Here is a 229,763-nt window from a genome sequence, read left to right as displayed (position 1 = left end):
CCGCTGCGGCCCACGCCGCCGAACGGTGCCCCGGACGGAATCATCTGCGCGGCAAAGTCGTTGCGGGCCACACCGCCGCTTCTGGTGCGCCGTACGAAGTCCCGGAAGTTCTTGTCGCCCGGCCCGAACCAGTAGGCGACCAGCGGAGCGGGGCGCGCGTTGATCATCTCGATCGCCTCGTCGAGGGTGCCGTAGCCCTGCACCGTCAGCACCGGACCGAAGATCTCCTCGTCGGCGATGCGCATGGTCGCGTCAACGCCACGCACGATGGTGGGGGCGATCTTGCGGACAGCGCGATCCGGCAGTGTCTCCCCGTCGGGCGCGATGCTCTCCACGACGGCTCCGCGGTCGCGCGCGTCGTCGATCAGGCCCAGCACCCGGTCGAAGTTGGCGTCGTTGACGCTCGAGCAGTAGTCGCCGTTGTCCAGGATCGTCGGGAACATGTCCCGTAGGGTCTGCCGGGCCACGTCGACGAAGGCGTCAATGTCATTCTCGGGCACCAGGATATAGTCCGGACACACGCAGACCTGACCGCCGTTGACCATGCGGGCCGACGCGATCCGCTTCGCCGAGCGGCGAATGTCGGCGCCCGGCGCCACCACGACGGGATTCTTCCCGCCCAGTTCCAAGGTCACCGGGACCAGGTTGTCCGCGGCGGCGCGTTGCACCAGCGCGCCCACCGACGGCGAGCCGGTGAAAAAGACGTGATCGAAGGGCAGACCGGCGAACGCGGCTGCCACGTCCGCGCCGCCGGTGACGACGGCGAACTCGTTCTCGTCGAAGTACTCTGGCGCCAGCTGCTGCATCACCTCGGCCGTGCGCGAAGTGATCTCGGACATCTTGACCATCACCCGGTTGCCTGCCGCGAAGGCCGCCGCGGCCGGCACCACCACCAGTTGCAGCGGGAAGTTCCACGGCCCGATGATGCCCACCACGCCGAGCGGACTGGGCTGCACCTCGGCACGCAACCCGACCAGCCGGGCGGCACGCAGCAGCTTGCTGGGACGCATCCATTGGCGGACATGCGATCTGGTGTGCTCGACCACGGGGACCATGCCGACCATCTCGGTGGCCAGTGAGGCCGCCCGCGACCGGGTGCCGAAGTCCTGCGCCATCGCCGCGGTGAAGGCGTCGACGTTGTCCAGCACCATCGCCAGCAATCGGTCGATGCGGTTGCGCCGGACGGCGGCACTGGGCGGCCCGTCGGCCACGAAGGACCGCCGCTGCTTCTCCAGCAGATTTGCCAGCTCGGCCGTCACGACAGGTCCAGTGGCCCGTTTTGGGCCACGGTCTGCAGCAGGCCCAGTTCGACGCCACGGTCCGCGGCGGCCTCGATACAGGCCGCAACGTCCTTGCGCATAAAGGGCGCAACGACTTTGGCGAAGCTGTCCACACCACCAGCCGACTGCACGTACCCCGCGGCCCGGCTGCCGCCACTGCACTGCGACAGTGCCTCGAACAGGCTGGTGTCGCGCACCCCTAGACTCTTGCCCAACGCGACCGCCGCGGCGGCCAGTTGCGCATTGGCGGCGAACAGCACGTTGTTGATCAGCTTGAGGTTGAGCGCGGTGCCCAGCTCGCCGGTGGCGATCACCGGGTCGGCGTAAGCCGCCAAGACCCGCTGCGCGCGGGCCACCGCGTCGTCGGGGCCGCCGAGCAGCACCGTCAGCGTGCCGGCCTCGATGTCGTGAGCGCCGCCGCTCACCGGAGCATCCACCAGCACCGGGCCGTCCGGGAACTCCTCCGCCAGTTTGGTCAGCGTGCTCACCGTTCCGGTGGTGTGGGACACCACGACAGTGCCGGGGTCGGCATTGGCCAGCAAGCCGTCGGCGCCGGCGGCGACGTCGAGCAGTTGCGCGTCGGAGAACAGGCAGCTGACCACGATGCCGGCATCACGGGCGGTCGCGGCGGCCGAATCCACCGGCACGGCGCCGGCGGCCGCGAGGCGCTCGCGCACCTCGGGCCGGCGCGCATACACCTGAACGCGGTACCCGGCGGCCACCAGGCGCAGGACCATCGGTTCGCCCATCTTGCCGGCTCCAACGAATCCGACGATCTGGTCCGTTGCGCTCATTCTCGGCTCCTCAAGGCAGCTTTCGGCTATCCGGTAAGCCCAACCGTAGCATTGTCCACAAGCGCTGAATTCGTTACAGTCGAGCTTACTGTCGACTTTTCGGGTACACAGAAGGCTGGCCAGGATGACCAACCCGCAGCGCAAGGTCGTGGTCGTGGGCGCGGGGTCGGGAATCGGCGCCGCGACGGCCGCGCACTTCTACGAGCGCGGCGACTTCGTCCTCGCCGTCGACGTGCGCGCCCATGACACGCCGGCGTCGCAACACGCCAGCTGCGACATTCGGGATCCCGCGGCCATCGCCGAGTTCACCGCCGGGATCGGAGACGGCTGGGACCTGCTGGCTCACGTCGCCGGCGTACCCGGCACCGCATCGGCCGCTGATGTGCTGACGGTGAACTACCTGGGCATGCGCCTGATGACCGAGGGGCTGCTGCCGCGGCTTCGGCGCGGCGGGGCGGTGGTCGCGGTGGCATCGACGGCGGCGCTCGGGTGGGAACAACGCATCCAGGTGCTCAACGGCTTACTCGAATCGACCGATGCGCAGGCAGTCATGCGCTGGCAGGCCGGCCAGGACCCGGCCTACCCGGTCTACAGCACCTCCAAGCAGGCGATGATCCTGTACGCCAAGCGGCGAGCCGCGACGGCACACGCCCAGTACGGCGTGCGGATCAACACCGTGAGCCCGGGCCCGGTGGAAACGCCGATCCTGCCCGACTTCGAGCGGTCGATGGGCAAAGAGATGCTCGACACCGTACGCACCGCTGTCGGCCGGCACGCCGGCGTCGAGGACATCGTCCCGGTGATCGACTTCCTCGGCTCCCCCGCCGCCGGTTGGATCACCGGCCAGGACGTTCTCGTCGACGGCGGCTTCATCAACTCGATCACCGCCGGCACACCCATCCCCGCGTAGGGTCAACGCCCCGAGAGGAAACCATGACATTGGATTCGTCACCTGCCACACCGATATCCCCGCACCCGTACCATCGGCTCGACATCTCCGAAACCGGCTTCTGGGGCAAGGACTTCCGGACCCGGGACGAAACGTTTGCGACGCTGCGCGACGAGCCGGGGCTGACTTGGCACCGACCGATAGACGCGGTGTTCCCGCATCAGGAGACCGGATACTGGGCGGCAACCCGGCACGCCGACGTCAAATTCATCAGCCAGCATGAAGAGCTGTTCTGTTCCAGCGAAGGCGTCAGCGTCGACCCGATGCCGGCCGAGATCCAGCGCAACATGACGTTCTTCCTGGCGATGGACCCGCCCGAGCACACCCGGTACCGCAAGCTCATCAGCTCGGGATTCACCCCCCGGCAGGTCCGGCGCATCGAGGATCAGATCAAGACCAACTCCCGCAGCATCGTCGACGACCTGCTGGCCCAGTTGCGCAGCGGCGACCAGATCGACTTCGTCGCAAGCTGTTCCGGCCAACTGCCGATGCGCACCATCTCTGACATGATCGGCATCGACCCGGCCGACCAGGAGAAGGTCGCCTACGCCGCCGAATGCCTGTTCAGCGGCAGCGACGACGAGTACGCCTCGCTGGAGGAGCGGGCCGTGCACGTCATGACGCAGCTGGGCGTGCTGGCCGGTTCCGGCGTCGAACTGGCCCAGCGCCGACGCGCCGAGCCGCACGATGACCTGATGACCGAGCTGGTCAACGCCGAGGTCGACGGCCACCGTCTCACTGACACCGAACTCGGCTCCTTCATGGTGTTGCTGGGCTCGGCGGGCAACGACACCACCAAGCAGGCCACCACGCACGCGTTCAAGGCCCTCGTCGAGCATCCCGAGCAACGCGCCTGGCTGCTGGCGGACTACGACAACCGGATCGGCGGGGCGGTCGAGGAATTCGTGCGCTGGGCGACGCCGGTACTGGCCTTCGCCCGCCACGCGGTGGTGGACACCGAGGTCGCGGGGACCGAGATCAAGGCCGGCGAGAAGGTGGCGCTGTTCTACTGCTCGGCCAACCGCGACGAGACGGTGTTCGACCGGCCGCATGAGTTCGACATCACCCGCACCACCAACCCGCACCTGGGGTTCGGCGGCGGTGGAGCGCACTACTGCCTGGGCACCCATGTCGCCCGGATGGAGCTGCGCCACCTGTTCCATGAGCTGCTCACCCGACTGCCCGAGGTCAGGATCGGCGAACCGGAATACCTGCAGAGCACCTTCGTGCACGGCATCAAACGAATGCCGATCAGCCTCGCCTGACGCTGGCGCAATACTTGCTTAATCATTTACTGTAATCGTTACAGTATGTTGCTACGCCGACGGGAGATCAGCCGTGGAGAGTCAGGTCGACGACATCGCTGCCGCACTCGATAAGCCGGCCGACTACTTGAAGAACCCCTACCCGTACTTCCAGAGCAAGCGCGACGGACTCGGGGTCTTTCCGGGAACGGTCATGGACTACTCCAAGACCCCGGCATCGCTGCGGCCCAAAACTCCGTTCGCCGCGGTCTCTTTCGAGGCGGTGAACCAGGTCTTCCGCGACGCGGACTCGTTCAACTCGCACATTTACGACGTCACCATCGGCCTGTTCATCGGACCGACGATCCTGGCGATGGAGGGCGAGCCGCACCGCAAGCATCGCAACCTGGTCTCGTCGGCGTTCAAGCGGAGATCGCTGGTGCGCTGGGAGCCGGAGGTGGTCCGGCCGGTCTGCAACGCCCTGATCGATGAGTTCGTCGCCGACGGCACCGCCGATCTGGTGTCGGGGTTCACCTTCGAGTTCCCCACCCGGGTCATCTCCAGGCTGCTGGGCCTGCCCGAGGAGGATCTGCCGTGGTTTCGTCAGCGGGCGATCGAGCTGATCAGCTACACCGTCGACTACGAGCGGGCGTTCGCCGCCTCGGCGCAGCTGAAGGACTACTTCCTGGCCCAGATGGAGAAACGTAAGTCGCGGGCCACCGAAGACATCATCGGCGACCTGGTGACCGCGGAGGTGGACGGCGAAAAGCTCACCGACGAAGCGATCTTCTCGTTCCTTCGCCTGCTGCTGCCGGCCGGTCTGGAGACCACCTACCGAGCCACCAGCAACCTGCTGTACCTGCTGCTCACCCATCCCGAACAGTTCGCGGCGGTGCGCGCCGACCACGATCTGATCGGCGCCGCGATCGAGGAGGGGCTGCGCTACGAGACTCCGCTGACCACGGTGCAGCGCACCGCCATCCGCGACACCGCGGTGGCCGGCGTCGAGATTCCCGCCGGCGCCGTCGTCGATGTCTGCATCGGGTCGGCCAACCGTGACGAGGCCCGGTGGGAACGCCCGGAGGAGTTCGACATCTTCCGCAAGTGGATTCCGCACATCACGTTCGCCGCGGGCGAGCACACCTGCATGGGACTGCATCTGGCCCGCATGGAGATGCGGGTCGCGATGGAATGCCTACTGGACCGGCTCGGCGAGATCACCCTGGTCACCGACGGCAACCCGCACATCTACGGGCAGCCGTTCCGCTCCCCCCGTTCGCTGCCGGTGACGTTCACGAGCAAGAGATCTGCCTGAGTTCGGAAGACCTGCCGAGTGTGCGGTTTGGTAGGCGACACGCCTCACTGGCCCACCAAACCGCACACTCGACGCGTCAATGTCCCCCGCGAGGCTTGCGGTAGGCGATCGTCTTGGTCTCCAGATACTGCGCGAACCCCTCGATTCCGCACTGCCTGCCCCAGCCACTGCTCTTGTAGCCGCCGAACGGGGCGTCGGCCCCGTAGTACATGCCACCGTTGACGCCGACCGCGCCGGTCCGGATCCGGCGAGCCACTTCCAGTGCCCGGTCGTTCGACGCCGAGACCACCGCACCGGCCAGCCCGTAGGCGCTGTCGTTGGCGATGCGCACCGCCTCGTCGTCGTCGCTGAACGGCAGCATCACCACCACCGGACCGAACACTTCCTCCCTGGCGATGGCCGCGCCGTTGTCGACCCCGACGATCACCGTCGGCTGCACGTAGTGCCCGCCCGCCAGCTCGGGCGCCAGATCGTCGACTTCCCCACCACCGGTGGTGATTTCGGCACCGTCCTGCCGGGCCTGCGCGTAGGCGTCGAGCACACGCCGCTTCTGCGCGGCGCTGATCAGCGGGCCGACCAGGGTCTGCGGCAGCGCCGGGTCGCCCACGGTGACCGCAGCGAAGGCCGCCGTGACCGCAGCGACCAACTCCTCGAACATGCTGGTGTGCACCAGCATCCGGGTGGTGGCCGCGCAGGCCTGCCCTGCGTGCACGCACACCCCCACCGCGCCGGGAATCACCTTGGCGGGGTCGGCGTCGTCGAGCACGATCAGCGCCGACTTGCCGCCCAGCTCCAGAAAGGTCCGCTTCATGGTGTCGGCGCTGTTGCGGGCCAGCAGCTTGCCGACCGCGGTGGACCCGGTGAACGAGATCATGTCGACCCGGGGGTCGGTGCCAAGCAGTCCGGCGACCTCGTTGGACGGCGTGGGCACCACATTGACCACCCCGGCGGGGATGTCGGTGTGCTCGGCGATCAGGCGCCCCAACCGGGTGGCGTTCCACGGGGTGTTCGGGTCGGGCTTGAGGACCACGGTGTTGCCGGCCGCCAGGGCCGGCCCCAGCTTGTTGAGGATCACCTCGATGGGAAAATTGGACGGCGTGATCGCCGCAACCACACCGACCGGCTCCTTGACGACGGTGCGGACGTTGCGGTCGCCGAACAGTCCGCCGCCGTCGAGTGGCCGCTCCCACTCGAATTCATCGATCAACCGTCCCGGGTAGCGCAGCCCGTCGGCGAGCGGCCAATCCAGCTGCGCCAGTTGGGTCGTCATCACCGGGCACCCGACTTCGGCGATCAGCTCGGTACGCAGCTGTTCCTTCTCGGACTCCAGCGCCGACTGCAGTTGCACCAGGCAGCGCTTGCGCAGCGCGCGGTTGGTCGACCAATCGGTGTCATCGAACGCCCGCCGGGCCGCACCGATCGCCTCCTGCATGTCGCTCTTGCCCGCGGCCGCGGTGGTCCCCAACCGCCGCCCGGTGGCCGGGCTGACATTGTCGAACTCGGCACCCGAGGCCGCTGCCACCAGCTTGCCGTCGATCAGCATGCGCGGCTCCGCCGCCGCGGCGGCCCTTTCACCGATCTCAACGCTGCTGGCCTGCCGTCCGACGTTGCTCACCTCGCCCCTTTCGGATGCCCAACCGTAAACATTACAGTAGAATACTCTAGTTGGTTCTCCAGGGGTTCAGACGGCGGCAGGAGCGCGCTGAGTTGATCAGGGTCATGGACGGTTTCCGGGTGCTGGAAGTCGCGCAATTCACCTTCGTGCCGGCCGCCGGGGCGATCCTTGCCGATTGGGGCGCCGACGTCATCAAGGTCGAGCACCCGGTGCGGGGCGACACCCAGCGCGGGTTCATCCGGATGGGTGGTTTCGAACTCAACCCCGACCGTCATCCGCTGATCGAGCATCCCAATCGGGGCAAGCGCAGCGTCGGGATCGATGTCTCGACTTCCGGTGGGCAGCAGGTGCTTTACGAACTGGCTGCCACGGCCGACGTGTTCTTGACGAACTATCTGCCGCGGGCACGGCAGAAGAACAAGTTCGATGTCGAGCACATCCGCGCCGCCAATCCCAACATCGTCTACGCCCGCGGCAGCGCCTACGGCGACAAGGGCCCCGAACGCGACATCGGCGGCTTCGACGGCACCGCCTTCTGGACCCGCAGCGGGGTCGGCCACGCACTGAGCCCCGAGGAACTGGGCGCGCCGCTGTCCCAGGGCATTCCCGCATTCGGCGACTCGATCGGCGGGATGAACATCGCCGGCGGGATCGCCGCTGCGCTACTGCATCGTGAACGCACCGGCGAGGCGCTTGAGGTCGACGTGTCGTTGCTGTCCACCGCGTGGTGGGCCGCTGGTGCCAGCGTGACGCAGGGCATGGACACCGGCGAAGCCATGCGGGCGATGATGCCGGAATCCGACGGTTCGGTGGGCAACCCGTTCCTGGGCAATTACACGACCTCCGACGGCGGCACCATCAACCTGTGCATCGTCAGCCCGACCGGCTACATCCGAGACACCTTCGAGCATCTGGGGATTCCCGAGGCCGCCGACGACCCGCGCTTCGCCGAGGTGCTGCCGCTGATGCAGAACGCCGAGGCGGCCAGCGCACTGATCGTCGCCGCGATCGGCGCTAAGCCGTTCGAGTACTGGCGTCACCACCTCAAGACCATGAAGGGCCAGTGGGCGCCGTTCCAGAGCCTGGTCGATCTGGGCTCCGACGAGCAGGCCATCGCCAACGACATGATCGTTGAGGTGGAACCCGGCGACGGCGGACCGCCGTTCAAGGTGGTCCGCGGGCCGGTTCAGTTCAACCACGAGCCGCTGGAGACCACGCGTGCCCCCCAAGCCTCCGAGCACACCGAGATCATCCTGATGGAACTCGGGATGGATTGGGACCGCATCGAAAAGCTCAAAGAGTCCGGTGACATTGCCTAGCTCTGCCCGCGCAAGAGACAACACGTCGATCTAAACAACTCAGGAGGATCCATGCAGACGGCACTCGCACCCGACATATCGACGTGGCCGGACGAGAACCCGCAGCTGATCGGCAGCCGCTGCGGCGCCTGTGACGCCACGGTGTTCCCGGCCCAGCCGCGCTGCCCGAGCTGCAGCGGCGACCAGATGCGCCAGGAGCTGCTGCCGCGCACCGGCACCCTGGTGGCCTGGACCACCCAGGGCTTTCCGCCCGGAGCCCCGTATCTGGGCCCCACCGGCAAGGACTTCGTGCCGTTCGGTGTCGGCCTGGTGCAGCTCGGCGACGTCATCCGCGTCGAAGGTCGCCTCACCGAGAACGACCCCGACAAGCTGGAATTCGGCATGCCGGTGGAGTTGGTCATGGTGCCCTTCACCTCCGACGCCGACGGCAACGACGTCATCACCTTCGCCTTCCGGCCGGTATCGGAGACCGCGATCCCATGACTCATGACGTAGCGATCATCGGCGTCGGCCTGCACCCGTTCGGCCGATTCGAGGGCAAGTCCGCGATGGCGATGGGGGTCGACGCCATCTTCGCCGCGGTCGCCGACGCGCGCGTGGACTGGAAGGACATCGGGGCCGCGACCGGCGGCAGCTGGACGGTGGCCAACCCGGACGCGATCGTCGGGATGGTCGGACTGTCGGGCATCCCGTTCACCAACGTGTTCAACGCATGTGCCACCGCGGCCAGCGCGGCCAAGGTCTGCGCGGACGGTATCCGGTTGGGCGACTACGACATCGGCATCGCCGTCGGCCTGGACAAGCACCCGCGCGGGGCGTTCACCGAAGACCCGGCTCTGGTCGGGATGCCGCGTTGGTACGCCGAGAACGGCCAGTACCTGACCACCCAGTTCTTCGGCATGAAGGCGAATCGCTATCTGCACGATCACGGTATCTCCCAGCAGACGCTGGCCAGGGTCGCGGCGAAGAACTTCCGCAACGGCGCGTTGAACCCGAACGCGTTCCGGCGCAAGCCGATCTCCGAGGAGGAGATCCTGGGATCGACAATGCTGAACTACCCGCTGACCCAGTACATGTTCTGCGCGCCCGACGAGGGCGCTGCGGCGGTGGTGATGTGCCGCGCCGACATCGCGCACCGCTACACCGACAAGCCGGTGTATCTGCGCGCGGTGGAGGTCCGCACCCGGCGCTACGGCGCGTACGAGGTGAACACCACCTTCGCCCCGGTCACCGAAGACGTGGCGCCCACGGTCTACGCGGCCCGCGCCGCGTTTGAAAAGTCCGGTGTCGCACCCGAAGACGTCGACGTCATCCAGTTGCAGGACACCGACGCCGGCGCCGAGATCATCCACATGGCCGAGTGCGGCTTCTGCGCCGACGGCGACCAGGAGAAGCTGCTCGCCGACGGGGCGACCGAGATCACCGGGTCGCTGCCGGTCAACACCGACGGCGGGCTGATCGCCAACGGCGAGCCGATCGGCGCGTCGGGGCTGCGCCAGATCCACGAGCTGGTGCGCCAGCTGCGCGGCGAAGCCGGCGACCGCCAGGTGCCCGGGGAGCCGAAGGTCGGGTTCGCTCAGCTCTACGGCGCGCCCGGCACCGCGGCCGCCACCATCCTGACCACCTGATTCCCATGCCGAGCAGACGCAAAAGCCCCCCAAATGCCCTCGTTCTAGGGGCTTTTGCGTCTGCTCGCGGTAAGAAAGGAGCGCTCCATGAGCCAGTTCCGTGACGCACCGATCTTCGATGCCGACCAACACATGTACGAAACCCCCGAGTCGCTGACCAAGTACCTCCCGGAGAAGTATTCGCGGGCGGTGCAATTCGCCCAGATCGGCCGCCAGACCCGGATCATCATCAACAACCATGTCAGCGACTTCATCCCCAACCCCACCTTCGAGCGGGTCGCCGCGCCGGGTGCACACGAGAAGTTCTTCGCGGGGGAGAACACCGAGGGCCTGACCTTGCGCGAGATGCAGGGCCCGGCCATCGAGGCGCCGGCGGCCACCCGCAACCCCGCCGACCGGGTCGCCGAACTGGACCGCCAGGGCGTCACCGAGGCGCTGAACTACCCCACGCTGGCCAGCCTGGTCGAGCACTCCAGCGCCGACGACCCGGAGCTCACGCTGGCCATCATTCACGCGCTCAACCAGTGGATGGCCGAGCACTGGACCTACAACTACCGCGGCCGGGTGTTCTCCACACCGATCATCAACCTCTCCGAGGTCGACGGCGCGCAGCGAGAACTGGAGTACATCCTCGGCCAGGGTGCCGCGGTGGCGCTGATCAAACCCGGCCCGGTCAAGGGCATCCGCGGTTGGCGCTCGCCGGCACTGCCGGAGTTCGACCCGTTCTGGCGCGATGTGCAGGCCGCGGGCCTACCCATCGTGCTGCACGCCAGCTTCCCGCCGCTCGATGACTACGTCGGCCGGTGGGAGCCACCGTACACGCAGAACTTCATGGCGCAGAGCGCCTTCCGCTGGATGGTGTTGGGCCACCGCGAGATCGCCGACATGATCACCAGCCTGATCTGCCACGGCACCCTGACCCGATTCCCCAAGCTGCGCATCGCCAGCGTGGAGAACGGCAGCTCGTGGATCCGGCCGCTCTTCGATGACTTCGGCGACCTTTACAAGAAGATGCCGCAGAACTTCCCGGAGCATCCACATGACGTGTTCCGGCGCAACATCTGGGTCAGCCCGTTCTGGGAGGGCGCCGTCTCCGATGTGGTGGACACCGTCGGCTGGGACAAGGTGCTGTTCGGGTCGGACTATCCGCACCCCGAGGGCCTGGCCGAGCCGAAGGGATTCTGGAAGTACGCCGAGGGCATGGATGTGCGGCGCACCTACGACTTCATGGGCGACAACGCCCGCCGGTTCATGGGACTGCCGATCGCGAACCCGGATTCGGCGGCCAGCAAGCCGCCGGCGCTCGCCGACGCCTAGCGTTGACTCTGCGGTCAGGGCTGCGACACAACGCATTTCGCCGCCCTGACCGCAGAGTCAACGCAGTGTCATTTCGGCGCGAAGCGCTGGCCGGCGTCCAGGCGGATGCACTGGCCGTTGAGCATCGGATTCTCAACGATGGCAGCCGCCAGCTTGGCGTACTCCTCGGGCCGGCCCAGCCGTTTCGGGAACGCCGCATCCTTGGTCAGCACCGCGGCGAACTCGTCGGGGATGCCCTCGGTGAGGCCCGTGGCGAACAGGCTGGGAGCGATCGCCAGCACCCGGATGCCGACGCTGCCCAGATCGCGGGCCATCGTCAGGCACATCCCGGCGATCGCGGCCTTGGATGCCGTGTAGGCGACCTGCCCGATCTGGCCTTCGAAAGCCGCGATCGAGGACGTATTGATGATCACGCCGCGTTCGTCGTCTTCGGGCTCGTTGGTGCTCATGTGCCAGGCAGCGAGCCGGCTGACGTTGAAGGTCCCGACGACGTTGAGATCCTGGGTGCTGCGAAACGCCTCCAGGTCGTGCGGTCCGTCCCGATTGATCGTTCGTTGACCGATACCGCCACCCGCTGTGGTGACCGCAATGTGCACCCCGCCCAACGCCTCGACTGCCTCGTTGAGTACCCGCTCGGTACCGGCGAAATCGGTGACGTCGGCTTCGAAGAAATGGCCGCCGATCGACTCGGCCACTTCCTTGCCCTTTGACTGCGGCCGGTCCAGGACTGCCACCTGGGCACCGCGTTTGGCCAACAGCTCCGCGGTCGCCTTGCCGAACCCGGATGCGCCACCAACGATGATCGCGCGCTTGTTTTCGATCTCCACGAACACTCCCCTTGTTTGGATACGACGACCCGGGACCCGGTCCCGGCGCCTATACTATAGCCATTCCCGTAATACATTCGGTATGACGGTACAGGGGTCACGGCCATCGAGCCGACGATGAGCTCGGACAGCCGCGTCAAGCGCTCAGTTCATGAACCGGCCGGCAGCCCGGGCCAGCACCGCGCGGACCCGCGGCGAGAGATAGACCGCGAATACTCCGTTGAAGATGTCCTCGCGCAGCCTGGTCAGCGTCGAGGTCTTGATTCGCCAGTCGCCGTCGACCTTCTCGTAGGTCTCGGTGTAATGGCCGTAGCCGCGCAGATTGACGCCGGGGCCGAACCGCACCACATCTTCCAGCGCCCACACCCCGTGCGCCGTGGTCGGCGAGTCGAGCTCAATATCGGGCGCGTGCACCTGATGCACTGTCGCCCTCGTGCTCAGGGTCTTTCGGATGAAGGCGACGAATTCGTCAGCGCCGGTGATGATTTTGCCGCCGGCCTTTGAGGTGTCGCTGACGAAATCATCGGTGAACAGGGCACGCCAGGCCGCCCAGTCCTTGGTGTCCAGATAGCGGCAGTAGCGGGACTTCAGGCGTTTGATCGCCTCGATCTGCGCCGCGGCGTCGTCAGCCATGATCCGGAGCCGGTTCGTAGCGCAGCATCGTGACGTCGTGTTCCGGATAGTCGCAGAACACCGGCTGCACCCGCATCCCCACCACCAGATCAGCGGGATCGACGTTGACCAGTTCGGTGGAGAACCGCGGGCCCTCATCCCATTCGACGATCGCCAGCAGTTGCGGCACCGCGTCGGCGAAATGCGGGCCGACCGGGCGGCGAGCCACCGTGAAGGAGTACAGGGTGCCCATCCCGGAGATCTCGCGCCATTCCAGATCGTCGGCCAGCGTGCGCGGCGCGCGGACCCGCGGATAGAACACGTAGCTCTCGGTCGACGGCGAGTACTGGATGACGATGCGGTGCTGCGCCAGCGCATCCCAGAACGGAGCGGTGGTGGGCGTCTTGACGGGCATCGGCCGTTCAAAGGTGATCATCGGTGCTCAATCTCCTTCCAGGATGAGGGTGGTCTGTTCCGACAGGATCCCCCCGTTGCCGGAGACGAAGGCCCGGTTGCAGTCGGCCACCTGCGCGGCGCCGGCGCGGCCCATGATCTGCCGCGTTGCATCGCAGACGTGGTGCATACCGCCGGCCAGGCCGGCTTGTCCGAAGCCGAGTTGACCGCCCGCGGTGTTGAGCGGGAAGTCACCGCGGAAGGTCAGGTCGTGGTCGGAGATGAACTGCATGCCTTTGCCCTTCTCGCAGAACCCCGCGTCCTCCAGCGACAGCAGCACGGTGATCGTGTAGCAGTCGTAGATGGAGACCATGTCCATGTCCGCGCGAGTCAGATCCGTCATGGCGAAGGCGGTGTCGGCGGCCTCGCGGATCGGGGTCGCCAGCAGATCCGCGGCATACGTCGGTGTCTTGAACGGCACGTGTTCGCCGAATCCCTTGATCCACACCGGGCGATTCTTGGCCCGCTTGGCGACATCGGCGCTGGCGATCACCACGGCGGCACCGCCGACGCAGGGCATCACGATCTCCAGCATGCGCAGCGGATCGGCGATCACCGGGCTGGCCAGTACGTCGTCCACCGTCAGCGGAGTGTCGCGCCAGATCGCGCCGTCGGTGTGGTTGGCGTTGACGCGCTGGTCGACCACCAGTTTGGCCATCGCCCGTTCGTCGTAGCCGTAGACGGCGCCGTAGCGGGTGGCGACCTGCCCGTAGGGACCGTTCTGGCCGAGGTTGCCGTAGGGAATCTCGAACTCGGCTTGCGGAGAACCGTATTGGTTGCTCGACGACCCGAAGAACATGGCGTCGACCAGCGGCTTGGGTTTACGTTCGGACATCGGGGTGATGTAGCGGGCGGGTAGCGCACACAGCACCACGTCACAGATGCCGAGTTCGATCGCCGCCGCGGCCCGCCACACCATGGCCGCGGCACTGGCCCCGCCCAAATCTACGATCTCGGCGAACCGCGCTGGCATACCGAGGTATTCAGCGATTGTCGACGGCACGAAGATCTCGGATTCCCCCAGATGCGAGGTGACGATGCCGTTGACGAGTTCACCCGGAAGGCCTGCGTCGGCCAGCGCGGCCGCGCTCAACTCGGCCCACTGCTCCAGGGTGAACGGGGCCGGGGCGGCCTTGTTCATCCGTTCCGGCGGCAGCTCGACATAGCCGACGATCGCGGCGTCTCCACGTAGTCCCATGCGGGTGTCCTTCATCTCATTTGCGGGGCAGGCCGAGAATCATCTGCGCGATGATGTTCAGCTGAATTTCCTTGGTGCCGCCGCCGATCAGCTCGGCCGGCGACAACAGATACGGCTCGACGACGGCCGGGTCGGAATCGGCGACCATCGCCAGCCGCCCGACGGTCGCCAATGTCGCGTGGAAGGTGCGGCGCAGCAAAACGTTCATCGCCACTTTCGCGATGCTCGACGACGCCCCCATGCCCTCGCCGTCCAGCAGCCTGATGGTCTCGCGTACCCCGAGCGCCCTGATCGCGTTGGCGTAGGCGTCGAGTTCGCCCAGCGCGCGTAGCGCGTCATCGCGCGACCGGCCCGGGACCGCGGCGATGGCCCGCAGCGCGACCGCCCGGTCGTGCTCGACGTATCCGCTGATGGCGGTGCGCTCCTCGGCCATGGTCGCGATCGCCAGCTGCCAGCCTTCGGTGGGCTCGCCGAGCAGCATCTCGTCGGGAATGAAGACGTCGGTGAGGAACACTTCGTTGAATTCGGCAGCGCCGGTGGCCATCACGATCGGCTGGACTTCGATCCCGGGCGAGCGCATGTCCACGACGAAATAGCCGATACCGCGATGTTTGGCCGCATCGGGGTCGGTACGGGCCAGCAGTGCGCCGTAGTCCGCACGCTGCGCTGCCGATGTCCAGATCTTGTGGCCGTTGATGCGCCATCCGCCGTCGACCTTGACCGCACGGGTGCTCAACGACGCCAGGTCGGAGCCGGCACCGGGCTCGGAAAACAGCTGGCACCATGCCAGTTCGCCGCGCTGCGTGGGAGGAATCAGCCGCTGCTGCAACGCATCCGGTGCGGCCCGCACCAGCGACGGCAGGATCCATTCGGCGATGCCCAGTGACGGCCGGACCAGTCCGGGTCGTTTGGCGAACTCCTCGATGATGATCAGCTGCTGCAGCGGGGAGGCATCCAGTCCCCACGGCGCCGGCCACTGCGGGGCGATCAGCCCGGCGTCGGCGATCAGCGTCCGCTGCAGGCCCGTTTCGAAGTGCGGGTAGTCGCCCTGGCGTCCCGGCCCGTCGTTGTCCAGCGCTTCGGCAGCGTCGAGCGTTGCGGCGACACCCGCCCGGAACTCGGCTTCAGCGCCGCCGAGATCCACGGTGAAGTCCCGCTGCTGCGCGACGGTCAGCTCGCCGAGCCGACGCGCCCAGCCGGTGGCGGCACCGATCGAAGCGGCGATGCTGGTGGCGCGTCGCCAATACAGGTGCAGATCGTGCTCCCAGGTGAACCCGATGGCGCCGAACATCGTTAAGGTGTCGAACACGGTGTCCGGACACGGCGCGACCGCGATGAGCGCTGCGGTGGCCGCGGCGATGCGCTGCTGCTCAACCGTGTCGGTCACGGCTCGCAGTGCGTCCCAGGCTGCGGCGCAGGCTAATTCGGCGTTGACCAGCAACATGGCCGCCTGGTGCTGCAGCGCCTGGAAGGTGCCGATGCGGACGCCGAACTGTTCCCGGGTGTGCAGATGCGCGGTGGCCGCCTCGACGCACCACCCGGCGATGCCGGCGCACACCGCTGCGGCGAGACCGACGGCGAGGCACTCCGCGCGCTCGGTGTCGACCCCGGCCAGGACGTCGCCGGCGCTCGCCGGGTGATCGGCCAGGGTGATCGTGGCCAGGTCGGTGAGCAGGTCGGTGCCGGCCACCGGCTGGATCGCCACCCGAGCGGTGTCGACCACCGTCCAGAGGTCGGTCCCGTCGTCGCAGCGGGCGCAGACCAGCGCGAGCCGGGCCGAGCGAGCCCCGGAGATCACGTCGGAGGTGCCGCTGATCAGCCAGCCGTCGTCGCCTCGTCGCGCGACGAAGTCCGACTGCCCGGCAAGCGCGACGGCCGCCGGCGCACCGGCGGCAAGGGCACGCAGAAACTCCTCCCGCGACGGGGTGGCCTCGGCGAGCAGACCTACCGCGCCGGCGGTCACCGTCGGCAGCAGCGGACCCGGCAGGGACACCGTTCCCGCGGCCTCCAGGACCGCGGCGACGTCGAGCAGCCCGCCACCCTGGCCGCCGTATTGTTCGGGCAGGTGAATCGCATGAAACCCGTTCGCTACCAAGTCATCCCACCACGGTGGCAGTTCCCCGGCCGCCAGCGCATCGAAGGCCTTGCGGGTGTCGGCCATCGGCGCATGCCGGCCGGTGAACTGCCGCAACGACTCCCCGAGCTGGCGTTGTTCGGCGTTGAGCGTCACGCTCACGCGGTCTCCTCATGTTCTCCACGTGCAGTCCACTGGGACTGGATACGCGCGGCGGACTCTTTTACGGCCGCGCCGAGGTCGGCGACCTCCGCGGCGGTCAGGCTTGCGAACGGCGCGACCCCCACTGACATGGTCGCCGTCCCGTCGGCGTCACGGACCGGGGCGGACACGCTGGCGATCTGATGGTGTTCCGCGCCGGCCAGTTCGTCGGGCAGGTAGTCGACCACGGTCAGATCGGCGAAAGCGTTGGCGAGTCGCGCGGTGATCTCGTCCGGCTCTCCCTCGGCGGCCAGCGCCTGCAACGCGGAGTACACCCGAACGTATTCGCGGCTCATCCGGTCGATCGCGTAGCCGCGCCCACCGACCTCGTCGAGCACCGCACCCAGCCGGCGTCGCAGCCGTGGCGACGGTGCGCCCAGGCCGCTCAGCCATTCCTTCTTGACCTTCTCGCCTGCGCCGGCGACGAACTCACGGCAGAACGGCGCCACCAGCGGCATCCGGAACCCGGCACCCAACCGCAGGCCGGCGATCGACTCCCCGACCGAATCGGTCACCACCACCGTCGCGCCCTGGCGAACACCGAGGACGGCCTGCCTGCCGACCGCGTCGAAAAGCCGCTGCAGCTCCGGCCGGAACGCCTGTTTGTTGACCGGACGGGCGAGCGCGGCGATGGCCGGCCCCCAGGAATAGCCGCCCGAGTGCCGGTCGCGCACGATCCACTGCCGGCCCGCCAAGGTCGTGACGATCGCATGGCAGGTGCCGTGGCTGATGTCGAGGGTGTGCGCGATCTCCGACATCGAGAAGCGCCGTTCCGGATCGGCGGCGAGCAACTCCAGAATCCTCATCACGCGCTCGGTGGGCGGCGAAGAGACCGTCATACTTTCGAAAAATACGTCGAATAGTCGACGTCTGCAAGTTCGCGGGCGACCTCAGCCGGCGGCCGCCACCCGCGCACGCTCCCGCACCGAGGCCACCACGCCACCGTCGTTGAGGATGTCGGTGCCGGTGAGATAGCCGGCCTTCGCGCTGACGCAGAACGCCAGCAGTTCGGCCATCTCCTCGGGCGTTCCCCAGCGCGGGACCGCGGCGTCGGCGACCAGCGACCCCGCACCGGCCTGCTCCTCCAACCGGCCCATCTCGGTGTCCACCGAGCCCGGCGACACCGAGACGATGCGCAGCCCACGCCCGTTGAACCGCTCGGCCTGCGAACTCGAATACCAGCGGACGAACGCCTTGCTCACCGCGTAGGCGATACCCGAACGCACCTCCGGCGGCATCGGCTCGCAGACCGCGGCCATGGCCTGGGTGAAGCCGTGAACGTCCTGCAGCGCCAACGGAAACTGACCGGTGGGGATCAGCTCGTCGGGCAGCAGGTGGGCGGCCATCGATGCCACGTTGACGATCGCAGCCCCTTCCGGGGCAACGGCGTGGAAGACCTCGTTGACGTGGAGCGTGCCGACCGCGTTGGTGCGCATGATGTAGTCGGCATCGCCCATGCTGGGGCTGACCCCGGCGGTGTGGATCACCGAGGTGACGGGCCCGATACCGGCCGCCCTGTCGAACAGCGCGGCGACGGCACCGCGGTCGGTGACGTCGCAGTTGACGACCGTCACGTCGAGGTCGGCTAGCGCAGCCGCCGCGGCGTCCAGCCGGTCCTGCCGGACGTCACAGAGCACGACGGGCTGTTCGCGCCCGACGATCTTCGCGGTGGCCAGCCCCATCCCGCCGGCGCCACCGGTGATCACCGCCACCATCGCGCTACGCCTGCGCCAGTTGCTTGTCGGCGTACCGGCGCGCCCACTCGGCACGTGGCCGGATGGAGACGTCCACGTCGGTGGCCGTCGCGCGCAGCGCGCCCACCGTCGTCTGCTCACGCGGGATGCGGGCGAACGGATCCCAGCCGAAGAACCGGCAGGAGTTCTGCCAGGTGATCTTGTTGACGTCGGAGTCGTCGGCTCCGGCGGCCTCCAGCTCGGCGAGCACCTGCTCGGGGGCATCCGGCCAGAAGCAGTCCGAGTGCGGGTAGTCGCACTCCCAGGCGATGGTGTCGATCCCGATCTCGTGGCGCAGCTTGAGCGAGGTCTTGTCGGTGACGTAGCAGGCCAGCGAGTGCTCACGGAACACCTGGCTGGGCAGCTTGTCACCGAAGTCGCGGCGCAGCCATTTCTGGTTGGTGTAGTGCCGGTCGCTGCGGTCCAGGTAGAACGGGATCCAGCCGATGCCGCCCTCGGAGAAGGCGAACTTCAGATCCGGGTAGTTGCGCATTGCCGGGCCCCACAGCAGGTCCTGGGCGCACATCGCCGAGACTTGGGTGGCCAGGATGATCATGTTGTCGATGGGCGCGTTGGGGGCCATGCTGATCGCCCCGAACCCGGTGCCGATGTGCAGACACATCACCACGTTGCACTCCGAGAGCGTGGTGAACACCGGCCCCCAGTACTCGTCGTCGTGGTAGCTGGGCAGCCCCTCCAGGTGCGGCAGTTCGGGCATGGTGACCGCGCGGCAGCCTTTGGCCGCCACCCGGCGGATCTCGGCGCACATCGCTTCGGGGTTCCAGGTCGGCAGGATCGCGATCGGGATGAACCGGCCCGGGTAGGAGCCCGCCCACTCGTCGATGTGCCAGTCGTTGTAGGCCGACACCATCACCAGGGTGACGTGTTCGCGGGTCATGTTGAGGTGTCGCGCGGAGAACCCGGTGAAGGTCGGGAAGCACATCGAGGCGAGGATGCCGTTGCGGCTCATGTCGCGGACCCGCTCGTGCACGTCGTAGACGCCGGGGCGCATCTCGGCGAACCCGGCCGGGTCGCGGCCCCATTCCTCGGCCGGCCAGGACACCACCGCATTGAGGCCGCTGACGCCTTGCGGGCGGCCCTGATACATCCACTGGTCGACGCCCTTTTCGTCGGTGACGACGATCGGCGCCTCCGCCTTGTACTTGGCCGGGACGTGGTTGAGGAACATGTCGGGCGGCTCTACCACGTGGTCGTCGATGCTGACCAGGATCAAGTCGTCGATGTTCATGGTTCTACTAGTACCCTGGAAAATCGTGACCGTCTCCGCGCGTTCGGCCATAGATTTTGCCCAACCGGCCAACATCGATCTCCGTCGAGGTGGCCGTGCTCGGGCCGGCAGCTATCTCTACGAGGGCCAGGAGCTCGTCACCGGATGGCACTCCCATGACATGCACCAGATCGAGTACGCCGTCGGCGGGGTGGTCGAGGTCGAGACCTCCGCCGCGCACTATCTGTTGCCGCCGCAGCAGGCGGCCTGGATTCCGGCCGGCCTGGAGCATCAGGCCACCATGCGCCCGGAGGTGCGCACGGTGGCGGTGATGTTCGACCCCGAGCTGGTCGCGCAGGCAGGTGACCGGGCGCGCATCCTGACCGTCTCGCCGTTGATCCGGGAGATGATGCTGCACTCGCTGCGCTGGCCGATCGAACGGCCCGACGGCGACACGGTCTCCGACGACTTCTTCCGCACGCTGGGCCATCTGGTCGCGGCCGCGTTGGACCACGAGGCGCCGCTGAGCCTGCCGATCTCCGATCACCCGATCGTGGGCGCGGCGATGGTCTACACCAAGGCGCACCTGGCGTCGGTGACGGCGACCGAGGTCGCCCACGCCGTCGCGGTGTCCGAGCGCACCCTGCGCCGCCAGTTCGAGGCGGTGACCGGCATGTCCTGGCGGACCTACCTACTGCACGCCCGGATGCTGCAGGCGATGGCGCTGCTGGCCGCGCCCGATCAAGGCGTGCAACAGACCGCGACCGCCGTCGGCTTCGACAGCCTGTCCGCGTTCACCCGGGCGTTCACCCGCTTCGCCGGTGAGGCCCCGTCGAGCTATCACCGCCGCATCACGACGTCTTGACCACTGGCGCAGAGTAATTCGGCTTGCCCAGACCCAGCACGTACTGGGCGATCATGTTGCGGAACACCTCCAGAGTGCCGCCGTAGATGCCGACCAGCGGCGCGAACCGGAAGACGTAGTCGCTCGCGCCGTTGTCGATGGCACCGTCGGTGTCGATCGGTAGCGCCGACGCGCTGCCGAGCAGGTCCATCAGGTCCGGCGAGACATCGCGCATCGCCTGTGCCAGCGCCACCCGTCCGAAAATGGACGGCGCCGACAGCGACGCCTCGACCCGGGCCGCCGCCTTGCCCAGCCGGTAGGCCACCGAACGATCCGCGATACTGCCCGACCGCCCGGCCACCTCGCCCGCCTTGTCGACGGCCACGGCCATGAAGTTCGCCTGGTGCATCATGATCGAGACGTCCTGCAACCCATCGGGATTGGCGTCCACCGCTCCATGTTCGACGTTGAGCGGCTCGCGCAGCACGGTCCAGCCGCCGTTGACCTCGCCGAGGCGGTACTTGTCGTCGACGCGGACGTCGCTGTAGTAGACGATGTTGGTGCGGTCGCCGTCGACGGTGCGCAGGCCCTGGATCTCGATGCCCGGGGAGTTCAAGGGCACCAGGAACATGGTGAGGCTCTTGTGTTTCCGCGCATCCGGGTCGGTGTTGGTGATCAGAAAGACGTACTGGCAGTTGTGGGCTCCGGTGGTGAACATCTTGGAGCCGTTAATGATCCAGTTATCACCGTCGCGTACCGCGCGGGTCTTGCAGGTCGCGACGTCGGAGCCGCCTTCGGGCTCGGTGTAGCCCAGGCAGAGCCGGATGTGGCCGCTGAAGACCCCGGGCAGAATCTCCTCGCGCAGCTCGGGCGAGCCGAAGGACGCGACCGACCGGGCCACCATCGCCGTGGTCCCCCAGGTGACCCAGGGCACGTGGGCGCGGCGTTTCTCCAGCTCCCAGATGCGCCGGCGCACGCGCGGGAAGCCGCCGTCGGCCTCGGGTTTCCACTCCGCCTCCAGGTAGCCCGCCGCGCCCAGCGCCAGGTGCACGCCTTCGTCGAAGTTGTCGCCGGTCTCGCGGTCTCGGCGCTTGACGTCCTCGGTCACGTGGGTGGCCAGGAATGTGCGCACCTCGTCGCGGAAAGCCAGGTCGTCGTCGGTCAGCTGCGGTTGTGAGAAGTCCATGATGGTCGGTGTCCTATTCGGCTGCGCGGGAGTCGGTTTCACGGGCGGCGACGATGTCGCCGATGCGGCAGGCGGTGGCTCCGGGGTCGCCTCCGGCCAGCGGCCAGCCTCGGGCCCGGACCAGATAGGCGGTGGCGGCGGCTTCGGCTGAAACGCCCAGACCGCCCTGGATGTGCACCGCCATGGTGGCGGCCTTGGCGGCTTCCTCGGCCATGAAGACAAATGCCGAGGCCGCCAGTTCCGGACGCTCGTCGGGCTCGTTGTCCAGGAACCATCCGGCTCGGTAGGCCAGGTTGCGTCCGGAGGCGACCGTGATGGCCATGTTCGCCAGCGGGTGCGAGATGGCCTGCAGGGTGCCGATCGGCACGCCCAGGGTGTAGCGGGTCTTGGCGAACTCCGCGGCGATGGTCATGGTCTGCTCCACCATCCCGACCAGAGCGGACGCGGTGAGTAGTCGCCATTCATCCAGTGCCCGCTGGTATTCCGCCAGCGCCCCGGGTCCGCTGGCCAGCACCGTCGCCGAGTCGGCGGCGGCCGGGTCGACCCAGGCCATCGGCAACCGGCCGATGTTGTCGACCCGGACCGGGCGGGTGTCGAAAGAGAGTCGCACCACCGAATCGCCGTCACGGACGATGATCGTGTCGGCGATCGAACCGGTCGGCAGCAGTCGGCGTCCGGCCACAGCCTCCTGGTGCGGGTCGAACGCAATCAGTCGAGTCCCGCTCACGATGTCGGAAGTGTCGTCCGCTTCCGGCGATAACCCACCGAGGCGGCCCAAGAGGCGGGCGGCGCAGACCTGGTCGATCCAGGGCACCGGTGCCAGGCAGCGGCCGACCTCCTCGGCCACCAGCGCAAGGTCGACCAGGGTGGCGCCGTCGCCGCCGACCGACTCCGGCAACGCCATGGTGGTGGCGCCCATCGCGCACAGCCGCTCCCACAGGTTCTTGTCGAAACCGGATTCCTCTGCGGCGCGCACCGTTTCGATCGGACAGTGGGTGGTGAAGAACTGCTTGTAGGCAGCCTGCAGCGCGACGTGGTCCTCGGTCAGGCTGTAGTCCAGCCTGCGCAGTTCGAAACGATCCATCTCAGCTCTCCTGTTCGGGTACGGCGCCGCGTTCGGCGAAGAAGAAGTCGGCAGCATTGCGGTAGAGGTACTTGTCGAGCACGTCGGGTGGCAGGTCCAGGGCGCGCGCCTCGGGCACCACCCGTTCCATCCGCAGCACCGGCCAGTCCGAGGCGAAGATGACCTTGTCGGCGCCCCGGGTGCGCATGAAGTGCAGCAGGGCTTCCGGCAGACGTTTCGGCGACCAGGCCGAGGTCATCAACCGAAGGTTGCGGTACTTGATAAGCATGCGGATCGCGACGTCCCACCATGGGTCGGCGCCGTGGATCATGCACAGCCGCAGTTCGGGAAAGCGCACGCAGACTCGGTCCAGGTGGATCGGGTGCTGCACCTCGCCCGGGATAGGGGGTCCCGGAATACCGGTGTTGACGCACAGCGGCAGTTCCAGTTCGGCGCACTTGGCGTAGAGCGGGTAGTAGACGGCGTCACTCGGCGGATACTGGCCGTCTCCCCAGAAGCTGGGCCCCACCACGGCGTAGACCACCGGCAGGTCGTTGGCGACGGCGCTCAGCTCCCGCAATGTGGGCACTGGGCGCAGCAGGTTCATGCCGCCGATGGCCAGCACGAACCGATCCGGCCTGGCTTCGACGAATTTTCGCGCGGTCACCGACGGTTTGACCAGGTTGTCCATCAAGACGGCCTTGGTTACACCGTTGGCGTCCATCTCGTCGAGCAGCGCCGACATGTCAGCCGGGGAGAACATCGACTTGGAGCCCTTGAAGTAGTCGTCGCGCGTCGCAGTCATCCAGGATGGCTGCTCGCGCTCGCCGAAGTGCACGTTGACCAGGCAATCGATGGCTTTCATGATCCGGCAGACACCTCTTCGCTCACTTGACGTTTCGCCCACCGGTAGTCGGCCTTGCCGTTTCCCAGCCGACGCACCTGCGCCACCATGATGAACTCCTTCGGCACTTTGAACCCCGCCAATACCGACCGGCACTGGGCGTCCAGCAGGTCGTCGGTGACCGTTGAACCCGGTTGCGATGCCACCAGAGCGACGAGCTCTTCGCCCCACCGATCACTGGGCCGCCCCACCACCAGCGCGTCCGCCACCCCGGGGTGGGCACGCAGCACTTCCTCGACCTCCTCGACGAACACTTTCTCCCCGCCGGTGTTGACCACCAATGCATCACGTCCGAACAGTCGCAGGGTTCCGTCTTCCTCGATGCAGGCCCGGTCGCCCGAGATCACCACACGCTTGCCGTCGACCTCGGGAAAGGTGCGCACCGTGGCGTCGGCGTCGTCGAAGTATCCGAGCGGGATCCGGCCGGTCCGCACCACCCAACCGACTTCCGCGTCACCGGGTTCCAGGAACCGGGTCCGGTCCTGCGACACCACCGACCCCCCGTCCCGCAGATCGAAGGTGTCACGCCGCGCGTCGCGTTGGCTGCGCCCGAAGCCCAGGTTGCCGGTCTCCGAGGATCCGTACCCGTTGATCAGGGTGATCTGCGGAAGCAATTCCAGCAGCGCCGCCTGATACTTCGGATTGGTTGCGGCGCCACCGGTTCCGATCGAGTGCAACGACGACAAGTCATAGCTTGCCCTGCCGAGTTCGGCGACCAGCGGCGCAGCGTAGGCATCGCCCACCATGGTCATCAATCCCACCTTCTCGCGCGCGGCGGTTTCCAGCACCGAACGGGGGTCGAACCTGGTGCGGGTGTCGTTGAGGATCACCGTCTGGCCGCTCAGGATCGCCGAGAACGCGGTCCACAGTCCGGCGGCGTGCATCAGCGGCGACAGCGCGAACCAGGCCGGACCGGCATGCTGCACCTTCTGGTGGATCTCCGTCACCGAAGCGTGGTCGTCACCGACCATCGATGACACGTAGATGTCGCTTTGACGCCACAACACGCCCTTCGGGCGCCCGGTGGTTCCCCCGGTGCAGATCATCAGCAGATCGTCCGGGGACGGCGCCACCAGCTGATCGGTATCGCCCTGCGCCAGTGCGTCGTCCAGCGATACCGCATCCAGTCCGCCGCCGTCGGCAGCGCCGTCGTCGATCCGGATCAGCAGCTCGGCGCCGGATGCCCGCAGGGTGTCAGCGAATTTCGCCTCCAGCGACCCGTGGTAGATGACGGCTCGGGGCCGCAGATAGTCGAGCAGCTCGGCGGCTTCGGCCGGAGTGTAGTAGTGGTTGACGTTGACCGGGACGGTGCGCGCCTTGAGACAGCCGATCACCATGTCGGGGTACAGGTCGTTGTGCATGAGCAGCGCGACCCGGTCCTGGCCGCATTCCCAGTTCTGCAACTGCGAACGCTCACGGTGGGCACCGAGTCCGCGGCCGGCCAGGTAGTTGGCCAGCCTGCGGGTGCACTCCGCGGATTGCGCGAACGTGCTGCGCCGGTCCCCGCAGATCGTCATGGCCCGGTCGGGCACAGCCTCGGCGATCGCGTCGAGGACCGCGCCGAGGGTCCATTCGCCCACCGTCAGACCGAAGCTGCCAGGTGGGCGACGCCCGGTGCGGTACGGTTCGGATCACCCAGCAGAGTCAATGCGTTGTCCCGCATCACCATTCGGGTATCTTCCGCGCTGAACTCGGGGAACTGCGGGATGTCGGCAGTGAAGGTGGTCGGGTCGGCCAGGCCCTCACCGTGCGGCCAGTCCGAACCGAACAGGATCTTGTCGACGCCGATGGTGTCGGCCAGCAACTTCACGTCGTCCTCGTAGTAGGGGGCAATCCAGACGTTGTTGCGCAGCTGCTCGATCGGATCTTCCTTGTAGTGGTACGGCGCGTTGTTGGCCGACTTCTTCAACCGCTTGATCAGCCGGTAGACGAAGTACGAGCCGTTCTCGATGCTGACCACCTTGAGCTTGGGGTGACGGGTGAACACCTGGTGCACGATCATCGAGGCGATAGTGTCGTGGATCGCGCGATCGTCCATGATCACCATGTCCAGCGGGTCGCGCTTACCGAATCCCTTGAACACACCGCTGCCGCCCCACAACGCCGGGATCGCCATGTAACCGGAGTCGGACAGGTGGAAGACGACTGCGACGCCAGCCTCAGCAAGGCGCGCCCACACCGGGTCGTGCACCGGGTCACCGAGGGACCGGGCCCGAACCTCGCCGGGCACCGGAGCCGGGCGCACACACACCAGCTTGGCACCGCGACCGATCACGAATTCGACTTCCTCGACGGCCTTTTCGGGGTCGGCCAGCGAGATGATCGGTGCGGATATCACGCGGCCGTCGGGACGGTCGAAGCCCCAGTCCTCGTCGAGCCACAGGTTGAACGCGTGCACCGACGCAATGGTGGCGGGGATGTCGTACTTGAGTCCCTCCTCCACACCACAGGCGAAGGTCGGCAGCATGAACACCGTCTCCAGCCGCTGCCGGTCGAGCACCTGCACGCGGGCGTCGCGGTTCTGGTACTCGGGATGCTCGGAGAGCCGGTCGACCTTCATCAACGACGCCGGATCCACGCCTTCGGGGATCTCGCCGCGGAACAGCAGATCCAGGCAGCCGGGTTCGATGATCGGGTCGAAGCTCGGGTTCGGGATGAAGTGGTTGACGACCCCGCCGAACACCGCCAGAGTGCGATTGCCATCCTGCACCATCTGGACACCGCGGCTGCGGAATTCCTTGGGCAGGTGCCGAGTGAAGGCGTCCAGCGGCTCGTAGTAATGGTTGTCGACGTCGACGGCCAAGTACGGGAGCCGTTCAGGTGCGGCAGTCATGTGCTCAACCTTTCTCAAGTGAGGGGCGGGAAGTTCGGCGGGCGCTTCTCGAAGAAACTGGTGATTCCCTCGATGAGGTCCGGCCGCGCCAGCGATTCGTACATCAGGGTTTCGGCGCGCGCACTCACCGCGGCGACGTCGTCGAGCGCGTCGCGATAGACCTGTCCCTTGATCACCGCCATCGAAGCCGGCGAACAGTTGGCTGCGAGGTCGGCCGCGTAGTCCATCGCACGTTCCAACAGCAGCTCGGGCGCCACGACGTGGTTGACCAGACCGAGCTCGCGCGCTTCCTCGGCGAGGAACGTGCGCCCGGACAGCAGCAGGTCCATCGCCGCGCCCCACCCGACCAGTCGCGGGAGTATCCAGGTGATCCCGTGTTCGGCGATCAGTCCGCGCCGGGTGAACGCGGTGGCGAATTTCGCTCCGGCAGCGGCGAACCGGACGTCGCACATCAGGGCGTGGGTGAGGCCGATCCCCACGCAGGAACCGTTGATGGCCGCGATGACGGGCTTGCGCAGTTCGGTCAGAAAATGCGGGTGACGGTCCCCGACCAACTGGGATACGTCAGTGCCGGATGCGTCTGTGCTGGGGCCTGTTTGAGCACCACCGCCCAAATCGGCGCCGGCGCAGAAGCCCCGGCCGCTGCCGGTCACCACGATCGCTCGCACCGCGGGATCCGCCTCGGCGTGATCGATCGAGGCGTAGAAGCCAGCCGCGATGTCAGGCCCCCAGGCGTTGAGCCGCTGCGGGCGGTTGAAGGTGATCACCCCGACGCCGTCGCGTACGTCGTAGAGCACTCCGGGCTCGTCCGAGGGGCCCGTCTCAACGAGCGTGCCGTCGTCGGCAGCGGTCATCGATCCCGCACCTCCTCGCTTCGGATGCCTCGACCGACCGTCAGAAATCCGACTGGAATTATTCTTACTGTATACCTTTCAGTAGACCATTCTGCAACCCGCGCCGATCCAGTCAAAGACAGTCATGTCAGCAGTTCAGGAGCGAATTACCGGTTTGCCGACCAGGGAAAACCCGAGCCGCCGAGGGATCCAGCCGACCAGCACCTCGGAGGCGAAACCGCCGGGTGAGGGCACGTTGACCGGGTCTCGTCGGGCACCGGCAGCAGCGCCGGCGACGGCGCGCGCTTCGCGCCCACGGTCGGGGCCAGGATTCAGGCGCCGGTCCAGTTCGGTGCGCGCTTCTCAGCGAACGCGATGGCGCCTTCCTTGGCGTCCTGTGAGGCGAATACCGGCGCGATCAGTTCATTTTGCTTGCGCCACATCTCGTCTGGGCTCCAGCTTGCCGCCTTCACCATGATCTCCTTGGTCACCGCGACAGCCAACGGACCGTTCGCGGTGATCCGCTCGGCCAAGGCGATGGCCCCGTCCAACGCTTCGCCCGGTTCGGTAAGCACGTTGACGAATCCCCACTGGGCACCCTGATCGGCGGTAAAACTCTCGCCGGTCAGAGCCAACTCGAGCGCCTTCTGATAGGGAATGCGGTGCGGCAACCGCAACAGACCACCGCCGGCCGCCACCAGGCCCCGCTTGACTTCCGGGATACCGAATTTCGCGTCCTTGGCGGCTACCACGAGGTCGGTGGCCAGCACCAGCTCGGTGCCACCGGCCACCGCGTGACCCTCGACCGCGGAGATGAGCGGCTTGCGCGGCGGGCGCTCGGTGAAGCCGAGCCCGCGCCCCGGGACATACGCCAATTCCCCGGCCGCGAACGCCTTGAGGTCCATGCCCGCGCAGAAATTGCCGCCGGCTCCCGTGAGCACCCCGACCGACAGTTCGGGGGTGTCGTCGAGTTCGTCGCAGGCGGCAGCCAGTCCCTCGGCAACCGCCTTATTGGCTGCGTTGCGGGCCTCCGGCCGGTTGATCGTGATGACGAGAATTCGACCGCGACGCTCGCGGAGTACCGCATCGGACACGACTCACCCTTCAGGCGTTGTGACAACGTTTACCAAAGTACTTACCATATGCTTTACAGTAAGAGAAGCTCAATTCCCCGTGGCGGCGACGGGCACAGGTAGGTTTAACGGCTAGGTTTAACGGCGACGAGTCCGGCCGTGTCGACCAGAACTGGAGGTACCCGCAGTGGCAAAGCAGCCAGTCGCCGAGAAGCGGCAACGGCGCGAACGCGGATCGATCAACCCTGACGACATCATCGACGGCGCGTTCGAGCTCGCCGAACAGATCGGGGTCGACAACCTGAGCATGCCGTTGCTGGGTAAACATCTCGGCGTCGGCGTGACGAGCATCTACTGGTACTTCCGCAAGAAGGACGACCTGCTCAACGCGATGACAACCCGGGCCCTGCGCCAGTACACGTTCGCCACCCCGTACGTGGAGGCCAAGGACTGGCGCCAGACGTTGAGCAACCACGCGCACAGCATGCGGTCGACGTTTCTGGGCAACCCGATCTTGTGCGATCTCATCCTGATTCGGGCCGCACTGAGCTCGCGGGCCGCACAGCTCGGTGTCCGGGAGGTGGAGCGCGCGATCGCCAGCCTGGTGGAGGCCGGCCTATCGCCGCAGGACGCCTTCGACACCTATTCGGCGGTCTCGGTGCACATCCGCGGGTCGGTGGTGCTGCAGCGCCTGTACGAGAAGAACCGGGCGTCGGACGCCGAGGGGCCGTCCGATTTCGAGGAGGCGCTGGTCATCGACCCGGCTGTGACCCCACTGCTTGCAGAGACCACTCGGCAGGGCCATCGGGTCGGCGCGGCCGACGATGCCAACTTCGAATACGGCCTCAACTGCATCCTTGATCACGCCGAACGGCTCATCGAGAAGAACACCAAGCCGGCGCGGCGTCGCGCGGGCAATTCGGCCGGGGCTCGCTAATCGCGCTAGTGCCGCTAGCGCGACCCGCGTAGCGCGGCTACCATACTTTCCGTGGAGACGATCAGCAGCACGGACGCCAAAAATCAGCTCAACCGGCTCTTGAATGACGTCAAGGCCGGTGCGTCGTTCACCATCACCAACCATGGCCAGCCCGTCGCGCAGCTCATACCAATCACGGCCGTCCCGCGCAGGTTCGGCCAGCTGCCGCGCCTCGTCGTGCCCGACGACTTCGACGACGCGCTGCCGGCAGCAGAACTCGCGGCCTGGGAAGACGTCGAGGCGTGAATATCCTGCTCGATACCCACACGCTGCTTTGGCTGGTGAGCAAGCCGTCGCGCCTGGAAGCCGAAGCGCTCGCGATCCTGTCCGACCCGGGAACCTCCATCTGGGTCACCGCTGCCTCGGCATGGGAAATCGCGACCAAGACGCGGCTGGGCCGCCTCGACGGTGCGGCTCTGCTGTCGACCTGGACGGACGTCGTCGCCGACATGAGCAGCACCGAGCTGGCGATCGACTCCGCTGACGCGATCCTTGCCGGCCGGCTTCCGTGGGAACACCGTGACCCGTTCGACCGCATCATTGTCGCGCAGGCATTACGCCGCAATCTGACTATCGCCACCCGTGACGCGAAGATCGTCGGTGCAGCTATCACTCCAACCCTCGCAGCATGAACCAGGCCCGCCAGAGCCGGGCGGCTCGCTTAGTCAGGCATAGGTCGGCTTAGGGAATAGGGCAGTTGGCCGGCTTTGAGCGACAACTGCGACCGCGTGGACAGGCCCGCTGCAATTTGTCGCGCAAGGGCGGGCGACTATCCCTATGGGGTCTGGCCGGGCTAGACCTCGATCACCACCGCGCCGCCCTGGCCGCCACCGGCGCACATGGCAGCCACACCGATGCCGCCGCCGCGCCGCTTCAGTTCGTAGAGCAGGGTGGTCACCATCCGGGCACCGGATGCGGCGATCGGGTGACCGAGGCTGCAGCCGCTGCCGGAGAAGTTCACCAGCTCTTCGTCGATGCCGTATTCCTTGCACGCCGCGATCGGCACCGAGGCGAAGGCCTCGTTGATCTCCCACAGCGCGACGTCGCCGACGGACAGTCCGGCCCGCTGCAGTACCTTGCCGATCACCTTGACGCCGCCGAGCCCGGTGTCGCGGGGCGCAACACCGACCGAGCCCCAGGCTTTGACGGTTCCCATCACGGTCAGGCCCTTATCGCGGGCGTAGTCGGAGTCGACCAGCGCGACCGCGGCCGCGGCGTCGTTGGTGCCGCTGCTGTTGCCGGCGGTGATCGAGAACCCCTCGATCTCGGGGTGCAGCACCTTCAGGCCCGCCAGTTTCTCCACGGTGGTTTCACGGCGCGGGAACTCATCGACCTTGAACTCGGTCACCGAACCGTCGGGCAGTTCGACCTTCAGCGGGATGATCTCGTCGACGAACTTGCCGGCGTCGATCGCGGCGATCGCCCGCTGATGCGACCGCGCGGCCCAGGCGTCCATCTCCTCGCGGCTGATGCCCGCGGCCTGCGCGGTGTTCCACCCCACCGTGATCGACATGTCGCGGGTGGGCGCATCCGGGGTCTCCGGGTGGGTCGGCGGCATCCAGCGCTCCTCGAACTTCAGCTCGGGGCCGGGGATGCGCCAGTTCGTCAGCGGCGTCATCGACAGCGACTGCACACCGCCGGCGATCAGCACCCGCTCCATCCCGGAACCGATCTGCGCGGAGGCGTTGCCGATCGCGGTCAGGCTGCCGGCACAGTGCCGGTTGACCGACTGGCCGGGTACCGACTCCATGCCGCAGGCGGCTGCCGCATAGCGGGCGAGATCGCCGCCGCCGTAGTGGGATTCGGCGAAGATGATGTCGTCGATCTCGGTCGGCTCGACGCCGGACCGCCGCACCACCTCGGGCAGCACCGTGGTGATCAGGGTCTCCGGGGGCGTGTTGACCAGTGTCCCCTTGAACGAACGTCCGATGGCCGTGCGAACAGCACCGACAATGACAGGTGTAGGCATTTTTCCGACCTTACATTATTCGACTGATTTGTAAAGCTAACGATGTTCCTGCTGGACCCACCCGCCTTACGGCTCCGGTACGTGAAAGTGCTCGTCACGCAGCCGGAACGCCTCCTTAGTTCCGTGCTGCGCCCGGGTCTTGACGAAGTTGAACTCTCCCGGTGCGAACTGCAGGTTGGTGCCGTAGGCGTGAAATAGATAGCTGGCCACCTCTTCGCCCTGATACGCCTGGCTCTGCTCGACCAGCCGGAACGCCTCCTTGGCGATGACCACCCCGTCGGCGGGCATCTTCGCCGCCTTGCACGCCCAGTACCGTGCCCGTGCCGTCACCGCCGCCGGGTCGCACGTCTCGGTGAACACACCCAGATGCTCGACCGCGGCGGCCTCGATGATGTCGCCGGTCAGCAGCAGTCGCCGCGCCAGCACGGGGCCGAGGCGATGAAAGAACATGTGCAGGCTGCCCAGGGCTGGGCCCAGAAACCGCGTCGCGGGCATACCGATCTTGGTGTCCCGCGCGATCACCGAGAGGTCGGTCATCAGCGCCATCTCGAAACCGCCGCCGAGCGCGTACCCGCTGATCTCACCGACCGTGACTTTCGGGAAGCCCATCAGATTGTGGTAGAAGCCGAAAGATTTGCGGTCCACGGTAAGCCGGCGCCGTTGGCTGGGCCTGCCCTTGGCCGCCGGCTGCGGAGCCTCCCCGCGCTCGCCGTACCAGCCGTAGGCGTTGTTCATGTCGGCCCCGGTGCTGAACACTCCCTCGGCGCCACGCAGCAGCACCACGACCAGATCGTCGTCCTCGGCGACCCGGTCCAGGCAGCGGGCGACCGCGTCGCGCATGGCGGCATCGTAGGAGTTACGCCGGCCGGGATTGTTCAGCGTGATGGTGGCGATGCGCCCGTCGGGATCGACATCGAAGAGCACCCGGTCGTCGGTGGTCTCGGCAGCGCTCATCGGTGGGACTCCTCATCCTGTCTGCGGCCGAATCGAATGGCACTCAATTTGTTCGGCGGCGCCGCGGCGGTGGTGACCTCGCCGGTGCACAGCAGTTCGCCGTGATGGAGAAGTCGCGCGGTGGAGGCGATGCCCCGCTCCACCTCGGCTCGCACGATGTCGAAGTCCAGCTCGGTGAGAATCGGCGTCGGGCGCCGGTAGGTGACCAGCAGTGAGCGGGTTCGCCCGGCCGAGCCGGCCGCACAGCTCTGATGCTGAGTCACGCAGTCGAAGAACACCCCGAGAAAGCCGCCGTGTACCAGCCCCGGCGGACCTTCGTAGGGCAGCGGGAAAGTGACTGTACCCGAGGCGGTCTCACCATCGAGGTGATCGAAGCGATACTCCGGGAAGCAAGGATTGAACGACCCGACGTCGAATGCGTGCGCCAGGTAGACCCGACCGCCCTGGCCGTCGGCATCCTCCAGGCGGGGCATCGCCTCGACGGGGGCGACGGCGGCCAGTTGCCGCTCCCAGTCGCTGAACCGCGTCAGCATGTCGTCCACCGCCGGATGCGGATGCTCCAACGCGAGCAGCAGCCCGGTCAGGCGCCGCATGGCGCCGGCCACCGCGACGGTCTGCGCCAGCGGCAGCTCGCCGAAACGGGCGGCGTCGCCGGTCGAAATCACTGAGTTCCCCGAACCGTCCGCCATAGGCCTTTCTCCGCCGAACCGCGTTAATCGTATAGCCTACTGTAGCTATCACGATATAGCGTTGAAAGGTGGACACCACCGTGGCCGACTCCCCCGATTCCGGGTCCGGCTCCGCGCCCGACGGTGCGGTGACGGCGCTGCGTGACGGCGCGCTGCTCCGGCTGACCTTGGCGCGTCCGGATCGCCGGAATTGCCTGAGCTCGTCGATGACCGCTGCACTGGTCACGGCCTTGACCGAGGCGGCGAGCGACGACACGTTGCGCGCCATCCATATCCGGGGCGCCGGTGATGACTTCTGCGCGGGCGCCGACTGGGTGGCCACCAATGCCGGCGACCAACGACCCCGTACCGGCGATCTGGTGCGCCGCATCCCGCACGCCGCGCACCGGGTGATCGAACTGATCCACACCATCCAGCTGCCGGTGGTGTGCAGCGTGCGCGGTTGGGCGGTGGGCCTGGGCTGCAACCTGGCGCTGGCCGCCGACTTCACCGTGGCCGCCACCGACGCGGTGTTCTGGGAGCCGTTTGTGGCGCGCGGCTTCAGTCCCGACTCGGGATCGACCTGGCTGCTGCCGCGTCTGGTGGGGCTGGCGCGGGCCCGACGCATGTTGCTGCTCGGCGAGCAGGTCAGTGGCGCATCCGCGCAGGACTGGGGGCTGATCCACCAGGCGGTGGCGCCGGCGGACGTGGACTCCGCCACCGAAGAACTGTTGGCCGCCTTGGCGCAGGGACCTACGGTAGCGATCGGTCTGACCAAGCAAGCGCTCCATTACGGACAGCAGGCAACGCTGCAACAATCCCTGACCCAGGAGCTGTTCAATCTCGAGCTCAGCTGCCGTACAGGAGATTTCAAAGAGGGATTGGCCGCGTTTGCGCAGCGGCGCCCGCCTGGCTTCACCGGCCGCTGACAGGAAAGGGATCGGCCATGCCGACGTTCGACACCATCGACTACGACGTGCGCGGGCACACCGCCACGATCACACTGAACCGTCCTGAGGCGCTCAACGCGCTGAGCCCGCACATGGTCACCGAACTGCGCGCCGCCTATGCCGAGGCCGAGAGCGACGAGGCGGTGTGGGTGGTCATCGTCACCGGCAACGGGCGGGCGTTCTGCACCGGAGCCGACGTCAAGGAGATCCCCGGCGACGGCAAGGTGATCAATGAACGGCCGTATCTGTCCACCTACGAGCAGTGGGAGGCTCCGCAGGAGGGCACTCCCCCGTTCCGGACGATGGCCAAACCCGTGCTGGCGGCCATCAACGGGATCTGTTGCGGCGCAGGACTGGACTGGGTGACCACCTGCGACATCGTGATCGCCTCGGACCGCGCGACGTTCTTCGACCCGCACGTCTCGATCGGCCTGGTCGCCGGGCGCGAAGTGGTCCGGTTGGCCCGGGTGCTGCCCCGCTCGATCGCGCTGCGGATGGCCATGATGGGCAAGCACGAGCGGATGGACGCTCAACGAGCCTACGACCTCGGCATGATCAGCGAGGTGGTGGAACACGACCGGCTGCTCGAGCGCGCTCACGAGATCGCCGACGTCTTGAACTCCAACGCGCCGCTGGCAGTGCGCGGTACCCGGCTGGCGATCCTCAAGGGCTTGGACCTGCCGCTGCACGAGGCGGAGATGCTCGCCGAGTCGTTCCGGGAACGCAACCTGCACACCGAGGATTCGCTGGAGGGGCCGCGGGCCTTCGTCGAGAAGCGGGCACCGGAATGGCAGTGCCGATGAGCACCGACTTCACCACCATCCTGCTCGACTTCGATCGCGCCGCGCGCGTCGCGACCATCACGTTGAACCGGCCGGACCGGCTCAACGCGTTCGACCGCACCATGTGCGAGGAGATGGCCGCGGCGTGGCGGATCGTCAAACTCGACAGTCAGGTCAACGCCGTCGTGCTGCGTGCCGCCGGTGACCGGGCGTTCAGCGCCGGGCTGGACATCAAATCCTCCTACGGACAACCCGACAACGTCTGGCATCACGAAGATCCCGGCGAGTTGCTCAGTCCCAAGTGGCAGAAGATGTTCAAACCCGTCATCTGTGCCGTGCAGGGCATGTGCACCGCCGGAGCGTTCTACTTCCTCAACGAAGCCGACGTGGTGATCTGCTCGGACGACGCCACGTTCTTCGACTCCCACGTCTCTGCCGGACTGGTCTGCGCACTCGAGCCGATCGGGCTGATGCGCCGAATCGGGTTGGGGGAGACCCTGCGGATCGCGCTGATGGGCAACGATGAGCGGGTCAGTGCCGACACCGCGTTGCGCATCGGCTTGGTATCGGAAATCGTGGTGCGCGAACAGCTCTGGACGCGAGCCCAGGAGATTGCCGCCACGATTGCGGCCAAGCCGCCGTCGGCCACCCAGGGCACGGTGAAGGCGATCTGGGAGTCGCTGGACAAACCGTACCGTGCCGCCCTGGATCAGGGCCTGATCTACACCAGGCTGGGCAACCCACTGGGCAAGGCCGAACTCGACGCACTGCCGCCGCGCCCCGCCACACCGCCGCGGATCCGCTGATGCCGCATCCGCTGAGCCGGCGCATTGCCGAGGTGCTCGATCTGGCGCCTGAGGCACCGGCACTGCAATACGACGGCCAGTGGTATTCCTGGTCGCAGCTCGCGACCCTGGCGCGGCGCATCGCCGAGCTGACACCGGCCGGTGGACGAGTCGGGATCCTGCTGCGCAACCGCCCCCCGCAGGTGGCCGCGTTGCTCGGCGTGCTGCTGGCCGGGGGCTGCGTGGTGGTGATCAATCCGTCCCGCGGCGACGACCGCACCCGCAGCGAAATCGCGGCGCTGGAACTGCCCGTGATCATCGGGGATCCCGATGATCTGGCCGCCCTGGTGACCGCGACACGGCGCACCGCCGTGGTGACGATCTGCGATCTCGCCACCGCCCCGCAGATCGACGTGGCGAGCGAGCCCAACCCGGATTCCGGGCGCCCCGGCGTGGCGGTGTGGATGCTGACCAGCGGAACCACCGGGCCGCCTAAGCGCGTCGACCTGCGTTACGACATGTTGGCGCACAGCGTGATCGGTCCCGACCCCGAGCATGCCCCGGCACCGCAGCTGCGACGCGGCATCGCGATCGTCAACTCGCCGCTGGTGCACATCGGTGGCGTGTACCGGGTGTTGCAGTGCATCGCCGAGGCACGATCCTTTGTGCTGCTGGAGCGATTCGAGCTGCAGCGCTGGGCCGAGGCGGTACGCACCTGTCGGCCGCGCGCGGTCTCGTTGGTGCCGGCCGCGTTGCGCACGGTGCTGCATTCGGACCTCAGCCGCGAGGACCTGGCCGGGATCCGTGCGGTCACCTCGGGTACCGCTCCGCTGTCCGCCGACGACGCCGACGCGTTCACCGCCAAGTTCGGCATCCCGGTGCTCACCTCTTACGCCGCAACCGAATTCGGCGGCGGCGTAGCCGGCTGGACACTGGCCGACTATCAGCAGTACTGGCAGGACAAACGCGGCAGCGTCGGGCGCGCCAGCCTCGGCGCGCAACTGCGCGTGGTCGACGACGACGGCGCCCCACTCGGCCCCGATCAGCCCGGGCTGCTGGAGGTCAAACCGGGCCAGCTGGGCCCCGGCGCGGAGTGGATGCGGACCACCGATCTGGCGCGCATCGACGCCGACGGCTTCCTGTGGATCCTGGGCCGGGCGGATCAGGCCATTATCCGCGGCGGATTCAAGGTGTTGCCCGACGACGTGCGGGTCGCTCTGGAGGCGCATCCGGCGGTCAAAGGCGCCGCCGTCGTGGGCCGTGCCGACGAGCGTCTTGGGCAGACTCCGGTGGCGGCGGTCGAGCTGCGGTCTGGAGCCTTCGCCGACGCCGGGACGCTGACCGAGTTTCTGCGCGGCCGACTGGCCCGCTATGAGATTCCCACCGAGATCGCGATCGTCGACGTCATCCCGCGTACGCCTTCGGGCAAGGCCGACCTGGGCGCGGTTCGGGAGCTGATCGGTATGTCGAGCAAGAATGCTGACTGAGACCCTCCCACAGATCCTGCGCGTCCAAGCGCGGACTCGCGGCGACCACCCACTGCTGATCTGCGACACCGAGCGGATCAGTTACGCCGACGCCGACCAGCGTTCCGCCGCGTTGGCCCGCCGGCTCGTCGCACTGGGCGCCGGCAAGGGCAGCCACATCGGACTGTTGTATCCCAACGGCCCAGCGTTCGTGGTCGGCATGCTCGCCGCGGGCCGCATCGGCGCGGTGGTGGTCCCATTCCCGACCCCGTCCACGGCACCCGAGCTGCGTGACCAACTGGTGCACAGCGACGTGCGGATCCTGCTGACGGCCGAATCGTACCGATCACACGACTATCGGGCTCGGCTGGCCGAGGTTCTCGTCGACGTCGATATCGACAGCGCAGCACCGCTGTTCAGCGTGTACGCGCCGCAACTGCGCCATGTGCTGTTCGACGCCGAGAACTCCGGAGCACCGGGCGACCAGGCCACCGTAGAAGCCTTGGAGAACGACGTCGACGGCGGTGACTCGCTGGCGATCATCTACACCTCCGGGTCGAGCGGCACGCCCAAAGGCGCGGTGCACAGTCACGCGAGCCTGATCGGCCACCAACGCAATCTCAACGCGATCCGGCGACTCACCGCTGAGGACACCCTGTTCTGCAACTCGCCGTTCTTTTGGATCGGCGGGTTCGCGTTCGCGCTGCTGGCCACGGTGCTGGCCGGATCGACGCTGCTGTGTTCCAACGCCACCGACCCCGCCATCACGCTGGACCTGCTGGAGGCCGAGAAGCCCACGCTGACCAATGGTTTCGTCAACGGTATCGCCGCCCTGAGTCAGCATCCCAGCCTCAGCGACCGAGACCTGACCAGCCTCCGGCGCGGCAACCTGTACCCGATCATGGCGCCAGAAGCGCGCCCGGCCGACCCTGGGCTGCGGCACAGCATGCTCGGGATGACCGAGACCGGGGGCCCGATATTGCTCAGTGACGACGACACCGACCAGCCCGAACACCGTCGCGGTAGCTACGGCAAACCCGCTCCGGGGTTCGAGTGCCGCATCGAGGACGGGGAACTGTGGGTGCGCGGCCCCTACCTGATGCGGCGCTACCACAAGCGCAGCCGCGAAGAGTGTTTCGACGCCGAGGGCTGGTTCCACACCGGCGATCTGGTCCGCACCGACGCCGACGGCTTCTACTACTTCTTGGGCCGACGAGACAGGGTGATCAAGACCGCCGGAGCCAATGTGTCTCCGGCCGAGGTGGAGCGAGCCATCGCCAACGTCACCGGCGGATCCATCGCGCACGTGTTCGGCGTCCCCGATCCCGTCCGTGGACAGCTGGTGGCCGCGGTCATCGTGACCGGCGATGGCGCGATCGACGAGGGACAGCTAAGGGCTCGACTTGCCACCGAGCTGTCCGCCTACAAGATCCCGCGCCGGATCACGAGCGTCCCCGCGGCCCGGATCCCGTTGCTGTCCAGCGGGAAAGTCGATCTGCGACGGCTGGCGGAGGCGCTCGATGCCTGAGACTCTGACCGTCGACGCCCTGGTCCGCGCCCATGCCGCTCTCCATCGGGGCAAACCGGCGGTGATCGACCCGATCAACCGACTCAGCTATGCCGAGCTCGACTCGACGTCGCGTGAGCTGGCCGCGGTCTTCGTTCAGGCTGGTATCGGCAAGGGCACCCGGGCGGGGTTGATCATGCCCAACGGCGTTGACTGGGTCCGCATCGCGATCGCCCTCACCCGGATCGGGGCGGTGCTGGTGCCCCTGAGCACTCTGCTGACCCCGCCGGAACTGCGCGCGCAGCTTCGCGTCGCTGCGGTGCAGTTTCTGATCAGCGTCGAGGAGTTCCGTGGCCGCCGCTATCTCGACGACCTACGCGCGGACTCGTCGCTGACAGCGGATCTGCCTGCGCTGCAGCATGTCTGGTCCACTCAAAGCTTGGCGTCGGCCGCCGCCGGCGACGGCCCCGCCAGAATCGTCGAGGCGCTGTCCGCGACCGTGACCCCCGCCGACCCGATGCTGATCATGTTCACCTCCGGCAGCAGCGGCCCGCCCAAGGGTGTGCTGCATTCGCACGGCAGCGCCTTGGGCGCGGTCCGGTCCGGACTGGCCGCCCGCTGCATCGACGCCGACACCCGGCTGTATCTGCCGATGCCGTTCTTCTGGGTCGGCGGCTTCGGTGGCGGGGTGCTGTCGGCGCTGCTGGCCGGGGCCACCCTGGTCACCGAGGAGCTTCCCAAGCCGGAGACCACCTTGCAGTTGCTGGAGTCCGAGCGGGTCACGTTGTTCCGCGGCTGGCCGGACCAGGCCGCGGCACTGGCCCGCCACGCCGGTACCGCCGGCCTGTCGGCGTTACGGCCGGGCAGTCTGGAGGCGCTGCTGCCGCCGGAGTTGCGCCCCGAGCCCGGGGCGAGGGCCAACCTGTTCGGGATGACCGAGGCGTTCGGGCCGTACTGCGGCTACGCCGCCGACACCGACCTACCGCGTTCGGCGTGGGGCAGCTGCGGTAAGCCGTTCGCGGGCATGGACGTTCGGATCGTCGACACCGACACCGGCGTGCCGGTGCCCGCCGGCACGGTCGGGATGATCCAGCTGCGCGGGCCGCACACGCTGCGCGGCATCTGCCGTCGCACCCGGGAGGACGTCTTCACGGTCGACGGCTTCTACCCCACTGGCGACCTGGGCCGGCTCGATCACGACGGGTTCCTGTTCTACCACGGCAGATCCGACGACATGTTCAAGGTCAGCGGCGCCACGGTCTATCCGAGCGAAGTCGAGACGGCCCTGCGCGGCATCGCCGGTGTCCAGGCCGCGGTCGTCACCAACGTGCCCGACGGAGACCGGAGCAGGGTGGGAGCGGTGGTGGCCGGCGACGGGCTGACGATCGATGACTTGCGCGACCGGTGTCGAGATCTGTTGAGCTCGTTCAAGGTGCCGACCGTGTGGCTGGTGGTCGAGGGAGCTGAGGCCCTTCCCCGCGGGTCGACGGGCAAGGTGGACATGCCGCGGCTGCGGAAGCTGCTGGCCGCCAACCACCAAGGAAAAGCCCATTAAGCAGGACGCTCATCGACTTCGCGGTTTACCGTCAAGCGCAATCCACAGTGGGGGTGGGGTCATGGCCGGTAACCGGCGTAGCGGCACAGCACTGCTGTTCAGCGCGGCAATGGCACTGTTGGCATGGGCGCCGGTGGCTCCAGCCGGAGTCGCCCGGGCCGAGGGCCCGCTCAATGCCTTGATGATGGGCGGCACCGGCATGCCGACACCCAGTCAGGCCTGGCGAGACGCCATTATCGCCGACTACATCAACCCGTCCACCGGCGGTGACTACACCTCGGTGCTGGTCGCGACCCCGGAATCTTTCGCCAGCCCTTCGGTTCCCACCGGCCTGGCGAATCTGCAGGATGCGATCGCCGCCCAGCTCATCGCGCATCCCGACCAGCCCTTCGTCGTCGAAGGGTATTCGCAGAGCGCGATGATCGCGGTGATGGAGAAAACTCACCTCGCCGAGCTCGCGGCCTCCGGGCAGCCGATCCCGGACGTCACGTTCCTGCTGCTGGGTTCCTCGAGCCGGCCCAACGGTGGCGAAGTGGCGCGGTTCGAGGGGTTGACCATTCCGGGCCTGGGCGGCAGCTTTCCCGGCGCCGAACCGACCGATCTGGGGATCCCCACGATCGACATCTCGAACCAGTACGACTTCTTCTCCGACTTCCCGCAGTACCCGATCAACCTGGTCGCCGACCTCAATTCGTTCTTCGGCATCATCTATTCCCACGCCGCCTATGGCGACGGCGCCATTCCCGGCGTCACCGCACTCTGGCCGCCGTCCGAACCGCTGTCCGGTCCTTACGCTGACGAATATGTGCTCGGGTCCTCGGACATCGTCAGGCAGCTGGAGGGCGACACCACGTTCTATCTGATCCCGTCAACCACCCTGCCGCTGCTCGGCCCGCTGATGACCTTGGGTGTTCCCCAATCCGTGCTCGACATCGTCCAGCCCGCTCTGCAGGTGATCATCGAAGCCGGCTACGACCGGTCGGTGCCGTTTGGTGAGCCGATGCCGGTCCAGCTGTTCCCCACCCTGGATCCGATCACCTTCAGCATCGAACTCGCCAGGGCCGTCGTCCAGGGCGCTGACAATGCCTTCGGGCTGTTCGGCGCCCAGCTACCCGGTTATACCGAACTGGAAAGTATTCTGGTGCAAGCACAGTCGTGGTCGCAAGAGAACATCGGCGCCTCTTATCACGACACCATGACACAGCTCAACGCCGACTTCAATCCGTTCACAGCGTTTTTCGCCCTTGAAGCACCCATCGGCCTGGCCATCCAGGATCTGCTGGATGAGACCGGCATTCAACAGGCCCTGATCGACCCGATCCTGGGCATCATCGGACCCCTCGGTGGCTTGTTCACCAGCTGACATCACCCCATTTGGGCACCCATCGATCGACGGCATAGGAGAAGGCATGACAGGACGACTGACCGGCAAGGTGGCATTCATCACCGGCGCTGCACGGGGACAGGGACGCGCCCACGCGGTACGGATGGCCAGCGAGGGAGCCGACATCATCGCGGTCGACGTGGCCGGGAAACTGCCCGACTGCGTGCCGTACAACCCGGCAAGCCCGGAAGATCTGGCCGAAACCGTCCGGCTGGTGGAGGCCACCGGGCAGCGCATGGTGTCCTCGATCGTCGACACCCGCGACTACGACGGCTTGTGTGAGGCAGTCACCGACGGCGTGAGCACACTGGGGAGGCTGGACATCATCGTCGCCAACGCCGGTGTTGCTGCCCCCCAAGCCTGGGATGCCATCTCGCCGGAGAACTTTCGCGATGTCATGGACATCAATGTGACTGGCACCTGGAACACTGTGATGGCCGGCGCACCGCACATCATCGCCGGGCAGCGCGGCGGCTCGATCATCTTGATCAGTTCGGCCGCCGGCATCAAGATGCAGCCGTTCATGGTCCACTACACGGCCAGCAAGCACGCCGTCACCGGAATGGCCCGCGCGTTCGCCGCCGAGTTGGGCAAGCACGCAATTCGGGTCAACAGCGTGCACCCCGGTCCGGTCAACACCGACATGGGCACCGGCGACATGATGAGTGCGCTGAACCAGGCCATGGAGACCAACCCGCAGTTGTCTCAGATGCTCACGCCTTTCCTGCCCACGTGGGTGGCCGAACCGGAGGACATCGCCGGCACGGTGTGCTGGCTGGCCAGCGCCGACTCGCACCTTGTCACCGCCGCCGCGATTCCGGTGGATCAGGGCTGCACCCAGTACTGAACGGGGTGCCTGTTCGTCACGGGAACTGTCGTCGTCAAGGTCGGGCGGACCGTATTCCACTGATCCACCCCTAGATCCGATTACGCACGACTATGGTGACCGGCTGACACCGTTAGCAGCGTCCCGCTGACAACAGGAGGAGGACGGCAATGAGTTCACCGCTGCGGCATTGCGCCACGATGCCGGCATTTGCCCTCGCTGTGACATCAGCGGCCCTGATCGGCCTCGCTTCGCCTGCCGTCAGCCAGGCCGACCCGCTAGATGGCTGCGGCTACGGCATGTACTTCAACACAGACACAAATCAGTGCGAGCCCGGGGGCGTAGACCCGCATCCGATCGTCGGACCCGTCGGACCGTTCGGCGTCGGTGTTGGCGGCCCCGCGGGACCTGGTGGCGTTGTTGGCCCCGCCGGCGTAGGCCCGGCCGGACCGGGCCCCGTCGGCCCCGGCCCGGTCGGACCCGGGCGGCGCTAGTCCTGCTGCGCAATCCGCTCGTTGTGAATGCGCACCAGTTCCCGGAAACGCAGCCGGTGGTAGTGGGGAACGGGCTGGATACCCCACTCGTCTTGGGCACTGGCCTTGCCTGCGGCACCCTCTGGTGGCCCGAGCGGCGGGTAGGGGTGCTTGCACTCCAGGGTGTCGTCGGAGAACCGGGTCTTGAGCAGTTCACTGCAGATCTGGGTGAGGCTCAGCGTCGGGTAGCCGTAGTACACCGCCATGAACGGCAGGGTGAAGGCGCCCTCGATGACGAGCGCCACCAGGCAGACCAAGGTGGCGCGCTTGATCCACTTGTGCATCCGTGCGTAGTACGGGGTGGTGCCCGGCGGCAGTGCGTCGGCGGAAGGTGTTTCCATCGTGGGGCTCCTTGATCAGTCGGAGAAGATTTCCCGGTTGACGGTGTGCAGGTAGGGGATCGCCAAAAACGGTGTGATGTAGAAGATGTCGTAGAGCCACCAGCCGATCACCGGGAACACCACACCGGCGTAGCGCACATCGGCATACATGGTCATGTTGAACACGTAGAGAATCCAGATGAGTACGCCCATCCAGCAGGTGACGATCATCCATTGGTGGCCCCAGCGCTTCATCTGCAGGAACCCGATCGCGGCGGCACAGCGCATCGCAAAGACCGTGAGGATCATGCCGAAGACCATGGATTTCTCGCCGGGTCCGGCTGAGCCGCCGATCCAGAGTTCGTTGTAGTGCCAGAAATAGCCGGCATCGAACATGCCGCCCCAGCCGACCATCAGGACCCGGTTGATCAGGGTGTGGTTGGCGACCAGGTCCAGCGACCAACCCAGGCTGTTGAGCATGCCGTCGATCAGCACCAGGTATCCGATCAGGGTGACGATCATCGGCCGTACGGCCAAGCCGGCGTGCAGTGATTGCCGCTGCAGCCAAGCGCCGCGCAGGAAGATCGGCAAGCCGATGATGCCCGGCACCCACATTCCCATCAACGCTGCGCCGGCGATCATCCAGCGGTCGGCTCGGCGCTGGGCGGCACGCGATTGCGTCTCATGATCGTCGAGCGCGGCGAAGTCTGTCGCCGAAGCCGGCGCGCTCATAGCTGCCACCATCCCCGCGCGAACGACATGTACAGCTGGATGCCGAACATGATGGCCAGGTAGCCGTAGATGAAGATCTGAAAGACGATCAGGGCTCGCTTGCGGTTGCGTTCTTGCTGGTCCATGTTCTGCGACTTCCTTTCCTAGTGGCGCTCGGCCCGGGTGGTGAGCACGCTGGCGGCCACTTCACGCAGGCCGTCGTGAATTCCGCCGTCCGTGGTCAGCGGTGCGAGGATGCACGCTTCGGCGGCCTCGGTCTCGGCTGCGCCGGCGGCGACCAGCTGCGCGGCGTTGACCAAGGTGCGCGTCGACGGCAGTTCGAAGTGCAACGCCTGGTCTGCGGTGCGCAGCGCGGTGGCGCACTGCACCAGCCGACCGGCGATCTGTGACTCGATGCCGGTCTCGGCGACGATCACCTGCGCCTCGCGCTCCGGCGGCAGGTACTGCATGGGCAGCGTGGCGAACCGTTGCCGGAATGAGGGCTTCAGCTCTTTGAGCGAGCTCCGGTAGGCGGGGTTGTAGGAGCAGACCAGCATGAAGGTGTCCGGCGCCGTGACGGTTTCACCGGCACGATCCAGGTACAGGCTGCGCCGGTGATCGGTCAGCGAGTGCAGAATGGCCAGCGAGTCGTGCCGCGCCTCAACGACTTCGTCGAGGTAGCAGATCGCACCGGCCTTGACCGCTTGGGTCAGCGGTCCGTCCGTCCACACCACGTCACCGCCGGACACCAGGAACCGGCCCACCAGGTCCGAGCTGGTCAGGTCGTCATGGCAACTGATGGTGACCACGGGGCGCCCCAGCAGCTGGCCCATGTGCTCGACGAGCCGGGTCTTGCCACAGCCGGTCGGGCCGGTGAGCATCACCGGGATTCGGCGGCGGTAGGCCTTCTCGAACAACTGCACCTCGTTGCCGTTGGCGAAGTAGACATCGCTGCTCATCGGGCTCCTCGCACGTCGTCGGTCATGCTGCGGTCAGTTCGCGGTGTACGTGGGCCAGTACGCGCGGTAGCTCCGCGACCCGCCGAATCCGTTGGGAGCGGCGCGGTCCGAATACCTCGGGCAGCGGATCGACGCGCACGGGTCCGACCCCGACGTAGTACACGCAGACGCCGGCCTCCTCGGCTTCCTCGACGGCGTGTGCGACATCGGCCCAGGCGTATCGACCTTCGTAGCCCTCGTCGGACATCAGCCCATCGCCGATCACGATGAGCAGCCGCCGTCCGCCAGGCTGCGTCAGCAGCCGGCTGGTCAGATGCCGCAGCGGGGCGCCCAGTCGGGTGTAGCCGCCGGTCAAAAGTCCCAGCGCGCTCGGCGCCACGAACCTCCGGTCGCCGAAGTCCTTGAGGCAGTGCACTTCCACGTGGTGGCGGGTGTTGCCGGTGAACGCGAAGATGCCGTGGCGCTGACGCGCGCGCGTCATCGCCGCCGAGAGCGCGTCCGCGCAGGCGAGCTCCAGGCCGAACAACCGGCCACCGTGCACCCCCAGCGACGAGCTCGCATCGAGCAGCACCGCGGTGGTCACGTCCCGGTCCGCGGGCAGCAGGTCCCGGAAGATCCGGGGCTCGCCGGCCGTGCCGGCCGCCACGTCGAGTCGGTAGCCGACGTAGGCGTCGACGTCGAGATCGGATCCATCGGCAAGCCGATTAGTCATGGCGCGGACGGTGTGTTGTTCGAACCACTTACGCAGTTCGACCGCGGCCGGGGACGGCTCGCCTGAAGGTATTCGCCGGTTGAGTTCCACTACGGCGACGTGGTCTGGCAACAGGGCGCCCGTGTGCAGGTTCCACTCCGGGTACGGGATGCCCGGCCTGCGGTCGAGACCGAGAAAGCGATCGTCGTCTTCGGGCCGGCTCGGCGGCGGCATGGTGGTGTTGCGAACACCCCCGTCACCGCCCACCGGTACCGAATACGGACGTGGGCGCCGTTTCTCGTTGCTGGACCACGGCATCCGGCCGAGGCGACGCACCGAGGAGGCCAGGCGCCCCGGTCCGGTCCAAGCGGCCGGCAGTGTCCCCGTCAGCGAATGCCCGGCCAGCGATTGCCGGGTGCGCGCCAAGGCGATCGCGCGATCGACCATCTCGGCGGCCGGCATCTCGGGATCGGCGGGATCGAGATCCGGCAGCATCCGTTGCAGCTCGGCCACCAGTCCCGGCCACCGCCCGGCAACCCAGCCGAGGGCCACCCGCGACTCGACGAAGGTCAGGGCCAGACGCTCACGCGGCGACAGGTCGGCCAACCGGTACTGCGCGATGCGCTCCTTGGAGGGTGAACATTGCAGCGCCACCCCGCAGGTCAGCGTCCGTCGAGTCCAGCCCGGCTCCGCAGGATGGGGCACATAGACGGTGGACAGGTTCGGGTTCAGGCTGAAGCTTCTTCGGGCGCCGGTCATCAACCGCGCGCCTTCGCGGCGCCGGTCGCTCAGTGCGACCGCCGTCAGCGCGCAGCTGGTCTCGAGCGCCAGGGGGTCCACGGCTGGCTCAAAAGGTTCCGATGCTGGAGAACATCCAGTACCAGAACGCGATGATCAAACACGTTCCGCCCCAGGCAGCGACGTAACGGAGAATCTCCCAGAGCCAGGCCATCAGGACTTCCTATCGTTGATCAATCGGAGAAGATCTCCCGGTTGACGGTGTGCAGGTACGGGATCGCCAAAAACGGTGTGATGTAGAAGATGTCGTAGAGCCACCAGCCGATCACCGGGAACACCACACCGGCGTAGCGCACATCGGCATACATGGTCATGTTGAACACGTAGCCGATCCAGATCACTACGCCCATCCAGCAGGTGACCACCATCCACTGATGACCCCACCGCTTCATCTGCAGAAATCCGATCGCCGCGGCGATCCGCATGGTGAAGACCGTGAAGATCAGGCCGATCTCCCAGCCCTTCTCCCCCGGGCCGGCAGCCCCACCGATCCACAGCTCGTTGTAGTGCCAGAAATAGCCGGCATCGAACATCGCGCCCCAGCCGTTGAGCAGCACCCGGGCCAGCAGGGTGTGGTTGGCCACCATGTCCAGCGCCCAGCCCACGGCGTTGATCGCGGCATCGATGATGACCAGGTAGCCCAGCAATGTCACGAGCATGGGCCGCACGGTCAGTCCATCGCGCGCAGCCTTGCCCTGCAACCAGATTCCGCGCAAGAACAGCGGGAGGCCGAAGACACCGGCCGCCGCCGTGCCGATGAGCATGCCGCCGGAGATCATCCAGCGGTCTGCTTGACGCTGGGCGGCTCGCGACAGGTCCAGGTGCTCGTCGAGCCCCAGCCCGGACCCGTCCTGCGGTAGCCGTCGCACGCCTACGACGGTAAGGAAATCACTGACTTAAGTCAATGACTTTTACTGGGGCCCGCGGTCGGCGCCGAGGCCACGCAAGGTCCTGGCCACGTAGTCGGCGACCAACTCCGGCCGGTTCGGCCAGTCGTGCGTGGTGATGAGTAGCGCATAGAGACCGAGCAGGAAGAAAACGGCGCTGTTCATCGCGACGACGTCGTCGTCGATTTCGCCGCGTTCCCGCGCCACGTCGATACGTTCGGCGATCAGCACGATCAGCGGGTGATGCTCGCCGTTCTCAGCAGGCGGTCGAGTCGGCGAGAAGTGCAACGCCAGGAATTCGGTGAACAGCGGATCGCCCAGGCGCTTCTCCAAATCGATGATCAGACGCGCGGACTCACTCAAGATGTCGGAAAGACCCTGGTGCTCGACCAGAAACTTTTCGAACTGCTTGGTGATTCGTTCTTCCTCCCGGCGCTCCAACTCCAGCAGCACATGCTCCTTGGTGGGGAAATGGAAGAAGAACGTGCCGTGCGCGACGCCGGCCGCGGCCACGATGGCGCCGACGTCGGCCTGAGCCATCCCGGTGCGCTTGAACTCCGCGGTCGCCGCACCCAGCAGCCGCTCGCGGGTCTGCAGTCGCCGGGCTTCGCGCGCCGTCATCTTCTCTGGCTTGTCCGCCACGGCCACGACAGTAGCGCCTCAGCGTCTCCGCGCGCATTGGATGACTTAAGTCAGCGTGCGGGATTCCTGGTGGGCCGTTGCGATGAGCGCCCGGATATTGTTCCGGCAACGTCCGCACACCGTGCCGGCGCCGGTGCACTCACCGACCTGCTTGGTGGTTGAGGCGCCGGCCCGGGCTGCGTCGATCACCTGCTGACTGGTCACCCCAGCGCACAAGCAGACGTACACAGCGCGTCACGCCCCGGCCTCAAGAGCCCTTGCCTCCAGCTGAGACTTGTCCACTTTGCCGGTGGCGTTCAGCGGCAGTGCGTCCACGAAACACACCGAGCGCGGAACCTTGAACCCGGCCATCCGGTCTCGGCTCCAAGCGATCAGCTCCGCCTCGGAGATCGGCGACTCCGCGGCGTTCGTAACCACAAACGCCTTGCCCACCTGGCCCATCCGCTCATCGGGCACGCCGATCACCGCGACCTGCGAGATCCCCGGATGCTCCAGCAGGAAACCCTCGATCTCGGCGGGATAGGCGTTGAAGCCGCCGACGATGAACATGTCCTTCTTGCGGCCGACGATCCGCAACCGGCCGGCGGCATCCAGCGTGCCGACATCCCCGGTGTGCAACCAGCCTTCGGCGTCGATGGCCTCGGCGGTAGCAGCCGGGTCATCGAGATAGCCGACCATCACGTTGTAGCCGCGCACCAGGACCTCACCGGCTTCAGCGTCGCCGGCGATGCGGACTTCGATGTCCTCACAGGCCTGACCGGCCGTGGTCGCGATGTCCTCGAACGAGTCGCCACGCCGGGAAGCCGTCACCGTGCCGGCTTCGGTCAGCCCGTATCCGGTCATGATGGAGGTGAACGGCAACTCGTTGCGGATCCTGCGGATCAGGTCCACCGGGATGTCTGCGGCGCCGGTGACCGCGGCCCGCAGCGATGACAAGTCGTGTGTTCCGCCGGCGTCCAGCAGTGACTGATACAGCGTCGGAGGACCTGGAAGCATGGTGATGCGTTCTGCCTCAATAAGTTCCAGCACGGCGTCGACGTCGAAGACCCGCACCGGCACCATGGTGGCGCCCCGGATGCACGCGGCGATGCAGCCCGCCTTGTAGCCGAACGTATGGAAGTAGGGGTTGACCATCAGATACCGGTCGCCCTCGCGCAGGTCGGCCAGATCGCACCACTCGGCATAGAGCCGCAGGTTCTGTTGGTGGGTCATCATGACGCCTTTGGGCCGACCGGTGGTGCCCGAGGTGAAGATGATGTCGGCGGTGTCGCCGCCGTCGACGCTGCGCTGCACCGGCGAACCGCTGCTCAGGAAGTCTGATTTCAGGTCAATTACCGGAACCCCGGGCGAGGCGCTGAAATCCAGTCCGAGAAAGCCCTTCTCGACCAGCACCAGCTTGGCGCCGCTACGACGGATGATGTCGTCGGCCTCGCTCGGTTTGAACCGGGTGTTGACCGGAACCAGGATCCCGCCGGCGGTCAGCAGCCCAAAGGCGGCGATGATCCAGGCCGCCGAATTCGGCGCCCAGATCGCCACCCGATCGCCCTTGCCCACACCCGCCGAGGCGAAGGCACCTGCCGCACAACGAACCCGGTCAGCCAGCTGCGTGAAGCTCAGCCGCACCGGGCCGTCGACGATCGCTTCGGCATCCCCGAAGCGATCGCCGACGCTCAGGACCATCTCGGGGATGGTCTCCCAGCGTGGCACCCCTAGACGGTGACGAGCCGACCGAGGTTACCGCCCATGATCTTGGCCTGGTCCTCGATGGGCAGATGCGACAGCGCGGTGATGTAGTGGGTCGGCTCGGCCAGGCCCTCCGGGTGCGGCCAGTCCGAACCGTAGAGCACCTGGTCCACACCGACCAGGTTGATCAGGTCGTCGATGCCCTCCTCGTAGAACGGGCTGACGTAGATCCGGTTCTTGATCTCCTCCATCGGGTTTCCGAGGAACGCCTCGGGCGCCTTCCGGTAGACCTCGGCCATCGAGTCCAACAGCGGGAACATCCACTTGGAGCCGGCTTCCACGATGCCGACTTTCAGCTTCGGGTGCCGGAACAGCGCACCGTGGATCACCCACGAGGCCACCGCGTCTTGGATCGGGCGCCACTCGTTGAGGATGCCCATGGCGTTGGTCTGGAACGGCAGCATCTCTTCGACCGCACCGTCCCACTCGGAGGTGTAGCGAGAGTAGCCACTGTCCGACGAGTGCATCCCGATGAAGACGTCGTATTCGACACACTTCTCCCAGAACGGGTCGAACTCGGGCAGCGCGAACGAACGCGGGCCGCGGAAGCCGGGCACCGGGGCCGGACGGATCAGAATCGCCCGGGCGCCGCGCTTGACCACCCACTCCAGTTCCTCGATCGCCTTCTCGACGATCGGGAGCGTGATGACCGGCGTGGTGAAGATGCGGTTCTGGTAGTTGAAGCCCCAGACCTCGTCCAGCCACTGGTTCAGCGCGTGGATGATGACGTGGATGGTGACCGGGTCATCCCGCAGCCGCTCCTCGATGAGGCTGGCCAGGGTCGGGAACATCAGCGAGCGATCGATACCCAGCTCATCCATCAGCTCCAGCCGAGGGGCGGGCTCGAAGAACGCCGGGATGGATTTCATCGGTTCGCCGAACAGTTCGCGCTTGCTCTTGCCGTCGGGGTTGCCGTACTTGAAGTACTCCTCCCATGCGCCCGGCTTGGCGACCACCGAGAAGGTGGGGTTCGGGATGTAGTTGCTGATCTGGCCGCGGATGGCGATCTTGGTGCGCCCGTTCACCTCGACGTACTGGACGACGTCCTTGTACTCCTTGGGCAGGTACTTGGTCAGCGCTTCCGGCGGCTCGTAAAGGTGGTTATCCGCATCAAACAAGGGGAACGGGACGTCCACGCGATGTGACAGTTGACCCATGAAATGCTCCTTTTCGGTTCATGAGAATCTTATTCTCATAAAGGTGTCGTTGCAACACTCTCGGCGAGCTGTTTGCGCACCAGGTACTTCTGCACCTTGCCGCTGGCGGTGCGCGGGAAGTCCTCGACCTCCCGCAATTCCTCGGGCCACTTCTGCCGCGCGACGCCCATCCGCTCGAAGTGCTCCCGCACTTCCGTTAGGGCCGGCAGCACGCACCCCGGCTTGAGGCGCAGCACCGCGACCGCCCGCTCCCCCAACCGGGCATCCGGCGCCGCGACCACCACCGCTTCGGCCACCGCCGGCATCGCCAGCAGGACCTCCTCGACCTCCACCGCGCTGATGTTCTCGCCACCGCGAATGATCACGTCGGCCTTGCGGTCGGTGATGGTCAGATACCCGTCGGTGTCGAGCACTCCGATGTCGCCGGTGTGGTACCAGCCCTCGGCATCGAACGCCGCCTCGGTCAGCGCGTCATCGGTGTAGCCCAGGCACAGGTCGGGTCCGCGGCTCAGGATTTCGCCGTCGGGGGCCAGCCTCAGCTCCACACCCGGCCGGGCGTCGCCGTCGGTGAACAACCGCTTGTGCTCCGGGGCGTTCGGGCCCGAACCGGTGATCGACGGATGCTCGGTGCTGCCGTAGGAGCGGAAGACGAAGATGCCCAGATCGGCCAGTCGGCGGGTGACGGCGGCGGGCACCGTCGCCCCACCGAGGCCGACGTGACGGATATGGCTCAGGTGCTCGTCGGTGAAGTCCGGATGGTCGAGCAGGCTGGTGACGAAGTACGGCGGCCCACCGCCGATCGACACCCCCTGCTCCGCCATCAACGCCAGCACCCGGGCGGGATCCCAGACGTCGGCGAGATCGATCGGCGCCCCCTCCAGCACCGGGATGAGGAACGCCCCGACCATCCCGATGAAGTGTCCGACCGGAGTGGCGGTGAGCTGCCGGCCGCGGTCCTTCGGGTAGTTGGCCAGCAACTGGCGCGTCTCGCAGCACAGGGTCTGGTGACTGTGGATCACACCCTTGGGTTCGCGGGTGGTCCCCGAGGTGAACGCGATCAACGCCGGCGCCCCGGGGTCGGCATCGAGCGTGCCCGCCATCGGTTCATCGGCGAGCAGGTCCTCGAAGTTCTGACCCACGACGCTCGCACCGTTCCCGCCCACCACGCCGACAACCGGGACGTCGGCGCACAGCTCGGGACGAAAGCTCATCCGCCCGAATCGTTCGGCGGTGATGAACACCCGCGGCCGGCTGGCCGACAAGATGAAGCCCAACTCCCGCGGGCCGTAGAAATGCACGACGGGCACCACGACCGCACCCAGAAACGCCGCCGCCCAGAACGCCGCGGCGGCCTCCATCCAGTTGGGCAGCTGCAGGGCCACCACGTCACCCGGGCCGACTCCGCGGGCTCGCAACCCGGCCGCCAACCGGCGGGCAACGAGCTCCACGTCACCGAAGTTTCCCCGCCACGGCCGAACCGCCGAATGCACCTCGAAGCCGGTCTCGGCGCCCGCGGCCAGCCCGGCCGCGAGCAGGTCACCGAGGGTTTCGCGGGTCCACCAGCCCTGCTCTTCGTAGCGCCGAACCAGGTCGGCAGGAATCTTTCGCATCTCGCCCGCGATGCTATTCTCCGTTTTTGAGAATGCCAATATCTTGAGTGGAGAGCCATGGGCCAGGACTGTCCGGACGAGCTGGACGTGCAACTGGATGACGGCCTGGCCATCATCACCATCGACCGGCCCCAGGCCCGCAACGCCATCGCGCCGGAGACCATGGACCAACTCGACCGGGCGCTGGACAAGGTCGCCGGGGCGCAGGCGCTGGTGATCACCGGCGGCGGCGACCGGGCTTTCGTCTCCGGCGGCGACCTCAAGCAGCTCGCCGCCCTGCGCACCGAGGCCGAAGCGGCGACCATGGCCTGGCGGATGCGCACGCTGTGTGATCGGATCGCCGCGTTTCCGGCACCGGTGATCGCCGCCCTGAACGGCCACGCGTTGGGCGGTGGCGCCGAAGTCGCGGTCGCGGCCGACATCCGCATCGCCGCCGCGGACATCAAGATCGCGTTCAATCAGGTGTCGCTGGCGATCATGCCGGCCTGGGGTGGCGCCGAGCGGCTGGGCAAGTTGGTCGGACACAGTCAGGCGCTGCTGCTGGCCGGCACCGGAACCATGCTGGACGCTCCGGCGGCCGAACGCATCGGCCTGATCAACCGGGTGGTCCCCCGGGAGTCTTTCGACGCCGAATGGCGCGCCTTGGCCCGGTCCTTGGCCAACCCGTCGGCCGGTGAGATCAAACGGGTGCTCGGTGGCGCCTCGGCGGACGAGGCGGTGGCGGCGTTCGCCCGGTTGTGGGTCGCCGACGAGCATTGGGAGGCCGCGGATCGCCTCCAACAGGGCAGGAAGCAGCGCTAATGCTCGACGGGCCCCGAGGCCAGTGCGACGCCGGCGAGCGGCGCGTACGGCGGCGGGTCCCCCTCGAGCCGTTGCAGCCAGCGCTCGACGAACTCCACGGTCTCGGCGTGGCCGAGGGTCATGCCCAGCGCCTCCTGCTCGATGATCAGCATCCGCGAGGCGCTGGTCATCAGCACCATCAGCACAGTCGGCGGGAACTCCGTGTCGTCGACGCCGTACCGGGCAAACAGCCCGGATACCGCCGCGATCTGTTCGGCGCGCAGCCGTTCGGCGTAATTGGCGATCTCGGCCCGCAGGGCCTCGCGCTCGTTGGCCACGGTGATGAATTGCATGGTCAACGCCGTCCAGGCCGGATCGGTGTTGAATCGCCACAGCGCCCAGAGCGGCTGCGGCGACGCCAACACCGCCGCCTGTTCGGCCAAACCCTGATCGCCTCGCCGGCGGAACATCGCCAGGAACAGGTCGTCCATGGTGCGGAAGTAGTAGTGCACGAGCTGATGCTTGAGGCCCGCCCGCTCGGCGACGCGACGGGAGCTGACCGCGCCGGCGCCGGCGGTCAGCAGCAGCTCTTCCGCAGCGTCGAGCAACAGGGTCCGGTTCTTCGCGTCCGGGGCCCCAATTCTGCGCTGTCCCTTAGCCGATTCGGGCATACCGTTCGCTCCGCATCGTTGTCGTCACCTTTACACCTTCGGCGGCCATCGTAGTGGCGTCGCAACCCTTGACCCCCCAACCCCGCCCATGCTAAGCAGGTGCACAGCAGCTGTCAGCCCGTTCTGCAGAGAGGTCCCCGTTGACTGACTTCGCGACGATCGACTTCTTCACCGATCAGTCCCTGGTGCCCGATCCGCACCCGTACTTCGACTACCTGCGGGCCCGCAACCCGGTGACTCCGCTGGGCGTGTACGACGTGGTCGCGGTGACCGGCCACGAAGAGGCCAACGAGATCTACCGCGACTCCGACACCTACTCCAACCTGGTCGCTGTCGGCGGGCCTTTTCCGCCGCTGCCGTTCACTCCCGAGGGCGACGACATCAGCGAGCAGATCGAGGCCAACCGCCACCTGATGCCGATGACCGAGCACATGGTGACGATGGACCCGCCGATGCACACCAAGGCTCGGTCGCTGCTGAACCGACTGCTCACTCCGAAGCGGCTCAAGGAGAACCAGGACTTCATGTGGCGGCTGGCCGACCGCCAGCTCGACTACTTCATCGACAGCGGCAGCTGCGAATTCCTCTCCGAGTACGCGAGGCCGTTCGCGCTGCTGGTGGTCGCCGACCTGCTCGGTGTGCCCGAAGAGGACCGGCCGGTATTCCAGGAAGTGCTGGGCGCACCACAGCCCGGGGCCCGCATCGGATCGCTGGACCACGAGGAGCTGGCCCACGACCCGCTGGCCTGGCTGGACGACAAGTTCAGCCGCTACCTGTCTGACCGGCGGGAGAGCCCGCGCGGCGACGTGCTGACCGACCTGGCCACCGCCACCTACGAGGACGGCTCGACTCCCGAGATCATCGACGTGGTCAAGAGCGCCACGTTCCTGTTCGGCGCCGGCCAGGAGACCACCACCAAACTGCTCAGCGCCGCACTGCGGTTCATGGCCGAGGACCCGGCCCTGGTCGAGCAGCTGCGCAGCGACCGCAGCAAGATCCCGAACTTCCTCGAGGAGACCCTGCGGCTGGAAAGCCCGGTGAAGACCGACCCCCGATTGGTGCGCAAGACCACCACGCTGGGCGGGGTGGAGCTCAAGGCCGGCACCGTCGTGGTCATGTTCCCCGGGGCGGTCAACCGCGACCCCCGCAAGTTCGAGGACCCGCACGAGCTGCGGATCGACCGCCCCAATGTGCGCGAGCACCTGGCATTCGCCCGCGGCAGCCACACCTGTCCGGGTTCACCGTTGGCGCGCGCCGAGAGCCGTATCTCGCTGGAACGAATCCTGGATCGGATGACCGACATCCGGCTCGACGAGACCAGGCACGGCCCGGCAGGCGAGCGCCGGTTCACCTTTGAGCCGACCTTCATCCTGCGCGGATTGACCGAACTGCACCTGGAATTCACCCCGGTGGCGGCTCCGGTCACCGCCGGCCTGTAGACCACAGCTCTCACCGACACGAGGGACGGACAACATGACGGTGACCACCACCGACGAAGCGCGCTACGACCCGTATGACATTGACCTCAACAGTGATCCGTACCCGATGTTTCGCCGGCTCCGCGAAGAGGCGCCGCTGTACTACAACGCCGAGCATGACTTCTACGCGCTGAGCCGCTTCGACGACGTCAACAAGGCCCTGGTCGATCACCAGACGTTCAGCTCGGCGCGCGGCGCGATTCTGGAGCTGATCAAGGCCAACACCCCGATCCCGCCGGGGCTGATTCTGTTCGAGGACCCGCCGATCCACGACATCCACCGCAAACTGCTGGCCCGGATGTTCACGCCGCGCAAGATCGCCGAACTCGAATCCAAGATCCGCGAGTACTGCGCGCGTTGCCTCGATCCGTTGATCGGCACCGGCCGCCTCGATTTCGTAGCCGACCTGGGCGCGCAGATGCCGATGCGGGTCATCGGCATGCTGGTGGGCATTCCCGAAGCCGATCAGGAGATCATCCGGGACCGCTCGAATGACAACATGCGCACCGAAGCGGGCAAGCCGATGACGGTTGCGTCCGAGGGCTTCGACGACGGCTCGATCTTCGCCGACTACCTCGACTGGCGCGTCGAGCACCCGTCCGACGACATCATGACCGAACTGCTCAACGTCGAATTCACCGACGAATCCGGCACCACCCGGCGGCTGTCGCGCGACGAGCTGCTGATGTACGTGATGCTGGTGGCCGGGGCCGGAAACGAGACCACCACCCGGCTGATCGGCTGGACCGGCAAGGTGCTGGCCGAACATCCCGACCAGCGCCGCGATTTGGTGGCGAACCCGGCACTGATACCGCAGGCCATCGAAGAGCTGCTGCGCTTCGAGCCACCGGCACCACACGTCGCACGCTACGTCACCCGCGACGTGGAGTATTACGGCCAGACCGTGCCCGAAGGCAGCGTGATGATGATGCTGATCGGCGCGGCCAACCGCGACCATCGGCGATTCGCTCCCGACGGCGACGTCTTCGACATCCACCGCGAAGCCCGCCAGCACCTGACTTTCAGCGTGGGCGCGCACTACTGCCTGGGTGCCGCACTGGCCCGCCTGGAAGGGCGAATCGCGCTGGAGGAGATTCTCAAACGCTTCCCCGAGTGGGACGTCGACCTCACCAAGGCAGCGCTGTCACCGACTTCGACGGTCCGCGGGTGGGAGTCCATGCCCGCTTCGGTCGGATGAATCCACTTCTACAAGTTACGAATTGAGGTTTTCCATGGCTGGACGTGTTGAAGGCAAGGTCGCGTTCATCACCGGCGCGGCCCACGGTCAGGGCCGCAGCCACGCGGTGCGGCTGGCCGAGGAGGGCGCCGACATCATCGCGATCGACGTCTGTAAGCCGATCGTCGAGAACTCGCCCATCCCGCCGGCCACGCGTGCGGAACTGGCTGAAACCGTCGATCTGGTCAAAGCCCGCGGTCGCCGGATCTTCACGGCCGAGGTCGATGTGCGCGACTTCGACGGGCTCAAGGCCGCGGTGGACGCCGGCGTGGAGGAGCTGGGCCGCCTGGACATCATCGTGGCCAACGCCGGCATCGGCAACGGTGGCGACACCCTGGACCAGTGCAGCGAACACGACTGGCAGGAGATGATCGACATCAACCTCTCGGGCGTGTGGAAGACGGTCAAAGCGGGCGTCCCGCACCTTATTTCCGGCGGCAAGGGCGGGTCGATCATCTTGACCAGCTCGGTCGGCGGGTTGAAGGCCTACCCGCACTGCGGCAACTACGTCGCCGCCAAGCACGGGGTGGTGGGCATCATGCGCTCCTTCGCCGTCGAGTTGGGGCACCAGAACATTCGGGTCAACACCGTGCACCCCACCCATGTCAGCACCGGGATGATCATGAACGAGGGCACCTGGAAGATGTTCCGTCCGGACCTGGAAAACCCGGGGCCCGACGACATGGCGCCGATCTGCCAGATGTTCCACACCCTGCCGGTGCCCTGGGTGGATGCGATCGACATCAGCAACGCCGTGCTGTTCCTGGCCTCCGACGAGGCCCGCTACATCACCGGAGTCACCCTGCCGGTCGACGCGGGAAGCTGCCTGAAGTAGGCGATTTCCCCGTTGATGTGATGAAGGGGCGGGGCCTCCGCTCCTCGTGACGTTCCCGGCGGATGCTGGGGGTGTCACTACCAATCACGATTGGGGAGGCCCCTAATGAGTGAGTATGCCGGAAAACAGTTCGTCGGGATTGACCTGCACCGACAGCGATCGGTGGTCGTCCGTCAAACCGATACCGGGGAGCAGCTCGCGGCAGTACGCATCGCCAACGATCCGGTGGCCTTGGCGTTGGAGATCGAGCGAGCTGGACCCAATCCAGAGGTGGTGCTCGAAGCCACCTACGGCTGGTACTGGGCGGTCGATGTTCTGCAAGCCGCAGGTGCCAGTGTCCATTTGGCGCACCCGCTGGGTGTCAAAGGATTCCGCTATCGGCGAGTGAAGAACGACGTGCGCGATGCCGCCGATCTGGCGGACTTGTTGCGGATGAACCGTCTGCCGCAGGCCTGGATCGCACCGCCGGCAACACGGGAACTGCGTGAATTGGTCCGCTACCGCGCCAAACTGGTGGCCCTGCGATCGGGGCTTAAAGCTCAGGTGCATGCGGTTTTGGCCAAGGCCGGGGTGTTGATCGTCGCGACGGACCTGTTCGGCGCCACGGCCCGCAAACGCCTCGAACGCACCCCACTGTCGGGTGTGTATGCCCAGCGGGTCGCCTCGCTGCTGCGTCTGATCGACATCCTCGATGCCGAGCAAACCGCCCTGTCCGAGCGCATCGCGGCAGAGTTACACCACCACGGCGGCTACCAGGCGATCCAAGAATTGCCGGGTGTGGGACCGGTCCTGGCTGCGGTCTTCGTGGCCGAGATCGGCGACGTGCACCGCTTCACCCGGGCGCAGCAGTTGTGTTCCTGGGCCGGTCTGACACCGCGGCACTACGAGTCCGACACCGTGGTGCATCGCGGGCACATCACCAAACAGGGATCCAGGCTGGTGCGCTGGGCCGCAATCGAGGCAGTGCAACGGCACCAGTGCACGGCCAAGATCGCCGCCGACAAAGACCGGATCGCCGCCCGACGTGGCACCAATATCGCCAAGGTCGCTGCGGCCCGCAAGCTGCTCACCCTGGTCTACTACGGCCTGCGCGACGAACATATTCGTGCATTGGCCAAGGACGCAGCGTGAGTAATCCGGGTGCGGTATACGCGTGGTCGCCGCAGAGTCTGGCCCCCCTCGGGCGTGGCCGTGGCGTTGATTGACCCCGTATACCGCACGCCGCACCGCTCCATGCCCTAGCCAATCGGCCTTGGGCGAAGGGATGACCGGCAGCCCGGAACAACCCGGGCCCTGCCCCAAAGCCTTTGCGCTTCACACTGGAGAGCCGGCACCACCCACAACTGCACACCAGGTTTGCCGATTTCGGTCTGCGCCGATTCTGCGCTGAAACGGGCGTCCTCAAGACCGTTCGTCCTCGCTACGCTGCGGGCGCTGCGTCATTGACCCCGACCCTCATTCAGCGCTGCCCGCACATATCCCGAAACCGAAAAAACCCCAGCACACCAAACCTTGACCAGACCCCACCCCTTCAGGGATGACTCTGCGCTGGTGGCGACAAAGTGCGAGAAGCCGCCGCCCTGAGCGCAGAGTCAACGGGGCGGATATGCCGAATTTCATAATCTATAGGTGACCGCGCACTGTCGGTGCTGCATTCCTGGCAATCGAGCTGCGCTGTTGACGGCCGATTATGCAACCCACCATAATCGGCCAATGGCGCGCGACACCCGGCAGACGATGGTGCTGACCGCCGTGGAACTGCTGCGCGAACGCGGCGCCGACGGGATCACCCTGGACACCCTGGTGAGCCGCAGTGGGGCGCCCCGCGGCTCGATCTATCACCACTTTCCGGGCGGTCGCGCCCAGATCCTCGACGAAGCCGTTCAACTGGGCGGCGACGCGATCGGCTCACTCATCACCGGCTCCGCGGCCGGCGGACCGATCGCGGTGCTCGATCGCCTGACCGGCTTCTGGCGAAAGATGCTGACCGAGACCGGCTACACCGCCGGGTGCCCGGTGGTGTCGGCCGCGGTCAGCTCAGCGCCGGAGTCACCGCTGCTCCAACACGCCGAACGGATCTTCGCGGCCTGGAAGACGCGGCTGATCGACTGCTTCGTCACCGACGGGCTGGACGCCGACGCGGCGGGCCGGCTGGCGACCATGTGCATCGCCGCGATGCAGGGCGCGATCATCATGTGCCGCACCGAGGCGAGCCTGCAGCCGCTGGAGGATGTCGCCGGCGAACTGCGCGTGCTGGTGTCCGCCCGAACCCTGTTCTGCACTACCGCCGACCCGGCCGGTCGCCCGGGCAGCAACTGAGAGGAACCCGCCATGGAGTGGACCGGAGCCGTCTACGCCGACGCACCGACGGTGGAGGTCTCCACCTGGATCGACGCCTCGCCGGAACGCGTCTGGGAAGTGGCCAGCGACATCCACGCGGTCGCCGAGAGCAGTCAGGAGCTTCAGCGCGTCGAATGGGCCGACGGTGACGGGCCGCGGCTGGGCGCACGGTTCACCGGATACAACCGGCACCCCGCCCTCGGGGAATGGTCCACGATCTCCGAGGTGGTCGAATTCGAACCGCTGACGGTGTTCGGTTGGGCGGTCAGCGATCCCGCCAATCCCACGTCCACGTGGCGGTTGAGCCTGGCCCCGGAGGGCACCGGCACCCGATTGACCCAATGGATGCGGCTGGGGCCCGCGCCGTCCGGGCTTTCACTGGCCATCGCCGCGATGCCGGACAAGGAGCAGAAGATCGTGTTCGTCCGGCTGCGTGAATTCGAGGCGGGTATGACGGCCACACTCGAGCACCTCAAACAGCGCGCCGAGCACTGATGCGCGCGGCCATCACGCTGGAGGCAGCCAGCGTCGGCAGCTGGGAACACCAGAAGTTGCTGGTCCGCGAGGCCGAGAAGATGGGCCTGGACGTCTGCTGGGTCGCCGAGGCATGGGGCGCGGACGCGGTCTCCGCCCTGGGCTACTACGCCGCGTGCACCGACCGAATGCTGCTGGGATCCGGGATCATCCAGCTGTCCACCCGGACGCCGGTCGCCATCGCCCAAGCCGCCATCACGCTGTCCAACCTCTCCGGGGGCCGGTTCCTGCTCGGTCTGGGCGCCTCGGGCCCCCAGGTCATCGAGGGGCTGCACGGTCAGCCCTTCGTCCGGCCGCTCGGCCGGATGCGCGAGACCATCGACATCATCCGGCAGGCGATCGCCGGAGACCGAATCTCCCATAGCGGCAAGCACTTCCAGATCCCCCGCTCCGGCTCTGGTACCAAGCCCATGCGGTTGTCGATGCGCGCCGAACACCAGATCCCGCTGTACCTGGCCAGCCTGACCCCGGCGATGCTGACGCTGACCGGCGAAGTCGCCGACGGCTGGCTGGGCACCAGCTTCGTGCCCGAGGGCGCCGACACGGCCTACTTCACCCACCTCGACGACGGTCTGGCCCGCTCCGGGCGCACCAGGGCGGACCTCGACATCTGCCAGGGCGCAGAGGTGTCGTTCGCCAGCGACGAGCAGCATCTGAAGGAGCTGATCGACAGCCGCAAGGCCGAGCTGGCCTTCAGCCTGGGCGGAATGGGTTCGGCCAGTACCAATTTCTACAACCAGGCCTACAGTCGCCAGGGCTGGTCCGAGGTCGCCGCTGCCGTCAAGGAACGCTGGCAGGCCGGCGACCGGGAGGGCGCCGCCGCGCTGATCACCGACGAGATGGTCCTGGCCACCACCCTGATCGGCACCGCCTCGATGGTTCGGGACCGCCTGCAGGTCTGGTGCGACGCCGGCGTGGACACCGTGCGGGTCTACCCGGCCGGCGAGCGCCTCGAAGACCGGATCGCCACGCTGGGCACCGCGATCGAGCTGGTGCACTCGATCAACCGCACCGGGCGATAGCCCACCGCCCTATCCGGGTGCGTTGCCGATAACCCCGTCGGCCGCCAACGCGGCAATCTCGTCCTCGGTGAGGCCGAGCTCGCGAAGCAGTTCGTGATTGTGCTGGCCCAGCAGCGGCGCGGGGCGGTTATGAATACGCCGCGGCCCCCGCGACATTCGGGCCGGCAACGTGCTGTGCGGCGCGGGGCCGTTGACCGGGTGATCGACCTGCTCGAAGAAATCCCGCTCGGCCAACTGCGGCAACTCGGTCTGGCGGTGCGGTTGCATCACCTTGGCGGCCGGTACGCCGGCCTCCCACAGTGCTTCGACGACGTCGTCGGCGCTGCGGGCCGCGCACCAGCCGGACAGCTGTTCGTCGATGAGGTCGTGGCGGGCGCGGCGTCCGGCGGCGTCTGAGAGCGCCGGATCAGCGGCCCAGGACGGGTCGCCCAGCGCGGCGCGCAGGCCCGTCCACTGCTCATCGGTGGCGACCGCAATCGCCACCCAGCAGTCCTCCCTGCCGAATTCGTCGATACCGGCGGTCTGGTAGAAATTCTGCGGGGCGGCGGCGGGTCCGCGGTTTCCGTCACGTTGTAGCAGCGCACCATTGGCGGAGTATTCGATCACCTGCTCGGCGGCGATGTTGAGTGCGGCGTCGATCATGGCCGCCTCCACCAGCACGCCCTCGCCGGTGCGACGACGGTGCTCCAGGGCCAGCAGCAGGCCCGTCAGCGCGTGCACACCGGCGTTCGGGTCGCCGATCGAGTACGGCTCGTAGGGGTTGCGGTCGGGGTAGCCGGTCAGCCAGGCCAGCCCAGCGGCATCCTCGATGACGTAGGCGAACGCCGGGTTGTCCCGCCACGGACCGTCCAGACCGAAGCCGGGCATCCGAAGCATGATCACGTCGTTTCGCAGCGACTGCACGAATGCGAAGTCCAGGCCCAGGTTTTCGATGACGCGGGGGGTGAAGTTCTCGACGATGACATCGCAGCCGGCGATCAGCCGATGCAGTACGTCGCGGCCGGCCGCGGTCTGGAAGTCCAGCGTCAGGCCCTTCTTGTTGGTATTCAGCGCGGAGAAGATCGGGGACTTCTCCCACCACAACTCCTCGCTGACCGGTATTCCGGCGATCAGCCGGGTGCCGTCGGGATGCCGGGTCGACTCGAGGTGGATCACCTCGGCGCCGAGCATGGCCAGCAGGTGTGTGCACGAGGGTCCGGCCCAGAAGGTGGTCATGTCCAGCACACGTATACCGCTGAGCGGCAGTCCATCCCCGGCCGGTTGCGAGGCCGGGACGTCGCGCCGTACCGGCGGTGACCGCCGGTAGACGTCGGTGTGTTCGCCCAGGCGGGGCGCCGAAGTCGGCGGCGGCAACGCCACACCGCTCAGCCGATAGGGCGGGACAGGCTGGAGGAATCCGTCTCGGGGATTGCGGGTGAACACCTGGCGATGCCGGAAATGATCAAACGTCGGTATGTTCTCGCCGTTGCCGACGGGCGAGTTGGGTATCCGGAACGCCGACGCCAGATCGCGGACATCGTCGACCTTGTGATTGCGGACCCACTCGTACAGTGCCGGAGCGTGCAGGTTCGCCTGCTCGGTGATCGACAGCGGCGAGTTCTCGTCGATCCACTCGTCGTGACCCGACATTGCGCACAGGTCGAACCACTGCTGCGCGGTGCCGCAGCCCAGGGCGACCAGGCCGTCGGCGGCCTCGGCCACGCCGGGCACCGTCGGCCTGCGTTCGGACCGCCAAGGACGATCGAGGGCCTGGAAGTAGGTGACGGGATAGTAAGTGAGGCCGAGGATCTGGACTTCCAGTGCGGACAGGTCGATCAGTTCGCCGCGGCCGTCGCGCATTGCGCGGACCCGCGACGCCAACGTCATCGCCGCCGCGTAGGCCCCGGCGAGCCAGTCCCCGACCTGCCCGCCGATGTGTACCGGTGCGCGATCCTGCGACCCACGCCCAAGGCCGACCGCTCCCCCCGACCAGGCCTGCAGGGTGAACTCGGTGGCCGGGCGGTCGCACCACGGCCCGTCCAGCCCGAAGGGCGTGATGGCGGTGACCACCAGATGCGGGTGACGCCGATGAATCTCGGCCGGCGCCAACGACGGGTGGCGACCGACGGCCCCGTCCGGCGACCACGCCACCGCGTCGGCGGAGTCCAGCAACCGGTGTACGAACTCAATGTCGTCGACGTTGCCTGGGTCGGCGACGACACTGTGTTTGGAGCAGCCCAGAAAGCTGAACAGCGCCCCGCCGGCGTCGACGTCGACCCCCGCTCCCGAAGCCGACCAGCCCCGCAACGAATCACCTTCGGGCGGTTCGACGTTGATCACCGTCGCGCCGCCGTCGGCGAGCATCTTGGTGGCGTACGCACCGGCGATACCGTCGGACAGGTCGACGACGAGGTAGCCGTGCAGCGGTGCCACGGCGTCAGGATTCCTTGTCGCGGCTGGACTTGCTCAGCCGGAAGTCCGGCGGGAACCTCGAGTCGTTGTCCTTGACGGCTCCGGACAGACCGGATTCGATGGCGTCGTCGAGCATCAGGTCGTCGGCGTCGGGCGCCACACCGGAGCCCATCGACTCGAAGAACGCCGACAGCAGACTGCCCATGTACTCGCCCTGATGCTGCTTGTACACCTCGAAGAACATCTTCTGCATGAACACGGTGTCGACCGGGCGGTTACGTGCGCAGGCCAGTGCGTACTTGTCGACTTCGGCTTCGAGCTCCTCCCGCGGGACCACCTTGTTGAGGAAGTTGCACTTCTCCATGTCGGCGGCGGTGAAAGGCCGGCCGGTGAAAACCATTTCGGAGAACTTGCGCAGCCCCATCATCTGCACCCAGGTCCACATCCGTGGTCCCCAACCGTAGTAGCGGAACGACGGGTGGCCGAACAGCGCGTCGTCGCTGGAGATCACCAGATCGGCGTCGGCGGCCTGATAGAAGTGCCAGCCGTAGCAGTAGCCCTTGGCTTCGACGATGCTGATCTTCTTGAGCTCCTGCAGCGGCCGGTTGCCGGCCTGCACGTTGGCGTACCAGGCGCTGATGGTGGCGCCGTTGCGAAAGGTGCCCTTGGGCGGATAGTTGACATCCATGCCTTCCAAACGCAGCTCGGCCAAACGCTTCTCCGGCTCGTCGACGCCTTCCATGAACTCGGGCAGGTCGGCACCGCTGCCCAGGTTGTCCCCGACACCGCGGATCACCACCACTTTGACGTCGTTGTCCACGCTGGCCCCGCGCAGCAGATCCGCGTAGCGCAGCCGCGCCGATGACGTCGGAGCATTGAGATACTCGGGTCGGTCGAACGTGATGGTGGCGATCTTGGTAGCCGGGTCCTTGTGGTAGCGGATGATCTCCTCCGCGGACGGCCTCGCGGAAGACCCTGTCGTGTCGGACATTCGCGGTCTGCTCCTTTAACTCGGACTGGTGGTCAAAACTTCGTGGCCGTCTTCGGTGATCAGTACGGACTGGCGTCCGAAGACCGAACCCACCCCGGGTTCGAACACGTAACCGGTGACGGCCAGCACCATGCCCGGCTCCAACCGTCCGGCAGCCGCGGTCCGCGGCAGGAGAGCCGATACCACCGGTGGGTCGAATCCCAGACCCAGGCCGTGTGCCACGGGAACCGGCGGCGACGGCTCCCCGGCGGCGGCGTAGGCACTCAACAGCGCGCTGCCCGGCGCACCGGGACGGCAGGAACCGGACAGCTTCTCCCACAGCGCATCCCAGCGCCGGTAGAGAGCAGCGGTGTTACCGTCGGGCGGGCCGCCGACCGCGAAGGTGCGTCCCACCTCACCGAGGTAGCCACCGGCGAGCACAGCTGCCGAGATGGCAACGAGATCCCCGGCCCGAACTCTGCCGTCGCCGCTCGCACGCCGCCACGGGTGTTCCCGCGAGGTCACCCAGGCGACGTCTTGGTTGGCCGGGGTGCTGTCACCTCCCGCGGTCATCGCCTCCATCAGTACCCCGGTCAACGTCTGTTCGCTGACGCCGTCCTCCAATGCGCTCGCCGCCGCTGCCAGCGCCGAATCAGCGCCCGCGACCGCGGTCCGCAGCGCCGCGACTTCCTCGGCGGTCTTGACGGACCGCGCGGCCCGCATGGCGGGTTCCCCGTCGACGAGTTCGGCTCGGGGGAAGGCCAGCGGGAGCAGTTGGGCGAACAGCGGTGACATCGCGTCGGTTCCCACCCGTCGCGCGGTCAGCGCCCCGTCGAGAAGCGCCAGCGCGGCAATGATGTTCGTCGGATTCCACGAAACCTCGTTCAGGTGATCGTGCGGAATGTCCTCGGGTACGCCTTGTTCCGAAGAGCTCAGCAGGTGCACGGCACCGCTTGCGCGCACCAGTACGCAGTTGGGAGCAAACGAACGGGTGCCCGCCATCCAGCGCTGCGGAGTGCCGGCGACGTAGCGGACGTTGGCCTGGCGCCCCAACACCAGCACGTCGAGGTCGTGGGCTTCCATCTGGGCCAGTGCGCGGTCCCGTCGCCCATAGCGCAGCGCCGGCGCGTCCGGCGCAATCTCAGTACGCATAGGGCGTGTGGGGGTCGTCGGTCAGGGAGAGGAAGCCATCCTCGGTGATCGCCACCACGTGCTTGCTGCGGTAGCCGCCGGTGCCGGCCTCCCACACCATCGGCTCCAGCACCAGCACCATGCCGGGCTCGAACACGAAGTTCTCGTCGAACTCCGTACCCAGGTCGGAGCCGATCATCGGCGCCTCGCCGGCAGTCACGCCAAGGCCGTGGCCGAGGTAGCCGTGCGGCAACCATGGCCGCCGTCCACCGTTGGCGGCAGTGGCCACCCGGGCCAGGTCTCCGGCGGTGACGCCGGCCCGCGTCACGTTCAGTACGGCGGACAGGATCTCACGCCACTGCCGAAACTGCGCCTGCTGGCGTGGTGTCGGGTCGGCTCCGACGACCCAAGTGCGGCCGAAGGCCGAGCAGTACCCGCCGTAGCCGATCGAGGCGTCAGACCACACCACATCGCCCGCGGTCAGCTCGCGGCCGGGGGTCACCAGCGGCAGGTCACCGGCGGCTCTGCCGTCGGTCATCACCTGCCAGATCGGTTCGAGCATGACGGCGTCTGCGCCGAATTCGAAAGCCCGCCGCAGAAAGTGCGCCGATAGCTCGCGCTGACGGACGCCGGGCTCCAGTCTCGCCTGCACCTCGGCCATCGCCTGCCCGGTGATCCGGCATGCGGTGCGGAGGCACGACAGCTCATCGGCGGTCTTGGTCAGTTTGGCGGCGTTGACCACCTGCGCGGCGTCCACTGGCCGCCGCGCCGCGAACAGCCGATGGTGGGCGCGCCGCATGGCACCGGTGCATTCGTCGACCCCGACCACGGCGGTGCCCGGGATCAGCTCGGCGATGACTCGGGCGAATTGGTCTACACCTTCGTCACATTCGAGGAACGCCGGCCCGTGCAGGTGGACAGCGCCCAGACCTGACTCCCAGCCGTCCCGCAGCGGTGTGAACAGATGCGGCCACGGGTCGTCGGCAAGGACCACGGCCACCGGTCGATCGATGTGGGACAGACCGGCGTCGCCCAGCCGCCAGCCGGTGCCGGTGGCGTAGGTGACGGCGTTGTTGCCCAGCAGCACCAGGGCATCGATGCCCCGCTCGGCCATCGCCGCCCGCAGCCGGGCACCGGTCTCCCGGCGCAGCCGGGGCCGGTCCGGGACTTCTGCGATCTCAACGTTGCCGGTCACGGCCGACAGCGTTGCCGCAGCAGCCACCATCAAACCCCCAGGAACGCTTTGATATTGCCGCTCACCACTTTCGCCGCGTCCTGCGGTCCCAGGGCTGCGACAACGTTGGCCAGCGACTTCTCCGAGTAGCCAAAGGTGCTCTCGTTGTGCGGATAGTCCGACGACCACATCACCTTGTCCACCCCGATCTGGTCGATCAGTCGCAAACCGAGTGGGTCGACCATGAACGACGCGCTCATGTGGGTGTCCCAGTACTGCCGGATGCCGTGCTGCAGTTGATGGGTGAACATGTGCTGATAGGAGGCGAGCAGGTGCTCGGCGTCCTGCAAAGCGGTGGGAACCCAGGCGATCCCGCCTTCGAACCAGCCGATCCGCAGCCCCGGGTGACGGTCCAGGATGCCGGAGAAGATGTACTTGGCGAACTGCTCGCGGAACGAGTCCACATTGACCATCATGCCCACCACGACGCTGTTGACCTCGCAGGGCGTCTTCGGCGGGGTTTCACCGATGTGGTGGGTGATCGGTAGCCCGGCCTGCTCGATCTCATCCCACACCGGGTCCATCACGTGCGCGCCGAAGTCGATGATGTTGCCGTCGTCGTCCTTTCCTGGGTTCAGTGGCAGCAGGAACGTCTTGAGCCCCAACGATTTCAGTTCTTCCAGGGTGCGCCGGGTGCCGGCGGGGTCCCACCAGTTGATCAGGCCCACCCCGTAGAAGTGACCGTTCGACCGCTCCTGCAGCTCCGCCATGTACTCGTTGTAGATGCGGAATACCCGCTCCCGCAGCTCTTTGTCGGGGAAATGAAACAACGCGAGTACAGCGTTCGGAAACGCCAGTTCCTTGTCGACGCCGTCGCTGGCCAGCTCCTGGATCCGGGCCTCGATATTGCTGCTGGCCGCGCCGGCCAGATCGTCGTACTGCATGAGCACCGCCGAGAAGTCGCCCGGCAGGAACGACTGCCCCTTGCGGCCCACCATGTACGCGCCGTCCTCGTACCAGATCCGGGGCGCCTTGTCCTTGAGGTCCTCGGGGAACCGCTGGTAGAAGATGTCGTCGGCGATCGAGATGTGGTTGTCGGCGGAGAACACTTCGGTTCCGGCGGGCAGCCCGATATCACTTGTGCCGACCCCGGCCTGTCCGTGACGGTCCTTGGGCGCCCCGTAACCGCCGGCGGGATAGAACGCGGCGTCTTGAGTTGATGTGCTGGACATGTCAATCCACTTTCAATCGGGCGGTTACCAGGTGACGGGGAGTTCGTAGACGCCGTAGGCGAGCCGGTCGTTCTTGAACGGGATCTCGTCGATGCCCACCGCCAGCTTCAGGGTGGGGATGCGCCGGAACAGGGTGCGGAAGGCGATCACCATCTCGGCGCGGGCCAGCTGCTGACCGACGCACTGGTGCGGACCGAAACCGAACGCCATGTGCTGGCGGGCCGGGCGCGCCAGGTCCAATGCCTCCGGGTCGGGGAAGACCGAGGCATCCCAGTTGGCCGGCGCCAGGTCGATGATGATGCCCTCGCCGGCCCGGATGGTCTCGCCGGCGATCTCGATGTCCTCAAGGGCGACCCGGCGCTGGCCGGTGTGGATGATCGACAGGTAGCGAAGGAGTTCCTCGACGGCATTGGCGATCGCGGCGTCGTCGTCGCCACGGAACACCGCGGTCTTCTCGGCGATCTTGTCGGGCTCGTGCAGCAGCGCCACGATGCCCAGGCCGATCATGTTGGCGGTGGTCTCGTGCCCGGCGATCAGCATCCCGGTGCCCAGCTGGGTAGCCTCGCGCACCGACAGCTCGTCGTTGCGCACCCGCTTGCCCAGCTCGGAAACCATGTCGTCGGCCGGTTCGGCCATCCTGGCCTCCAGCAACCGGACCAGGTACTTGGACAGTTCCGTGGCGCCCTCGGCAAGGTCGTCGGAGGTGGCGTTGCGGTCCACGCCCATGGTGGCGTGCTGCTGGAAGAACTCGTGGTCCTCATAGGGCACGCCGAGCAGTTCGCTGATGACCAAGGAGGGAATCGGCAGTGCGAATCCCTCGATCAGGTCGGCTGGTTGCGGCCCGGCCAGGATGGCGTCGATGTATTCGTCGGTGATCCGTTGTGCCACCGGCTTCAACGCCTCGACGCGCTTCATGGTCAACGCCGGGGACAGGATTCGCCGGTACCGGATGTGTTCGGCGCCGTCGGTGGTGAACACCGACTTGGGGCGGTGATTGACGCTGGCGCGCATCATCTCGTTCCAGTGCGGGAAGCCGGGCTGGTGATCATCCACGCTCACGCGGGGATCGGAGAACAGCGTGCGCACCGCCTCATAGCCAGTGATCAGCCACGGCGTGCTGCCGTCCCAGATCCGCACCCGACTCAGCGGCCGCTGCGCGGCCAGCGCCATGGTTTCCGGCGGCGGCGCAAAGGGGCACCGGCCGTCCCGGCTCATCGGATACTCCGGCGTTGCGGTGGTGACAATGGTGGTCGCGTCGGTCACGCTCACTCCTCGACGATCTTGATGGCTCCGGACGGACAGACTCGGGCGGCCTGGCGCACGACCTCGGCCAGCTCCTCAGGCGGGGACTCGTCGAGCACCACGACGACACCGTCCTCGTCACGCTGGTCGAACACTCGGGGCGCGAATCCCACGCATTGTCCCGACGACGCGCAGATGTCTTGGTCAGCAGTCACTTTCATTGCGGTCCTCCGTGAACTCCGGTGACCGGAGCGAGCCACAGCCCCACGATTGCGTCGATCAGGTCGGATCCGGCTTCGGTCCAGCTGGCGGATGCCGACGCTCCGGACGCCAGCGCTCGCTCGTGTTCGGCGCAGGTGTGCATCAACAGGTTTCGGGCCATCACGTTGCGGGCCTGGTGGACCCGGACCGGTAGATCCGGAAGACAGGTGTTGATGCCATCGATGACCTGCACCAGGGACGGCGAACTGAGCGCGTCCTTGACGACGATGTTGTGATACGCCGGGTCAGCCATCACCTGCGCGGCAAATCGCGCGTACCAGGTCGGATTGCCCAACGCAGCAAGGTGATCGGTGAGCGGGCGGACCAGACACGACACCCAGTCGCGCAGTTCGGTGGACTCCGCTGCCTCCGCCACCATCTCTTCGCGCAGCCGCTCGACCGGGACCCGGTGGCGCCGCTCGATCTCGCGGACCAGGTCGGTCTTGGTGCCGAAGTGGTAACCGACGGCGGCGTTGTTGCCCTGGCCGGCAGCTTCGCTGACCTGCCGGTTGGAGACCGCGAACACCCCGTGTTCGGCGAACAGCCGTTCGGCCGCGGTCAGGATCGCCTCCCGCGTGCTGTTGGCCCGTTCAGCCCGCACGGCCCGATCAGCGGTGGTCACGGCGCCAGTCAACCGTGGTTCAGGGATTAAGTCAAGCGATTGATTTAATTTTTTGCGTCGTCAGGGCGCTTGCGTCGGATCGCCTTGCCCGCGACAGTCCCGCCGTCCACCGGCAGCACCACGCCGGTCACGTACCGGGAACGCTCACCGGCCAGATACAGCGCGGCTTCGGCGACGTCCTCGGGGGTGCCCTCCCGCTTCAGCGGCCGGTCGGCGCGCATGGTCTCACGGATCGCGGCTTCATAGCGTTCCAGGGCTTCGGGGTCCAAGCCCGCCACTGCCGACGACGCCACAAACGGCGTGGGAACGTTGCCAGGAGCAATGGCATTGACCCGGATGTCGTAGTGGGCCAACTCGATTGCCGCGGATTTGGTGAACTGGATTACCGCGGCTTTCGACGCCCGGTAGGTCATCACCCCGCCGCCGGCCTGGATTCCGCCGATCGAGGTCAGATTGAGGATCGATCCACCGCCGGCCTTGGACATGTGCCGGGCGGCGTCGCGGGTGCCTGCCATCACGCCGAGCACGTTGACCGCCATGATGCGGTGGAAGTCGGCCAGGTCGTCGTTGAGGAGCCTGTTGTGCATGGTCCCCGAGACGCCGGCGTTGTTGACCATGATGTCCAGTCCGCCGAACATCTCAACAGCCGAGTCGACCAGCGCGCCCACTTGTGCCTGGTCGGCGACGTCGGCGACCCGGAAGGTCGTCTCCGCGCCGAGTTCTCCCGCGAGCGCCTCGCCGCGTTCGCGATCCAGATCGGCGATGACGACCCGCGCCCCCTCGGCCACGAAGCGTTCGACGATCCCCCGGCCGATCCCCGATGCACCCCCGGTGACGACCGCCACCTTGCCGGCTAACTCGTTGCCCATCTGCACCCTTCCGCTGTGTCCGTGGTTCGACTCAACCCGCTTCCCCGGGTTCAGTCAAGCGACTGATTTAAATGGGAAGGCGACCTAAAGTCGGCAGCATGACAGGCCCCGTCTCAGCCGATGATCGGCTGGAGATCTCCGCGCTGCTCTACCGCTATGCCCGTGCCGTGGACACCAAGGACTGGGCGCTGTACCGGTCGGTGTTCACCGAGAACGCCGTCATCGACTATTCGTCGGCCGGCGCCATCTGCGGCACGCTCGACGAAGTTACCGACTGGCTGGCGGCCGGCTTTGCAGCAATTCCAATGTCGATGCACTACATCACCAACATCGAGATCATGGAGCACACCGCGGATTCCGCGCTCGTGCGGGCGATGTTCTACAACCCTATGCAGCTGCCCGGCATGACGGATTTGAGCTACTGCGGTGGCTATTACCATCACAAGCTGATCCGCACCGGCGATGGATGGCGCAGCGCAAGCCTGCGCGAGGAGAACGTCTGGTTCACCAATCCCCCGGTCCGCCCCCACGGCGGTTGATTCGGCAGCCAGACTTGTCAGACCTCACTGCCATGATGAAGTCATGTCCCCGACCGGACCTGCAGCCAGCGCCGAAGCGCGCTCCGACAAACGTCTTGAGGTGCTGTTCGAGGAATTGGCGGAGCTGACCGGTCAGCGCAATGCCATCGATGGGCGCATCGTGGACATCGTCGCCGAGATCGAGCACAACCAACTATGGGGAAACACCGGCGCGCGGTCGGTGGCGGCGTTGGTGGCTTGGAAGACTGGCGTGTCACCGGGAAACGCCCACACGATCAGCACGGTGGCACACCGGCTTGCCGACTTCCCCCGCTGCGCCCAAGGCCTGCGGGAGGGCCGCCTGTCGCTGGACCAGGTCGGCGTGATCGCCGCGCGGGCAGCCGACGGCTCCGATGAGCACTACGCACAACTGGCCAGCGTGGCCACGGTCAACCAACTGCGCACCGCGGTCAAGCTCGAACCGCGACCCGAACCCGAGTACCGGCCAGAGCGGGTGCGGTCGATCACCAAAACCAGCGACGAACAGGGCAGCTGCTGGCGGATCACACTCGATCACCTCGACGCCGCCAAGTTCGACGCGGCACTACAGTCTCACCTCGATGCCCTGATGGCGCAGTGGAAACACGACCACGACGATCCCGACCGCGCAACCGACCCAACGCCTCCGTTGCCGACCACCGCTGATGCATTCCTGCGTCTGGTCGAGGCCGGATGGGACGCCGAGGCCACCCGCCGGCCCCACGGGCAGCACACCACCGTGGTGGCCCACCTCGACATCAAAGACCGGGCCGCCGCACTGCACCTGGGCCCGCTGCTCTCAGAAGACGAACGCCAATACCTGCTGTGCGACGCCACCTTTGAGACATGGTTCGAGCGCAACGGCGAACCCATCGGTGCCGGCCGAACCACCCGCGGAATCAGCCGCCGGCTTCGGCGAGCCCTTGAACACCGCGACCGCTGCTGCGTGGTTCCCGGCTGCGCAGCCACCCGCGGCCTCCATGCCCATCACATCCGGCACTGGGAAGACGGCGGCGAAACCGAACTAGCCAACCTGGTGCTGGTCTGCCCCTACCACCACCGCCAGCATCACCGAGGCCTCATCACCATCACCGGGCCGGCCGGCAACCTCACCGTCACCGACAACACCGACCGACCATTGAGCGCCGCATCACTGGCCCGCCCACCCAAGCAACCCCCACCCGCGGTCGCGCCCTGCCCCGGGCCCACCGGCGAACGAGCCGACTGGTGGTGGTACCAACCCTTCCAACCACAAGCACCACCAACCACCAACTAGGTCAGTCACCGGAACAGAAGTCCCGCAGTAGGTCGTTCACCTTTTCGGCCTGCTCGATCTGCGGGCAGTGACCGGCCGCGTCGACAACCGCCGCGTGCCCGCCGGAGATCTGATCGGCGATCTGGGTCGCCCACCCGGGCGGGAGCAGCTTGTCGCAGGCGCCCTCGATCACCAGGGTCGGTACTGAAATACGTTCGTAGCGGCGGCTGCTCGACGCCGGCGGCGGGGGCTCGGCGCCGGGCCGGCGGAATCGCGCCGCCGCCACCGCCTCCCAGGCGCCGGGCGCGATGCTCGACGCGTACCGCCGTCCCACATAGGCCTCGTCGGCGGGATAGGCCGGGTCATAGAAGAGCGCCGCCACGATCCGGCGCATGGCGGGCACCGTCGCGTCGTAGTCGTAGAGCGCGGCCATGTGCTCGTTCTGCTGAATCTCGCCACCACCGCAGATGGCCACCAGTCGCCCCACCGGCAGCAGCGGCGCGTCCGAGGTGGCGTCGACGAGCAACATGATGGCGCCCATCGAATTACCCACGAAATCCGCCGATTCCACGCCGAGCGCCGCGCAGAACCCTGCCACGTGGCGGATCCGCATGCCGCGTCCGTCGTTGAAGTCGATGACCTTGGCCGACTCCCCGAACCCGAGCATGTCCGGTGCGAGCACCCGATGGCGCGCGGCCAGTGCGGGAATGGTGCGTTCCCAGCCGATTTCAGCGCCGGCACCGAACTCGCCGCCGTGCAGCAGGATCACGGTCGGGGCCGCCGGGTCGCCGGCCTCCAGGTAGGAGGTGCTCAGGCCGTCCACCAGGACGGTCTTGCGCGTGAACAGCAAGGTCGGCTCCTCAGTCGGGGATCAGTGGGCCGATCGGCCGGGTCGTGGTGGCGTGCACCAGCAGTGCGGCCAGTTCGGCGGGTCGGCTCAGGAAGGGCGAGTGCGAGGCGTCGATGGTCAGGGGTTCGACACCGAGCCGCCGGCAGACCAGATCGGCCAGCCAGCGCGGATAGGCCCGATCCTGCTCGCAGCGAATGAAGCTGCGGCCGATATCGGCCGCCCAGAAGTGCGGCACCGACACCGGCGCAACCGTGGTGTCGCCGAACCGTTCCGGCCCGAGCCGTTCGAAAGCCCAGCGCAGCGTGTCGTCATCGCAGTCGTGGTAGAAGTACTGCCGCGCACCATCGATGTCGGCGAAGGTCATCGTCCCGTCGTCGGCGAAGTGCAGATGGTTCAGCATGTCACCGGCCGCGGTGTCGAAGAACTCGGCGCCCTCGCTGCCCATCGTCATCGCGTCGGTGTAGCTGCGCCCCTCCCGGGGCAGCGCCGCGGCCAGATAGACGATGTGGCGCACCAGATCCGGTGCGCTGTCCGCGCCCAGGGTGGCGTCGAACCCGCCGCCGGAGTGCCCGACCAGGACGTCGCCGGGCTGCAGCACCGACGCGACGGCCTCCCGGCGGTTGACCAGGGTGGACTCCTCGCTGAGCCGAGAGCCGTGGCCGGGCAGGTCGACGGCGATACCGGTGTGCCCGATGTTCTCCAACTCCGCGATGGTGCGGCTCCAGCACCAGGCTGCGTGAAACCCCCCGTGCACGAAGACGAATCGCATGACGCTCCTGCCCCGGGCTACTTGATCGCGATCGGATTCACCGGCGACCCGACCCCGCCGGTCACCCGCAGCGGCGGCGCCACCAACTGGAACTCGTAGCGACCGTCAGCGGCGCAATCCGCGGCGAGTGCTCCAAGGTCCCAGTACTCCCCGAGCATCAAACCCATGTCACGCAGGCACAGCATGTGCATCGGCAAGAAGGTTCCCTCGACGCCGGACACCGGGTCCTCGACCATCAGGTTGTCCGCGGCCACCGCCGCGACGTCGCGCTCATGCAGCCAGCTGGCGCACCGCCAGTCCAGCCCGGCACCCGGTTCGGCGCCGTCACCGGTCTGCCGAAACCTTTCCCACCAGCCGGTTCGGACCACCACGATGTCGCCGGGTTCGACCGTGACCTGTTGAGCCTGTGCCACCGCGTCGAGTTCGTCCGGGGTGATCGGGCTGCCCAGCGGCAGGAAGGTGCCCGCGCCGCGGTGGGCGACCACATCAAGCAGCACGCCGCGCGAGGTGATGCCCTTGCCGTCGACTTTGTCGATACCGCAGTGGTAGGCGCCCAGGCTGGTGACCGAACTGGCCGGGAAGCCGTTGTAGAGCTGGTCGTCGTAGTAGACGTGCGACAGCGCATCCCACTGGCTGGCGGCCTGCAGCGGCATCACGATCATGTCGTCGTTGAACCGGAACGGGTTGTCGACGAAGAACTCGCTGAGCTGCTGCGCCACGATATTGCGATGCCACTCCGGGCCGTACTGAGCCAGCGTGCTGACGTCGCCACCGTCGACGGTCATCACGTGAATCGGGTTGTGCCGGAACTGAAACGCTCCCTGCGGGCCCGACGACCCGAAATCCACCCCCAGCGGGAACACCTTGCCGTGCCGGACCAGGGCGGCAGCCTGGGCGACCTTGGCGGGGGTGATGAGATTGAGCGTGCCCAGTTCGTCGGCGTCGCCCCAGCGCCCCCAGTTGCGGACCGTCTCGGCGACCCGGCGGAACTCGGTCAGGCCGGCCACGGCGTCGATCCGTCCGCCAGCGCGGCAGTGGCCCGGCCGCTGATGTTGCCGCCGTCGACCCAGAGCACCTGACCGGTGATGTAGCCGGCTGCCGGACTGTTCAGGAACACCAGCGGTGCAGCCTGTTCGTCCGCACTGGCGACCCGTCCCAGCGGTTTGGGAATGCCGTCGAGAAAGCCCTGACCGTAGCTGCTGCGCAGTTGATCGAGGATCGGGGTTTCGGTGACGCCGGGCGCGGTGCAGTTGATCCGGATCCCGCGGTGCGCCAACGGTTCGGCGTTGAGTATGCCGTAGAGGATGATCGCCTCTTTGGACAGCCGGTAGCCGCCGTCGGCGAGCGCGGCGGGATTGGCACGGCACCACTGTAATCCGGCAGCCATGCCCGGCGAGTTCAACAGGCCGAGGGTGGTCGGCGCGTTTTCGCGGTAGGTCGCCGCGGCCAGCGAGGACACATTGGCGATCGCCGATCCCGCCGGCATCGCCGGCAACAGCGCTTCGGTGAGGTGGCGCAAACCCAGGAAGTTGATCGTGACCACCCGCTCCGGATCGCCGATGCCCGAGGACACTCCGGCGACGTTGAACAGTGCGTCGACTCCCCCCGACTCCCGGATCGCTGCGGCGGCCCGGTCGATGGACGCCGGATCAGCCAGATCAATCGCGTGAAATTCGTCGACACCCGTGGCGGGCTCGACGCGGTCCAGGCCGATGACCTGTGCTCCGAGCTCCGCGAGCTGAATCACCAGCTCCGCGCCGATTCCCGATGCGCAGCCGGTGACCACGGCTCGTCGGCCGTCGTAGCGCCACAGCCCGGACGGTGCGCTCACCGCTGGCCGCGTTCCCGCTCTTCCTTAGCAAGTTGGGCGGCCTGCACCCGGCCCTCGTTCATCTCGGCCATCGCCTCGGGGATCTCGGTGGCGGTGAACGTGCCGCCTCGCCCGGTCGGCAGTCCGCCGAACGAGTAGGACTCGTCGAATGCCGGTGCGGCGGACGCCGGACGGCGAGCCTCCAGCTTCTCCAGCACCGGCTCGAGCCGCTTGGCCTTCTCGGCGACCGCCTTCTCATCGCGTTCGATGAACTCCGGCAGCACTTCTTTGCCCATCAGCTCGATGGCCTCCATGGTCGCCTCGTGGCTGCGCGGGTTGAGCAACAGGATGAGCTCGTCGACGCCGCTCTCCTCGTAGCCGCGCAGGAATTCTCGTGCGGTCGCCGGGCTTCCGATCGCCCCGCGGCCCGGCCCATAGGCCAGCGTCGGATCTTTCTCGACCTCTTCGAGATAGCGGTTCCACACCCCGGTCCGGCCCGGGGTGTGCTCGCCGGTCATGTAGTAGTGCATGATCCCGAACGAGAAGAATCCGCCGCCGACCCCCAGACGCGCGATCGCCTGCTCATCGGTGGGGGCCACCATCATCGACAGGTCACCACCGATGGCCAGGATGTTCGGGTTCACCTGCGGGGTGACCGGGACACCGGTCTCTTCCAGTGCCTTGTAGTAGCCGTTGACCCGCTCCGCCAGCGGTCCGGGACCGGTGTAGGCGAAACTCAATGCGCCGATGCACTTCTCGGCGGCCATCTGCACCGACGCCGGTCGGGTGCAGGCCACCCAGACCGGCGGATGCGGCTTCTGCATGGGCTTGGGGACAACGTTGCGGGCGGGCATCTGCACATGTTGGCCGTCAAAGCCGGTGAACGGCTCCTCGGTCATACAGCGAATCGAGACCTCCAGGGCCTCCTCCCATTGCGCGCGCTTGTCGGCCGGGTCGATGCCGAACCCGCCGAGCTCGGCGATCGAGGATCCCTCCCCGGTGCCGAATTCGACCCGGCCACCGGACAGCAGGTCCAGGGTGGCGACCCGCTCGGCCACTCGGGCGGGGTGGTTGACCACCGGGGGCAGGTGCATGATCCCGAAGCCCAGCCGGATGTTCTTGGTCCGCTGGCTGGCCGCGGCCAAGAACATCTCCGGCGCGGTGGCGTGGCAGTACTCCTCCAGGAAGTGGTGCTCGGTGAGCCAGACCGTGGAGAACCCGGCCTTGTCGGCCAGTTCCACCTCGTCCAGGCCGTCGGAGAACAGCAGGCGTTCATCGTCGTCGGACCATGGCCGCGGCAGCGCGAATTCGTAGAACAGTGAGATCTTCACGTTTTACCTCCTGGGCGATTGGTTGGGAGTCTGCGATTCGGCGGAGAGCTGGTGACCGGAGATGTCGGCGAGGTGTTGGGCGGCAACGTAACCGAAGGTCATCGCGGGCCCGATGGTGGCTCCGGCGCCGGCGTAGCTGCGGCCCATCACCGGGGCCGAGGTGTTGCCTACCGCGTAGAGCCCGTCGATCACCGAGTCGTCGGCGCGCAGCACCCGGGCATGCTCGTCGGTACGCAGGCCACCGGAGGTGCCCAGATCGCCGAGGATGATCCGGAACGCGTAGTAGGGCGGTTTGCCCACCGGGTGCAGGTTGGGGTTGGGCAGCGTCGGGTCCCCGTAGTAGTTGTCGTAGACGCTGTCGCCGCGGTTGAAGTCGTCGTCGTGGCCGGAGCGGGCCAACTCGTTGAACCGTTGCGCGGTAGCCCGCAGCCGCTGCGGCGGGACACCGATCTCGCCGGCCAGCTCCTCGAAGGAGTTGGCCGCCTTGACCACACCGGAGTGCAGCCAGGCCTGCGGTATCCGACGCCCGGTCGGTACGGGTGCTCCGGGAATCTTCGGGATCGGCAGGTGTCCGGCGACGACGTAGCGGTGGAAGGATCGCTGGTCGGTGACCAGCCAGCATGGGATGTGGGTGACGCCGGCCTGCTGTCCGGCGATCATGGCGTGCGCGAAATCCATGTAGGGCGCCGCTTCGTTGATGAACCGCTCGCCGTCGCCGTTGACGATGAACTGGGACGGCATCATGCGTTCGTTGAGCATGAACTGCAGTCGCCCGTCGGGCCAGCACAGCGCCGGGAACCACCAGGCCTCGTCGAGCAGTTCGGTCGCCGCGCCGATGCGTTCCCCGGCCCGGATACCGTCGCCGGTGGCCACCGGGTTGCCGAAGCTCCAATCGTGTTCCAGCACCGGCTGATACTGCTGGCGCCAGGCCAAGTCGTGGTCGAACCCGCCGCTGGCCAAGATGATGCCACGGCGCGCCAGGATGCGCTGTGTCCGACCGTCGCGCCGCACCACCGCACCGATCACCGCGCCGGAGTCGTCGGTGATCAGCTCGGTCATCGGGGTGTCCAGCCACAGCGGTATGTCGCGTTCGAGCATGGCCAGCCGGAGCCGTGCGGCCAGCGACTGACCGATGGCGGCCATCCGGTCCCCGAATACCCGGGCGCGGAACATCCGCCACAGCAGCTTGACCAGGATCGCTTTGCCGCGCCATGACTGGCGAACCTGGTAGAAGAGCCGAAGATCCTTGGGGCCCAGCCAGATCCCCTTGGGCGCCAGCGCCAGCGGAGCCAGCAGATTCTGCTCCTCGTCGCCGAGCTTGCGCAGGTCGATGGCGGGCACGTTGATGGTGCTGCCCAGCGCCGACCCGCCCGGCAGCTCCGGGTAGTAGTCGGCATAGCCGGGCTTCCAGACAAACTCGAACCAGGGGCTGCTGGCCTCCAAGAACTCCATCATCCGCGGGGCGGCATCCACGTATTGCCGCAACCGCGCATCACTGACCAGCCCGTCGGTGATCACCCGGAGGTAGGTCAGCACGTCGTCGGGGTCGGGCGCGTAGCCCTCCCGACGCTGCGACGGCGCCCCGGGCACCCAGATGCCGCCGCCGGACAGCGCAGTCGAACCGCCGAAGTATCGCGACTTCTCCACGACCAACGTATCGAGCCCGCGGGCGTCGGCGGCCAGCGCCGCGGTCATTCCGCCGCCACCGGAGCCGACGATGAGCACGTCGACGACGTGGTCTGGGTCGCTCACCGGATCACCTCCGTGGGTTGCGCGGTGCGGATGGCGAACCCGGCGATCAGTTCCGGGGCCGGCCGGTAGTAGCGCTGGGCGATGCGGTAGCGGCCCTGGGCCGCGAGCGCGCCGAATGCTGCTGCCCAGGTGCGGATCTCGTGCGCGGAGCCGCCGCCCTCCTGGGTGATGAACGTGTTGGACCAGTCGGCGAGGTCGTCGAGCCGGCCGCTGTCGACGATGGACAGAAAGCGCTGATCGAATTCCGGGTTCAGCGGTGCGAGGTTGTTCGCCCCGGCCGCGAAGTCGCGGGCCGCCGCGATCGTCGCGTCCTGGCGGGCTTGGCGCTGCTCGGCGCTCATGGCGGTGCCGTGCAGGATCCGGTCCCGGGTGACCGGTGGCGCGGTCGCCAGCGTCGGGATCGGCGGATCATGGGAGAGCCCACCGGATCCCACCACCAGTACCCGCAGTTCCAGGCCGGCCAAGAACTCCCCCACCGCGGCGCCCAGCGCGCGAGCGCGGTGTATCGGCCCCAGCGGGGCGGCGACCGCGTTGAGGAAGATCGGGATCACCGGGCAGGCCGTAGCGTCACCGAACAGCCGCGCCAGCGGCTGCGTCACCGCGTGATCGACCTCCATGGACGCCGAAACCGCCACGTCCACACCGCGTTCCAGCACCGCCGCCGCGCACTCACGCGCGGTGTCGGCCGGAACATCCAGCGCCCCGAGATGCGTGCCGTAGTCACCGATGCCCTGGGCGGCGGTGCCGATGCAGAACGGCGGCATCAGTTGCAAGAAGAACCCGTTGTAGTGGTCCGGCGCGAAGATCACCGTCAGCTGCGGGTCGAAGTCGGCGACGAACGCCGCGGCGTCGGCGATCGCGGCCTCGATGTCGTCCATCAACTCACGGGGTGGTTCCGGCAGATTCAACAGGGGGCTGTGGGACATGCAGCACAGGGCCAGTGCCATCGGGGCGATCACCCCCTTGCGGCGTCGAAGCCACCGGCTCGAGGGCCAAGACACTGAAGAGCCGGGCGCTCACCTCGGGGGCGCGCTGCGCGATGCAGGCCGCGGCGATGCAGCGGTCCGGGCGCAGGAACAGCACCGACTCGCTGTGGCGGTCGAACCATGCCTTCAGCTGCCCGGTCCGGTCGCCGACGATGGTGACCGCGGGGTCATCGGCCTGACCGGGCGGGGTCCAGTGCAGCTGGGTCGACGGCCGCACCGCGATGAAGCTGGCCCCCAGCGCCGTCCACCGCGCGAAGGCGTCTTCGCCGAGCAGGACCCGGGGATTGTTGTTCCAGGCCACTACCGCGAAGCCGGTGCCGATCACGTCATCGAGGAGTAGGTCGGTACCACTGCGGGTGTCGACGCGCGGCTGGATGAACAGGGTTCCCGCCGGGGAATCGGGACGCCGTGGCTGGTCATGGACGACCGCGCCCTGCTCGTAGCGCGGCATCGGCTTGAACCGCATCTCCAGGACGTAGCGCTTGAGAGTCGGCACCGCCGAGGCCGCACGGATCACCCGGTCACGCAGGCCCGCCACCCGGCGGTTGGTCGGGGAGATCACTTTGCCGACCATCGTGGAGAGGTCGATCATCGCGCGGGCATGCTTGCGCCGCTCGGTGTCGTAGCTGTCCAGCAGGCTGGGCCGCGCCTGACCCCGGACAACCGCGGCCAGCTTCCAGCCCAGGTTCATCGCGTCGCGGATCCCGCTGTTGTAGCCCTGGCCCTGCCAGACCGGCATGAGATGCGCGGCGTCGCCGGCCAGCAGCAGCCGGCCACGGCGAAAGGCGCCGGCGATCCGGGAGTGGTGGGTGTAGACCCGGTGACGGATCACGTCGACATCGTGCGGATGCGGCAGGAACGGAGCCAGCATGGCCGCGACGAATTCGGGATCTTCGGCCTGCTCATCGGTCTCGTCGGCGTGAATCATGAACTCGAACCGGCGAATGCCGTGCGCGATCGAGATCGAGGCGTACGGGCGCGCCGGGTCGGCGCCGACCTCGCTGTTGGGATGGCCGAGCGGGTCATTGGCGATGTCGACCACCAGCCAGCGCGTCGACGAGGTGGTGCCGTCGAAGGACACTCCCATCAACCGGCGGGTGGCGCTGCGTCCCCCGTCGCAACCGACCACGTAGCGAGCCGAGACTGTCTGCGGTTCCCGGCCCTCGCCGCCGATGCTCACCGTCACCGAATCGGGAGTCTCGGCGACCCCGGTCATCGGCCGGCCCCACAGCACCTGGACATGGTCGAAGCGCTCCAGGCCGCGCAGCAGCTCGGCGTCGACCAGGGGCTGCACGAAGCCGTTGCGCTTGGGCCACCCGAAACAGGCGTCGGCGGGCGCCATTTCGGCCAGCAATCGCCGCCGGCCGTCGTAGAACCGCAGAATCTGGTTCGGGACGGTGTGCGGCAGCACGGCGTCCACCAGACCGATCGCCTGAAACGTGCGCAGCGACTCGTCGTCGAGACCGACCCCCCGGGGGTAGTCGATGAGTGTGTCGCGTTCCTCGATGACCAGGGTGCGAATCCCTTGCAGGCCGAGGATATTGGCCAGGGTCAGGCCGACCGGACCGGCGCCGACCACGACGACCTCGACATCACTGAGCACGGCCACGCTAGCGCTCCAGCAGGAATTCCAGGTGGAGGCGGTTGAAGGTCTCGGGGTCCTCATACTGGGGCCAGTGGCCGCAGCCGGGCATGAGTTCGAACCGGGCACCCGGGATCATCGAGGCGATCCGCTTCCCCTCTTCGACGTCGGCCGTCGGGTCGTCGCTGGTCCAGACCACCAGTGTGGGCGCGGTGATCTTTCCGTAGTCGGCTGGTCCCAACAGGTTTCGGGCCCGGATCTGTGGGTCTTGCAACGCCATGATGTCGCGCATCGCGTCGACGAATCCCGGCAGCCGGTAGATCCGCTGGCGGCTGGCGACGATGTCGTCGTAGTCCTTGGTCTTGTCGGCCATCAACCACTTGATGCGCGCCTGAACCGTTTCCCAGCTGGGGTTCTCGACCGCGGCCATCGACAGCGTGATGATCCGTTTCATCACCTCGGGGTCGGCCTGGGACCCACCGGCGGTGTTGAGCACCAGCCGCCCGACCCGGTCGGGGTGGTCGATGGCGGCCCGTGCCGCCACCCATCCCCCCAGGGATTCACCGCTGATGCTGGCCGTCTGCGCACCGATCGCGTCCAGCACGTCCATCAGGTGCGCCACGTAATGGCCGATTTCCAGGGGATGACCGGGCTTGTCGGTGTAGCCGTGACCGAGCATGTCCACCGACCAGGTCCAGAAGTGCTCGGCGTGTGCGGCGAGATTGCGGACGTAGGCCTCGGCGTGCCCGCCGGAGCCGTGCAGCAGCACCAGCACCGGCTTGGCCGGGTCGCCGGCCCGCAGGTACCGGGTGCGAACGCCGCTCGCGTCGAGATACCCCTGCTCGAACGCGACACCCTGGAGGTCACTCCAGACGCTCTCGAACTCCGGCACCGCCCACCTCTTCCCAACGCTCAGCGGAAATATCATTCTCGTTTTGCGGCATATCAAACGTGCTTTTATCGCACATAGATGTACGTTATATTCAAGAGCATCACTCTCACGCGGGTGTATGTCAAGGAGGCCCTGCTGATGCCCAGGCTGATGTCCGACGCTGCCGCCGAGACCGCGCGAGGTTCGCAGACACTGGCCCGGGGGTTGGCCGCGCTGCAGGCGGTGGCCGCCGCGCCGGAGGGATTGACGGTGCAACAGGTCGCCGACCGGGTCGGCGTGCACCGGACCATCAGTTATCGGCTGCTCAACACGCTGACCGGCTTCCGGCTGATAGCCAAGGGAGACGACGGCCGGTACCGCTCGGCCGCCGCCTTGGCCGTGCTCGGAGCCTCGTTCGACAACAACGTGCGACAGCTAAGCCTGCCGACGCTGCGCGCGCTCGCCGACGAACTCGGGACCACGGTGTCTCTGCTGGTCGCCGAGGGCGACCAGCAGGTGGCCGTCGCCGTCATCGTCCCCACCCAAGTCGGCTACCAACTCGCGTTCCACGAGGGCAGCCGCCATCCGCTCAGCCTGGGCGCCGCCGGGATCGCACTGCTGGCAGCCATGCCCGCGCGCCCCGGAGAGCGCGACATCGTCCCGCAGACGCGGGAGCGCGGCTGGGTGGTCACCCACGGCGAGATCGAGCCCGGAACCTTCGGGTTGGCCGTTCCCGTTCGCCGCCGACCCCCGGCACCGCCGACCTGCATCAACTTGATCTCGCATCGCGAGGACGTGGTGCTGCGCGGCCGCGACGCCGTGCTGGCGGCAGCCAGCCGGCTGTCCGAAATCTTGAGCTGAATCTGCCCGAGAGGAAAACATTGATGTCAGCCAGTGCGCATGCCGATTGGGACGACGACGCTTGGGACGACTCAGCCGACGTGGTGGTGCTGGGCACCGGCGGTGCCGGGCTCACCGCCGCACTCACCGCGGCAGTGCATGGCGCGTCGGTGGCCCTCTACGAGAAGTCGGACACCGTGGGCGGCACCACGGCGGTCTCCGGTGGCATTGCCTGGATTCCGGCGCACAATCGTGCTCCCGGGCTGACCGTCGATGCCGCGATGGACTACCTGCGCGCCCAATCCTTCGGTGCGATGGACGACGCGCTGGTCTTGACGTTCGTGCGGACCGGCCAGGAGATGGTCGACTTCGTCGAAGCCCACAGTGATGTCCGCTTCGAGGTCGCCACCGGTTTCCCGGACTACAAGCCGGAGCTGCCCGGCGGACGCCCGTCCGGAGGGCGCTCACTGAGCCCGCTGCCCTACGACGTCTCCCGGGTGGGCTCCTGGCGGGACCGGATCACCGCGTTCCCCGCCGACTACAGCAACGTCGGATTCGACGCCGAGACTCGCGCTCGGCTGCACGCCGACATCGAGGCCGACGCCGCCGGTGATATCTGCGTGGCCGGCACCGCGCTGATCGCCGGACTGCTCAGGGGCGCGTTGGATCACGGCGTGACGCCGGCGATGGGCTGTCGCGGCGTGGAACTGATCGCCGACGCCGACGGCGGAATAGCGGGCGTCCGGGTCGATTGCGGCGGCACCTCGCGCCGGGTGCGCGCCCGGCGAGGAGTCATTCTGGCCAACGGCGGCTTCGAATGGGACGTCTCGTTGGTGGAGGCGTTTCTGCGCGGGCCGATGCGCGGCGCGGTGTCACCGCCGAACAACACCGGTGACGCGCTGCGCATGGCAATGGCGCACGGCGCGGACCTGGCCAACATGGGCGAGGCGTGGTGGGTCCCGATCGTGCGGATCCCCGGCGACACCATCGCCGGGGAGCAGCGCAGCCGCAGCGTGCGGCTCGAGCGGACCCGCCCGCGCAGCATCATCGTCAACCAGGCCGGGCGGCGGTTCGTCAACGAGGCTTGCGACTACAACTCGATGGCCGGCGCCTTCCACTACCTGGAGCCCCGCGGCGGATACGTCAACGACCCGGCATGGATCGTGTTCGACGCCGGGCACCTGCGCAGGTACGGATTCCTCGGCGTCGCACCCGACGGCACCGCCCCGGAGTGGTTCTCCGAATCGCCCGATCTGGCCGCGCTGGCCGCCAAGACCGGAATCGACGCCGATGGCCTGGCGCAGACGGTGGCCGCCTGGAACCGCGGCGTCGCGGCAGGATCGGATCCCGATTTCGGGCGGGGATCCAGCGCCTACGACGGCTATTGGGGTGACGATCAGGCCAGCACGGTTGCCGGTCGCACCCTGGGACCCGTCGACACCGCACCCTTCTATGCCGTGCCGCTGTCCGTCGGAGCGATGGGCACCAAGGGCGGGCCCCGCACCGACTCCGACGGCCGGGTCCTGCACGTCACCGGCCGGCCCATCCCGGGGCTGTTCGCCGCGGGTAACGCGATGGCGGGCGTCACCGGCCGGGCCTACGGTGGGGCGGGCGGCACCATCGGTCCGGCCATGGTGTTCGGCTTCCGGGCGGGGCGCGCGGCCGCCACCACCGGCGCCGGGGCGTGACGGGCCGGCTGGTTGGGCGCCGCAAGCACAGCGGAAATGTTATTCTTCGTTACCAAGAATTTCAGTCTTTGGCAGCGCGGCCGCTCCGGCGGATGCAGCAGTGGAGGAGCCCGTGAGAGGCAGGCAGCTCGCCGTATCGTCCCTGGCTACGGGGCTGGCGTTTGCCTGCGCGCTGGCCGCCGCCACCCCGGCGGGCGCCGACGACCCGGCGCCGCACCGGGTGCGCTACTCGGTCAGCGCGACGCAGACCGCGCAGGCGTTCGTCTACTACCGCGAGGTTCAACCGCCCAACTTCGGCGAGTACAGCCACAATCCCTACCAGTACAGCCCGCGTGCGGACGTCACGGTCGGCCCCAACCAGCCCTGGATCTTCGAGACCACCCTGGCCGACCCGCAGGACTGGGCCATGGTGGTGGTGTCGCTGCCCGGAATGCATCCCGAACTGCCCTCACCGGGGTTCGTCTGTGAACTGCGCGTCGACGACGTCGTAGTCGCCACCGACGCCGGTACCAAGGGGGCGCTCTGCTCGCTCCGCACTTGGTGAGGGACCCTGGTGCTGGGTGGACAACGGACAGGAGAGGCGTATGCCGTCGCGTGATCCGGCGAAGCCGGGGGGTCCCAGAAAACACGTCGGAAAGCACGCCGCCAAGCGCGCTTCGCAGAATGCTCTGACGCTGGCGGAGGCCGAGGCGAAGGCCGCCGAGGCGGCGGCGGAGTTGGCCCGCGCCCGAGCAGAACTGCTCAAGGCGCAGCAGGAGTCCGAGCCGGAGTCCACCCCGGCGGTCGAGCTGGAAACCGCACCCGACGTCGAAGCCGAAAGCACCGACGCCGGCGAGCCAGAGGCGGGCGTCGACGAGGAACCGGCTGAGCAGCCCCGCAAGCTCATCCGCGCCTGGAAACAACTGCGATGGGTGGCGGCGACGCTGGCGGTACTCGCGATCGGAGGGTTCCTGGCGATTGACGTGCTGATGCTGTCCCACCATCGCGATGTCGCGCAGCGCCAGCATCAACTGGCCGAGTATGCCGCGGCCGCCCGTCAGGGCGTGGTGACGCTGATGTCGCTGAACTACGAAACCGTCGATGACGACGTCAAGGCGATCCTCGACAACTCAACCGGCGAGTTCAAGCAGGACTTCGAGGCCCACGCCGGCGACTTCACCAAGGTGGCCCGCGAGTCGAAAACCGTCACCACGGTCGACACGGCGGTCGCGGGCGTGGAATCGATGTCGGACAACGACGCGGTGGTGCTGGTCGCGGCGAACACCAAGGTCACCAATAAAGCCGGAGCGAAAGAGGAACCCCGCGCCTGGCGCCTCACCGTGCACCTGGCCCGCGAAGGCGACCGGGTCAAGATGTCGAAGGTGGACTTCGCGGCATGACCGAATCCGACGAGGATGACGTGACACGCGAGGCGGCCGAGTCCGAGCCCGCGACCACCGAGGCCGACGACACCCTGGAAACCGCCGAGCAGGTGGCGGAAGAGCCACCGGCCGAGCAGCCGCAAACCGGCCCGACCGTCTCAACCGCACGCTGGATCGCGGCCACGCTGGGCGGGCTGCTGGTGGCGTCGGCCGGGCTGGCCGGCTGGCTCTACTTCGGGGTGCTCCGGGCCGATCAGCAGCTCGGTCCCGCGGACGAACAAGCGGTGATGGCTGCCGCCGCCGACGGCGCGGTCGCCATCCTGACCTACGCACCAAAGACGATGGAACAGGATTTCGCCGCCGCTGAGAGCCACCTCACCGGCGACTTCCTCGCCCACTACACCGATTTCACCCAGAAGGTCGTCACCCCGGCGGTCAAGGAAAAGGAAGTGCAGACGGTGGCCGCGGTGGTTCGCAAAGGCGTCGTGTCCTTGCGCCCCAGTTCCGCCGAGGTGCTGATCTATCTCAACCAGACCACGATCAGCAAGACGAACCCGGACGGCGCTTTCTCGATGAGCAGCGTCAAGGTGGGCCTGGTGAAGCACGACGGCCGGTGGCTGATCTCCTCGTTCGACCCCGTCTAGCGGCGATCTACATCCGCACCAGGGCGAAGGTCCAGGTGTTGACCCCGGCGGGGCCGTTGAAACAGCCCACATCGAAGTGTGATTCCATCACGCCGGCAAGGGTGTTCGCATCCCAGGTGAAGGTGTCCCGGGTCGGCATCGAGGGCCCGGCCGGGCAGTGCAGACCGTCCGGGTAGTCCGAGGTGAACGAGTAGTGTCCGTCCACCAGTTTGGCGGTGCCGCCGTAATATCCGCGGCCGAAGAAATGCGGCCGGTCCACCGCGGTCACCAGAACGCAGCCGGAGGGCACAGTGTCGAACTTCCCCATCTCCTCGCAGGGATACGCCGTCCACACCCAGGTGGCGTCGGGCCACCGATTGCTCAACACCTCGTAATTGCCGAAGCGCATCTCGGCCGCGGCCTGCGGCGCCACGACGGTCGCGACAGTCACCGCCGCCAGCGCTGCACCGACAGTGGTTCGTATCATGGGCGAACTCCCTCGACGTGCCAAAACTGTTGTGCGGCTAAAGGTCTCCGCGCCGCCACCGCGTCTCGCCGTCGGCGACACAGGTCAAGAAAAGCCCGTCAGGGGCCTGCGCCACCTCGCCGGAATATTCGTCGCACTTGCTGTTCTCCTCCTTGATGCCGTGCATCTCCGGGGAGCGGAACCAGCGGGGCTCGTAGCGGCGCGGCGACGCGCAGTACACCAGCCTGCCCGGCAGGGTCGAGGGCCCTGCGACCGCGGACCCGAAGACGAAGTAGGTGGTGTTGGAGCACGGCGCGCCCAGCACGACATTCGGCGCGATTCCCGGTGTGCACGCCGGGACGTCGCACATCGGCACATACGGGTCGGCAACCGACGGCGCCGCGGGTGTCACGCCGGCGACCGCCCCAGCGGCAAGTGCCGCCGCGACGAGTGCTTTCATCACGCGAGGGTTCTGCATGGTCTCCCCTACCGCCTAGAGTCGTTGCACGGTCAGCGGCATGAGGATGACCGTGGGCTGGTTGCGTCCGCAGGCTCCCGAGACACCGATCGTCCTGTCGTAGCCGACGAGGAGATCGATATTGCGTTTGTCGTACTGGCCGTTGGCATCACTGCCCTGAAACTGGTAGCGCTGGCGTCCCGACGAGGTGGTGCCGTCCGGGCAGGTCTGCCAGTTCTCGTGGAAGCGGTCGACGATCCAGCGTGAGGTGCGAAACTCCAGCGGCGCCGTCCAGCCCTGGTCGCTGCTCACCTGGCCGGTGCAGACGTGCGCGTTCTCGCAACTGGAACGAAACGTCCACACCGACGTCACCGTGACCTCGTTCATGAAGACTTCGTTGGTCTTGGCCCAGTCCCCGTTTGAAGTGACCCGGTAGGGGCCGTTGAGCTCGAAGCCCAGGGCAGCCTGCGCCGGCGGCGACGGTGCCGCCCCGACGACAAGTCCGAAAGCCGCTGTAGCGACGATCAATTCACGTGCGCGCATTCGTCCTCCTTCGGCACTCAAGACGGCATGAGATCGGTCCACACCTTGGGCCCGGAACCGGGCACCAGGTTCGTCTGCTGCTCGTAGCGCCCGTCAGGGGTCATGTACTTGCCGGTGTTCGGGTCATAGGGCACCACCGCGACCGACGGCGCCTGCTCACCGATGCCGGCGTTGCCTGCCAATGGCGGCGGCGCCGGCACCTGTGGCCGTGGAGCATCCGGTGACGTGCCCGACGGTGTGGCCCACGGCGGCAGCGGAGTGCCCCCGGTCGGGGCGAAGAGCCGGTCGCTGAAGTCGACCCGGTCATCGACCGGGATACCCTGCTTGAGCAGGTTCGGGTCGAACGCGGTTGGCCCGGTGAGATGCTGACGCATCGCGATCGGGACGAAACCCTTGGGGTCGTCGCAGAGTTCGACGGTCGGAGCGCGCTTGCCCGGATGCTCGATGCACGGGAAGTTGCGGGCGCCGCGCACCGATACCGGTGAGTCCTGCGGCAGTTTGCAGTACAGGCCGTCGGGGGTGTCGATCGTGGTGGTATCGGCCGGAGAACGCCACGAAGACGGCGGCAGGAAGCCCACGGTGCACGGGTTGGGGTCACCGAACGTGAGGGTGAAGTCGCCCTGCGGCAGACCGGTCGGGTTGTTCTTGGGCAGACCGAACGACTGCTGGGCCGCAATGTATCCGGGCAGCAGCACCATCAACTGCTCCAGCGACGGGTTGTAGACCATCAGCACCTGCCCAAGAGTGTTCAGGTTGGCCAGCAGGATCGGCAGCGTCGGCTTGAGATCCTGCATCAGGCCGGAGACTTCGTCGGCGAACCCGGGGCCGCGTTGCAGGATGGCGCGCAACTGCGGGTCGTTGGCGGCTACCTGTTCGGAGATCCCGGCCACGCTGCGCGCCCAGGTCCGGATCGCGTCGGTGCTTTGCACCTGCGAGTCCAGCAGCGGCGCACTGTTGTCGACCAGCTTGCGCACCTTGTCCGAGACTCGGTTGGCGTCACCGCTGATGGTGGTCGCCGAGTCCAGCAAGGACTGGAAGTCGTAGCCGGCGCCGTCGAAGGCCAGGAAGGTCTCGTCGAGCAGATTGCTGAGCTTGTCCTTCGGAATCGAGTCGACCAGCTTGCTGACCTGATCGAGCATCGGACCGACCTGTTGGGGGACTTGGGTGTCCGACGCCGCGATCACCGAGCCGTTGTGCAGGTACGGGCCGCCGTCGCTGCGCGGCAGCAGGTCGACGTACTGCTCGCCGATCGCCGAAACACTGCGCACCGCGGCCACCAGATCGGCCGGGATCTTCGGTGATCGATTCAGCGACAACGTGGCGCGCACGCCGTCCGACGTCAGCTCGACGTTGGTGACCGTGCCGATCTGCACCCCGTTGTAGGTGACATTGGAGAAGCGGTAGAGCCCCCCGGTTTCGGGCAGCTCCAGCTTGACCATCACGCGGCCGATCCCGAGCATGGTCGGCACCTGCATATAGCCGAAGATCATGGCTCCCACGCCGATCACCGACGCCACCAGGAACAGGATCAGCTGGATCCGTACAAACCGTGTCAGCATCTAGCCACCGCCTCCCGAGGCAACCGCGCCCGGCGGCAGGGCCTGGCCCGATGACTGCAGGATCGGCTCTTGCAGCGGATCGTAGGAGTAGTTCAGATACCAGGGATCGCCTGGCGCCGGAACCAGTTTCGCGTCCTCGTCTCCCCACTGCGTGCCGGGAAACAGCGCCCGCTTGAGTCGCGGTTTGGTGAGGTCGAAGACGGCGAACAGGTTCAGGAAGTCGCCCCGCACGGCGCGCTCGATCGCGTTGGGCCCGTACGGGAAGGCCGAGGCGTAGGCCACTGCCGAGTTGAGCTCCGGTCCGATGTCGGCCAGCGAGCGCAACGCCGGTTCGATGTGGATGAGGTCGGAGACCAGTTGGTGCCCGGAGTCGTTGACCAGACCCGCCGACAGGTCGCCGAACTGGCCCAGCTTGGTCATCGCGGTGACGAACTTGGGGCGCTCTTTGATCAAGACGTCGATGGCCGGCGGAATCTTGTTCAGCGCACGGTTGATGGTGTCGCGCTGCCCGGCGAAAGTGGTGGCCGTCCGGTTCATCTCTTTGATGGCGTCGATGATGTTGTCGCGTTGCCGGTCCAGCGCACCGGTGAAGTGGTCCAGCCGGACGATCAGGTCGCGGATGTCGCTTTCCCGGCCTGCCATGGAGGCGCTGAAGTTGTGGATGATGTCGCCGATCTGACCGAGTCCGCCTCCGTTGACCAACACCGCCAGCGAGGACAGGGTCTGTTCGGTCGACGGATAAGTCGAGGAGTCGCTCAGCGGGATTCTGGCCCCGGGCATCAGCCGGCCCGTCGGCGCCTGCCCGATCGGCGGATTCAGCGCCAGGTGCATCGACCCGAGCAGGCTGGTCTGCCCGACGGTCGCCACCGCGTTCGCCGGCACCTCGACGCCGGGGTTGACCGCGATGTCGACGTTGGCGTGCCAGTTGCTGACGGTCATCTTGCCGACGCTGCCGATCACCACGTCGGAGAGCATCACCGGCGAATTGGATTCCAGTGTCCCGACATTGGCCAGCTCGACCGAGAAGTGTTGCGCCCCGGCACCGCGGCCCTGAACACCCGGCAGCGCCATCGAGTTCAGGCCGCCGAAGGCGCAGCCGGACGTGGCGCCGGCGACCAAGACCGCGACCGCCGCGCTGCGCCGCAGGGAACGAAGACCGATCATGGCGTGGGACCCCCTTCAGCAGGCAGCGGTCCGGGCGGCGGTCCGGGCGGCGGCGGACCGCCCGGCAGCAGCATCCCGTCGAAGGTGGTCGGACTGGGCAGCGGCGCACCGGGGATCAGTGGCGGTGTCGCTGCGGCGGGCAGGCCGTCGGGCGCGTAGGAGCCGCGCGGCTGCAACGGATCCGTCCACCCCGGCGGGGGCGGGACGTCGCCGTTCAACCCGGTGTAGGCCGAAATCGACGGCGTCTGTTCCGGCAGGTTTCCCGGGTGCTCGGCGTGCGGCATCAACGCCGGGTCGGTGTAGATCAACTTGTCCGGGCTGGCCGCCTTGGTCAGGTACGGGGACATCGGTAACGGGAGCCCGTTGAAATTCAGCAACCGCATGGCCGGGCCCAGGTACTGCTCGCACAGCTTGCCGGTCTCCATCGACGTCACATTGCCGACCGCACCGGTCATCGTGCAGATCGCCTGAACCGGGTTGCTGAAGTTGGCGAACGCGAACGAACCCACCGGGGTCCCGCTGGTCACGTTGTACATGTTGAGCGTGTTCGCGATCGCGTTCGGGGTGATGTGCAGGATATTGCGGATCGCATTCTTCGAATCGACCAGCGTCTGACTGACGTTGGCCACGCCCTGCAGCGCCTCGGCGGTTTCGGCGCGGCTCCCCGCTACAAAATCCCGCACCGTGTCGATCGCGCCGGCGAAGTCGGTGAGAGCTGCATCCAGGTTGGATCGACTGTCGTTGACCACGCTCGTCAACGTGGCGAGCCGCGATTCGAACACCACGATCTGCTGATCGCTGTCGCGCAGTGCGGTCACGAAAGTCTGTAGACCCGAGATGATGTCGACGATGTTGCCGCTGCCCTCGGCGAAGATCCGGGCCACGCCGGAGAGCTGCCGCAGCGTTTCGCGCAGTTTGGCACCGTTGCCGTCCATCGCATTGGCCGCGCTGTCGATGAACCGTGACGCCGACGTTCCCGAAACACCGCTGCGCGGCCCCAGTTCGGCGGCAAGCCGGTTCAACTGGGTCTTGACCTCGTCCCACTCGACCGGGACCGCGGTGTGCTCGCGCGGGATCACCGCGCCGTCGGGCAGGGTCGGCCCGTCGCCGCGATGGTAGGCGGGCGTCAGCTGGACGAATCGTGCCGCCACCAGGTTGGGCGCGACGATGACGGCTTTGGCCTCGGCCGGGATCGGCACTTTGCGGTCGACGCGCAGGGTGAGCTTGGCCTGGGTGCCCTGGGGTTCGATGCGGTCGATGCTGCCGACCTTCACCCCGGCGACCCGGACCTCGTCACCGGGATAGATCGCGGTCGCAGTGGAGAAGTACGCGGTGATCCGGGTCGGTTTCAGGACGGTCTGGCGGACCAGGATTCCCGCACCCGCAAGTAGCAGCAGCGCGGCCAGCGCGCTGACCGCGATCTGCAGTGGCGTACGAGTCTTCATCGGGGCGGCAGGTCTCCTGGTTGCGGAATCCCGTTGACCGGGAACGGAAGTTCGGCACGCGGACCGGCATTGTCCGGGGGCTGACCGGCGTCGACACCTCGCCGGAAGCCAAAGATGTAGTCCAGGAACGGCTGGAGCAGCTGCGGCAGGAACAGGTTCGGCACATAGGCGCTGTAGTAAGCACCGTTGGACACCGTCTCGCCCTGGGTGAGTTCGTATTTCGCCAGGCCGGGCAGAGCCTTGGCAAGGTTGTCCCGGTTCTTCTCCAGGATCTTGTTCAGCGCGATGACCTTGTTCAGCGTGGGTCGCAGCTGTTCGTTGTTCTGGGAGACGAGTTCGGACAGCTGCCGCGACACCGCCGATGTGCTGACCAGCAGGTTGACGATCGCCTGCCGCCGGGTGTTGAGCACGTCGACAAGACTGTCGGCGTCCAGGATCAGCGAGTTGATCTGCTGGCTGCGTTCGGAGAGCACACCGGTGAGCTCGGCGGCCGACTTCAGCAGGTCGGCAAGGCCCTCATTGCGACTGTTCACCGCCCGGGACAGCCTGCTCAGGCCATCGAACGTCGGCCCCAGCTGCGGAGCGATCTGGTCGATGGTCTCCGAGAGGGTGTCCAACGACCGGTTCAGCGACTCGGTGTCGGTACCGGCGGTGTTCGTGGTGAGTTCACCGACCACGTCGACCAGCGAGTACGGCGACGACGTGCGGGTGAGCGGGATGACCTCGAGCGGGTGCATCTTGCCGCTGCCTGCCGGCTCCACGGTCAGCACCCGCTCACCGAGCAGCGACCCGGTGCGGATGTGCGCCGTGGTCTGCCCGCCCAGCCCATACTTGCCCGCCAGCGTGAAAGTAACCAGGGCGTCACCGTTGTCGAGTGCGACATCGGTGACCGAACCGACCTTGATTCCCGACAGCGTGACGTCGGCACCGGTACTCAGGCCACCGGCTTCGGCGAACCGGGCCTGGTATCGCACGCAGGTGGCCCACTGGATCAACTGCTCGGGCTGCAACCCGATCGCGACGATGAACGCGACCACCACAACGCCGATCAGACCCATGCGCATCAGATGGCTGCCGTGATACCTCAGCATCGGCGCGCCCCCCGCCGCACCGGCGCGGTACCGGACAGCACCGCGCTCAGTCGGTGTCGCTGCATCGGCCCTCCTCCGCTTTGATCCACGGGAACACCGCAGTGCGGCCCTGGGTGTCGCTGACCCGGATCTGGACAGCACACAGGTAGTACTGGATGAACCCGCCGTACGCCCCGAGCCGGATGGCCTTGCGGTAGTTCTCCGGCGCCTTCTGCAACGACATGTCCAGGCCGGCCAGGTCGGCGTTGATCGCGGTGGTCAACCGATCGACCTGGGTGATGGTGTTGGTCAGTGGATCGCGGGCGTTGCCAAGCAGGTCGGCCAGCGACGCGGTGCCGCGGTCCAGGGCCGTGACCGCGGTCCCGATCGGGTCGCGGTCAGCCGCCAGTCCGGCGACCAGCTTGTTGAGTCGGTCGATCGCCCCGGAGAATCGCTTGTCTCCGTTGGACAGGGTCGCCAGCGTCGTGCGCAGTTGGTCGATCAGGGACTGGATCACTTCGTTGTTGTCGGCCAGGGAGTTCGAGAACGACGACGTCCGCGACATCAGTGAGTCGATGGTGCCGCCCTGGCCCTGCATGATCTGGATCAGCGAGGCCGTGAGCGAGTTGACGTCTTGGGGATTCAGTCCCCGGATCACCGGCTTGAGACCGTTGAGCAGCAGGTCCAGGTCCAGGGCCGGCGCGGTCCGTTCCAGCGGGATCTGCGCTCCCTTTCCCAACAGCTGGGTCGAGCCCGGCCCATCGGTCAGTTCCAGGTAGCGGTCGCCGACCAGGTTGAGGTAGCGCACCGAGGCCTGGGTGCCGGTGGTGAGTGGAATGTTGCGGTCGGCCTGGAACTTCACCAACACCGTGCCGTCCGAACGCAGCGCCACGCCGCCGACCGTGCCGACCCGGACTCCGGCGACCCGCACGCTGTCGCCGGCCTTGAGCCGGGATGCGTCGGCGAAAACGGCCTGGTAGCCCACCGTGGGTCCGGTCCGGACCTCAGCGAAGATCGCGAAGAGAAATATCGTCGCCAGCACCATCACCACGGCGTAGACGCCGAACTTGATCAGAGTTCCCAGCCCGCTTCTCATCCCGGCATCCCCACCTGAGCGCTGTTGCGCGGCGGCCCACCGATCGGCCCGAACAGCGCCTGCTTGAGTCCATCGGAGTTGAGCAGGATGCCCTGGTTGCCGTAGTCGTACGGGTTGGCGCCGACGTCGGCGACCAACGCGGGCACCCGGTACTCCGGCGGCACGTCGGGCAGGCCCAGTTCCGTGCAGTAGGAACGGTCGGAGCGGGCCGCCACCTTCGGCAGGTGGTCGGGGTAGCGGTAGCGTTCCTTGGCCAGGGTGAAGCTGGCGGTGATGATGATGCCGGGGACGTCGAACGGCGGGGAGTTGGCGAACGGCACCAAGCCGCCGATCGCGCAGCCGAGCTCCTCGTGGTACTTGTCCAGCAGCGCGGCGGTGGGCTCCAGTACTTGCGTCAGGTCGGTCAACCCCTGCCGGTTGTCCCCCAGCACCTCGTTGCCGGTGTCGGCCAGCCCGATGGCGCTGAGCAGGAAGGTGTCCAGGCTGTTGCGCTCTTGGACGATGCTGTCACTCATGGTGCTGGTGGAGTTCAGTGCGGCGGTGAGGTCCGGTGCCGCATCGGCGTAGGACCGGAACACCGGCGCCATGGCGGCGGCCTCGTGTTCGAGGGTGCCCAGGCTGGGCTCGATCTCGGCGAGCAGCTTGTCGAAGTCGGTGAGCGCCTGCCCCAGCTTCTGGCCTCGTCCGTTGAACGCCGTCGAGACCGCACTCAGGGTCTCGTTCAGCTTCTTCGGGTCGATCTTGTCCAGGACCCGCACCAGCTGCTGGAAGACCGTGTTGATCTCGACGGTGACATGCTCGCCGGCCAGCACCTGGCCGGCGTGCATTCGGGCCGTCACCGGATCGGGCGGCGGCACCAGGTCGACGAATTTGGCGCCGAACACCGTCGACGACGCGATCCGGGCGCTGACGTTGGCCGGTATCCGCGACAGTTGCGCCGGTTCCATCTTCAGGTGCAGCACCGCGGTGCCGTCCGGCTTGGCCTCGATGTCACCGACCTTGCCGACCTGCACACCACGGATCTTGACCTTGGCGTCGGGATACATCACCAGGCCGGCGCGCTGCGAGAGAACGGTGACCGGCACGGTACGAGTGAAGCTGCCCCGGAACAGCCCGATCGGCAGCCCGATGAGCGCCGCGATCGTCACGACCGTCGCCAGCCCGATCAGCGGACGCAGGTAAGCGGGCTGCTGGCGCCTCGCACCGGTGGGCCGGTGCCGGCCCGCGCCGGCCGGCCCTCGGTTCGGATCGTCGAGGTGGCCGCCCAACGGCGGATCCGCGGTCGCTCCCAGAACCATTACCGCCCCGTCGCTGAGGCGTTGAGGCAGACGTCATCGTGTGCCGAGATCACCGCTGCCGCCCCCTTCCACGATGGTTACCGCTGACACCGCAGTTGGACCCCCGAAGAGTTCTACGCACTGTGCCACACCAGTGGCACCCGGCGGGTGGCGTTTGCGGTTCAACCGGCACGGCATCGAGATCTCCCTGCTGCTGCTCGATGGCCTAGGTGACCGCGCCGACGGTCTTGAGTTCGATGATCCGGTCCCAGTCCAGTCCCAGTTCGGCCAGGATCTCGTCGGTCTGCTCGGCGAATCCGGGTGCCGGCCCGGTCACCGGGGCGGCCACGTCGAACTGCACCGGATTGGCCACCAACTCCAGTTCACCGGCCTGCACGATGTATTCGTTGGCGCGGATCTGCGGGTCCTGAGCGGCCTGCAGGGTGTCCTGGACCGGCGCCCACGGTCCGGCCAGAGTGGCGAAGCGCTCGCTCCACTCCGGCAGCGTCCGCTTGGCCATTGCCGCGCGCAGGATCTCCACGGCGGCCGGGGTGTGCTCGGCGAACGACTGCGCGGTGGCGAACCGTGGATCGTCGATGTGCTCGTCGAGTTCCATGTGCCTGCACACGTCGGCCCAGAACTTGGTGGGCTGCATCATGACAAACGAGATGTAACGCTCATCGGCGGTCGCGTAAACCCCAACCAGCGGATTGATCGGCGAGCCATGGACACCGGGCGGCTGTTGGATCAGACGCTCGCCCAGATGACTGGTCAGGGCGACGGTGTGGCCCATGGCCCACAGGCCACTGCCCAGCAGGGACACGTCCACCACCGACGGCTCACCGGTGCGCTCGCGCTTGAACAGTGCGGCCGCGATACCACCGGCCAGATTGGTTCCGGAGATGGTGTCGCCGTAGGCGGGTCCGGGCGGGCCGATCATGCCCTCGATACCGGGCGGGGTGATGGTCGCGGCGGTACCGGCGCGGCACCAGAACGCGGTCATGTCGTAGCCGCCCTTTTCCGATTCGATGCCGCGGGGCCCCAGCGCGCTGCCGCGCGCGTAGACGACTTTCGGGTTGACCGCGCGGATGTCCTCGACGTCCATGGCGAACTTCTTGCGGTGGCCGGGCAGGAAACTGGTCAGGAAAACGTCTGCGCGCTTTGCCAATTCGAGCAGCACCTCGTGACCCTCGGGCGTTGAGACGTCCAGACCGATACTGCGCTTGCCGCGGTTGGCGTGTTCGATGTTGGGGTTCGGGTCGCCCTCGACCCGCAGCATGCCGGTTTGGCGCAGCCCGCGCTGCGGGTCGCCGGTCACCGCGTGCTCGACCTTGATGACCTCGGCGCCCCACTCCGCCAACACCGCACCGGCAGAGGGAACGAACCCGTACATCGCGACTTCCAGCACGCGAACGCCTTCGAGCGGCCTCATCCAGCGGCTCCGGCGACCGGCACGGCGAACGTCTTGCTCTCCAGAAATTCCTCGAGTCCGGCGACGCCCATCTCGCGGCCGATGCCGGACTGCTTGTATCCCCCGAACGGCGCGTCCGGGCTGAAGTAGTTGCCGCCGTTGATCGAGAACGTTCCGGTCCGGATCCGGCGGGCCAGCGCCACCGCACGGTCCTGGCTACCGAAGACCGCACCGGACAGTCCGTAGATCGAGTTGTTGGCGATCCGGACCGCATCGTCGTCGTCGTCATAGCCGATCACCGTCAGGACCGGTCCGAAGACTTCCTCCTGGGCGATCTCGCTGTCGGGGTCAACATTGGTCAACAGCGTTGGGGTGTAGAAGAATCCGGGATCGACCTTCTCGCCGCCAGTCACCAGGGTGGCGCCGGCGGCCACCGCGCGCTGCACCATGGCGTCGACCTTGTCGCGCTGCTTGGCGCTGATCAGCGGGCCCATGTAGGTCGTGGGGTCGGTCGGGTCTCCGTAGCGCACGTGGGAGAAGTTGGTCTTGATCATCTCGACGATCTCGTCGTGATGACGCTTGGGCACCAGCAGCCGCGACGTCAGCGCGCAGCCCTGGCCGGCGTGGGTGACCATCGAGAACGCGGCGAACACCGCGGCCATGTTGAAGTCGGCGTCGTCGAGGACGATCGCCGCGGACTTGCCGCCCAACTCCAGGAAGACCCGCTTGAGCGTCCCGCTGGCGGCGGCCATGATCGCCCGCCCGGTCGGGGTGGAGCCGGTGAAGGTGACCATGTCCACGTCCGGGTCGGTGGTCAGCGCGGCACCGACCGCGGGGTCCGAGGAGCTGAGCACGTTGACCACGCCGGGCGGGATGTCGGTGTGGTTGGCGATCAGCTCACCGAGGGTCAGCGTGACCAGCGGGGTGTCGGGCGCGGCCTTGAGCACGATGGTGCACCCGGCGGCCAGCGCCGGGGCGAGCTTCGCCAGGGCCAGCTGGTTGGGGTAGTTGTAGGCGATGATCGCGGCGACGACGCCGGCGGCTTCCTTCTCCACCCAGCGGTGGTGCTGCATCCCGCGACTCTCGACGTTGCCGAGGTCTTCGGTCATCGGATAGTCCTTGAGCAGATCGGCGTAGTAGCGCACGATCGCGATCGGCCCGTCGAGCTGCGCACCCTGGGTCAGTGCCGCGGTGGCGCCGACCTCGGCGATGGTGAGCGCGGCGAATTCGTCACGGTGCTCGACGAGCGCACGGTGCAGCTGGTCCAGGCAGCGGACTCGCAGTTCGGTGTTGGTGGCCCACTCGCCCGCGTCGAAGGCCCGTCGCGCCGCGGCGACGGCGGCGGTCGCCTGCTCGACACTGGCTTCCGGGGCGTATCCCAGGATTTCTCCGGTGGCCGGGTTGAGCGACGGGTACGTCTTGTCGGCACCCACCAGCTCACCGTTGATCAGCAGTCGCCGGGCGACAGTCCCCCCTGCGGAGCCATCGGTGATGGTCTCTGCCGTGTCCTGCGCATGCATCCAAGCCTCCCGGCGGGGTAACTAGATTCTCATCTGCGGCGAATCATACATCTCGCATGTGAGAACTCAAGAGTGCATGAAAAGCCTTGCGGCCTGCACTTCTACGACAGGAGTTAATGCGGCTGCGGCATTTTCGCTGCTGGGAGGCGGTCCGAACGCGCCTTGCCAGAAACAGTTGTGCGAGAGTACGATTCTCAATGCTCGGAAAGGAGATTCTTTGTGACCGAGACGGGCCTCGTACGAACTGCTGTCGTGACCGGGGGCGCCTCGGGCATCGGCGCGGCAGTCGCGAACCGCTTGCGCGCCGACGGCCACCGGGTGGCCATCATCGATCTCAAACCCGACGGCGGTCAGGATCTGGCCTTCGCCGCCGACGTGACCGATCGCGCACAGATCGACGCCGCGCTGTCGCAGATCCGCGAACGGCTGGGGCCGGTCACCATCCTGGTCAACGCCGCCGGCAAAGACGGCTTCAAGAAGTTCAGCCACATCAGCTTCGAAGACTGGCAGCAGATCATCGACATCAACCTCAACGGTGTCTTCCACACCATTCAGGCGGTGCTGCCGGACATGATCGAAGCCGGCTGGGGCCGCATCATCAACATCTCCTCGTCGAGCACGCACTCCGGTACTCCCTATATGGCGCACTATGTTGCGGCCAAGTCCGCGGTGAACGGACTCACCAAAACCCTGGCACTGGAGTACGGCCCGAGCGGTATCACGGTCAACGCCGTGCCACCGGGCTTCATCGACACCCCGATGCTGCGCAACGCCGATCGTCAAGGGTTCCTCGGCAACATCGAGGACAACATCGCCAAGACCCCCGTGCGCCGCATGGGTAAGCCCGAAGACATCGCGGCGGCCTGCGCGTTCCTGGCGTCCGAGGAGGCCGGCTACATCACCGGGCAGATCCTGGGCGTCAACGGCGGCCGGAACACCTGACACTCGCCACACCAATCGAGCACTAAGAAAGGAACCGCTGTGGGACGCGTTGCCGGAAAGGTCGCATTCATCACGGGGGCAGCCCGCGGCCAGGGCCGCAGCCACGCGCTGCGACTGGCCGAGGAAGGCGCCGACATCATCGCCGTCGACCTGTGCCAGGACATCGAGACGATCGGCTACCCGATGGCGCGGCCCGAGGACCTCGAGGAGACCGCCAAGCTGGTCGAGAAAACCGGGCGCGGCATCGTCACCGCGCAGGCCGACGTGCGGGACGCGGCGGCGCTCAAGGCCGCGCTCGACGCCGGTCTCGCCGAGTTCGGCAAGCTCGACATCGTCGTCGCGCAGGCGGGTGTGGCGGGCATGAAAGGCAACCCACCGCTGCAGGCCTGGACCGACGTCATCAACACCAACCTGGTCGGAACCATCAACGGCATTCAGGTCGCGCTGCCCCACCTGTCCGAGGGAGCCTCGATCATCGCCACCTCCTCGGCAGCGGCGTTGATGGACGCCCACCAGAAGGCCAACCCGGGCGGCGACCCGGGCGGGATGGCCTACATGACCTCCAAGCGGCTGATCGCGCAGTACGTGCACGACCTCGCAACGGAGTTGGCGGTACGCGGCATCCGCGCCAACGTCATTCACCCGACCAACTGCAACACCGACATGTTGCAGAGCGAGCCGATGTACCGCTCCTTCCGGCCCGACCTCGAGCATCCGACCCGTGCCGATGCCGAACCGGTCTTCTATGTCCAGCAGGCGATGAAGGTGCCGTTCATCGAACCCGAGGACATCTCCAACGCGGTGCTGTGGCTCGCCTCTGAGGAGGCCCGCTACGTCACGGGCATGCAGCTGCGGGTCGACGCCGGTGGCTACCTCAAGTGGTACGACTACCACGTCTGATGGCGCCCGTGGTTTCGCCGGGCGTGATGCAGCGCACCGAAATCGGTTGAAAGGAGCGAGAACATGAAGGTTTCCGTCGACGGACAGCGCTGCCAAGGGCACACGCTGTGCGCGATGATCGCGCCCGATTCCTTCGTGCTCAACGACATTGACGGCACTTCGTCGCCGGTGTCCGAAGTGGTTCCCGCCGATCAGCAGGATGCCGTGCGCGAGGCCGCACACTCCTGCCCCGAACAAGCCATTCTCATCGAGGAATGAACAGGGAGGAGGATTCCTTGAGCGTCAACGATTCCCTGGCCGCGACCGGCCAAGACGATGCATCCGACGATCGTAAGAAGAACACCTTCTACTTCGACCGGCACACCCCGGAGTACCGCGATCAGTTCGAAGAGATCACCACCGAGATGCAGGCCAAGTGCCCGATGGCGTGGAGCCCCACATACAACGGGCACTGGGTGGCCGCCGACAGCAAGCACGTCTTCGAACTGGCCCGCTGCCCCGTCGTCTCGAACCACCACGACATCACCGGCGAAACGCCTTTCCAGGGCATCACCATCCCCAAGGCCAGCCGTGCGACGGTGGTGCGCGGCGGCATCCTCGAGATGGACGAGCCGGAGCACAGCCTCTACCGCGGTGCACTGAACCCCTACCTGTCCCCCGCGGCCATCAAGCGCTGGGTGCCGTTCGTGGACGAGATCACCCGTGCCGCACTCGATGAGCACATCGAGTCGGGCCACATCGACTTTGTCGAGCATCTGGCCAATGTGGTGCCCGCGGTGTTCACCCTCGCCATGATGGGCATCGAACTCAAGAAGTGGAACGTCTACAGCGAGCCCACGCACGCCTCGGTGTACACCCCCGAGCACTCGCCCGACCGCGAAAAGATCAACGAGCAGCACCGCGAAATGGGCATCGACATCATCAACAACATGATGGAGATCCGGGAGAACCCGCGCCCCGGCCTGGTCAACGCGCTAATGCAGTTCCGCATCGACGGTGAGCCGGCGCCCGACATCGAGATCCTGGGCAACTTGGGCCTGGTCATCGGCGGGGGGTTCGACACCACCACGGCGCTGACCGCACACGCGCTGGAATGGCTCGGCCAGCACCCGTCCGAGCGCACCCGGCTCAGCAATGAACGCGCCACGCTGCTGGACCCGGCGACCGAGGAATTCCTGCGGTTCTTCACGCCGGCACCGGGCGATGGCCGGACCTTCGCCGAGGATGTCGAGGTAGCGGGGCAGCAGTTCAAACAGTTCGAGCGGCTGTGGCTGTCCTGGGCGATGGCCAACCGCGATCCCGCGATCTTCGAAGACCCGAACCGGATCATCCTGGACCGTAAAGGCAACCGGCACTTCAGCTTCGGTCTGGGCGTACACCGCTGCATCGGGTCCAATGTCGCGCGCACGGTTTTCAAGTCGATGCTGACCGCGGTGCTCGACCGGATGCCCGACTACCAGTGCGACCCCGAAGGGGCGGTGCATTACGACACCATCGGTGTCATCCAGGGCATGCGCAACCTGCCGGCGACCTTCACGCCGGGTAAGCGGCTCGGGCCGGGCCTGGACGAGACGCTGGAGAAGCTGCAGCGGATCTGCGACGAGCAGGAGTGCGCACGCCCGATCACCGAGCGCAAGGAAATGGTCGTCATCGACTGAGCGCTGCGTCAGCCCCGGGGCAAACCCAGCCCCTGCTGGGCGATGATGTTGCGGTGAATCTCCGAGGTGCCCCCGGCGATGGTGCCTGAGAAGCTGCGGGCGTGCCGCTCGAACCAGCTGGCGAAGTAGCTGTCGAGGTTCATCGGCGCGTACGGTCCCGAATTCGCCGGATGCACGAGCCCGTCGATCCCGGCCGCATCCAGCGCGTGACCGGAGGCGAACATCTCGGCCTCGGAGCCGAGCAGCTTGAGCACCGACAGTGCGGCCACGTCCTCCTGGCCGCGCGCCGCCCGCGCCAGCGCCGCCGACCCCAGCAGGCGCAGCGCCTGGTAGTCCATGACCGCCGTGGCAAATCGGTCACGTTCGAGCGCGCCCTCGGGGTGGAAGTCGGCGATGATGTTGTCCAACCGGTCGGCGAAACCCAGCCACATCATGGTGCGTTCGTGGCCCAGCGATCCATTGGCCACCCGCCAGCCACCGTGCAGCGGACCGACCAGGTTCTCCCCCGGCACGCGCACATCGGTGAAGAAGACCTCGTTGAAGTCCTGGTCCTCGATCCCGCAGATGGTGGGGAACGGACGACGCACCACCCCCGGGGTGTCGGTGGGGATGACCAACACACTGATGCCCTTGTGTTTGGGCGCGTCGGGATCGGTGCGGACGAACGTCAGCAGCACGTCGGCGTCGTGCGCGCCCGAGGTCCACACCTTCTGGCCGTTGACAATGAAATCGTCCCCTTCTATACCGTCGCGTACCGCCCTGGTCCGCAACGACGCCAGGTCCGATCCGGCGCTCGGTTCGCTCATGCCCAGTGACGCGGTGATCTCAGCGCGCAGAATCGGCACCGCCCAGCGCCGCTTCTGCTCGTCACTGCCAAACGAAAGCAACGATGCCGCAATGATATTCACACCCTGTGGATTGAAGCTGTGATAAATGCGGCGGCGGCACAGCTCCTCCAGATGCACGAACTGCTGCAGCAGGGTGGCGTTGCGGCCACCGAACTCCGGGGGGTTGCCGGGCAACAACCAACCGTTGTCGAACAGCAATCGCTGCCAGCGGCGCGCCCACCCCGGCATGTGCGACACCGAACGTGGCCGCTCGAGCGTGTCGGCCTCGGCGGGCAGGTTGGCGTCGAGGAAGGCCGCGAACTCGGCGCGGAATTCCTCGACTTGCGCGTCAAATGCGAGCTGCAAGGTATTCCTCGGCGATCGCGGCGCGGTGCTGCGCGGCACCACCCAACATCAGTTCACCGGCCTTGGCCCGCTTCAGCGCGAACTGCAGGTCGTTCTCCCAGGTGAATCCCATCGCACCGAACAGTTGCAGCCCGTGCCGGAAGACCACCGACTGGCATTCCCCGGCCGCAGCCTTGGCCATGGCGGACGCCATCCGCCGCCGCGGGTCATCGACCGCGATCGTCAGCGCGGCGAAATAGGCCAGCGCCCGGGCGCGTTCGATCGCCACGTGCATGTCTGCGGCCTTGTGCTGGACAGCCTGGAAGGACCCAATCGGGACCCCGAACTGATGCCGGCTGCGGACATGCTCCAGCGCCAGATCGAGAATGCGCTGGCAGGCGCCGACCATCGTCATCGCCATTCCGCTGAGCGCGACGTGGCGGGCCCGCTCGACATCGACCCGGATCCGGGCGCTGTCGGGCACCTCGACTCCGGCGAAGGACACGTCGCTGACATGCAACGTCGGGTCAAAGACGGCCGACTTGCGAGTCGTCACCGCGCCGGCGTCGACCACGAACACGCCCGCCGCGGTGACCACCGCCAACCGATCGGCGCGATCCCCATCCAGCACGTGCAGAGCGGTTCCGTCGAGTACCCAGCCGCCGGCGTTACGGTGTGCGCTCACCCCGCTGAAGACCGCCGCACCGGTGGAACCGTCGGGGTTGTGGCGGTCCCCGACCAGCGGAGCGAACTGGGTCATGGTCGCCAGGAACGGCGTGGGGTCGGTGGCGCGGCCCAGTTCTTCCAGGACGATCGCCAGCTCTACCGCGGTGTCCGGTTGGTGCAGCTCGGTCCAGCCCAGGTCCACGTAGACCTTCCAGAGGGCGTCGACAGCGCCGTCCGCCTCGCCCTCGGCGACACTGCGCACCAGCGACGGCGAACACTGTTTGCCCACCACATCGCGTACCGTGCCCTGCCATAGCCGCTGATCGTCGTCGAACTCCAAGAGCATTGCAGCCACCTCTCCCAAGCGCCGATCGAGAATAACATTCTCGCTAACGGATGTAACGATCTCGCCTTGAGATACCTTGTCGCCGCTGCGTAACGACGGATTGATCGCCCCGCCGCGCGACCCCTGCCCGTCGACCGTTGAGCGCCGGAATGAGAATCTTGTTCTTGCGTGCAAAGAATACAGCTATACAATGGTTCCACCGGGGGGCCGGGCGACACGGTGACTGCAGCACCGTGCCCGGCGGGCGGTACGACGAAGGGCGGCGTGGATGATCGAACACCCGGACGGCGCCCGCACGCCCGTGATCGACGCCAGCGTGCACATCTTCGCGGCATCCAACAAGGATTTGCGCAGCTTCATGCGAGAGCCGTTCAAGAGCCGTGGCTTCCCGGACTACGAGATGGACTGGTACGGCGCGCCGGGCGGTGAATACGCGCCCGGCACCGACGGCCCGCAGCGCCGATACCCGGGGTCGGACCCCGAGGTGGTCGCCCAGCACCTGTTCACCGAACGCGGGGTCGACGTGGCGGTGCTGCACCCGATGACCCGTGGCGTCATGCCGGACCGGCATCTGGGCTCGGCGATCGCCGCGGCGCACAACGAGATCCTGGTGTCACGCTGGCTGGATCACCCGGAGTACGGCGAGCAGTTCCGCGGCACCATAAGGGTCAACCCGGACGACGTCGCCGGCGCGCTGCGTGAGATCGACCGGTGGAAGGACCACCCCCGAGTGGTGCAGATCGGCATCCCGCTGCAGTCCCGCGAGCTCTTCGGCAAACCGCAGTTCTGGCCGCTGTGGGAGGCGGCCGTGGCCGCGGGCCTACCGGTCGCAGCTCATATCGAGGTCGGCGCGGGTATCGCGGCGGCGCCGACGCCGTCGGGCAACACCCGCACCTACGAGCAGTACGCCAGCTTCATGGCCTGCAACTACATCTATCACCTGATGAACATGATCGCCGAGGGCGTCTTCGAACGGATGCCCGAGCTGAAGTTCGTCTGGGCCGACGGCGCCGCGGACCTGCTGACGCCGTTCATCTGGCGGATGGATTGCTTCGGCCGGCCGCACCTGGAGCAGACGCCGTGGGCGCCGAAGATGCCCAGCGACTACCTGCCCGGCCACGTGTTCTTCGTTCAGGGCGCCATGGACGGCCCCGGCGACACCGACTTCGCCGGCGAATGGCTCGGATTCACCGGCAAAGAGGACATGGTGATGTACGGGTCTAGCTACCCGCACTGGCAGCGCAACGAACTGACCGTGCCGAGCGCGTTCAGCGCCGAACAACGCGACAAGCTGTGCTGGCTCAACGCCAGTCGGCTCTACGGCATCGACGTTCCGGCCCGCGCAGGCGCACACTAGAGAGCAGTTGGGATCAAGGGAGATCACGATGTCTGTGACAGCCACCGAGCGCAAGCCGGCCGCCGAGAGGATTGCCGTACGGTGCGTCGACTCCGACGTTCATCCCATGCCGCGACGCGGCGAACTGGTCCAGTACCTTCCTGAGCCGTGGCGCAGCAAGTACTTCCTGCCCCGCCGGGTCGGCGAGCTGATCTACTACGACGCCCCCGACTACGCGCACGCCTTCGCCATGCGCGTCGACGCGTTTCCCGCCGACGGCGAATTCCCGGGGAGTGACCCGGATCTGGCGTTCAAGCAGCTCATCATGGACGCAGGTTCTGACTTCGTGATCCTGGAGCCCGGCGCCTACCCGGCCCGCATTCCCGAAGCACAGCAGGCGATGTCCTCGGCGCTCAACGACTGGCAGGCCAACCACTGGCTGGACGCCAAGAACAACTGGCACCAGCGCTGGCGCGGCTCGATCTGCGCCGCGATCGAGGACCCTGCCGGCGCCGCCGATGAGATCGAGAAGTGGGCCGGCCACCCGTACATGGCACAGGTCCTGATCAAGGCCGAGCCCCGCCCGTCGTGGGGGGACCCCAAATACGACCCGATCTGGGCGGCGGCCACCAAGCACGACATCACCGTAAGCTGCCACCTGTCCCGCAGCCACCACGAAGAACTGCCGATGCCGCCGGTCGGGATGCCCAGCTACAACCACGACTTCATGGTCACCTACTCGCTACTGGCCGCGAATCAGGTGATGAGCCTGGTCTTCGACGGAGTCTTCGACCGGTTCCCCACCCTGCGCATCGTGCTGGTCGAGCATGCCTTCACCTGGATCCTGCCGCTGATGTGGCGGATGGACGCCATCTACGAAGCCCGCAAGTCATGGGTGGACATCAAGCGCAAGCCCAGTGAGTACGTCAAGGAACACATCAAATTCACCACCCAGCCGCTGGACTACCCGGAGGACAAGACCGAACTCACGCGAGTCCTCGAATGGATGGAGTGCGACAAGATCCTGCTGTATTCCTCGGACTACCCGCACTGGACCTTCGACGACCCGCGCTGGTTGGTCAAGCACCTGCCCAAGGCGGCCAGGGAAGCGGTGATGTTCAAAAACGGCTTGCAGACCTACCACCTCCCCGACACGGTCCCGGCCCTCGAAGGACAGGTGCGGGTGTTCTAGATGAGTCCCGACGAAAAGCGGCCCCGGCTGGCCCAGGGCCGCGAGCACATTGTTGCCACCATCGATGAAATCCCGCCCGGCACACACAAACTCGTCCCGATCGGGCATCACGGGGTCGGCGTGTACAACATCAACGGGACGTTCTACGCGATCGCGAACTTCTGCCCCCATCAGGGCGGTCCGTTGTGCTCGGGCCGGCTGCGGGGCCGCACCGTCGTCGACGAGGAGAGCCCGGGCGACGCCACCATGGTGCGGGACCTCGAGTACATCTACTGCCCCTGGCATCAATGGGGTTTCGAACTCGCCACCGGCACGACCGCGGTCAAACCGGAATGGAGCATCCGCACCTACCCGGTGCGGGTAGTCGGCAACGACGTCCTCGTCCAGGCCTAGCACACAGGAGTTTTCGGTGGCCTCTATCGAAGTCAACGCGGGCAACGTTGTCTACGAAATCCTCGGCACCGCCGGTGACCTGATCGTGCTGACACCCGGTGGCCGGTTCTCCAAGGAAATTCCCGGGCTGCGCCCGCTCGCCGAAGCACTCGTCGACGGCGGCTACCGGGTACTGCTGTGGGACCGTCCCAACTGCGGCGCCTCCGACGTGCAGTTCTACGGCCAGTCCGAATCGCACATGCGCGCCGAGACCCTGCACGGACTGCTCACCGCCCTGGACACCGGGCCGGTCATCCTGGCCGGCGGCTCGGGCGGGGCGCGGGACTCGATCCTGACCACCATGCTCTATCCGGAGCTGGTCACCAAGCTGGCGCTGTGGAACATCGTGGGCGGCGTCTATGGCACCTTTGTGCTCGGGTCCTACTACGTGGTGCCCAGCATCCTGGCCGTGCGGGGCGGCGGGCCGGCTGCCCTACTGGGCATGCGCGAGTGGCGGGAGCGGATCGAGGAGAACCCGAACAACAAGCAGCGACTGCTCGACCTGGACGGTGATGCGTTCCTCAAGGTGATGTTGCGCTGGCTCAACGCATTTGTGTCCAAGCCGGGCCAGACAATTCCCGGCGTCGACGACGAGATGTTCGACCGGATCACGGTTCCCACGCTGATCATCCGCGGCGGCGAGAACGACTGGGACCACCCGAAACGCACCTCGCTGGAGGTGAACTGCCTGATCAAGGGCTCGGAGCTGATCGATCCGCCCTGGCCGGAGGACGCCTGGGAGCGAGCCGGCGAGGAGCGCGCCTCCGGAAAAGTCAGTCATTTCAACATGTTCGACACCTGGGTGCAGGCCGCCCCGGCCATCCTCGAATTCCTGGGCCGCTGATGGCCTCAGCGGGTGTGGATGTGAACCTCGCAGTTCAGCGACGCCTCCAGCGCGGTGTGGATGCGGCTCTCACCGACTCGCTGCAGGTCCGGCTCCGCCAAGGTCACGTGCACGATGTCCAGACCATCGGATCCCGGTATACGGGCAATCTCACCGGAGAGTCCCAGCCCGGCCAGCACCCCGTGCACGTCGTCATCGGTGCCCCGGCTCAGGTAGGTCACCACGCCCGGCGCAGGAATCGTATCGAATGCGTTGGCGCACAGTCGCATCCCGATGTCGATGACGTCCGTCTCGTGTCCGGCGATCAGCAGCCGAACGTGGCGCCGACCCACCGGCATCGCGGCGATATCGGCATCGACCACATCGACACCGGCTTGGCCGGCCAGCTCTCGCAGGGTTGCCATTCCCGCCGTCAGATGCTCGGGCAACAGCTTGCCCGCCGGGTCGACGTCGAGGCGAACCACCGCTGTTCTCACGTCCGCGAGCCTAGCCAAAAGAGGTGGCAATGACGACAACTGCAGCAACGCCAGGGGTCACCGTAGCCACGTGGGCAGGCTGCGCTCCGCGGCTGCTGCGCGTGCGATCCGGCGTCGAGGACGCGGCGGAATACCTCGCCGGCGAGGGCTATCGGCCGCTGCCCGACTCGGAGGAGTTCCTCGCCGAGGTGGAACGCAGCGGGTTGCTCGGACGCGGCGGAGCGGCGTTTCCGCTTGCGGTCAAGCTGCGTTCGGTGCGCGACGCCGCGTTGCGTGGCCGCGACACCGTTGTCCTGGCCAACGGCGAAGAGGGCGAACCGGCCTCGGTCAAGGACCGCTGGCTGCTGCGCAACCGCCCGCACCTGGTACTGGACGGATTGCGCCTGGCCGCCGCAGCCGTGGCGGCCACGCACGCCTACGTCTATGTCTCCGATCCGTCGGCGGCCCGCAGCGTCGAGAACGCACTGTCCGAACTCGCCCCGGAAGTCCTTGGCAGGCTGCTGATCACGGTGTACACCGTCGACGCGGGCTATGTGGCCGGCGAGGAGACCGCGGCGGTTCGGGCCATCAATGGCGGCCCGGCCAAGCCGACCGACAAGCCGCCGCGCCCCTACCAGCGGGGAATTCATCGGCGCCCGACGCTGGTCTCCAATGTCGAAACGCTGGCGAATCTTCCCTATCTGCTGCGACACGGCGCGGAGGCATTCCGTGCACACGGGACCGCCTTGTCGCCGGGCACCTTCCTGGCCACGGTGAGCGGCGGCGGACGACCGCCCGTGCTCTACGAGCTGCCGCATGGCATCACGGTCTCCGAACTACTGGGGGTACACGGGATTCCGGCCGAGCAGGTCCGCGGTGCGCTCATGGGCGGCTACTTCGCCGGCCTGCTCAACCGCGACGCACTGGAGACCACCCTCGACCACGAGTCGCTGCGCGCCCACGGCAGCGGTCTGGGCTGCGGAGCGATCTCCGTCCTGACCGACGACTGCCCCGTCGCGGTGGCAGCCTCGGTGTTGGCCTATTTCGGCCGGGAGAATGCCGGGCAGTGCGGGTCATGCTTCAACGGCACCGTCGCAATGGCCGCGGTCGCCGAAGCACTGCGCGACGGGGTCGCGACCGCTGAAGACGTGCAGCGACTGCAACGGTGGGCCGGTGTGCTGCCCGGGCGGGGTGCCTGCGGCACGCTGGACGGCGCCACCAATGTTGCCGCCAGCCTGCTGACTCGGTTCCCGGAATTGGTGGCCAGCCACCTGGACGGCTCCTGCGACGCCTGCCGCGGCGGCGCCTTCCGCGCCGAACGTCCCTACGCGGTCGAGGAGGTGACGGCATGAAGATCCGCCTGGACCGCACGCTGTGCGACGGGTTCGGCTACTGCGCCAAACACGCGCCCAAGCACTTCTCCCTGGACGACTGGGGATACGCGTCCCTGACCGGCGACGGTTCCGTTGCGAAGGCCGACGAGCACGACGTCATGCGCGCCCTGCTGGACTGCCCGGTGCACGCCATCATCGAGATCACCGAGGAGGAGTACGACGCATGAGCTCACCCGGACGCCCCCTTCCAGCCGTTACCCCCGAGAACGAATTCTTCTGGACCGCAGGCGCCGACGGCGTGCTGCGAGTACAGAAATGCCTCGACTGCGCCGCGCTGATTCACCCGCCGCAGCCGGTATGCCGGTATTGCCGCGGCACGAACATGGGTGTGCGGGACGTGTCCGGGCGCGCCACCCTGGCCGGGTTCACCGTCAACCATCGGTTCAGCCTGCCCGGGCTGCCGGCGCCCTATGTGGTGGCCCAGGTAGCGATCAACGAAGACCCGCGAGTTCGGTTGACCACCAACATCATCGATTGCGATCCCGACCACCTCGAGCTGGGCCAGCAGGTGCAGGTGGCGTTCGAGAACATCGAGGATGTGTGGCTGCCGCTGTTTCGCCCGGTGCCGGACAGTGCGGAGACCAAGCCGCTTCCCGAGGACGAGATCGCACCCGAGGACTACGCACAGCACGTGCGCCCGATGGTGACGACCGACAAGTTCGAGGACAAGGTGGCGCTCACCGGGATCGGCATGTCCACGTTGGGGCGCCGGCAGATGGTGGACCCCCTGTCGCTGACCGTGGCCGCGTGCGAGGCGGCGATCGCCGATGCAGGGCTGAGCATCGAGGACATCGACGGGCTCTCCACGTATCCCGGCGCCGGCCTGCCCGGTCCGTTCGGTGAGGGCGGAGTGACCGCACTCGAAGCGGCGTTGGGCCTCCACCCGACCTGGCACAACGGCGGACTCGAGACGTTCGGGCCGAGTGGATCGGTGATCGCCGCCATGTTGGCGGTGGCCACCGGGTTGGCGCGCCATGTGCTGTGTTTCCGGACCCTGTGGGAGGCCACCTACAACGAGCTGATGAAGCAGGGCAAGATCCGGCCACCCGGCGGGCGGACCACGAGCTGGCAGATGCCGTTCGGGGCCACCTCGGCCGCGCACACCCTGGCGCAGAACGCCCAACGGCACTTCCACCGCTACGGCACCACCCGCGAGACCCTGGGCTGGATTGCGCTGAACCAGCGGGCCAACGCCGCGCTCAATCCGACGGCGATCTACCGGGACCCGATGAGCATGGACGACTATCTGTCCGCTCGGATGATCACCACCCCGTTCGGTCTCTACGACTGCGACGTCCCGTGCGACGGCGCGGTCGCGGTGATCGTGTCGGCCGTCGACGCGGCACGCGACCTGGCCAAGCCGCCGATCCGAGTCGAGGCGGTCGGGACCCAGATCATCGAGCGGATCGATTGGGACCAGAGCACGCTGACCCATGAGCCGCAGGTACTCGGCCAGTCCGCGCACCTGTGGTCGCGGACGTCGTTGCGGCCGGGCGACGTCGACGTCGCCGAGCTCTACGACGGGTTCACCTTCAACTGCCTGTCCTGGATTGAGGCACTGGGCTTTTGCGGCATCGGTGAGGCGAAGAGCTTCCTGGACGGGGGCACCAACATCGCGCGCGACGGGGTGCTGCCGCTGAACACCCACGGCGGTCAACTCTCGCACGGTCGCACCCACGGCATGGGACTGATCCACGAGGCCGTCACCCAGTTGCGCGGCGAGGCCGGTGAACGCCAGGTCGCCGGCGCGCGAGTCGCCGTGGCGAGCAGCGGCGGCCTCACACCGAGCGGGGTCGTACTGCTGCGGACGGACTCGTGAGGACCGGCCCGGTGAGTGCCACGGTTCGCCCCCGGATGGTCAGCGCCGACGGGGTGCCGATGTCGGCGCTGGTCGCCGAGGTCCCTGACCCGCATGCCGTGGTGGTCGCGCTGCATGGCGGCGGGACCACGTCGATCTATTTCGACTGCCCCGGACAGGCCACGCTGTCGCTGTTGAGAACCGGTGCGGCGCTGGGCTACACCGTGATCGCGTTGGATCGTCCGGGCTACGGCAGTTCGGCACTGTATCCCGAGGCGATGACCGAGCCCGAGCAACGCGTCCGGCTGGCTTACCTGGCCGTCGACCGGATCCTCGGTGACCGGGCGCGCGGCGCCGGCCTGTTCGTGCTGGGCCACTCCAACGGTTGCGAGCTGGCGGTGCGGATGGCCGCAGATGACCGGGGCGCCGAACTGCTGGGCTTGGAGCTGGCGGGTACCGGACTGCGCTACCAGGACGCCGCGCGAGCCGCGTTGGGCTCGGCCGGGCCCGGCCAGCGGCCCGCCGGTCTGCGCGAACTGCTCTGGGAGCCCGCCGCGCTGTATCCGGAGGCGGTGCTGCGCGGGATCACCAACGCGTCCCCGGGCTCGCCGTATGAAGCCGACATGGTTACCAGTTGGCCGCGTCGGGACTTTCCGTCGCTGGCGGGACGGGTTCGGGTTCCAGTGCGCTTCACCTTCGCCGAGCACGAGAAGGTCTGGGAGTCCGGCCCGGACGCGCAGCGCGAGATCCGCGACATCTTCACCGCCGCAGACAGTTTCACGAGCCACCAGCAGCCCGAGGCAGGCCACAATCTCAGCCTCGGCTTCAGCGCAGCGGAATATCATCGCTCGGTGCTGTCATTCGTCGACGATTGCGCGGCTGCTGTCATCGCGCGGGATTCGGAGGTCAGCTGATGCGCGTCGGCTTCATCGGATTGGGCAGTCAAGGCGCGCCGATGGCACGCCGCATCGTCGAGGGCGGGTACGCAACGACGTTGTGGGCGCGACGAGACGGCACGCTGGAGCCCTTCTCCGACACCGAGGCCCGCGTTGCCGACTCGCCCGCGGAGCTGGCCCGCCAGAGCGACCTCGTCTGCCTCTGCGTGGTCGGTGACGCCGACGTCGACGAAGTGGTCCGAGGGGACAACGGCGTGCTGGCCGGTCTGCAGCCCGGCGGAATCCTCGCGATTCACAGCACGGTGCATCCCGAGACCTGTCGCCGGTTGGCTCAAGACTGTGGCGAACAGCAGGTTTCGGTGATCGATGCGCCGGTGAGCGGGGGCGGTCCGGCCGCCGCGGCCGGCACGTTGCTGGTGATGGCCGGGGGCGACGCCGACGTCGTGGAGCGCTGCCGGCCGGTCTTCGAAACCTACGCCGATCCGGTGGTGCATCTGGGCGATCTGGGCTCGGGTCAAGTAACCAAGTTGCTCAACAACCTGTTGTTCACCGCCAACCTCGGGACCGCCGCCACCGCGCTGGCTCTGGGCAAGCAATTGGGCGTCGCCGCCGACCGGCTCGCCGAGGTGGTGTCACGGGGCAGTGCGAACAGCTTCGCGCTGAACAGCATCCGGGGTTCCGGCGGCACGTTGGACCGGCTGGCCGGCCTGGCGGGATCCCTGCTGCAAAAGGATGTCCGGCTGGTGTCCGACCTGGCGCAGCGGGCTGGGGCGGATCCCGGTGCGGTGCTCGATGCCGCCGACGCGGCGCTGTCGCTGATGGACCACCCCCGATGACACCGGTCTGCGGTGCCCCCTTCCGACGAGCTGCCGTTTGTCTTACAGTTGCCGTTATAGTCCATCGTCCCAGCGTCGGCTTCGCCTACCGCCCGGCGCCCTGAGGAGGCTCGATGACCAAGGCTGAGCTCGTCTTTGACCCGTTCTCCGAGGAGTATTACGACAATCCGTTCGACATCTATCGGCGGATGCGCGAGGAAGCGCCGCTGTATTACAACGCCGACGAGGATTTCTACGCCCTGACCCGCCACGAGGATGTGGCGGCGGCGTTCAAGGACTTCGAGACTTACTCGTCGGCGCGCGGCTGTGACCTTGCCATGGTGCGTTCCGGTGATGCGCCGCAGAAGATGATCATCTTCATGGACCCGCCCGATCACCGGCACATGCGAAGCCTGCTCAACAAGGCCTTCACCCCGCGCGCGATCCAGGCCCAGCGCGACACCGTCATCGAGCAGGTCGATCGGTTCTTGGGCGCCGTCGACCCTGATGGTTTCGACGTGGTGCAGGACTTCTCCGGGCCGTTCCCGGTGGAGGTCATCACTCGGATGGCCGGGGTACCCGACGAGTACCGCCAGCAGGTACGGCACTGGATCGACACCTCGCTGCACCGCGAACCGGGGCAGATCGAGACCAGCGAGGCCGGCATGCAGGCCACCATCGAGACCGCGACCTACTACTACGGACTGATCCAGGAACGGCGCGCCGACCCGCAAGACGACATGATCAGCAGGCTGATCGCCGCCGAAATGCCCGGCGAAGACGGCCAGATGCGGCGTCTCGACGATATCGAGATCACCGGATTCGCCTCGCTGCTCGGGGCCGCCGGCGCGGAAACCGTCACCAAGCTGGTCGGCAACGCAGCGGTGATCTTCGCCCGCCAGCCCGACCAGTGGCAGAAGCTGCTGGATGATCGCAGCAAGGTTCCCGCAGCCGTCGAGGAACTGCTGCGCTACGAGGGCCCGGTGCAGTACAACGTCCGCTACACCCTCAAAGAGGCCCATGTCTCCGGCGGTACCATCCCCGCCGGAAAGCCGGTGTTTCTGATCGGCGCCGCGGCCAACCGGGACCCCGAAGCTTTCACCGATCCCGACACCTTCGACATCGACCGGGATCAGACACAGGCGCAGCACCTCGGCCTGGGGTATGGGATTCACAGCTGCCTGGGAGCGGCGCTGGCCCGGATGGAAAGCGTGATCGCCTTGGAGCGGTTGTTGGACTTCATGCCTCGGTATGAGGTGGATTGGGCTGGCCTGCAACGAGTTCACATGCAGAACGTCTCCGGATGGAAGAACGTTCCGGTCCGCGTGTTGCGATAGGAGTGTCGATGTCGCGGCGACAAGTGGTGGTCGATTACGGACTGTGCGAAGCCAATGCGATCTGCATGGGCATCAACGCCGACGTGTTCCACGTCGACGACGACGACAACCTCTTCATTCTCAAGCCCGACATCACGCCGGAGACCGAACGCGACGTCATCGAGGCGGTCCGCCGCTGCCCCCGCCAGGCGCTGGCGGTCGTCGAGGTCGAGGTCGACGCCGAGGAATCAGCGCCCTCGCCGCGAGTGTGAATCTGGCGACGCGACACGCCGGTGTCACGTCGTCACATTCACACTGGGCACGAGTTTTCGCGCCGCGTAGCGGGCCCGGATCAGGAGCGCGCCGGGAAACCCGACAGGATGACCGCGTTGCACTCGGCCGCGGCCTGCCGCAGCTTCGCGGCCTCCTGGTAGCCCTCGGAGTGATACCAGGCGCGGGCTGCGTCCACGGATTCGAATTCCAGGACGACGGTTTGGTTTCCGTGCCAGTCGCCTTCCAGCACCTCATGCTGGGTCTCGACGGCCAGGATCGTGGCGTCGCCCATGGTCGGCCCCGCCGCCTTGCCGTAGGCGACCATGCCCGCCGGGTCCTTGATGGCCTCGGTCAGGATGACATATCCCTTGGGCGCATCGGCCATTAGCTCTCCTCCGTGGATGAATCGTCGGTGACGTCGTCGATGGCGTGTTCCGGGCACTGCTTGATGGCGTCGCGAACCGCGTCTTCGAACTGCTCCGGCACGTCGCCTGCGGCGGCCTCGGAGTATCCGTCGTCGTTGATGGCGAACACCTCGGGGCAGATCGTGGTGCAGATGCCGTGTCCGGCACAGCGATCCGGGTCGACCCAGGCCTTCATCGCGCTTCCCGCTTGACCGGGGTGAATTCCAGGTTCAGTTGGATCAGTCCCCGCAGGATGTAGGTCGGAATGTAGTGGTACTGCCGCGCGCCGGCGGGGCCGTGCAGCTCGTCGGAGATCCTGATGTCGGTGGTGCGGTCCAGCAGGCGCTCGATCGCGATCCGGGTTTCGGCGCGGGCCAGCGGCGCACCGGCACAGCTGTGGATGCCACGCCCGAAGGTGATGTGCTGACGGGCATTCGAGCGCGCGGGGTCGAAGGTGTCCGGGTCGGTGAACCGGCGCGGATCCCGGTTCGCCCCGGCCGCGAGCACCATCAGCGTGGTGCCGGCCGGGACATGTACGCCGCCGATCTCGGCGTCCACCCGGGAGAGCCGGAAGTCACCCTTGACCGGACTCTCGAAGCGCAGCACCTCTTCGATGAAGTTCGGGATAAGGCTGCGGTCGCCGCGAAGGCGCTGCTGGATGTCGGGCCGCTCCCCGATGATCTTCAACGCGGAGCCGAGCAGTCGCACGGTGGTTTCCTGGCCGGCCGAGTAGACGTTGGCGGCCACCTTGGCCACGTCCATCGGGTCCGGGATGGAACCGTCGGGGAACGTCGCCTCCGCCATACCGGTCAACACGTCGTCGCGCGGTGCGCTGCGACGATCGGCGATGTAGCCGGCGAAGGTGGCGTAGAGGAACTCCAACGGACTGTGCGCCAGCGCCTTGGCGTCCGTGCTGCCGATCCCGCCGCCGACGTTGCGGTGCATGTTCTTGACGAAGTCGTCACGGTCTTCGTCGGGAACGCCCAGCAGGTCGGCGATGACCAGCAGGGTGAACGGCGCGGCGAATCCGCTGATGAATTCCCCGGCGCCGGGCGCGAGGTAGTCATCGAGTACCGCATCGGCCAGCTCCCACATGGCGTCCTCGTTCTCCTTGAGGCGCTTGGGGGTGAGCAGTCGCATCAGCAACGCGCGGTGGTTGGTGTGCGTCGGCGGGTCCAGGGTCGGCAACTGGTCACTGAAGGGCAGTTCATCGCGGTGCTTGTCGATCAGGCTGGCAACGGTCTCACCGCCGAGGTCGCCGTTGAGTGGCACTGGGAAGCCCGGGAACGGGCCGGTCACCGCGATACACGAGGAGAACACGTCGGCGTTGCCGGCCACCGCGCACGCCTCGTCCCAACCGGTCACCATCATCACGTCGTGGTGCGGCTCGCGGGTGACCGGCGACCGCTCCCGCAGCGCACGCAGATACGGGTAGGGGTCGCCGACCACCGATTGGTCGGTGAAGAAGTCGATCGTGTCTGGATCCATCGAGCCGTTCCGCTCCCTCTCACAACCGAGAATGCCATTCTCGCAACCGGTGATCAGACTTCCATACGCCGCCGGTGCCCGTCAACAGTGTTGGGGCCGCGCCGACTCAGCTGTTAGACCGCGCGGCTTCCATCAACGCGTTGGCCTGCCGGTCCCCATCCTTGTGGTGGCTGAGCGCACGGATCGAGACGTCGTGGCCCTCGGCAGCCTTCCGTAGAGCGCCGACGGTGGCCTGCTCACGGGGAATGTGGGTGAACGGGTCGAACGAGTACCAGCGCATGGCGTTGCGGTGAGTCATCTTGTGGATGTCGTCATCGGAGACGTTGTTGGCGGTCAGCACGTCCCACAACTCTTCGGGCGCGCCCGGCCACATCGAGTCGCTGTGCGGGTAGTCGGCTTCCCAGGCGATGTTGTCGATGCCGATGAGGTGGCGCAGTTGCACACCCACCGGATCGGAGATGAAACAGGTCAGGAAGTGCTCGCGGAACACCTCGGAGGGCACCTTCCCGCCGAAGTCCTGGCCCGTCCAGGTCGAATGCATCTCGTAGGTTCGGTCGGCCCGCTCCAGGAAGTAGGGGATCCACCCGGTGCCACCCTCGGACAGGGCGACCTTGAGGTCCGGGTATTCCTTGATCGGCCTGGACCACAACAGATCCGCGGCGGCTTGGACGATGTTCATCGGCTGCAGGGTGATCATCACGTCCATGGGCGCATCGGGAGCGGTGATGGCCAGCTTCCCGGACGACCCGATGTGCACGTTCATCACCGTGTCGGTGTCGCACAGCGCCTGCCACAGCGGGTTCCAGTACGCGTCGTGGAAACTCGGGTAGCCCATCGCGGCCGGGTTCTCGGTGAACGTCAGGGCGTGCACACCTTTCTTGGACACCCGCCGCACCTCGTCGGCGCACTTCTCGGCGTCCCAGATCACCGGTATCGCCATCGGGATGAAGCGCCCGGGATAGGCCCCGCACCATTCGTCGATGTGCCAGTCGTTGTAGGCCTGCACCAGTGCCACCGAGAATTCCGGATCCTCGGTGGCGAACAGTCGGCCGGCGAAGCCGGGGAACGACGGGAAGCAGATCGAGCCCAGAATGCCCCCGGCATTCATGTCCTTGACCCGTTCGTGGACGTTGTAGCAACCGGGCCGGATCTCGTCGAGACCCTGCGGCTCCAGCCCGTACTCCTCTTTGGGCCGGCCCGCGACCGCGTTGAGCGCGACGTTGGGGATCACCACGTCGCGGAACTGCCACGAGTCGGAGCCATCGGGGTTGTGCACCAACCGCGGCGCGTCGTCGAGGTACTTACGGGGCAGGTGGTTGGCGAACATGTCCGGCGGTTCCACGGTGTGGTCGTCGACGCTGATCAGAATCATGTCGTCTTTGTTCACGGCCATCCTCCGTTCCGGGCGCGGCACAGTGGCCGACCCAACGACGTCTCCAATGAAAACTATCTTCCCGTTTTCGGAGAATCAACCTTCGCGCAGGCTCAATAGGTTGCGGAACCCGCTCCCGCACCGGCCGCGCCCAGGGCCCTTCCACCCACTCCTCCTACCTGCACAAACAGCGAAGTGTTGACCAATCGAGCCAAACATGGAAATCTGTTGGTCAAATATGAGAATGTGATTCTCGCTTGCGAGGAGGAACCGATGCGCCTGACTCCGCTGTCGGAGTCCCAGTGGGACGAGGAGGCAGTCCAGCGTGCCCTGGCCCAGGTGCTGACCGCCGATCGGCGCAACTCCCGCGACGCGGGGTCGGCAATGACCATGCTGGTTCACCACCCGAAGCTGGCCCGGGCCTTCCTCAAATTCAATGTCGAGCTGCTCTACCGCTCATCGCTGCCCGGAAACCTTCGCGAGCTTGCGATCCTGCGGACTGCCCACCGCCGCGGCTGTGAATACGAGTGGGTGCACCACATCACGATCGGCAAGGAAGCCGGCCTCACCGACGCCGACATCGAAGACCTGCAGCACGGCGCGGGACGCGACGAACTGCACCAGGCCGTGGTGAACGCAGCCGACGAACTCGAGGAGACCTCCCGACTCTCCCCCGCCACCGAGGCGGTCCTCGCCAAACACCTGGACGAGCACCAACTGATGGAACTCGTCTTCACGGTCGGCTGCTACTCCATGTTGGCCATGGCCTTCAACACTTTTGGCGTTGAGCTCGACGAAAAACCCGAATCAGAGAGGTAACACCGTGCCCCACTTCCCCAAGCCGGCTGCAGGCAGCTGGACGCAGAGTTATCCCGAACTGGGCACCGAGCCAGTCGATTACAGCGACTCGATCGACCCGGCATTCTACGAGGCCGAGCGCGAAGCGGTCTTCAAGCGCATGTGGATCAACGTCGGACGCGTCGAACGGCTCCCCAAGACCGGCAGCTACTTCACCCGGGAACTGCCCTCGGTATGCAAGGGCACCTCGATCATCGTCGTCAAGACCAAGGATGGGTCGGTCAAGGCCTACCACAATATCTGCCGTCACCGCGGAAACAAGCTGGTGTGGAACGACTTCCCCAACGAGGAGACCTCCGGCACCTGCCGACAGTTCACCTGCAAGTACCATGCCTGGCGCTACAGCCTGGACGGCGACCTGACCTTCGTCCAGCAGGAGGACGAGTTCTTCAACGTCGACAAGACCGACTACGGTCTGGCCGGCGTGCGCTGCGAAGTATGGGAAGGCTTCATCTTCGTCAACTTCGACGACAACGCGCAACCGCTCGCCGACTACCTCGGGCCGCTGGCCAAGGGGATCGAGGGCTACCCGTTCGGCGAGATGACCGAGACCTACTCCTACCGCGCCGAAGTCGGCAGCAACTGGAAGCTCTTTATCGACGCGTTCATCGAGTTCTACCACGCGCCGATCCTGCACCAGGGGCAGTACACCAAGGAAGAAGCCGCCAAGATCCAGAAGTTCGGCTACGAAGCGCTGCACTACGAGCTGGCCGGCCCGCACAGCCTGCAATCGACCTGGGGTGGCCAGGCGCCGCCCCCCGACATGTCCATGGTCAAGCCATTGGACCAGGTGCTGCGCAGCGGACTGTTCGGCCCGTGGGACAAGCCGGAACTCATCGCCAACCTCAAGGATCTGCCGCCGGGTGTGAACGTCAAGCGGGTGCCGCAGTGGGGCATCGACTCGTGGCTCTTCTACCCGAACTTCATGCTGCTGATCTGGGAGCCGGGCTGGTATCTGACCTACCAGTACTGGCCGACCGCCGTCGACAAGCACACCTTCGAGGCGAACCTGTACTTCGTGCCGCCGAAGAATGCCCGCGAACGCCTGGCCCAGGAGCTGGCCGCCGTCACGTTCAAGGAGTACGCGCTACAGGACGCCAATACCCTGGAAGCCACCCAGACCATGATCGGCACCAAGGCCGTCAAGGACTTCCTGCTGTGCGACCAAGAGATCCTGATCCGCCACCTGCACAAGGTGAACCGCGACTTCGTAAAGGAGTACCAAAGTGCCGCTGCCGTCTGAATTCGCCGCCCTGGAGCCCTACTTGGGCTGGGACCTGGCCCATGAGCCGGACCGCTACGCCAAGCGGCTGGCGTCATCCATGCCCGAGATGCAGGAGTTCTACGACGTCGCCTTCCCGATGCTGGACGACGTCGTTTCCTACTGCGACAAGTTCCCGCTGGACGACTTGCCAGATGACGCAAAGACTCTCATGCACATCATGCAATCCCTCGTGATGGTGTCGTTCCCGATCGAGGCCTGGAAGCAGCCGCGCGTCCCGGACAGCGGCGCGGCGTGGGTGGAACTGCTGAGCGAGCCGGTGATCTAGGGGTGCTGACGCTCAAGGCGGCCGGCCTGCTGGACGTCGACACCGGAGAGATCATCCGGCCCGGCGTGGTGCATATCGACGGTGACCGGATCGTCGGCGTCGGCGAGCGTCCAGCGGGTAGCAGTGAAGCCGACGAGGTTATCGATCTCGGCGAGTCGATCCTGCTGCCCGGGCTGATGGACATGGAGGTCAACCTGCTGATGGGCGGCCGGGGCGAGAATCCCGGCCTGTCCCAGGTGCAGGATGACCCGCCGACCCGGGTACTGCGCGCCGTGGGCAATGCGCGGCGCACGCTGCGCGCCGGGTTCACCACGGTGCGCAACCTGGGCCTGTTCGTCAAGACCGGCGGATACCTGCTCGATGTGGCACTGGGCAAGGCGATCGACGCCGGATGGATCGAGGGGCCGCGCGTGGTACCGGCCGGGCACGCGATCACCCCCACCGGTGGGCACCTGGATCCGACCATGTTCGCGGCGTTCATGCCGGGTGTGCTGGAGCTGACCGTCGAGGAAGGTATCGCCAACGGTGTCGACGAGATCCGCAAAGCGGTCCGCTACCAGATCAAGCACGGCGCGCAGCTGATCAAGGTGTGCTGTTCCGGCGGTGTCATGTCACTGACCGGAGAAGCCGGCGCACAACACTATTCGGACGAAGAACTGCGCGTTATCGTCGACGAGGCGCACCGGCGGGGCCTGCGCGTGGCCGCACACACCCACGGCGCCGAGGCCGTCAAACACGCGGTGGCATGCGGCATCGACTGCATCGAGCACGGTTTCCTGATGGACGACGAGGCCATCAGGATGCTCGTCGAGAACGACCGCTTCCTGGTCACCACGCGGCGGCTGGCCGAGGCCATGGACGTCTCCAAGGCCCCGGCCGAGCTGCAGGCCAAGGCCGCCGAGATGTTCCCCAAAGCCCGCACGTCGATCAAGGCGGCCTATGAGGCCGGCGTGAAGATCGCCGTCGGCACCGACGCGCCCGCGATCCCGCACGGACGCAACGCCGATGAGCTGGTCACCCTGGTGGAGTGGGGTATGCCGCCGGCCGCCGTGCTGCGGGCGGCGACGGTGACCGCCGCCGAGCTCATCAACGCCGCCGACCGCGGCCGGCTGGCCGAGGGGCTGCTGGCCGATGTCATTGCGGTGCCCGGTGATCCGCTGGCCGACATCGCCGTCACCCGGAACGTGAACTTCGTCATGAAAGGCGGCAAGGTATATGTCAACAAGAACTGACGACCTGGTCGAGATCCAGCAGACGCTGGCCCGCTACGCGGTGACCATCACCCAGGGCGACATCGACGGGCTGGTGGCCGTATTCACCCCGGACGGCACCTACAGCGCATTTGGCGAAACCTATTCGCTGGACCGGTTTCCGGTGCTGGTCGATGCCGCACCCAAGGGCCTGTTCATGACCGGCACCCCGGTGATCGAGTTGGACGGCGACACCGCGAGCGGCACCCAGCCGCTGTGCTTCATCGACCATGCCAGCCACGACATGCGAATCGGCTACTACAACGACACCTACGTGCGCACCGCCGACGGCTGGCGGTTGCGGACCCGCAAGATGACGTTCATCCGGCGCAGCGGCGCGCACGATGCCGGACGTCCCCACGCGGTCGGCAGGCCCGAAGCCGGATGAGTGCACTGCACGATCCCGCCGAGTTCCGCACCCAACTACGCGTCTGGCTCGAATCCACCGATCTGACACCGGCTCGCGATCCTGGCCTGAAGGCACACCTGCAACAGTTCGCCCGCGTGCAGCAGGCGCTCTACGAGGCCGGTTGGAGTCGCTACGGCTGGCCCGAGCACGCCGGCGGCCTCGGCGGCCCGGCCATGCTGCGCGCCATCGTGGGCGAGGAGGTGGTCGGGCGGCGCCTGGTGGAGCCGGGCCCCTACTCCATGCTCGAGGTGCTGGCGCCGACGATGATCGACTACGCCACCCCCGAGCTGGCCGCTGAGATGGTCCCCAAGCTGCTGAGCGGCAAGGAACAGTGGTGCCAAGGCTTTTCCGAGCCCGGATCCGGCAGCGACCTGGCATCACTGAGCACCCGCGCCGCCCCGCGGGGCGACCAGTGGGTGATCAACGGCCAGAAGGTCTGGACCAGCTTCGCCCAGTACTCGCAACGCTGCATTCTGCTCGCCCGCACCGGGGGCGCCGATACGCCGAATCACCAAGCGATCACGGCCTTCTTCATCGACCTGGACACCCCCGGCATCGACGTGCGCCCGCTGCGCACCATGCACGGCGTCGACGAGTTCTGCGAGGTGTACTTCGATGATGTCGTCGTCGACGGCTCGCGCATGCTCGGCAAGCCCGGCGACGGCTGGCAGCTGGCCATGGACCTACTGCCGTATGAGCGGTCCACCTGCTTCTGGCAACGCATCGCCTATCTGTACGCACGCTTCGATGCGCTGATCGCCGAGGTGAAGCGCCAGGGCGCCGCGGTCGACAATGACCTGGGGGCGGTGTATCTGGCGTTGCACACCTTGCGTTGCCGCTCCCGCGCCACCCAGCACCGACTGGCCGAAGGTCAACGGCTGGGCCCGGACACCTCGATCGACAAGGTGCTGCTGGCCAGCGCCGAACAGTTGCTCTACGACACCGCGCGCGACCTGCTGCCGGGCGTCATCGAGCTGGACGAGGGCGAGTGGCGCGCCGAGTACCTGTACTCCCGGGCGGCCACCATCTACGGCGGCACCGCTGAGGTTCAGCGCAACATCATCGCCCGCCGACTGCTCGACCTCGGAAAGGAGTGACGGTGACCACCGGAATGGATGCCGCCTCGATCGTTCTGCTGGAAGACACTCTGCGCAAGACCATGGCGACTTCGTCCGGCGCTGCACTGGACCGGGCACTGGCCGAACTCGGTTGGGCGGAAATGCTTTCCGAGGATCCGGACTTGGCGATCCCGCTGGTGTTCCGGCTGCTCGGCGAGACCGGGTCGCACGCCTCGGTACTCAATGACGTGATCCTGGAGACCATCGGCGGCCTGCCCGGCGGCACTCCCCCGATGCCCTATGCCGGCGGCAGCTGGGTGATCTGGGAACGGAGCGAACGCGAGGGCAATCCGGTCCTCGGCGGGCTGCCACTGCGCCAGGTACCCGGCGGGGAACTGATGCGGGTGGGTGAAGCCCGCCGCGCGTTGGGCTGGTGGATGGTCGGCTCGGCGCGGGCCATGCTGGCCCTGGCCCGCCAGCACGCACTGGACCGGGTGCAGTTCGGCAAACCGATCGCCTCCTTCCAGGCCGTTCGGCACCGGCTCGCCGACACCCTGGTCGCCATCGAGGGCGCCGAGGCCACGCTTGCCGTTCCCGTCATCGACAGCCCGGACCTGACTGCCATGCTGGCCAAAGCCGCGGCGGGCAAGGCGGCGCTGACCGCGGCCAAGCACTGCCAGCAGGTGCTCGGCGGAGTCGGTTTCACCGCGGAACACGAGCTGCACCGTCACGTCGAGCGGGTGCTGGTGCTGGACGGACTGCTCGGCAATGCCCGCGAGTTGACCCGCCAGGTCGGCGGCGGCCTGCGGGCCCGCGGCTCGGCGCCCCGCATGGTCCAGCTTTAGGTCGCCGAGAGGGAATCCCACGACGGGACACGCCGTTGCGGCGTCGCTGAATTCCCTCTCGCGGGGTAGTGAGGCGGTTGCGGCTACCGCGGCAGACCGAGCACCCGTTGCGCGATGATGTTGCGCTGAATCTCCGAGGTGCCGCCGGCGATGGTTCCCGAGAAGCTGCGCAGGTACCGGTCGAACCAGCTTCCCGAGGCGTGATCCTCGTTGAGCGGCATATAGGTACCGGAGCTGCCGGGGTGGATCAGGCCGGCCACACCCGCATTGTCGAGCGCGTGTTCGGCGGCGTTCTGCACGGCTTCTGAACCCAGCAGCTTGAGCACCGACAGTGCGGGCACGTCCTGCTCCCCGCGGGCGGCCTGTGCCAGCGCCACCGAGCCGAGCAGTCGTAGCGCCTCGTTGTCCATCAGCAGTGTGGCGAAGCGGTCGCGGTCCAGCGCACCGGCCGGACGGAAGTCGTGAATCAGGTCGCGCAGCCGGTCGGCGAAGCTCATCCACAGCAACGTGCGTTCGTGCCCGAGTGAGCCGTTGGCCACTCCCCAGCCACCGTTGAGCGGACCCACCAAGTTCTCGGCGGGCACCCGGACATTGGTGAAGAAGACCTCGTTGAAGTCGATGTCGTCGTGCGCGCACGCCGATGCAAAGGGCCGTCGCACAACACCTTCGGTGTCGGTGGGGATCAGCAGGACACTGATGCCCTTGTGTTTCGGCGCATCCGGGTCGGTGCGTACGAACGTCAGCAGCACGTCGGCGTCGTGGGCGCCGGAGGTCCAGACCTTCTGTCCGTTGACCACAAAATGATCGCCGTCGAGCACCGCCCGGGTCTGCAGGCCGGCCAGATCCGATCCGGCACCAGGTTCGCTCATGCCCAGCGACGCGGTGATCTCGGCCCGCAGAATCGGTACCGCCCAACGATGTTTCTGCTCCTCGGTACCGAACGACAGCAGTGACGCCGCGATGATGCCGACTCCTTGCGGGTTGAAGCTGGGGTAGATGCGCCGACGGGACAGTTCCTCGGAGTGCACGTACTGCTGCAGAATCGTGGCGTTACGGCCGCCGAACTCGGGCGGGTTCGCGGGTAGCAGCCAGCCGTTGTCGAACAACAGTCGCTGCCAGCGGCGCGCCCAGTCCGGCACGTCCGAGCACGAATGCGACCGCTGCAGGGCCTCGGCGTCGGTGGGCAGATGCTCGTCGAGGAACGCCGCGAACTCGGCCCGGAAGTTCTCGACTTCAGGATCAAAGGTCAGTTGCACTGGCGAACTCCTCGACTCAGGCGCCCCGGGAGACCCGATTCGAAAGCGGCCGGCGATCTTGCTCGTCCGCTTCCCTAGACGCGGAGATGAGAATATCATTCTCGAATGGAGAAGTTACGATCTCTGAATCGTCGCCCCCACGCCGGTGTGCTGCGCCACCGGCGCATTTACGTCCAGTACAGTTGCGCCATGTCTCGGTCACCGCAGCGTCCGGAACGCCGGTGACCAATCCGAGCGAGGAACCGGCCTGGAAGCAGCGCGCGGTCGAACGCTCAATCAAGACGGCGAAGATCCGCGCGGCGCAACGCGTCCAGCGGTTTCTGGATGCCGCGCAGTCGATCATCATCGAAAAGGGCAGCACTGACTTCACCGTCCAGGAAGTCGTAGACCGCTCGCGCCAGTCGTTGCGGAGCTTCTACCTGCAATTCGACGGCAAGCACGAGCTGCTGCTGGCGCTCTTCGAAGACGCTCTGAGCCGCGCCGCCGACCAGATCCGCGCCGCGACGGCCAATCACTCCGACCCGCTGGAACGCCTCAAGGTCGCCGTCGAGTTGCTGTTCGAGTCGTCGCGCCCGGACCCGGCCGCCAAGCGACCGCTCTTCACCGATTTCGCCCCGACCCTGCTGCTGACCCACCCCGTCGAGGTCCGGGTCGCCCACACGCCACTGCTGGAGTTGCTGGCCGAGCTGACCGAACAAGCCGCCGACGCCGGCCGGCTGCGCACCGGCGCCAATCCCCGGCGGGTGGCGGCCATGATCATGCAGACGGTCATGTTCAACGCCCAATCCAGCCCGGCCTCAGCCGATCCGGCGGTCAACCCGCTGACCGCCGAGGAAGTCTGGGACTTCTGCGCGCACGGCTTCGGACGCAACTGAGTCGGTCGACCACCACCGGACACGCTCGACACGTCGGCGAACGCCGCTGAGCACAAATTAGACTGCGGCCATTGCCATGCGTAGAAAGTCTGACCCGCAGCGACGGCGTCGACAGCTGTGCGATGCGGCGATCGAGCTGCTCGGCGCGGACGGCGCCCGCGGACTCAGCCACCCCAAGGTCGACCGCCGCGCCCGCATGCCCGCGGGCACGACATCGTTTTACTTCCGCACCCGCAAGGCCTTGATGCATGCGGTGGCCGCCCGGGTGACCGAGCTCGACCTCGCCGATCTGCGCGCCATGTCGGAGCTGGCCGACGACGGCGACGGCCTCGTCTCGGGCACCCTGGGACTGGCCACGATGGTGGTGCTGGCGGGCACCGCGCCGTGGGTGACGCGAACACGCGCGCGCTACGAACTGGCGATGGAGGCGGGTCGCGAGCCCGAGCTGGCCGAGATCATGCGGCAGAGCACAACTCAGTTCCATGAACTCGTCCGGCGGGCGGTCACCCACTGGCAGCCCGACGACTGTCAACCCGACTCGGCAGTGCTGGACGAGCAGACCTATGCGGTGCTGCGCTTCGTCAACGGCGTCATGGTCGAGTCCTGCCAGGGCCACGATCCCGATCGCAGCGCCGAACAGATCGATCGGCTGATCCGGGCGATCATCGGCGGGGTACGCGAACAGCGCGGCCCCGACTGAGTCGCGCCGCAGAGACCACCGCGAACCCTAGACATCGGCTGGGGAACCACATACCCTCGTGCAAACGCAATTATCCGAATGCGAGAAGGGGATTATCCATGTCGGTGCAGACGGTGTTGGACGACATTCGTAAGGTCCCCGGCACCGGAGACGTGATTCCGATCATCGATCCGGCCACCGAAGAGCAGCTGACCGAATTCACCGACTGCGGCCCCGAGGCGGTCAACGACGCCGTCGCCCGGGCCAAGGCCACCGCGGAGTCCGGGGTGTGGTCGCAGATGGCCGACTACGACCGGGCCCGGGTGCTGTGGAAGGTCGCCGACCTCATCGACGAGAACGCCGAAGTCCTGGCCGAACTCGAGTCGATCAACGCCGGCATTCCGGCCTCCCAGGCCGCGATCATCACCAAGGTGGGCTCGGAGTGGTTCCGCTACTACGCGGGCTGGTGTACCAAGATCGACGGCATCGCGCGCGACGTGAACACCGGCGGCCTGACCGGCATCGAGTCGCATCAGCACGTCTACACGCTGCGCGAGCCCTATGACGTGGTGGGGCTGATCTTCCCGTGGAACGGCCCGGTCTTCAACTTCTGCGCCAAGCTGGCACCGTCGCTGGCCGCCGGCTGCAGCAGCGTGGTCAAGCCGGCCGAGGAAACCCCGCTGTCGGCGCTGGTCCTCGACCGCATCCTTAGCGAGGCGGGCGTGCCCGACGGCGTGGTCAACATGGTGCTCGGCTACGGCCACACCGCCGGTGCTGCGATCACCGCGCACCCCGACGTGGACAAAGTCGCGTTCACCGGGTCCACCGAGGTTGGTCGTGAGATCGTGCGCGCCTCTGCCGCAAGCAATCTCAACAAGGTGACCCTGGAACTCGGCGGCAAGTCGCCGGTCCTGATCTACGACGACGCCGACCTCGACATGGCCATCACCATGGCGGCGTTCGGCACCTTCGTGCACTCCGGGCAGGCCTGCGTGTGCGGCTCGCGGATCTTCGCCCAGCGCGGCGTCTACGAGCGCGTCGTGGAAGGCATCGCCAACATGGCCAACATGATGCAGCTCGGCGGCCCGAAGGACGAGGGCGTTATGGTCGGTCCGCTGATCAGCCAGAAGCAGCTCACCCGGGTGCTCGGCTACCTGGAGCAGGGTAAGGCCGACGGCAACGAGCTCGTCACCGGTGGCCACCGGCTGGACCGCAAGGGCTACTTCGTACACCCCACCGTGGTCACCGGCGTCGACCCCGACTCCAGCCGGCTGTTCCAGGAGGAGATCTTCGGCCCGGTGGTCACGATCCTGCCGTTCGACGACGACGACGAGGCGATTGCCCTGGCCAACAACAGCAGCTACGGGCTGGCCGCGACCGCATGGACGTCCAACCTGGGCCGCGCGCACCGGCTGGCCAAGCGGCTCAAGGCCGGAACGGTCGGGCTGAACTGTCAGATGCAGTTCGACCACTCGATGCCGTTCGGCGGATACAAGCAGTCCGGCTGGGGTTACGAATCCGGCAAGGCAGGCATCGAAACCTACCTCCAGACGAAGATCGTCTGGGCGCAGATGTAGCCGGAGAACGGGACAACGACATGGTTGACGCCCCCGCCTCCCCCTACCGGGTCGTTCAGTGGACGACCGGCAACGTCGGCAAGAGTTCCGTTCGGGCGATCACCGGCAACCCGAACTACGAACTCGTCGGCCTCTTCGCATGGTCGGACGACAAGGTCGGCCGCGACGCCGGCGAGCTGGCCGGCATCGACCCGCTCGGCGTCACCGCGACCAACGACGCCGCGGCGCTGCTGGCACTCAAACCCGACTGTGTGGTCTACAACCCGATGTGGATCAACGTCGATGAGCTGGTGCAGATCCTCTCGGCGGGCGTAAACGTCGTGACATCAGCGTCTTTCATCACCGGGCACAACCTCGGCGACGACCGGGACCGGCTCGCCGAGGCGTGCCGCAAGGGCGGATCCACCCTGTTCGGGTCCGGGGTCAGCCCGGGCTTCGCCGAACTGCTGGCGATCGTGGCGGCGACAGCATGCGACCGGGTCGACAAGATCACCATCACCGAGACGGCCGACACCACCCTCTACGACTCTCCCGACACCGAGCGGCCGGTGGGTTTCGGCACCGCGATCGACGACCCGGACCTGGAGCCGATGGCCGCCCGCGGCACGGCGGTCTTCGCCGAGGCGGTCCGGCTGGTCGCCGACGCGATGGGCATCGAACTCGATGAGATCACCTGCGTTTCCGAATACGCCCAGACCACCGCGGACCTACCGATGGCATCGTGGACGATCCCGGCCGGACACGTGGCCGGGGTGTTCGCCAGCTGGCGCGGAATCGTCGACGGCCGATGCGTCATCGACATCAACGTACGGTGGCGCAAAGGTCAAACGCTGGAGCCGGATTGGCAGCTCGACGGCGATGGCTGGAAGATCACCATCGACGGCCGGCCAACGGTGAACATGCAAGTCGGCTTCACGCCGCCACCGGACCTGATCGCCTCGGCCAAGTCCCTCGACGACTTCTTCGAGCTCGGCCACATCATGACCGCGATGCCGCCGATCAACGCCATCCCGGCCGTCGTCGCGGCCGAACCCGGCATTGCCACCTACAACGATCTGCCGCTGAACCTGCCCCGCTTCCCCGCTCAGAACAGGTAGATCACCAATACGGCCGTCCACAGCACGGCGAGCCACGCGTCGGTGGTGCGGCGCAACCAGATCGGTGCGGTGCGCACCTCCATGAAGTTACGGATGATCAGCCGGGCCTTGACACCCGACAGCGCGATCACCGTGACCGTGATGGGGATGCTCGGCTCGACCGGTCCGGCGGTGTGCCCCGGAGCCAGCCACCAGGCCAGCACGGTGATGACCACCAGGACAAGCCAGGTCGCGGTGAGCAGCGGGTCGGCCACGAATCGGGGGTGCTGCTGTGCGGTCACGGCGTTCACCTCATCACGTAGAGCAGAGCGAAGATGACGACCCAGAGCAGGTCGACCATGTGCCAGTAGGTCGCGCCCTGTTCGACCATGCCGACTCGGGCCCGGCGCGGGTTGCGCAGTTCGCGGATGACGACTCCCAGGATCAGCAGGCCGAGTCCGACATGGAACAGGTGTACGCCGGTCAGCACGTAGTAGAAGCTGAAGAAGGCGCTGGAATTGGTGTGCCCCGCATGTATTTCCGCGGTCCACTCGTAGATCTTGAGCGCCGCGAACAGCACGCCGCACAGCGCCCCGGCGCGCACCAGCGCGATCGCGCCGGTGCGGTCGCCGGCCCGGACCGCCTGCACGCTTTGGGCCACCAGCCAGGAACTGGTGATCAGCACAATGGTGTTGATCACGCCGACGGTGATGTTGAGGTGCTGCTGGTCGGCCAGGAACTGCTCGGGCGCCCTGGTCCGGAATACCAGGTACGCGATGAAGTAGCCGCCGAAGATGAACAGATCGCCGAGCACCATGAACCACATGTGGCCGTCGCCGGGCAGATGGGTACGGGCGGTTGGCGCTTTCAGGTCAGTCATCGACTTGTCCCGCAACGACTTCCGGGGCTTCCCGCTTACCGGTGACCCACATGATCGGGAAGATCAGCCCGATCCAGGCGGCGAAGATGACGACGGCGATGTAGAAGGAGATGATGCCGTTCCAGGAGAAGGCGCCCGATTCGAACAGCCACATCTGGGTGGCGATCACTTCGGTGACGATCTGCCAGACGGTGATGTAGGCGAACCATTTTGGGAAGATCTGGTTCTTGTCGTAGAAGATCGCCAGCGCCAAACAGAAGTAGGCGGCGGTGAAACAGCCCAGCGACCCGTTGTAGGTCAGCGTCCCCAGGTCGTAGAAGAACCGCACCAGCTCCGGGTCGCGGTCTGACCGGAACACCGCGAGCAGGTAGCACAACATCATCAGCTGAAAGCCGGGAATCGCCCCGACCGCCATGGCACCGATATAGCCGTAGGCCAGCACCGAACCCGAACTCATCCGCTTCATGTGATAGCCGATGAGGCCGTTGGAGATCGCGGCGCCGCCGGTGATCACCAGCAGCATGACGAAGCCGATCTGGATCGTCAGCGCGTGCTGGTGATACCAGGCCTGGATTTCGGGCATGCCGACGTCGGGGCGCGGCGGGGGCGTCACCCGGCCCAGCAGGCACACGCCGACACCCATCAGCAGGTAGAACGCTACCGAGATCCAGAACACCACCCGCACATCGGGTTTCCCGCCGGCGGGTGGAGATTCGTCGACCTCGGGTCCGTAGAGCAGTGTCGCGATGTTCACCGCGCCGGCCCCTCGACCAAGCCTTCTGCCACACCTTGGCGATACAGCGCATCGCGCAGCGCGAAGAACATCGCGACGACGAATATCGCGAAAGCGCCGTTACGGACCCAGAACGAGATGAGTCCGTCCCAGGCCAGCGGTCCGGTGGTGAACACCGTCGCCGCGGCCGAGGGCAGCATCGCCAGAGCGGTGATCACCGACAGGTGGGCCACCCAGCGCGGAAACACCGGATCGGGCCCACGGTCGAAGTAGACGGCGCAGGCCAGCATGGCGAACTGCGCCACGATCATGCCGACGGGCGCGATGAACGACAGCCACGCCATGTCGTTGAGGGCCTGGATCACCTCCGGGCTGCGGTCCGGACGAAACGCCGCCACCCCGAAGTAGATGTTCGACAACGCGAACAGGGTCGCGCCGCTGACCACGGCCGCCAGGTAGGCGTAGGCGAAGACGTGGCTCTGGGTCGACATCCGCTTCATCTGCCCCACGATCAGCACCAGAAACGGCACGATCATGATGCCGCACAGGTTGAACCCGACCATGCTCAACCGGATCCAGGACCGATGCTGGTCGTAGAACTGCGCCACTTGCGCGGCGGACATGGTCGGCGACATCGGCGGGAAGAACCCCGGGAACGCCAGGAACAGCGCGAGCAATACCGCGGCGACGACCGGCCCGGACCACAGCAGCACCAGCTGAGCCCGGAAGGCGGTGGCTTTCGGCGAATCCTCGACTTCGGCGAGCAATTGCATAGCGCTACCCCTTCACCCCGCTAGCCGATCGGCTACCGGAAAGATAGCCGAGCGGCTATCCGGCGGTCAATGGCAATCAACGTCCGGCACCGTCCGGCGCCTCGATGAATCGCCGGGTGAGCCGAAGCAATTGGGCGCGCAGCGTGTCATCGTCGATGTCGCCCACCAACGGATGCATCACCCCGACGGCGATCGCACCGGACAACATCGCCGCCGACACCACGGCGTCGTCGCCGGCGTCGCCCACCAGCACCCCATACAACCGCGCGATGAACTGCTGAAAAGGCTGATGTTCGGCCAGCAGCCGAACGATCACCGGGTCGAACTGTAGTGTGCTCGCCGCACCCCGTCGGCGTACCGCCATGTCAATGACGCCGTCGAGCAACACTTCCCGGGCCCGTGGCCGACTCTGCTGCGCTTCGGCGACCTCCAATGCCTCCTCCAAACCACCCAGTTCCCGCTCGGTGAGGGCGACGACGATCTCCTCCTTGGTCTTGAACTGGTGATAGACCGCCGCCTTCGTCACCCCGATCGCGTCGGCGATCATCTGCAGCGACGTTCCGCCGACCCCGTTCTCACCGATCAACTGCAGCGCAGCGTCGAGAATCCGCGTCTGCGCCGCGCTACGGGGGATGAAGCGGAACCGGGTAGCGGCCGGAGTGGAAGCCATGCGATGACAGTAGCCAGTCGGCTAGTCAGACAACAGCCGCTCCGCCGCCGAGTAGGGATCATCGGTCCCGTCGACAACCCGTTCGGCGAGCCGGTCCAGCGCGGGATGAGTGCGCAGCCGGGTATGAGCCAACGAGAGGATCTGTGCTCGCGCCCGTGCCAGCCGGCGCTCGCGACTGTCGGTGCGGTGATGGGCCTCGATCACGTCCACCAGCTCGCCGAGACCGTCGCCGCGCGCGGCGATCAGGGTGAGAATCGGTGCGCCGGTGTGCTTCAGCTCGACCCGGAGATCGCGCACGGTCTGCGCGGCACCCTCGCGGTCGGCCTTGTTGACCACCACGATGTCGGCCACTTCCAGCAACCCGGCCTTGGCGGCCTGGACCGCGTCTCCGGCACCGGGATTGAGCACCACGATCGTCGGGTCGGCGATCGCGGCGATCTCAATCTCGGACTGGCCCACCCCCACCGTCTCCAGCAGCAACACGTCGAAGCCGAGCGCGGCGAGCAGCGCAATGGCCGCGGGCACCGCCTCGGCCAGGCCACCCAGGTGACCGCGGGCCGCCACCGACCGGATGAGCACTTCCGGATCGTTGATGTGGGCGGCCATGCGAATGCGGTCGCCCAGCAGGGCGCCGCCGCTGAACGGCGAGGACGGATCGACGGCGAGTACCGCCACCCGCAGGCCCCGCTCCCGGTACGCCCCCACCAGCGCCGCGATCGTGGTGGACTTGCCCGCCCCCGGCGGTCCGGTCACCCCGATGACTCGCGTGGCGGCCGGCCCCACAGCGGACAGGACTTCGGCCCGCCGGCCGCTTTCGACCAGGCTGAGCAACCGACCGGTGGCACGGACGGAGCCCCCGCGCGCCGCGGCGAGCAACTCGGCAATGGTCATGCGGAACGTCAGTTCTTGTTCGCGGTGAGCCGATCGATGATGGCGGCGAAATCGTCGGTCTTGAAGGACTGGTCTTCGGCCATGTTCGCGAAGTCCAAGGTGGCCAGCACCGCACGCTCCAGGTGGATGTTGAGCAGCCGCTTGGTGCTCTCCACCGCCTGGCGGGGCAGCTCGGCGATTCGCCGAGCACACGAAATCGCCTCCGCCAGAGGATCTTCCGCCACATGGTTGGCCAGTCCCAGCTCCACCGCCCGAGCGGCCGGAATACGAGCCCCAGTCAGGGCGTACTCCTTGGCCAGCAGCAGGCTCATCTGCAACGGCCAGGTCAGCGGACCCCCGTCGGCGGCGACCAGACCCACCTGCACGTGCGGGTCGGCCAGGTAGGCCGATTCCGAGACGTAGACGATGTCGCTCAACGCCACCAGGCTGCAGCCCAGACCGACGGCGGGCCCGTTCACCGCGGCGATTACCGGGGTGCGGCAGCGCGCCATGCCCAGCACGATATCGCGGCCATGTGCAATCGTCTTGGCGCGCAGCTTCTCATCGCGCCGCAGTTCGTCGAGGTAGGCGAAATCGCCCCCGGCGGAGAACGCCCGCCCGCTGCCGGTCAGCACCGCCGCCCGCGCATCACGGTCTTCCTCCAACCGGGGCCACAGTTTCGCCAGGCCGGTGTGCAGTGCGTCGTTGACGGCGTTGAGCGCGTCGGGGCGGTTGAGTGTGATGATCCGCAGCGGGCCGTCGGCACGCACGTCGATTTCAGCAGGCAAGTCATACACGTCTTACACTCCTAGTCCCAGGATTCGGCCGGCGATGATGTTCTTCTGAATCTGCGAGGTCCCGCCCATCACGCTCTGGGCGCGGCTGTACAGGTAGGCGCTGAGCAGGTCGGGTTCATCGACCCCGCCGACCGCCAACGCGGCGTGGCCGACGGACTGCTCCACCCAGGTCATCAGCAACTTGTCCAGCGAGCCTTCCGGCCCGTGTGAGAGCCCGTCGAGCTGTTCGGAGAGCCGCCGACGCACATGCAATCGCAGCATCTCGGTTTCCACTGCGGCCCAGGCCAATTCCTCGGGAACTTCACCATCTGTACGGTTCGCCATCTGACGCACCAGTTTGCCGTAGCGGGCCGAGTACCCCAGGGTCGACGGTTCCCGCTCATGGCCGACCACCGTCATCGCCAGCGCCCAGCCCTCCCCCGGCTGGCCGATCATCTGGCTCGCCGGCACCCGCGCGCCGTCGAACAGCACCTGACCGAATTCGGTGGTGACGCCGTTGATCATCTGCAGCGGTCGCTGCTCGATGCCGGGCTGGTGCATCGAGATGATGAATGCCGAAATGCCGCGGTGGCGGGGCGCGTCCTTGTCGGTGCGCGCCAGCAGCAGGCACCAGTCGGCGACGTCGGAATAGCTGGTCCAGATCTTGTGTCCGTGAATGACGTAGTCGTCGCCTTCCCGGGTCGCGGTGGTGGTCAGCGAAGCCAGGTCCGAGCCGGCCCCAGGTTCGGAGAACCCCTGGCACCAGCGTTGGGTGCCGTCGATCATCCCAGGCAGAAACCGTTGCTGCAGTTCGGGACTGGCGTGGCGGCCGAGCCCCACCACCAGGTAACCCAGACTGGGCCGCGGCGGCGCACCGGCGGCAGCCAGCTCCTCGTCGACGATGACGTCATAGACCGGCGGCAGCTCCTGGCCGCCGTACTCGCGCGGCCACGACACCCCGAAGAATCCGCCCGCATACAGCGCCTGATGCCATTCGCCCTGGCGCGCCCAGTACTCGTCGTCACCGGCGGCGGGGAAGGTACCGGCCCGCTCGGTCAGCCAGGCCCGAAGCCTGCTGCGGAAGTCGGCTTCGGCGGGTGAGTCACGAAAGTCCATCTGCGATATCCCTTATCGTCACGGGCCACAGGCCGGTCGAAGTCAGTGCCCGCCGCAGGTAGACATGCGCCGCGCACTCCCAGGTGTTGCCGATTCCGCCGTGCACCTGGATCGCGGTCTCGCAGACCGTCCGGGCGGCGCGGGCGGAGTAGATCTTGGCGATCCGAGCGGCACGCACCGCGTCGGGCGCGGGTGCTTCGTCGACCGCCCAGGCCGCGTGCCGCAACACACTCACCGAACCCTCGATGAGCGCCAGTCCCTCGCCGAGCAGGTGAGCGATGGCCTGATAGGAGCCGATCGGTTTGCCGTACTGCTCGCGGATCTTGGCGTAATCACACGCCAGGCCGTGCGCGCCGCGCGCGGCGCCGACCAGATCGGCGCACGTCGCCACCAGCGCCAGCGCCTGCCACCGCACGGCGTCCTGCGTGCCGAGCTCGCCGACCTGCTGCGCCGCACCGGCAAGGTCGGCGACGCGTCGGGTGAGGTCGGCTCCGGTTCGCAGCGCGCCGACCGGGGCGGTCAGCACCGTGCGCTCGCGCACCGTCACCGCCTGTGCTGCGCCACGAGCGTCGATGGCGGTGCCGCCCACCGCGACAGTGGTCGGGTCCTCGCCCAGGGCCACGTGGCGGTGCACGTCGTCGGCCAGCACCGGCCCGAGGAACGGCACGTCGACCAGGCCTCGACCGAACTCCTCGGCGACGATCGCCACCTCGACCCCCGACGCGCCGTCCGAGCGCAGCGAGCGCCAACCCGTCTGCGCGACAGCGCGTTCCAGACGAGCCAGTCGGCTCGCGTCGTCGAGTTCCGCCACCGAGCCCGGTCCCAGGTCGTCGGCGAGCTTGGCCGCGGCATCTCGCAGCTGGCGCTGCTCGGCATTCAGCCGGACATCCATAGGCGCTCCTTCAGTAGTCGGCGCAACAGCTTTCCGGACGGCAGCCGGGGGATCTCGGGCACGACCACCACCCGGCTCAGACGTTTGTAGGAAGCCAGGCGGTCGCTGACCAGCGCACACAGTTCGTCGTCGCTGACCGGGGCGCGCAGTGCGACCGCCGCGACGACGGCCTCACCGTCGCGCACGTCAGGCACCCCGAAAACGCCGCAGTCAGCGACCGCAGGGTGCTCGTGCAGCACCGCCTCGATCTCGGCGGGCGCAACCTGAAAGCCGCGGACCTTGATCATCTCCTTGCAGCGGTCGGTGATCCGCAACCAGCCGCCGCCGTCGAGATATCCCACATCACCGGTGTGAAACCATCCGTCCCGCACCACTTCAGCGGTCGCCGACGCGGGAAGGTAACCGGCCATCAGAGAATCGGACCTGACCAGGATCTCGCCGGGAGCACCGGGGGGCAACGGCTCGGCAGCGGAGTTGTCCGCATCCAGGTCCACCACCTTCACCTCGACCCCGGGCACTGGCCGGCCCACGCTGTCCAGGCGCGCTGCGCCGACGGGGTTGCAGGCGATCACCGGAAGCTCGCTGGTGCCGTAGGCCGGCACAAAGGGCACACCGGTGCGCCGGGTGACGGTGTCGGCGACGGCCGCGGTCACCGGGGTGGCACCCCACATGATGTAACGCAGTGAGGACAGGTCGAACGATTCCAGGCCGGGATGCGCGGCGATGGCCAGGGCGATCGGCGCCACGGCCATCTCCACGGTGATCCTGTCGGAGCCGATCGATTTCAGCATCGCGTCGATATCGAACCGCCGGTGCAACCGCACCCACGCCCCGACCTGCAGCGCGGTCAGGATGTTGAGCAGCCCGAGGATGTGCGACGGCGGTGTGGCCACCTGGATCCGGTCGGCGGCGGTCAGCCCCAACGCATCTCGCCAGTGCCGCACCGCCGCGGCCAGTGAGGCGTGGGTATGCCGGACGGCTTTGGGCAGCCCGGTGGTGCCGGAGCTGAACACCAGCAGTGCGTCGGAGCCGGCCGGCGGTGGATCAGCTTCCCACGTGCCGGCCGGAATCTCGTCGTCCAGGTGCCGCATCGGCATCAGCTCGGCCAGCACCGGGTGGTCGCCCAGTGCGCACCGGGGTTGCACCAACTCGAGGGCGTGCGCCACCTCGTCGCGTTTCCATGCGGGGCTGATCAGGGCGACGACGGCCCCCAGGCGCCAGACGGCGCGCACTGCGACGACGAACTCCGGCCGATTCGACGCCATCAGCGCCACCCGGTCCCCGGCGCCCACACCGTCGGCCGCCAGGACGGCTGCCAGGTCGCCGGCCAGCACGTCGAGTTCGGGCAGACACCACTGCCGATCCTCGAATGCGAGCACTGCGGTGGACGATCCTGGCGACATTTGAGAAGATCCTATCGGTTTGAGAGAATAGTATTCTCTCAAGCGAAGAACGCAAACCGGAAGGGGTGGGCATGGCGGTCACTCATGTATTCCAGCGAGCGACCGTGACGCGCATCGTCAAGGAGACCGCTGACGCCTACACCTTCGTGCTGGCGCCCCATGAGCCACCGTTCTCCTACCGGGCCGGTCAGTACTCGACCTTCCAGGTGCGGGTCGACGGTGAGGAGCTCTACCGGTCCTACTCGATGTCGAGCGCTCCGGAGTCCGATTCCGAGCTGATGACCACGGTCAAGCGTGTTCCCGGCGGCAAGGTGTCGAACTGGCTGCTGGACAACGTCGCCGAAGGCGACGAGCTGGTGATGACCCGAGCGGCCGGGATCTTCTGCCTTCAGGAGTCGTCGGCGCCGCTGCTCGCGTTCTCCGGAGGCAGCGGGATCACGCCCATCCTGTCGCTGGCCAAGAGCGCGCTGGCGACCACCGACCGCGCCGTGCGGCTGCTCTGCGCCGATCGGGACGCGTCCGCGGCGATCTTCGAGCGCACCCTGGACGAACTCGCCGCCCGCTACCCCGGCCGGCTGTCGGTGCAGCGGCATCGCGACGCCGACGACGGCCTGCTCGACGCCGCGGCGGTCACGGCATTCGTCGGCGCCGACACCGGCGCGGACTGCTACGTGTGCGGCCCGGCCGGATTCATGGACGTGGTGCGCGCAGCCTGGCCCGGCCCGGGCCGCCTGTTCGTCGAGGACTTCGACGTGGCGACCGCGCCGGCGCCGGCCGCCTCGGCACCCGGTACCGACGCCGAGGTGACCGGGACGGTGACGATCCATCTCGGGCGGAAGAAGGAATCGGTGCCGCGGGTCGCCCGCGAGACACTGCTGGAGAGCGCCCGGCGCGCCGGGCTGGCGCCCCCGTTCTCCTGCGAGGCGGGCAACTGCGGCACCTGCATCGCCCAGATCACCGAGGGCAGCGCGACCATGCTCAACAACACCGTGCTCGACGATGACGAGGTCGCCGACGGCTACATCCTGACCTGCCAGGGTGTGCCCGAGGGCGGCTCGATCACGATCCACTACGAATAGGGCGGCGGGCCGCCCTCAGCCAGCCACCCCGCAGCCCAAAGTGCTCTTGGTCTCCAGGTATTCGTGGAATCCGGCGTCGCTCCACTCGCGACCGTTGCCGCTGCGCTTGTAGCCGCCGAACGGTGCGTTCAGGTCGAAGGCGTGGTTGATCGCGACCCAGCCGGCCCGGATCCGGCGGGCGATTCCGCGCGCGGCGTCGATGTCGGCGCCTGAGACGTAGCCGGCCAGACCGTACTCGGTGTCGTTGGCGATCTCGACAGCCTCATCGAGGTCGTCATAGCCGAGGATGCACAGCACCGGGCCGAAGATCTCTTCGCGCGCGATCGTCATCTGATTCGTCACGTGCGCGAAGACCGTCGGCCGGACGAAGTAGCCGGTGTCGAGCCCAGCCGGCCGGCCAGCGCCGCCCGCGGCGACCGTCGCGCCCTCGGCGATGCCCTGCTCGATCAGGCCCTGCACCTTGGCGAACTGCGCCGCTGACGCCACGGGACCGATCGCCTTGGGATCGGCCGGGTCACCGACCTTCACCTGCTCGGCGACCGCACGAGCGATCGCGATGGCCTCGTCCATCCGGGAGTTCGGCACCAGCATCCGTGACGGCGCGTTACAGCTCTGCCCGGAGTTGACCATCATGGTCGACACCCCGGCGGTGACGCTGTCGACGAAGGCGTCGTCGTCGAGCACGATGTTGGCGCTCTTGCCGCCCAGCTCCTGGGTCACCCGCTTCACCGTCGGGGCAGCGTTCTCCGCCACCGCGACGCCGGCACGGGTAGAGCCGGTGAACGACACCATGTCGACGTCCGGGTGCCGCGACAGCGCCACGCCCACCCCGGGGCCGTCGCCGTTGACCATGTTGTACACGCCGGCCGGCACGCCTGCCGCGTCCATGATCTCGGTGAAGATGTAGGCCGAGAACGGCGCGACCTCAGAGGGTTTGAGCACCATGGTGCAGCCGGTGGACAACGCCGGGTAGACCTTCACCGCGATCTGGTTCAGCGGCCAGTTCCACGGTGTGATGAGACCGCATACCCCGATCGGCTCGCGCTCCACCAGGGTGTCGCCACGCTGCTCGCTGAACGAGAAGTTCTTCAGTGCGTCGATTGCCGTGACAAGGTGACCGGCCCCAAGGTTGACCTGCACTCCGGCGGCCAGCGCGGGCGGCGCCCCCATCTCCTCGCTCACCGCGTCGGCCAGGTCGCCGCTGCGCCGCTGGTACTCGGCCAGGATCGACTGCAGCAGGTCCAGCCGCTCCGCCCGGCTGCTCTGCGACCAACTGGCGAACGCCCGCCGGGCCGCGGCGACCGCGAGGTCGACGTCGGCCGCCGAGCCGAGCGCGATCTTCCCGCAGACCTTTTCGGTGGCCGGGTTGTCGACGTCGAGCGTTTTGAGCTCGACCGGGTCCACCCACCGGCCGTCGATGTAGAACTGGGTGTATTCGCGCATCACAACACTCCTTCGACTACTGGGTTCCGTCTGTCTGGGCCATCCCGAAGCTGTACCGGATGTGCGCGGCGTGCCCGTCGGGCACCACCGGGAAGATCACCGGTTCGGTGATGTCGCGGATGGCCTCGATCCGCGCGTCGACGTCCTCGATCGTCCAGGACGGTTGGTACACGCCGGGGCTCTCCACCAGCGCGGCCCGGGCTATCCGCCCGGCCAGGGCGATCAGCACTTCGCCGGTGACCGAACAGGATTCGTGCGCCAGCCAGCCGACCAGCGGCGCCACCAGTTCGGGTTCCATCGGTGGGTATGCGGAGGTGTCGATGCCGTCGGCCATCCGGGTGACCGCCGCCGGGACCACCACGTTGCACCGGACGCCGTGAGTCGCGCCTTCCAGCGCCGCCACGTTGCTCAGGCCGATCACGCCCGCCTTCGCGGCCGCATAGTTGGCCACCTCGGCATTGCCGTAGATGCCGCCGATCGATGAGGTCAGCACCATGCGACCGTAGCCTGCGTCACACATGGCGCCGAAGGCCGCCCGCACCACATGGAACGCGCCACGCAGGTGCACGTCGAGGACCGCGTCGAAGTCCGCCGAACTCATCTCGCGTAACGGGGCCCGGCGGACGTTTCCGGCGTTGTGGATCACGATGTCGACCCGCCCGTAGCGCTCCAGCGCAGCGCCGATGATCGCCTCGCCGCCGTCGGGTGTGGCGACCGACGCGGTACAGGCCACCGCCGCACCGCCCGCATCGCGGATTTCGGCGGCGACCCGCTCGGCCGGATCCTGCCGCACTCCGTCACCGGTGAGGTCGGCACCGGTGTCATTGACGACGACAGCGGCTCCGCGCTGCGCCAGCAGCTGCGCGTAGGCGCGGCCCAGTCCGCGCCCGGCACCGGTCACGACGGCGACACGGCCGTCGAACCGAAGCCGTTGCGTCATCGCAGCTCCAAACCGTTCAGGTCGCCGGCGTCACGCCACTGCTTCAACAGATCGTCGAAGGCGTAGAAGCCCGGCGAGTAGACCTCGCCCAGGAACGAGCGGCTGGCCTCGCCGAATCCGCGGCCCTCGTTGTTGTAATAGCCGGGCGTGCACGATAAGTCGAACGCCGAGTTGTCGAATGCCAACTCCCGGATGGTGTTGACCCAGGCATTCTGACCCTCCTGGCTGGGCTCGACGACCGTCGCTCCCCGGTTGAGAGCCTCGGCGATGATGTAGGCGATGTGCTCGGCCTGCTGCTCGAACATCGCAGTGGTGTTGGCCGACACACCGCCCTGGATGAAGCCGGTGTGGAACTGGTTGGGAAACCCGCGGCTGGTCATCCCGTGCAGGGTCTGGAACCCGTCGCGCCAGTGGTCGAACAGCGACACCCCGTCGCGTCCCTCGATGACGTCGATCGCGTACCGACGGCTGATCTCCGTGGAGATCTCGAAACCACTGGCGAAGATGACGCAGTCGACCTCGTACTCGATGCCGCCGGCGACAATGCCCTTCTCCGTGAGCTTTTCGACGCCCTTGGACTCGGCTACGTCAACCAGCGTGACGTTGGGCCGATTGAACGCGGGCAGGTAGGTGTCGCTGGAGGTCGGGCGCTTGCACATGAACCGGTAGTACGGCTTGAGCGCCTCGGCGGTCTGCGGATCCTCGACGATGTCGTCGATGCGGCGGCGCAGCCGCTCCATGATCTTGTAGTCCTCTTCCTCCCGCATCGCCATGATCTCCTCGACCCCCAGCGCCGTCGGGTCGGGGCTGGCGCCGATGCGAGCGGTCAGGTTGCGACCCAACTCGGTCCAGAAGTCGCACACCATGTCGGGGGCGTCGAACACCACGCCCTCGAACGGCGACCAGCGGTGAAAGTTGCGCTTGCGTTCGGCCTGCCAGCCCGGCTGCAGCGACGCGGCCCACTTCGGGTCGGTGGGCTCGTTGCCGCGAAAGTCCACCGACGACGGTGTGCGCTGGAAAACGTAGAGCTGCTTGGCATCCCGCCCAAGGTGCGGGACCAGCTGCACGCCAGTCGCGCCGGTGCCGACCAGAGCCACCCGCTTGTCGGCGAGCTTGTGCAGGCCACCGTTCGCGTCGCCGCCGGTGTAGTCGTAATCCCAACGGGCCGAGTGGAAGACGTGACCGCCCGCGTTCGTGAAGTCCTTGATGCCGGCGATGCCGGGCAACTTGGGCCGGTTGTAGGAGCCCTGCGCCATCACCACGAAACGCGCCCGCAGGTCGTCGCCCCGGTTCGTCGTCAGCCGCCAGCGCTTGATCTCCTCGTCCCAGCGGACGGTGCGCACCTGGGTCGAGAAGATCGCCCCGTCATAGAGGCCGAAGTGCTTTCCGATGTTCTGACAGTGCTGGAAGATCTCGGCGCCGTCGGCGAACTTCTTGGACGGGATGAAGTCGAGCTCTTCGAGCATCGGGACATAGCAGTACGCGTCGTTGTCGCACTGGATGCCCGGGAATCGGTTCCAGTACCAGACACCACCGAAATCGCCGCCCATCTCGATAACCCGCACGTCGGCCACGCCGGCCTTCTTCAGGTAGGCGCCGGCCAGCAGTCCGGCGATGCCACCGCCGAGGACGACGACCTCGATGTCGGCATCGATGGGTTCACGTGGAGTCACCGCGGTGTGTGGATCGACCTCGGCGAACTCCACAAAGTCATCCTTGAGTTCGAGGTACTGACTGGAGCCGTCGGAGCGAAGACGTCTGGCCCGCTCAACGGCGTATTTCTCCCGCAGCGCGTCGATGTCGAAGTCGTCCGGCGTCTGGGTCGGCGGGCAGTCCGTCATCGATCTTTTCCTGTCGGGATCTCTCGAGGCGCGCCGGCGCCCATGTACTTCGACAACTGGTGGTGCAGGTTGACGATGGCGCGCTCGCGGTACGGGTTGGGCTTGGCGCCGGGATAGCCAAGGGATTTCATCCCCTGCTGCACCGCGGCCATGTTGGAGAAGTCCTGCGGCAGCACCGAGCGCCAGTTCGGGTCGCCGACCGGGGTGTGCTCCCACTCGGTCTGCGGTTCTTCGCCTTTGGGGAAGAGTTCGAACACCGAGACCTCGAAGATGCACTTGTCGGGGTTATAGCTCGGATGCGGCCGGGCGCTGTAACACAGCGCGCTGGTCAGGCCCTGGCCGATCTGGAAGTTCGGGAAGATCTGCCAGGCGGTGCCGGCCTGCCCGAGCACGTCGGGAGGAATCGTCGGCCAGATGACCCCGCGGGCCTCGTCGTCGCGGCGCGCCGAGGCCAGCCAGTGTTCCAGGACCTTATCGGCCGGGGTGCCCTCGGGCAGCTCGTCGACCAGGCGCTTGGCGGCGTTCACCAGGGTCGCGGTGGTGGTGGCGTTGGTCTCCTCCATGGTGTAGACCTGCATCTCCGCCGTCGACACCCGTGGATCGGCGCCGGTCCCCAGCCGGATCTTCGACTTCGTCGCCTCCAGATCGTCGGGAGCGTCGTAGCCGAGGTTGCTGTGCTTGCCCTGCACCCGGGCCCAGCCCTTGAACTCACCGAACCTGTTGAACTCCGGATGGGTGGTGTAGACGTGGTAGGTCTCGTTGAAGGCCTCCATGGCGACCTTCCAATTGCAGTCGAACTCAAGCCATTTGCGCCACTTGTAGCGCATGTTCTCCAGGCCGAACGGTTCGAGGATCTTCGCGGCCGGGAACAGGTAGTCCGCCAGCGATTCGCAGTCGGGATCCATGTTGATCCAGAGCCAGCCGCCCCAGGTATCGACCCGCACCGGACCCAGATGGGTGTTCGCGGGCGTCAGAGTGCCTTGCCAGTCATCCTGTTCGCGAATGTGGGTGCAGGCGCCGTCGAGTCCGTACGTCCAGCCGTGGAAACCACAGACGAACGACTTGCGGGTGCGGGCGCAGGCGTTCTTAGCCCCGGCGGGTGTGTCGACCAGTCGGCGGCCGCGGTGCATGCAGACGTTGTGATGCGCGTGAAAGGTGTCCGGTCCGCTACGGACCACGATGATCGAGTCGTCGAGGATGTCGTAGGTGAGGTAGCTGCCCACCTCCGGCAGGTCTTCGACCCGCCCGACCTGCTGCCACACCTTGCGCCACAACTTGTCTCGCTCGGCACGGGCGTAGCTCTCCGATATGTAGGCCTCGACACCGATCGTGACCGGGTTTGCGAGTTCTTCGTCTGAACTCTGGACCGGATCGGTCATCACATCCTCCTTATCGCAGCACGGAAGGTGTCGTCCTTGAGGAACAGGGAGGTGTTGTCGGCACCGAGGTGACTCCATTTGAGGTTGAGCCCGCCGTCGACCAGCAAGGTCTGCCCGGTGATGTAGCTGGCCAGGTCCGAGAGCAGAAACAGGATCGGCCCGGCCTGTTCCTCGGGCCGCCCGCGACGTCCCATGGCGATCGCCTGCAAGTCGCGGTCGGGGTCGGCGTCGGTGTAGGTAGCCGAGGCAGCGGTGTTGGTGACTCCCGGGGCCACCGCGTTGACGCGAATCCCCGCCGCCGCCAACTCGACGGCCATGGTGCGGGTCATCGCGACGATCGCGGCTTTTGCGGTGCCATAGGCGATGTGAAACGGCGCGGTGTTCATCCCGCTGATCGAGGAGATCGACACGATCGAGCCCGGCCGCTGCGCAGCGACCAGTTCGGCGGCGACGGCACGGCTCAGGAAGAACGCGGTTTCCAGGTTGTTCGTGAAGATCTTTCGCCACTCGGCGCGGGCCACCCTGGTGGACGGCATCCAGGTCGCCGGCTCGGCACCACCGGCGACGTTGACCAGGCCGTAGAGCCGCCCGTCGGCGCGTTGCGCAGCTTTCAGCACCGTGGCGACGCCCTCGTCGGTCGACACGTCGGCCGCCACGGGTATCACCGGCAGGCCACGGTCCGCCAACGGCGCGACGTGCTCGTCGAGGTTTTCCGGCGAGCGGCTCACCGCGATCACGGTGGCGCCGGCCTGCGCGGCCATCGTGGTGACCGTCGTGCCGATGCCGCCGCCGCCGGCACCCGCCACCACCACGATCCGGCCCGCAAGGCTGAGGCTGAGATCGCTCGACAGGCTGGGGGGAGTGGAGTGATCCGCCATGACCCGCTTTCACCTGGCACAGACCGCAATCCACACTCCCCGGTAGGGACTGAGATCGCGAATTTGTCCGGACAACATATGTCATTCTTCGTTCCGAAGAATACTATTCCGCAGCGGCAAGCGCAGAGTCAAGAGCGGAGCCGTCAGGCCCGCGGCTCTTATTGTCTGGACCAACGCGGCGCTGCCTCGCCCACCCCGGTTCCGCGGTGCCGCCGCCTCCCGGTGGGGCGAGCAATCGCGACATGCGCTTTGAGTCATGATGGAGATTCACATCGAGCGTCGCCAAGCTTGACTACGCGCGTTGTGAGAACGACCCCGAGGAGATGCGAAGTGTCTTCCAGTCAACGCCCGGGCCGCTGGACCGGAGTCCCGCTCGCAGAGCGCCAGGCCCTGCGCCGCGACGAATTTCTCGCCGCCGGCGTGCAACTCCTCGGCGACGAACGCGGGCCCACGCTGACCATCCGATCGGTCTGTCGCGCCGCCGCGCTGACCGAACGCTACTTCTACGAGAGCTTCGCCGACCGTGACGAATTCGTGCGCCAGGTATACGACGACGTGTGCACCCGGGCCTTGACGACACTGCTGTCCGCCCGCAATCCCCGCGAGGGGGTGGAACTTTTCGTCACCATGATGCTCGACGACCCGACCCGCGGCCGGGTGCTGCTGCTGGCCCCGGAGAGCGAACCGATCCTGTATCGCGCCGGCGCCAAGTGGATGCCGGACTTCATCGTGATGCTGCAGCGCACCCTGACCGGGATCGACGACCCCGCAATCCAGCAGATGGTGGCGACCGGGCTGGTCGGCGCCCTGACCACCCTGTTCGCCGCTTACCTGAACGGCCAGCTCAAGGCCGGCCGCGAGCAATTCATCGACTTCTGCGTCGACATGCTGCTCAATGCGCAGATCGCGCACTAGGCCGGGGTCACAAGCTCACAGCCAAACACGCGCGGCAAAAACTTGATGCTACCGACAGACACAGATATATTGCCTGCAACTAGTCGACACAGATATCTGGGGAGCTGGCATGACGCGGGAATGGACCGACCTGGAGTTGCTGCACGAGCTCCAGCCCGTCGTAGAGAAACTCATCAACCGACACTTCTCCATGGCCAAGGACTGGAACCCCCACGACTACATCCCCTGGTCCGAAGGCAAGAACTACTACGCGCTCGGCGGGCAGGACTGGCATCCTGAGCAGTCCAAGCTGTCCGAGGTCGCCCGGACAGCAATGGTGCAGAACCTGCTGACCGAGGACAACCTGCCCTCGTACCACCGCGAGATCGCGATGAACTTCACCATGGACGCACCTTGGGGCACCTGGGTCAACCGCTGGACGGCCGAGGAGAACCGCCACGGCATCGCCCTGCGCGACTACCTGGTGGTCACCCGCAACTGCGATCCCATCGAACTGGAAACGCTGCGGATGGAGACCGTCAACCGCGGCTTCAGCCCCGGCCAGAACCACCAGGTCCAAGACGACCTGTTCGCCGAGAGCCTGTTCGACTCGGTGATCTATGTGAGCTTCCAGGAACTGGCGACCCGGATCTCGCACCGCAACACCGGCCAGGCCTGCAATGACCCCATCGCCGACCAGCTGCTGGCGCGGATCTCGCACGACGAGAACCTGCACATGATCTTCTACCGGGACATCAGCGCCGTCGGCTTCGACATCGCGCCGGAACAGGCGATGCGTTCGCTGCACCGAGTGCTGGCCAATTTCCAGATGCCCGGATTCGTGGTCCCGGAGTTCCGCCGCAAGGCCGTGATCATCGCGGTCGGCGGTGTCTACGACCCGATCATCCACCGCGACGACGTGGTGATGCCGGTGCTGAAGAAGTGGGGCATCCTCGAACGCGACTTCACCGGCGAAGCGGCTCGCTACCAGGAGGAGATCGCCAAGATCGTCGCCGAGCTGGACGACACCTGCGAGAAGTTCGAGCTGGCCAAGCAGCGCCGGCTCGAGCGGGAGGCCAAGATGGCCGAGAAGCGTGCCGCCAAGAAGGTGTTGGAGCCATCAGCGTCGTAACTGACGAGCAGCGGACGCTGCGGATCGGGTCGATCGAGCTTGCCAGCCCCGTGGTGCTGGCCCCGATGGCCGGCGTGACCAACGTCGCATTCCGCACGCTCTGCCGCGAGCTGGAGCAGTCCCGGGCCGGAACGGTCAGCGGGCTCTACGTGTGCGAGATGGTGACCGCACGCGCGCTCGTTGAACGGCACCCCGCCACCCTGCACATGACGACGTTCGCGCCGGACGAGTCACCGCGCTCGCTGCAGCTCTACACCGTGGACCCAGACACCACCTACGCCGCGGCGAAGATGATCGCCGATGAGGGACTCGCCGACCATATCGACATGAATTTCGGCTGTCCGGTGCCCAAGGTGACCCGCCTGGGCGGCGGGTCGGCACTGCCCTACAAGCGCCGGCTGTTCGGCAACATCGTCGCCGCAGCGGTGCGGGGCACGGCCGGCACCGACATTCCCGTGACCGTGAAATTCCGGATCGGCATCGACGACGCCCACCACACCCATCTGGACGCCGGGCGCATCGCCGAGGCCGAGGGTGCCGCGGCGGTGGCCCTGCACGCCCGGACCGCGTCTCAGCGCTACTCCGGCACCGCCGACTGGGAGCAGATCGCGGCGCTCAAGGCGCAGGTCCGTTCGATCCCGGTGCTGGGCAACGGCGACATCTTCGAGGCCGGCGACGCCCTGGCCATGATGGCGGCGACCGGTTGCGACGGCGTGGTGATCGGACGCGGCTGCCTGGGGCGCCCGTGGTTGTTCGGCGAGCTCTCGGCCGCTTTCGCGGGCCGGCCCGCCCCCACCCCACCCACGCTGGGCGAAGTCGCCGACATCATCCGGCGCCACGGCGAGCTGCTGGCGCGGCATTTCGGCGAGGACAAGGGCATGCGCGAGATCCGCAAGCACGTCGCCTGGTACCTGCACGGATTCCCCGCCGGTTCCGGGCTGCGGCGCGAGCTGGCGATGGTGACCACGCTCTCCGAGCTCGACGAATTGCTGAGGCAGCTGGACGGATCGGTCCCCTTCCCCGCTGCCGCCACCGGCCCTCGGGGACGCCAGGGGTCGCCGGCCAAAGTCAGCCTGCCTGAAGGGTGGTTGGAGGATCCCGATGACTGTGCGGTGCCAACCGGGGCGGACATTATGCACTCGGGTGGCTGAAATGAGACTTTGTCGACATCGCGTGTCTGGCAAGTTCTCAGTAGAATAAGTACCTTATTGCCCCAGGCAGGGATTGTCCCTGCGGGGGCAGACGCAGGTGCGGAGACCAATGCCGATCATCCGCATCGCGCCGACGTGCGAGCGACGCGCGCCGGGACCAAGGACTCGGAGGCCCCTGAGGACATGAGTGACGGCGATAACGCCACTCCTGGCCGCTGGGTGCCGGAGGGCAATGACGACGACGGCGACCATCAGCTGATGACGATGACGCCGCCCGGCCCCGCACCCTGGGAACGCTGGCAGAACCCGTCCTCGGACGACGCCCCCCGTCGGCGAAGCGGGTCGCGTCGCCGCAACGGTGGCAACGGCTCGGTGAGCGTTGCTGAACTGATCGCCAGGGTCAACGCGGACGCCCCGCCGTCCGGCGGGCGCAGCCAACGCCGGACCATCCCGGACTCACCGTCAGTTCCCGAAGCACCCGAGCCCGTCGGGCCCGTTTCGGTATCCGAACCGGAAGCCCGCTATGTGCCGGCGCTCGACCTCGCCGATGCACCGGCCCCGATGCCCGACATCGCCGAAGTGGCCTACCCGTCGGAAGTACCCGACCTCGACCGTATTCACGGCACGTCACTGCTGCCGGCCGTCGCCCCCGACGAAGACGAGTGGGCGCGCACCACCGAGATGCCGCCGGCGCGGATCGACCCGCCTCGCCACACCGGCCCGGCGGACGCCGAACCGGTCCCGCACGGGCCCCACCACCGCGCGAAGCTCGCGGGCCGGGCGGTCGCCGCCATGATGGCGATTCTGGCCCTGGTGCTGACGGGTTCGGCCTGGCAGTGGAGCTCGTCGAAAAACCGCAGCCTCAACCACATCAGCGCGCTGGACCCCAACTCGCACGACATTCTCGATGCGGCGGGCCAATACGGCGACGAGAACTTCCTGATCGTCGGCGCGGACACCCGCGCCGGTGCCAACAGCGATATCGGCGCCGGGAGCACCGAGGACGCCGAAGGAGCGCGCTCCGACACCATCATGCTGGTCAACATCCCGGCGAACCGTAAACGCGTGGTGGTGGTGTCGTTCCCGCGCGACCTGGCGATCACCCCGATCCAGTGCGAGGCCTGGAACTCCGTGACCGGCGCCTACGGACCGATCTACGACGAGGAAACCGGAACCTACAGCGACGACATCGTCTACACCGAGACGAAGCTGAACTCGACCTACGCCTTCGGCGGACCGAAGTGTCTGGTCAAGGAGATCCAGAAACTGTCCGGACTGGCGATCAACCGGTTCATGGCCGTCGACTTCGTCGGGTTCGGCAAGATGGTCGACGCGCTCGGCGGCGTCGAGGTGTGCACCCCCAGCCCGCTGTACGACCTTGTACTGGGCAGCGTCCTGGAGGACTCCGGCCGCCAGCGCGTCAACGGCGGGACCGCGCTGAACTACGTGCGGGCCCGACACGTCACCACCGAGGACAACGGCGACTACGGCCGCATCAAACGCCAGCAGCTGTTCTTGTCGTCGCTGCTGCGTTCGTTGATCTCCACCAACACCTTCTTCTCGCCGACCAAGCTCAACAATGTGGTCAACATGTTCATCGGCGACAGCTCGGTGGACAACGTCACCACCAAGGACCTGGTGAACCTCGGCCAGTCGTTGCAGAAGGTCGCCGCCGGACACATCACCTTCGTCACGGTGCCAACCAGTGAGACCGATGAAAACGGCGACGAGGTCCCCCGGATGGACGACGTGCGGGCACTGTTCGACGCCATCATCAACGACGACCCCCTGCCCGGCGAGAACGACCACAACGCGACCTCGGTCCCGACCACGGCGGCAGCCAGTCCCACGACCCCGTCCACGTCCCTGCCCGGGTCACCGGCCGTCCCGGCACCCAAGCCGCTGAGCGAGCAGGTGCACGCGGTCACGACCTCACCCGCCGATGTCACGGTGCGGGTGTCCAACGCCACCGAGCAGTCCGGCCTGGCCGGCGCCACCTCCGAGGGCCTGCAACAGTGGGGCTTCAACGTCGACAACGCCGACGACTACCCCGGCACCGTGAAGTCCACCAAAGTGTTGTACTCCCCCGGAAACGAGCAGGCCGCCGCCACGGTGTCCTCGGCGCTGTCGGGCGCACCGATCGAGAGAGTCAGCGGGCTGGGCAGCATCGTCCGCGTTGTCCTGGGATCGGACTTCCGCACCGTGACCAAGCCCGCGGCCAGCGGCTCGCAGGTCAGCGTGCAACTCAACCGCGGCGCCAGCGTCGAGCCGACCGAACTGCCCGACGATCTGACCGTCACCAACGCCGCCGACACCACCTGCGAGTAGCGCCGCTTCCGCCCAACCCGCGCGAATCGCGGTCCACGGTTAGTCTTGAGGGCATGCGAACCGCGTACCACGAGCAACTCTCGGATCTGGCTGAACAGCTCGGCACGATGTGCGGCTTGGCCGGGGCAGCAATGGAACGCGCCACTCAGGCCCTGCTGCAAGCCGACCTGATGCTGGCCGAGCAGGTGATCACCGATCACGAGAAGATCGCCGCAATGAGTACCCGCGCCGAGGAAAGCTCCTTCGTGCTGTTGGCGTTGCAGGCCCCGGTCGCCGGGGATCTGCGAGCCATCGTCAGCTCCATTCAGATGGTGGCCGACATCGACCGGATGGGCGCGTTGGCCCTGCACGTCGCCAAGATCACCCGCCGCCGTCATCCGCAGCACGCACTGCCCGAAGAGGTGAACGGCTACTTCGCCGAAATGGGCAGGCTTGCAGTCGAGTTGGGCAACAGCGCCCAAGAGGTGCTGTTGTCGCGCGACCCGGAGAAAGCCGCCCGGATCCGCGAAGAAGACGACGCGATGGACGACCTGCACCGGCATCTGTTCTCGGTGCTGATGGACAAGGAGTGGCGGCACGGGGTGGCCGCCGCCGTGGACGTGACGCTGCTGGGCCGGTTCTACGAGCGGTTCGCCGATCACGCCGTCGAGGTCGCTCGCCGGGTGATCTTCCAGGCCACCGGCAAGTTCCCCGACGAGCACACCCTGCCGTCAAGCGAGTAGTGCGTCGATCGCCCGGTAGATGCGCTGTTCGCTGACGGGGCGTGGGGTGCCGAGCTGTTGCGCCCACAGACTCACCCGTAGCTCTTGGATCTGGCGGGCGATGTCGCGCACGTCGTTGTCGCGATGGCGCGCCGTGGGCAGGGCCGACAAAAGGTCCTGGTAGGCGTCCTGCACCGCCTGTACCCGGGTCATCCGTTCCCGGTCGGCCTGCAGTGCACGGGGCAGCTGCTCCACCCGGCGGCGGATGGCGGTCAGATAGCGGGTGAGGTCCCCCAGATGTGCCCGGCCGGTCGCGGTGACGAACCCGGGCGCCAGCAGCGCGTCCAACTGGCCGGCGATATCGGCGATCGCCTCGGCCTGGCCGGCCGGCGGCTGCGCCGGTAGCGCCACTTGGGTGTCCCGGGCAGCGGCCAGCACCTGCGCGACCCGCGTCACCACATCGGCAGTGGTGGGGACCAGCGCGGCGGCCACCCGGTTCCGCAGTGCGATGTACTCGTCGCGGGTCCACACCGGCGCCGGCGTCAACGCGTCGGTCGCGGCGTCGGCGCAGTCGTCGATGAGCGCCGCCAACGACCCGTTCGGGTTCGCCTTGAGCATCAGACGTGTCTGCGAATCCAGCTGACGTTCAACCGTTTTGACCGGCGAAGGAATGTCACAGCGCAGCAGCCGGCGGATACCGGGACCCAGCGCGGACCGCTGCTGCGCCTCGGTGGAGAACACCCTCAGTTGCGCGGTGGCGCCGGCGTCGGCGAAAGCCGGGAAGCCACGAACGGCGCGCCCGGCCACCACCCGCTGCACGGCGCGCGGCAGCGTGTCCAGGTCGTCCGGCCAGCTGCGCAGCCCGCTGCGCTCCAGTTCGGCGCCGACCGCATCGGCGACCGCCTCGCGTGCCGACGCTGCCAGTCGGTCCTGCAAGGCGCCAAGGTCTTTGCCGCGAGCCACCTCGGTGCCGTCGGCGGCCTCGACGGCGAAGGTGACCCGCAGGTGGGCGGGCAGTTTGGCCAGGTCGAAGGCATCGATCGGCACCAGCACACCGGTGCGACGACGCAGTTCGCGGACCAGCGCCTCGAGCAGTGGTTCGCCTTCCGGCGCGATTGCCGACAGCACCGCGCGGGCGGTGTCGGGGGCCGGAACGAAGTTGCGTCGCAGATCTTTGGGCAGGGACCGGATCAGCGCGGTGATCAGCTCTTCGCGCAGCGCCGGTACCTGCCAGGCGAACTCGTCACCGCCGAGGCGTGCCAGCACATCGATCGGTACGTGGACGGTGACGCCGTCGTCGGCGGCGCCCGGCTCGAAGCGGTAGGTCAGCGGCAACGCGAGATCCGCGGTCGCCCAGCTGTCCGGCCGGTCGGCGCCGAGTGTCTCGTCGGTGCGCAGCAACTCGTCGCGGGTGAACGTCAGGAGGTCGGGCGTGGCCTGCCGTTGCTTCTTCCACCAGCCGTCGAAGTGCCGCGCCGAGACCACCTCGGCGGGAATGCGGGCCTCGTAGAGGTCGTAGACGGTGTCGTCGTCGACGATCAGGTCGCGACGCCGGACCCGGTCTTCCAGCTCCTGCAGTTGGTCACGCAGCGCGGCGTTGTCGGCCAGGAACCGGTGCCGGGTTGCCCAGTCGCCCTCCACCAGCGCATGCCGGATGAACAGTTCACGGGCCGCCGCCGGCTCCACCCGGGCGTAGCCGACCCGGCGGCGCGCCACCAGCGGAAGCCCGTAGAGCGTCACCTTTTCGAAGGCCATCACCTCGCCGCGCTTGGCGTCCCAGTGCGGTTCGCTGTAGCTGCGCTGCACCAGGTCTGCCGCGACCCGCTCGACGGTTTCGGGTTGGATGCGCGCAGCGGTACGCCCGAACAGCCGGCTGGTCTCCACCAGCTCAGCCACCATCGTCCAGCGTGGCGGTCGTTTGGCCAGCACCGAACCGGGGGCCAGCACGAATTTCGAGTTGCGCGCGCCGGCGAACTCGCGGCCGTCATCGCGTCGCATTCCGACGTGCGACAACAACCCGGCCAGCAGTGCGGCGTGGATGGCAGCCGGCTGGGCCGGCTCGCCGGATTCACGGACGCCGATATCGGCTGCGATGCTGCGCAGCTGGCCCACCAGGTCCTGCCATTCCCGGATCCGCAGGTAGTGCAGGAACTCATTGCGGCACATCCTGCGAAATGCGCTGCCGCTCAGAGATTTACGCTGCTCGGACAGATACGACCACAGGTTGAGGTAGGCGGTGAAGTCGGAATCGTCGTCGACGAACCGGGCGTGCTTGGCCCGGGCCGCCTCCTCCCGGTCGACCGGCCGCTCCCGCGGGTCGGGAATGGTCAGGGCGGCGGCGAGCACCAGCATCTCGCGCACACAGCCCTCGGTCTCGGCGGCCAGGATCATCCGGCCCAGCCGCGGGTCCACCGGCAGCCGGGCCAGCCGGCGCCCGACATCGGTGATCGCACCCTGCGCATTGAACGCGCCGAGCTCGACCAGCAGCGCGACCCCGTCGCGGATGCTGCGCGAGTCGGGCGGGTCGAGGAAACCGAAGTCCTCCACCGCACCGAGCCGCAGCGACGCCATCCGCAGCAGCACCGCGGCCAGGTTGGTGCGCAGCACCTCGGGATCGGTGTAGCGCGGGCGGGTGTCGAAGTCGGCTTCGCTGTAGAGCCGGATGCACACCCCGGGCGCGGTGCGGCCGCACCGGCCGCTGCGCTGGGCGGCGGAGGCCTGCGAGATGGGCTCGATCGGCAGCCGCTGAACCTTCAGCCGGCGACTGTAGCGCGAGATGCGCGCATTGCCCGGGTCGATCACGTAGCGGATGCCCGGTACGGTCAGCGATGTCTCAGCCACGTTGGTGGCCAACACGATCCGTCTGCCGGCGCGCGCCGGGGCGAATACCTTCTGCTGTTCGGCGGTGGACAGCCGCGCATACAGCGGCAGCACCTCGGTGTTGACCAAACCGCCGAGGGCCTCTGCGGTGTCGCGGATCTCGCGCTCGCCGGACAGGAACACCAGGACATCGCCGGGTGGTTCGGCGGACAGTTCGTGCACCGCGTCGACGATCGCCTCGATCTCGTCGCGGGTCTCGGTGCGGATGATCTCGTGATCCGGGTCGTCCGGGTCATCACCGGCGGCCGAGCCGACCGGCAGCTCCAATGGGCGATAACGGATTTCCACCGGATAGCTGCGACCGGACACCTCGACGATCGGCGCGCCCCCGCCGTGCCCATCTGCGAAGTGCGCTGCGAAACGCTGGGGTTCGATGGTGGCCGAGGTGATGATCACCTTCAGGTCCGGGCGGCGCGGCAACAACTCCCGCAGGTAGCCGAGAAGGAAGTCGATGTTGAGGCTGCGTTCGTGGGCCTCGTCGATGATCAGCGTGTCGTAGCGCAGCAGCCGACGGTCCCGTTCGAGTTCGGCGAGCAGGATGCCGTCGGTCATCAGTTTGACGCACGTGCGCGTCGACACCCGGTCGGTGAACCGGACCGCATACCCGACGACATCGCCGAGCGGGCTGCCCAGTTCGTCGGCGATGCGCTGAGCAACGGTGCGGGCGGCCAGCCGCCGCGGCTGGGTGTGGCCGATGGTGCCGCGGATACCGCGGCCCAGTTCCAGGCAGATCTTGGGCAACTGGGTGGTCTTACCGGAACCGGTCTCGCCGGCCACCACCACGACCTGGTGGTCCCGGATAGCCGCGGCGATCTCGTCGCGGCGGCTACTGACCGGCAGGTCGGGATAGCGGACATCCGGCACCGCGGCGCGCCGCGCGGCCACCAGTGCCTGCGCCTCGTCCATCCGCTGCGCCAGCTTTCGCAACTGCTCCGGCTTTGCGCCGCGCAGGTCCTTCAGGCGCCGGCCGAAATAGACCGCGTCCCGAACGGTCAGCTCGTCGAGGAGCGTGCGCAGCTGCGCGACGGACGGTTCGACCACTTCGCGAAGCATACGGGCTGGGTCGGCTTACCTGTCATCTGGCTTTTAGCCAGTCCATATCGACGTCATCAGAATTCCACCAGAATTCCACCGTTAGATCATGGCAGTTCACCGTAGCGTAACCTGCGTTCACCGCATTAAATGGGAAGTAACCCGGATCGCACGCAATTGTTGGGAATTGGCGGCCGGGTTTATCCGGTGATGCCGCACCAGCGGCCATCACCCTAATTTGTGTGCGAAAGGGCAATGTGAAACTGAACGGAATTGGTGCGACGCTGGGCATTGTGGCGACCGGCGCGTTGGTGTTATCCGGGTGCGGCAGCGACAAGAACACCGACACCGCGGAGAAGACCACCTCGGGCTCGGCGGCCGCCGGCGGAAACTGCGGCGGCACGGAAACGCTCAAAGCCAGCGGCTCGACCGCCCAGCAGAACGCGATGGCCCGGTTCGTCAAGGCGTTCATCGACGAGTGTTCGGACCACAACGTCAACTACACCGCCAACGGATCGGGCGCCGGTATCCGGGAGTTCGTCGGCGGCCAGACCGACTTCGCCGGCTCCGACGTCCCGCTGGGCGCCGACGACTACGCCGAGGCGCAGCAGCGCTGCGGGTCCCCGGCATGGAACCTGCCGGTGGTGTTCGGTCCGATCGCGATCACCTACAACATCCCCGGCGTCGACAATCTGATCCTCGACGGCTCGACCGCCGCGAAGATCTTCAACGGCACCATCACCAGCTGGGATGACGCGGCGATCAAGGCGCTCAACCCGACGGCCACGCTGCCCGCCCAGCCGATCCACGTGGTGTTCCGCAGTGACGAGTCCGGGACCACCGACAACTTCCAGCAGTACCTGGATGCCGCCTCCGGTGGGGCCTGGGGCAAGGGCGCCGGAAAGTCCTTCAACGGCGGTGTCGGCGAAGGGGCCAAGGGCAATGACGGCACGGCCGGAGCCATCGCGGCCACCGAGGGGGCGATCACTTACAACGAGTGGTCATTCGCCCAGGCCAAGAATCTGTCCACCGCCCAGATCGTCACCTCCGCCGGTCCCGACCCGGTCGCGATCAGCACCGAGTCGGTCGGCAAGACCATCGCCGGCGCCACCATCAAGGGGCAAGGCAACGACCTGGTACTCGACACGGCGTCGTTCTACCAGCCGACTCAGACCGGCTCGTACCCGATCGTGCTCGCCACCTACGAGGTGGTGTGCTCGAAGTACCCGGACGCCGACGTCGGCACGGCGGTGCGGTTGTTCCTGAAGTCCACCATCGGCGCGGGCCAGAGCGGTCTGGCCGACAACGGTTACGTGCCGATCCCCGAGGCTTTCAAGGCTCGCCTGGCGTCCGCGGTCGACGCCATCTCGTGACCCCCGGGAATCCATCGACGCCGCTGATGAACAACCGCTCGCCGCGAGGCGAGCGGTTGTTCCGGGCGGCCGCGGTCTCGGCCGGATCGACAGTGGTGGTGGCGATCGCGCTGATCGCGATCTTCCTGCTGGTGCGCGCTTTCCCGTCGTTGCTCGCCAACGAGGCGAACTTCTTCACCAGCCCGGAGTTCCGCACAGGAGATCCCGACCACCTGTCGTTCGGCATCCGGGACCTGCTGATGGTCACGGTGTTGAGCTCGGTATTCGCATTGACGCTGGCGGTGCCGATTTCGGTCGGTATCGCGGTCTTCCTCACCCAGTACGCGCCCCGGCGGCTGACCCGACCGTTTGCCGTGGTGATCGACCTGCTGGCGGCGGTTCCGTCCATCATCTTCGGCCTCTGGGGAATCTTCGTGCTGGCACCGATGCTGGTGCCGATGATGCGCTTCCTGCGCAGCCACTTCGGCTGGCTGTTCCTGTTCCATAAGGGCAACGTGTCGCTGGCCGGCGGCGGCACGATCTTCACCGCGGGAATCGTGCTGGCCGTGATGATCCTGCCGATCATCACCTCGGTCTCGCGGGAGGTATTCCGCCAGACCCCCTTCGCCCACATCGAAGCCGCCCAGGCCCTGGGAGCCACCCGGTGGGAGGTGGTCCGCATGGCGGTGCTGCCCTACGGCCGCAGCGGCGTGATCGCCGCGGCGATGCTGGGCCTGGGCCGGGCGCTGGGCGAGACGGTCGCGATGCTGATCATTCTGCGGGCCGCGGCACAGCCCGGGAATTGGTCGCTGTTCGACGGCGGGTACACGTTCGCATCCAAAATCGCCTCGGCGGCCGCGGAGTTCAGTGCCCCGCTGCCGACCGGCGCCTACATCGCTGCGGGGTTCGCATTGTTCGCGCTCACGTTCTTCGTCAACGCCGCCGCCCGCGCGGTGGCCGGCGGCAAGGTCAACGGATGACGGCCCAACTGCTCGACGCACCGGTCAAACCGTCGGTGTCACCTCGCCATCACCTCAGCATGCGGCGCCGGGTGACGGACAAGCTTGCCACGGCGGCGTTCTATTCCTCGTTCGGCGTCGCGGCGATCCCGTTGGTCTGGCTGCTCTGGGTCGTGGTGGCCCGCGGTTGGCACGCGATCGCCAGTCTGAGCTGGTGGACGCACTCACTACGCGGCGTCCTGCCCGAAGAATTCGCCGGCGGGGTGTATCACGCGCTGTACGGCACCCTGGTGCAGGCCGGGGTAGCCGCCGTGCTGGCGGTACCGCTGGGGCTGATGACGGCGATCTACCTGATCGAGTACGGCGGCGGCCGATGGGCGCGATTGACCACCTTCATGGTCGACGTGCTCGCCGGGGTGCCTTCGATCGTGGCGTCACTGTTCGTCTTCAGCCTGTGGATCGCCACCCTGCGATTCGAGCAGAGCGCGTTTGCGGTGTCGCTGGCGCTGGCTCTGCTGATGTTGCCGATCGTGGTGCGCTCCACCGAGGAGATGCTGCGCCTGGTCCCCGACGAACTGCGGGAGGCCAGTTACGCACTGGGGGTGCCGCGATGGAAGACGATCCTGCGCATCGTCATTCCCACCGCGCTCTCGGGCATTCTGTCGGGAATTTTCTTGTCGATCGCCCGGATCATCGGTGAGACCGCCCCCGTGCTGGTGCTGGTGGGCTACAGCCGGTCGATCAACTTCGACATCTTTCACGAGAACATGGCCTCGCTGCCGCTGCTGATCTATTCCGAGCTGGGGAACCCGCAGGCGGCCGGGGCTGCCCGAGTCTGGGGTGCGGCGCTGACGCTGATCATCCTGGTCGCAATCAGCGCGATCGTGGCAGCCGTGGCGACTCGGCTCACCTCGGTCCACGACCGCTGACCCATCAACCCCGCGGTTCAGCGAGGCTCGACGAAGGAGAGGCGAAGCTGGAACCGCGGCATCAGCCCCGCGGTTCAGCGAGGCTCGACGAAGGAGAGGCGAAGCTGGAACCGCGGCATCAACCCCGCGGTTCAGTGCCCCCCACCAGTTTCACCACCCGGTTGTTGCCCCGGTCGGCGACGTAGAGGGTGCCGTCCGGACCTACCACGACCTGCAGCGGGGTGTTCAGGCCGGTGAACGGCAGCTTTGTCTGGGTATTGGACCCGGCGGCCAGCTTCAGCACGGCGTGGCTGCTGTGATTGGTGACGAAGACGTTGCCGGCACCGTCAACGGTGACGCCCCACGGCGCATCGAGACCGGTGAACGGGAGCACGCTCTGGGTGTTGGATCCGGCCGCAAGCCGCACCACCCGATCATTGTCGGTGTCGGTGACGTAGACGTTGCCGGCGGAGTCGAGAGCCACGTCGTCGGGGTTGTGCAGCCCGGCGAACGGCAGCACCACCTGGGTGTCGGCTCCGGCGGGCAACTTGACCACCCGGTTGTTACCCCGGTCGGCGACGTAGACGCTGCCGTCGTTGTCCACCACCAAGCCTTCCGGATAGTTCAGCCCAGTGAACGGCAGGTCGGACTGAACGTTGGAATCCGGGTCGAGCTTCACCACCCGATTGTTGAAGTCGGTGACGTACACCGCACCGGCCCGATCGACGGCTACGCCTTGCGGTTCGTAGAGCCCGGTGAACGGCAGCATCACCGGGGCGTTCGATCCCGGTTCCAGCTTCACCACCCGGCCGTACATGCTCTGGTTGGTGACGTAGACGTTTCCGCTACTGTCCAACGCCAACCCGCCCGGGGACAACCGGAAGCTCAGACCGTCCAAGGGCAGCACACTCTGCCCATTCGCCGACGCCGACGCCGACGCCGCGGGGGACGTATCCGAGCGGTGGGTGACCGCGTAACCACCCACGCCGACTGCGACCAGCAGCGCCGCGGCTGCCGCGGCCGGCACCAGCCATCGGCGGTCGCCGCGGTTCTTTGCCTCGGCGGCAAATGCCGGTGCGGCAGCCGGGGACTGCTGCGCCGGCCGGTCCCGCCAACCGGTGATGGCGGGCCGCATCTGCGTCTGATCCTGCGGCTGGTCGTAAGAGTTCGGTTCGTAGCCGCGGTGCTCGTAGCCGACCGACTGCTGCCGGTACCCGGAGGCGGGAGAGCTCCCGCCGCCGTTGGTGGCGGCGCCGACGGAGCTGGCCATTCGGGTAGCCACGCCACCCTGCTGCACGATCATCGCGGCCTGATGCTGCTCCGCTGTGGTCAGCGCGTCGTGCGCGGCACGGGCCAGGTCGCCGGCGCTGCTGAATCGCTCCCGCGGATTCTTCGCCATCCCCCTGGCGATCACCTGGTCCAATGCGATCGGCACCAGGCCCGGCCGCAGCTGACTGGGCCGCGGGGCGGGCTCCATCAGATGTGAGGCGATCAGTCGTTCAATGGTCTCGCTCCGGTACGGCTGCACACCGCTCAGACACTCGCTCAGCACACAGGCCAGCGAATAGATGTCGGCACGGTAGTCGACTTCGGCCCCACTGAACCGCTCTGGCGCCATGTAGTTGTAGGTGCCCAGCGCCATCCCGGTCTGGGTCAGGCCGGGGTCTGCCGCGGCGCGGGCAATGCCGAAATCGACCAGGTAGGCGAAATCATCCCGGGTGAGCAGGATGTTCGCCGGCTTGATGTCGCGATGGGTGATTCCGCCGGCGTGTGCGGCGTCCAAGGCGGCGGCCACCTGTTCGATCACCGCCACCGCTCGCGCCGGGGCCAGCGGGCCGGAGCGCTGCAACTCCATGCCGAGGTCGTTGCCGTCGATCAGCCGCATCTCGACGAACATCTGTCCGTCGATCTCGCCGTAGTCGTGGATGGGCACCACATGCGGCTCGGTCAGTCGGCCCGCCGCGTCGGCCTCACGCTGCATCCGGCTTCGGAACGCCGGATTGTTCGACAGCACGGGGGCGATCAGCTTCAGTGCAACCGATCGGTGCTTGCGGGTGTCTTCGGCCTCATAGACCTCACCCATACCGCCTCGCCCCAGCAGCCGGAGCAACCGGTATGGACCGAATTGGGAACCCACCTGCGAAGCCAGCCCGCTGTTGTTCACGACGCTCCATTCACCGGTCACGATCGACATCAAGCAATCAACTGTTGCGTGAACAGAAGATTAATCAAAGGTTACCAGTGAAAATGGAACTCCGCAGATCTAGAAGATCAGGAAATAGCGTCGACCGCCGTCTTCAATTTCGACGTGAATTCCGGCGGCAGCGGAATATAGCCGTACTGGTCCAGGTCCTGCTGTCCGTCGCCGATCGCCGCTTGCATAAACGCCTTGACCGCTTGCGCCGTCGCCGAGTCGGGGTATTGCGAGCAGACGATCTCGTAAGTCACCAAGACGATCGGGTAGGCACCCGCCACGGTCGGTTTGTAAAACGAGGAGGTGTCCACCACCAGATCGTTTCCGGCACCGCTGAACTTGGCTCCGGCGATGGTCTTATCCACCGAGTCGACGGAGATGGTCACCGGTTGCGGGCCCGCCGACGTGACGATCTGGGCCATGTTGAGCTCGCGCCCCACCGCATAGGACCACTCGTTGTAGGTGATCGACCCCTCGGTGGTTCGCAACAGCGCCGAGGTGCCGTCGTTGCCGGCGGCCCCGACACCGGTACCGCCGTTGAAGGTCTTGCCCACACCGCGGCCCCAGGAACCGTCGGAGGCGACGTCGAGGTACTTCTGGAAGTTGTCGGTGGTTCCGGAGTCGTCGCTGCGGAACACCACGTGGATGGGCTCGGCGGGCAACGCCGCGTCCTTGTTGAGAGCTTTCAGCGCGGGGTCATCCCACTTGGTGATGGTGCCGTTGAAAATCTTGGCCAACGTGGGACCGTCCAGGTCGAGTTCGTTGACGCCGCCGATGTTGTAGGTCACGGCAATCGGGCCGAATACCGTCGGCAGGTGCCAGGGCGTCGAGCCGCACCGCGCCGCCACCCGCTGCGGCTCACCGTTCGACGGGTCAAGCGGCGAGTCGGATCCGGCCAATTCGGTTTGCCCACTGGAGAATTCAGCGATGCCGTTGCCGGACCCGTTGGCCCGGTAGTCCAGGGTGTAGTCCGGGCAGGCCCGAATGTAGGCGTAGACGAACTGTTCGATCGCGTGCGCCTGGGCCGTCGAACCGCTCGCGGTCAGCTTCTGCTTGCCGCCGCACTGCACCGCTGAGGAGCCCGACCCTGACGCCGACGACGATTGGCCCCCACCGCAGGCCACGACCATCAGCAGTACGGCCGCAAGGAGACTCGAGGCGATACCGAGTCGGTTGATCGTCAACGGCGCTCCTTCGGCGGTCAGCGTGAAAACCACACGGTAGCCGAATCCGGTAATAAGTCAGCCAAAGCGGCCCGAGATGTAGTCCTCGGTTTCCTTAAGTCTCGGATTAGAGAAGATCTTCTCGGTGCCGTCGATCTCGACCAACCGGCCGGGTTTGCCGACGGCCTCCAGGTTGAAGAACGCCGTCTGGTCGCTCACCCGCGCGGCCTGCTGCATGTTGTGGGTGACAATGACGATGGTGTAGTCCTGCTTGAGCTGGGAGATCAGCTCCTCGATGGCCATCGTCGAGATGGGATCCAACGCCGAGCAGGGCTCATCCATCAACAGCACGTCGGGTTGCACCGCAATCGCCCGCGCGATGCACAGCCGCTGTTGCTGACCACCCGACAGCCCGCCACCGGGCTTGTCCAGCCGGTCCTTGACCTCATTCCACAGGTTCGCCCCGCGCAGCGACTGTTCGACGGTCTCGTCGAGCAACTTGCGATTGCGCACACCTTGCAGGGTCAGGCCGGCGACCACGTTGTCGCGGATCGACATGGTGGGAAACGGGTTTGGGCGCTGAAACACCATCCCGATCGCCTTACGCACCCCCACCGGGTCGATGCCGGGTTGGTAGATGTCCTCGCCGTCCAGCAGCACCGAGCCCTCGACCCGCGCTCCCTGGATGACCTCGTGCATCCGGTTGAGGGTGCGCAGCACCGTCGACTTGCCGCAGCCCGAGGGACCGATGAACGCGGTGACACTGCGTGGTGGTACCGACAACGTCACGTCGGCCACCGCGTGAAACGACCCGTAATAGATGTTGACGTCGCTCAGGTCCAACCTTTTGGCCACTGGCAGCCTTCTCCTCACTCGACTCAACCTGTCCCGGCCTGAATGTTCGACGGCCCAGACCTTCTTGGAGCAACGATCTGGGCGCCAGCCTAGCCACGATCTTGAGTCCTGCAATGTGGAGGGACGCACTGGCTCTGCCAAAGTACGCCGCGAAGCGTGGCGCAGGACCTTCGGGCGATATCCGAAATACGCTACGCCCCAGGCGGTTAAGCTGCCCAGCGTGACGCTTGCGCTCGCCTAGCCGAAGCGGCCGGAGATGTAGTCCTCGGTTTCCTTGAAGCTCGGGTTGGAGAAGATCTTCTCGGTGCCGTCGATCTCGACCAACCGGCCGGGCTTGCCAGCCTCAACCAGGTTGAAGAACGCCGTCTGATCGCTCACCCGCGCCGCCTGCTGCATGTTGTGGGTGACAATGACGATGGTGTAGTCCTGCTTGAGCTGGGAGATCAGCTCCTCAATGGCCATCGTCGAGATGGGATCCAACGCCGAGCAGGGCTCATCCATCAACAGCACGTCGGGTTGCACCGCAATCGCCCGCGCGATGCACAGCCGCTGCTGCTGACCACCCGACAGCCCGCCACCGGGCTTGTCCAGCCGGTCCTTGACCTCATTCCACAGGTTCGCCCCGCGCAGGGAGAACTCCGCGGTTTCGTCGAGCTTTTGGCGGTTGCGGATTCCCTGCAGCTTGAGCCCCGCCACCACGTTGTCGCGAATTGACATGGTGGGGAAGGGATTCGGTCGCTGAAACACCATTCCGACGGCTTGACGGACTCCCACCGGGTCGATTCCCGGACGGTAGATGTTCTCGCCGTCGAGCAGCACCGAACCCTCGATTCGGGCCCCCGGGGTGGTCTCGTGCATCCGGTTGAGCGTGCGCAGCACCGTCGACTTGCCACAGCCCGATGGACCGATGAACGCGGTGACGCTGCGTGGTGGTACCGACAGCGACACGTCGGCCACCGCGTGAAACGACCCGTAATAGATGTTGAGGTCGGTGAGGTCCAACCTTTTAGCCACCGTGCAGCTCTCCTTGTTCGCCCACCGCTACGCGCTGGTTGTCGAGACAGATCTAGAACTTCTTGGGAGCGAAGATGCGTGCCCCGAACCTGGCCGCGACATTGAGTATCGCGATCAGCAGGATGAGCGTCAGCGCGGCGCCCCAGAGACGATCCGTGGGAACCGCGCTGGCGCCCGCCCCCGCCGAGGTCTGGTCATACATCATTCCCGGCAGCGACCCCATGAAGCCGTGGAACATATCGAAATTCATGGCCTGCGAATAGCCGACCAGGATCAACAGCGGCGCGGTCTCACCCATCACCCGGGCCAGCGCCAACAGGATTCCGGTGACGATGCCCGACAACGCGGTCGGAATCACGATGCTGGTGATGGTCTTCCACTTCGGTGCGCCCAACGCGTAGCTGGCTTCGCGCAGGTCCATCGGAATGATCCGCAGCATCTCCTCGGTCGCGCGCACGATCACCGGCACCATCAGCAGCACCAACGACAGCGACACCGCGAACCCGGATCGGTGAAATCCCAAGGTGGCCACCCACAGCGCGTAGATGAACAGCGCTGCGACGATCGACGGCACTCCGGTCAGGATGTCGACCGAGAAGGTTGCGAGCTTGCCCAGTCGGGTGCCGGCACCGTATTCGACGAGATAGATCGCGACGAAGATCCCGACCGGGATCGAGATGGCCGCGCACAGCAGTCCTTGCAGTAGCGTCCCGACGATCGCATGGTAAGCGCCGCCGCCGGCCACGAATGCCGTCATACCGGCCTGCGAGTGCGTCCACCAGGTACTGGTACTGACGACACCGAAACCGAATTTGAACACCGAGTACATCACCCACACCAGGGGCACCAACGCCAAGGCCATCGCGAAGGTGACCAGAAGCGTCGCAATCGAATTGGCCATCCGGCGGCGCACCCCGACCCCGGCGAACGTGCGCAGCTTCACGGGCCGGTCCAGCAACGCGGTCATGAATGCACCTTCTGGGTGATCGCCACGCGCGCCAGCGCGTTGACGATGAGCGTCAGCACGAACAGCACCAACCCGGCTGCGATGTAGGCACCCGCCTTGTACTGATCGTTGAACTCCGATGCGGTGGCGGCGATCTTGGTGGCGAAGGTGGAACCGCCGTCGAACAGCGACCAGTTGAACGCCTTCTGGGTGGAGCGCAGGATGATCAGCAACGCCACCGTCTCACCGAGCGCGCGGCCCAACCCCAGCATCGCGGCGCTGATGTAGCCGGACCGGCCGAACGGCAACACCACCATCTTGATGACTTCCCAGCGGGTGGCGCCCAGCGCCAGCGCGGCCTCGACCTGGCCGCGGGGCGTCTGGGCCAGCACCTCGCGGGTGACCGCGGTGATGATCGGCAGGATCATCACCGCCAGCACGATTCCGCCGATGAAGATGGTGCCGCCGCCCGCCACCGACGCGTTGCCGTCGGCGAACAGGAAGATTCCACCGAGATGTTCGTTGAGCCATAGCGCGGTGCCGCGTAACTGGGGGGCCAGCACGTACAGGCCCCACGCCCCGTAGATGATCGACGGCACGGCGGCAAGGAGTTCGACCATGTAGCCCAGGAGCCCCACCAGTCGTCGGGGCGCGTATTCGGCGAGATAGACCGCGACGCCCAGAGCGACCGGCATGGCCAGCACGAGCGCGAACACCGAGACGAACACCGTCACCTGCAACATCTCCGCGATGCCGAAGTGCATGGCGGAGGTGTTGGTGGTGACCCAACTGCCGCCGTAGGTGAAGAAATTCTCCCGGTTGCGCTGCAACGCCGGTATCGCCCGCAGCAGTAGGAAGCCCCCGACCGCGCTGATCAGCACGATGATCAGCACCCCGGAGCCTTCTGCCACCAGGCGGAACAGCCGATCTTGCAGGCGACTTCCGGTGGAACGCACCGCCGTCCGGATCACCGACGGCTTCGATGCAGGCGCGGACACAGACGAGTCGGCGATGCTTGACACCCCCTCATCGCTTGCGGCACGGCGGCTACTGGATCGCGTCGATGGCGGCACTGAGGCGCCGTTTCAACTGGTCCGGCAACCGAACGTAACCGGCGGACGACAATTCGTCCTGGCCGCTGGTGGAGGCCGTCCTGAGGAAGGACTTCACGGCCGCCGAGGTGTCGGGGTCGTAGCCTTTGGAGCAGACGATCTCATAGGTCACCAAGACTAGCGGGTAGGCAGCGGCCTGCTTGGTGCCGTAGAGCGACCTCAGGTCCAGCCGCATGTCGTTGCTGTCCTCGGAGACGAATCCGGCCGACTGGATCGCCACACCGGCCGATTCGTCGGTCGCGGCGACCACCCCGGAGCCCGAGTCGATCATCGCCGACCGGAGGTTGGCCTGGTCGGCGAAGCCCTTCTCGACGTAGCCGATGGCACCCGGCGTGCTCTGCACCGCCTGTACCACCCCGGCCGACTTCTGCGCACCCTCGCCGACACCGCCCTGGAATTCGCTGCCTTCGCCCTTGGTCCAGGTCTGCGGCGCCGCGGCGCTGAGGTACTTCTGGAAGTTGTCGGTGGTGCCCGACGAGTCCGAGCGGTAGATCGGCGTGATGGCGATCGCCGGCAGTTCCACGCCCGGGTTGAGGGCGACCAGCGCGGGGTCGTTCCAGCTGGTGATGGCACCGCTGAAGATCCGGGCCAGCACGTCACCGTTGAGGACCAGGTTCTCCACCCCGTCGAGGTGGTAGGCCATGCTGACCGGCCCGAACACCAGCGGCAGATGCCATGCCGGGTTCTGGCCGCACCGGTCGGCCGCCTCGGCGACCTGGGCTTCGCCCAGCGGCGAGTCCGAACCGGCGAAGTCGACGTGCCCGGCGATGAACTGTTCGCGGCCCGCGCCCGACCCGGTCGGGTTGTAGGACAGGTTCTTGCCCGAGCACTGCTTGCCCCACACCTGGTTGAACACTGCGATCGCGTTCTGCTGAGCAGTCGATCCCTCGGCGGTCAGCGTGTTCTTACCGGCGCACTCGGCGGAGTCGGCTTTGCCCGCGGTGGTGCCGGTCCCCGCCGGGCTTGCGGTGTTGTCATCGCTGCCGCAGCCACTGAGCGCCAGACCGGTCATCGCGGCCGCCACCAGCGCAAGACCCGCCTTTGTGCGTTTCATCAGTTCTCGCTTTCTCGCTTCCGGTTCAAATCTCTCCGGGAACGTATGCGGCACTTATGGATGGCAACCACATGGCAGATGAACGGGCGGTGAATAGATTTCGGCGCCGCCTCAAGGCTGATCCGCTGCGGCGTAAGCGGTGTCGACACTGTGCACCACAAAACCCAACTGCTGGTAGGTGCGCAACGCCGCTGTGTTGTCGGCCTCGACGTAGAGCAGCACAGTCGGCGAGTCGACATCGGCGAGCCGGTCCGCCAGATAGGCCAGGCCTACCTCGGTGAGCACCCGGCCCAGACCGCGGCCCTGAGCGGCCGGATCGACTCCCACGACGTAGACCTCGCCGGCGCGTTCGGCGCCGGGTTTGCCGGCGTGGATCTTGGTCCAGTGAAACCCCAACAGCTCGGGCCCGTCGAACGCCAGGAACAGCCCGGCCGGATCGAACCACGCCTCGGCTCGCCGCTGCGCCAAATCCTCCGCCGTCCAGCCGCCCTGCTCCGGATGCCAGGAGAACGCGGCATTGTTGACCCGCAGCAACTCGGCGTCGTCGGCGGGACCCGCGTAGGTACGGATCGACACCCCCGGCGGGATCGTCGGCTGCGGCAGTCCGCGCAGCGAGCGGCGCATCTGCAGCAACTCGCGGACCGTGGCCAGGCCCAGCGCCGCGGCAGTGGACTGGGCGGCGGGCAGCGTGCCATGCGCCCAGAACCGGGTGCGGCCGTCGGTTCTGGCCAGTGCGGCGCGGGCCATCGCCGCCCCGATACCGCGCCGGCGGGCGTGCGGCGCCACCACCAGCTCCGCCATCGGCGCGGCGTCCGCCGAGCCGGCGGTCAGGTTCAAGTACCCCAGCACCGTTGCGCCGTCACCGGCGACCAAGTGTTCGGTGCGGGACGCGGCGAGCTCCCGCAGTACCTGCTCACCTACCGGGGCGACGCCGTCGTGGTCGCCGGCGGCAGCGATCAGCTCGCGGATCTGCCGCTGCTCCTCATCGGTCAGTGCGGCGTGCCATTGCGGGGCGGTCACTGACTGGTCAGGGGCTCGGGCGCACCGCCGTCGGCGCCGTCGAGGTCCTCCACCGATTCGTCGTCCCCGTCGTCCCCCTCGTCGTCGGAGGCGGCCGAGGAATGACCCCGCACCGGCCGGACGGCCTTGTAGCCGACGTTGCGGACCGTGCCGATCAACGACTCGTATTCCGGCCCCAGCTTGGCGCGCAACCGCCGGACGTGCACGTCGACCGTGCGAGTACCACCGAAGAAGTCGTAGCCCCAGACCTCTTGCAACAACTGCGCCCGGGTGAACACCCGGCCGACATGTTGGGTGAGGTACTTCAGCAGCTCGAACTCCTTGTAGGTCAGGTCCAGCGGCCGGCCCCGCAGCCGCGCGGTGTAGGTGCCCTCGTCGATCACCAGCTCGCCGAGCTTGGTCTGGCCCGAGGCCTGCTCGGCGGCCGGCGCGCCGCGGCGACCGGTCAGCAGGCGCAACCGGGCGTCGGTCTCGGCGGGCCCGGTACCCGGAAGCAGAATTTCGTCGATACCCCACTCGGCGTTGACCGCCACCAGTCCGCCCTCGGTCACGATGGCGACCACCGGGACCGACCCCGCGGTGGCACTGAGCAGCCGGCACAGTCCGCGTGCCGCGGCGAGATCGGTGCGCGCGTCGACCAGAACCACCTCGGCCGAACCGGCCTCGAGCAGCGCAGAAACCTCTGGCGCCGCTGTCCGCACGGTGTGTGCAAGCAGGGACAGCGACGGCAGCACCCCGTCGGGGTGCAGGTCAGCGGTCAACAGCAGTAGCTCCAACGAGGCCCTCCAGCGTCCCAGGTGATCTAACGATAGCGTGCGACCTGCCAGAATGACCGAGTGCGCAGGGTGCTTATCGGTATGTCGGCCGCGTTAGCGGCCCTGGTCGTGGTTGCCGTCGGGGTCGATTTCGGCGTCAGCGTCTACGCCGAGTACCAATTGTCCCGGGCGGTACGCCGCGCCACCGACCTCCGCGCGGACCCATTCGTGGCCATCCTGGGCTTCCCGTTCCTGCCGCAGGCACGCCGCGATCACTACGACGAGGTGGAGATCAAGGCCCCCGCCGTCGAGCAGCCGATGATCGGCAAGTCGATGCTGGAGGCCACCATGCACTCGGTCGACCTGACCGAAGCCACGTGGCGGTTCCGGCCGGACGCCCCGATCCCGGTGGCCAGGTTGGAGAGCCGGATTATCATCGGCTCTGTGCATTTGGGCCGCTACCTGGGCATCCGCGACCTGATGGTGGAAGCCCCGCCGGCCGAGACCAATGACAACACTGGCGGCACCACCGAATCCGGAATCTCCAGTAGCCACGGACTGGTATTCACCGGCACCCCAGCGGGTTTCGGCAAACGGGTGAGTGTGGCGGTGGACCTGTCGATCGCCGGGCCGGACCACAGCACGTTGGTCATCACCCCGACCGGCATCCTCACCGGCCCGGACACCGCCGACCAGGATGTGCCCGACGCGCAGCGCGCCGCGGTGCTCACCGCATTCCGCGGCAGCCTGCCCCAGCAGCGGCTGCCGTTCGGGTTGGTCCCGACCAGTCAGGGCGCCCGCGGCTCCGATGTGATCATCGAGGGCATCGCCGACGACATGACGGTCACCTTGCCGGAGTTCCGCCAGCGATGAGCATCGTTGCGATCGTCGCCGCCCTGGTGTTCGCCGGTGCGATCGGCTGGTGGCTGAACCGACGGGCCGGAGTGTTGCGCGAGCTGCCCGACTCCCGGACCGGCGACGACGCCACCGCCGATTCCGATGCCGCCTTTCTGGGGCTGGAACCCGGGCGCCCGGCGGTGGTGCACTTCTCCGCGCCGTGGTGCGGACCGTGCGCCGGCGTGCGCCGGGTGGTGGAAAAGGTCTGTGACGACCTCGGGGGCCCGGAGAAGGTGGCTCATCACGAAGTCGACATCGATGCCAACCCCGATGCCGCCCGCAGGTTCTCGGTGCTGTCGCTGCCGACCACAGTGATCTTCGACACCGACGGGCGCCAGCGGTACCGCATCGCCGGTGTCCCCACATCGGCGGACCTGCGTTCCGCACTGGAACCTCTGTTGGCCTGACCGGCCCTGCGTTGGGTACGCTGTACGTCGTGTTCGCCCGCACTGAGCTTGTGCTCACCAAGCGCCGCACAGTCGACCTGTGCCGCACCGCGGGCTGCTGCTGTTGTCGTTGTCGCTGAGACGCGCGTTTTCGCGTCGCTATCGGAGCCGCCCGGGAAGCCGTGGCATGTCTCCACCAGCCACTCGCCACGACAACCAGGAGCATTCATGTCGAACACCGACACCGGCACCACCCAAATACAACAGGTAGACGTCCGGGGTCCCCGGTTCGCGGCCTGGATCACCACCGCCGTACTGGTGGCCGTCCTACTCATCTCCGCACTCAGCCCGCTGGGTGCGGCCACCCTGCTGGCCGCCCAAGCCGTTGTGTTCGCGGTCGGTGCGGCATGGGGCCCCCGCCGCCACCCCTACGGACGGCTGTTCGCCCGGCTGGTGGCGCCGCGGCTGGGGCCGGTCACCGAACGTGAGCCGGTGGCGCCGCTGCGCTTCGCCCAGCTCGTCGGCCTGGCGTTTGCCGTGATCGGCGTCGCCGGCTTCGCCTTCGCCCCGGCGCTCGGCCTGATCGCGACGGCGTTTGCGCTGGCGGCGGCCTTCCTCAACGCCGCCTTCGGCATCTGCCTGGGCTGCCAGCTCTACCCACTCGTCGTACGCCTGCGGCCGACCACGGCGTGACCACAGCATTTCCCCTGGAAGTAACCGGAAAGGATTCCCACCATGGCACGCTCGGACGTCCTGGTCTCCACCGACTGGGCTGAGAGCAATCTCGACGCGCCCAACACCGTCTTCATCGAAGTCGACGAAGACACCAGCGTTTACGACATCAACCACATTCCGGGTGCGATCCGGCTGGACTGGCGCAAGGACCTGCAGGACCCGGTACGGCGCGACGTCATCGACGAGGCCGCGTTTTCCAAGCTGCTCTCCGAACGCGGCGTCGCCAATGACGACACCGTGATCCTCTACGGCGGCAACAACAACTGGTTCGCCGCCTTCGCGTACTGGTACTTCAAGCTCTACGGGCACGAATCCGTCAAGCTGCTCGACGGCGGCCGCAAGAAGTGGGAGCTCGACGGGCGCCCGCTGTCTTCCGAAACCGTCAGCCGGCCGGCCACGTCGTACAGCGCCAAGCCGCTGGACGAGTCGCTGCGGGCCCGCCGCGACGAGGTAATCGCAGCGATCAACACCAAGAACCTCGTCGACGTGCGCTCGCCCGAGGAGTTCTCCGGCAAGATCCTGGCCCCGGCGCACCTGCCTCAGGAGCAGAGCCAGCAGCGCGGCCACGTCCCGAGCGCGATCAACGTGCCGTGGAGCCGTGCCGCCAACGAGGACGGCACCTTCAAGTCCGACGAGGAGCTGGCCAAGCTCTACGCCGACGCCGGCCTGGATGGTCACAAGGAGACCATCGCCTATTGCCGTATCGGTGAGCGCTCGTCGCACACCTGGTTCGTGCTGCGTGAGCTGCTCGGACATCGCAACGTCAAGAACTACGACGGTAGTTGGATGGAATACGGCTCCCTGGTGGGCGCCCCGATCGAATTGGGAAGCTGATATGTGCTCTGGACCCAAGCAAGGACTCGCACTGCCGGCCAACGTCGACCTGGAGAAGGAGACCGTGATCACCGGTCGCGTGGTGGACAGCTCCGGTGCGTCCGTCGGCGGCGCGTTCGTGCGGCTGCTGGACTCCTCGGACGAGTTCACCGCTGAGGTCGTCGCCTCGGCCACCGGTGACTTCCGGTTCTTCGCCGCTCCAGGCGCCTGGAGGGTGCGCGCCCTGTCCTCGGCCGGTAACGGTGACGCCGTGGTGACCCCCTCCGGGGCGGGCATCCACGAGGTCGACATCAAAGTCGCCTGACGACTCGCGATAGACTCCCTCCCGTGGTGTTGTTCTTCGAGTTGATGCTGGTGGCGGCGACTGGCCTGATCACCTGGTTCGCGCTGTACACGCTGTATCGGCTGATCACCGACGAGATGTGAGTGCCTCCGACGGGGGCGCGCCGGGTGACGGTGAGCGCCAGGTCGACCGGGGTTCCGGCGACCGCGCGGTAGCCGCCGCCGCTGAGCGTGCCAAGCAGACCGCGGCACGCAACATCCCGGTCTTCGATGACCTGCCGTTCAGCGATACCGCCAACCTGCGCGAGGGCGCGAACCTGCACGACGCCCTGTTGGCGCTGCTGCCCTTGGTCGGGGTGTGGCGTGGTGAGGGTGTCGGCCACGGGGCGCACGGCGACTACCGGTTCGGTCAGCAGATCGTGGTGTCCCACGACGGCGGCGACTACCTGAACTGGGAAGCGCGGTCCTGGCGGATGGCCGACGACGACGAAGCATGCGAACCGGCCCTGCGCGAGACCGGCTTCTGGCGGTTCGTGAACGATCCGGACGACCCCGACGAGTCCCAGGCCATCGAACTGCTGCTGGCGCACTCCACCGGCTACGTGGAGCTGTTCTATGGCCGCCCGCACGGCCCGGCCTCCTGGGAGCTGGTCACCGATGCGCTGGCGCGCAGCAAATCGGGGGCACTGATCGGCGGGGCCAAGCGGCTGTACGGAATCGTCGAGGACGGCGACCTGGCCTACGTCGAGGAGCGGGTGAACGCCGACGGCGAGCTGGTGCCGCACCTGTCGGCCCGGTTGTCCCGCTTCGTGGGCTGATCCTTTGCGTTGACTCCGCGCTGAGGGCGGGCGCTTCTCGCACTCTTGCGCCGTGGCCGCAGAGTCAACGCCGTCAGTGGCCGATCGCGGTGTCGACCAGTCCGGCGAATTCCTCCTCGGGCACCCGCGGGTGCAGTGCTCGGCCGTCCAAGGTGTGCACCCGCGCCGCCAGAGTGATGCTGGAGACCAGCCAAATATCCTGCGCCGCAGCCAGGTCCGCTGGCCGCAACGGGGTGTACTCGCATTGGTATCCCGCGCCGCGGGCCACCTCGAACAGCGCCTCCTGGGTGGTGCCGCGCAGGATCGGGTGGGACAACGGCGGGGTGATGAGCCGTCCGGGTTCCACCAGCACCACCGTGGAGCGCGGCCCCTCCAAGACGAAGCCGTCAGAGCTGATGAAGATGACGTCGTCGGCGCCCTGTTTCGCGGCGTACCGCAGCGCCGCCATGTTCACCGCGTAGGACAGCGTCTTGGCGCCGGCCAGCAGCCACGGCATCTCCAGCCCCTGCGTCGACAGACCACGGTCCAAGGTCACCACAGCCACGCCCTCACGGCGCGCGTCCGCGATACGTTCCGGCAGTGGAGTCAGCATCACGTATGCGGTTGGTGCCGAGCCGTTTTCCCGACCCCGGCTGTAGATCATCCGCAGCGCGCCCTCGCCCGTCCCGGCCCACTGCCGCACCGCCTCGTCGACGGCGCGGCGCCAGTCGTCGAGGTTCGGAGCGGGCAGGTCCATCAGCTCGGCGGATCGCGCCAGTCGCCGCAGGTGGGCGTCGAGCAGGCAGGCGGCGCCGTCGCGCACCAGCAGCGTCTCGAAGACCCCGTCGCCGCGCAGCGCGGCCAGGTCGTCGGCGTGCAGCAGCGGGGAGTCGGCCGCAGCGAGCCCGCCGCCCACGGTGACGATCGTCATGACGCTGTCTTCCACATCGGCCTCGGCTGCCATGGACCGTGAGCGTAGCGGCTCCGTAGAGTTGACACGTGTCCGCCGTCCCCGCACCCGATTCCGGCCCCGACGCGGGCGCCATCTGGCACTACGGCGACCCGTTCGGTGAGCAGCGCAGCGCCGAAACCGCCGCCGTGCTGGTGGATCGCTCCCACCGGGCGGTGCTCTCGCTGAGCGGCGCGGACCGCAAGACGTGGCTGCACAGTCTGTCCACGCAGCACGTCGCCGATCTTCCCGACGGCGCCAGCACCGAGAACCTGACCTTGGACGCCAAGGGGCACATCCAGAATCACTGGATCCAGACCGATCGCAGCGAGCGGACCTACCTCGACACCGAGCCGTGGCGGGGCGCGCCCTTGGCCGAACACCTGCGCAAGATGGTGTTCTGGGCGGACGTCACCGTCACCGAGCCGGTCGATCTCGCGGTGCTGTCGCTGCTGGGTCCCGACCGGGATGCCCCGGCCGTCCTCGACGCGCTGGGGCTGGCCGCACCGCCCGGGGCTACCGCGGTACCGCTTCCGGATTCCGAGGGTTTCGTTCGACGAACACCCGGCCACGACACACTGGAACTGCTGGTACCGCGCGCCGACAAGAGCGGGTGGCAGCGTCGGCTGACCCAGGCGGGGGTGCGCCCCGCCGGAATATGGGCCTACGAAGCCGCCCGGGTGGCAGCGCGGCGCCCGCGGCTGGGCGTGGACACCGACGAGCGCAGCATTCCGCACGAGCTGAACTGGATCGGCGGGCCCGGCGTCGGCGCGGTGCACCTGGACAAGGGCTGCTACAGCGGGCAGGAGACCGTCGCCCGGGTGCACAACCTGGGCAAACCGCCCCGGATGCTGGTGCTGCTGCACCTGGATGGATCGGTGGACCGGCCCGCGACCGGAGATCCGGTCACCTCGGGTGGGCGCCCGGTGGGCCGGCTGGGCACGGTGGTGGACCATTTCGAACTGGGTCCGATCGCGCTGGCGCTGCTCAAACGCGGACTTCCAGCCGACACTCCGCTGCTGACCGGCGCCGAGTCCGAGGTCAGTGCGGTGATCGACCCGGAATCCATGCCGCCGCCGGATGTGCGGGGCGCGGGGCGGCTCGCCGTTGACCGGCTACGGGGCCGGCTTTGATCGTGGTCACACCGGCACAGGCCAGGTCGGCAGCTCCCCGATCGGCACGGTAAGCTGTCGGCAGGACAATAAACACATTCAGATCGGAGCCGCCTGCTTGTTGGGCCGCTCCGTTATTGCGCGAGGGGGTCCCCCCATGGGCCGCGGCCGGGCTAAGGCGAAGCAGACCAAGGTTGCTCGAGAGCTGAAATACAGCTCACCGTCGACCGATTTCACCCAGCTCCAACGTGAGCTGGCTGGGGCTGAGGTCAACGACTCCGACGGTGACGACTCGTGGAACGGCGACGACGACTGGCGCCGCTGAGCGCCCACGCATGACGCCGGTCCGCATTGGACCTGATCGGCACGGTAGGGCCTAGAACCTCGGGTGCTCCCCGACGAGCCTGGCCCCGTCTCCCGGTTCCGTCTTCTTCCCCGGCTTGGCCACTGTGCCGAGCGGCCAGCAGTCGACGTGGCGGGCGGTCAAGATCGCCAGCGCGCGGTCGGTGTCCTCCGGCGCGACGACGGCAACCATGCCGACCCCCAGGTTGAACGTCTTCTCCATCTCCGCGCGGCTCACCCGTCCGCGCTGGGCGATCATCGCGAACACCGGAGCCGGAGTCCAGGTACCACGGTCCACCTCGGCGATCAGCCCGTCGGGGATGACGCGGGCCAGGTTGCCGGCCAAGCCGCCGCCGGTCACGTGACAGAAGGTGCGCACCTGCGTCTCGGCGGCCAGCGCCAGGCAGTCCTTGGCGTAGATGCGAGTCGGCTCGAGCAGTTCCTCACCCAGAGTGCGGCCGAATTCCTCGACATGGCCGGCCAGATTCATCCGGTCGATGTCCAGCAGCACCGCACGCGCCAGCGAGTAGCCGTTGGAGTGCAGGCCCGACGAGCCCATCGCGATCAGCACGTCACCGGGCCGGACCCGGTCCGGTCCGAGCACGTCGTCGGCCTCCACCACGCCGACGCCGGTCGCGGAGATGTCGTAGTGATCGGGTTCCATCAGGCCGGGGTGCTCGGCGGTCTCCCCGCCCAGCAGCGCGCAGCCGGCCTGCACGCAACCCTCGGCGATCCCGGAGACGATCGCCGCGACCCGCTCCGGCACGGTGCGGCCGACGGCGATGTAGTCCTGCAGGAACAGCGGCTCGGCGCCACACACCACCAGGTCGTCGACGACCATAGCGACCAGATCGATGCCGACGGTGTCGTGTTTGTCCAACGCCTGGGCGATCGCCAGCTTGGTGCCCACGCCGTCGGTGGAGGACGCCAACAGCGGCTCACGGTAATCATTGCGCAGAGCGAACAGGCCGGCGAAGCCGCCGAGCCCACCCCGCACCTCGGGCCTGGTGGCCTTGGCGGCCAACGGTTTGAACAACTCGACGGCCCGGTCACCGGCGTCGATGTCCACTCCTGCCGATGCGTAGGTAACGCCCTGGGAGCTTGATTCTGCTGAGGTCATCGCGCTAAAGGCTACCGGTCGCCGACTGTGGACGGTATCGCGCTCGACTTTGCGGTCTCAGAGCCGGTTGTGGCGCACCTGGTTGAACGGCACGCCGCGGTCGGCGGCGTACTCCCGGGGCAGGCCCAGAACCCGTTCGGCGATGACATTGCGCGCCATCTCGTCGCTGCCGCCACCCAGCCCCACGGTCTGTCGCGACAGATACCGGCGGCCCGCCCTGAGCAGGTGCGCCTCGTCGTCCACCACGGCCAACGGCCCGGCGACCGCCATGGCGGTGTCAACCTCCAGGTAGGTGACATCGGAGTGGAACAGCCGGATGATCGAGGCCGCGGCGGGCGGAAGTGCACCGCTGCGCATGCCGCGGCCGGCGTAGTCGATGAGCGTGTCGCGCACCATGCGCCGGGCCAGCACCCGACCGATCTGGTCCTGGGTCAGCGGGTCGTCCGCGGCGCCGGCGTCGTGCGCCAGGGTCAGGAAGTCGCCGGCGGCCATCTCGGTGCGTTCGGGGCCTCGCCCGCTGGCGAACTCCGAACCCTGCCCCACCGCCCGACGCTCGTGGTAGAGCAGCCGCGAAGCGACGTCCCAACCCTTGTTCACCTCACCGACGACCGCGTCTGCCCCCAGCCGCAACCCGTCGAAGAACTCCTCGCAGAACTCGTTGGAGCCGTCGACCTGCTCGATGCGGCGCAGGGTGACGCCGGGTGCGTCGATCGGCACCAGGAACATCGTCAGCCCGTCGTGCTTGGGCACCGTCGAATCGGTGCGGGCCAGCAGCAGCCCGAAGTCGGCGGCGAACGCACTGGTGCTCCACGTCTTGGCCCCGCTGACCAACCAGTCGTCGCCGTCCGGCTCGGCGCGGGTGATCAGGCCGGCCAGGTCGGACCCGCCGCTGGGCTCCGAGAGCAGCTGCACCAGCACCTCGTCGCCGCGCAGCGCGGCGCTGATGTGGCGACGTTTCTGCTCCGCACTGCCGGTGTCGAGCAGCGTGGCGCAGCAGATCGTGAAGGTCGGGACGTTGAGGATCAGCGGCATCTCGTAGCCGGCGGACTCGGCGTCGAAGGCCTTCTGGTAGCTGATGTCCAGACCGAGACCGCCGTATTCGCGCGGGAAGCAGATCCCGGCGAAGCCGCCGTCGTACAGCCGCCGCTGCAGTTCGCGTGCGCGTTGCCAGGCGGCGTCGTCGTCGCGCCCGTTGCGAGGCGGGTGCCGCGGGTCCAGGCGCGGCATGTTGGCGGCCAACCAGTCACGTGCCGACGCGGCGAAGGCTTCGACGGTGATGTCGGTCATGCGGCCGGCTCCGTGCTGCGGGCGGCCGCATAGATGGCCCGGTGGTGCTCGGCGGGAGTACCGAGCAGGTTCCGGTACAGGGTGGCCCGGCGCAGATACAGGTGCAGGTCGTGTTCCCAGGTGACCCCGATTCCGCCGTGCAGTTGCACGCACTCCTGAATCAGCCGACCGGCGTGTTCGCCGAGATAGGACTTGGCGGCCCCGGCCCACATCGCCGCGTCGGGATCACGCGCGGCCACCTTGTCCACGGCGCCGGCGGTGATCGCGCGGCAGGCATGCAGCCACATGGTCATGTCGGCGAGCCGGTGTTTGATCGCCTGGTAGGACGCCAGCGGCCGACCGAAGCTGTACCGGTCGCGGGCCCACGCCACGGTCATGGTCATGACGGCGTCCAGGATCCCGACGGTTTCGGCGCACACCAGCACGATCCCGACCTGAGTCTGCCGGTCGATCAGTGCGGCGGTCTGTGCCGCGGTGCCCACCACCGCGGACGCGTCGATCTCGGTGTCGCTGAACTCGATGCGCGCGTACTGCTTCACCAGATCGATGCCGGGCTGCGGCGCCACCTGCACTCCGGCGCTGTCGGTGCGGACCAGGAACTGGCGCACCGCACCGTCGTCGGTACGCGCACCGATCAGCACCAGGCCCGCACGGTCGGCGGCCTCCACCCGATCTTTGACCCCGTTGAGCCGGTAGCCGCCGACCGTCCTCGTCGCGGTCAGGCCCGGTTGCTGGGGACGAAAGGCCCGGCCGGGTTCGTCGGCGGCCCAGGTCGCCACCATCTCCCCCGCGATCAGCGCGGCGATGCTCTGCGCGTGAATGCCCCGGTTGTCGGCGTCGACAAGACCGGCCAGCACCACGCTCACCGGGTTCAGCGGCCCGGCGGCTACGGTGCGTCCGATCTCCGTGGCGATCGCGGCCAGGTCGCGCAGGCCGCAGCCCGAGACGCTGCCGCCGCCCAGTTCCTCGGGCACCAGCAGGCCGGCCCAACCGAGTTCGGTTGCCTGCCGCCACCATGCGGCGTCATAGGATCCGCCCCGCGCGTGCAGGTCGCGGTAGTCGCTCAGCGCCGCGGTCTTGTCCAGGAATGCGCGCGCCGTAGCGACAAACAGCTCGCTCTCCGTTGACAGCCCGGTCATGTCGTCTCCTCCTGAACCAACGGCGGGGTCACCGGATGGGCTCGTCGCCGAGCACCGTGGTGCGCAGCATCTCGCGGGGAGAATCGGGGTCATAGGGAGCGGCCCGGTGCAACACACCGCGGTTGTCCCAGATGACGGTGTCGCCCACCGACCAGTGGTGACGATAGACCCGGTCGGCCGAGGTGGCACGCTGCAGCAGTTCATCCAGCAGCGCGCGGCCCTCGTCGAGACCCATCCCGACGACATAGTCGGTGGAGGCGCCCAGCACCAGCGATCTGCGGCCGTTGCGGTGCGTCCACACCAGCGGGTGTTCATGGGTGGGCCGGGCCCGCCAGCGGGCCAGCTCGTCCGGCGACGGATCGGGGGTGACGCGGCGCTGGGACGCCTCCAGCGAGTGCACCACGCGAAGCCCACGAAAGCGTTCCTTCTCGTCGTCGGTGAGCAGGTCGTAGGCGGCGTACGAGCTGGCGAATTCGGTTTCCCCGCCCCGCTCGGCGACCTGCACCGCCGAGAGCACGGTGGCCTTCTGCGGGTATTCGTCGCCGGTTGGTGTGCACCCGTCGATGTGCCAGTCGAAGGTGGCGCGCAGGTAACTCGCCGAGGAGTTCTTGGCGTGGTTCAGCGTGACCGGGTAAATGCCCGCGACCTCGTGGTGGCCGTCCGAGGAGTGGTCGACACTGCCGAGGCGCCCACAGAACGCGACCTGGGAGCGGGGGTCGATACCCAAGCCGCGGAAGACCAGAACTCCGTTGGCCTCCAACGCCTCGAGCACCGCAGCACCCAAGCCCTCGTCGGCAGACAGGCGCTCTGGATCGACGCCTGTGACCTCGGCACCGACCGAGGACGTCAGCTTATTGATGGTGAGCAGACTCATCGGTCTGTCCTTTCTGACAAGGGTTTTGGCTCCTGCGACCGCTACGGAACCGGCCAGCCGGTGCGGACCATGACGGCGTCGGCGGCATCGACGGGTGCGGGCTGACCCATGATCTCCACCGCCATGGCCACCATCACCAGCGAATAGATCAGGTGCAGCAGGTTCAGGGCGTCCTCGGGGAGCTCGTCGAGCGGGAACTTGTCGCAGTAGTCGATCGCGTCCTCCAGCCTCGGGAAGAATGCGTCATAGAACTCCCGCAGCTCCGGGATGGTGCTGGCCAGCCGCTGGTTGAAGCGTTCGGTTTCGGTTGGCAAACACCAGGTTTCGGCGAACTTCTCGAGTTCGACGAAGGCGCTCGGCAGCCGCGCGGCGGTCATCGCACCGCTCCCGCACCGACAGGGTCGCGCCGGTAGTCGTCCACCCAGTCGACGACCACCTTGTGCAGGTGGCGGACCAGGATCTCCTGATCGTTGAGCGGAAAGTCCTCGACGACACCGTATTCCAGCGCCGCCTGGGTGCCGCCGAGCATGCCCGCGTCCTGCAGCGCGAACTCTTTGAGCACCACCGAGGCGACCTCGTGCTCGATGCGTTCACGCACGGTGCGCGCCGGATGGAAGTAGGTGTGGGCCTCGAACCGGTGGGTGTTGTGTGAGGTGGGCCAGTACCGGTAGAGCAGGTACCAGCCGCCGTAGATGAGGATCTCGGTGTTGGGGAAGATCTGGAAGTTGCTGATCCCCCACGGCTCGATACCGCCGGGATTCACCCCGGCCGGCAGCTCACCGATGTCGGGCGTTTCCCAGGGACCGACCAGCCCGCTGCGGGTGGCCCGCTCGATCGGGTACATGTATTCCGGGGGCAGCAGCCATCGGCGGCGGCCGGCGGTTGACACCAACCGGTGCGGGCCGTCGAGCTGGAAGTGCCCGCAGGTGAAGCCGGCACCGGGCACCCGCACCTGGGCGGGCACCTGCTGGGAGTGCAGCGCCGGCACGTGGTAGTACTCCTGGAACGCGTCGGCGAAGATCTTCCAGTTGCTGTTGTTGTGGGCCACCCAGTCATAGCGTTCGGTCAGTTTCGCGAATGGGTAGCCATCGAGGCCGGTGATCATCGGGCCCAGGAATTCCCGTAGACCCTGGCGCGGCTCGTCGTCGAGGTTGACGAAGATGAAGCCGTTCCAGTCCTCGCAGTGCACCCCGATCAGGTCGCGGGCGTCGGCGTCGTCGAAGCCCTGGGTTCGGCGGCAGCGTTTGCAGGTGATCGCCTCGCTCTGTCCGGCGGTCTCGCGATCCGGGAAGTCATGCCAGGCCAGCTTGGTCGCGCACCGCGGGCAGACGTTGTGAAACGCCCGGATCCCGCCGTCGGTGTGGAGGAGAAGGATGGAGGCTCGGGCGGCTTCGATTTCCTTGGTGGCATAGCAGCCGTGCTGGGGCAGTTCTTCGACGCGGCCGATGTTGAGCCAGGCGCGTTTGAACACCGCTTCACGTTCCAGCTCGAAGAACTCGGGTGACGTGGAGTCGGCGAACGAAACCGGACCGGTGCCCAGTTCCGGGTAGTGCTCGGTCCAGGAACCCTCCGCAGTCCGCCCGGATCGCGCCGAAAACTGTGCTGTCACAACACCGCTCCTCCGTTGACACCGAGTACCTGGCCGGTGATGAAGCCGGCCTCCTCCGAGCACAGGAATCCGACTGCCGCGGCGATGTCCGCCGCGGTGCCCAGCCGGCCCATGGGGATGTTGGCGGCGATCTGTTCGTTCGACGGCAGATATCCGGCCGCTTGGCCCTGGTGCTGCATGGGTGTCTCGATGCCCGACGGCGGGATGTTGTTGACCGTGATGCCGTGGGCGGCGTACTCGCGAGCCAGCGACTTGGTCAGCGTGATGACCGCCCCTTTGGATGCCGCGTAGTGCGCGGCGAACGGCGATCCGCGCTGCGCGCTGGAGGAGGAGATCATCACGATGCGTCCCCACCCGGCGGCGACCATGTCCGGCAGCGCGGCCTGACAGCAGTGGAACGTCCCGGTCAGGTTGACGTCGATGATCCGCGCCCACGCCTGCGGGGTGATGTCGGCGAAGGCCGAGTAGCCGAAGAGTCCGGCGCTGGTGACCAGCGCGGCGACCGGCCCGAGTTCGCTGCGCACTTTGGCGAAGGCTTCGTCGACGGCGGTTCGATCGGTGACGTCGGCTTCGACACCCAGCGCGGTTACCCCGCGGCCCCGCAGGTCGTCGGCAACCCGCTGCGCGGCTTGACCATTGACGTCCAGAGCAGCGACCCGATAGCCGCGCCGGCCCAGTTCGTGGCAGGTGGCCTCGCCCATGCCCGATCCTCCGCCGGTGACCACAGCGATCCGCTGCGGCACCCCTGCAGTCATGGCATCCCCTTCGGCGTCGATCGGCGAATCGCAACCCTGGACGGCATCGCCGGCAATATTATCAAGTACTTGTCATTGTCCTCAAGTGGTGGATATCCAGCCCTGCGGCCGTCGTCAGGGCAGCTTGATCATTGCGACGTACATCGCCACCGCCGGCCGGTAGAGGTCAATCCCGTCGAGCTCGCTGGCCAGCACGGCGGAGTCGCTGGTGGCGACCAGCACCTGCGCCAGGGTGAGGGCCGGGATCAGCAGGGTTCCCCCGAGCCGTTCGACGCCCTCGACGATGAATTTCGCCAGCTGCTCGACGACCTCGGCCCGCTTGGCGGCGACGCGGGCCCGGGCTTCGGGGTTGCGCAGCAGATACAGCGTGAACTCGTACCCGAGCGCCGCATGCTCGGCTCCGCGGTCCCGGCTCAGTCGTTGCCAGCGCTCGGCGATGTCGTCGAGCTCACGCACCCCCACCTGCGTCGCGTTCGCCATCACCTCGGCGAAGTTCTCGAAGTACCGGCGCCAGTAGCGATCACTGACCGCCAGGAAGAGTTCGTCCTTGGCCGCGAAGTGCTTGTAGATGGCGCCCTTGGTGTAGCCGGCCGCCTGGGCGATGTCATCGAGAGTCGCAGTGGTGAAACCTTTTTCGGCGAAGACTTCCTCGGCGGCGTCCAGCAGCAGCGACCGCGTGCGCTCAAGCCGGCGCTCGCGGGTCCACTGCTCCACCACGGCCCGAATTGTCCCACAGAATCTTCGATACCTATTGGCATCCCAGATACCGATGAGTATATTAGCCGGGGCTGGGCCACCCCGGAAGGAGACCGCGCGATGAGTAGCGGATTGTCGATCCACCAGGCCGGGTCCGTCCCTACCGGGCCGGAGCCCGGCGGCCACGTCGACGGCGGGCCGATCAGGGTGTGGGCGGCGGTCGGCGGAGCACTGCTGACACTGCAGCTGTACGTGTGGGCCCGGTGGATCACCGGGCCCTTTTTCGAGCGCGTCCCCGGCGGGCCGAACGATCCACCGCTGTACATGAAGGTGCCCCTGATGGCCAACGCCATCGTGCTCTGGGTCGGTCTGCCGGTAGCCGTGTGGTGGTTCTTCGTCCGTCCGTGGCGCCGCGAGCGCAGAATCACGTTGGACGGCTTGCTGTTTGTCTCCATGGGCCTGATGTTTTTCCTGGATCCGTTGCTCAACTACTTCAACACCTGGTGCACCTACAACACCTGGCTGTTCAACCGGGGTTCGTGGACATCGCATATCCCCGGCTGGGTATCGCCCGAGGAGCCCGGCCACCAGGTGGCCGAACCCCTGCTGACGAATATCCCGGGATACGCCTACGGCGTTTTGCTGATCACCATCGCCGGGTGCTGGATCATGGGAAAGATCAAGGCGCGCTGGCCCTCCGTCAGCAACCTGCGGCTCATTGCCGTCATCTACGCGATCTCGATCGTGTTCGACTTCGTCATGGAGGGCTTGGTCCTGCTGCCGATCGGTTTCTACACCTACCCGGGCGCCATCCGGTCGGTGTCGATCCATGCCGACACCTACTACCAATGGCCCATTTATGAAGGTCTGATGTGGGGCGCGGTCCAGGCGGCACTGTGTTCGCTGCGTTTCTTCACCGACGACCACGGGCGCACCGTCGTCGAACGAGGTCTCGACCACGTGCGAGGCGGCTTGGCTCGTCAGCAGTTCACCCGGTTCCTGGCGATCTTCGCCGGAGTCAGCGCGTGCTTCTTCGTGCTCTACATGGTTCCTGCGCAATGGATCGCCCTGCACTCCGACCCTTGGCCGGCCGACCATCAGAAGCGGTCGTACTTCACCGGCGGGATCTGCGGCGACGGCACCGATCGGCCCTGCCCGAATCCTGTTCTGCCGCTGCCGACCAACCGATCCGGCTACATCGACGTCGACGGCAGGTTGGTGATGCCCAACGGTGTCGACCTACCGGCCGTGGTGCCCTTTGAGCGCGACGACAACGGAACGTCATGACCGCCAACGCAACCCAGGACGTGTACTACGACCCGTGGGACGTCGCCCTCAACGCCGACCCCTATCCGATGTTCGCACGGCTGCGGGCCGAAGTGCCGCTGTACTACAACGAAGTTCACGACTTCTACGCCGTGAGCCGGTTCGAGGACGTCAATCAGGCCCTGATCGACCACAAGACCTTCAGCTCGGCCCGCGGTGTGGTGTTGGAGATCCTCAAGTCCGGCATCGAGATCCCGCCGGGCATGCTGATCTTCGAGGACCCGCCAATCCATGACATCCACCGCAGCCTGTTGGCCCGAGCTTTCACGCCGCGCAAGATCAATTCACTCGAAGCCGCCATCCGTGATTTCACCGTCCGATGCCTGGACCCGTTGATCGGCGCCGACCGAATCGATTTCGTCACCGACCTCGGCGCGGTGATGCCGCTGCGGGTGGTGGGCATGCTGTTCGGCATTCCGGAGGACTACCAGCGGCGCGTTCAACAAGACGGCGACAAGCATCTGCGCACCCAGCGCGGCGGGCAGTTGACCGACAACCCCGGCGGCGCACTCACCGACGGGGAGGTCTTCGCCGACTTCATCGACTGGCGCATGAACCATCCGGCCGACGACCTGACCACCGAGCTCCTGCAAGTCGAGTTCACTGACGAGACCGGCAGCACGCGGCGCTTACGCCGCGAGGAGTTGCTGATGTTCATGAACGTCGTCGCCGTGGCCGGCGCCGAGACCACCACCCGACTGATCGGCTGGACCGGCAAGTTGCTGTCCCAGCACCCCGATCAACGCCGGCTCCTCGCCGGCGACCGCTCTCTGCTGGGGAATGCTGTTGAGGAGATCCTGCGCTGCGAACCGCCGGCGCTGCAGGCCGCGCGCTACGTCACGCGCGACGTCGAGTTCCACGGCCGGGTGGTCCCAGCCGGGGCCGCCATACTGACCCTGATCGGCGCGGCCAACCGCGATGAGCGCCGGTTCGGAGCGACTGCCGAGTCCTTCGACGTCACCCGGGCACCGGGGCAACACCTCACCTTCGGGGTCGGCGCCCACTACTGCCTTGGCAACGCCCTGGCCCGTCTCGAAGGCCGGATCGCCCTCGATGAAATCCTCAACCGCTTCCCGGACTGGGAGGTCGATCTCGACGCTGCGATCTTCTCGTCCTCCTCAGCCGTCCGCGGTTGGGACAGTATGCCCGCGCGGGTCGGGAGTGTGTGACGTCGTCCTCAGGGCTCCACATGGTCGGCGAACAGGGTGTGGCCGGTGCCCTGCTCCACGACACGAGCCAGCAGACCTCGCAGGGTCTCCTGCTCGTCGGATGTCAATACGCCGAATACCCGGTCGTGGGCGGCGATCGCGTCGGTGACGGCCGCCGAAGTCACCGCGCGCCCCTCATCGGTCAGGTAGGCCCGCAGGATGCGGCCGTGGCGGGGATCCTGCTTGCGTTCGACCAGGCCGCTGCGCTCGAGCGCACTCAACGCAAGTTGCACCCCCTGCGGGGTGATAAGCAGCCGACGGGCCAGTTCGGCGCCGGACAGACCGGGTTCGCCGGCGAGCTGGCGCAACAAACCGATCTGGGCGGTGCTCACGCCGTAAGTGCTGATCGCCTCGTTCACCGTCGTCAGTGAGTAGTAAAAGGCCTGCTTGAGCAGCCACAGGATGTTACCGGTGAGATCCATGCCCTGCTTCCCTATCAACTACTGCGCTTATGGACTCGGCCGTCCTTCATGACAAATCGCACGTCGAGGGTGGTGCTGATGTCCCGGGTCGGGTCACCCGGTACAGCGATGATATCGGCGCGGTAGCCCGGTGCCAGCCGTCCCAGTTCGTGGTCGGCGTCGACAAGTTCAGCGCTGGTGACGGTGGCGGCGCGCAGCGCCTGCACCGGCGTCATGCCACGCTCCACCAGCGCACACAATTCCCTGGCGTTCTGACCGTGCGGGATTGCCGGCGCGTCGGTGCCGCAGGCGATGCGCACGCCGGCCTCGATCGCCCGGGGCAACATGGCTTTGGCCTGCGGGAACACTTCGGCGGCCTTTTTGCGCAGTTCGGGAGCGATTCGGTCGACGGCCAAGGCGTCCGTCAGGTAGGTGGTGGAGACCAGGAAGGTGCCGTGGTCCACCATCATCGCGAGGGTTTCGTCGGTGGCCAGGAAACCGTGTTCGATGCAGTCGATGCCGGCGCGGATGCAGGCCCGGATCGCGGTGTCGCCGATCGCGTGTGCGGCCACCCGCACCCCGGCCCGATGTGCCTCATCGGCGATCGCGGCCAGTTCGGCGTCGGAGTACTGCTGCGCGCCCGGGGCGGTGCTGTGCGACATCACCCCACCCGAGGCCGACACCTTGATCAGCTTGGCGCCGTGCCGGATCTGGTAGCGCACGCAGGCGGTCACGTCCGGCACGCCGTTGGCGATGCCCTCGGCGACCGACAGCGGCATGACGCCGGGCGCGAGCCGTTGGAAGACCGTCGGATCCAGATGGCCGCCGTAAGGCGTGACGGCGTGGCCGGCGGGATAGATCCGCGGACCGGCGTGCCAGCCCTGGTCAATGGCGCGCTGCAGGGCGACGTCGAGCAGGTAGCCACCGGTCTTGACCATCAACCCCAAGTTGCGGACGGTGGTGAACCCGGCTTCCAGCGTGGTCCTGGCGTTGACCGCGGCCCGCAACGTGCGGTACGCGGGATCGTCCTGCACGCCGTGCAGCGGGGTGGGAAGTCCTTCCGGGCTGCCCGGCCCGCCGATCAGCAGGTTGAGTTCCATGTCCATCAGGCCCGGCAGCAACGTGACGTCGCCGAGGTCGATGTCATCGGCCGAAACCGGTAACGGCACATCGGGATTGACGGAGGTGATCCAGTCACCCTCGATCACGAAAACGGCGGGTGAGCGCACCACCCCGGCGTCGATGTCGAGCCAGCGGGCGGCGCGCAGTACCGAGACCTCACTCACTGGGCCGCTCACGGGAAGGGCTCGGAGATGCACTCGATGACCGCGGCCCCGGAGTCCGGAACGCGCGGCTGCTTCCAGGCTTCGGCCGGAAACGCCACCGTGATCATGGAATACAGCAGGTGCATCAGGTTCAACACATCCTCGGGCATATCGTCGAGGCTGAACTTGTCGCAGTAGGCCAGCGCGTCTTCGGCACGGGCCGTGATGGCGTCGTAGAACGCTTGCATGTCGCGCATGGAACTGCTCAGGCGCTTGGCGTACCGCTCCGGCTCAGAGGGCAGGCACCAGTCGGTGAACGGTTCGAGGTCGATGAATTCCTTTGGCAGCATGGCGGACACGGTTCTCACACCTTCGCCGCCGCGCGCTCGTGTTCGGCGATCCACGCGGCGGTCTCGGCGTGGAAGTGCCGGATCAGCACCTCTTGATCGTTGAGCAGGAAGCGGTCCACCACACCGGTGCCGATCATCGTGTGGGTGGCCTCCAACGTACTGGCGTCCTGCAATCCGTACTCCTTGAACGACACCGCCGCCAGTTCTTGGGCGACTCGCTCGCGGGGAGTCCGCGGCTGTGGAAAGTACAGCGTGCCTTCGAAAATGTGCGAGTCGTGCGCGGTGGGCCAGTAGTGATAGGTCAGGTACCAGCCCTGGCCCCAGAACAGGATCGTGAAGTTGGGGAAGATCTGAAACGAATCCAACCCCCACGGATCGCATTTCGCGGGATTGAGGCCGTCGGGCATCGGGCCGATATCCGGCGGGTCCCACGGCCCGAACAACCCGCTCTGGCAGATGTCCTCGATCGGCTTGCGCATCTCGGCCGACATCTCCCAGGCTCGCACCCCCGAGGTGCTCACCAGGCGGTGCGGGCCCTCGATTCGGTAGTGCGGCGCCTCGAAGCCGGCCTGCTCGGCCGCCACCCGAAAGGCCGTCGGCGTCTGATTCCCGTGCAGTACCGGCGCGTGATAGAACTCCTGGAACGCGTCCAGGAAGAGCTTCCAGTTGGAGTTGACCGACGAGCGATATTGCCACCGCGACGTCATACGCCCGAATGGGTAGCCTTCCAAGGCCGTAACCATCGGCCCCAGGAATTCCCGCAGCGACTGCTCGGGGGCGGCGGCGAAGTTGACGAAGATGAATCCTTCCCAGACGTCGCAGTGCACGCCGACCAACCCGTAGCGGCTCTTGTCGAGGTCGAAGAACTCCTCCTCCTGTTGGACGAAGGCCAGGTTGCCGTCCAGGTCGTAGCGCCAGCCGTGGTACTTGCAGGTGAACTGGCGGCAGTTCCCGCTCGTCTCCTCCAACGGCATGGTGTCCCACACCAACTTGTTGCCCCGATGCCGACAGACGTTGTGGTACGCCCTGATCTCGTCAGATCCCGTGCGCACCAAGATGATCGAGGTGTTGACGACCTTCAGTTCCCTGGTGAAGTAGCTGCCCTTTCGCGGAAGCTGTTCTACCCGACCGACGTTCAGCCAGGCACGCCGGAAGATCGCCGCGCGCTCCTTTTCGTAGACCTCCGGGCTGACCGAATCGCGATACGACACCGGTTCGGTACCGAGTTCGGGATAGTGCTGAGTCCAACTGCCCTCGGGCGGCTTGGGAAAACGCGCCACAACCACTCCTGTCCTCACACCGGGTCACGAGTCTCGTTGGCGCCGACGCTATCGAGTGGCCCGATTAGTGTCAAGTAGTTGATACTTGGGGCTGGAAGCCAGTGTCAGCAGTTACGGAATGACGGACTTCGGGTTAGGACTGACTCAGCGCAGCGTCGCTGTCGCTCTCGGCCTTGAGCGCGGTGTTGGTCAACATCTGCTCGATCACGTTCTTGCCCAGGGCACTGTCGTGGGGCAGCTCGATCGGGTAGCTGCCATCGAAGCAGGCGCAACACAGCCGCGATTTGGGCTGCTCGGTGGCCGCGATCATGTCTTCCTGCCCGACGTAGCCGAGGGTGTCGGCGCCGATAGCGCGCCGTACCGCTTCGACCATCTCGGTCTCGTCCTCGACGGCGTTGGCGATCAGCTCGGCCGGCGAGGCGAAGTCGATGCCATAGAAGCACGGCCACTTCACCGGCGGAGACGCGATCCGCACATGCACCTCCACAGCGCCGGCCTCGCGCAGCATCCGCACCAGGGCGCGCTGGGTGTTGCCCCGCACGATCGAGTCGTCGACGACGATCAGCCGCTTGCCGCGGATGATCTCCCGCAGCGGGTTGAGCTTGAGCCGGATGCCGAGCTGACGGATGGTCTGCGAGGGCTGGATGAAGGTTCGCCCGACGTAGGCGTTCTTGGTCAGGCCCTGCCCATAGTCGATGCCGGACTCCTGGGCGTAGCCCACCGCGGCCGGGGTGCCGGACTCCGGCACGCCGATGACCAGGTCGGCCTCGACCGGGTGTTCACGGGCCAGCCGACGACCGATCTCCACCCGGGTGGCGTGCACCGACCGACCGCCGATGGTGGAATCGGGCCGGGCCAGGTAGACGTATTCGAAGACGCACCCCTTCGGGGTGGGGTTGGCGAATCGGGTGGAGCGCACGCCGTCGGCGTCGATCGCCAGCAGCTCCCCGGGCTCGATGTCGCGGACGAACGAGGCACCGACGATGTCGAGCGCGGCCGTCTCAGAGGCCACCACCCAGCCGCGGTCGAGCCGGCCCAGCGACAGTGGCCGCACACCCCATGGGTCGCGGGCCGCGTACAGGGTGTTCTCGTCCATGAAGATCAGGCAGAAGGCGCCGCGCGCCGTGGGAAGCAGCTCCAGCGCCGCCTGCTCCAGGGAGCTGTCGGCGGCCCCGTGCGCCAGCAGCGCGCCCAGGATGTCGGAGTCGGTGGTGGCCACGCCGGGCCGGCGGGTGTCGATCAGGCCCAGTTCACGGGCGCGACGGGCCAATTCGGCGGTATTGACCAGGTTGCCGTTGTGACCGAGGGCCACCCCGGTGCCGGCCGCAGTGTTGCGGAACACCGGCTGGGCGTTCTCCCAAGTGGTGTCGCCGGTGGTGGAGTAGCGGCAGTGCCCGACGGCCACGTGCCCGGGCATGGCAGCCAGCGTCTGCTCCTCGAAAACCTGACTGACCAGGCCCAGGTCTTTGAAGACCAGCACTTGCGAGCCGTCGCCGACGGCGATCCCGGCTGCCTCCTGGCCACGGTGTTGCAGCGCATACAGGCCGTAATAAGTGAGCTTCGCTACTTCTTCGCCGGGAGCCCATACACCGAATACGCCGCACTCTTCACGGGGTGCATTCTCGAGGTCTACTACCTGCTGGTCCGGCACGTTTCAGCTGCTCCAGGGGGACGGGCCACAGTGACGATGTTCAGTCTACGGTCAACAAGCGTCAAGTTTCACCAACGGCAACCAATCGGCGATCTCGGCGGCTCGCGAACCCGACAGTCGCAGCTTTCCGGCAGCAGTCGCCTCGCCCGTCTCCAGCAGCCCGGCGGCCAGCAGCAGCCAGCTGCGCGGATCGGTCTCGACCACGTTGGGCGGGGTGCCGCGGGTGTGCCGCGGCCCGGCGATGCACTGCACCGCGACGAACGGCGGTATCCGCACCTCCACGCTGGCGCCCGGCGCCAGCTCGGCCAGGGTGCGGGCGGTCAGACGGACCGCCGCCGCCAACTCGGCGCGGGCCGGGGCCGGCAGCGTGTCGTCGCGCAGCCAGTCCGCGACGGCCAGTACTGCTGCGCGGGTCTGCGCCGGGTCCAGCTGCGGACGTGAGCGGGCGGCTGCCATGGGTCAGTCGACTGGGTGTGCGGCAAACCAGTCGAGCAGCAGGTCGGCGAGCCGGTCCGGCTCGGTGTCGGGGATCCAGTGCGAGACGCCCGGCAGTATCTCGAATCGGTAGTCCCCGTCGACGTAGCGGGCCGTGTTGCGAGCCGCCTTGTCCCGCAGTGCGAAATCACGGTCGCTCCACACATACATCGTCGGAACCGAGATGCGCCCGGCGGCGGCCCGTGGCCCCGACAGGGGCAGCGCCCGGTACCAGTTGAGCCCGCCGGTCAACGCTCCCGGTTCGGTCATGGCCCGCGCATCGCGTTGGGCCGCGGCCGCCGGCAGCCCGCCACGCTGCAAGGTCTTGGCGGCCCGGGCGCCGCCGCCGCGCGTCATCACCCATTCCGGCAGCCATGGCAACTGGAAGAAGCCCATGTACCACGAGGCCAGGCCCTGGCGGCTGGTGACGAGCGCCTTCACGAACGCGGCGGGGTGCGGCACCGAGACCGGCGACACGGTGGCGAGCCTTTCGGGCAGTTCGGCTGCGACTCCCCACGCGACCGCGGCACCCCAGTCGTGGCCCACCAGGTGCACGCGCTGCGCGCCGCTGGCGTCGATCAGCGCACCGATGTCGGCGACGAGTTCGGGGAGGCGATAGTCGCGGCGCCGGGGCGGCCGGGCACCTGGTGAGTAACCGCGCTGGTTGGGCGCCAGGCATCGGTAGCCCGCGGCGGTGAGCCGGTCGATGACGGCGTTCCAGCTGTCGTTGCGCTGCGGGAAGCCGTGCAGCAACACCACCACGGGCCCGTCCGGCGGCCCGGCGTCGCGAACATCGAAGACCAGGCCGTCACGGGTGTATCGCTCCATGGGTGAAGCATCCCGCATGGCGCTGGGCGCCGGTACCCGGCCCCGGCGCCTGAACCCGATGGCCTATCCGCGTCGCAGGGCCGCGCGGATCCGTTCGGTGTCCGACGGCGTCCAGCCGTCAGGCGGCAGCACCGCCACCCAGCCGTCCAGGATGGTGTCCGCGTAGTTGTGTCCGTGCCCTGCAGGCATCTGCTCACCGTGGAACAGGTCCGCGCTGACCTGCCAGAACGTCACCACCGGGTACCAGCGCATGGACGCCGTGCGGTCCGGGCCGGGCGCCTCGGTCAGCCAGTCGGGTCGGGCGAACAGCAGATCCGGCGACCACCACACCACCGGGTCGGAAGCGTGCTGCAGGAACAGCACCCGCGTACCGGTCCACGGCGGCGCGGCAATCCGGGCGATCTCGGCCGGCAAAGTGCCCTGGGCGAACCGCACGGTACGTCCGTTGTCGTAGCGCGGCAGCACCGCGGTGCTGCCGGGGTCACGTCGCACCAGCAGCGCATGCCAGAGCGGGCTGGCCTGCGGTGGCCCCACCCACAGCACGGCCTCGTAGCCCATCTCGGCGACGTCGGGCAGCCAGTCGAACGCGGCTTGCCCGGCCATCGATCCCAGGCTCTCGCCGTAGAGCACCAGCTTGGGCCGATGGTCGACCGGCAGGCCTCGCCAGCGCTCGGCGATGGTCTGCACCAGCAGCCGTCCGGAGTCCATCGACTTGCGTTGGTCGGCCAGGAAGGAGATCCAGCTCGGCAGGTAGGAGTACTGCACGGCGACGATTGCGGTGTCGCCGTTGTAGAGCATCTCGATCGCGTCGGACGCGGCCGGGTCGACCCACCCGGTGCCGGTGGTGGGCACCACGACCAGCGCCTGGCGGTCGAAGGCGTGGGTGCGGTCCAGTTCGTCGAGCAGCAGCTGCATCCGGGCTTGATCGTCGCCCGCACTGTGCAGCCCGGCGTACACCCGGATGGGTTCACGGGCGGGCCGTCCGTTGATCCGGGTGAGTTCGGCGGCGTGCACTCCCCCGGCGACGAAGCTGCGGCCCTGACTCCCCAGGGTGGCCCAGGGCGCCAACGACTCCGGGCTGCCGGATCGCTCCGGTTGCAGCGGCTGGCTCGTCCCGGGCTGGGTGTCGCTGTCCTCCGGCTGGAACACCGCGCTGGCTCCGGCGAAGAAACCGCGGATCAGCACGCCGTTGATCAAGGTGGTCAGCAGGACGACGACGATCGCGCTGCCGATGAACATCGCGACTTCGCTGTTCAGGTGCCAACGGCGGATCAGCGCTCGCGCCAGCAGCCGACTGGCGTCGATCAGCACCCGCACTGTCGCGACCAGCGCGGCGGACACGCCGATCGCGACGACCAGGGTGCGCAGGTAGCCCAGTGTCGCCGGGCCCTCGATGCCCAGCAGCTCGGAAACCTGGCGCTGCCAGCCGGCGGCCGGGATCAGCATCACAACGCACGCGGCCGGGGCCGCCACCACCACAGTTGCCTTGAGCGAGAACAAGACCGGGCGCGGCGGCGGCCACCAGCTGGCGCCGCGCAACACGAACCGCTCCACCGTTGCGCCGATCAGCACCCCCAGGCCGTAGCCGAAGGCCGCGTTGATACCGCCGATCAGCCCCTGGAACAGCCAGTCGCGCGGCAGCAGCGAGGGGGTCAGCGACAGACAGAAGAACAGCGCACCGAACGCCACCCCGACGAACCCCAGCCGCAGCAGGCTCCACGCCCACACCACCAGTGGGTGTCTCGCCGGTGGCGCGACTGTTCCCATGCCGCTGGGACTTTATCCGAATATCCCCGGCAGCACCGCTTCGGAGGTGCTGCGCAGTTCCGCCAGCGACACACTGAACTGCCCTTGGACTTCGACCTCTTGCGAGGCCTGGTCCACCACTCCGACGCGAGTGGCCGGCAGGCCGCGCGCCTCGCACATGGAGCGCAACCGGCTCTCCTCGGTGCGCGGCACCGCCACCAGCGCCCTGCCCGCCGACTCGGAGAACAGGAAGACGAACGGATCGGCGTCCTCGGGAAGCAGGATGCGGCAACCGGTTTCACCGGCGATCGACGACTCGACCACGGCTTGGATCAGCCCGCCTTCGCTCAAGTCGTGGGCAGCCGACACCAGGCCGTCGCGCGAAGCGGCGCTCAGCACTTCGGCGAGCAGCTGCTCGCGCCCCAGATCGACCTTCGGCGGCAGACCGCCCAGGTGATCGCCGGTCACCTGCGCCCAGATGGACCCGTCGAACTCGTCGCGGGTGTCGCCGAGCAGGATCAGCGTCTCGCCCGGTTCGACGCCGAATGCGGTCGGAAGACGCCGGCTCACATCGTCGATGACACCGAGCACGCCGACGACCGGGGTGGGGTGGATCGGGGTGGCGCCGGTTTGGTTGTAGAAGCTCACATTGCCGCCGGTCACTGGAATCCCCAGCGCCGCACAGCCGTCGGCCAGACCGCGCACGGCCTCGGCGAACTGCCACATGACCCCGGGGTCTTCCGGGGAACCGAAGTTCAGGCAGTTGGTGACGGCGATCGGTGTGGCTCCGGTGACGGCCACGTTGCGGTACGCCTCGGCCAGCGCCAGCTGCGCCCCGGTGTAGGGGTCGAGCTTGGTGTAGCGACCGGACGCGTCGGTGGAGATCGTGATCCCGCGCCCGGAGGCCTCATCAATGCGCAGCATCCCGCCGTCGGCGTGCTCGGCCAGCACGGTGTTGCCGCGCACGTAGCGGTCGTACTGTTCGGTGATGAACGCCCGACTGCACAGGTGCGGGCTGCCCAGCAGCGCAAGCAGAGTCGCGCGCAGCTCCTCCCCGGTGGCCGGCCGCGGCAGCTTGTCCGAACGGTCGGCGTTGAGGGCGTCCTGGGTGTCGGGGCGTGCGACCGGGCGCTGATAGATCGGGCCTTCGTGGGCCACCGTGCGCGGTGGCACGTCGACGACGGTCTGGCCGTGCCAGGTGATCTGCAGCCGGTCGCCGTCGGTCACCTCGCCGATCACCGTGGCCAGCACGTCCCACTTGTCGCAGACCGCCATGAAGGCGTCGACGTTCTCCGGGGCGACCACGGCGCACATGCGTTCCTGCGACTCGCTGGAGAGCACCTCGGCGGGGGTCATGTTCGCCGCGCGCAGCGGCACCTTCTCCAGCTCGATCGCCATACCGCCATCGCCGGCGGAAGCCAACTCGGAAGTGGCACAAGATAATCCGGCACCGCCCAGGTCCTGGATGCCGACCACCAGCTTGGCGGCGTACAGCTCCAGACAGCACTCGATGAGCACCTTCTCGGTGAACGGGTCGCCGACCTGAACCGACGGCAGCTTCTTGCGGCCCGCGCCGCTCTCGTCCCCGCCGAAGGTGTCCGACGCCAGCACCGACACCCCGCCGATGCCGTCCAGGCCGGTACGCGCCCCGAACAGGATGATCTTGTTTCCGGCACCGGAGGCGAACGCCAGGTGCAGGTCTTCCTTCTTGAGCACGCCGACGCACAGGGCGTTGACCAGCGGGTTGCCCGCGTAGCACGGGTCGAAGACGGTTTCGCCGCCGATATTGGGCAGCCCCAGGGAGTTGCCGTAGCCGCCGATGCCGCGCACCACCCCGTCGAGCACCCGCCGGGTGTCGGGGGCGTCGGCGGCGCCGAAACGCAGCTGGTCCATCACCGCGACCGGGCGGGCGCCCATCGCCATGATGTCGCGCACGATGCCGCCCACCCCGGTGGCCGCACCCTGGTAGGGCTCGACGTAGGACGGGTGGTTGTGCGACTCCACCTTGAAGGTGACCGCCCAGCCGTCGCCGATGTCGACCACGCCGGCGTTCTCGCCGATGCCGGCCAGCATGGCCTTGCGCATGTCGTCGGTGGTGGTCTCACCGAAGTAGCGCAGGTGCACCTTGGAGGACTTGTAGGAGCAGTGCTCGCTCCACATCACCGAGTACATGGCCAGCTCGGCGTCGGTGGGGCGGCGGCCCAGGATGTCGCGGATGCGCTGGTACTCGTCGTCCTTAAGACCCAACTCCGCGAACGGTTGCGGGTGATCCGGCGTCGCAGCGGCGTGTTCGACGGTGTCCAGCGTGGTCGGGGGCGTCACGGGCACAGTCTATGGCACCGATTTCGGCTCAGTCGGGGGCCAGGAATGCCCTCAGAGCCGCCGCATACGAGGCCACATCGCCCGCGCCCATCAGTTCCCGCGCCGAATGCATGGCCAGCTGCGGAGCGCCCACATCAACGGTGGGGATCCCGGTGCGCGCGGCGCTCATCGGGCCGATGGTCGATCCGCACGGCAGGTCGGCCCGGTGCTCGTAGCGCTGCAGCGCCACCCCCGCCGCCTCGCAGGCCAGCGCGAAAGTGGCGGCGGTGCGGCCGTCGGTGGCGTAACGCAGGTTGGGCTGCACCTTGAGCACCGGGCCGGCGTTGACCGCGATCTGATGGCCCGGTTCGTGACGGTCCGGGTAGTTCGGATGGGTGGCGTGCGCCATGTCCGCCGAGGCCAGCGTGGAGGCGGTCAGCCGGCGCAGGAAGTCCTCCCGGTCGCCGCCGGCGGCCAGCGTGATCCGCTCCAGGACGCCTCGCAGCAGATCGGACTGGGCACCATGGTCCGATGTCGACCCGACCTCCTCGTGGTCGAACAGCACCAGCACCGGCAGGTGGCGACCAGGCTTGGCTGCGATCAGCGCTTCCAGCCCGGCGTAGCAGCTGGCCTGGTTGTCCAGCCGCGGCGCGCTGACAAATTCCCGGCCCACCCCGGCCACCGCCGACGGCGCGAGGTCGTGGGTCATCAGGTCGAATCCCAGCACGTCGCGGGGTTCCACGCCGGCGCGTTCGGCTACGTAGCCGAGGAAGTCCGGAGACCGGCCATCTCCCCACACCGCGTTGACGTGGCGTTGCGGGTCCAGGGTGACCGAATTGCGGTCGTCGGCCAGATGGATGGCCAGCTGCGGCACCCGCAGGATCGGCTCGTCGATACGGACCAGGCGGTGGCTGATTCCCGCGCCGCTGCGCACTGACAGCCGCCCGCTGATCCCCAGGTCACGGTCCAGCCAGGAGTTCAGCCAGGCGCCGCCGTAGGGCGCCAGGGCCACCAACTGCCAGCCGGTGACCTCCCGGGCCGGATGCTGCTTGACCCGCAGGTTCGGGCTGTCGGTATGTGCGCCGATGATCCGGAACGGGGTGGCCGGGCTCGTTGCGCCGCTGTCCCACGCAATCAGTGAACCGGCCCGGACGGTGAAGTACCGACCGGGCGCCTGCGGCCATCGGTCGGTCTCGGCGACCTCGGTGTAGCCGGCGGCCCGCAGCCGTTCGGCCACAGTCACGCAGGCGTGAAACGGCGACGGTGAGGCGTCGATGAACTCGCATAATCCGGTTGCGGTGGCCGCCATGGGCTCAAGTCTTTCGCATCCGGACGCCGACGGGGGCGTTAGGGTCGATACCGTGCCGTCCGTTCAGCCCGTCACCGCTCCCCTGACCTGTGCGGCCATTTTTCTGGTCGTCACCATCGATGAGGGCGGTGAGACACAGGTACACGACGCATTGGCGGACCTGCCCGGAATGGCGTCGGCGATCAGCTTCCGCGACCCGACCAAACAGCTGTCGCTGGTGATCTCGATCGGCTCGGATGCCTGGAACCGGTTGTTCACCGGACCGCGGCCGGCCGAGCTGCATCCGTTCGTCGAGCTGGTCGGTCCGCGACACACCGCCCCGGCCACCCCGGGCGATCTGCTGTTTCATATCCGCGGCGAAACCATGGACGTCTGCTTCGAGCTGGCCCGGCGCATCCTGCGGACCCTGCGCGGCGCGGTCACCGTGGCCGACGAGGTACACGGTTTTCGGTTCTTCGACAATCGCGACCTGCTCGGCTTCGTCGACGGCACCGAGAACCCCACCGGCGACGACGCCCTCGCCGTCACCGCGGTCGGCGACGAAGACCCCGACTTCGCCGGCGGCTGCTATGTGCACATCCAGAAATACCTGCACGACATGACCGCCTGGGACGCCCTTCCCGTCGACGACCAAGAACGCGTGATCGGCCGTACCAAAGCCGACGACATCGAATTCGACGACGCCGACAAACCCGCCAACGCCCACATCAAACTCAACGTCATCACCGACGACGACGGCAACGAACTCGACATCGTGCGCGCCAACATGCCCTTCGGCACCGCCAACTCCGGCGATCACGGCACCTACTACATCGGCTACTCGCGCAGTCCGCAGGTTACCGAGCGGATGCTGCGCAACATGTTCCTCGGCGACCCACCCGGGGTCACCGATCGCATCCTGGACTTCTCCACCGCGCTGACCGGCGGACTGTTCTTCGCCCCCTCCACCGATTTCCTCGATGACCCCCCGCCACTTCCGGGCTCAGCGACACCAGCCCCGGCCATCACCGCCGAACCCACCAGCCCCGAGGGTGCGGGCTCACTGAACATCGGCAGCCTGAAAGGAATCTCGCAATGAACAACCTGTATCGCGATCTGGCCCCGGTCACCGAATCGGCCTGGGCCGACTTCGAGCAGGAGGCGACCCGCACCTTCAAGCGGCACATCGCCGGGCGCCGAGTCGTCGACGTCAGCGAACCCGCCGGGCCGACCGCAGCCGCGGTGGGCACCGGGCGGCTGACCGGCATCGGCGCCCCGGCCGACGGCGTCCAAGCGGATCTGCGCGACAGCAAACCACTGGTACGCCTGCGGGTTCCGTTCACCCTCTCGCGCGAAGAGATCGACGGCGTCGAGCGCGGCTCCCAAGACCCCGACTGGGACCCGGTCAAAGCCGCGGCCAAGAAGCTGGCGTTCGCCGAAGACCGGATCATCTTCGGCGGCTACCCGGCCGCCTCGGTGCAGGGCATCCGCGCCGCGAGCTCGAATCCGGAACTCACCCTGCCGCAGGACCCGCGCGACATCCCGGACGTGATCAGCCAGGCGCTCTCGTCACTGCGACTGGCCGGGGTGGACGGCCCCTACTCGGTGCTGCTGTCGGCCGACGCCTACACCAAGGTCGCCGAGACCTCCGACCACGGCTACCCCATCCTCGAACACCTGCGCCGGCTCGTCACCGGCGACATCATCTGGGCACCGGCAATCGACGGCGCGTTCGTGCTCACCACCCGCGGCGGCGACTTCGACCTGCAACTGGGCACCGATGTGTCGATCGGCTACCTCTCCCACGACGCCGACAATGTGCAGCTCTATCTGCAGGAGACGCTGACATTCCTGTGCTACACCGCCGAAGCCGCAGTCGCACTGACCTGACCAGCGGCTGAGCCGGGCGCGGCTCAGGCCGCCAGCACCGCGTCCAGCGCGGAGTAGAACAGCCCCAGGCCGTCGTCGCTGGGCCCGGTCAGGGCCTCGATGGCGTGCTCGGGGTGCGGCATCAGCCCGACTACCCGGCCGTTGGCCGAGCTCACCCCGGCAATATCGCGCAGCGAGCCGTTGATGTTGTCGAGGTAGCGGAACACCACCCGGCCTTCGCCCTCCAGCTCGTCGAGCACCGCTTCGGAGGCCACGTAGCGGCCCTCGCCCGACTTCAGCGGCACCAGCAGGTCGGCGTCGGCCTCGAACCGGGAGGTCCAGGCCGTCGAGGTGGAGGTCACCCGCAGCCAGACGTCGCGGCAGACGAAGTGCAGCCCGACGTTGCGGGTCAGCGCACCCGGCAGCAATCCGGCCTCGCACAGCACCTGGAAGCCGTTGCAGATGCCGAGCACCGGCATGCCCTGACCGGCAGCCTTGATGACCTCGCCCATCACCGGGGCGAACCGGGCGATGGCCCCGCAGCGCAGGTAATCGCCGTAGGAGAAGCCACCGGGCACCACGACGGCGTCGACGCCCTTGAGGTCGGCATCGGCGTGCCAGAGGCTGAGGGGCTCGGCACCGACGAACCGGACCGCGCGGGCGGCGTCGACGTCGTCGAGGGTGCCGGGGAAGGTGATGACCCCGACCCGGGCGCTCACGAGGTCTCCCGGCTGACGGTGAAGTCCTCGATCACCGTGTTGGCCAGCAGCGATTCGGCGATCTCGGCCAGCGCGGCGTCGTCGATCGAATCGTCGACCTCGAGCTCGAAACGCTTGCCCTGCCGCACATCCGACACTCCGGTGTGTCCAAGCCGAGAAAGCGCTCCGACGATCGCCTGCCCCTGCGGGTCGAGGATCTCGGCTTTGGGCATCACGTGAACAACCACCCGGGCCACGGGTGCTCCCTACTGTCGACGGGGAATCGGTCGGGTCAACAATACCGATGCCCACCCGCGGCTCCGGAGCGCACAATCTTTAGGTATGCAACTGACCCACTTCGGCCATTCCTGCCTGCTCGCCGACTTCGACGGGACCACGGTGCTGTTCGACCCCGGCAACTTCTCGCACGGCTTCGAGGGCATCACCGGTCTGGCGGCCATCCTGGTCACGCATCAGCATCCGGATCACGCCGACGTGGCGCGGCTGCCGGCCCTGATCGACGCGAACCCGGGCGCCGCGCTCTACGCCGACCCGCAGACCGCCGCCCAGCTGGGCCCGCCCTGGCAGCCGGTGCACGTCGGGGATGCCTTCGACGTCGGGCCGCTACGGGTGCGCGGGGTGGGCGGGCAGCACGCGGTGATCCACCCGGAGCTGCCGATGATCGACAACATCTCCTACCTGGTCGGCGACGACGCGCATCCGGCCCGGTTGATGCACCCCGGCGACGCGCTGTTCGTGCCCGGCGAACCGGTGGACGTGCTGGCCACCCCGGCGGCGGCGCCGTGGATGAAGATCTCCGAGGCGGTCGACTACCTGCGAGCAGTGGCGCCGCGGGCCGCGGTGCCGATCCACCAGGGCATCATCGCCACCGAGGCCCGCGGGATCTATCACGGCCGCCTGGCCGAGATGGGGCGCGCCGACTTCCAGGTGCTGCCGCAGGAAAGCGCCGTCACCTTCTAGCCTCTTGCTAGCCTCTTGCGCGAGCGGGCGTGTCTGTACCGCGACACGCCGGCTACGCCGTACATCTGTGCACGCTCGCGTCACCACGCTCGCGGGGAAACCGGCCTCAGGCGATATCGCTCGCGGCGCCCCGGCCGGCAGCACGACCGGAGAAGATGCACCCGCCCAGGAACGTGCCCTCCAGCGCCCGGTAGCCGTGCACGCCGCCGCCCCCGAAGCCGGCCACTTCGCCGGCGGCATACAGCCCGTCGATCGGCTTGCCGTCCGCGCCCAGCACCCGGGAGTCCAGGTCGGTTTCCAAGCCGCCCAGCGCCTTACGGGTCAGGATGTGCAGTTTGACCGCGATCAACGGACCGGCGGACGGATCGGTCAGCCGATGCGGGGCCACCACCCGGCCGATCCGGTCGCCCAGGTAGGCGCGGGCGCCGCGGATCGCGGTGAGCTGACCGTCCTTGCTGAATCGGTTCGCCACTTCGCGGTCGCGCGCGGTGACCTCGGCCTCGACCGTCGCGTAGTCCAACGGCACCACGTCGGGCAGGTCGTTCATCGCGGCGACCAGGTCACGCAGCGACGTGGCGTGCACGAAATCCACCCCGCGGTCGATGAACGCCTGCACCGGCGGGGGCGGCCCGGACCGGGCACGTGAGGCGGCCAGCTGACGCAGGCTACGGCTGGTCAGGTCGGGATTCTGCTCTTGGCCCGAGAGCGCGAACTCCTTCTCGATGATCCGCCGGTTCAGCAGGAACCAGGTGTAGTCCTGGCCGGAGCGCGCGATGTGTTCCAGCGTGCCCAAGGTGTCGAATCCGGGATACAGCGGGCCGGGCAGCCGCACGCCGGCGGCGTCGAGCCACAGCGGCGACGGGCCGGGGATGATGCGGATGCCGTGGCCGGGCCAGATCGGGTCGTAGTTGGTGATGCCCTCGGTGTAGTGCCACATCCGGTCCCGATTGATCACCCGGCCGCCGGCCGCCTCGGTGATCCCGATCATCCGGCCGTCGACGTGGGCGGGCACCCCGGCCAGCAGTTGCGCGGGAACCCGACCCATCCGCTCCGGCCAGTTCTGCCGCACCAGATCGAGATTGCCGCCGATGCCACCGCTGGTGACCAGCACCGCAGGGGCACGGAACTCGAACTGTCCCAACGTGTTCCGCGATGACGCCACTCCACGTTTCGCGGCCGAGGGTTCCAGGACACTGCCCCGCACCCCGCTCACCCGGCCGCCTTCGACGATAAGCTCGTCGACCTGGTGCCGGAAGGCGAACCGGACCTTCGAGCGGCCCCGCAGCCGGCCCGCGAAGATCTCCACCAAAGCCGGTCCGGTGCCCCAGGTGATGTGGAACCGGGGCACCGAATTGCCGTGCCCGATCGCGCCGTACCCGCCACGCTCGGCCCAACCCACCAGCGGAAAGACCTTCAGCCCGCGGGCCCGCAACCAGCTGCGCTTCTCGCCCGAGGCGAAGTCCACGTAGGCATGCGCCCATTGGCGCGGCCAGTGGTCGCACGCCCGGTCGAAACCGGCGGTGCCCAGCCAATCCTGGAGCGCCAGTTCGTAGCTGTCGCGGACCCCCAGCCGGCGCTGCTCGGGGCTGTCGACGAAGAACAATCCGCCGAAGGACCAGAACGCCTGCCCTCCCAGGTTCGCGCTGTTCTCCTGGTCCACGATCAACACCCGTTGGCCGCGTTCCACCAGTTCGCAGGCCGCCACCAGGCCGGCCAGGCCCGCCCCGACGACGATCGCGTCAGCGTCCGCCCTACCGCTCATGGCGTCCCAGGGTAACGACTCAGGCGCTCAGCTCCGCGGCCACGTCCACCGGTGCGAGCGGCCAGCGGTAACGCTCCGGCCGGCAACCGTGTCCCAGCGCGGTGTCCACCGCCTCCAGCATTGCCTCGGTCACGCCCGGCTTCCTCAGCTGGCGTGCGCCTACCGACAGCCGCACCACGCCGTCGCGGCGCGCGATGCGCTCGCTGGTCGCCACCACCATCCGGCACCACCAGGGCGCGGTGAGAAATCCGGCCCCGACACCGATCACCCGGGCCCGCACGGTGTGCTCCAGCACCAGGTCGGTGACGCCGTGCAAACCTGCCAGAAGCCGGAAACCGTTGCGCGGCAGCGCTATCACCGTTCCCGGCGACACGGTCCAGCCGGGCGCGGCGAACAGCCGGGTGCGCAGTCCCAAGTGCTCCAGTACGCGGTCGGCGCCGAGCAGGCGCAGATTGGCCTCATGGGCGGGCAGCGTGGCGAACTCGCCGCGGCGCTTCTTGGTGGCGGCCTCGTCGAAGCCGTGCAGCACGATCGCCGCGCCGTCGGCGCGCCGCTGCGTCAGCCAGTCGACGGTGCCGGGGTCGCGGTCGAGCCGGTAGTCGGCACCCAGTCGCGGCGCCACCAGCAGCGAGACCGGTACGCCGCGGGCATCCAGCTGTGCGCAGAAGGCCTCGGCATCGGCGCGAGTGGTTGCCCCGATCCCGGAGACGGAGACGATCAGTTGTCCGGTCACAACATCAGTGTGACCAGGGCAGGTGTCCAGTCGGTGACATCAAGGAAGACGTCAGATAGCGCTACGGAGTCGCCCGACGGCGGCTGTGGTCAGCCGGATCGGTGGTGTCGGCGGCGATCGCCTTGAGCCGGGCCAGATCGCGGGGATGCAGATCCGGCGCCCTCTCCAGCGATTCCAGGAGCAGGTCGGTCTGCTCCCGCAGCGCCGGCAGGTGCTCCGGCCGGCCGTATTCCTTGACATGGGCGACCAGCATCCGCAGCACCCGCAGGATCGCCGCAGCCACCAGGGGCTGACTGGGCGCCACCTGCCGAAGTTGGTCGAAACCGTGCCCGATGTACTCCTTGGGGTCGAGATCCCAGGGTCGCAACAGGATTCGCCCGTCCGGGCCGGCCACCGCCCGCGGTCGCGGCTGCACCGTCAGTACACGGCGCAACAGGCTGCCCACCCGCAGTGTGGCCTCCACCGCGGTCGTCGGGTCGTTGATCGCCGAACTGAGTGCACGCAGCCCGATATCGACCAGCTGACGGAAGGCGAAGTCGACGTCTTCCTGCATGGTGCGGCTGTCACTGACGACGACGGCCCGAGACAGCTTGTCCCGCACCCGATCCGGATTGGCCGGCACCGGCCAGATGGTGACCAGCGGCTGGCCCAGGTGGATGTAGGCGCCGACACGGGTGTCCAACCGGATTGTGGTGCCGGCCGGGATCGCAGCCAGCAGCCGCTGGGGGTTGACCTGACTGACCCAGCCGTTGCCGGGCGAGGTCAACCGCAGTGCGTCCGGGGGAACATCCAGGTCGTCTTCGGGAGCGGGTTGCTCGTGGGCGGCGGCGGCCGCGACGGCGTCGATCACCATCGAGCCCTCGGCCGCGATCTCGCGCACCACCTGTCCCACCTCCAGCCGGTGGGCCAGATGGTCGACGTGGGCGATGATCGTGATGACGGTGGCGATCGTCAGCACGACCGCAACCGTCACCGTCAGCGGCGGCGCGGGGACCGGCGAAGACCCCTTGAGGTCCGGCAGGCTCAGCACGCAGTAGACGAACGTCGCCACCAGCAGCCCGATGACAACCTGGCTGAGCCGGTCGCGAATGAACCACCGCATCACTCGGGGCGACAGCTGCGAACTCGCCAGCTGCAGGCTGACGATGGTCAGCGAGAAGATGACTCCCGCCGTGGTGATCGTCGCCCCGGCGATGGTGGACAGCAGTGTGGTGGCCACACTGCTGTCCATCTTCAGCAGGTAGCGCGGCGACGGGCCGATGTTGCGGTCCGCGACCCGGGTGGCGACGGCGAGCGCCATCCCGCCGAACACGATCACCAACGGCAACGCGAACAGGCTCTCGCGGAACCGGTAGGCCAGCGCCGCTGCCCGCACGCTGGGGAAGCGTTCCGACCGGGTATGCATCAGCCAGGCAGGACGGCTTCGATGGCGGCAATCACCTCGGGCGCATCCGGCACCGTGGTGGGCCGGAAGCGGTTGACCACGGTGGCACCCGGGGCGAGCAGGAACTTCTCGAAATTCCACTGCACGTCGCCGGCGGCGCCCTCCGCGTCGGCGGCTTTGGTCAGCTCGGCATACAGCGGGTGTCGGTCCGCACCGTTGACGTCGGTCTTGGCCAGCAACGGAAACGTCACCCCATAGCTGGTGGAGCAGAAGGTCTGGATCTCCTCGGCAGTGCCGGGCTCCTGACCCATGAACTGGTTGCAGGGCACGCCCAGCACGGTCAGGCCGCGGTCGCCGTAGTCCTGGGCAAGCTTCTCCAGCGCACCGTACTGCGGGGTGAGTCCGCATTTGGACGCGACGTTGACGACCAGGACCGCGCGGTCGGCGTAGTCGGCCAGCGAGGTGGAACGGCCGTCAAGGGTGGTCAGCGGGATATCGGCGAGGCTCATGGCCGCGACGTTACCCGCAGCCGACAACCGCCAGCAGCCAGGCGTAGGAGAACGCGATCTCTTTCCAGCGTTCGTAGCGCCCGGAGATACCGCCGTGGCCGGCGTTCATCTCGGTTTTCAGCAACACCGGGTTGCCGTCGGTCTTGGTGTGCCGCAGCGCCGCGACCCACTTCGCCGGTTCGACGTAGTACACCCGGGTGTCGTGCAGCGAGGTCATCGCCAGGATCGGCGGGTACTCCCGGCGGGTGATGTTCTCGTACGGCGAGTAGGACTTCATGTAGAAGTAGACGTCCTTGTCGTCCAACGGGTTTCCCCACTCGTCCCACTCGATGACGGTCAGCGGCAGCGACGGGTCCAAGATGGTGGTCAGCGGGTCGACGAACGGGACCTGCGCCACCACTCCGGCGAACAGGTCCGGCGCCAGGTTGGTCACCGCCCCCATCAGCAGCCCGCCTGCGCTGCCGCCCATCGCCACCAGATGCCCGGGCCGGCAGACCCCCGCATCGATCAGGTGACGTCCCACGGCGACGAAGTCGGTGAAGCTGTTCTTCTTCTCCAGCAGCTTGCCACGCTCGTACCACAGCCGGCCCATCTCACCGCCGCCGCGAACGTGGGCTACGGCGAACACCATGCCCCGGTCCAGCAGCGACAGCCGAGCGATCGAGAACTGCGGGTCCTCGCATGCTTCGTAGGCTCCGTATCCGTAAAGCAGTGTCGGAGCGGGAAGTTCGATACCGGCCCGGTGCACGATCGACACCGGGATCCGAGTGCCGTCCTCGGCGTAGGCCCAGTCGCGGTATTCGACGTAGTCGGTGCTGCGGTACTCGCCCAGCACGGGTTGTTCGCGCAGCAGGGTGCGTTCACCGGCGGCAAGGTCGATGTCGTAGACCCGCACCGGGGTGATGAACGACGTGGCGGCCACCCGCAGTTTCGGGGCGTCCCAGTTCGGATTGCTGGCCAGGCCCGACGACGTCAGCTCGGTGTCGAACGTGATCTCCTGCGGCGGTTGGAGGTCACCGTCGGCGCCGATCGGCCACAGCTGGATTCGGGGCAGGCCCTCGGCACGGTACCCGACCACCAGGTGGTGCGCGAAGGCATCCACCGCGTCGAGCCGCACATCGTCACTTCCGGCGATCAGGGTCTGCTGCGCGGCCGGGTCACTCACCGGGGCCTGCACCAAGGTGAAGTTGACCGCACCGTCGTTGTGCAGCATCAGGAATTGGTCCTGGCCGCCGATGATGGCGTGCTCCACGGAGTACTCGACGCCTTCACGGCGGGGCAGCACCACCGTGAACTCGGCGTGCGAGTCGGCCGCGTCGGCGTAGCGCAACTCGGTGGTGATCGACGAACCGGCCACGATCAACACGTAGGCGTCGCTGCGGGTACGCCCCACCGAGAGCCAGTATCGCTCGTCGGCCTCATGGTAGACCTGCTCAGCGGGCGCTGCCGAGGCACCGATTCGGTAGCGCCACACAGTATCCGGGCGCCAGGCTTCGTCGACAGTCACGTAGTAGACGGTCGAGTTGTCGGTCGCCCAGGTCACCCCGGCGCCAATCCCGGCGATCTCGTCGGGAAGCAGTTCGCCAGTCGATAAGTCCTTGAACCGCAGGGTGTACCTCTCGTCGCCGACGACGTCGACGGAGTAAGCCAGGATGTTGCCGTCCGGGCTGACGCTGGCGGCGCCGAGTGCGAAGAAGTCGTGCCCTTCGGCCTCGGCATTCTGGTCAAGCAACACCTGCTCGCCGGGGATCTCGGTGGCCTCGTCGAGCTGCGGCGGGTCCCAGTCGTCCGGGCTGCTGACCGGGCAACGGCATTGGACGCCGTACTGCTTTCCTTCGAAAGTGCGCGCGTAATACCACCAGTCGCCGCGACGGGCCGGCACCGACAGGTCGGTCTCCTTGGTGCGGGCCTTGATCTCGTCGAAAATGGCCTGCCGCAAGGGTTCCAAGTGTGCCGTGGCAGCGTCGGTGTAGGCGTTCTCGGCTTCCAGGTGGGCGATCACCGCGGGATCAGACTTGTCGCGCAGCCACTCATAGGAGTCGACGAAGACATCCCCGTGGTGCGTGCGCGTGCTGTCTACCCGCTTGGCCGAAGGTGGGCCCGGACGATCCTGCGACACGTCGGTCATGCTCCGGGGCCGACCCAGTCGTCGAAGGACAGGCCTGAAATACGTTCGTAAGCCTCGATATAGCGGGCTCGTGTCGCGGCGATGATGTCGTCCGGCAGCGGCGGAGGCGGCTGGTCCCCGGCCCGGTCCCAGCCGGATTCCGGGCCGGTCAGCCAGTTGCGGACGAACTGCTTGTCGAAGCTCTGCTGCACGACCCCGGCCCGGTAGTGGTCGGCCGGCCAGTACCGCGACGAGTCGGGAGTGAATACCTCGTCGGCGAGCACCAGGTTGTCGTGTTCGTCGATCCCGAACTCGAACTTGGTGTCGGCAATGATGATTCCCTTGGTCAGCGCGTGGTCGGCCGCCTGCACGTACGTCTGTAGGGTGCGGTCGCGCAGCTGGCCGGCGCGCACCGGGCCCACCAGGTCGATCACCTGCGCGAACGAGATGTTCTCGTCGTGCTCGCCGATCTCGGCCTTGGTCGCCGGAGTGAACAGCGGGTTGAGGAACTTGCTGGCCTCCACCAGTCCGGGCGGCAACGGGATGCCGCACACGGCGCCGTTGCGCTGATAGTCCAGCAGACCCGAGCCGGTCAGGTAGCCGCGTGCCACACACTCGACCGGCATCATCTTCAGCTGGCGCACGACCAGCGCGCGGCCGAGCACCTCATCGGGGATGCGCGGGTCGTCGGGCGGGCCGGCCAGGTGATTGGGGGCCTCGACGAGGTCGAAGAAGAAGACACTCATCGCGGTCAGGATGCGGCCCTTGTCCGGGATCTCACTGTCGAGGATGTAGTCGAACGCCGAGATCCGGTCGGTCGCGACGAACAGCAGATGCTGATCATCGATCCGGTAGAGTTCGCGGACTTTGCCGCTGGCCAGGTGCTGGTAATCGGAGAGCGCGGGTCGCGACATTGCGTCAGCCTATCGGTGACCGCAAGACCGCCGAAGCCGGGCGCAGCGGGCCGCCAGGTGTGTTGGGATCGGACCATGACGTCCCGGTTGCTGCCCTATGCCACCTCCCCCGGCCGCTTGCTGGCCCAACTGTTCAGCGACATCGTCGTCGCGGCATGGACCTCCCTGTGGGTACTGGTCGCGCTCGCCGTCCATGGGGCGGTCACCACCATCGCCGGTGTCGGCCGACAGTTCGAACGCGGCGCCAACGGCGTGGCCGACAGCTTGGCCTCGGCCGGCAAGAGCGCGGACCGTATCCCGCTGGTGGGCGACGCCGTGAGCAAGCCACTCACCGCGGCCGGACACGCAGCGGTCGACATCGCCGGCGCCGGCCACAACCTCGACACCACCGCCGGCTGGCTGGCCTATCTGCTGGCGGTCGCGGTCGCGGCCCCGCCGATTCTGGCGGTGGCGATGCCGTGGCTGGCGTTGCGGCTGCGGTTCTTCCTGCGCAAGCGGGCGGTGCTGACGCTGGCCGCCACCCCGGCCGGTGAGCAGCTGCTGGCGCTGCGCGCGCTGACCAACCGTCCGCTGGGCAAGCTGAGCGCGGTCAGTGCTGACCCGGTCGGGGCCTGGCGGCACGCGGACCCCGCGGTGATCCGGGGCCTGGCCGCCCTCGAGCTGCACTCCGCGGGCTTGGCCCGGCGATCTCGGCGCGGTCCCGCCCGCTGACCGGTGGTGGTGCGCCGAGACTACGGCCGCAGTTCCACCATCATGTGCCGCATCCCGGTGTGCCGGTTGCTGCGCGTCCACTCCACCGGTGCCACTACCGCCAATTCGCCGAACCGGCCCAGCAGCTCCTCGTAGAGCACCCGCAGTTCCAAACGGGCCAGATGTGCGCCCAGGCAGAAGTGTGCGCCGTGGCCGAACCCGATGTGCGGGTTGGGTTTACGGGTGATGTCGAACTGTTCGGCCCGGTCGAAGACCGCCGGGTCGCGGTTGGCCGAGCCTTCCCACACCAGCACCTTCTGGCCGGCCTCGATGGTCTGCCCGCCCAGTACCGCGCGCCGGGTGGCGGTGCGCCGCTTCGACGGAGCCGGTGAGGTCCAGCGCAGGATCTCCTCGATGGCAGTCGGCAGCAGATCGAAATCGCCACGCAGCAAACGATATTGGTCGGGGTACGCAGACAGCGCCAGCAGCCCGCCGGCAATGGCGTTGCGGGTGGTCTCGGCGCCGGCACTGAACAGCAACTGGAAGAACAGATATACCTCGAGGTCGCTGAGCTCGGGGTCGGTCGAGTTGGCCACCACCGAGAGCATGTCGTCGGCGGGCTCGGCGCGCTTGGCCGCGATCAAGTCCCGCCCGAAGGTGTAGACCCGGTTACCGGCGTCCTCGATGGACAGTCGCGACACCACCGCCTTGCGCGAGCCGCGGAAGTCGAAGCTGGGCTCGGTCGCCTCGAACAGCCAGTGCCGGTCGGCCTCGGGAACACCCAACAGGATGCAGATCATCTGCATCGGCACCTCGGCGGCGATGTCGACCAGGAAGTCGAAGGGAACCCCGGGCTCGACGGCGTCCAGCAGCGCCCGCGCCCGGTGCCGCAGGTCGGTCTCGACGCGGCGGATCATCCGCGGCGTCAGCCCGGAGCTGACCAGCCGCCGGACCTGCGCGTGCCGCGGGTCGTCCATCATGTTCAGCAGCTGGCCCGCGATCGGCAGGTCCTGCAGCACGGTGCCGCCGAACGGCCGGTCCCCGCCGGTGACCGACGAATAGGTCTGCGCATCGCGCAGCACTTCAAGCGTTTCGGCGTGCGTGGCCACCGACCAGAAGCCTTCGCCGTCCGGGGTGTGTGCGGTGGGCTCGTGCCAGAACACGGGGGCCACGCGGCGGTGCAGCGCGAACAGCTCGTGCGGGAAGCCGTCGGCAAAGTTGTCCAGATCGGTGAAGTCGATGCTCGCGAGCTCCTGGACCTCCATGACGGCTACAGGATCGCGCCCGGGATGTAGGCAGCCCCGGCCGGATACCGCTCGACGAGTTCGGCCACCTCGGCCGCCACTCGGTCGACCTGGTCGGCGGCCGCGCCGGTGAATGCCTGGCGGTCAGCCACGGCCGCGTCCAGCGCAGCCCGGTCCAGCGGCAGCCGTTCGTCGGCGGCCAGCCTGTCCAGCAGGTCGGGCTCGGCTCCCCGCTCGCGCATCGCCAGCGCGACGGCCACCGCGTGTTCCTTGATCACCTCGTGGGCGGCTTCCCGGCCCACCCCGGCACGCACCGCGGCGATCAGCACCTTGGTGGTGGCCAGGAAGGGCAGGTAACGGTCCAGTTCGCGGGTGATCACCGCCGGATAGGCCCCGAATTCATCGAGCACGGTCAAGAAGGTTTCGGTCTGCCCGTCCACGGCGAAGAAGGCGTCGGGCAGCGCGACGCGCCGCACCACCGAGCAGAAGACGTCGCCCTCGTTCCACTGCGCGCCGGCCAGTTCAGCGGCCATCGAGGCGTAGCCGCGCAACACCACCTGCAGGCCGTTGACTCGCTCGCAGCTGCGGGTGTTCATCTTGTGCGGCATCGCCGACGAGCCCACCTGGCCGGGCGCGAAGCCCTCGGTGACCAGTTCGTGGCCGGCCATCAGCCGGATCGTGTGGGCCAGCGAGGAAGGACCGGCGCCCAGTTGCACCAGCGCGGAGACCACGTCGTGGTCCAGCGAACGGGGGTACACCTGTCCGACACTGGTCAGCACCGCGGAGAACCCCAGGAATTCCGCGACCCGGCGTTCCAGCTCGCTCAGCTTGGCGGTGTCACCGTCGAACAGGTCCAGCATGTCCTGCGCGGTGCCCATCGGACCCTTGATGCCCCGCAGCGGGTAGCGGTCGATCAGCTCGCGCACCCGCCGCAGCGCGAGCAGGGTTTCCTCGGCAGCCGAGGCGAATCGCTTACCCAGCGTGGTGGCCTGCGCGGCGACGTTGTGGCTGCGCCCGGCCATCACCAGGTCGCGATAGGCCACCGCGTGGTTGACCAGGCGCGCCGCGACCGCGACCCCGTGGTCGTGGACCAATTGCAACGACTGGCGGATCTGCAGCTGCTCAACGTTTTCCGTCAGGTCCCGGCTGGTCATGCCCTTGTGGATGTGCTCGTGACCGGCCAGCGCATTGAACTCCTCGATGCGGGCCTTGACGTCGTGGCGGGTCACCCGCTCGCGGGCGGCGATCGACGCCAGGTCCACTTCGTCGAGGACGGCCTCATAGTCGGCGATCGCCTGTGCGGGGACCGGCACGCCAAGCTCGGATTGGGCGCGCAGCACGGCCAGCCACAGTCGGCGTTCGGCGACGATCTTGGCCTGCGGCGACCAGATGTCTGTCATCGCGGTGCTGGCGTAACGGGTGGCCAGCACATTGGGGATGCTCACGAGCAGCTAGCTTACGGTCGCTCCGTCAGCGGGTTGTGTGCGACGGTGCCGTGGTTCGGGCAGCGACGGGGCCGCGGCCTTCCGACAGCGATATCGCGGCATCGATGAGGTATTCGGTGATGATCTGGACGGCATGCCACGAAGGCAGCGGTTCGCAGATGAAGGCGGGATTGGTTCGGGTGGCCCGACGCATCAGGTTGTGGCATCCCGGCGCGAATTGCACGCGCAGCACCGTCTCCTCGTCAGCCCGATTGGCGAGCGGGTACGGGTTCTGGGCGTAGCGAATACACGCTCCGGTGCGGTCAATCCCATAGCCGGTCACCCTGGCGTCGTCTGGGTCGATGGTGAGCGGCCAGAAGGGCGGCGTCAGATCGAAGGAGTGCACTATCTCTCGCCGCGGCCCAACGGGCACGTGTCGGGTGAGCGATCGGATCCGGCACCGGGCGGCGATGTCGTAGGGGCGCACCCGGTTCTGGCGCATGAACTCAAGGAAAACCTCGACCGCTATCCGCGCTGCCGGCGGCCACTCGTGATGCACCAACGGTGCATTACCCCAGTTGGCGCCGCCAACCGTCAACATGACGACTCCACATGTCGAGAAGAATGGACAGGCCCGTAGTCTGCCACAGACTGTCGGTCTGTGAGTACGCTTTTGCCAATGGGTAACGGGAGGCCAACCCGGCGGGACATGCATGCTGAGCTCACGCGGACCGCGGTGCTCGACGCCGCCCGGACACTTTTCGTCGCCAAGGGCTTCGAAGCGACCTCGGTCGACGAAATCGCGCAGGCATCGCACTCCAGCAAGGGCGCGGTCTACCACCACTTTCGGGACAAACAGGCGATCTTCGCCGAGGTCTTCCGGGCCAGCCAGGCCGACGTCATGCAGGCCGTGCTACCCGGCGCCCTGGAGTCCATGCCCGGCGACGCCAGCCCGTGGGAACAGGCGCTGTTGGCAATCAGCGCAGTGCTGCGCTGTTACGTCCACAATCACGACGCACGGGTCCTGCTGCGGGAATCGGCGAGTGCCCTGGGCTGGGACCGCAAGCAGACCGTCGATGAGGAACTGGCCCTGCCATTGCTGCGCGGCGTGCTCGGTGAGCTGATCGAGGCCGGCGAGATCGTGGCGGTGCCTGTTGGCGTGACCGCCGAGTTGCTCTACGCCCTGCTCAGCAAGACCGGGCCCATCATCGCCGCCGCCGCCGACCCCGCCCAAGCGGTCAGCGAGATCGAACCGGTGCTGTTCGCCTTGTTGAACGGCCTGCATCGCGAACCGACGCAGCCGGCGCGCCAAACCAAGCGGTTGGGTTTTGCCCGACCACAAACGGCCGAGGAGGCAGCGCCTTAGAGCGCGTGCAGGATGTCTTCGACCCGGTCCTTGGCGTCACCGAACAACATGGCGGAGTTCTGCCGGAAGAACAGCGGGTTCTGCACGCCCGCGTAGCCGGAAGCCATGGAGCGCTTGAAGACGATCACGTTGTCGGCGTCCCACACGGTCAGCACCGGCATACCCGCGATCGGGCTGGACGGGTCTTCGGCGGCGGCCGGGTTGACGGTGTCGTTGGCGCCGATCACCAGGACCACCGATGTGTCACCGAAGTCGTCGTTGATCTCGTCCATCTCCAGCACGATGTCGTAGGGCACCTTGGCCTCAGCCAGCAGCACGTTCATGTGGCCGGGCAGCCGGCCGGCGACCGGGTGGATGCCGAATCGCACGTTGACGCCGCGGTCCCGCAGCTTGCGGGTCAGCTCGGCGACGCCGTACTGGGCCTGCGCGACGGCCATGCCGTAGCCGGGGGTGATGATCACCGAGTCGGCGCCGCCCAACAGCTCGGCCACGCCTTCGGCGGTGATCTCGCGGTGCTCGCCGTAGTCCTTGTCCTCGGCCGGGCCGGCCTCGATCCCGAAGCCGCCGGCGATCACCGAGATGAACGAGCGGTTCATCGCCTTGCACATGATGTAGGACAGGTAGGCACCCGAGGAGCCGACCAGCGCGCCGGTGATGATCAGCAGGTCGTTGGAGAGCAGGAAGCCCGAGGCGGCCGCCGCCCAGCCGGAGTAGCTGTTGAGCATCGAGACCACCACCGGCATGTCGCCGCCACCGATGGAGGCCACCAGGTGCCAGCCCAGCGCCAGCGCCAGCACGGTCACCACGATCAGCAACCACAGCTTCGGCTCGTGCACGAACCACACCGTCAGCGCGAAGAACGCGACCAGGGCGCCGATGTTGAGGAAGTTCTTGCCGGGCAGCATCAGCGGGTTGGACTTCATCCGCGCCGAGAGCTTGAGGTTGGCCACGATCGAGCCGGTGAAGGTGACCGCGCCGATGAAGACGCCGATGAACACCTCGGCCGAGTGGATGCCGAACAGTCCCGAGGCCGCCAGTTCGCGGGCCTCAGCACCGCACGGACGGTTCTCGACGTGCAGGTAGCCGTTCCAGCCGACCAGCACGGCGGCCAGGCCGACGAACGAGTGCAGCAGCGCGATCAGCTCGGGCATGCCGGTCATCTCGACGACCTTGGCGCGCCACAACCCGATTGCCGCACCCACCACGGTGGCCCCGATCAGCAACGCCAAGCCGGTCGGATTGATGTCGTGATGAACCGCCAAGGTGATCGTCGCGGCCAGCGCCACCGCCATCCCGAGGATGCCGAAGCTGTTGCCGGCCTTGGACGTCTCGTGCTTGCTCAGGCCGGCCAGGGCCAGGATGAACAGCAGCGCCGCGACGATGTATGCCGCCGAGGCGGCGGTCTCAACTGAAAACATAAGCGGGGTCTACTCCAAGTCGGGGTGCGCAGCGCCTAGCTGCGGGAGAACATGGCGAGCATGCGGCGGGTCACCGCAAAACCACCGAAGATGTTGATGCTGGCCAGCAGGATCGCCGCGGCGGCCAAACTCGTGATGGCCGGGTCGCCGTGGCCGATCTGCAGCAGCGCGCCCACCACGATGATTCCCGAGATCGCGTTGGTCACCGACATCAGCGGCGTGTGCAGCGCGTGGTGCACGTGGCCGATCACGTAGTAGCCGATCACGATCGCCAACGCGAAGACGGTCAGGTGCACCTGCAGCGCCGCAGGCGCCATCGCGACCAGCGCGAACAGCACCGCGGCGCACCCCACGACCAGGCTCAGCCGGCGTCCGGCCGACATCGGTTCCTTGGCCGCCTTCGCGACCACCGGGGCTTCGGCGACCTTGGCCGGAGCGGCCGAGACCTGCACCGGGGGCGGGGGCCACGTCGACTCGCCGTCGCGCACCACGGTCATCGACCGCTGCACCACGTCGTCGAAGTCCAGCACCAGCTGGCCGTCCTTGCCGGGGGTCATCAGCTTCATCAGGTTGACCAGGTTGGTGCCGTAGAGCTGGGAGGCCTGCGCGGGCAGCCGGCCGGCCAGGTCGGTGTAGCCGATGATCGTCACGCCGTTGTCGGTGACGACGGCCTGGTCCTTGACGGTGCCCTCGACGTTGCCGCCGTTGGCGGCGGCCATGTCCACGATCACGCTGCCCGGCTTCATCGACGCCACCATCTCGGCGGTGATGATCCGCGGCGCGGGCTTACCGGGGATGAGCGCGGTGGTGATGATGATGTCGACGTCTTTGCACTGCTCGCTGTAGAGCTGCGCCTCGCGAGCCTTGTAGTCGTCGCCCATCTCCTTGGCGTAGCCGGTGGCAGACACCTCGGCCTCGGGGTCTTCGATGGACAGGTACTCGCCGCCGAGCGAGCGGACCTGGTCGGCGACCTCCGGGCGCGGGTCGGTAGCCCGCACGATGGCGCCCAGGCTGCCGGCCGCGCCGATCGCGGCCAAGCCCGCGACGCCGGCGCCTACCACCAGCACCTTGGCCGGGGGCACCTTGCCCGCAGCGGTCACCTGACCGGTGAAGAACCGGCCGAAGGCATGGGCGGCCTCCACCACGGCGCGGTAGCCGGCGATGTTGGCCATCGAGCTCAACACGTCCAGGGACTGCGCGCGCGAGATCCGGGGTACGGCGTCCATCGACAGCGCCGTGATGGGCCGGCGGGCCAGATCCTCCACCCGATCCGGGTTCAGTGCCGGTGCCAGCAGGCTGATCAGCGTCGCGCCCGGCTTCATCCCGTCCAGCTGTTCGGTCGACGGGGCGTTGACACCGAAGACGATGTCGGCGCTGCGCGCGTCGCCGATGGTGGCGCCGGCCTCGGTGTATGCCGCGTCGGAAAAGGACGATGCGTCTCCCGCACCGGAATCCACTACGACGTCGTAACCGAGCTTGGTCAGTGCAGCGACCGTCGTCGGCGTCGCCGACACACGCGTCTCACCGGGCTGCGCCTCGGATAGGACACCGATATTCATGACGTAGCTCTCCACATTCGCGTCTCTTCGCCGTCTTCAGGCGCTTGCAGGCGTCTTCTTCCCCCTGTTACCCGCCAGTAGCTAAGGAGCGACAAAGGGATCGAGGCAGCATACCGTGTGTGCTTCTCAGGCCGACACCGCGCGCTGATCCAGTGGAGCGAGCATATCGATGACGTCGATGACCGCGGCCCGGGCGGCCGCCCGCGGCCCTTGCAGGTCATCGACCAGTGCCGCCATCACCGCGCCGTCGACCATGCAGACCAGGGCATATGCCATCTCGACGCGCGCGATCCGCCCGGAGCGTTCGACGGCCTCGGTGACCGCATCGGACCGTTGATGCAGGATACGGCGCTGAATGTCGCGCAGCGCCGGCTGGCGGGAGCACACGATATAGCGCTCGTAGCGGGAGATGAGCTGCTCGGTGATCTGTTCACCGCTCTCGTCGCCCACCAACAGTTCCACCAGGATGTCCGCAGTGGTCTCGGCGCTGCGCCGGCGCCGGGACAGCTCGGTGATGCGGGCACGCAACTGGGCGACCTCCAACATCCCGATGTGTTCGACCGCGTGGGCGATGAGGTCTTCGAGTGAGGAGAAGTAATAGGTCGTCGACGCCAGCGGCAGACCGGCCCGCTGCGCCACGGCGCGATGCCGCACCGCTTCGAAACCGCCCTCACGCAGCAGCTCGGCGGCGGCGCTGATCAGCGCATACCGCCGTCGTTCGCCCTTCGGCGTCACTGCTGTCATCACGCCTAGAGATGCTGCCAGTCCGGGTAGCGCCGCATCATGCGTTTCCGCCTTTTCGGACAAACCCCGCCCCGCTGGCATGATGGCCGCCATGCCGGAGTTGAGCCGACGAACGGTACTGCGCCTCGGGGCCGCGATGGGGACCGCGGGCGCGCTGGGGGCGAGCTCATTACTTGACGCGCCACCGACGCAGGCCGCCCCGCTGCAGGCCGCGCCCACGATGACGACGGGCTCGTTCCCCTCGGCGGCGCGCGGTGGAATCACCACCAACTGGGCGATCGCCCGGCCACCCGGCCAGACCGGCGCGTTGCGTCCGCTGATCGCGTTGCACGGCAAGGGAAGTGACGCCGCGACCGTGATGGCCGGTGGCGTGGAGCAGGGCCTGGCCGAGGCCGTCGGCGCGGGACTCCCCCCGTTCGCGGTGGTCGCCGTCGACGGCGGTGGGAGCTACTGGCACCGCCGCGCATCCGGGGAGGATTCGGGGGCAATGGTGACCGAGGAGTTGTTGCCGTTGCTGGCCGAGCAGGGCCTGGACACCTCCCGGGTGGGATTCATCGGCTGGTCGATGGGCGGCTACGGCGCGCTGCTGCTGGGCGGCCGGCTCGGCCCGCGCCGGACCGCGGCGATCTGCGCGGTGAGCCCCGCACTGTGGCTGTCGTCCGGGGCGACGGCGCCGGGTGCGTTCGACGGCGCATCGGACTTCTCGGCCAACTCGGTGTTCGGGATGCCGGCTCATGCCTCGATTCCGATCCGGGTGGACTGCGGAAACGACGACCCGTTCTATTCGGCAACGCAAGCCTTCATCGCCCAATTGCCCAACCCCCCGGCGGGCGGTTTCTCGCCTGGCGGACATGACGGGTCGTACTGGAGTTCTCAGCTGCCCGCTGAGTTGACCTGGATCGCTCCGCTGCTGACTGCCTAAGCGCCGTTCAGTCTCCGAACACCGCTGGCACGAAAAGCAAGCGGGCGGCTGCTACCGCGGATCTGGGTGCATGTCCCGAAATTCGGCCGCATTGTCTCCTAAATCGTCGGATTTGTCCGATATTTAGGCCAAATGAAACCTTGTGTGACGAAGAACACGCGCGGTAGCGTCAAAAAGTACTCACCAGTAACTCACCTGATTCTGGGTCCCACCAAATGCCAGTCCAACCGAACGAATTGGAAGGCCTGTGATGACAAATCGACGTATTCAGACGGCTACCGTTGCGGCCACCGCCGGCGGCGGGTTGGTCACCGCGGCACTGATGCAGGCCGCGCTGGGCGCCGCTGCGCCCGGTGACAACGCCTTCACCATCGACGGCACCGTATTTGACCCCATCACCTCATCGGGCGCCGAAGGTTTCGACCCGGTCGGTCCGCTCAGCCTGGCTCCGCCGCTGTTGGGCCTCGGTGGCGGGTCGGTGAACATTGGACCCACCAGCTTGGACCTCGCCCCGCAGACCTTCGATCTGTACGACGGCACCGAAGCGCTCGGCAGCATCAGCACCAACGAGACCGTCGCGAACCTGCTGGGCCTGTCCAACACCGCGTTCACCGTCCTCGACACCACGCCCGCGGACGGCGTCGAGGCCTCGGCACTACCGGTGAAGGGAACGGTCTACGACGTCCTCAACCTGGGCAATGGCTTCTACAACGTCTATGTCGCCACCCCGGGCGAGAACGGCACCGTCACCGACACCCTGGTGACACCGTTCGGCAACACCGACCTGAGCTCGCTGTTCGCCGACATGAACGCTGCCAACCCGCTGCAGCCGGGCGACGCGTTCACCCCGCTGCAGGCCGGCGACAGCAGCATCGGAGCCGACGCCTTCACCATCGGCGACTTCACGTTCAACCCGTTCAGCACCGGGGCTGACGGCACCGTGACCGAGGGCTTCACCCCGGTCGACTCCCTCGCCGGCTTGCCACCGCTGTTGAACCTCGGCGGCGGCCAACTGGTGTTCAGCCTGGGGTATCCCGGAACCCAGCCACAAGCCTTCGCGCCGCAGGACTTCGACGTCTACGGAAGCGGCGGCAGCGAGCTCGGCAGCGTCAAGACCGCGGTGGACGTGGCGAACCTGCTGGGCATGACCAACACACAGTTGATCATCCAAGGTGTCACCCCGGCCGACGGCGTGGAGGACTCGCAGCTACCGGTACTGGGATCGGTCTACGACGCCTTCAACCTCGGCGGCGGATGGGTGAATGTCTACACGGCGACACCGGACGTCACCGTCGACGGCACCGTCACCCCCGGCACCGTCCACGACACCTTGGTCACGCCGTTCGGCAACATGAACCTGGACTCGCTGTTCGGCGGCATCAATGCCGCCAATCCGCTCGACCCGGGTGACGCGTTCACCGGGCTGCAGGTCGGCGACAGCAGCCTCGGCAATGACGCCTTCAGTCTCGGCGGGTACGTCTTCGACCCGACTCTCGGCTTGACCGGCTCCGAAGAGGGTTTCAACATCGTGCCCGCGCTGTTCGGTGTCGGGCCGCTGCTGGCCCTCGGCGGTGCCTCGGTCGGCATCGGTGGAGGTACACCGATCGACTTCGCCCCGCAGGTCTTCACTGTCTACGACGACTCCGGGTCAAGCCCCACCGACCTCGGGAGCATCACCACCGGCGTGAATGTGTCGAACTTGTTGGGGATGGCCAACACCGAGTTCACCGTGGCGAGCGTCGCCGCTGCCGACGGCGTGGACGCCTCGCTGCTGCCCGCGGCAGGAACGGTCTACGACGTCCTGAACTTCGGCGGCGGTTGGCAGAACATCTACATCGCCACGCCCGGCGACGACGGCACCGTCACCGACACCCTGGTGACGCCGTTCGGCAATGTCGATCTGAGCTCGTGGTTCGACATGTTCTCCGCCGCGAACCCACTCGACCCGGGCGACGCCTTTACCGGCCTCGATGACGCAGGCGCCATGTTCGCAACAGACCCACTGGCCCTGTTCGGGCTCTGAGGGATAACCCCAACGGGGTTACTGGCAGAGCTTGCCCAGCGCGGTGATGTGCGAATCGAGGTCATGCCCCAGCTGCTCGCGCTCCGAATTCGGTTGCCCGACAAGGTAGCTCAGGTTCAGACGCTCTAGCGCACCGGCCATCTTCTCGGTGGTGTCCGCGATGTCTTGCGGTGTCGCAGGGTCCGCCTCCAGCCGGCCACGCAGATACGCCGCACCCGCGGTCAGCGACAACCGGGCGTTGGCCGCCACCGCGAGCTGGGCGATGGGGTTCTCCGGGTCCGGGTTCTTCATGTGCATGTTGTTGGCCACCGCTTGACGGGCAAGCACGACCGCGCCGCACACGTCCTTCTTCGCGCTGTCGACCTGCTCACCGCTGAACTTGCCGGAACCACCCGAGGACGAACCACCCGACGGGTGCCAGAAACCGGCGACGGCCGCGCCACCGATGAGACCGGCAACCAGTCCGACCGCCCCAGCGATCAGCAGGGGGCGAAGGCTCGACGGCGCCGGCACTGGGGCCGGGGTGGGAGCTGACCGCCGTTTGTCCGTACCGGCACTTTTCGCCGGGGGATCCTGCTTTACGGATTCGGTGGACTCCGGTTCAGTTTCGTCAGCCATGTCACCCAGGATAGCGGTAGGCCCCTGCGGTCAGACCTGGATCTTCCCCTCGGCGGCCGCCGCGCCGATGTCGCTGCGGAAGTGACTTCCCGGCAAACGAATTGAATTGAGGATCCGGTAGGCATCGGCACGCGCAGCACTCAGGTCGTCTCCGACGCCCACCACCGACAGCACCCGCCCACCGGAAGACACCACCGCCCCGTCGTCGCGACGCGCGGTACCGGCGTGCAAGACCCCGTCGGCCTCGGCGCCCACGATCACGTCGCCGACGCGCGGCCGGCCTGGGTAGTTCTCCGCGGCCAGCACCACTGTCACCGCCGCGGCATCCCGCCAGCGCAACGCGCCGAACTCGCTCAGTCCGCCGGTGGCGGCAGCATACAGCAACTGCCCGAGTGGCGATTCCAACAGTGCCAGCACCGCCTGGGTCTCCGGATCGCCGAAGCGGCAATTGAATTCGACCACCGCCGGTCCGGTCGAGGTCATCGCCAGACCTGCGTACAGCAAACCGGTGAACCGGCTGCCCCGCCGGAGCAGTTCGGCCGCGACGGGTTCGACGACGTCACTGACAATGCCGGCCACCGCCTCCCGGGACAACCACGGCAGCGGGGCGTATGCACCCATGCCGCCGGTGTTGGGTCCGCTGTCGCCGTCGCCGACCCGCTTGAAGTCCTGCGCCGGCAGCAGCGGCACCACGGTGGCGCCGTCGACCACACAGAACAGGGACAGCTCGGGACCGTCCAGGAAGGATTCCAAGAGCACCGGATGGCCACTGTCGAGCAGCCCGGCGGCGTGGGCCCGGGCCGCTGCCCGATCTGCGGTCACCACTACGCCCTTGCCGGCCGCCAGCCCGTCGTCCTTGACCACCCAGGCCGCCTCTCCGGCATCAGGACCGAACCGGGTCAGGGCGGCGTCCAGGTCAGCGGGGCTGTCGACGATCTCCGAGCGGGCGGTGCGCACCCCGGCGGCGGCCATCACGTCCTTGGCGAACGCCTTGGAACCTTCGATGCGAGCGGCGTCCTGCGACGGTCCGAAACAGGCGATGCCGGCGGCACGCACCGCATCTGCCACACCCAAGACCAGCGGCACCTCCGGGCCGATCACCACCAGGTCGGCCTCGACGTCGCGGGCCAAGGCGGTGACCGCCGCCGCCGAGGTGATGTCAATGTCGCGCTGCTCTGCCAGGGCCGCAGTACCGGCGTTGCCGGGCGCGATCACCAAGTGATCGACCTTCGGGTCGTTGCGAAGGGCTAGGAGTAACGCATGTTCCCGGGCGCCGGAACCGATCACCAGGACGCGCATGGGCGCTACTCCTCTCTGAGTTCGCCTCGCTTCGTCATCGGCGGGACGCGAGACAAAGGATATATAAGGAGAGAGCCCCGCACGCGCCTGGTGTGTGCGGGGCTCTCGCGTTGTAGGTCGGGCCTACGCAGTCCCTTAGCCGCCTCCGGTACCGCCCTTGCCGCCGGTGTTGCCGCTGGCGGACGAACCGCTGGTGCCGCTGGCGCCCCCGCCGCTGCCGGTGGAACTCTTGCCGCCGCCGGCACCGCCGGCACCACCCTTGCCACCGGCGTTGGTAGTGGCCGTCGAGTTGCCGCCGGAACCGCCAGAACCGCCCTGGCCGCCGCCACCCCCGCCGTTGCCGCCGGCACCACCGGCGCCACCGGCACCGGCCGTGGCCTTACCCTCCGTGGTGCCGGCACCACCGTTAGGTGTCGGGTAGGCGCTGCTGGAGATGGTCGGCTGGTTCGCGCCGCCACCGTTGCCGCCCGTGCCGCCATCGCCGCCGATTCCGGTGGCGCCGCCGGAACCACCCGCACCGCCGACACCACCTGCACCGCCGACCGTGGCCCTGGCCCCGGCAGCACCGACTGCGCCCGTTCCGCGACCGGTCGGCCCGGAGATGTTGCCGTTGTTGGTGGACGTGCTCTTGCTCGGGTCACCCCAGACGATGGTGCCCGCGGCACCGCCATCGCCACCGTTGCCACCCTTGCCGCCCACGCCGTCACCGCCGCTGGCGATCGCAGTCGCCGCGCCGCCGACACCACCGTTGCCGCCCTTGCCACCGTCAGCGCCAGCGCCGGTGTTGCCGTTACCACCGTTGCCACCGGCACCACCAGCGCCGGCGTGATACCCGGTGCCACCGGTCCCGCCGTTACCACCGGTACCGGCCGCTCCCTGGCCATTGCCGTTCGGGTCGATGAACTTGGCGCCACCATTGCCGGTGCTGCCCAGCAGCGGGTTGAAGGCGTCGCCGCCGTTGCCGCCCTTGCCACCGTCACCACCGTTGCCGAGGGTGCCGTTGCTGCCGCCACCAGCGGTCGTGCCACCGGCGCCGCCAGCGCCACCGTTACCGCCGTTGGCACCGTTACCGGCCGCGGCCGCGTGCAGGGCGCCGGAGTTCTGAGTGGCGTCCGCGCCGGGAAGCTGGTGGTCCTCAAAGCCGGCCTGACCGCCGTTGCCGCCGGTGCCACCGACGCCACCGCTACCGCCATCGCCAGCGTCGCCGAAGGTCGCGTTACCGCCGACACCACCGGCGCCGCCGTTACCACCGGCCTTACCGGCCGTGGCGTTGGTGCCCCCCGGAGTGCCCCCGGGGCTGGTGCCGTTGGCACCCGTTCCGCCCTTGCCGCCGTCACCGCCGTCGCCGCCATCACCGATCGAGCCAGCGCTGCCGCCCTTACCGCCGGCACCACCGTTTTGGCCGACGCCGCTGGCCAGTGTGGTGCCGGTGCCGCCGTCGCCGCCCTTACCACCGTTACCGCCCGCGGTACCGGCCGAACCGGCCTGGCCGTTGGCGGCCGACTGGCCGCCACCGCTGTCGCCACCGGCACCGGCGGTGCCCGCAGCGCCCCGGTTACCACCGGTGCCGCCGGCACCACCGACGCCCGCCGTCGCCCCGGTGCCGCCGCCAAGGCCCTTACCGCCGGCGCCACCGTTGCCGGCGTTGCCGCCGCTGCCGGCGTTACCACCGACCCCACCAACACCGTGGTGGTTGGCGGTGCCATTGCTGGCGGTGCCACTGGCCCCGCCGGCACCACCAGCGCCACCGTTGCCGCCCTTGCCGCCGCTCGTGGCGTCACCACCGGTACCGCCGGCGCCACCCGCCACGGTGGCGTCCGTGCCGGCCTTGCCGTCCGCGCCGGAACCACCGTTGCCGGCGTTGCCGCCCTGGCCGCCGGCGCCACCACTGGCCGCCACCGCGCCCCGGTCACCACCGGCACCACCGACGCCACCCTGGCCACCGTTGCCACCAGTGGCCGAGCTGCCCGCCGCCTGGGTGAAGCCATTGCCACCGCGGCCACCGGCGCCACCATCAGCACCCTGACCATCAGCAGCGTGGGTGGTGCCGTCGGCCTGCAAGCCACCGACACCGCCGCTGCCGCCCTTGCCACCGTTACCACCGGTGCCACCGTTGGGGCTGCCCGAAGTGGTGGCATCGGTGCCCGCGGCGCCCTGGCCGCCCTTGCCGCCGGCACCACCGACACCCGCGGTGCCATTCGTGCCGTCGGTGGCTGCCCCGGTGCCGGTGCCGGCCTTACCGCCGATACCGGCGTTGCCGCCGTTACCACCGTCATGCCCGGCGCCACCGGCACCGTTGTTCACACCCGCGACACCGGCACTGCCCGCATCACCGGCAGCACCGACACCACCGTTACCGGCATTGCCACCCGAGCCCGCAGCACCGGTAGCACCCGTGGTCGACCCCGTACCGGCAGCGCCACCGTTACCACCGGAGCCACCATTGCCACCGGCGCCACCGTTGCCGTCACCGGTCACAAACGAGCCGGCCGCACCGTCAACACCGTTGCCGCCCTTACCACCAGCACCACCATCAGCACCCGCACCCGAGGCAGCATGCGTGGAACCGTCGGCCTGCAGACCACCCAGGCCACCATTGCCGCCCTTGCCGCCGTTGCCACCGGAGGTACCGCTGTCACCGGCGTTGACACCGTTGACACCCGCGGCACCCTGGCCGCCCTTACCGCCGGCACCACCGACACCGGCCGAGCCGTTGGTGCCGTCGCTGGCTGCCCCGGTGCCGGTGCCGGCCTTACCGCCGATACCGGCGTTGCCGCCGTTACCACCGTCATGCCCGGCGCCACCGGCACCGTTGTTCACACCCGCGACACCGGCACTGCCCGCATCACCGGCAGCACCAACACCACCGTTACCGGCATTGCCACCCGAGCCCGCAGCACCCTGAACGCCCGTGGTCGACCCCGTACCGGCAGCGCCACCGTTACCGCCGTCGCCACCATTGCCACCGGCGCCACCGTTGCCGTCGCCGGTCACAAACGATCCGGCCGCACCATCAACACCGTTGCCGCCCTTACCACCAGCACCACCATCAGCACCCGCACCCGACGCAGCATGCGTGGAACCGTCGGCGCTCAGACCACCCTGGCCACCATTGCCACCGGCACCACCATGGCCACCCGCGGTGCCATCCACCGCACCGGCAACGCCATCGACACCATCAGCACCCCGACCACCGGCACCACCATTGCCACCCACACCCGCAGTGCCATCGACACCCGAAGCGGCCTGGCCCCCACGCCCGGAGCCACCAGCACCACCGGCACCGGCGTTACCCCCAGCACCACCGGCCTGACCGGCCTCCCCATCAACCGACGGGTTGCCGTTGCTCAGGCCATCACGACCCGCCGCCCCATCAGTGCCATCGGCACCATTGCCGGCGTTACCACCCACACCACCGAGGCCCTGCACACCATCGCTGCCCGCAGCCCCATCAGCAGCCCGCGTGCCATCACCACCGACACCACCAGCACCCGCAACGCCCGCCACACCACCGGCACCACCATCGCCACCGGCACCACCAGCGCCACCATCGCCACCAGCCAAACCCGCACCGGACTGCTCAAAACCACTACCACCGCTGCCACCGGCACCACCATCACCACCGTTGCCACCACTGCCCGCGTTACCACCCACGCCACCAACACCAGCAACACCATTGTGAGCACCGGTACCCGCCACACCCCCAGCACCACCGGCACCACCATTGCCACCACGCGAGCCATCCGTGCCGTCCTCGCCCCGGCCACCCGCACCACCGTTGAGCGAACCCGCAGTCCCGTCACCACCATTGGAACCAGCCCCACCCTGGGAACCGGCACCACCGTTGGCGCCGTGACCACCCGCACCACCGACACCACCATTGCCGCCATCACCATCAGCAACCCGGGTCACCCCGTCGGCGCTCAGACCACCCTGGCCACCATTGCCACCGGCACCACCATTGCCACCCGCGGTGCCATCCACCGCACCGGCAACGCCATCGACACCATCAGCACCCCGACCACCGGCACCACCATTGCCACCCACACCCGCAGTGCCATCGACACCCGAAGCGGCCTGGCCCCCACGCCCGGAGCCACCAGCACCACCGGCACCGGCGTTACCCCCAGCACCACCGGCCTGACCGGCCTCCCCATCAACCGACGGGTTGCCGTTGCTCAGGCCATCACGACCCGCCGCCCCATCAGTGCCATCGGCACCATTGCCGGCGTTACCACCCACACCACCGAGGCCCTGCACACCATCGCTGCCCGCAGCCCCATCAGCAGCCCGCGTGCCATCACCACCGACACCACCAGCACCCGCAACGCCCGCCACACCACCGGCACCACCATCGCCACCGGCACCACCAGCGCCACCATCGCCACCAGCCAAACCCGCACCGGACTGCTCAAAACCACTACCACCGCTGCCACCGGCACCACCATCACCACCGTTGCCACCACTGCCCGCGTTACCACCCACGCCACCAACACCAGCAACACCATTGTGAGCACCGGTACCCGCCACACCCCCAGCACCACCGGCACCACCATTGCCACCACGCGAGCCATCCGTGCCGTCCTCGCCCCGGCCACCCGCACCACCGTTGAGCGAACCCGCAGTCCCGTCACCACCATTGGAACCAGCCCCACCACTGGTGCCGTTGGTGCCGTTGAGGCCGCTGCCGCCCCGGCCGCCAGCACCACCGTTGCCGCCATCACCATCAGAGGCGCGGGTCACCCCGTCGGCTTGTAGGCCGCCTTTGCCGCCGTTGCCGCCGGCGCCGCCTGCTGCGCCTGCGGTGCCGTTGATGTTGGCGGCGGTGCCGTTGGTGCCGTCGAGGCCGGTGCCACCGATACCACCGTTGCCGCCCTGTCCGGCGATACCGGAGGTGCCGCCGGCGGCGGTGGTGCCGCCCCCACTGTCACCACCGGCGCCGCCCTTACCGGCGTTGCCCCCAGCACCACCGTCTTGACCGGCGTAACCGGCGGCGTGCTGGGCATCACCGTTGGCGCCGTTGGCGCCGTCCGCGCCGGCACCACCGTTGCCGGCGTTACCCCCGACACCCCCGGCGCCGTGCGCACCGGCCTGGGTGCCGCTACCCCCGGCCCCGCCGGCCCCACCAGTGCCACCATTGCCACCACGGGTGCCGTCGGCGCCGGGCGCATCACCATTGCTGCCGTTGATGCCGTTACCACCCCGGCCGCCCTGGCCACCGGCACCACCATTGCCGGTGCTGGCGTGCGAGCCGTCGGTGTTCACACCCCCAGCGCCACCATTACCCCCGACACCACCGGCACCGCCGGCGGTGCCGTCGGGATTCTGGAGGGTGCCGTTGGCGCCGTCCAGGCCGGTGCCACCCACACCACCGTTGCCGCCCTTGCCGGCGGTGCCGTCACTACCGTTCGCGGCGGTGCTGCCGCCACCACTGTCACCCCCAGCACCCCCGATGCCGGCGTTGCCGCCCTTGCCGCCGTCTTGACCGGCGTACCCGCCGGTGTGCTGGGCCGTGCCGTTGGCGCCGTCCGCGCCATCAGCGCCGGCACCACCATTGCCGGCGTTACCCCCCACACCACCAGTCCCATGCGCACCCGTGGAGCTACCGGTGCCCCCAACCCCACCGGCGCCCCCGGCGCCACCATTGCCACCCCGGGTGCCATCAGCGCCCGGGGTCGCCCCATTAGCACCGTTGAAGCCACTGCCCCCACGGCCACCCGCACCACCGGCACCACCAGCACCGTCAGTGGCCTGCGTGCTGCCATCGGCCTCCAGGCCACCAGCGCCGCCGTTACCGCCGGCGCCGCCCGCCCCACCGGCAGTCCCATCCGGGTTCTGCGCGGTCCCGTTGACCCCATCCAGACCGGTACCACCCAGGCCACCGGCACCGCCCTTCCCGGCGATCCCGTCACTACCGTCCGCGGCGGTGGCACCGCCACCACTGTCCCCACCAGCACCCCCGACACCGGCGTTACCGCCGGCGCCGCCGTCTTGACCGGCATAGCCGGCGGTGTGCTCGGTGGTGCCGTTGGCGCCATTAGCGCCGGCGGCACCGTTGCCACCATTGCCGGCGTTACCACCGACCCCACCGGCACCGTGCGCACCCTCGATCGTGCCGGTCCCCCCGACACCGCCGGCGCCGCCGGCGCCACCATTGCCACCGCGGGTGCCCGCCGAGCCCGGCTCATCCCCATTAGCGCCGTTGAGGCCGTTACCACCACGGCCACCCAAGCCACCGGCACCACCATTGCCGGTCGTGGCCGCCGTGGTGCCGTCGGCCTCCAGACCACCCTGGCCGCCGTTACCCCCGGCCCCACCCGCGGCACCCGCCGTGCCGTCGGGGTCCTCATCGGTGCCGTTGATCCCATCCAGGCCGGTGCCGCCGCGGCCACCGTTACCACCAATCCCGGCGATTCCGTCCGCGCCGCTGGCCGAGGTGGTGCCGCCGCCACTGTCGCCGCCGGCACCCCCCTTACCCGCATTGCCCCCATGGCCGCCGTCCTGGCCGGCATACCCGGCCCCATGCGCGGCGTCGCCGTTCGCGCCGTCACCCCCATCAGCGCCGTTACCACCATTGCCGCCGTTACCGCCCAAACCACCGATGCCGTGGGCGCCGTCAACCGAACCGTGCCCACCCACACCGCCGTGACCACCAGCACCACCATCACCGGCGTTAGTGCCATCCCCACCCGGCACCGCCCCGTTGAACCCGTTGAAACCGTTACCGCCGGCGCCACCATCACCACCAGCACCACCAACACCCTGCGCGGCGGACGAACCATCAGCGGTCAAACCGCCGGCGCCGCCGTCACCACCAGCCCCGCCCTGGCCACCACCGGTGCCATTAACACTGCTCGCGACACCATTGGCGCCCAAGAACCCATCCCCACCAACACCACCATTACCGCCCACCGTGCCGGTGCCGTCCACACCATCAGCGACCGTGGTGCTGCCATCACCATTAGCGCCGCCAGCACCGCCGGCACCGAAGTCCCCACCGTTGCCACCAACACCACCAGCACCGGCATCCGGATGCTCCGCCGTACCGGCGGCACCCGCACCACCAGCACCCGCAGCACCGGCGTTACCACCATCCCCGGCCGCGCCACCACCACCGGCAGCACCGGCCGCGCCATTGCTGGCGCTACCGGCCGCACCGCCGGCACCACCGGCGCCCCCGGCGCCACCATTGCCGGCGTCCCCACCGGCCCCACCGTTGCCATCACCACCATCAGCGAACGAGCCCGCCGCGCCCTCAGCACCCGCACCGCCAGCACCACCCGCAGCACCCTTCCCACCAGCACCACCGGAGCCGGCGTTACCGACCACCGCACCACCCGAGCCACCCGCACCACCCGCACCGCCGGCCCCACCGTTGCCGCCCGAAACCCCGGAACCACCCACGGTGGTGGCATCCGCGCCCGTCAGGCCGGCGAAACCATTACCGCCGAGCCCACCGGTAGCGCCGTTGCCGTGCGCACCACCATCACCCCCGACACCACCCGCACCACCAGAAGCGCCATCACCATTAGCCAACACGCCGGTGCCGTTACCACCAGCCCCACCGACCCCACCATTGCCACTGATCCCCGACGGGACCTGCCCATCAGCACCCGGGCGCCCCGCATTGCCCCACAACCACGACATGAACTTCTCACCCGCAGCACCACCGAGGCCGACAACAGTGCCGATCTGCCCGCCCGCGCCGCCATCACCACCATCACCACCACCCAGGAGGCCATCACCACCCAGACCCCCGGCGCCACCATCACCAGCCAGCCCCGCATTACCCCCCACACCACCATCACCGGCAGCACCGAAATGCCCACCCACACCCCCGACAC

General features: G+C 67.5%; 218 protein-coding genes and 1 pseudogene (1 of these 219 running past the window's edge). 87 read left to right on the top strand and 132 right to left on the bottom strand.

What is annotated here, in order from left to right:
- Together ABW16_RS06500 and ABW16_RS06495 are read right to left on the bottom strand one after the other, a co-directional pair.
- Window positions 1-1,238 carry the 5' portion of an aldehyde dehydrogenase family protein gene (locus tag ABW16_RS06500; RefSeq protein WP_047318392.1) on the bottom strand. Its footprint begins 190 nt before the window's first position, so only the first 1,238 of its 1,428 coding nucleotides appear in the window; the start codon lies at window positions 1,236-1,238; its stop codon lies off the left edge, out of view.
- 17 nt (window positions 1,239-1,255) lie between these two features.
- Window positions 1,256-2,074, bottom strand: coding sequence for an NAD(P)-dependent oxidoreductase (locus tag ABW16_RS06495; protein ID WP_047318332.1), 819 nt, complete (start codon window positions 2,072-2,074; stop codon window positions 1,256-1,258).
- Between the two features lie 124 nt (window positions 2,075-2,198).
- Here ABW16_RS06495 and ABW16_RS06490 point away from each other — a divergent pair, with 124 nt between their 5' ends.
- The 3 genes from ABW16_RS06490 to ABW16_RS06480 all read left to right on the top strand — a co-directional run bounded on the left by ABW16_RS06490 (window position 2,199) and on the right by ABW16_RS06480 (window position 5,582).
- Complete coding sequence (locus tag ABW16_RS06490) at window positions 2,199-2,984, top strand: SDR family oxidoreductase (protein WP_047318331.1); 786 nt, start codon at window positions 2,199-2,201, stop codon at window positions 2,982-2,984.
- Between the two features lie 23 nt (window positions 2,985-3,007).
- Window positions 3,008-4,288 carry a cytochrome P450 gene (locus ABW16_RS06485; RefSeq protein ID WP_047318330.1) on the top strand — a complete coding sequence of 427 codons (1,281 nt, stop codon included), beginning with the start codon at window positions 3,008-3,010 and terminating at the stop codon, window positions 4,286-4,288.
- 73 nt (window positions 4,289-4,361) lie between these two features.
- Entirely contained in the window at window positions 4,362-5,582 is a 1,221-nt protein-coding gene (locus ABW16_RS06480) for a cytochrome P450 (protein WP_047318329.1), read from the top strand.
- A gap of 76 nt (window positions 5,583-5,658) precedes the next feature.
- On the opposite strand, the gene ABW16_RS06475 is transcribed toward ABW16_RS06480, so the two are convergent.
- Complete coding sequence (locus tag ABW16_RS06475; RefSeq protein ID WP_412178184.1) at window positions 5,659-7,125, bottom strand: aldehyde dehydrogenase family protein; 1,467 nt, start codon at window positions 7,123-7,125, stop codon at window positions 5,659-5,661.
- Window positions 7,126-7,301: 176 nt separating this feature from the next.
- Here ABW16_RS06475 and ABW16_RS06470 point away from each other — a divergent pair, with 176 nt between their 5' ends.
- From ABW16_RS06470 to ABW16_RS06455, 4 genes are all read left to right on the top strand, one after another.
- Window positions 7,302-8,516, top strand: coding sequence for a CaiB/BaiF CoA transferase family protein (locus ABW16_RS06470; protein WP_047318327.1), 1,215 nt, complete (start codon window positions 7,302-7,304; stop codon window positions 8,514-8,516).
- 51 nt (window positions 8,517-8,567) lie between these two features.
- Window positions 8,568-8,999 (top strand): Zn-ribbon domain-containing OB-fold protein, encoded by a 432-nt coding sequence (locus ABW16_RS06465; RefSeq protein WP_047318326.1) that lies wholly within the window; start codon window positions 8,568-8,570, stop codon window positions 8,997-8,999.
- Entirely contained in the window at window positions 8,996-10,144 is a 1,149-nt protein-coding gene (locus ABW16_RS06460; RefSeq protein ID WP_047318325.1) for a thiolase family protein, read from the top strand. The genes ABW16_RS06465 and ABW16_RS06460 overlap by 4 nt, the downstream gene beginning before the upstream one ends.
- A gap of 87 nt (window positions 10,145-10,231) precedes the next feature.
- Complete coding sequence (locus tag ABW16_RS06455) at window positions 10,232-11,461, top strand: amidohydrolase family protein (protein WP_047318324.1); 1,230 nt, start codon at window positions 10,232-10,234, stop codon at window positions 11,459-11,461.
- 68 nt (window positions 11,462-11,529) lie between these two features.
- Here the strand turns inward: ABW16_RS06455 and ABW16_RS06450 are convergent, their stop codons facing one another.
- The 8 genes from ABW16_RS06450 to ABW16_RS06415 form a co-directional block, all read right to left on the bottom strand.
- Window positions 11,530-12,288, bottom strand: a complete 759-nt coding sequence (locus tag ABW16_RS06450; RefSeq protein WP_047318391.1) for an SDR family NAD(P)-dependent oxidoreductase — start codon at window positions 12,286-12,288, stop codon at window positions 11,530-11,532.
- Window positions 12,289-12,432: 144 nt separating this feature from the next.
- A complete protein-coding gene (locus ABW16_RS06445) occupies window positions 12,433-12,921 on the bottom strand; it encodes a nuclear transport factor 2 family protein (RefSeq protein WP_047318323.1) in 489 nt (162 codons plus the stop codon).
- Window positions 12,914-13,336 carry a Zn-ribbon domain-containing OB-fold protein gene (locus ABW16_RS06440; RefSeq protein ID WP_047318322.1) on the bottom strand — a complete coding sequence of 141 codons (423 nt, stop codon included), beginning with the start codon at window positions 13,334-13,336 and terminating at the stop codon, window positions 12,914-12,916. Before ABW16_RS06440 ends, ABW16_RS06445 begins: the two co-directional genes overlap by 8 nt.
- A gap of 6 nt (window positions 13,337-13,342) precedes the next feature.
- Window positions 13,343-14,551, bottom strand: coding sequence for a thiolase family protein (locus ABW16_RS06435; protein WP_047318390.1), 1,209 nt, complete (start codon window positions 14,549-14,551; stop codon window positions 13,343-13,345).
- 16 nt (window positions 14,552-14,567) lie between these two features.
- On the bottom strand, window positions 14,568-16,787 hold the full coding sequence (locus tag ABW16_RS06430; RefSeq protein ID WP_047318321.1) for an acyl-CoA dehydrogenase: 2,220 nt from the start codon (window positions 16,785-16,787) through the stop codon (window positions 14,568-14,570).
- Complete coding sequence (locus ABW16_RS06425; protein WP_047318320.1) at window positions 16,784-17,665, bottom strand: helix-turn-helix domain-containing protein; 882 nt, start codon at window positions 17,663-17,665, stop codon at window positions 16,784-16,786. Before ABW16_RS06425 ends, ABW16_RS06430 begins: the two co-directional genes overlap by 4 nt.
- 51 nt (window positions 17,666-17,716) lie before the next feature.
- Window positions 17,717-18,541 carry an SDR family oxidoreductase gene (locus ABW16_RS06420; RefSeq protein ID WP_047318319.1) on the bottom strand — a complete coding sequence of 275 codons (825 nt, stop codon included), beginning with the start codon at window positions 18,539-18,541 and terminating at the stop codon, window positions 17,717-17,719.
- A gap of 4 nt (window positions 18,542-18,545) precedes the next feature.
- Complete coding sequence (locus ABW16_RS06415; protein WP_047318318.1) at window positions 18,546-19,808, bottom strand: amidohydrolase family protein; 1,263 nt, start codon at window positions 19,806-19,808, stop codon at window positions 18,546-18,548.
- Window positions 19,809-19,833: 25 nt separating this feature from the next.
- Here ABW16_RS06415 and ABW16_RS06410 point away from each other — a divergent pair, with 25 nt between their 5' ends.
- Window positions 19,834-20,652, top strand: a complete 819-nt coding sequence (locus tag ABW16_RS06410; protein WP_047318317.1) for an AraC family transcriptional regulator — start codon at window positions 19,834-19,836, stop codon at window positions 20,650-20,652.
- Here ABW16_RS06410 and ABW16_RS06405 read toward each other — a convergent pair.
- From ABW16_RS06405 to ABW16_RS06375, 7 genes are all read right to left on the bottom strand, one after another.
- Entirely contained in the window at window positions 20,639-21,817 is a 1,179-nt protein-coding gene (locus ABW16_RS06405) for an acyl-CoA dehydrogenase family protein (protein WP_047318316.1), read from the bottom strand. The genes ABW16_RS06410 and ABW16_RS06405 overlap by 14 nt on opposite strands.
- A 13-nt stretch (window positions 21,818-21,830) precedes the next feature.
- A complete protein-coding gene (locus tag ABW16_RS06400) occupies window positions 21,831-22,901 on the bottom strand; it encodes an acyl-CoA dehydrogenase family protein (RefSeq protein WP_047318315.1) in 1,071 nt (356 codons plus the stop codon).
- 1 nt (window position 22,902) lies between these two features.
- A complete protein-coding gene (locus ABW16_RS06395) occupies window positions 22,903-23,745 on the bottom strand; it encodes an amidohydrolase family protein (protein WP_047318314.1) in 843 nt (280 codons plus the stop codon).
- On the bottom strand, window positions 23,742-25,364 hold the full coding sequence (locus tag ABW16_RS06390; RefSeq protein WP_047318313.1) for an acyl-CoA synthetase: 1,623 nt from the start codon (window positions 25,362-25,364) through the stop codon (window positions 23,742-23,744). Before ABW16_RS06390 ends, ABW16_RS06395 begins: the two co-directional genes overlap by 4 nt.
- 2 nt (window positions 25,365-25,366) lie before the next feature.
- Window positions 25,367-26,617 (bottom strand): amidohydrolase family protein, encoded by a 1,251-nt coding sequence (locus tag ABW16_RS06385; protein ID WP_047318312.1) that lies wholly within the window; start codon window positions 26,615-26,617, stop codon window positions 25,367-25,369.
- 14 nt (window positions 26,618-26,631) lie between these two features.
- Entirely contained in the window at window positions 26,632-27,471 is an 840-nt protein-coding gene (locus ABW16_RS06380; RefSeq protein WP_047318311.1) for an enoyl-CoA hydratase, read from the bottom strand.
- Between the two features lie 311 nt (window positions 27,472-27,782).
- On the bottom strand, window positions 27,783-28,544 hold the full coding sequence (locus tag ABW16_RS06375) for a crotonase/enoyl-CoA hydratase family protein (RefSeq protein ID WP_047318310.1): 762 nt from the start codon (window positions 28,542-28,544) through the stop codon (window positions 27,783-27,785).
- Window positions 28,545-28,710: 166 nt separating this feature from the next.
- On the opposite strand from ABW16_RS06375, the gene ABW16_RS06370 reads away from it, so the two are divergent.
- Genes ABW16_RS06370 through ABW16_RS06360 form a run of 3 tightly spaced genes read left to right on the top strand, consistent with a single transcriptional unit; the run spans window position 28,711 to window position 30,131 of the window.
- A complete protein-coding gene (locus ABW16_RS06370) occupies window positions 28,711-29,460 on the top strand; it encodes a TetR/AcrR family transcriptional regulator (protein WP_047318309.1) in 750 nt (249 codons plus the stop codon).
- A gap of 51 nt (window positions 29,461-29,511) precedes the next feature.
- A complete protein-coding gene (locus tag ABW16_RS06365) occupies window positions 29,512-29,745 on the top strand; it encodes a type II toxin-antitoxin system Phd/YefM family antitoxin (RefSeq protein ID WP_047318308.1) in 234 nt (77 codons plus the stop codon).
- Window positions 29,742-30,131, top strand: a complete 390-nt coding sequence (locus tag ABW16_RS06360; protein WP_047318307.1) for a type II toxin-antitoxin system VapC family toxin — start codon at window positions 29,742-29,744, stop codon at window positions 30,129-30,131. The genes ABW16_RS06365 and ABW16_RS06360 overlap by 4 nt, the downstream gene beginning before the upstream one ends.
- Before the next feature lie 161 nt (window positions 30,132-30,292).
- Here the strand turns inward: ABW16_RS06360 and ABW16_RS06355 are convergent, their stop codons facing one another.
- From ABW16_RS06355 to ABW16_RS06345, 3 genes are all read right to left on the bottom strand, one after another.
- On the bottom strand, window positions 30,293-31,468 hold the full coding sequence (locus tag ABW16_RS06355; protein WP_047318306.1) for a thiolase family protein: 1,176 nt from the start codon (window positions 31,466-31,468) through the stop codon (window positions 30,293-30,295).
- Between the two features lie 66 nt (window positions 31,469-31,534).
- Window positions 31,535-32,422 carry an enoyl-CoA hydratase/isomerase family protein gene (locus tag ABW16_RS06350; RefSeq protein WP_047318305.1) on the bottom strand — a complete coding sequence of 296 codons (888 nt, stop codon included), beginning with the start codon at window positions 32,420-32,422 and terminating at the stop codon, window positions 31,535-31,537.
- A complete protein-coding gene (locus ABW16_RS06345) occupies window positions 32,419-33,111 on the bottom strand; it encodes a hotdog family protein (RefSeq protein WP_047318304.1) in 693 nt (230 codons plus the stop codon). Before ABW16_RS06345 ends, ABW16_RS06350 begins: the two co-directional genes overlap by 4 nt.
- Window positions 33,112-33,239: 128 nt before the next feature.
- On the opposite strand from ABW16_RS06345, the gene ABW16_RS06340 reads away from it, so the two are divergent.
- The 8 genes from ABW16_RS06340 (at window position 33,240) to ABW16_RS06305 (ending at window position 42,366) form a co-directional block, all read left to right on the top strand.
- On the top strand, window positions 33,240-34,019 hold the full coding sequence (locus tag ABW16_RS06340; protein WP_412178183.1) for an enoyl-CoA hydratase/isomerase family protein: 780 nt from the start codon (window positions 33,240-33,242) through the stop codon (window positions 34,017-34,019).
- A 17-nt stretch (window positions 34,020-34,036) separates the two neighbouring features.
- The gene (locus ABW16_RS06335) at window positions 34,037-34,843 is read left to right on the top strand and encodes an enoyl-CoA hydratase/isomerase family protein (RefSeq protein WP_047318303.1); all 807 of its coding nucleotides are present in this window, start codon (window positions 34,037-34,039) and stop codon (window positions 34,841-34,843) included.
- On the top strand, window positions 34,840-35,628 hold the full coding sequence (locus ABW16_RS06330; RefSeq protein WP_047318388.1) for an enoyl-CoA hydratase/isomerase family protein: 789 nt from the start codon (window positions 34,840-34,842) through the stop codon (window positions 35,626-35,628). The genes ABW16_RS06335 and ABW16_RS06330 overlap by 4 nt, the downstream gene beginning before the upstream one ends.
- Window positions 35,628-37,094 carry a class I adenylate-forming enzyme family protein gene (locus ABW16_RS06325; RefSeq protein WP_047318302.1) on the top strand — a complete coding sequence of 489 codons (1,467 nt, stop codon included), beginning with the start codon at window positions 35,628-35,630 and terminating at the stop codon, window positions 37,092-37,094. Before ABW16_RS06330 ends, ABW16_RS06325 begins: the two co-directional genes overlap by 1 nt.
- Window positions 37,084-38,601 (top strand): class I adenylate-forming enzyme family protein, encoded by a 1,518-nt coding sequence (locus ABW16_RS06320; protein ID WP_047318301.1) that lies wholly within the window; start codon window positions 37,084-37,086, stop codon window positions 38,599-38,601. The genes ABW16_RS06325 and ABW16_RS06320 overlap by 11 nt, the downstream gene beginning before the upstream one ends.
- Window positions 38,594-40,135, top strand: a complete 1,542-nt coding sequence (locus ABW16_RS06315) for a class I adenylate-forming enzyme family protein (protein WP_047318300.1) — start codon at window positions 38,594-38,596, stop codon at window positions 40,133-40,135. The genes ABW16_RS06320 and ABW16_RS06315 overlap by 8 nt, the downstream gene beginning before the upstream one ends.
- Window positions 40,136-40,196: 61 nt before the next feature.
- A complete protein-coding gene (locus ABW16_RS23825; RefSeq protein WP_052956798.1) occupies window positions 40,197-41,498 on the top strand; it encodes a PE-PPE domain-containing protein in 1,302 nt (433 codons plus the stop codon).
- 46 nt (window positions 41,499-41,544) lie between these two features.
- The gene (locus ABW16_RS06305; RefSeq protein ID WP_047318299.1) at window positions 41,545-42,366 is read left to right on the top strand and encodes a mycofactocin-coupled SDR family oxidoreductase; all 822 of its coding nucleotides are present in this window, start codon (window positions 41,545-41,547) and stop codon (window positions 42,364-42,366) included.
- Between the two features lie 469 nt (window positions 42,367-42,835).
- Here ABW16_RS06305 and ABW16_RS06300 read toward each other — a convergent pair whose 3' ends face one another.
- The 11 genes from ABW16_RS06300 to ABW16_RS06250 all read right to left on the bottom strand — a co-directional run bounded on the left by ABW16_RS06300 (window position 42,836) and on the right by ABW16_RS06250 (window position 52,396).
- Entirely contained in the window at window positions 42,836-43,219 is a 384-nt protein-coding gene (locus ABW16_RS06300; RefSeq protein ID WP_047318298.1) for a hypothetical protein, read from the bottom strand.
- A 15-nt stretch (window positions 43,220-43,234) separates the two neighbouring features.
- Window positions 43,235-43,930, bottom strand: coding sequence for a hypothetical protein (locus ABW16_RS06295; protein ID WP_047318297.1), 696 nt, complete (start codon window positions 43,928-43,930; stop codon window positions 43,235-43,237).
- Window positions 43,927-44,055: a hypothetical protein gene (locus tag ABW16_RS27720; protein ID WP_024441860.1), complete on the bottom strand. Its 129-nt coding sequence runs from the start codon at window positions 44,053-44,055 to the stop codon at window positions 43,927-43,929. Before ABW16_RS27720 ends, ABW16_RS06295 begins: the two co-directional genes overlap by 4 nt.
- An 18-nt stretch (window positions 44,056-44,073) precedes the next feature.
- Window positions 44,074-44,868: an AAA family ATPase gene (locus tag ABW16_RS06285; protein WP_047318296.1), complete on the bottom strand. Its 795-nt coding sequence runs from the start codon at window positions 44,866-44,868 to the stop codon at window positions 44,074-44,076.
- Between the two features lie 22 nt (window positions 44,869-44,890).
- The gene (locus tag ABW16_RS06280) at window positions 44,891-46,399 is read right to left on the bottom strand and encodes a nitric oxide reductase activation protein NorD (protein WP_047318295.1); all 1,509 of its coding nucleotides are present in this window, start codon (window positions 46,397-46,399) and stop codon (window positions 44,891-44,893) included.
- A gap of 131 nt (window positions 46,400-46,530) precedes the next feature.
- Complete coding sequence (locus tag ABW16_RS06275; protein WP_412178182.1) at window positions 46,531-47,136, bottom strand: hypothetical protein; 606 nt, start codon at window positions 47,134-47,136, stop codon at window positions 46,531-46,533.
- A 132-nt stretch (window positions 47,137-47,268) separates the two neighbouring features.
- Window positions 47,269-47,892, bottom strand: coding sequence for a TetR/AcrR family transcriptional regulator (locus ABW16_RS06270; protein ID WP_047318293.1), 624 nt, complete (start codon window positions 47,890-47,892; stop codon window positions 47,269-47,271).
- A 39-nt stretch (window positions 47,893-47,931) separates the two neighbouring features.
- Window positions 47,932-48,114, bottom strand: a complete 183-nt coding sequence (locus ABW16_RS06265; protein ID WP_047318292.1) for a (2Fe-2S)-binding protein — start codon at window positions 48,112-48,114, stop codon at window positions 47,932-47,934.
- 6 nt (window positions 48,115-48,120) lie between these two features.
- Window positions 48,121-49,593 carry a FadD3 family acyl-CoA ligase gene (locus ABW16_RS06260; RefSeq protein ID WP_082133975.1) on the bottom strand — a complete coding sequence of 491 codons (1,473 nt, stop codon included), beginning with the start codon at window positions 49,591-49,593 and terminating at the stop codon, window positions 48,121-48,123.
- A 2-nt stretch (window positions 49,594-49,595) separates the two neighbouring features.
- Window positions 49,596-50,786: an amidohydrolase family protein gene (locus ABW16_RS06255; RefSeq protein WP_024441866.1), complete on the bottom strand. Its 1,191-nt coding sequence runs from the start codon at window positions 50,784-50,786 to the stop codon at window positions 49,596-49,598.
- A gap of 35 nt (window positions 50,787-50,821) precedes the next feature.
- Window positions 50,822-52,396, bottom strand: coding sequence for an AMP-binding protein (locus ABW16_RS06250; RefSeq protein WP_047318291.1), 1,575 nt, complete (start codon window positions 52,394-52,396; stop codon window positions 50,822-50,824).
- A 57-nt stretch (window positions 52,397-52,453) separates the two neighbouring features.
- On the opposite strand from ABW16_RS06250, the gene ABW16_RS06245 reads away from it, so the two are divergent.
- Window positions 52,454-53,197, top strand: a complete 744-nt coding sequence (locus ABW16_RS06245; RefSeq protein ID WP_047318290.1) for an enoyl-CoA hydratase/isomerase family protein — start codon at window positions 52,454-52,456, stop codon at window positions 53,195-53,197.
- Here ABW16_RS06245 and ABW16_RS06240 read toward each other — a convergent pair.
- Complete coding sequence (locus ABW16_RS06240) at window positions 53,194-53,847, bottom strand: TetR/AcrR family transcriptional regulator (protein WP_047318289.1); 654 nt, start codon at window positions 53,845-53,847, stop codon at window positions 53,194-53,196. The two genes, ABW16_RS06245 and ABW16_RS06240, sit on opposite strands and share 4 nt — an antisense overlap.
- Window positions 53,848-53,987: 140 nt before the next feature.
- Between ABW16_RS06240 and ABW16_RS06235 the strand changes: the two genes are divergently transcribed.
- The 7 genes from ABW16_RS06235 (at window position 53,988) to ABW16_RS06205 (ending at window position 61,293) form a co-directional block, all read left to right on the top strand.
- Window positions 53,988-55,286 (top strand): cytochrome P450, encoded by a 1,299-nt coding sequence (locus tag ABW16_RS06235; protein WP_047318288.1) that lies wholly within the window; start codon window positions 53,988-53,990, stop codon window positions 55,284-55,286.
- 34 nt (window positions 55,287-55,320) lie between these two features.
- The gene (locus ABW16_RS06230; RefSeq protein WP_047318287.1) at window positions 55,321-56,523 is read left to right on the top strand and encodes a cytochrome P450; all 1,203 of its coding nucleotides are present in this window, start codon (window positions 55,321-55,323) and stop codon (window positions 56,521-56,523) included.
- 34 nt (window positions 56,524-56,557) lie between these two features.
- Complete coding sequence (locus ABW16_RS06225) at window positions 56,558-57,397, top strand: mycofactocin-coupled SDR family oxidoreductase (RefSeq protein WP_047318286.1); 840 nt, start codon at window positions 56,558-56,560, stop codon at window positions 57,395-57,397.
- 105 nt (window positions 57,398-57,502) lie between these two features.
- A complete protein-coding gene (locus tag ABW16_RS06220) occupies window positions 57,503-58,528 on the top strand; it encodes an IS110 family RNA-guided transposase (protein ID WP_047318285.1) in 1,026 nt (341 codons plus the stop codon).
- A gap of 582 nt (window positions 58,529-59,110) precedes the next feature.
- Window positions 59,111-59,716: a TetR/AcrR family transcriptional regulator gene (locus ABW16_RS06215; RefSeq protein ID WP_047318284.1), complete on the top strand. Its 606-nt coding sequence runs from the start codon at window positions 59,111-59,113 to the stop codon at window positions 59,714-59,716.
- Window positions 59,717-59,728: 12 nt separating this feature from the next.
- Window positions 59,729-60,232 carry an SRPBCC family protein gene (locus ABW16_RS06210; protein WP_047318283.1) on the top strand — a complete coding sequence of 168 codons (504 nt, stop codon included), beginning with the start codon at window positions 59,729-59,731 and terminating at the stop codon, window positions 60,230-60,232.
- The gene (locus ABW16_RS06205; protein WP_047318282.1) at window positions 60,232-61,293 is read left to right on the top strand and encodes an LLM class flavin-dependent oxidoreductase; all 1,062 of its coding nucleotides are present in this window, start codon (window positions 60,232-60,234) and stop codon (window positions 61,291-61,293) included. Before ABW16_RS06210 ends, ABW16_RS06205 begins: the two co-directional genes overlap by 1 nt.
- Before the next feature lie 9 nt (window positions 61,294-61,302).
- Here the strand turns inward: ABW16_RS06205 and ABW16_RS06200 are convergent, their stop codons facing one another.
- Genes ABW16_RS06200 through ABW16_RS06160 form a run of 9 tightly spaced genes read right to left on the bottom strand, consistent with a single transcriptional unit; the run spans window position 61,303 to window position 71,185 of the window.
- The gene (locus ABW16_RS06200) at window positions 61,303-63,705 is read right to left on the bottom strand and encodes a CaiB/BaiF CoA-transferase family protein (RefSeq protein ID WP_047318281.1); all 2,403 of its coding nucleotides are present in this window, start codon (window positions 63,703-63,705) and stop codon (window positions 61,303-61,305) included.
- A gap of 4 nt (window positions 63,706-63,709) precedes the next feature.
- Window positions 63,710-64,675: an enoyl-CoA hydratase/isomerase family protein gene (locus ABW16_RS06195; protein ID WP_047318280.1), complete on the bottom strand. Its 966-nt coding sequence runs from the start codon at window positions 64,673-64,675 to the stop codon at window positions 63,710-63,712.
- A 15-nt stretch (window positions 64,676-64,690) separates the two neighbouring features.
- Window positions 64,691-65,806 carry a M24 family metallopeptidase gene (locus tag ABW16_RS06190; protein WP_047318279.1) on the bottom strand — a complete coding sequence of 372 codons (1,116 nt, stop codon included), beginning with the start codon at window positions 65,804-65,806 and terminating at the stop codon, window positions 64,691-64,693.
- A complete protein-coding gene (locus ABW16_RS06185; protein ID WP_412178181.1) occupies window positions 65,796-67,007 on the bottom strand; it encodes a M24 family metallopeptidase in 1,212 nt (403 codons plus the stop codon). Before ABW16_RS06185 ends, ABW16_RS06190 begins: the two co-directional genes overlap by 11 nt.
- Before the next feature lie 2 nt (window positions 67,008-67,009).
- On the bottom strand, window positions 67,010-68,191 hold the full coding sequence (locus ABW16_RS06180; RefSeq protein WP_047318277.1) for an amidohydrolase family protein: 1,182 nt from the start codon (window positions 68,189-68,191) through the stop codon (window positions 67,010-67,012).
- 24 nt (window positions 68,192-68,215) lie between these two features.
- A complete protein-coding gene (locus tag ABW16_RS06175; RefSeq protein WP_047318385.1) occupies window positions 68,216-69,406 on the bottom strand; it encodes a cytochrome P450 in 1,191 nt (396 codons plus the stop codon).
- 50 nt (window positions 69,407-69,456) lie between these two features.
- Window positions 69,457-69,654, bottom strand: coding sequence for a ferredoxin (locus ABW16_RS06170; RefSeq protein ID WP_047318276.1), 198 nt, complete (start codon window positions 69,652-69,654; stop codon window positions 69,457-69,459).
- A complete protein-coding gene (locus tag ABW16_RS06165) occupies window positions 69,651-70,316 on the bottom strand; it encodes a TetR/AcrR family transcriptional regulator (protein WP_047318275.1) in 666 nt (221 codons plus the stop codon). Before ABW16_RS06165 ends, ABW16_RS06170 begins: the two co-directional genes overlap by 4 nt.
- Window positions 70,317-70,360: 44 nt before the next feature.
- Window positions 70,361-71,185, bottom strand: coding sequence for an SDR family NAD(P)-dependent oxidoreductase (locus tag ABW16_RS06160; protein ID WP_047318274.1), 825 nt, complete (start codon window positions 71,183-71,185; stop codon window positions 70,361-70,363).
- A 98-nt stretch (window positions 71,186-71,283) separates the two neighbouring features.
- On the opposite strand from ABW16_RS06160, the gene ABW16_RS06155 reads away from it, so the two are divergent.
- Together ABW16_RS06155 and ABW16_RS06150 are read left to right on the top strand one after the other, a co-directional pair.
- Window positions 71,284-71,724 carry a nuclear transport factor 2 family protein gene (locus tag ABW16_RS06155; protein WP_047318273.1) on the top strand — a complete coding sequence of 147 codons (441 nt, stop codon included), beginning with the start codon at window positions 71,284-71,286 and terminating at the stop codon, window positions 71,722-71,724.
- Window positions 71,725-71,767: 43 nt separating this feature from the next.
- Window positions 71,768-73,018 (top strand): HNH endonuclease signature motif containing protein, encoded by a 1,251-nt coding sequence (locus tag ABW16_RS06150; RefSeq protein ID WP_047318272.1) that lies wholly within the window; start codon window positions 71,768-71,770, stop codon window positions 73,016-73,018.
- Between the two features lies 1 nt (window position 73,019).
- Here the strand turns inward: ABW16_RS06150 and ABW16_RS06145 are convergent, their stop codons facing one another.
- Genes ABW16_RS06145 through ABW16_RS06105 form a run of 9 tightly spaced genes read right to left on the bottom strand, consistent with a single transcriptional unit; the run spans window position 73,020 to window position 82,969 of the window.
- A complete protein-coding gene (locus ABW16_RS06145; RefSeq protein ID WP_047318271.1) occupies window positions 73,020-73,847 on the bottom strand; it encodes an alpha/beta fold hydrolase in 828 nt (275 codons plus the stop codon).
- Between the two features lie 10 nt (window positions 73,848-73,857).
- Window positions 73,858-74,616, bottom strand: coding sequence for an alpha/beta fold hydrolase (locus ABW16_RS06140; RefSeq protein ID WP_047318270.1), 759 nt, complete (start codon window positions 74,614-74,616; stop codon window positions 73,858-73,860).
- 17 nt (window positions 74,617-74,633) lie between these two features.
- Window positions 74,634-75,623, bottom strand: a complete 990-nt coding sequence (locus ABW16_RS06135) for a cyclase family protein (RefSeq protein WP_047318269.1) — start codon at window positions 75,621-75,623, stop codon at window positions 74,634-74,636.
- Entirely contained in the window at window positions 75,611-76,447 is an 837-nt protein-coding gene (locus tag ABW16_RS06130; protein WP_047318268.1) for a coniferyl-alcohol dehydrogenase, read from the bottom strand. Before ABW16_RS06130 ends, ABW16_RS06135 begins: the two co-directional genes overlap by 13 nt.
- The gene (locus tag ABW16_RS06125) at window positions 76,444-77,757 is read right to left on the bottom strand and encodes an LLM class flavin-dependent oxidoreductase (RefSeq protein WP_047318267.1); all 1,314 of its coding nucleotides are present in this window, start codon (window positions 77,755-77,757) and stop codon (window positions 76,444-76,446) included. The genes ABW16_RS06130 and ABW16_RS06125 overlap by 4 nt, the downstream gene beginning before the upstream one ends.
- 3 nt (window positions 77,758-77,760) lie before the next feature.
- Window positions 77,761-79,509, bottom strand: coding sequence for an FAD-binding protein (locus tag ABW16_RS06120; RefSeq protein ID WP_047318266.1), 1,749 nt, complete (start codon window positions 79,507-79,509; stop codon window positions 77,761-77,763).
- Window positions 79,506-80,456, bottom strand: coding sequence for a 3-carboxyethylcatechol 2,3-dioxygenase (locus ABW16_RS06115; protein WP_082133985.1), 951 nt, complete (start codon window positions 80,454-80,456; stop codon window positions 79,506-79,508). The genes ABW16_RS06120 and ABW16_RS06115 overlap by 4 nt, the downstream gene beginning before the upstream one ends.
- On the bottom strand, window positions 80,392-82,104 hold the full coding sequence (locus ABW16_RS06110; protein WP_047318265.1) for a bifunctional 3-(3-hydroxy-phenyl)propionate/3-hydroxycinnamic acid hydroxylase: 1,713 nt from the start codon (window positions 82,102-82,104) through the stop codon (window positions 80,392-80,394). The genes ABW16_RS06115 and ABW16_RS06110 overlap by 65 nt, the downstream gene beginning before the upstream one ends.
- A 1-nt stretch (window position 82,105) precedes the next feature.
- A complete protein-coding gene (locus ABW16_RS06105; RefSeq protein ID WP_047318264.1) occupies window positions 82,106-82,969 on the bottom strand; it encodes an alpha/beta fold hydrolase in 864 nt (287 codons plus the stop codon).
- Between the two features lie 138 nt (window positions 82,970-83,107).
- Here ABW16_RS06105 and ABW16_RS06100 point away from each other — a divergent pair, with 138 nt between their 5' ends.
- The 5 genes from ABW16_RS06100 to ABW16_RS06080 all read left to right on the top strand — a co-directional run bounded on the left by ABW16_RS06100 (window position 83,108) and on the right by ABW16_RS06080 (window position 87,481).
- Window positions 83,108-83,809 carry an IclR family transcriptional regulator domain-containing protein gene (locus ABW16_RS06100; protein ID WP_047318383.1) on the top strand — a complete coding sequence of 234 codons (702 nt, stop codon included), beginning with the start codon at window positions 83,108-83,110 and terminating at the stop codon, window positions 83,807-83,809.
- Between the two features lie 23 nt (window positions 83,810-83,832).
- Complete coding sequence (locus tag ABW16_RS06095; protein ID WP_047318263.1) at window positions 83,833-85,476, top strand: FAD-dependent oxidoreductase; 1,644 nt, start codon at window positions 83,833-83,835, stop codon at window positions 85,474-85,476.
- 112 nt (window positions 85,477-85,588) lie between these two features.
- Entirely contained in the window at window positions 85,589-86,020 is a 432-nt protein-coding gene (locus ABW16_RS06090; RefSeq protein ID WP_047318382.1) for a hypothetical protein, read from the top strand.
- Window positions 86,021-86,060: 40 nt separating this feature from the next.
- Entirely contained in the window at window positions 86,061-86,855 is a 795-nt protein-coding gene (locus ABW16_RS06085; protein ID WP_047318262.1) for a VirB8/TrbF family protein, read from the top strand.
- The gene (locus ABW16_RS06080) at window positions 86,852-87,481 is read left to right on the top strand and encodes a hypothetical protein (protein ID WP_047318261.1); all 630 of its coding nucleotides are present in this window, start codon (window positions 86,852-86,854) and stop codon (window positions 87,479-87,481) included. The genes ABW16_RS06085 and ABW16_RS06080 overlap by 4 nt, the downstream gene beginning before the upstream one ends.
- A gap of 7 nt (window positions 87,482-87,488) precedes the next feature.
- Here ABW16_RS06080 and ABW16_RS06075 read toward each other — a convergent pair whose 3' ends face one another.
- From ABW16_RS06075 to ABW16_RS06025, 11 genes are all read right to left on the bottom strand, one after another.
- Window positions 87,489-87,947, bottom strand: coding sequence for a hypothetical protein (locus ABW16_RS06075; RefSeq protein ID WP_047318260.1), 459 nt, complete (start codon window positions 87,945-87,947; stop codon window positions 87,489-87,491).
- A 37-nt stretch (window positions 87,948-87,984) separates the two neighbouring features.
- Entirely contained in the window at window positions 87,985-88,386 is a 402-nt protein-coding gene (locus tag ABW16_RS06070) for a hypothetical protein (protein ID WP_230987236.1), read from the bottom strand.
- A 33-nt stretch (window positions 88,387-88,419) separates the two neighbouring features.
- Complete coding sequence (locus tag ABW16_RS06065) at window positions 88,420-88,926, bottom strand: Rv2253/PknI dimerization domain-containing protein (protein WP_047318258.1); 507 nt, start codon at window positions 88,924-88,926, stop codon at window positions 88,420-88,422.
- A gap of 17 nt (window positions 88,927-88,943) precedes the next feature.
- Complete coding sequence (locus ABW16_RS06060; RefSeq protein ID WP_047318257.1) at window positions 88,944-90,485, bottom strand: MCE family protein; 1,542 nt, start codon at window positions 90,483-90,485, stop codon at window positions 88,944-88,946.
- Window positions 90,486-91,649: an MCE family protein gene (locus ABW16_RS06055; protein WP_047318256.1), complete on the bottom strand. Its 1,164-nt coding sequence runs from the start codon at window positions 91,647-91,649 to the stop codon at window positions 90,486-90,488. It abuts the gene before it with no gap.
- Window positions 91,646-93,094: an MCE family protein gene (locus ABW16_RS06050; protein ID WP_047318255.1), complete on the bottom strand. Its 1,449-nt coding sequence runs from the start codon at window positions 93,092-93,094 to the stop codon at window positions 91,646-91,648. Before ABW16_RS06050 ends, ABW16_RS06055 begins: the two co-directional genes overlap by 4 nt.
- Window positions 93,091-94,185 (bottom strand): MCE family protein, encoded by a 1,095-nt coding sequence (locus ABW16_RS06045; RefSeq protein WP_047318254.1) that lies wholly within the window; start codon window positions 94,183-94,185, stop codon window positions 93,091-93,093. The genes ABW16_RS06050 and ABW16_RS06045 overlap by 4 nt, the downstream gene beginning before the upstream one ends.
- 46 nt (window positions 94,186-94,231) lie before the next feature.
- Window positions 94,232-95,260, bottom strand: coding sequence for an MCE family protein (locus ABW16_RS06040; protein ID WP_047318253.1), 1,029 nt, complete (start codon window positions 95,258-95,260; stop codon window positions 94,232-94,234).
- Complete coding sequence (locus ABW16_RS06035) at window positions 95,257-96,558, bottom strand: MCE family protein (RefSeq protein ID WP_082133974.1); 1,302 nt, start codon at window positions 96,556-96,558, stop codon at window positions 95,257-95,259. Before ABW16_RS06035 ends, ABW16_RS06040 begins: the two co-directional genes overlap by 4 nt.
- A gap of 205 nt (window positions 96,559-96,763) precedes the next feature.
- Window positions 96,764-97,969: a CaiB/BaiF CoA transferase family protein gene (locus ABW16_RS06030; protein ID WP_047318252.1), complete on the bottom strand. Its 1,206-nt coding sequence runs from the start codon at window positions 97,967-97,969 to the stop codon at window positions 96,764-96,766.
- Complete coding sequence (locus tag ABW16_RS06025; RefSeq protein ID WP_047318251.1) at window positions 97,966-99,468, bottom strand: aldehyde dehydrogenase family protein; 1,503 nt, start codon at window positions 99,466-99,468, stop codon at window positions 97,966-97,968. Before ABW16_RS06025 ends, ABW16_RS06030 begins: the two co-directional genes overlap by 4 nt.
- A gap of 219 nt (window positions 99,469-99,687) precedes the next feature.
- On the opposite strand from ABW16_RS06025, the gene ABW16_RS06020 reads away from it, so the two are divergent.
- The 4 genes from ABW16_RS06020 (at window position 99,688) to ABW16_RS06005 (ending at window position 102,968) form a co-directional block, all read left to right on the top strand.
- Window positions 99,688-100,410, top strand: coding sequence for an SDR family NAD(P)-dependent oxidoreductase (locus tag ABW16_RS06020; protein WP_047318250.1), 723 nt, complete (start codon window positions 99,688-99,690; stop codon window positions 100,408-100,410).
- A 39-nt stretch (window positions 100,411-100,449) separates the two neighbouring features.
- Window positions 100,450-101,310, top strand: coding sequence for a mycofactocin-coupled SDR family oxidoreductase (locus ABW16_RS06015; RefSeq protein ID WP_047318249.1), 861 nt, complete (start codon window positions 100,450-100,452; stop codon window positions 101,308-101,310).
- Between the two features lie 63 nt (window positions 101,311-101,373).
- Window positions 101,374-101,568 (top strand): ferredoxin, encoded by a 195-nt coding sequence (locus ABW16_RS06010; protein ID WP_024440885.1) that lies wholly within the window; start codon window positions 101,374-101,376, stop codon window positions 101,566-101,568.
- Window positions 101,565-102,968: a cytochrome P450 gene (locus ABW16_RS06005; protein ID WP_082133973.1), complete on the top strand. Its 1,404-nt coding sequence runs from the start codon at window positions 101,565-101,567 to the stop codon at window positions 102,966-102,968. Before ABW16_RS06010 ends, ABW16_RS06005 begins: the two co-directional genes overlap by 4 nt.
- Window positions 102,969-102,976: 8 nt before the next feature.
- On the opposite strand, the gene ABW16_RS06000 is transcribed toward ABW16_RS06005, so the two are convergent.
- Window positions 102,977-104,161, bottom strand: coding sequence for an acyl-CoA dehydrogenase family protein (locus ABW16_RS06000; protein ID WP_047318248.1), 1,185 nt, complete (start codon window positions 104,159-104,161; stop codon window positions 102,977-102,979).
- Complete coding sequence (locus ABW16_RS05995; protein ID WP_047318247.1) at window positions 104,145-105,152, bottom strand: acyl-CoA dehydrogenase family protein; 1,008 nt, start codon at window positions 105,150-105,152, stop codon at window positions 104,145-104,147. Before ABW16_RS05995 ends, ABW16_RS06000 begins: the two co-directional genes overlap by 17 nt.
- A gap of 268 nt (window positions 105,153-105,420) precedes the next feature.
- Between ABW16_RS05995 and ABW16_RS05990 the strand changes: the two genes are divergently transcribed.
- From ABW16_RS05990 to ABW16_RS05975, 4 genes are read left to right on the top strand one after another with little or no spacing between them, the layout of a single operon-like run.
- Window positions 105,421-106,509 carry an amidohydrolase family protein gene (locus tag ABW16_RS05990; protein ID WP_047318246.1) on the top strand — a complete coding sequence of 363 codons (1,089 nt, stop codon included), beginning with the start codon at window positions 105,421-105,423 and terminating at the stop codon, window positions 106,507-106,509.
- Window positions 106,510-106,537: 28 nt separating this feature from the next.
- Window positions 106,538-107,680, top strand: a complete 1,143-nt coding sequence (locus ABW16_RS05985; RefSeq protein ID WP_047318245.1) for an amidohydrolase family protein — start codon at window positions 106,538-106,540, stop codon at window positions 107,678-107,680.
- Window positions 107,681-108,073, top strand: a complete 393-nt coding sequence (locus tag ABW16_RS05980; protein ID WP_047318244.1) for a Rieske (2Fe-2S) protein — start codon at window positions 107,681-107,683, stop codon at window positions 108,071-108,073.
- A gap of 16 nt (window positions 108,074-108,089) precedes the next feature.
- Window positions 108,090-108,956: an alpha/beta fold hydrolase gene (locus ABW16_RS05975; protein ID WP_047318243.1), complete on the top strand. Its 867-nt coding sequence runs from the start codon at window positions 108,090-108,092 to the stop codon at window positions 108,954-108,956.
- A 5-nt stretch (window positions 108,957-108,961) separates the two neighbouring features.
- Here the strand turns inward: ABW16_RS05975 and ABW16_RS05970 are convergent, their stop codons facing one another.
- The gene (locus ABW16_RS05970) at window positions 108,962-109,432 is read right to left on the bottom strand and encodes a hypothetical protein (RefSeq protein WP_082133972.1); all 471 of its coding nucleotides are present in this window, start codon (window positions 109,430-109,432) and stop codon (window positions 108,962-108,964) included.
- Between the two features lie 29 nt (window positions 109,433-109,461).
- On the opposite strand from ABW16_RS05970, the gene ABW16_RS05965 reads away from it, so the two are divergent.
- The 7 genes and pseudogenes from ABW16_RS05965 (at window position 109,462) to ABW16_RS05935 (ending at window position 115,902) form a co-directional block, all read left to right on the top strand.
- Window positions 109,462-110,763: an NADH-ubiquinone oxidoreductase-F iron-sulfur binding region domain-containing protein gene (locus ABW16_RS05965; protein WP_047318241.1), complete on the top strand. Its 1,302-nt coding sequence runs from the start codon at window positions 109,462-109,464 to the stop codon at window positions 110,761-110,763.
- A pseudogene (locus ABW16_RS05960) lies at window positions 110,760-110,954 on the top strand (ferredoxin); the annotation flags it as partial. The gene ABW16_RS05965 and the pseudogene ABW16_RS05960, both read left to right, overlap by 4 nt.
- Before the next feature lie 14 nt (window positions 110,955-110,968).
- Window positions 110,969-112,624 carry a thiolase C-terminal domain-containing protein gene (locus ABW16_RS05955; RefSeq protein ID WP_047318239.1) on the top strand — a complete coding sequence of 552 codons (1,656 nt, stop codon included), beginning with the start codon at window positions 110,969-110,971 and terminating at the stop codon, window positions 112,622-112,624.
- Window positions 112,625-112,659: 35 nt separating this feature from the next.
- Window positions 112,660-113,517, top strand: a complete 858-nt coding sequence (locus ABW16_RS05950) for an alpha/beta hydrolase (RefSeq protein ID WP_052956797.1) — start codon at window positions 112,660-112,662, stop codon at window positions 113,515-113,517.
- A complete protein-coding gene (locus ABW16_RS05945) occupies window positions 113,517-114,335 on the top strand; it encodes an NAD(P)-dependent oxidoreductase (RefSeq protein WP_047318238.1) in 819 nt (272 codons plus the stop codon). Before ABW16_RS05950 ends, ABW16_RS05945 begins: the two co-directional genes overlap by 1 nt.
- Window positions 114,336-114,448: 113 nt before the next feature.
- Window positions 114,449-115,651 carry a cytochrome P450 gene (locus tag ABW16_RS05940; RefSeq protein WP_047318237.1) on the top strand — a complete coding sequence of 401 codons (1,203 nt, stop codon included), beginning with the start codon at window positions 114,449-114,451 and terminating at the stop codon, window positions 115,649-115,651.
- Window positions 115,652-115,659: 8 nt separating this feature from the next.
- A complete protein-coding gene (locus ABW16_RS05935; RefSeq protein WP_047318378.1) occupies window positions 115,660-115,902 on the top strand; it encodes a ferredoxin in 243 nt (80 codons plus the stop codon).
- Window positions 115,903-115,982: 80 nt separating this feature from the next.
- On the opposite strand, the gene ABW16_RS05930 is transcribed toward ABW16_RS05935, so the two are convergent.
- From ABW16_RS05930 to ABW16_RS05915, 4 genes are all read right to left on the bottom strand, one after another.
- Window positions 115,983-116,288 carry a DUF1330 domain-containing protein gene (locus tag ABW16_RS05930; RefSeq protein WP_047318236.1) on the bottom strand — a complete coding sequence of 102 codons (306 nt, stop codon included), beginning with the start codon at window positions 116,286-116,288 and terminating at the stop codon, window positions 115,983-115,985.
- Entirely contained in the window at window positions 116,288-116,503 is a 216-nt protein-coding gene (locus ABW16_RS05925; protein WP_047318235.1) for a ferredoxin, read from the bottom strand. The genes ABW16_RS05930 and ABW16_RS05925 overlap by 1 nt, the downstream gene beginning before the upstream one ends.
- Window positions 116,500-117,795 carry a cytochrome P450 gene (locus tag ABW16_RS05920; RefSeq protein WP_047318234.1) on the bottom strand — a complete coding sequence of 432 codons (1,296 nt, stop codon included), beginning with the start codon at window positions 117,793-117,795 and terminating at the stop codon, window positions 116,500-116,502. Before ABW16_RS05920 ends, ABW16_RS05925 begins: the two co-directional genes overlap by 4 nt.
- 106 nt (window positions 117,796-117,901) lie before the next feature.
- On the bottom strand, window positions 117,902-119,182 hold the full coding sequence (locus tag ABW16_RS05915) for an amidohydrolase family protein (protein ID WP_047318377.1): 1,281 nt from the start codon (window positions 119,180-119,182) through the stop codon (window positions 117,902-117,904).
- 258 nt (window positions 119,183-119,440) lie between these two features.
- Between ABW16_RS05915 and ABW16_RS05910 the strand changes: the two genes are divergently transcribed.
- Genes ABW16_RS05910 through ABW16_RS05880 form a run of 7 tightly spaced genes read left to right on the top strand, consistent with a single transcriptional unit; the run spans window position 119,441 to window position 125,137 of the window.
- Entirely contained in the window at window positions 119,441-119,986 is a 546-nt protein-coding gene (locus tag ABW16_RS05910) for a carboxymuconolactone decarboxylase family protein (protein WP_047318376.1), read from the top strand.
- A 4-nt stretch (window positions 119,987-119,990) separates the two neighbouring features.
- A complete protein-coding gene (locus tag ABW16_RS05905; protein WP_047318233.1) occupies window positions 119,991-121,268 on the top strand; it encodes an aromatic ring-hydroxylating oxygenase subunit alpha in 1,278 nt (425 codons plus the stop codon).
- Window positions 121,252-121,575, top strand: coding sequence for a hypothetical protein (locus ABW16_RS05900; RefSeq protein ID WP_047318232.1), 324 nt, complete (start codon window positions 121,252-121,254; stop codon window positions 121,573-121,575). Before ABW16_RS05905 ends, ABW16_RS05900 begins: the two co-directional genes overlap by 17 nt.
- Before the next feature lie 2 nt (window positions 121,576-121,577).
- On the top strand, window positions 121,578-122,807 hold the full coding sequence (locus ABW16_RS05895) for a metal-dependent hydrolase family protein (protein ID WP_047318231.1): 1,230 nt from the start codon (window positions 121,578-121,580) through the stop codon (window positions 122,805-122,807).
- Entirely contained in the window at window positions 122,791-123,213 is a 423-nt protein-coding gene (locus ABW16_RS05890) for a nuclear transport factor 2 family protein (RefSeq protein ID WP_047318230.1), read from the top strand. Before ABW16_RS05895 ends, ABW16_RS05890 begins: the two co-directional genes overlap by 17 nt.
- A complete protein-coding gene (locus ABW16_RS05885; protein WP_047318229.1) occupies window positions 123,210-124,331 on the top strand; it encodes an acyl-CoA dehydrogenase family protein in 1,122 nt (373 codons plus the stop codon). Before ABW16_RS05890 ends, ABW16_RS05885 begins: the two co-directional genes overlap by 4 nt.
- Before the next feature lie 14 nt (window positions 124,332-124,345).
- Window positions 124,346-125,137 carry an acyl-CoA dehydrogenase family protein gene (locus ABW16_RS05880; RefSeq protein WP_047318375.1) on the top strand — a complete coding sequence of 264 codons (792 nt, stop codon included), beginning with the start codon at window positions 124,346-124,348 and terminating at the stop codon, window positions 125,135-125,137.
- Window positions 125,138-125,220: 83 nt separating this feature from the next.
- On the opposite strand, the gene ABW16_RS05875 is transcribed toward ABW16_RS05880, so the two are convergent.
- Entirely contained in the window at window positions 125,221-126,393 is a 1,173-nt protein-coding gene (locus tag ABW16_RS05875; protein WP_047318228.1) for an acyl-CoA dehydrogenase family protein, read from the bottom strand.
- Between the two features lie 221 nt (window positions 126,394-126,614).
- Between ABW16_RS05875 and ABW16_RS05870 the strand changes: the two genes are divergently transcribed.
- The 4 genes from ABW16_RS05870 to ABW16_RS05855 all read left to right on the top strand — a co-directional run bounded on the left by ABW16_RS05870 (window position 126,615) and on the right by ABW16_RS05855 (window position 130,621).
- A complete protein-coding gene (locus ABW16_RS05870; RefSeq protein WP_082133983.1) occupies window positions 126,615-127,268 on the top strand; it encodes a TetR/AcrR family transcriptional regulator in 654 nt (217 codons plus the stop codon).
- Window positions 127,269-127,344: 76 nt separating this feature from the next.
- A complete protein-coding gene (locus ABW16_RS05865; RefSeq protein ID WP_233424708.1) occupies window positions 127,345-127,968 on the top strand; it encodes a TetR/AcrR family transcriptional regulator in 624 nt (207 codons plus the stop codon).
- 98 nt (window positions 127,969-128,066) lie between these two features.
- Window positions 128,067-129,524 (top strand): aldehyde dehydrogenase family protein, encoded by a 1,458-nt coding sequence (locus ABW16_RS05860; protein WP_047318226.1) that lies wholly within the window; start codon window positions 128,067-128,069, stop codon window positions 129,522-129,524.
- A 20-nt stretch (window positions 129,525-129,544) separates the two neighbouring features.
- The gene (locus ABW16_RS05855; protein ID WP_046282775.1) at window positions 129,545-130,621 is read left to right on the top strand and encodes an NAD(P)H-dependent amine dehydrogenase family protein; all 1,077 of its coding nucleotides are present in this window, start codon (window positions 129,545-129,547) and stop codon (window positions 130,619-130,621) included.
- Here the strand turns inward: ABW16_RS05855 and ABW16_RS05850 are convergent.
- The 10 genes from ABW16_RS05850 to ABW16_RS05805 all read right to left on the bottom strand — a co-directional run bounded on the left by ABW16_RS05850 (window position 130,609) and on the right by ABW16_RS05805 (window position 138,713).
- Complete coding sequence (locus tag ABW16_RS05850) at window positions 130,609-130,902, bottom strand: cytochrome C oxidase subunit IV family protein (protein ID WP_230987239.1); 294 nt, start codon at window positions 130,900-130,902, stop codon at window positions 130,609-130,611. The genes ABW16_RS05855 and ABW16_RS05850 overlap by 13 nt on opposite strands.
- A 5-nt stretch (window positions 130,903-130,907) precedes the next feature.
- Window positions 130,908-131,480, bottom strand: a complete 573-nt coding sequence (locus ABW16_RS05845; RefSeq protein WP_046282774.1) for a cytochrome c oxidase subunit 3 — start codon at window positions 131,478-131,480, stop codon at window positions 130,908-130,910.
- A complete protein-coding gene (locus ABW16_RS05840; RefSeq protein ID WP_412178180.1) occupies window positions 131,473-132,234 on the bottom strand; it encodes a hypothetical protein in 762 nt (253 codons plus the stop codon). The genes ABW16_RS05845 and ABW16_RS05840 overlap by 8 nt, the downstream gene beginning before the upstream one ends.
- Entirely contained in the window at window positions 132,231-132,986 is a 756-nt protein-coding gene (locus ABW16_RS05835; protein ID WP_047318225.1) for a hypothetical protein, read from the bottom strand. The genes ABW16_RS05840 and ABW16_RS05835 overlap by 4 nt, the downstream gene beginning before the upstream one ends.
- A gap of 76 nt (window positions 132,987-133,062) precedes the next feature.
- Window positions 133,063-133,656 carry a TetR/AcrR family transcriptional regulator gene (locus ABW16_RS05830; protein ID WP_047318224.1) on the bottom strand — a complete coding sequence of 198 codons (594 nt, stop codon included), beginning with the start codon at window positions 133,654-133,656 and terminating at the stop codon, window positions 133,063-133,065.
- Between the two features lie 21 nt (window positions 133,657-133,677).
- Window positions 133,678-134,547, bottom strand: coding sequence for a methylmalonyl Co-A mutase-associated GTPase MeaB (meaB, locus tag ABW16_RS05825; protein ID WP_047318223.1), 870 nt, complete (start codon window positions 134,545-134,547; stop codon window positions 133,678-133,680).
- A gap of 8 nt (window positions 134,548-134,555) precedes the next feature.
- Window positions 134,556-135,323, bottom strand: a complete 768-nt coding sequence (locus tag ABW16_RS05820; RefSeq protein ID WP_047318222.1) for an enoyl-CoA hydratase/isomerase family protein — start codon at window positions 135,321-135,323, stop codon at window positions 134,556-134,558.
- Between the two features lie 3 nt (window positions 135,324-135,326).
- Window positions 135,327-136,418 carry an acyl-CoA dehydrogenase family protein gene (locus ABW16_RS05815; protein ID WP_047318221.1) on the bottom strand — a complete coding sequence of 364 codons (1,092 nt, stop codon included), beginning with the start codon at window positions 136,416-136,418 and terminating at the stop codon, window positions 135,327-135,329.
- On the bottom strand, window positions 136,405-137,310 hold the full coding sequence (locus tag ABW16_RS05810; protein ID WP_047318220.1) for an acyl-CoA dehydrogenase family protein: 906 nt from the start codon (window positions 137,308-137,310) through the stop codon (window positions 136,405-136,407). Before ABW16_RS05810 ends, ABW16_RS05815 begins: the two co-directional genes overlap by 14 nt.
- On the bottom strand, window positions 137,295-138,713 hold the full coding sequence (locus tag ABW16_RS05805) for a class I adenylate-forming enzyme family protein (RefSeq protein ID WP_047318219.1): 1,419 nt from the start codon (window positions 138,711-138,713) through the stop codon (window positions 137,295-137,297). Before ABW16_RS05805 ends, ABW16_RS05810 begins: the two co-directional genes overlap by 16 nt.
- Before the next feature lie 71 nt (window positions 138,714-138,784).
- Between ABW16_RS05805 and ABW16_RS05800 the strand changes: the two genes are divergently transcribed.
- Window positions 138,785-139,792 carry a ferredoxin--NADP reductase gene (locus ABW16_RS05800; RefSeq protein WP_047318218.1) on the top strand — a complete coding sequence of 336 codons (1,008 nt, stop codon included), beginning with the start codon at window positions 138,785-138,787 and terminating at the stop codon, window positions 139,790-139,792.
- A gap of 15 nt (window positions 139,793-139,807) precedes the next feature.
- On the opposite strand, the gene ABW16_RS05795 is transcribed toward ABW16_RS05800, so the two are convergent.
- The 5 genes from ABW16_RS05795 to ABW16_RS05775 are packed head-to-tail and all read right to left on the bottom strand — an operon-like array spanning window position 139,808 to window position 146,273.
- A complete protein-coding gene (locus ABW16_RS05795; RefSeq protein WP_047318217.1) occupies window positions 139,808-141,235 on the bottom strand; it encodes an aldehyde dehydrogenase family protein in 1,428 nt (475 codons plus the stop codon).
- A 16-nt stretch (window positions 141,236-141,251) separates the two neighbouring features.
- Entirely contained in the window at window positions 141,252-142,175 is a 924-nt protein-coding gene (locus ABW16_RS05790; protein ID WP_047318216.1) for an SDR family NAD(P)-dependent oxidoreductase, read from the bottom strand.
- A complete protein-coding gene (locus ABW16_RS05785) occupies window positions 142,172-144,016 on the bottom strand; it encodes a flavin-containing monooxygenase (RefSeq protein ID WP_047318215.1) in 1,845 nt (614 codons plus the stop codon). Before ABW16_RS05785 ends, ABW16_RS05790 begins: the two co-directional genes overlap by 4 nt.
- Entirely contained in the window at window positions 144,013-145,395 is a 1,383-nt protein-coding gene (locus ABW16_RS05780) for an aromatic ring-hydroxylating oxygenase subunit alpha (protein ID WP_047318214.1), read from the bottom strand. Before ABW16_RS05780 ends, ABW16_RS05785 begins: the two co-directional genes overlap by 4 nt.
- Window positions 145,395-146,273 (bottom strand): SDR family NAD(P)-dependent oxidoreductase, encoded by an 879-nt coding sequence (locus ABW16_RS05775; RefSeq protein ID WP_047318213.1) that lies wholly within the window; start codon window positions 146,271-146,273, stop codon window positions 145,395-145,397. Before ABW16_RS05775 ends, ABW16_RS05780 begins: the two co-directional genes overlap by 1 nt.
- Window positions 146,274-146,603: 330 nt before the next feature.
- Between ABW16_RS05775 and ABW16_RS05770 the strand changes: the two genes are divergently transcribed.
- The 5 genes from ABW16_RS05770 (at window position 146,604) to phoU (ending at window position 152,500) form a co-directional block, all read left to right on the top strand.
- Window positions 146,604-147,188 (top strand): TetR/AcrR family transcriptional regulator, encoded by a 585-nt coding sequence (locus ABW16_RS05770; RefSeq protein ID WP_047318212.1) that lies wholly within the window; start codon window positions 146,604-146,606, stop codon window positions 147,186-147,188.
- Window positions 147,189-147,297: 109 nt separating this feature from the next.
- Window positions 147,298-148,299, top strand: a complete 1,002-nt coding sequence (locus ABW16_RS05765; RefSeq protein WP_047318211.1) for an acyl-ACP desaturase — start codon at window positions 147,298-147,300, stop codon at window positions 148,297-148,299.
- 17 nt (window positions 148,300-148,316) lie between these two features.
- On the top strand, window positions 148,317-149,450 hold the full coding sequence (gene dusB, locus ABW16_RS05760; RefSeq protein WP_047318372.1) for a tRNA dihydrouridine synthase DusB: 1,134 nt from the start codon (window positions 148,317-148,319) through the stop codon (window positions 149,448-149,450).
- Between the two features lie 183 nt (window positions 149,451-149,633).
- Complete coding sequence (locus tag ABW16_RS05755; RefSeq protein WP_047318371.1) at window positions 149,634-151,778, top strand: LCP family glycopolymer transferase; 2,145 nt, start codon at window positions 149,634-149,636, stop codon at window positions 151,776-151,778.
- A gap of 53 nt (window positions 151,779-151,831) precedes the next feature.
- Window positions 151,832-152,500: a phosphate signaling complex protein PhoU gene (gene phoU, locus ABW16_RS05750; protein ID WP_047318210.1), complete on the top strand. Its 669-nt coding sequence runs from the start codon at window positions 151,832-151,834 to the stop codon at window positions 152,498-152,500.
- Here phoU and hrpA read toward each other — a convergent pair.
- Window positions 152,489-156,412 carry an ATP-dependent RNA helicase HrpA gene (hrpA, locus tag ABW16_RS05745; protein ID WP_200900625.1) on the bottom strand — a complete coding sequence of 1,308 codons (3,924 nt, stop codon included), beginning with the start codon at window positions 156,410-156,412 and terminating at the stop codon, window positions 152,489-152,491. The two genes, phoU and hrpA, sit on opposite strands and share 12 nt — an antisense overlap.
- Window positions 156,413-156,434: 22 nt before the next feature.
- A complete protein-coding gene (locus ABW16_RS25980) occupies window positions 156,435-156,620 on the bottom strand; it encodes a hypothetical protein (protein WP_131721473.1) in 186 nt (61 codons plus the stop codon).
- A 28-nt stretch (window positions 156,621-156,648) separates the two neighbouring features.
- Between ABW16_RS25980 and pstS (ABW16_RS05740) the strand changes: the two genes are divergently transcribed.
- Genes pstS (ABW16_RS05740) through pstA (ABW16_RS05730) form a run of 3 tightly spaced genes read left to right on the top strand, consistent with a single transcriptional unit; the run spans window position 156,649 to window position 159,631 of the window.
- Window positions 156,649-157,764, top strand: coding sequence for a phosphate ABC transporter substrate-binding protein PstS (gene pstS / locus ABW16_RS05740; RefSeq protein ID WP_047318369.1), 1,116 nt, complete (start codon window positions 156,649-156,651; stop codon window positions 157,762-157,764).
- Window positions 157,765-157,790: 26 nt separating this feature from the next.
- Complete coding sequence (gene pstC, locus ABW16_RS05735; RefSeq protein ID WP_047318209.1) at window positions 157,791-158,723, top strand: phosphate ABC transporter permease subunit PstC; 933 nt, start codon at window positions 157,791-157,793, stop codon at window positions 158,721-158,723.
- Window positions 158,720-159,631, top strand: a complete 912-nt coding sequence (gene pstA / locus ABW16_RS05730) for a phosphate ABC transporter permease PstA (protein WP_047318208.1) — start codon at window positions 158,720-158,722, stop codon at window positions 159,629-159,631. The genes pstC (ABW16_RS05735) and pstA (ABW16_RS05730) overlap by 4 nt, the downstream gene beginning before the upstream one ends.
- A 118-nt stretch (window positions 159,632-159,749) precedes the next feature.
- Here the strand turns inward: pstA (ABW16_RS05730) and ABW16_RS27130 are convergent, their stop codons facing one another.
- The 9 genes from ABW16_RS27130 to ABW16_RS05685 all read right to left on the bottom strand — a co-directional run bounded on the left by ABW16_RS27130 (window position 159,750) and on the right by ABW16_RS05685 (window position 169,744).
- Window positions 159,750-161,804, bottom strand: coding sequence for a serine/threonine-protein kinase PknD (locus ABW16_RS27130; RefSeq protein WP_233424706.1), 2,055 nt, complete (start codon window positions 161,802-161,804; stop codon window positions 159,750-159,752).
- Between the two features lie 77 nt (window positions 161,805-161,881).
- Entirely contained in the window at window positions 161,882-162,934 is a 1,053-nt protein-coding gene (pstS, locus tag ABW16_RS05720; protein ID WP_047318367.1) for a phosphate ABC transporter substrate-binding protein PstS, read from the bottom strand.
- Window positions 162,935-163,045: 111 nt separating this feature from the next.
- A complete protein-coding gene (gene pstB, locus ABW16_RS05715; protein ID WP_047318207.1) occupies window positions 163,046-163,822 on the bottom strand; it encodes a phosphate ABC transporter ATP-binding protein PstB in 777 nt (258 codons plus the stop codon).
- A 237-nt stretch (window positions 163,823-164,059) separates the two neighbouring features.
- On the bottom strand, window positions 164,060-164,836 hold the full coding sequence (gene pstB / locus ABW16_RS05710) for a phosphate ABC transporter ATP-binding protein PstB (protein ID WP_047318206.1): 777 nt from the start codon (window positions 164,834-164,836) through the stop codon (window positions 164,060-164,062).
- 52 nt (window positions 164,837-164,888) lie between these two features.
- On the bottom strand, window positions 164,889-165,803 hold the full coding sequence (gene pstA, locus ABW16_RS05705; protein WP_047318205.1) for a phosphate ABC transporter permease PstA: 915 nt from the start codon (window positions 165,801-165,803) through the stop codon (window positions 164,889-164,891).
- Window positions 165,800-166,753: a phosphate ABC transporter permease subunit PstC gene (pstC, locus tag ABW16_RS05700; protein WP_412178179.1), complete on the bottom strand. Its 954-nt coding sequence runs from the start codon at window positions 166,751-166,753 to the stop codon at window positions 165,800-165,802. Before pstC (ABW16_RS05700) ends, pstA (ABW16_RS05705) begins: the two co-directional genes overlap by 4 nt.
- 76 nt (window positions 166,754-166,829) lie before the next feature.
- Entirely contained in the window at window positions 166,830-167,948 is a 1,119-nt protein-coding gene (gene pstS / locus ABW16_RS05695; RefSeq protein ID WP_047318203.1) for a phosphate ABC transporter substrate-binding protein PstS, read from the bottom strand.
- Window positions 167,949-168,059: 111 nt separating this feature from the next.
- Window positions 168,060-168,968 carry a mycothiol synthase gene (gene mshD, locus ABW16_RS05690; RefSeq protein WP_047318202.1) on the bottom strand — a complete coding sequence of 303 codons (909 nt, stop codon included), beginning with the start codon at window positions 168,966-168,968 and terminating at the stop codon, window positions 168,060-168,062.
- Entirely contained in the window at window positions 168,965-169,744 is a 780-nt protein-coding gene (locus tag ABW16_RS05685) for a winged helix-turn-helix transcriptional regulator (protein ID WP_047318201.1), read from the bottom strand. Before ABW16_RS05685 ends, mshD begins: the two co-directional genes overlap by 4 nt.
- An 81-nt stretch (window positions 169,745-169,825) precedes the next feature.
- Here ABW16_RS05685 and lmeA point away from each other — a divergent pair, with 81 nt between their 5' ends.
- The 7 genes from lmeA (at window position 169,826) to ABW16_RS05650 (ending at window position 173,675) form a co-directional block, all read left to right on the top strand.
- The gene (gene lmeA, locus ABW16_RS05680; protein ID WP_047318200.1) at window positions 169,826-170,596 is read left to right on the top strand and encodes a mannan chain length control protein LmeA; all 771 of its coding nucleotides are present in this window, start codon (window positions 169,826-169,828) and stop codon (window positions 170,594-170,596) included.
- On the top strand, window positions 170,593-171,027 hold the full coding sequence (locus tag ABW16_RS05675) for a thioredoxin family protein (RefSeq protein WP_047318199.1): 435 nt from the start codon (window positions 170,593-170,595) through the stop codon (window positions 171,025-171,027). Before lmeA ends, ABW16_RS05675 begins: the two co-directional genes overlap by 4 nt.
- Before the next feature lie 29 nt (window positions 171,028-171,056).
- Entirely contained in the window at window positions 171,057-171,146 is a 90-nt protein-coding gene (locus tag ABW16_RS28090) for a putative leader peptide (RefSeq protein WP_412178178.1), read from the top strand.
- Window positions 171,147-171,234: 88 nt separating this feature from the next.
- Window positions 171,235-171,699 (top strand): DUF4395 domain-containing protein, encoded by a 465-nt coding sequence (locus tag ABW16_RS05670; RefSeq protein ID WP_047318198.1) that lies wholly within the window; start codon window positions 171,235-171,237, stop codon window positions 171,697-171,699.
- Window positions 171,700-171,741: 42 nt separating this feature from the next.
- Entirely contained in the window at window positions 171,742-172,575 is an 834-nt protein-coding gene (locus ABW16_RS05665; RefSeq protein ID WP_047318197.1) for a sulfurtransferase, read from the top strand.
- Window position 172,576: 1 nt separating this feature from the next.
- A complete protein-coding gene (locus tag ABW16_RS05660; RefSeq protein WP_046286426.1) occupies window positions 172,577-172,879 on the top strand; it encodes a DUF1416 domain-containing protein in 303 nt (100 codons plus the stop codon).
- 118 nt (window positions 172,880-172,997) lie between these two features.
- On the top strand, window positions 172,998-173,675 hold the full coding sequence (locus ABW16_RS05650) for a heme-binding beta-barrel domain-containing protein (RefSeq protein WP_047318196.1): 678 nt from the start codon (window positions 172,998-173,000) through the stop codon (window positions 173,673-173,675).
- A gap of 73 nt (window positions 173,676-173,748) precedes the next feature.
- Here ABW16_RS05650 and ABW16_RS05645 read toward each other — a convergent pair whose 3' ends face one another.
- Window positions 173,749-174,585, bottom strand: a complete 837-nt coding sequence (locus tag ABW16_RS05645) for an aminodeoxychorismate lyase (RefSeq protein ID WP_047318366.1) — start codon at window positions 174,583-174,585, stop codon at window positions 173,749-173,751.
- Window positions 174,586-174,653: 68 nt separating this feature from the next.
- On the opposite strand from ABW16_RS05645, the gene ygfZ reads away from it, so the two are divergent.
- Complete coding sequence (gene ygfZ / locus ABW16_RS05640; protein ID WP_047318195.1) at window positions 174,654-175,736, top strand: CAF17-like 4Fe-4S cluster assembly/insertion protein YgfZ; 1,083 nt, start codon at window positions 174,654-174,656, stop codon at window positions 175,734-175,736.
- Between the two features lie 136 nt (window positions 175,737-175,872).
- Window positions 175,873-176,040 carry a DUF3073 domain-containing protein gene (locus ABW16_RS24240; protein WP_082133971.1) on the top strand — a complete coding sequence of 56 codons (168 nt, stop codon included), beginning with the start codon at window positions 175,873-175,875 and terminating at the stop codon, window positions 176,038-176,040.
- A 51-nt stretch (window positions 176,041-176,091) separates the two neighbouring features.
- On the opposite strand, the gene purM is transcribed toward ABW16_RS24240, so the two are convergent.
- From purM to ABW16_RS05600, 8 genes are all read right to left on the bottom strand, one after another.
- Complete coding sequence (gene purM / locus ABW16_RS05635; RefSeq protein ID WP_047318194.1) at window positions 176,092-177,177, bottom strand: phosphoribosylformylglycinamidine cyclo-ligase; 1,086 nt, start codon at window positions 177,175-177,177, stop codon at window positions 176,092-176,094.
- 57 nt (window positions 177,178-177,234) lie between these two features.
- Window positions 177,235-178,464 carry an acyl-CoA dehydrogenase family protein gene (locus ABW16_RS05630; RefSeq protein WP_047318193.1) on the bottom strand — a complete coding sequence of 410 codons (1,230 nt, stop codon included), beginning with the start codon at window positions 178,462-178,464 and terminating at the stop codon, window positions 177,235-177,237.
- Window positions 178,461-179,603 carry an acyl-CoA dehydrogenase family protein gene (locus tag ABW16_RS05625; protein WP_047318192.1) on the bottom strand — a complete coding sequence of 381 codons (1,143 nt, stop codon included), beginning with the start codon at window positions 179,601-179,603 and terminating at the stop codon, window positions 178,461-178,463. The genes ABW16_RS05630 and ABW16_RS05625 overlap by 4 nt, the downstream gene beginning before the upstream one ends.
- Window positions 179,604-179,631: 28 nt before the next feature.
- Complete coding sequence (locus ABW16_RS05620; RefSeq protein WP_047318191.1) at window positions 179,632-180,477, bottom strand: TauD/TfdA dioxygenase family protein; 846 nt, start codon at window positions 180,475-180,477, stop codon at window positions 179,632-179,634.
- Window positions 180,478-180,518: 41 nt separating this feature from the next.
- Window positions 180,519-180,854 carry a hypothetical protein gene (locus tag ABW16_RS05615; RefSeq protein WP_047318190.1) on the bottom strand — a complete coding sequence of 112 codons (336 nt, stop codon included), beginning with the start codon at window positions 180,852-180,854 and terminating at the stop codon, window positions 180,519-180,521.
- On the bottom strand, window positions 180,851-182,086 hold the full coding sequence (locus tag ABW16_RS05610) for an SRPBCC family protein (protein WP_047318189.1): 1,236 nt from the start codon (window positions 182,084-182,086) through the stop codon (window positions 180,851-180,853). The genes ABW16_RS05615 and ABW16_RS05610 overlap by 4 nt, the downstream gene beginning before the upstream one ends.
- Window positions 182,083-182,841 (bottom strand): SDR family NAD(P)-dependent oxidoreductase, encoded by a 759-nt coding sequence (locus ABW16_RS05605; RefSeq protein ID WP_047318188.1) that lies wholly within the window; start codon window positions 182,839-182,841, stop codon window positions 182,083-182,085. The genes ABW16_RS05610 and ABW16_RS05605 overlap by 4 nt, the downstream gene beginning before the upstream one ends.
- A 114-nt stretch (window positions 182,842-182,955) precedes the next feature.
- Window positions 182,956-183,558 carry a TetR/AcrR family transcriptional regulator gene (locus ABW16_RS05600; protein ID WP_047318187.1) on the bottom strand — a complete coding sequence of 201 codons (603 nt, stop codon included), beginning with the start codon at window positions 183,556-183,558 and terminating at the stop codon, window positions 182,956-182,958.
- Window positions 183,559-183,657: 99 nt separating this feature from the next.
- Between ABW16_RS05600 and ABW16_RS05595 the strand changes: the two genes are divergently transcribed.
- A complete protein-coding gene (locus tag ABW16_RS05595; RefSeq protein ID WP_047318186.1) occupies window positions 183,658-184,824 on the top strand; it encodes a spirocyclase AveC family protein in 1,167 nt (388 codons plus the stop codon).
- Window positions 184,821-186,032 carry a cytochrome P450 gene (locus ABW16_RS05590; RefSeq protein ID WP_047318185.1) on the top strand — a complete coding sequence of 404 codons (1,212 nt, stop codon included), beginning with the start codon at window positions 184,821-184,823 and terminating at the stop codon, window positions 186,030-186,032. Before ABW16_RS05595 ends, ABW16_RS05590 begins: the two co-directional genes overlap by 4 nt.
- Before the next feature lie 8 nt (window positions 186,033-186,040).
- On the opposite strand, the gene ABW16_RS05585 is transcribed toward ABW16_RS05590, so the two are convergent.
- The 10 genes from ABW16_RS05585 to ABW16_RS05540 all read right to left on the bottom strand — a co-directional run bounded on the left by ABW16_RS05585 (window position 186,041) and on the right by ABW16_RS05540 (window position 197,676).
- Window positions 186,041-186,493, bottom strand: coding sequence for a MarR family winged helix-turn-helix transcriptional regulator (locus ABW16_RS05585; protein WP_047318184.1), 453 nt, complete (start codon window positions 186,491-186,493; stop codon window positions 186,041-186,043).
- A 14-nt stretch (window positions 186,494-186,507) separates the two neighbouring features.
- On the bottom strand, window positions 186,508-187,758 hold the full coding sequence (locus tag ABW16_RS05580) for a metal-dependent hydrolase family protein (RefSeq protein ID WP_200900626.1): 1,251 nt from the start codon (window positions 187,756-187,758) through the stop codon (window positions 186,508-186,510).
- An 8-nt stretch (window positions 187,759-187,766) separates the two neighbouring features.
- A complete protein-coding gene (locus ABW16_RS05575) occupies window positions 187,767-188,087 on the bottom strand; it encodes a hypothetical protein (protein ID WP_082133982.1) in 321 nt (106 codons plus the stop codon).
- A 14-nt stretch (window positions 188,088-188,101) separates the two neighbouring features.
- Window positions 188,102-189,367, bottom strand: a complete 1,266-nt coding sequence (locus ABW16_RS05570; protein ID WP_047318364.1) for an aromatic ring-hydroxylating oxygenase subunit alpha — start codon at window positions 189,365-189,367, stop codon at window positions 188,102-188,104.
- A gap of 133 nt (window positions 189,368-189,500) precedes the next feature.
- Window positions 189,501-191,018: an amidophosphoribosyltransferase gene (gene purF / locus ABW16_RS05565; protein WP_047318182.1), complete on the bottom strand. Its 1,518-nt coding sequence runs from the start codon at window positions 191,016-191,018 to the stop codon at window positions 189,501-189,503.
- 51 nt (window positions 191,019-191,069) lie between these two features.
- A complete protein-coding gene (locus ABW16_RS05560) occupies window positions 191,070-191,474 on the bottom strand; it encodes a sterol carrier family protein (RefSeq protein ID WP_047318181.1) in 405 nt (134 codons plus the stop codon).
- Between the two features lie 3 nt (window positions 191,475-191,477).
- Window positions 191,478-192,320: an alpha/beta fold hydrolase gene (locus ABW16_RS05555; RefSeq protein WP_047318180.1), complete on the bottom strand. Its 843-nt coding sequence runs from the start codon at window positions 192,318-192,320 to the stop codon at window positions 191,478-191,480.
- A gap of 63 nt (window positions 192,321-192,383) precedes the next feature.
- Complete coding sequence (locus ABW16_RS05550; protein ID WP_047318179.1) at window positions 192,384-194,087, bottom strand: alpha/beta hydrolase; 1,704 nt, start codon at window positions 194,085-194,087, stop codon at window positions 192,384-192,386.
- Window positions 194,088-194,099: 12 nt separating this feature from the next.
- Complete coding sequence (gene purL / locus ABW16_RS05545) at window positions 194,100-196,394, bottom strand: phosphoribosylformylglycinamidine synthase subunit PurL (protein WP_047318178.1); 2,295 nt, start codon at window positions 196,392-196,394, stop codon at window positions 194,100-194,102.
- A 22-nt stretch (window positions 196,395-196,416) separates the two neighbouring features.
- A complete protein-coding gene (locus tag ABW16_RS05540; protein ID WP_047318177.1) occupies window positions 196,417-197,676 on the bottom strand; it encodes a M18 family aminopeptidase in 1,260 nt (419 codons plus the stop codon).
- 52 nt (window positions 197,677-197,728) lie between these two features.
- Between ABW16_RS05540 and ABW16_RS05535 the strand changes: the two genes are divergently transcribed.
- On the top strand, window positions 197,729-198,754 hold the full coding sequence (locus tag ABW16_RS05535) for a Dyp-type peroxidase (protein WP_047318176.1): 1,026 nt from the start codon (window positions 197,729-197,731) through the stop codon (window positions 198,752-198,754).
- Window positions 198,751-199,545 (top strand): family 1 encapsulin nanocompartment shell protein, encoded by a 795-nt coding sequence (locus ABW16_RS05530; protein WP_047318175.1) that lies wholly within the window; start codon window positions 198,751-198,753, stop codon window positions 199,543-199,545. Before ABW16_RS05535 ends, ABW16_RS05530 begins: the two co-directional genes overlap by 4 nt.
- A gap of 23 nt (window positions 199,546-199,568) precedes the next feature.
- Here the strand turns inward: ABW16_RS05530 and purQ are convergent, their stop codons facing one another.
- The gene (purQ, locus tag ABW16_RS05525) at window positions 199,569-200,243 is read right to left on the bottom strand and encodes a phosphoribosylformylglycinamidine synthase subunit PurQ (protein WP_047318174.1); all 675 of its coding nucleotides are present in this window, start codon (window positions 200,241-200,243) and stop codon (window positions 199,569-199,571) included.
- Window positions 200,240-200,479 carry a phosphoribosylformylglycinamidine synthase subunit PurS gene (purS, locus tag ABW16_RS05520; protein ID WP_024441898.1) on the bottom strand — a complete coding sequence of 80 codons (240 nt, stop codon included), beginning with the start codon at window positions 200,477-200,479 and terminating at the stop codon, window positions 200,240-200,242. The genes purQ and purS overlap by 4 nt, the downstream gene beginning before the upstream one ends.
- 85 nt (window positions 200,480-200,564) lie before the next feature.
- Here purS and ABW16_RS05515 point away from each other — a divergent pair, with 85 nt between their 5' ends.
- A complete protein-coding gene (locus tag ABW16_RS05515; RefSeq protein ID WP_047318173.1) occupies window positions 200,565-201,203 on the top strand; it encodes an MBL fold metallo-hydrolase in 639 nt (212 codons plus the stop codon).
- Between the two features lie 106 nt (window positions 201,204-201,309).
- Here the strand turns inward: ABW16_RS05515 and ABW16_RS05510 are convergent, their stop codons facing one another.
- From ABW16_RS05510 to ABW16_RS05485, 6 genes are all read right to left on the bottom strand, one after another.
- Window positions 201,310-202,965 (bottom strand): FAD-binding dehydrogenase, encoded by a 1,656-nt coding sequence (locus ABW16_RS05510; protein ID WP_047318172.1) that lies wholly within the window; start codon window positions 202,963-202,965, stop codon window positions 201,310-201,312.
- A gap of 19 nt (window positions 202,966-202,984) precedes the next feature.
- Window positions 202,985-203,698, bottom strand: coding sequence for a DUF2334 domain-containing protein (locus ABW16_RS05505; protein ID WP_047318171.1), 714 nt, complete (start codon window positions 203,696-203,698; stop codon window positions 202,985-202,987).
- A gap of 61 nt (window positions 203,699-203,759) precedes the next feature.
- Window positions 203,760-205,103 carry a DUF2254 domain-containing protein gene (locus ABW16_RS05500; protein ID WP_047318170.1) on the bottom strand — a complete coding sequence of 448 codons (1,344 nt, stop codon included), beginning with the start codon at window positions 205,101-205,103 and terminating at the stop codon, window positions 203,760-203,762.
- Window positions 205,103-205,591 (bottom strand): glutathione peroxidase, encoded by a 489-nt coding sequence (locus tag ABW16_RS05495; protein WP_047318169.1) that lies wholly within the window; start codon window positions 205,589-205,591, stop codon window positions 205,103-205,105. The genes ABW16_RS05500 and ABW16_RS05495 overlap by 1 nt, the downstream gene beginning before the upstream one ends.
- A gap of 10 nt (window positions 205,592-205,601) precedes the next feature.
- Window positions 205,602-207,719, bottom strand: coding sequence for a S9 family peptidase (locus tag ABW16_RS05490; RefSeq protein WP_047318168.1), 2,118 nt, complete (start codon window positions 207,717-207,719; stop codon window positions 205,602-205,604).
- Window positions 207,716-208,612 (bottom strand): phosphoribosylaminoimidazolesuccinocarboxamide synthase, encoded by an 897-nt coding sequence (locus ABW16_RS05485; protein ID WP_047318167.1) that lies wholly within the window; start codon window positions 208,610-208,612, stop codon window positions 207,716-207,718. The genes ABW16_RS05490 and ABW16_RS05485 overlap by 4 nt, the downstream gene beginning before the upstream one ends.
- Window positions 208,613-208,687: 75 nt before the next feature.
- Here ABW16_RS05485 and ABW16_RS05480 point away from each other — a divergent pair, with 75 nt between their 5' ends.
- Window positions 208,688-209,323: a hypothetical protein gene (locus ABW16_RS05480; protein ID WP_047318166.1), complete on the top strand. Its 636-nt coding sequence runs from the start codon at window positions 208,688-208,690 to the stop codon at window positions 209,321-209,323.
- Between the two features lie 20 nt (window positions 209,324-209,343).
- Here ABW16_RS05480 and ABW16_RS05475 read toward each other — a convergent pair whose 3' ends face one another.
- Genes ABW16_RS05475 through ABW16_RS05465 form a run of 3 tightly spaced genes read right to left on the bottom strand, consistent with a single transcriptional unit; the run spans window position 209,344 to window position 212,571 of the window.
- Window positions 209,344-210,567, bottom strand: a complete 1,224-nt coding sequence (locus ABW16_RS05475) for a cytochrome P450 (RefSeq protein ID WP_047318165.1) — start codon at window positions 210,565-210,567, stop codon at window positions 209,344-209,346.
- A 5-nt stretch (window positions 210,568-210,572) separates the two neighbouring features.
- Entirely contained in the window at window positions 210,573-211,991 is a 1,419-nt protein-coding gene (gene purB / locus ABW16_RS05470; RefSeq protein WP_047318164.1) for an adenylosuccinate lyase, read from the bottom strand.
- A 25-nt stretch (window positions 211,992-212,016) separates the two neighbouring features.
- Window positions 212,017-212,571 carry a hypothetical protein gene (locus ABW16_RS05465; RefSeq protein WP_047318163.1) on the bottom strand — a complete coding sequence of 185 codons (555 nt, stop codon included), beginning with the start codon at window positions 212,569-212,571 and terminating at the stop codon, window positions 212,017-212,019.
- Window positions 212,572-212,649: 78 nt separating this feature from the next.
- Here ABW16_RS05465 and ABW16_RS05460 point away from each other — a divergent pair, with 78 nt between their 5' ends.
- Window positions 212,650-213,336, top strand: a complete 687-nt coding sequence (locus ABW16_RS05460) for a TetR/AcrR family transcriptional regulator (protein ID WP_047318162.1) — start codon at window positions 212,650-212,652, stop codon at window positions 213,334-213,336.
- Here the strand turns inward: ABW16_RS05460 and pntB are convergent.
- The 3 genes from pntB to ABW16_RS05445 form a co-directional block, all read right to left on the bottom strand.
- The gene (gene pntB / locus ABW16_RS05455) at window positions 213,333-214,754 is read right to left on the bottom strand and encodes a Re/Si-specific NAD(P)(+) transhydrogenase subunit beta (protein ID WP_047318161.1); all 1,422 of its coding nucleotides are present in this window, start codon (window positions 214,752-214,754) and stop codon (window positions 213,333-213,335) included. The two genes, ABW16_RS05460 and pntB, sit on opposite strands and share 4 nt — an antisense overlap.
- Window positions 214,755-214,789: 35 nt before the next feature.
- Window positions 214,790-216,313, bottom strand: a complete 1,524-nt coding sequence (locus ABW16_RS05450; protein ID WP_047318160.1) for a Re/Si-specific NAD(P)(+) transhydrogenase subunit alpha — start codon at window positions 216,311-216,313, stop codon at window positions 214,790-214,792.
- Between the two features lie 126 nt (window positions 216,314-216,439).
- On the bottom strand, window positions 216,440-217,057 hold the full coding sequence (locus tag ABW16_RS05445) for a TetR/AcrR family transcriptional regulator (RefSeq protein WP_047318159.1): 618 nt from the start codon (window positions 217,055-217,057) through the stop codon (window positions 216,440-216,442).
- Window positions 217,058-217,136: 79 nt separating this feature from the next.
- Here ABW16_RS05445 and ABW16_RS05440 point away from each other — a divergent pair, with 79 nt between their 5' ends.
- On the top strand, window positions 217,137-217,979 hold the full coding sequence (locus ABW16_RS05440; protein WP_047318158.1) for an alpha/beta hydrolase-fold protein: 843 nt from the start codon (window positions 217,137-217,139) through the stop codon (window positions 217,977-217,979).
- A 250-nt stretch (window positions 217,980-218,229) separates the two neighbouring features.
- On the top strand, window positions 218,230-220,002 hold the full coding sequence (locus ABW16_RS05435) for a hypothetical protein (protein WP_047318157.1): 1,773 nt from the start codon (window positions 218,230-218,232) through the stop codon (window positions 220,000-220,002).
- An 18-nt stretch (window positions 220,003-220,020) separates the two neighbouring features.
- Here the strand turns inward: ABW16_RS05435 and ABW16_RS23820 are convergent, their stop codons facing one another.
- The 3 genes from ABW16_RS23820 to ABW16_RS27715 all read right to left on the bottom strand — a co-directional run bounded on the left by ABW16_RS23820 (window position 220,021) and on the right by ABW16_RS27715 (window position 229,752).
- Window positions 220,021-220,620, bottom strand: a complete 600-nt coding sequence (locus tag ABW16_RS23820; RefSeq protein ID WP_131721472.1) for a hypothetical protein — start codon at window positions 220,618-220,620, stop codon at window positions 220,021-220,023.
- Between the two features lie 30 nt (window positions 220,621-220,650).
- The gene (gene purD, locus ABW16_RS05425; protein ID WP_047318156.1) at window positions 220,651-221,919 is read right to left on the bottom strand and encodes a phosphoribosylamine--glycine ligase; all 1,269 of its coding nucleotides are present in this window, start codon (window positions 221,917-221,919) and stop codon (window positions 220,651-220,653) included.
- A gap of 135 nt (window positions 221,920-222,054) precedes the next feature.
- Window positions 222,055-229,752 (bottom strand): PE family protein, encoded by a 7,698-nt coding sequence (locus ABW16_RS27715; RefSeq protein WP_268768021.1) that lies wholly within the window; start codon window positions 229,750-229,752, stop codon window positions 222,055-222,057.
- Between the last annotated feature and the right edge of the window lie 11 nt (window positions 229,753-229,763).

The sequence above is a fragment of the Mycolicibacter heraklionensis genome (genome assembly GCF_001021505.1).
GTDB lineage: Bacteria > Actinomycetota > Actinomycetes > Mycobacteriales > Mycobacteriaceae > Mycobacterium > Mycobacterium heraklionense.
Note: the sequence above shows the minus strand (reverse complement) of the source record. Positions and strands in the feature narration are given on the sequence as shown.

Bases quoted from the DNA above. Each gene is read 5' to 3' on its own strand.
- ABW16_RS06495 (WP_047318332.1), bottom strand. From the start codon at position 2,074: ATGAGCGCAACGGACCAGATCGTCGGATTCGTTGGAGCCGGCAAGATG.
- ABW16_RS06490 (WP_047318331.1), top strand. From the start codon at position 2,199: ATGACCAACCCGCAGCGCAAGGTCGTGGTCGTGGGCGCGGGGTCGGGA.
- ABW16_RS06485 (WP_047318330.1), top strand. From the start codon at position 3,008: ATGACATTGGATTCGTCACCTGCCACACCGATATCCCCGCACCCGTAC.
- ABW16_RS06475 (WP_412178184.1), bottom strand. From the start codon at position 7,125: ATGCTGATCGACGGCAAGCTGGTGGCAGCGGCCTCGGGTGCCGAGTTC.
- ABW16_RS06470 (WP_047318327.1), top strand. From the start codon at position 7,302: ATGGACGGTTTCCGGGTGCTGGAAGTCGCGCAATTCACCTTCGTGCCG.
- ABW16_RS06465 (WP_047318326.1), top strand. From the start codon at position 8,568: ATGCAGACGGCACTCGCACCCGACATATCGACGTGGCCGGACGAGAAC.
- ABW16_RS06460 (WP_047318325.1), top strand. From the start codon at position 8,996: ATGACTCATGACGTAGCGATCATCGGCGTCGGCCTGCACCCGTTCGGC.
- ABW16_RS06455 (WP_047318324.1), top strand. From the start codon at position 10,232: ATGAGCCAGTTCCGTGACGCACCGATCTTCGATGCCGACCAACACATG.
- ABW16_RS06445 (WP_047318323.1), bottom strand. From the start codon at position 12,921: ATGGCTGACGACGCCGCGGCGCAGATCGAGGCGATCAAACGCCTGAAG.
- ABW16_RS06440 (WP_047318322.1), bottom strand. From the start codon at position 13,336: ATGATCACCTTTGAACGGCCGATGCCCGTCAAGACGCCCACCACCGCT.
- ABW16_RS06435 (WP_047318390.1), bottom strand. From the start codon at position 14,551: ATGGGACTACGTGGAGACGCCGCGATCGTCGGCTATGTCGAGCTGCCG.
- ABW16_RS06425 (WP_047318320.1), bottom strand. From the start codon at position 17,665: ATGACGGTCTCTTCGCCGCCCACCGAGCGCGTGATGAGGATTCTGGAG.
- ABW16_RS06420 (WP_047318319.1), bottom strand. From the start codon at position 18,541: ATGGTGGCGGTGATCACCGGTGGCGCCGGCGGGATGGGGCTGGCCACC.
- ABW16_RS06415 (WP_047318318.1), bottom strand. From the start codon at position 19,808: ATGAACATCGACGACTTGATCCTGGTCAGCATCGACGACCACGTGGTA.
- ABW16_RS06405 (WP_047318316.1), bottom strand. From the start codon at position 21,817: ATGGACTTCTCACAACCGCAGCTGACCGACGACGACCTGGCTTTCCGC.
- ABW16_RS06400 (WP_047318315.1), bottom strand. From the start codon at position 22,901: ATGGATCGTTTCGAACTGCGCAGGCTGGACTACAGCCTGACCGAGGAC.
- ABW16_RS06395 (WP_047318314.1), bottom strand. From the start codon at position 23,745: ATGAAAGCCATCGATTGCCTGGTCAACGTGCACTTCGGCGAGCGCGAG.
- ABW16_RS06385 (WP_047318312.1), bottom strand. From the start codon at position 26,617: ATGACTGCCGCACCTGAACGGCTCCCGTACTTGGCCGTCGACGTCGAC.
- ABW16_RS06380 (WP_047318311.1), bottom strand. From the start codon at position 27,471: ATGACCGCTGCCGACGACGGCACGCTCGTTGAGACGGGCCCCTCGGAC.
- ABW16_RS06355 (WP_047318306.1), bottom strand. From the start codon at position 31,468: ATGCCTACACCTGTCATTGTCGGTGCTGTTCGCACGGCCATCGGACGT.
- ABW16_RS06350 (WP_047318305.1), bottom strand. From the start codon at position 32,422: ATGAGCGCTGCCGAGACCACCGACGACCGGGTGCTCTTCGATGTCGAT.
- ABW16_RS06345 (WP_047318304.1), bottom strand. From the start codon at position 33,111: ATGGCGGACGGTTCGGGGAACTCAGTGATTTCGACCGGCGACGCCGCC.
- ABW16_RS06335 (WP_047318303.1), top strand. From the start codon at position 34,037: ATGCCGACGTTCGACACCATCGACTACGACGTGCGCGGGCACACCGCC.
- ABW16_RS06330 (WP_047318388.1), top strand. From the start codon at position 34,840: ATGAGCACCGACTTCACCACCATCCTGCTCGACTTCGATCGCGCCGCG.
- ABW16_RS06325 (WP_047318302.1), top strand. From the start codon at position 35,628: ATGCCGCATCCGCTGAGCCGGCGCATTGCCGAGGTGCTCGATCTGGCG.
- ABW16_RS06320 (WP_047318301.1), top strand. From the start codon at position 37,084: ATGCTGACTGAGACCCTCCCACAGATCCTGCGCGTCCAAGCGCGGACT.
- ABW16_RS06315 (WP_047318300.1), top strand. From the start codon at position 38,594: ATGCCTGAGACTCTGACCGTCGACGCCCTGGTCCGCGCCCATGCCGCT.
- ABW16_RS23825 (WP_052956798.1), top strand. From the start codon at position 40,197: ATGGCCGGTAACCGGCGTAGCGGCACAGCACTGCTGTTCAGCGCGGCA.
- ABW16_RS06305 (WP_047318299.1), top strand. From the start codon at position 41,545: ATGACAGGACGACTGACCGGCAAGGTGGCATTCATCACCGGCGCTGCA.
- ABW16_RS06300 (WP_047318298.1), bottom strand. From the start codon at position 43,219: ATGGAAACACCTTCCGCCGACGCACTGCCGCCGGGCACCACCCCGTAC.
- ABW16_RS06295 (WP_047318297.1), bottom strand. From the start codon at position 43,930: ATGAGCGCGCCGGCTTCGGCGACAGACTTCGCCGCGCTCGACGATCAT.
- ABW16_RS27720 (WP_024441860.1), bottom strand. From the start codon at position 44,055: ATGGACCAGCAAGAACGCAACCGCAAGCGAGCCCTGATCGTCTTTCAG.
- ABW16_RS06285 (WP_047318296.1), bottom strand. From the start codon at position 44,868: ATGAGCAGCGATGTCTACTTCGCCAACGGCAACGAGGTGCAGTTGTTC.
- ABW16_RS06275 (WP_412178182.1), bottom strand. From the start codon at position 47,136: ATGATCTCCGGCGGCATGCTCATCGGCACGGCGGCGGCCGGTGTCTTC.
- ABW16_RS06255 (WP_024441866.1), bottom strand. From the start codon at position 50,786: ATGGGTCAACTGTCACATCGCGTGGACGTCCCGTTCCCCTTGTTTGAT.
- ABW16_RS06250 (WP_047318291.1), bottom strand. From the start codon at position 52,396: ATGCGAAAGATTCCTGCCGACCTGGTTCGGCGCTACGAAGAGCAGGGC.
- ABW16_RS06245 (WP_047318290.1), top strand. From the start codon at position 52,454: ATGGGCCAGGACTGTCCGGACGAGCTGGACGTGCAACTGGATGACGGC.
- ABW16_RS06240 (WP_047318289.1), bottom strand. From the start codon at position 53,847: ATGCCCGAATCGGCTAAGGGACAGCGCAGAATTGGGGCCCCGGACGCG.
- ABW16_RS06230 (WP_047318287.1), top strand. From the start codon at position 55,321: ATGACGGTGACCACCACCGACGAAGCGCGCTACGACCCGTATGACATT.
- ABW16_RS06225 (WP_047318286.1), top strand. From the start codon at position 56,558: ATGGCTGGACGTGTTGAAGGCAAGGTCGCGTTCATCACCGGCGCGGCC.
- ABW16_RS06220 (WP_047318285.1), top strand. From the start codon at position 57,503: ATGAGTGAGTATGCCGGAAAACAGTTCGTCGGGATTGACCTGCACCGA.
- ABW16_RS06215 (WP_047318284.1), top strand. From the start codon at position 59,111: ATGGCGCGCGACACCCGGCAGACGATGGTGCTGACCGCCGTGGAACTG.
- ABW16_RS06210 (WP_047318283.1), top strand. From the start codon at position 59,729: ATGGAGTGGACCGGAGCCGTCTACGCCGACGCACCGACGGTGGAGGTC.
- ABW16_RS06205 (WP_047318282.1), top strand. From the start codon at position 60,232: ATGCGCGCGGCCATCACGCTGGAGGCAGCCAGCGTCGGCAGCTGGGAA.
- ABW16_RS06195 (WP_047318280.1), bottom strand. From the start codon at position 64,675: ATGTCCGACACGACAGGGTCTTCCGCGAGGCCGTCCGCGGAGGAGATC.
- ABW16_RS06190 (WP_047318279.1), bottom strand. From the start codon at position 65,806: ATGCGTACTGAGATTGCGCCGGACGCGCCGGCGCTGCGCTATGGGCGA.
- ABW16_RS06180 (WP_047318277.1), bottom strand. From the start codon at position 68,191: ATGTCCAGCACATCAACTCAAGACGCCGCGTTCTATCCCGCCGGCGGT.
- ABW16_RS06175 (WP_047318385.1), bottom strand. From the start codon at position 69,406: ATGAGCCGGGACGGCCGGTGCCCCTTTGCGCCGCCGCCGGAAACCATG.
- ABW16_RS06170 (WP_047318276.1), bottom strand. From the start codon at position 69,654: ATGAAAGTGACTGCTGACCAAGACATCTGCGCGTCGTCGGGACAATGC.
- ABW16_RS06160 (WP_047318274.1), bottom strand. From the start codon at position 71,185: ATGGGCAACGAGTTAGCCGGCAAGGTGGCGGTCGTCACCGGGGGTGCA.
- ABW16_RS06155 (WP_047318273.1), top strand. From the start codon at position 71,284: ATGACAGGCCCCGTCTCAGCCGATGATCGGCTGGAGATCTCCGCGCTG.
- ABW16_RS06150 (WP_047318272.1), top strand. From the start codon at position 71,768: ATGTCCCCGACCGGACCTGCAGCCAGCGCCGAAGCGCGCTCCGACAAA.
- ABW16_RS06140 (WP_047318270.1), bottom strand. From the start codon at position 74,616: ATGCGATTCGTCTTCGTGCACGGGGGGTTTCACGCAGCCTGGTGCTGG.
- ABW16_RS06115 (WP_082133985.1), bottom strand. From the start codon at position 80,456: ATGGCACTGGCCCTGTGCTGCATGTCCCACAGCCCCCTGTTGAATCTG.
- ABW16_RS06100 (WP_047318383.1), top strand. From the start codon at position 83,108: ATGCCCAGGCTGATGTCCGACGCTGCCGCCGAGACCGCGCGAGGTTCG.
- ABW16_RS06095 (WP_047318263.1), top strand. From the start codon at position 83,833: ATGTCAGCCAGTGCGCATGCCGATTGGGACGACGACGCTTGGGACGAC.
- ABW16_RS06085 (WP_047318262.1), top strand. From the start codon at position 86,061: ATGCCGTCGCGTGATCCGGCGAAGCCGGGGGGTCCCAGAAAACACGTC.
- ABW16_RS06080 (WP_047318261.1), top strand. From the start codon at position 86,852: ATGACCGAATCCGACGAGGATGACGTGACACGCGAGGCGGCCGAGTCC.
- ABW16_RS06075 (WP_047318260.1), bottom strand. From the start codon at position 87,947: ATGATACGAACCACTGTCGGTGCAGCGCTGGCGGCGGTGACTGTCGCG.
- ABW16_RS06070 (WP_230987236.1), bottom strand. From the start codon at position 88,386: ATGAAAGCACTCGTCGCGGCGGCACTTGCCGCTGGGGCGGTCGCCGGC.
- ABW16_RS06065 (WP_047318258.1), bottom strand. From the start codon at position 88,926: ATGCGCGCACGTGAATTGATCGTCGCTACAGCGGCTTTCGGACTTGTC.
- ABW16_RS06060 (WP_047318257.1), bottom strand. From the start codon at position 90,485: ATGCTGACACGGTTTGTACGGATCCAGCTGATCCTGTTCCTGGTGGCG.
- ABW16_RS06055 (WP_047318256.1), bottom strand. From the start codon at position 91,649: ATGATCGGTCTTCGTTCCCTGCGGCGCAGCGCGGCGGTCGCGGTCTTG.
- ABW16_RS06050 (WP_047318255.1), bottom strand. From the start codon at position 93,094: ATGAAGACTCGTACGCCACTGCAGATCGCGGTCAGCGCGCTGGCCGCG.
- ABW16_RS06045 (WP_047318254.1), bottom strand. From the start codon at position 94,185: ATGCTGAGGTATCACGGCAGCCATCTGATGCGCATGGGTCTGATCGGC.
- ABW16_RS06040 (WP_047318253.1), bottom strand. From the start codon at position 95,260: ATGAGAAGCGGGCTGGGAACTCTGATCAAGTTCGGCGTCTACGCCGTG.
- ABW16_RS06035 (WP_082133974.1), bottom strand. From the start codon at position 96,558: ATGGTTCTGGGAGCGACCGCGGATCCGCCGTTGGGCGGCCACCTCGAC.
- ABW16_RS06030 (WP_047318252.1), bottom strand. From the start codon at position 97,969: ATGAGGCCGCTCGAAGGCGTTCGCGTGCTGGAAGTCGCGATGTACGGG.
- ABW16_RS06025 (WP_047318251.1), bottom strand. From the start codon at position 99,468: ATGCATGCGCAGGACACGGCAGAGACCATCACCGATGGCTCCGCAGGG.
- ABW16_RS06010 (WP_024440885.1), top strand. From the start codon at position 101,374: ATGAAGGTTTCCGTCGACGGACAGCGCTGCCAAGGGCACACGCTGTGC.
- ABW16_RS06005 (WP_082133973.1), top strand. From the start codon at position 101,565: ATGAACAGGGAGGAGGATTCCTTGAGCGTCAACGATTCCCTGGCCGCG.
- ABW16_RS05995 (WP_047318247.1), bottom strand. From the start codon at position 105,152: ATGCTCTTGGAGTTCGACGACGATCAGCGGCTATGGCAGGGCACGGTA.
- ABW16_RS05990 (WP_047318246.1), top strand. From the start codon at position 105,421: ATGATCGAACACCCGGACGGCGCCCGCACGCCCGTGATCGACGCCAGC.
- ABW16_RS05985 (WP_047318245.1), top strand. From the start codon at position 106,538: ATGTCTGTGACAGCCACCGAGCGCAAGCCGGCCGCCGAGAGGATTGCC.
- ABW16_RS05980 (WP_047318244.1), top strand. From the start codon at position 107,681: ATGAGTCCCGACGAAAAGCGGCCCCGGCTGGCCCAGGGCCGCGAGCAC.
- ABW16_RS05965 (WP_047318241.1), top strand. From the start codon at position 109,462: ATGACGACAACTGCAGCAACGCCAGGGGTCACCGTAGCCACGTGGGCA.
- ABW16_RS05955 (WP_047318239.1), top strand. From the start codon at position 110,969: ATGAGCTCACCCGGACGCCCCCTTCCAGCCGTTACCCCCGAGAACGAA.
- ABW16_RS05950 (WP_052956797.1), top strand. From the start codon at position 112,660: ATGGTCAGCGCCGACGGGGTGCCGATGTCGGCGCTGGTCGCCGAGGTC.
- ABW16_RS05945 (WP_047318238.1), top strand. From the start codon at position 113,517: ATGCGCGTCGGCTTCATCGGATTGGGCAGTCAAGGCGCGCCGATGGCA.
- ABW16_RS05940 (WP_047318237.1), top strand. From the start codon at position 114,449: ATGACCAAGGCTGAGCTCGTCTTTGACCCGTTCTCCGAGGAGTATTAC.
- ABW16_RS05935 (WP_047318378.1), top strand. From the start codon at position 115,660: ATGTCGCGGCGACAAGTGGTGGTCGATTACGGACTGTGCGAAGCCAAT.
- ABW16_RS05930 (WP_047318236.1), bottom strand. From the start codon at position 116,288: ATGGCCGATGCGCCCAAGGGATATGTCATCCTGACCGAGGCCATCAAG.
- ABW16_RS05925 (WP_047318235.1), bottom strand. From the start codon at position 116,503: ATGAAGGCCTGGGTCGACCCGGATCGCTGTGCCGGACACGGCATCTGC.
- ABW16_RS05920 (WP_047318234.1), bottom strand. From the start codon at position 117,795: ATGGATCCAGACACGATCGACTTCTTCACCGACCAATCGGTGGTCGGC.
- ABW16_RS05910 (WP_047318376.1), top strand. From the start codon at position 119,441: ATGCGCCTGACTCCGCTGTCGGAGTCCCAGTGGGACGAGGAGGCAGTC.
- ABW16_RS05890 (WP_047318230.1), top strand. From the start codon at position 122,791: ATGTCAACAAGAACTGACGACCTGGTCGAGATCCAGCAGACGCTGGCC.
- ABW16_RS05885 (WP_047318229.1), top strand. From the start codon at position 123,210: ATGAGTGCACTGCACGATCCCGCCGAGTTCCGCACCCAACTACGCGTC.
- ABW16_RS05880 (WP_047318375.1), top strand. From the start codon at position 124,346: ATGGATGCCGCCTCGATCGTTCTGCTGGAAGACACTCTGCGCAAGACC.
- ABW16_RS05865 (WP_233424708.1), top strand. From the start codon at position 127,345: ATGCGTAGAAAGTCTGACCCGCAGCGACGGCGTCGACAGCTGTGCGAT.
- ABW16_RS05860 (WP_047318226.1), top strand. From the start codon at position 128,067: ATGTCGGTGCAGACGGTGTTGGACGACATTCGTAAGGTCCCCGGCACC.
- ABW16_RS05855 (WP_046282775.1), top strand. From the start codon at position 129,545: ATGGTTGACGCCCCCGCCTCCCCCTACCGGGTCGTTCAGTGGACGACC.
- ABW16_RS05845 (WP_046282774.1), bottom strand. From the start codon at position 131,480: ATGACTGACCTGAAAGCGCCAACCGCCCGTACCCATCTGCCCGGCGAC.
- ABW16_RS05835 (WP_047318225.1), bottom strand. From the start codon at position 132,986: ATGCAATTGCTCGCCGAAGTCGAGGATTCGCCGAAAGCCACCGCCTTC.
- ABW16_RS05830 (WP_047318224.1), bottom strand. From the start codon at position 133,656: ATGGCTTCCACTCCGGCCGCTACCCGGTTCCGCTTCATCCCCCGTAGC.
- meaB (WP_047318223.1), bottom strand. From the start codon at position 134,547: ATGACCATTGCCGAGTTGCTCGCCGCGGCGCGCGGGGGCTCCGTCCGT.
- ABW16_RS05815 (WP_047318221.1), bottom strand. From the start codon at position 136,418: ATGGACTTTCGTGACTCACCCGCCGAAGCCGACTTCCGCAGCAGGCTT.
- ABW16_RS05810 (WP_047318220.1), bottom strand. From the start codon at position 137,310: ATGGATGTCCGGCTGAATGCCGAGCAGCGCCAGCTGCGAGATGCCGCG.
- ABW16_RS05805 (WP_047318219.1), bottom strand. From the start codon at position 138,713: ATGTCGCCAGGATCGTCCACCGCAGTGCTCGCATTCGAGGATCGGCAG.
- ABW16_RS05800 (WP_047318218.1), top strand. From the start codon at position 138,785: ATGGCGGTCACTCATGTATTCCAGCGAGCGACCGTGACGCGCATCGTC.
- ABW16_RS05795 (WP_047318217.1), bottom strand. From the start codon at position 141,235: ATGCGCGAATACACCCAGTTCTACATCGACGGCCGGTGGGTGGACCCG.
- ABW16_RS05790 (WP_047318216.1), bottom strand. From the start codon at position 142,175: ATGACGCAACGGCTTCGGTTCGACGGCCGTGTCGCCGTCGTGACCGGT.
- ABW16_RS05785 (WP_047318215.1), bottom strand. From the start codon at position 144,016: ATGACGGACTGCCCGCCGACCCAGACGCCGGACGACTTCGACATCGAC.
- ABW16_RS05780 (WP_047318214.1), bottom strand. From the start codon at position 145,395: ATGACCGATCCGGTCCAGAGTTCAGACGAAGAACTCGCAAACCCGGTC.
- ABW16_RS05775 (WP_047318213.1), bottom strand. From the start codon at position 146,273: ATGGCGGATCACTCCACTCCCCCCAGCCTGTCGAGCGATCTCAGCCTC.
- ABW16_RS05765 (WP_047318211.1), top strand. From the start codon at position 147,298: ATGACGCGGGAATGGACCGACCTGGAGTTGCTGCACGAGCTCCAGCCC.
- ABW16_RS05755 (WP_047318371.1), top strand. From the start codon at position 149,634: ATGAGTGACGGCGATAACGCCACTCCTGGCCGCTGGGTGCCGGAGGGC.
- phoU (WP_047318210.1), top strand. From the start codon at position 151,832: ATGCGAACCGCGTACCACGAGCAACTCTCGGATCTGGCTGAACAGCTC.
- hrpA (WP_200900625.1), bottom strand. From the start codon at position 156,412: ATGCTTCGCGAAGTGGTCGAACCGTCCGTCGCGCAGCTGCGCACGCTC.
- ABW16_RS25980 (WP_131721473.1), bottom strand. From the start codon at position 156,620: ATGGCCGCTGGTGCGGCATCACCGGATAAACCCGGCCGCCAATTCCCA.
- pstC (WP_047318209.1), top strand. From the start codon at position 157,791: ATGAACAACCGCTCGCCGCGAGGCGAGCGGTTGTTCCGGGCGGCCGCG.
- pstA (WP_047318208.1), top strand. From the start codon at position 158,720: ATGACGGCCCAACTGCTCGACGCACCGGTCAAACCGTCGGTGTCACCT.
- ABW16_RS27130 (WP_233424706.1), bottom strand. From the start codon at position 161,804: ATGTCGATCGTGACCGGTGAATGGAGCGTCGTGAACAACAGCGGGCTG.
- pstS (WP_047318367.1), bottom strand. From the start codon at position 162,934: ATGGTCGTGGCCTGCGGTGGGGGCCAATCGTCGTCGGCGTCAGGGTCG.
- pstA (WP_047318205.1), bottom strand. From the start codon at position 165,803: ATGACCGCGTTGCTGGACCGGCCCGTGAAGCTGCGCACGTTCGCCGGG.
- pstS (WP_047318203.1), bottom strand. From the start codon at position 167,948: ATGAAACGCACAAAGGCGGGTCTTGCGCTGGTGGCGGCCGCGATGACC.
- lmeA (WP_047318200.1), top strand. From the start codon at position 169,826: ATGTCGGCCGCGTTAGCGGCCCTGGTCGTGGTTGCCGTCGGGGTCGAT.
- ABW16_RS05675 (WP_047318199.1), top strand. From the start codon at position 170,593: ATGAGCATCGTTGCGATCGTCGCCGCCCTGGTGTTCGCCGGTGCGATC.
- ABW16_RS05670 (WP_047318198.1), top strand. From the start codon at position 171,235: ATGTCGAACACCGACACCGGCACCACCCAAATACAACAGGTAGACGTC.
- ABW16_RS05665 (WP_047318197.1), top strand. From the start codon at position 171,742: ATGGCACGCTCGGACGTCCTGGTCTCCACCGACTGGGCTGAGAGCAAT.
- ABW16_RS05660 (WP_046286426.1), top strand. From the start codon at position 172,577: ATGTGCTCTGGACCCAAGCAAGGACTCGCACTGCCGGCCAACGTCGAC.
- ABW16_RS05645 (WP_047318366.1), bottom strand. From the start codon at position 174,585: ATGACGATCGTCACCGTGGGCGGCGGGCTCGCTGCGGCCGACTCCCCG.
- ABW16_RS24240 (WP_082133971.1), top strand. From the start codon at position 175,873: ATGGGCCGCGGCCGGGCTAAGGCGAAGCAGACCAAGGTTGCTCGAGAG.
- purM (WP_047318194.1), bottom strand. From the start codon at position 177,177: ATGACCTCAGCAGAATCAAGCTCCCAGGGCGTTACCTACGCATCGGCA.
- ABW16_RS05630 (WP_047318193.1), bottom strand. From the start codon at position 178,464: ATGACCGACATCACCGTCGAAGCCTTCGCCGCGTCGGCACGTGACTGG.
- ABW16_RS05625 (WP_047318192.1), bottom strand. From the start codon at position 179,603: ATGACCGGGCTGTCAACGGAGAGCGAGCTGTTTGTCGCTACGGCGCGC.
- ABW16_RS05620 (WP_047318191.1), bottom strand. From the start codon at position 180,477: ATGAGTCTGCTCACCATCAATAAGCTGACGTCCTCGGTCGGTGCCGAG.
- ABW16_RS05615 (WP_047318190.1), bottom strand. From the start codon at position 180,854: ATGACCGCCGCGCGGCTGCCGAGCGCCTTCGTCGAACTCGAGAAGTTC.
- ABW16_RS05605 (WP_047318188.1), bottom strand. From the start codon at position 182,841: ATGACTGCAGGGGTGCCGCAGCGGATCGCTGTGGTCACCGGCGGAGGA.
- ABW16_RS05595 (WP_047318186.1), top strand. From the start codon at position 183,658: ATGAGTAGCGGATTGTCGATCCACCAGGCCGGGTCCGTCCCTACCGGG.
- ABW16_RS05590 (WP_047318185.1), top strand. From the start codon at position 184,821: ATGACCGCCAACGCAACCCAGGACGTGTACTACGACCCGTGGGACGTC.
- ABW16_RS05585 (WP_047318184.1), bottom strand. From the start codon at position 186,493: ATGGATCTCACCGGTAACATCCTGTGGCTGCTCAAGCAGGCCTTTTAC.
- ABW16_RS05575 (WP_082133982.1), bottom strand. From the start codon at position 188,087: ATGCTGCCAAAGGAATTCATCGACCTCGAACCGTTCACCGACTGGTGC.
- ABW16_RS05560 (WP_047318181.1), bottom strand. From the start codon at position 191,474: ATGGCAGCCGCCCGCTCACGTCCGCAGCTGGACCCGGCGCAGACCCGC.
- ABW16_RS05555 (WP_047318180.1), bottom strand. From the start codon at position 192,320: ATGGAGCGATACACCCGTGACGGCCTGGTCTTCGATGTTCGCGACGCC.
- ABW16_RS05550 (WP_047318179.1), bottom strand. From the start codon at position 194,087: ATGGGAACAGTCGCGCCACCGGCGAGACACCCACTGGTGGTGTGGGCG.
- ABW16_RS05540 (WP_047318177.1), bottom strand. From the start codon at position 197,676: ATGGCGGCCACCGCAACCGGATTATGCGAGTTCATCGACGCCTCACCG.
- ABW16_RS05530 (WP_047318175.1), top strand. From the start codon at position 198,751: ATGAACAACCTGTATCGCGATCTGGCCCCGGTCACCGAATCGGCCTGG.
- ABW16_RS05515 (WP_047318173.1), top strand. From the start codon at position 200,565: ATGCAACTGACCCACTTCGGCCATTCCTGCCTGCTCGCCGACTTCGAC.
- ABW16_RS05510 (WP_047318172.1), bottom strand. From the start codon at position 202,965: ATGAGCGGTAGGGCGGACGCTGACGCGATCGTCGTCGGGGCGGGCCTG.
- ABW16_RS05500 (WP_047318170.1), bottom strand. From the start codon at position 205,103: ATGCATACCCGGTCGGAACGCTTCCCCAGCGTGCGGGCAGCGGCGCTG.
- ABW16_RS05495 (WP_047318169.1), bottom strand. From the start codon at position 205,591: ATGAGCCTCGCCGATATCCCGCTGACCACCCTTGACGGCCGTTCCACC.
- ABW16_RS05490 (WP_047318168.1), bottom strand. From the start codon at position 207,719: ATGACCGACGTGTCGCAGGATCGTCCGGGCCCACCTTCGGCCAAGCGG.
- ABW16_RS05485 (WP_047318167.1), bottom strand. From the start codon at position 208,612: ATGTCGCGACCCGCGCTCTCCGATTACCAGCACCTGGCCAGCGGCAAA.
- ABW16_RS05480 (WP_047318166.1), top strand. From the start codon at position 208,688: ATGACGTCCCGGTTGCTGCCCTATGCCACCTCCCCCGGCCGCTTGCTG.
- ABW16_RS05475 (WP_047318165.1), bottom strand. From the start codon at position 210,567: ATGGAGGTCCAGGAGCTCGCGAGCATCGACTTCACCGATCTGGACAAC.
- ABW16_RS05465 (WP_047318163.1), bottom strand. From the start codon at position 212,571: ATGTTGACGGTTGGCGGCGCCAACTGGGGTAATGCACCGTTGGTGCAT.
- ABW16_RS05460 (WP_047318162.1), top strand. From the start codon at position 212,650: ATGGGTAACGGGAGGCCAACCCGGCGGGACATGCATGCTGAGCTCACG.
- pntB (WP_047318161.1), bottom strand. From the start codon at position 214,754: ATGTTTTCAGTTGAGACCGCCGCCTCGGCGGCATACATCGTCGCGGCG.
- ABW16_RS05450 (WP_047318160.1), bottom strand. From the start codon at position 216,313: ATGAATATCGGTGTCCTATCCGAGGCGCAGCCCGGTGAGACGCGTGTG.
- ABW16_RS05445 (WP_047318159.1), bottom strand. From the start codon at position 217,057: ATGACAGCAGTGACGCCGAAGGGCGAACGACGGCGGTATGCGCTGATC.
- ABW16_RS05440 (WP_047318158.1), top strand. From the start codon at position 217,137: ATGATGGCCGCCATGCCGGAGTTGAGCCGACGAACGGTACTGCGCCTC.
- ABW16_RS05435 (WP_047318157.1), top strand. From the start codon at position 218,230: ATGACAAATCGACGTATTCAGACGGCTACCGTTGCGGCCACCGCCGGC.
- ABW16_RS23820 (WP_131721472.1), bottom strand. From the start codon at position 220,620: ATGGCTGACGAAACTGAACCGGAGTCCACCGAATCCGTAAAGCAGGAT.
- purD (WP_047318156.1), bottom strand. From the start codon at position 221,919: ATGCGCGTCCTGGTGATCGGTTCCGGCGCCCGGGAACATGCGTTACTC.